The organism is Mesocryomonas fontinalis (genome assembly GCF_055730125.2).
The window spans coordinates 1-197,434 of record NZ_JBUZWG020000010.1 but is presented as its reverse complement, the minus strand read 5'-3'; the positions used below and the strand labels follow the sequence as shown (position 1 = coordinate 197,434).

Annotated in this window: 179 protein-coding genes and 12 pseudogenes; 92 read left to right on the top strand and 99 right to left on the bottom strand. The window is 63.0% G+C overall.

Translation table 11 applies throughout. The features are described 5' to 3' along the window. On the bottom strand, positions 1-745 hold a 745-nt coding region (locus ACZL02_RS21800; protein ID WP_472939591.1), incomplete at its 3' end, for a diacylglycerol/lipid kinase family protein. Then, positions 672-851: a hypothetical protein gene (locus tag ACZL02_RS21795; protein ID WP_472939625.1), complete on the bottom strand. Its 180-nt coding sequence runs from the start codon at positions 849-851 to the stop codon at positions 672-674. The genes ACZL02_RS21800 and ACZL02_RS21795, both read right to left, overlap by 74 nt. Before the next feature lie 245 nt (positions 852-1,096). Here ACZL02_RS21795 and ACZL02_RS21790 point away from each other — a divergent pair, with 245 nt between their 5' ends. Continuing rightward, positions 1,097-1,363: a hypothetical protein gene (locus ACZL02_RS21790; protein ID WP_472939590.1), complete on the top strand. Its 267-nt coding sequence runs from the start codon at positions 1,097-1,099 to the stop codon at positions 1,361-1,363. Between the two features lie 310 nt (positions 1,364-1,673). Continuing rightward, a complete protein-coding gene (locus tag ACZL02_RS21785) occupies positions 1,674-1,964 on the top strand; it encodes a PDDEXK family nuclease (protein ID WP_472939589.1) in 291 nt (96 codons plus the stop codon). A 162-nt stretch (positions 1,965-2,126) separates the two neighbouring features. On the opposite strand, the gene ACZL02_RS21780 is transcribed toward ACZL02_RS21785, so the two are convergent. From ACZL02_RS21780 to ACZL02_RS21765, 4 genes are all read right to left on the bottom strand, one after another. Next, positions 2,127-2,528 (bottom strand): response regulator, encoded by a 402-nt coding sequence (locus ACZL02_RS21780; protein WP_472939588.1) that lies wholly within the window; start codon positions 2,526-2,528, stop codon positions 2,127-2,129. A gap of 22 nt (positions 2,529-2,550) precedes the next feature. Next, positions 2,551-3,600, bottom strand: a complete 1,050-nt coding sequence (locus ACZL02_RS21775) for a sensor histidine kinase (protein ID WP_472939587.1) — start codon at positions 3,598-3,600, stop codon at positions 2,551-2,553. Then, positions 3,597-5,033: a DUF7125 family protein gene (locus ACZL02_RS21770; protein WP_472939586.1), complete on the bottom strand. Its 1,437-nt coding sequence runs from the start codon at positions 5,031-5,033 to the stop codon at positions 3,597-3,599. Before ACZL02_RS21770 ends, ACZL02_RS21775 begins: the two co-directional genes overlap by 4 nt. A gap of 314 nt (positions 5,034-5,347) precedes the next feature. Continuing rightward, positions 5,348-6,799 (bottom strand): diguanylate cyclase domain-containing protein, encoded by a 1,452-nt coding sequence (locus ACZL02_RS21765; RefSeq protein WP_472939585.1) that lies wholly within the window; start codon positions 6,797-6,799, stop codon positions 5,348-5,350. Between the two features lie 292 nt (positions 6,800-7,091). On the opposite strand from ACZL02_RS21765, the gene ACZL02_RS21760 reads away from it, so the two are divergent. Next, positions 7,092-7,289, top strand: coding sequence for a hypothetical protein (locus ACZL02_RS21760; protein ID WP_472939584.1), 198 nt, complete (start codon positions 7,092-7,094; stop codon positions 7,287-7,289). A 175-nt stretch (positions 7,290-7,464) separates the two neighbouring features. Here ACZL02_RS21760 and ACZL02_RS21755 read toward each other — a convergent pair whose 3' ends face one another. The 3 genes from ACZL02_RS21755 to ACZL02_RS21745 form a co-directional block, all read right to left on the bottom strand. Continuing rightward, positions 7,465-8,550, bottom strand: a complete 1,086-nt coding sequence (locus tag ACZL02_RS21755; protein ID WP_472939583.1) for a DUF3616 domain-containing protein — start codon at positions 8,548-8,550, stop codon at positions 7,465-7,467. A 192-nt stretch (positions 8,551-8,742) separates the two neighbouring features. Further along, positions 8,743-9,540, bottom strand: coding sequence for an alpha/beta fold hydrolase (locus ACZL02_RS21750; RefSeq protein ID WP_472939582.1), 798 nt, complete (start codon positions 9,538-9,540; stop codon positions 8,743-8,745). A 33-nt stretch (positions 9,541-9,573) separates the two neighbouring features. Beyond that, positions 9,574-10,413, bottom strand: a complete 840-nt coding sequence (locus ACZL02_RS21745) for an oxidoreductase (protein ID WP_472939623.1) — start codon at positions 10,411-10,413, stop codon at positions 9,574-9,576. Positions 10,414-10,459: 46 nt separating this feature from the next. Between ACZL02_RS21745 and ACZL02_RS21740 the strand changes: the two genes are divergently transcribed. Continuing rightward, the gene (locus ACZL02_RS21740) at positions 10,460-11,086 is read left to right on the top strand and encodes a TetR/AcrR family transcriptional regulator (RefSeq protein ID WP_472939581.1); all 627 of its coding nucleotides are present in this window, start codon (positions 10,460-10,462) and stop codon (positions 11,084-11,086) included. Positions 11,087-11,134: 48 nt separating this feature from the next. On the opposite strand, the gene ACZL02_RS21735 is transcribed toward ACZL02_RS21740, so the two are convergent. Further along, complete coding sequence (locus ACZL02_RS21735; protein WP_472939580.1) at positions 11,135-12,106, bottom strand: saccharopine dehydrogenase family protein; 972 nt, start codon at positions 12,104-12,106, stop codon at positions 11,135-11,137. Between the two features lie 144 nt (positions 12,107-12,250). Here ACZL02_RS21735 and ACZL02_RS21730 point away from each other — a divergent pair, with 144 nt between their 5' ends. Continuing rightward, positions 12,251-13,138 (top strand): AraC family transcriptional regulator, encoded by an 888-nt coding sequence (locus ACZL02_RS21730; protein ID WP_472939579.1) that lies wholly within the window; start codon positions 12,251-12,253, stop codon positions 13,136-13,138. Between the two features lie 56 nt (positions 13,139-13,194). Here ACZL02_RS21730 and ACZL02_RS21725 read toward each other — a convergent pair whose 3' ends face one another. After that, on the bottom strand, positions 13,195-14,127 hold the full coding sequence (locus tag ACZL02_RS21725) for an AraC family transcriptional regulator (RefSeq protein WP_472939578.1): 933 nt from the start codon (positions 14,125-14,127) through the stop codon (positions 13,195-13,197). Between the two features lie 165 nt (positions 14,128-14,292). Between ACZL02_RS21725 and ACZL02_RS21720 the strand changes: the two genes are divergently transcribed. From ACZL02_RS21720 to ACZL02_RS21710, 3 genes are all read left to right on the top strand, one after another. Further along, positions 14,293-15,045: an SDR family NAD(P)-dependent oxidoreductase gene (locus ACZL02_RS21720; protein ID WP_472939622.1), complete on the top strand. Its 753-nt coding sequence runs from the start codon at positions 14,293-14,295 to the stop codon at positions 15,043-15,045. A gap of 113 nt (positions 15,046-15,158) precedes the next feature. Next, positions 15,159-15,911: an SDR family NAD(P)-dependent oxidoreductase gene (locus ACZL02_RS21715; protein WP_472939577.1), complete on the top strand. Its 753-nt coding sequence runs from the start codon at positions 15,159-15,161 to the stop codon at positions 15,909-15,911. A gap of 103 nt (positions 15,912-16,014) precedes the next feature. Next, the gene (locus tag ACZL02_RS21710) at positions 16,015-17,421 is read left to right on the top strand and encodes an MFS transporter (RefSeq protein WP_472939576.1); all 1,407 of its coding nucleotides are present in this window, start codon (positions 16,015-16,017) and stop codon (positions 17,419-17,421) included. A 42-nt stretch (positions 17,422-17,463) separates the two neighbouring features. Here ACZL02_RS21710 and ACZL02_RS21705 read toward each other — a convergent pair whose 3' ends face one another. From ACZL02_RS21705 to ACZL02_RS21695, 3 genes are read right to left on the bottom strand one after another with little or no spacing between them, the layout of a single operon-like run. Then, on the bottom strand, positions 17,464-17,805 hold the full coding sequence (locus tag ACZL02_RS21705; RefSeq protein WP_472939575.1) for a nuclear transport factor 2 family protein: 342 nt from the start codon (positions 17,803-17,805) through the stop codon (positions 17,464-17,466). After that, entirely contained in the window at positions 17,802-18,212 is a 411-nt protein-coding gene (locus ACZL02_RS21700) for a VOC family protein (protein ID WP_472939574.1), read from the bottom strand. The genes ACZL02_RS21705 and ACZL02_RS21700 overlap by 4 nt, the downstream gene beginning before the upstream one ends. Before the next feature lie 32 nt (positions 18,213-18,244). After that, complete coding sequence (locus tag ACZL02_RS21695) at positions 18,245-18,985, bottom strand: SDR family NAD(P)-dependent oxidoreductase (RefSeq protein WP_472939573.1); 741 nt, start codon at positions 18,983-18,985, stop codon at positions 18,245-18,247. Between the two features lie 135 nt (positions 18,986-19,120). Here ACZL02_RS21695 and ACZL02_RS21690 point away from each other — a divergent pair, with 135 nt between their 5' ends. Further along, on the top strand, positions 19,121-20,011 hold the full coding sequence (locus tag ACZL02_RS21690; protein WP_472939572.1) for an AraC family transcriptional regulator: 891 nt from the start codon (positions 19,121-19,123) through the stop codon (positions 20,009-20,011). Positions 20,012-20,063: 52 nt separating this feature from the next. Here ACZL02_RS21690 and ACZL02_RS21685 read toward each other — a convergent pair whose 3' ends face one another. Continuing rightward, complete coding sequence (locus ACZL02_RS21685) at positions 20,064-20,972, bottom strand: glycoside hydrolase family protein (RefSeq protein ID WP_472939571.1); 909 nt, start codon at positions 20,970-20,972, stop codon at positions 20,064-20,066. Positions 20,973-21,274: 302 nt separating this feature from the next. Here ACZL02_RS21685 and ACZL02_RS21680 point away from each other — a divergent pair, with 302 nt between their 5' ends. After that, entirely contained in the window at positions 21,275-23,857 is a 2,583-nt protein-coding gene (locus tag ACZL02_RS21680) for an HWE histidine kinase domain-containing protein (protein WP_472939570.1), read from the top strand. Positions 23,858-24,221: 364 nt separating this feature from the next. Beyond that, positions 24,222-26,054 (top strand): sensor domain-containing phosphodiesterase, encoded by a 1,833-nt coding sequence (locus ACZL02_RS21675; protein WP_472939569.1) that lies wholly within the window; start codon positions 24,222-24,224, stop codon positions 26,052-26,054. Here ACZL02_RS21675 and ACZL02_RS21670 read toward each other — a convergent pair. After that, positions 26,038-26,817 (bottom strand): SDR family NAD(P)-dependent oxidoreductase, encoded by a 780-nt coding sequence (locus ACZL02_RS21670; RefSeq protein ID WP_472939568.1) that lies wholly within the window; start codon positions 26,815-26,817, stop codon positions 26,038-26,040. The two genes, ACZL02_RS21675 and ACZL02_RS21670, sit on opposite strands and share 17 nt — an antisense overlap. A 190-nt stretch (positions 26,818-27,007) precedes the next feature. After that, on the bottom strand, positions 27,008-28,213 hold the full coding sequence (locus ACZL02_RS21665) for an MFS transporter (protein WP_472939567.1): 1,206 nt from the start codon (positions 28,211-28,213) through the stop codon (positions 27,008-27,010). A 107-nt stretch (positions 28,214-28,320) separates the two neighbouring features. Here ACZL02_RS21665 and ACZL02_RS21660 point away from each other — a divergent pair, with 107 nt between their 5' ends. Further along, entirely contained in the window at positions 28,321-28,950 is a 630-nt protein-coding gene (locus tag ACZL02_RS21660; protein ID WP_472939566.1) for a TetR/AcrR family transcriptional regulator, read from the top strand. Between the two features lie 256 nt (positions 28,951-29,206). Beyond that, positions 29,207-30,973: a cation:proton antiporter domain-containing protein gene (locus ACZL02_RS21655; RefSeq protein ID WP_472939565.1), complete on the top strand. Its 1,767-nt coding sequence runs from the start codon at positions 29,207-29,209 to the stop codon at positions 30,971-30,973. Positions 30,974-31,139: 166 nt separating this feature from the next. Here ACZL02_RS21655 and ACZL02_RS21650 read toward each other — a convergent pair whose 3' ends face one another. Further along, positions 31,140-32,066, bottom strand: coding sequence for a LysR family transcriptional regulator (locus ACZL02_RS21650; protein ID WP_472939564.1), 927 nt, complete (start codon positions 32,064-32,066; stop codon positions 31,140-31,142). A 93-nt stretch (positions 32,067-32,159) separates the two neighbouring features. Between ACZL02_RS21650 and ACZL02_RS21645 the strand changes: the two genes are divergently transcribed. Together ACZL02_RS21645 and ACZL02_RS21640 are read left to right on the top strand one after the other, a co-directional pair. Continuing rightward, positions 32,160-32,852, top strand: coding sequence for a L,D-transpeptidase (locus tag ACZL02_RS21645; protein WP_472939563.1), 693 nt, complete (start codon positions 32,160-32,162; stop codon positions 32,850-32,852). A gap of 291 nt (positions 32,853-33,143) precedes the next feature. Further along, a complete protein-coding gene (locus tag ACZL02_RS21640) occupies positions 33,144-34,142 on the top strand; it encodes a zinc-dependent alcohol dehydrogenase family protein (RefSeq protein WP_472939562.1) in 999 nt (332 codons plus the stop codon). 302 nt (positions 34,143-34,444) lie between these two features. On the opposite strand, the pseudogene ACZL02_RS21635 reads toward ACZL02_RS21640, so the two are convergent. From ACZL02_RS21635 to ACZL02_RS21620, 4 genes and pseudogenes are all read right to left on the bottom strand, one after another. Beyond that, positions 34,445-35,184, bottom strand: a pseudogene (locus ACZL02_RS21635) (SDR family NAD(P)-dependent oxidoreductase). 161 nt (positions 35,185-35,345) lie between these two features. After that, positions 35,346-36,599: a DUF5996 family protein gene (locus ACZL02_RS21630; protein ID WP_472939561.1), complete on the bottom strand. Its 1,254-nt coding sequence runs from the start codon at positions 36,597-36,599 to the stop codon at positions 35,346-35,348. 96 nt (positions 36,600-36,695) lie between these two features. After that, positions 36,696-37,630, bottom strand: a pseudogene (locus ACZL02_RS21625) (pirin family protein). Between the two features lie 238 nt (positions 37,631-37,868). Next, positions 37,869-38,679: pseudogene (locus ACZL02_RS21620) on the bottom strand (LysR family transcriptional regulator). A 155-nt stretch (positions 38,680-38,834) separates the two neighbouring features. On the opposite strand from ACZL02_RS21620, the pseudogene ACZL02_RS21615 reads away from it, so the two are divergent. Further along, positions 38,835-39,487 (top strand): annotated as a pseudogene (locus ACZL02_RS21615) (hydrolase). Positions 39,488-39,574: 87 nt separating this feature from the next. Here ACZL02_RS21615 and ACZL02_RS21610 read toward each other — a convergent pair. The 7 genes from ACZL02_RS21610 to ACZL02_RS21580 form a co-directional block, all read right to left on the bottom strand. Then, the gene (locus ACZL02_RS21610) at positions 39,575-39,895 is read right to left on the bottom strand and encodes a hypothetical protein (protein WP_472939560.1); all 321 of its coding nucleotides are present in this window, start codon (positions 39,893-39,895) and stop codon (positions 39,575-39,577) included. 94 nt (positions 39,896-39,989) lie between these two features. Beyond that, entirely contained in the window at positions 39,990-42,047 is a 2,058-nt protein-coding gene (locus tag ACZL02_RS21605) for a prolyl oligopeptidase family serine peptidase (RefSeq protein ID WP_472939559.1), read from the bottom strand. A gap of 271 nt (positions 42,048-42,318) precedes the next feature. Beyond that, positions 42,319-42,939: a TetR/AcrR family transcriptional regulator gene (locus ACZL02_RS21600; RefSeq protein WP_472939558.1), complete on the bottom strand. Its 621-nt coding sequence runs from the start codon at positions 42,937-42,939 to the stop codon at positions 42,319-42,321. A gap of 70 nt (positions 42,940-43,009) precedes the next feature. Continuing rightward, a complete protein-coding gene (locus ACZL02_RS21595; RefSeq protein ID WP_472939557.1) occupies positions 43,010-43,336 on the bottom strand; it encodes a hypothetical protein in 327 nt (108 codons plus the stop codon). A 277-nt stretch (positions 43,337-43,613) separates the two neighbouring features. Continuing rightward, positions 43,614-44,864, bottom strand: a complete 1,251-nt coding sequence (locus tag ACZL02_RS21590; RefSeq protein WP_472939556.1) for an MFS transporter — start codon at positions 44,862-44,864, stop codon at positions 43,614-43,616. Positions 44,865-44,895: 31 nt separating this feature from the next. After that, entirely contained in the window at positions 44,896-45,201 is a 306-nt protein-coding gene (locus ACZL02_RS21585; RefSeq protein WP_472939555.1) for an LLM class oxidoreductase, read from the bottom strand. Next, positions 45,189-45,965 carry an LLM class flavin-dependent oxidoreductase gene (locus tag ACZL02_RS21580; protein ID WP_472939554.1) on the bottom strand — a complete coding sequence of 259 codons (777 nt, stop codon included), beginning with the start codon at positions 45,963-45,965 and terminating at the stop codon, positions 45,189-45,191. The genes ACZL02_RS21585 and ACZL02_RS21580 overlap by 13 nt, the downstream gene beginning before the upstream one ends. Before the next feature lie 104 nt (positions 45,966-46,069). Between ACZL02_RS21580 and ACZL02_RS21575 the strand changes: the two genes are divergently transcribed. The 17 genes and pseudogenes from ACZL02_RS21575 to ACZL02_RS21495 all read left to right on the top strand — a co-directional run bounded on the left by ACZL02_RS21575 (position 46,070) and on the right by ACZL02_RS21495 (position 65,297). Then, positions 46,070-46,975, top strand: a complete 906-nt coding sequence (locus tag ACZL02_RS21575; RefSeq protein ID WP_472939553.1) for a LysR substrate-binding domain-containing protein — start codon at positions 46,070-46,072, stop codon at positions 46,973-46,975. A 501-nt stretch (positions 46,976-47,476) separates the two neighbouring features. After that, positions 47,477-48,529 carry a PQQ-binding-like beta-propeller repeat protein gene (locus ACZL02_RS21570; RefSeq protein ID WP_472939552.1) on the top strand — a complete coding sequence of 351 codons (1,053 nt, stop codon included), beginning with the start codon at positions 47,477-47,479 and terminating at the stop codon, positions 48,527-48,529. Continuing rightward, positions 48,432-49,844 (top strand): annotated as a pseudogene (locus ACZL02_RS21565) (outer membrane protein assembly factor BamB family protein). The gene ACZL02_RS21570 and the pseudogene ACZL02_RS21565 overlap by 98 nt, the downstream one beginning before the upstream one ends. A 19-nt stretch (positions 49,845-49,863) precedes the next feature. Beyond that, on the top strand, positions 49,864-50,922 hold the full coding sequence (locus ACZL02_RS21560) for an NmrA/HSCARG family protein (protein WP_472939551.1): 1,059 nt from the start codon (positions 49,864-49,866) through the stop codon (positions 50,920-50,922). A 105-nt stretch (positions 50,923-51,027) separates the two neighbouring features. After that, complete coding sequence (locus ACZL02_RS21555; protein ID WP_472939550.1) at positions 51,028-51,276, top strand: helix-turn-helix domain-containing protein; 249 nt, start codon at positions 51,028-51,030, stop codon at positions 51,274-51,276. 653 nt (positions 51,277-51,929) lie between these two features. Beyond that, positions 51,930-52,205, top strand: a pseudogene (locus ACZL02_RS21550) (DUF2141 domain-containing protein); the annotation flags it as partial. A 271-nt stretch (positions 52,206-52,476) separates the two neighbouring features. Beyond that, positions 52,477-53,655, top strand: a complete 1,179-nt coding sequence (locus ACZL02_RS21545) for an efflux RND transporter periplasmic adaptor subunit (RefSeq protein WP_472939549.1) — start codon at positions 52,477-52,479, stop codon at positions 53,653-53,655. Continuing rightward, on the top strand, positions 53,652-56,738 hold the full coding sequence (locus ACZL02_RS21540; RefSeq protein ID WP_472939548.1) for an efflux RND transporter permease subunit: 3,087 nt from the start codon (positions 53,652-53,654) through the stop codon (positions 56,736-56,738). The genes ACZL02_RS21545 and ACZL02_RS21540 overlap by 4 nt, the downstream gene beginning before the upstream one ends. A 49-nt stretch (positions 56,739-56,787) precedes the next feature. Beyond that, positions 56,788-57,516 carry a response regulator transcription factor gene (locus tag ACZL02_RS21535; RefSeq protein ID WP_472939621.1) on the top strand — a complete coding sequence of 243 codons (729 nt, stop codon included), beginning with the start codon at positions 56,788-56,790 and terminating at the stop codon, positions 57,514-57,516. 44 nt (positions 57,517-57,560) lie between these two features. After that, positions 57,561-58,889, top strand: coding sequence for an ATP-binding protein (locus ACZL02_RS21530; protein WP_472939547.1), 1,329 nt, complete (start codon positions 57,561-57,563; stop codon positions 58,887-58,889). 87 nt (positions 58,890-58,976) lie between these two features. Continuing rightward, entirely contained in the window at positions 58,977-59,609 is a 633-nt protein-coding gene (locus ACZL02_RS21525; RefSeq protein WP_472939546.1) for a methyltransferase family protein, read from the top strand. Positions 59,610-59,785: 176 nt separating this feature from the next. Next, positions 59,786-60,571 (top strand): alpha/beta fold hydrolase, encoded by a 786-nt coding sequence (locus ACZL02_RS21520; protein WP_472939545.1) that lies wholly within the window; start codon positions 59,786-59,788, stop codon positions 60,569-60,571. Positions 60,572-60,796: 225 nt separating this feature from the next. Beyond that, positions 60,797-61,630 carry a MipA/OmpV family protein gene (locus ACZL02_RS21515; protein WP_472939544.1) on the top strand — a complete coding sequence of 278 codons (834 nt, stop codon included), beginning with the start codon at positions 60,797-60,799 and terminating at the stop codon, positions 61,628-61,630. Positions 61,631-62,265: 635 nt separating this feature from the next. Then, positions 62,266-62,502, top strand: a complete 237-nt coding sequence (locus tag ACZL02_RS21510; RefSeq protein ID WP_472939543.1) for a phosphopantetheine-binding protein — start codon at positions 62,266-62,268, stop codon at positions 62,500-62,502. 311 nt (positions 62,503-62,813) lie between these two features. Next, positions 62,814-63,770 carry an alpha/beta fold hydrolase gene (locus ACZL02_RS21505; protein ID WP_472939542.1) on the top strand — a complete coding sequence of 319 codons (957 nt, stop codon included), beginning with the start codon at positions 62,814-62,816 and terminating at the stop codon, positions 63,768-63,770. A 291-nt stretch (positions 63,771-64,061) separates the two neighbouring features. Further along, on the top strand, positions 64,062-64,496 hold the full coding sequence (locus ACZL02_RS21500) for a MarR family winged helix-turn-helix transcriptional regulator (protein ID WP_472939541.1): 435 nt from the start codon (positions 64,062-64,064) through the stop codon (positions 64,494-64,496). A 54-nt stretch (positions 64,497-64,550) separates the two neighbouring features. Continuing rightward, positions 64,551-65,297 carry an SDR family NAD(P)-dependent oxidoreductase gene (locus ACZL02_RS21495; RefSeq protein WP_472939540.1) on the top strand — a complete coding sequence of 249 codons (747 nt, stop codon included), beginning with the start codon at positions 64,551-64,553 and terminating at the stop codon, positions 65,295-65,297. 231 nt (positions 65,298-65,528) lie between these two features. On the opposite strand, the gene ACZL02_RS21490 is transcribed toward ACZL02_RS21495, so the two are convergent. Continuing rightward, complete coding sequence (locus ACZL02_RS21490; protein ID WP_472939539.1) at positions 65,529-66,476, bottom strand: NmrA/HSCARG family protein; 948 nt, start codon at positions 66,474-66,476, stop codon at positions 65,529-65,531. A gap of 100 nt (positions 66,477-66,576) precedes the next feature. Between ACZL02_RS21490 and ACZL02_RS21485 the strand changes: the two genes are divergently transcribed. Next, positions 66,577-66,939 (top strand): winged helix-turn-helix transcriptional regulator, encoded by a 363-nt coding sequence (locus ACZL02_RS21485; protein WP_472939538.1) that lies wholly within the window; start codon positions 66,577-66,579, stop codon positions 66,937-66,939. A gap of 246 nt (positions 66,940-67,185) precedes the next feature. Here the strand turns inward: ACZL02_RS21485 and ACZL02_RS21480 are convergent, their stop codons facing one another. After that, positions 67,186-67,566, bottom strand: a complete 381-nt coding sequence (locus ACZL02_RS21480; protein WP_472939537.1) for a winged helix-turn-helix transcriptional regulator — start codon at positions 67,564-67,566, stop codon at positions 67,186-67,188. Positions 67,567-67,653: 87 nt separating this feature from the next. On the opposite strand from ACZL02_RS21480, the gene ACZL02_RS21475 reads away from it, so the two are divergent. Next, positions 67,654-68,403, top strand: coding sequence for an SDR family NAD(P)-dependent oxidoreductase (locus ACZL02_RS21475; protein WP_472939536.1), 750 nt, complete (start codon positions 67,654-67,656; stop codon positions 68,401-68,403). A gap of 233 nt (positions 68,404-68,636) precedes the next feature. Here the strand turns inward: ACZL02_RS21475 and ACZL02_RS21470 are convergent, their stop codons facing one another. The 9 genes from ACZL02_RS21470 to ACZL02_RS21430 all read right to left on the bottom strand — a co-directional run bounded on the left by ACZL02_RS21470 (position 68,637) and on the right by ACZL02_RS21430 (position 78,304). Further along, positions 68,637-69,020, bottom strand: coding sequence for a hypothetical protein (locus tag ACZL02_RS21470; RefSeq protein ID WP_472939535.1), 384 nt, complete (start codon positions 69,018-69,020; stop codon positions 68,637-68,639). A gap of 260 nt (positions 69,021-69,280) precedes the next feature. Next, entirely contained in the window at positions 69,281-70,270 is a 990-nt protein-coding gene (locus ACZL02_RS21465; RefSeq protein WP_472939534.1) for an alpha/beta hydrolase, read from the bottom strand. A 221-nt stretch (positions 70,271-70,491) separates the two neighbouring features. Then, positions 70,492-70,794, bottom strand: coding sequence for a hypothetical protein (locus tag ACZL02_RS21460; protein WP_472939533.1), 303 nt, complete (start codon positions 70,792-70,794; stop codon positions 70,492-70,494). 354 nt (positions 70,795-71,148) lie between these two features. Next, a complete protein-coding gene (ampC, locus tag ACZL02_RS21455; protein ID WP_472939532.1) occupies positions 71,149-72,312 on the bottom strand; it encodes a class C beta-lactamase in 1,164 nt (387 codons plus the stop codon). A gap of 107 nt (positions 72,313-72,419) precedes the next feature. Next, a complete protein-coding gene (locus ACZL02_RS21450; protein ID WP_472939531.1) occupies positions 72,420-74,477 on the bottom strand; it encodes a prolyl oligopeptidase family serine peptidase in 2,058 nt (685 codons plus the stop codon). A 178-nt stretch (positions 74,478-74,655) separates the two neighbouring features. Next, positions 74,656-75,276, bottom strand: coding sequence for a TetR/AcrR family transcriptional regulator (locus tag ACZL02_RS21445; protein WP_472939530.1), 621 nt, complete (start codon positions 75,274-75,276; stop codon positions 74,656-74,658). Positions 75,277-75,346: 70 nt separating this feature from the next. Next, positions 75,347-75,673, bottom strand: coding sequence for a hypothetical protein (locus ACZL02_RS21440; RefSeq protein ID WP_472939529.1), 327 nt, complete (start codon positions 75,671-75,673; stop codon positions 75,347-75,349). A gap of 284 nt (positions 75,674-75,957) precedes the next feature. Then, a complete protein-coding gene (locus ACZL02_RS21435; RefSeq protein WP_472939528.1) occupies positions 75,958-77,208 on the bottom strand; it encodes an MFS transporter in 1,251 nt (416 codons plus the stop codon). Between the two features lie 31 nt (positions 77,209-77,239). Next, positions 77,240-78,304: an LLM class oxidoreductase gene (locus ACZL02_RS21430; RefSeq protein WP_472939527.1), complete on the bottom strand. Its 1,065-nt coding sequence runs from the start codon at positions 78,302-78,304 to the stop codon at positions 77,240-77,242. 105 nt (positions 78,305-78,409) lie between these two features. Here ACZL02_RS21430 and ACZL02_RS21425 point away from each other — a divergent pair, with 105 nt between their 5' ends. Beyond that, positions 78,410-79,339, top strand: a complete 930-nt coding sequence (locus ACZL02_RS21425; protein WP_472939526.1) for a LysR family transcriptional regulator — start codon at positions 78,410-78,412, stop codon at positions 79,337-79,339. A 151-nt stretch (positions 79,340-79,490) separates the two neighbouring features. Here ACZL02_RS21425 and ACZL02_RS21420 read toward each other — a convergent pair whose 3' ends face one another. The 3 genes from ACZL02_RS21420 to ACZL02_RS21410 all read right to left on the bottom strand — a co-directional run bounded on the left by ACZL02_RS21420 (position 79,491) and on the right by ACZL02_RS21410 (position 83,418). Then, on the bottom strand, positions 79,491-80,408 hold the full coding sequence (locus tag ACZL02_RS21420; RefSeq protein ID WP_472939525.1) for a cation diffusion facilitator family transporter: 918 nt from the start codon (positions 80,406-80,408) through the stop codon (positions 79,491-79,493). 828 nt (positions 80,409-81,236) lie between these two features. Further along, a complete protein-coding gene (locus ACZL02_RS21415) occupies positions 81,237-82,922 on the bottom strand; it encodes an FAD-dependent monooxygenase (RefSeq protein WP_472939524.1) in 1,686 nt (561 codons plus the stop codon). A gap of 55 nt (positions 82,923-82,977) precedes the next feature. Then, positions 82,978-83,418, bottom strand: a complete 441-nt coding sequence (locus tag ACZL02_RS21410; protein WP_472939523.1) for a MarR family winged helix-turn-helix transcriptional regulator — start codon at positions 83,416-83,418, stop codon at positions 82,978-82,980. A gap of 286 nt (positions 83,419-83,704) precedes the next feature. On the opposite strand from ACZL02_RS21410, the gene ACZL02_RS21405 reads away from it, so the two are divergent. Continuing rightward, positions 83,705-83,971, top strand: a complete 267-nt coding sequence (locus ACZL02_RS21405; RefSeq protein WP_472939522.1) for a hypothetical protein — start codon at positions 83,705-83,707, stop codon at positions 83,969-83,971. A 289-nt stretch (positions 83,972-84,260) separates the two neighbouring features. Then, entirely contained in the window at positions 84,261-84,890 is a 630-nt protein-coding gene (locus ACZL02_RS21400) for a hypothetical protein (RefSeq protein WP_472939521.1), read from the top strand. Positions 84,891-84,958: 68 nt separating this feature from the next. Here the strand turns inward: ACZL02_RS21400 and ACZL02_RS21395 are convergent, their stop codons facing one another. Both ACZL02_RS21395 and ACZL02_RS21390 read right to left on the bottom strand, forming a co-directional pair. After that, positions 84,959-85,570: a methyltransferase family protein gene (locus tag ACZL02_RS21395; protein WP_472939520.1), complete on the bottom strand. Its 612-nt coding sequence runs from the start codon at positions 85,568-85,570 to the stop codon at positions 84,959-84,961. 282 nt (positions 85,571-85,852) lie between these two features. Continuing rightward, positions 85,853-86,938, bottom strand: a complete 1,086-nt coding sequence (locus tag ACZL02_RS21390) for a DUF3616 domain-containing protein (protein ID WP_472939519.1) — start codon at positions 86,936-86,938, stop codon at positions 85,853-85,855. A 309-nt stretch (positions 86,939-87,247) separates the two neighbouring features. On the opposite strand from ACZL02_RS21390, the gene ACZL02_RS21385 reads away from it, so the two are divergent. The 5 genes from ACZL02_RS21385 (at position 87,248) to ACZL02_RS21365 (ending at position 90,292) form a co-directional block, all read left to right on the top strand. Next, on the top strand, positions 87,248-88,363 hold the full coding sequence (locus tag ACZL02_RS21385; protein WP_472939518.1) for an endonuclease/exonuclease/phosphatase family protein: 1,116 nt from the start codon (positions 87,248-87,250) through the stop codon (positions 88,361-88,363). Between the two features lie 83 nt (positions 88,364-88,446). Next, on the top strand, positions 88,447-88,728 hold the full coding sequence (locus ACZL02_RS21380; protein ID WP_472939517.1) for a toxic anion resistance protein: 282 nt from the start codon (positions 88,447-88,449) through the stop codon (positions 88,726-88,728). Between the two features lie 352 nt (positions 88,729-89,080). Further along, on the top strand, positions 89,081-89,308 hold the full coding sequence (locus ACZL02_RS21375) for a hypothetical protein (RefSeq protein ID WP_472939516.1): 228 nt from the start codon (positions 89,081-89,083) through the stop codon (positions 89,306-89,308). Further along, positions 89,290-89,544, top strand: a complete 255-nt coding sequence (locus ACZL02_RS21370) for a hypothetical protein (RefSeq protein WP_472939515.1) — start codon at positions 89,290-89,292, stop codon at positions 89,542-89,544. Before ACZL02_RS21375 ends, ACZL02_RS21370 begins: the two co-directional genes overlap by 19 nt. Positions 89,545-89,992: 448 nt before the next feature. Next, positions 89,993-90,292 (top strand): hypothetical protein, encoded by a 300-nt coding sequence (locus ACZL02_RS21365; protein WP_472939514.1) that lies wholly within the window; start codon positions 89,993-89,995, stop codon positions 90,290-90,292. On the opposite strand, the gene ACZL02_RS21360 is transcribed toward ACZL02_RS21365, so the two are convergent. Then, positions 90,289-90,585 (bottom strand): hypothetical protein, encoded by a 297-nt coding sequence (locus ACZL02_RS21360; protein ID WP_472939513.1) that lies wholly within the window; start codon positions 90,583-90,585, stop codon positions 90,289-90,291. The two genes, ACZL02_RS21365 and ACZL02_RS21360, sit on opposite strands and share 4 nt — an antisense overlap. Positions 90,586-91,068: 483 nt before the next feature. On the opposite strand from ACZL02_RS21360, the pseudogene ACZL02_RS21355 reads away from it, so the two are divergent. After that, positions 91,069-91,346: pseudogene (locus ACZL02_RS21355) on the top strand (integration host factor subunit beta); the annotation flags it as partial. Positions 91,347-91,378: 32 nt separating this feature from the next. Here the strand turns inward: ACZL02_RS21355 and ACZL02_RS21350 are convergent. After that, entirely contained in the window at positions 91,379-92,425 is a 1,047-nt protein-coding gene (locus ACZL02_RS21350; protein WP_472939512.1) for a YihY/virulence factor BrkB family protein, read from the bottom strand. 195 nt (positions 92,426-92,620) lie between these two features. Between ACZL02_RS21350 and ACZL02_RS21345 the strand changes: the two genes are divergently transcribed. Then, positions 92,621-93,487 (top strand): transglutaminase-like domain-containing protein, encoded by an 867-nt coding sequence (locus ACZL02_RS21345; RefSeq protein ID WP_472939511.1) that lies wholly within the window; start codon positions 92,621-92,623, stop codon positions 93,485-93,487. 334 nt (positions 93,488-93,821) lie between these two features. On the opposite strand, the gene ACZL02_RS21340 is transcribed toward ACZL02_RS21345, so the two are convergent. The 6 genes from ACZL02_RS21340 to ACZL02_RS21315 form a co-directional block, all read right to left on the bottom strand. Beyond that, positions 93,822-94,733 carry a hypothetical protein gene (locus tag ACZL02_RS21340; RefSeq protein ID WP_472939510.1) on the bottom strand — a complete coding sequence of 304 codons (912 nt, stop codon included), beginning with the start codon at positions 94,731-94,733 and terminating at the stop codon, positions 93,822-93,824. After that, entirely contained in the window at positions 94,730-95,125 is a 396-nt protein-coding gene (locus ACZL02_RS21335) for a phage holin family protein (RefSeq protein WP_472939509.1), read from the bottom strand. The genes ACZL02_RS21340 and ACZL02_RS21335 overlap by 4 nt, the downstream gene beginning before the upstream one ends. A gap of 11 nt (positions 95,126-95,136) precedes the next feature. Then, complete coding sequence (locus tag ACZL02_RS21330) at positions 95,137-95,703, bottom strand: hypothetical protein (protein ID WP_472939508.1); 567 nt, start codon at positions 95,701-95,703, stop codon at positions 95,137-95,139. Positions 95,704-95,754: 51 nt separating this feature from the next. Further along, positions 95,755-96,855 (bottom strand): hypothetical protein, encoded by a 1,101-nt coding sequence (locus tag ACZL02_RS21325; protein ID WP_472939507.1) that lies wholly within the window; start codon positions 96,853-96,855, stop codon positions 95,755-95,757. Positions 96,856-97,332: 477 nt separating this feature from the next. Further along, positions 97,333-97,725, bottom strand: coding sequence for a hypothetical protein (locus tag ACZL02_RS21320; protein WP_472939506.1), 393 nt, complete (start codon positions 97,723-97,725; stop codon positions 97,333-97,335). Positions 97,726-98,323: 598 nt separating this feature from the next. Beyond that, on the bottom strand, positions 98,324-98,824 hold the full coding sequence (locus ACZL02_RS21315; protein ID WP_472939505.1) for an Lrp/AsnC family transcriptional regulator: 501 nt from the start codon (positions 98,822-98,824) through the stop codon (positions 98,324-98,326). Positions 98,825-98,922: 98 nt separating this feature from the next. Here ACZL02_RS21315 and ACZL02_RS21310 point away from each other — a divergent pair, with 98 nt between their 5' ends. Further along, positions 98,923-99,330 carry a DUF2000 family protein gene (locus ACZL02_RS21310; protein WP_472939504.1) on the top strand — a complete coding sequence of 136 codons (408 nt, stop codon included), beginning with the start codon at positions 98,923-98,925 and terminating at the stop codon, positions 99,328-99,330. Further along, positions 99,327-99,944, top strand: a complete 618-nt coding sequence (locus tag ACZL02_RS21305; protein ID WP_472939503.1) for a LysE family translocator — start codon at positions 99,327-99,329, stop codon at positions 99,942-99,944. Before ACZL02_RS21310 ends, ACZL02_RS21305 begins: the two co-directional genes overlap by 4 nt. Before the next feature lie 23 nt (positions 99,945-99,967). Here the strand turns inward: ACZL02_RS21305 and ACZL02_RS21300 are convergent, their stop codons facing one another. Beyond that, on the bottom strand, positions 99,968-100,861 hold the full coding sequence (locus ACZL02_RS21300; protein ID WP_472939502.1) for a LysR family transcriptional regulator: 894 nt from the start codon (positions 100,859-100,861) through the stop codon (positions 99,968-99,970). Positions 100,862-100,963: 102 nt separating this feature from the next. Here ACZL02_RS21300 and ACZL02_RS21295 point away from each other — a divergent pair, with 102 nt between their 5' ends. The 3 genes and pseudogenes from ACZL02_RS21295 to ACZL02_RS21285 all read left to right on the top strand — a co-directional run. Continuing rightward, the gene (locus ACZL02_RS21295) at positions 100,964-101,833 is read left to right on the top strand and encodes an SDR family oxidoreductase (RefSeq protein WP_472939501.1); all 870 of its coding nucleotides are present in this window, start codon (positions 100,964-100,966) and stop codon (positions 101,831-101,833) included. Positions 101,834-101,871: 38 nt separating this feature from the next. Further along, a pseudogene (locus ACZL02_RS21290) lies at positions 101,872-102,343 on the top strand (AtaL-like protein). Between the two features lie 66 nt (positions 102,344-102,409). After that, positions 102,410-102,834, top strand: a pseudogene (locus tag ACZL02_RS21285) (NAD(P)H-binding protein); the annotation flags it as partial. Between the two features lie 165 nt (positions 102,835-102,999). On the opposite strand, the gene ACZL02_RS21280 reads toward ACZL02_RS21285, so the two are convergent. Further along, positions 103,000-104,100, bottom strand: a complete 1,101-nt coding sequence (locus ACZL02_RS21280) for an FAD binding domain-containing protein (protein WP_472939500.1) — start codon at positions 104,098-104,100, stop codon at positions 103,000-103,002. A gap of 2 nt (positions 104,101-104,102) precedes the next feature. After that, positions 104,103-105,293, bottom strand: coding sequence for an MFS transporter (locus tag ACZL02_RS21275; RefSeq protein WP_472939499.1), 1,191 nt, complete (start codon positions 105,291-105,293; stop codon positions 104,103-104,105). 247 nt (positions 105,294-105,540) lie between these two features. Here ACZL02_RS21275 and ACZL02_RS21270 point away from each other — a divergent pair, with 247 nt between their 5' ends. Next, complete coding sequence (locus tag ACZL02_RS21270; RefSeq protein ID WP_472939498.1) at positions 105,541-106,068, top strand: Dps family protein; 528 nt, start codon at positions 105,541-105,543, stop codon at positions 106,066-106,068. A 271-nt stretch (positions 106,069-106,339) separates the two neighbouring features. Here the strand turns inward: ACZL02_RS21270 and ACZL02_RS21265 are convergent, their stop codons facing one another. The 4 genes from ACZL02_RS21265 to ACZL02_RS21250 form a co-directional block, all read right to left on the bottom strand. Then, a complete protein-coding gene (locus ACZL02_RS21265; protein ID WP_472939497.1) occupies positions 106,340-106,705 on the bottom strand; it encodes a response regulator transcription factor in 366 nt (121 codons plus the stop codon). 82 nt (positions 106,706-106,787) lie between these two features. Beyond that, complete coding sequence (locus ACZL02_RS21260) at positions 106,788-107,435, bottom strand: response regulator transcription factor (protein ID WP_472939496.1); 648 nt, start codon at positions 107,433-107,435, stop codon at positions 106,788-106,790. After that, complete coding sequence (locus ACZL02_RS21255) at positions 107,432-108,955, bottom strand: sensor histidine kinase (RefSeq protein ID WP_472939495.1); 1,524 nt, start codon at positions 108,953-108,955, stop codon at positions 107,432-107,434. The genes ACZL02_RS21260 and ACZL02_RS21255 overlap by 4 nt, the downstream gene beginning before the upstream one ends. 107 nt (positions 108,956-109,062) lie before the next feature. Further along, on the bottom strand, positions 109,063-109,725 hold the full coding sequence (locus ACZL02_RS21250) for a sensor histidine kinase (RefSeq protein ID WP_472939494.1): 663 nt from the start codon (positions 109,723-109,725) through the stop codon (positions 109,063-109,065). Positions 109,726-109,917: 192 nt separating this feature from the next. On the opposite strand from ACZL02_RS21250, the gene ACZL02_RS21245 reads away from it, so the two are divergent. The 4 genes from ACZL02_RS21245 to ACZL02_RS21230 all read left to right on the top strand — a co-directional run bounded on the left by ACZL02_RS21245 (position 109,918) and on the right by ACZL02_RS21230 (position 113,493). Next, a complete protein-coding gene (locus ACZL02_RS21245; protein ID WP_472939493.1) occupies positions 109,918-110,739 on the top strand; it encodes an alpha/beta fold hydrolase in 822 nt (273 codons plus the stop codon). Between the two features lie 59 nt (positions 110,740-110,798). After that, the gene (locus ACZL02_RS21240) at positions 110,799-112,442 is read left to right on the top strand and encodes an FAD-dependent oxidoreductase (RefSeq protein ID WP_472939492.1); all 1,644 of its coding nucleotides are present in this window, start codon (positions 110,799-110,801) and stop codon (positions 112,440-112,442) included. Next, positions 112,439-112,741, top strand: coding sequence for a UBP-type zinc finger domain-containing protein (locus tag ACZL02_RS21235; RefSeq protein WP_472939491.1), 303 nt, complete (start codon positions 112,439-112,441; stop codon positions 112,739-112,741). The genes ACZL02_RS21240 and ACZL02_RS21235 overlap by 4 nt, the downstream gene beginning before the upstream one ends. A gap of 326 nt (positions 112,742-113,067) precedes the next feature. Continuing rightward, positions 113,068-113,493, top strand: coding sequence for a response regulator (locus ACZL02_RS21230; protein WP_472939490.1), 426 nt, complete (start codon positions 113,068-113,070; stop codon positions 113,491-113,493). Positions 113,494-113,579: 86 nt separating this feature from the next. Here ACZL02_RS21230 and ACZL02_RS21225 read toward each other — a convergent pair whose 3' ends face one another. Beyond that, positions 113,580-114,263: an HI_0983 family protein gene (locus tag ACZL02_RS21225; RefSeq protein ID WP_472939489.1), complete on the bottom strand. Its 684-nt coding sequence runs from the start codon at positions 114,261-114,263 to the stop codon at positions 113,580-113,582. Positions 114,264-114,965: 702 nt separating this feature from the next. On the opposite strand from ACZL02_RS21225, the gene ACZL02_RS21220 reads away from it, so the two are divergent. From ACZL02_RS21220 to paoC (ACZL02_RS21180), 9 genes and pseudogenes are all read left to right on the top strand, one after another. Continuing rightward, the gene (locus ACZL02_RS21220) at positions 114,966-116,534 is read left to right on the top strand and encodes an ABC-F family ATP-binding cassette domain-containing protein (protein WP_472939488.1); all 1,569 of its coding nucleotides are present in this window, start codon (positions 114,966-114,968) and stop codon (positions 116,532-116,534) included. A 491-nt stretch (positions 116,535-117,025) separates the two neighbouring features. Then, positions 117,026-117,826, top strand: coding sequence for a hypothetical protein (locus tag ACZL02_RS21215; protein ID WP_472939487.1), 801 nt, complete (start codon positions 117,026-117,028; stop codon positions 117,824-117,826). A gap of 426 nt (positions 117,827-118,252) precedes the next feature. Then, the gene (locus ACZL02_RS21210) at positions 118,253-118,726 is read left to right on the top strand and encodes a cytochrome P460 family protein (protein WP_472939486.1); all 474 of its coding nucleotides are present in this window, start codon (positions 118,253-118,255) and stop codon (positions 118,724-118,726) included. 74 nt (positions 118,727-118,800) lie between these two features. Then, positions 118,801-119,460, top strand: coding sequence for a DUF4405 domain-containing protein (locus ACZL02_RS21205; protein WP_472939485.1), 660 nt, complete (start codon positions 118,801-118,803; stop codon positions 119,458-119,460). A 235-nt stretch (positions 119,461-119,695) separates the two neighbouring features. Then, on the top strand, positions 119,696-120,895 hold the full coding sequence (locus tag ACZL02_RS21200) for an MFS transporter (RefSeq protein WP_472939484.1): 1,200 nt from the start codon (positions 119,696-119,698) through the stop codon (positions 120,893-120,895). Between the two features lie 261 nt (positions 120,896-121,156). After that, positions 121,157-121,795, top strand: coding sequence for an aldehyde dehydrogenase iron-sulfur subunit PaoA (gene paoA, locus ACZL02_RS21195; protein ID WP_472939483.1), 639 nt, complete (start codon positions 121,157-121,159; stop codon positions 121,793-121,795). Further along, positions 121,792-122,742, top strand: a complete 951-nt coding sequence (locus ACZL02_RS21190) for an FAD binding domain-containing protein (RefSeq protein WP_472939482.1) — start codon at positions 121,792-121,794, stop codon at positions 122,740-122,742. Before paoA ends, ACZL02_RS21190 begins: the two co-directional genes overlap by 4 nt. Before the next feature lie 4 nt (positions 122,743-122,746). Next, positions 122,747-124,972, top strand: coding sequence for an aldehyde oxidoreductase molybdenum-binding subunit PaoC (gene paoC / locus ACZL02_RS21185; RefSeq protein ID WP_472939481.1), 2,226 nt, complete (start codon positions 122,747-122,749; stop codon positions 124,970-124,972). A gap of 419 nt (positions 124,973-125,391) precedes the next feature. Continuing rightward, positions 125,392-127,598: pseudogene (gene paoC, locus ACZL02_RS21180) on the top strand (aldehyde oxidoreductase molybdenum-binding subunit PaoC). A gap of 221 nt (positions 127,599-127,819) precedes the next feature. On the opposite strand, the gene ACZL02_RS21175 reads toward paoC (ACZL02_RS21180), so the two are convergent. The 4 genes from ACZL02_RS21175 to ACZL02_RS21160 all read right to left on the bottom strand — a co-directional run bounded on the left by ACZL02_RS21175 (position 127,820) and on the right by ACZL02_RS21160 (position 131,667). Next, positions 127,820-129,130 (bottom strand): adenylate/guanylate cyclase domain-containing protein, encoded by a 1,311-nt coding sequence (locus ACZL02_RS21175; protein ID WP_472939480.1) that lies wholly within the window; start codon positions 129,128-129,130, stop codon positions 127,820-127,822. Positions 129,131-129,314: 184 nt separating this feature from the next. Then, positions 129,315-129,716, bottom strand: coding sequence for a cyclophilin-like fold protein (locus tag ACZL02_RS21170; RefSeq protein ID WP_472939479.1), 402 nt, complete (start codon positions 129,714-129,716; stop codon positions 129,315-129,317). Positions 129,717-129,764: 48 nt separating this feature from the next. Continuing rightward, on the bottom strand, positions 129,765-130,520 hold the full coding sequence (locus ACZL02_RS21165) for a glucose 1-dehydrogenase (RefSeq protein WP_472939478.1): 756 nt from the start codon (positions 130,518-130,520) through the stop codon (positions 129,765-129,767). A 94-nt stretch (positions 130,521-130,614) separates the two neighbouring features. After that, the gene (locus ACZL02_RS21160) at positions 130,615-131,667 is read right to left on the bottom strand and encodes an alpha/beta hydrolase (RefSeq protein WP_472939477.1); all 1,053 of its coding nucleotides are present in this window, start codon (positions 131,665-131,667) and stop codon (positions 130,615-130,617) included. Between the two features lie 132 nt (positions 131,668-131,799). On the opposite strand from ACZL02_RS21160, the gene ACZL02_RS21155 reads away from it, so the two are divergent. Next, positions 131,800-132,690: a LysR family transcriptional regulator gene (locus ACZL02_RS21155; RefSeq protein ID WP_472939476.1), complete on the top strand. Its 891-nt coding sequence runs from the start codon at positions 131,800-131,802 to the stop codon at positions 132,688-132,690. Positions 132,691-132,787: 97 nt separating this feature from the next. Here ACZL02_RS21155 and ACZL02_RS21150 read toward each other — a convergent pair whose 3' ends face one another. From ACZL02_RS21150 to ACZL02_RS21140, 3 genes are all read right to left on the bottom strand, one after another. After that, entirely contained in the window at positions 132,788-134,377 is a 1,590-nt protein-coding gene (locus tag ACZL02_RS21150; RefSeq protein ID WP_472939475.1) for a carboxylesterase/lipase family protein, read from the bottom strand. A 149-nt stretch (positions 134,378-134,526) separates the two neighbouring features. After that, positions 134,527-134,991, bottom strand: a complete 465-nt coding sequence (locus ACZL02_RS21145) for a (R)-mandelonitrile lyase (RefSeq protein ID WP_472939474.1) — start codon at positions 134,989-134,991, stop codon at positions 134,527-134,529. Positions 134,992-135,054: 63 nt separating this feature from the next. Next, entirely contained in the window at positions 135,055-135,849 is a 795-nt protein-coding gene (locus ACZL02_RS21140; RefSeq protein ID WP_472939620.1) for a carboxymuconolactone decarboxylase family protein, read from the bottom strand. A gap of 151 nt (positions 135,850-136,000) precedes the next feature. Here ACZL02_RS21140 and ACZL02_RS21135 point away from each other — a divergent pair, with 151 nt between their 5' ends. After that, positions 136,001-136,897, top strand: a complete 897-nt coding sequence (locus tag ACZL02_RS21135) for a LysR family transcriptional regulator (protein WP_472939473.1) — start codon at positions 136,001-136,003, stop codon at positions 136,895-136,897. A gap of 322 nt (positions 136,898-137,219) precedes the next feature. Next, positions 137,220-137,588, top strand: a complete 369-nt coding sequence (locus ACZL02_RS21130; RefSeq protein WP_472939472.1) for a nuclear transport factor 2 family protein — start codon at positions 137,220-137,222, stop codon at positions 137,586-137,588. Positions 137,589-137,665: 77 nt separating this feature from the next. On the opposite strand, the gene ACZL02_RS21125 is transcribed toward ACZL02_RS21130, so the two are convergent. From ACZL02_RS21125 to ACZL02_RS21100, 6 genes are all read right to left on the bottom strand, one after another. Further along, positions 137,666-138,751: a DUF3616 domain-containing protein gene (locus ACZL02_RS21125; protein WP_472939471.1), complete on the bottom strand. Its 1,086-nt coding sequence runs from the start codon at positions 138,749-138,751 to the stop codon at positions 137,666-137,668. A gap of 61 nt (positions 138,752-138,812) precedes the next feature. Then, positions 138,813-139,043: a helix-turn-helix domain-containing protein gene (locus ACZL02_RS21120; RefSeq protein WP_472939619.1), complete on the bottom strand. Its 231-nt coding sequence runs from the start codon at positions 139,041-139,043 to the stop codon at positions 138,813-138,815. 318 nt (positions 139,044-139,361) lie between these two features. Further along, entirely contained in the window at positions 139,362-139,619 is a 258-nt protein-coding gene (locus ACZL02_RS21115) for a hypothetical protein (RefSeq protein WP_496258573.1), read from the bottom strand. A 337-nt stretch (positions 139,620-139,956) separates the two neighbouring features. Beyond that, a complete protein-coding gene (locus tag ACZL02_RS21110; RefSeq protein ID WP_472939618.1) occupies positions 139,957-140,151 on the bottom strand; it encodes a helix-turn-helix domain-containing protein in 195 nt (64 codons plus the stop codon). Positions 140,152-140,513: 362 nt separating this feature from the next. Beyond that, positions 140,514-140,732: a hypothetical protein gene (locus ACZL02_RS21105; protein WP_472939470.1), complete on the bottom strand. Its 219-nt coding sequence runs from the start codon at positions 140,730-140,732 to the stop codon at positions 140,514-140,516. Between the two features lie 526 nt (positions 140,733-141,258). Further along, positions 141,259-142,020: an ImuA family protein gene (locus ACZL02_RS21100; protein WP_472939617.1), complete on the bottom strand. Its 762-nt coding sequence runs from the start codon at positions 142,018-142,020 to the stop codon at positions 141,259-141,261. Positions 142,021-142,324: 304 nt separating this feature from the next. Between ACZL02_RS21100 and dinB the strand changes: the two genes are divergently transcribed. Together dinB and ACZL02_RS21090 are read left to right on the top strand one after the other, a co-directional pair. Then, positions 142,325-143,374: a DNA polymerase IV gene (dinB, locus tag ACZL02_RS21095; protein ID WP_472939616.1), complete on the top strand. Its 1,050-nt coding sequence runs from the start codon at positions 142,325-142,327 to the stop codon at positions 143,372-143,374. 100 nt (positions 143,375-143,474) lie between these two features. Continuing rightward, positions 143,475-145,544 carry an ATP-dependent helicase gene (locus ACZL02_RS21090; RefSeq protein WP_472939469.1) on the top strand — a complete coding sequence of 690 codons (2,070 nt, stop codon included), beginning with the start codon at positions 143,475-143,477 and terminating at the stop codon, positions 145,542-145,544. A gap of 219 nt (positions 145,545-145,763) precedes the next feature. Here the strand turns inward: ACZL02_RS21090 and ACZL02_RS21085 are convergent, their stop codons facing one another. The 7 genes from ACZL02_RS21085 to ACZL02_RS21055 form a co-directional block, all read right to left on the bottom strand. Then, the gene (locus ACZL02_RS21085) at positions 145,764-147,002 is read right to left on the bottom strand and encodes a hypothetical protein (RefSeq protein WP_472939468.1); all 1,239 of its coding nucleotides are present in this window, start codon (positions 147,000-147,002) and stop codon (positions 145,764-145,766) included. A 109-nt stretch (positions 147,003-147,111) separates the two neighbouring features. Continuing rightward, a complete protein-coding gene (locus ACZL02_RS21080; protein ID WP_472939467.1) occupies positions 147,112-152,718 on the bottom strand; it encodes a DUF3320 domain-containing protein in 5,607 nt (1,868 codons plus the stop codon). A gap of 577 nt (positions 152,719-153,295) precedes the next feature. Next, positions 153,296-154,138, bottom strand: coding sequence for a phytanoyl-CoA dioxygenase family protein (locus ACZL02_RS21075; protein ID WP_472939466.1), 843 nt, complete (start codon positions 154,136-154,138; stop codon positions 153,296-153,298). A gap of 12 nt (positions 154,139-154,150) precedes the next feature. Then, the gene (locus tag ACZL02_RS21070; RefSeq protein WP_472939465.1) at positions 154,151-155,143 is read right to left on the bottom strand and encodes an ABC transporter permease; all 993 of its coding nucleotides are present in this window, start codon (positions 155,141-155,143) and stop codon (positions 154,151-154,153) included. Next, positions 155,143-156,105, bottom strand: a complete 963-nt coding sequence (locus tag ACZL02_RS21065) for an ABC transporter permease (RefSeq protein ID WP_472939615.1) — start codon at positions 156,103-156,105, stop codon at positions 155,143-155,145. Before ACZL02_RS21065 ends, ACZL02_RS21070 begins: the two co-directional genes overlap by 1 nt. A gap of 58 nt (positions 156,106-156,163) precedes the next feature. Further along, positions 156,164-157,681, bottom strand: a complete 1,518-nt coding sequence (locus ACZL02_RS21060; protein ID WP_472939464.1) for a sugar ABC transporter ATP-binding protein — start codon at positions 157,679-157,681, stop codon at positions 156,164-156,166. Between the two features lie 69 nt (positions 157,682-157,750). After that, a complete protein-coding gene (locus tag ACZL02_RS21055) occupies positions 157,751-158,746 on the bottom strand; it encodes an ABC transporter substrate-binding protein (RefSeq protein ID WP_472939463.1) in 996 nt (331 codons plus the stop codon). Positions 158,747-158,996: 250 nt separating this feature from the next. On the opposite strand from ACZL02_RS21055, the gene ACZL02_RS21050 reads away from it, so the two are divergent. Together ACZL02_RS21050 and ACZL02_RS21045 are read left to right on the top strand one after the other, a co-directional pair. Beyond that, positions 158,997-160,013: a LacI family DNA-binding transcriptional regulator gene (locus ACZL02_RS21050; protein WP_472939462.1), complete on the top strand. Its 1,017-nt coding sequence runs from the start codon at positions 158,997-158,999 to the stop codon at positions 160,011-160,013. 318 nt (positions 160,014-160,331) lie between these two features. After that, positions 160,332-160,637 (top strand): annotated as a pseudogene (locus ACZL02_RS21045) (IS21 family transposase); the annotation flags it as partial. Here ACZL02_RS21045 and ACZL02_RS21040 read toward each other — a convergent pair. The 5 genes from ACZL02_RS21040 to ACZL02_RS21020 all read right to left on the bottom strand — a co-directional run bounded on the left by ACZL02_RS21040 (position 160,582) and on the right by ACZL02_RS21020 (position 163,899). Then, the gene (locus ACZL02_RS21040) at positions 160,582-160,788 is read right to left on the bottom strand and encodes a hypothetical protein (protein ID WP_472939624.1); all 207 of its coding nucleotides are present in this window, start codon (positions 160,786-160,788) and stop codon (positions 160,582-160,584) included. The pseudogene ACZL02_RS21045 and the gene ACZL02_RS21040 overlap by 56 nt on opposite strands. Before the next feature lie 182 nt (positions 160,789-160,970). Next, complete coding sequence (locus ACZL02_RS21035) at positions 160,971-162,152, bottom strand: glutathionylspermidine synthase family protein (protein ID WP_472939461.1); 1,182 nt, start codon at positions 162,150-162,152, stop codon at positions 160,971-160,973. A 2-nt stretch (positions 162,153-162,154) separates the two neighbouring features. Continuing rightward, positions 162,155-162,727 carry a DUF1190 domain-containing protein gene (locus tag ACZL02_RS21030; protein WP_472939460.1) on the bottom strand — a complete coding sequence of 191 codons (573 nt, stop codon included), beginning with the start codon at positions 162,725-162,727 and terminating at the stop codon, positions 162,155-162,157. A gap of 10 nt (positions 162,728-162,737) precedes the next feature. After that, on the bottom strand, positions 162,738-163,139 hold the full coding sequence (locus ACZL02_RS21025) for a DUF350 domain-containing protein (protein ID WP_472939459.1): 402 nt from the start codon (positions 163,137-163,139) through the stop codon (positions 162,738-162,740). 82 nt (positions 163,140-163,221) lie between these two features. Further along, positions 163,222-163,899 carry a DUF2491 family protein gene (locus tag ACZL02_RS21020; RefSeq protein WP_472939458.1) on the bottom strand — a complete coding sequence of 226 codons (678 nt, stop codon included), beginning with the start codon at positions 163,897-163,899 and terminating at the stop codon, positions 163,222-163,224. A gap of 96 nt (positions 163,900-163,995) precedes the next feature. Here ACZL02_RS21020 and ACZL02_RS21015 point away from each other — a divergent pair, with 96 nt between their 5' ends. From ACZL02_RS21015 to ACZL02_RS20980, 8 genes are all read left to right on the top strand, one after another. Further along, positions 163,996-164,427, top strand: a complete 432-nt coding sequence (locus ACZL02_RS21015) for a YjfI family protein (protein ID WP_472939457.1) — start codon at positions 163,996-163,998, stop codon at positions 164,425-164,427. Beyond that, positions 164,424-165,173 carry a PspA/IM30 family protein gene (locus tag ACZL02_RS21010; protein ID WP_472939456.1) on the top strand — a complete coding sequence of 250 codons (750 nt, stop codon included), beginning with the start codon at positions 164,424-164,426 and terminating at the stop codon, positions 165,171-165,173. Before ACZL02_RS21015 ends, ACZL02_RS21010 begins: the two co-directional genes overlap by 4 nt. Positions 165,174-166,138: 965 nt before the next feature. Next, complete coding sequence (locus ACZL02_RS21005) at positions 166,139-166,918, top strand: hypothetical protein (RefSeq protein WP_472939455.1); 780 nt, start codon at positions 166,139-166,141, stop codon at positions 166,916-166,918. Then, complete coding sequence (locus ACZL02_RS21000; RefSeq protein WP_472939454.1) at positions 166,915-172,188, top strand: phosphorylase family protein; 5,274 nt, start codon at positions 166,915-166,917, stop codon at positions 172,186-172,188. Before ACZL02_RS21005 ends, ACZL02_RS21000 begins: the two co-directional genes overlap by 4 nt. 562 nt (positions 172,189-172,750) lie before the next feature. Beyond that, positions 172,751-173,356, top strand: a complete 606-nt coding sequence (gene gstA / locus ACZL02_RS20995; protein WP_472939453.1) for a glutathione transferase GstA — start codon at positions 172,751-172,753, stop codon at positions 173,354-173,356. Between the two features lie 274 nt (positions 173,357-173,630). Beyond that, positions 173,631-174,230, top strand: coding sequence for a hypothetical protein (locus ACZL02_RS20990; RefSeq protein WP_472939452.1), 600 nt, complete (start codon positions 173,631-173,633; stop codon positions 174,228-174,230). Positions 174,231-174,296: 66 nt separating this feature from the next. Next, complete coding sequence (locus tag ACZL02_RS20985; RefSeq protein ID WP_472939451.1) at positions 174,297-174,632, top strand: hypothetical protein; 336 nt, start codon at positions 174,297-174,299, stop codon at positions 174,630-174,632. Further along, positions 174,632-176,578 (top strand): AAA family ATPase, encoded by a 1,947-nt coding sequence (locus ACZL02_RS20980; protein ID WP_472939450.1) that lies wholly within the window; start codon positions 174,632-174,634, stop codon positions 176,576-176,578. The genes ACZL02_RS20985 and ACZL02_RS20980 overlap by 1 nt, the downstream gene beginning before the upstream one ends. Positions 176,579-176,859: 281 nt before the next feature. Here ACZL02_RS20980 and ACZL02_RS20975 read toward each other — a convergent pair whose 3' ends face one another. The 4 genes from ACZL02_RS20975 to ACZL02_RS20960 all read right to left on the bottom strand — a co-directional run bounded on the left by ACZL02_RS20975 (position 176,860) and on the right by ACZL02_RS20960 (position 180,113). Further along, on the bottom strand, positions 176,860-177,588 hold the full coding sequence (locus ACZL02_RS20975) for a phosphodiester glycosidase family protein (RefSeq protein ID WP_472939614.1): 729 nt from the start codon (positions 177,586-177,588) through the stop codon (positions 176,860-176,862). Between the two features lie 311 nt (positions 177,589-177,899). Beyond that, positions 177,900-178,925, bottom strand: a complete 1,026-nt coding sequence (locus ACZL02_RS20970; RefSeq protein ID WP_472939449.1) for a hypothetical protein — start codon at positions 178,923-178,925, stop codon at positions 177,900-177,902. A gap of 121 nt (positions 178,926-179,046) precedes the next feature. After that, the gene (locus ACZL02_RS20965; RefSeq protein ID WP_472939448.1) at positions 179,047-179,511 is read right to left on the bottom strand and encodes a hypothetical protein; all 465 of its coding nucleotides are present in this window, start codon (positions 179,509-179,511) and stop codon (positions 179,047-179,049) included. Next, positions 179,508-180,113: a hypothetical protein gene (locus ACZL02_RS20960; protein WP_496258572.1), complete on the bottom strand. Its 606-nt coding sequence runs from the start codon at positions 180,111-180,113 to the stop codon at positions 179,508-179,510. Before ACZL02_RS20960 ends, ACZL02_RS20965 begins: the two co-directional genes overlap by 4 nt. Before the next feature lie 152 nt (positions 180,114-180,265). Between ACZL02_RS20960 and ACZL02_RS20955 the strand changes: the two genes are divergently transcribed. From ACZL02_RS20955 to ACZL02_RS20945, 3 genes are all read left to right on the top strand, one after another. Continuing rightward, positions 180,266-182,239 carry a DUF4139 domain-containing protein gene (locus tag ACZL02_RS20955; protein ID WP_472939446.1) on the top strand — a complete coding sequence of 658 codons (1,974 nt, stop codon included), beginning with the start codon at positions 180,266-180,268 and terminating at the stop codon, positions 182,237-182,239. A gap of 176 nt (positions 182,240-182,415) precedes the next feature. Beyond that, positions 182,416-184,017 carry a hypothetical protein gene (locus ACZL02_RS20950; RefSeq protein ID WP_472939445.1) on the top strand — a complete coding sequence of 534 codons (1,602 nt, stop codon included), beginning with the start codon at positions 182,416-182,418 and terminating at the stop codon, positions 184,015-184,017. 792 nt (positions 184,018-184,809) lie between these two features. Continuing rightward, a complete protein-coding gene (locus ACZL02_RS20945) occupies positions 184,810-185,139 on the top strand; it encodes a DUF5983 family protein (protein WP_472939444.1) in 330 nt (109 codons plus the stop codon). 39 nt (positions 185,140-185,178) lie between these two features. On the opposite strand, the pseudogene ACZL02_RS20940 reads toward ACZL02_RS20945, so the two are convergent. After that, positions 185,179-185,367 (bottom strand): annotated as a pseudogene (locus ACZL02_RS20940) (cold-shock protein); the annotation flags it as partial. Between the two features lie 27 nt (positions 185,368-185,394). Continuing rightward, positions 185,395-185,682, bottom strand: a complete 288-nt coding sequence (locus ACZL02_RS20935) for a cold-shock protein (protein WP_472939443.1) — start codon at positions 185,680-185,682, stop codon at positions 185,395-185,397. A 472-nt stretch (positions 185,683-186,154) separates the two neighbouring features. Between ACZL02_RS20935 and ACZL02_RS20930 the strand changes: the two genes are divergently transcribed. The 4 genes from ACZL02_RS20930 to ACZL02_RS20915 all read left to right on the top strand — a co-directional run bounded on the left by ACZL02_RS20930 (position 186,155) and on the right by ACZL02_RS20915 (position 190,896). After that, positions 186,155-188,701, top strand: coding sequence for an excinuclease ABC subunit UvrA (locus tag ACZL02_RS20930; RefSeq protein ID WP_472939442.1), 2,547 nt, complete (start codon positions 186,155-186,157; stop codon positions 188,699-188,701). Between the two features lie 494 nt (positions 188,702-189,195). Further along, on the top strand, positions 189,196-189,699 hold the full coding sequence (locus tag ACZL02_RS20925; RefSeq protein ID WP_472939441.1) for a hypothetical protein: 504 nt from the start codon (positions 189,196-189,198) through the stop codon (positions 189,697-189,699). Beyond that, positions 189,696-190,124, top strand: a complete 429-nt coding sequence (locus ACZL02_RS20920; protein ID WP_472939440.1) for a hypothetical protein — start codon at positions 189,696-189,698, stop codon at positions 190,122-190,124. The genes ACZL02_RS20925 and ACZL02_RS20920 overlap by 4 nt, the downstream gene beginning before the upstream one ends. 4 nt (positions 190,125-190,128) lie before the next feature. Next, positions 190,129-190,896: a Tsi3 family protein gene (locus ACZL02_RS20915; RefSeq protein ID WP_472939439.1), complete on the top strand. Its 768-nt coding sequence runs from the start codon at positions 190,129-190,131 to the stop codon at positions 190,894-190,896. Between the two features lie 116 nt (positions 190,897-191,012). Here ACZL02_RS20915 and ACZL02_RS20910 read toward each other — a convergent pair whose 3' ends face one another. Both ACZL02_RS20910 and ACZL02_RS20905 read right to left on the bottom strand, forming a co-directional pair. After that, the gene (locus ACZL02_RS20910) at positions 191,013-191,879 is read right to left on the bottom strand and encodes a hypothetical protein (protein WP_472939438.1); all 867 of its coding nucleotides are present in this window, start codon (positions 191,877-191,879) and stop codon (positions 191,013-191,015) included. Next, complete coding sequence (locus tag ACZL02_RS20905; protein ID WP_472939437.1) at positions 191,876-192,178, bottom strand: hypothetical protein; 303 nt, start codon at positions 192,176-192,178, stop codon at positions 191,876-191,878. The genes ACZL02_RS20910 and ACZL02_RS20905 overlap by 4 nt, the downstream gene beginning before the upstream one ends. A 271-nt stretch (positions 192,179-192,449) precedes the next feature. Between ACZL02_RS20905 and ACZL02_RS20900 the strand changes: the two genes are divergently transcribed. After that, positions 192,450-192,596 (top strand): hypothetical protein, encoded by a 147-nt coding sequence (locus ACZL02_RS20900; protein ID WP_472939436.1) that lies wholly within the window; start codon positions 192,450-192,452, stop codon positions 192,594-192,596. Beyond that, entirely contained in the window at positions 192,593-192,877 is a 285-nt protein-coding gene (locus ACZL02_RS20895; RefSeq protein WP_472939435.1) for a hypothetical protein, read from the top strand. The genes ACZL02_RS20900 and ACZL02_RS20895 overlap by 4 nt, the downstream gene beginning before the upstream one ends. 221 nt (positions 192,878-193,098) lie before the next feature. Here ACZL02_RS20895 and ACZL02_RS20890 read toward each other — a convergent pair whose 3' ends face one another. The 3 genes from ACZL02_RS20890 to ACZL02_RS20880 form a co-directional block, all read right to left on the bottom strand. Beyond that, positions 193,099-193,722, bottom strand: coding sequence for a DUF4142 domain-containing protein (locus ACZL02_RS20890; RefSeq protein ID WP_472939434.1), 624 nt, complete (start codon positions 193,720-193,722; stop codon positions 193,099-193,101). Positions 193,723-194,248: 526 nt separating this feature from the next. Beyond that, positions 194,249-194,500, bottom strand: a complete 252-nt coding sequence (locus ACZL02_RS20885) for a hypothetical protein (protein WP_472939433.1) — start codon at positions 194,498-194,500, stop codon at positions 194,249-194,251. A gap of 53 nt (positions 194,501-194,553) precedes the next feature. After that, positions 194,554-194,730, bottom strand: coding sequence for a DUF2934 domain-containing protein (locus ACZL02_RS20880; protein WP_472939432.1), 177 nt, complete (start codon positions 194,728-194,730; stop codon positions 194,554-194,556). An 87-nt stretch (positions 194,731-194,817) separates the two neighbouring features. Between ACZL02_RS20880 and ACZL02_RS20875 the strand changes: the two genes are divergently transcribed. After that, entirely contained in the window at positions 194,818-195,012 is a 195-nt protein-coding gene (locus ACZL02_RS20875; protein ID WP_472939431.1) for a hypothetical protein, read from the top strand. A 125-nt stretch (positions 195,013-195,137) separates the two neighbouring features. Here the strand turns inward: ACZL02_RS20875 and ACZL02_RS20870 are convergent, their stop codons facing one another. Further along, positions 195,138-195,377 carry a hypothetical protein gene (locus ACZL02_RS20870; protein ID WP_472939430.1) on the bottom strand — a complete coding sequence of 80 codons (240 nt, stop codon included), beginning with the start codon at positions 195,375-195,377 and terminating at the stop codon, positions 195,138-195,140. Between the two features lie 247 nt (positions 195,378-195,624). Here ACZL02_RS20870 and ACZL02_RS20865 point away from each other — a divergent pair, with 247 nt between their 5' ends. Genes ACZL02_RS20865 through ACZL02_RS20855 form a run of 3 tightly spaced genes read left to right on the top strand, consistent with a single transcriptional unit; the run spans position 195,625 to position 196,547 of the window. Next, positions 195,625-196,089: a metallophosphoesterase family protein gene (locus ACZL02_RS20865; RefSeq protein ID WP_472939429.1), complete on the top strand. Its 465-nt coding sequence runs from the start codon at positions 195,625-195,627 to the stop codon at positions 196,087-196,089. A gap of 18 nt (positions 196,090-196,107) precedes the next feature. Further along, positions 196,108-196,341, top strand: coding sequence for a hypothetical protein (locus ACZL02_RS20860; RefSeq protein WP_472939428.1), 234 nt, complete (start codon positions 196,108-196,110; stop codon positions 196,339-196,341). 35 nt (positions 196,342-196,376) lie between these two features. Beyond that, entirely contained in the window at positions 196,377-196,547 is a 171-nt protein-coding gene (locus ACZL02_RS20855) for a hypothetical protein (RefSeq protein ID WP_472939427.1), read from the top strand. A 353-nt stretch (positions 196,548-196,900) separates the two neighbouring features. Here the strand turns inward: ACZL02_RS20855 and ACZL02_RS20850 are convergent. Then, positions 196,901-197,434 (bottom strand): helix-turn-helix domain-containing protein (locus ACZL02_RS20850; RefSeq protein WP_496258571.1); only part of this gene is annotated, 534 nt, incomplete at its 5' end.

Genomic DNA, 197,434 nt, shown 5'->3' with positions numbered 1-197,434 from the left:
GCAAGAGCAAGGGATGGTGCGCGACGATGCTCCCTACGCTTGCCTCGCCGCCTTCAATACGCGTGGCCAATGCGTCGAGCTGCCGTGGCCTGATCAAGCGTGCGCCCAGTCGAGCTCGGCCTTCCACGCGCGCGACGTGTTGCAAGTCATTCGGTCGCATGACCCGTCGGCCGACATCGCGCAAAAAGCCGGCGAACGCCGAGACGTCGGTCCGTTTCCAGTTTCGCTCGCGGCTGACCGCGACGGCGGGAGGGAAGCCGACGACGACCTTACGCGGGAACACGCGGCCGTTCACCTCCGCGACGTCGATCGTCACGGGCTCCACCCCGGATAGGGCGGCGAGCGCGTCCTCGATATGGAGTGGGATGTTCAGGTCGCGCGCAAGGAGATTGGCGGTCCCGAGGGGCAGGAGGGCGAGTATCTTGTCCGCGCCGACGAGTGCCGAGGCGACTGCCGTGACGGTCCCGTCACCCCCCGGCGGCAAGGACGAGGTCCGCGTTGCCGTTTGCCGCCGTACGAACGCACCCGCCCAGCGGTCTCGACAGGTCGACATCCACTTCGACGGAACCAGCCCCGCCGAGCGCAGGCGGCTGAGCAGGGACTGGAGCGGCTGTCGAGCCTGCCGGCCAAGCCCGCCCCGGCATTGAAGACGACGTGAACGGACTGGCCTCTCACTGCTGCGGCAGCGGCGGGCGGTCGTCTCTGAGGTCCAGTAAATTCCCGTCGTTCGCGGGATCTGCGGCATCCAAGGACAGCATCAAAACCGCCTCGTCGGCCGGCGGTCCCACGAGGAGCCCGTCCGGATCGAACCCGCAGTCGGGATCCGCAATGCCCAACTCGCTCAGGGTCATGGCATCGTCTGGCGGCCGCTTGGGAGGCATGGAAGGCTCCATCGGTTGGTCCGGGGGGGTCGGCATGACGGGGTCGCGACCGTTCTCTTTCGTGAGGCGCGACGGACAGTTTGGTGCGCACCCTTGGGGTACGGGTTCGTGCGGTCTGAGACTTCAGGCCGCGATGCGGCGCCCTTGTGGAATCCCGTCGTCGCGCTGTCCCAATGGCCTTGAGGGTCCCCGGGCCACTCGCGGAGTGCCTGCGCATGTTCGCCGACCGTCATTCTTACGACCGCCTCGAGATCGCGTCGATCCAGCGCCCCGTGTTTCTCCCAGACGCCTTGCAAGTCCATACCCCGCGCGAGGTCGGCGATTACGTCGTCCAACATGACGACGGTGCCGCGAAAGGTCCAACGTCCGCTTCGCACCAGCCTGTTCGACGTGACGAGGTCCCCGAAGACCGGATGGGATTTGTGCATGGCATCGACCGCCGTAGTTCGGAACCGAGTCAGGACGATAGCGTGGATCAATGACGTGGCGATGTCAGGGCGGATCTAACAAGGCGACCCAGTGCTCGAGCCTTCAAGGATTGATGACGCGTCCTTGTCTTTTTTCGGCGACCCGAAGCTGCCCGTCGGCATCGTCCGTCTTCCCATCGAGAACGGGGGCTTCGCCCTCCTCGCCGAAGAACCCGTCCTCGTCGGAGCGGCGGTCCTCCGCAGGTTCTCAGGCAGCCGAGACCTTCACGATGACGTTCCTGCGCCTGCTCCAAGAGCACAGACGTTGACTGTGACAGCCGCCTCGGAGAAGGGCTCATGACGTTTTGATGACAAAGGAACCGCCATGTCGAAACTCGACGATCTCGCCGCGAGCATTCAGGAACTCGCGACCCCCGGGACAAAGGCCAAAGACATCATCTCGGCCGTGCGGGAGCGCCATCCCGGCGCATCCAAGAAGGATGTTGTACAGGCCGCGTCCTTCGCGCTGACGGGCGGCATGGACGCAGACCCCGAAAAGGCGTCGCGCATTCACAAAATGGCGCTCGCCGAACGCGGGGCCGACGACGCACCGCCTGCCTCAGACAAACCCAGGAGGACGAAGCGTAAGAGCAAGCGCGGAACGGACGCCCGTTAGACATAATCGGATTGTCGGCACTGCGACGCGGCGGGCCTTGAGATCACTGGCGCTGCCCGCTCCATTCTGTCCGGTTCCTGCTGGCCGTCATGCGCCGGAAAGACTGGAACACCTCCCGCGTCTCGCTCGACGACTTGGCGGCTGCGCTGAAACGGCGCGTAATCACCTGCCGCTAGACGGGTCCACGCAAGGTCGGAACAGCTCAAGCGCTTCCCCCAACTTTTGCATGTCGATCGGCTTCACAAGGGTAGCGAGGGATAGGTGCCCGTAGGCTGCCGCCACCGCTGACTGGCCAGTCACGAAGATCGACGGGATCCCGCGCTCGTGCAGCCACTCGGCCACCAACGGACCCGTCCGCCCGTCAACGAGGTCGATGTCCACAAGCGCGCCGTCGAACTCCAGTTCGCCGCTTTCCGCACGAAGCACCGCGAAGCTGTCGAACGATCCGACGAACAGGTGTCCCAAGTCCTCTACCATCTGCTCGACATGAAAGACGATCAGCGGGTTGTCCTCGACGTGGAGGATACGAAGCGGTTTGGGTTTAGTTGCCGGGTCTTTGTTCATGCGGCACCAACGCGCGCCGCCGTCACGGGTTGCCCGTCACTCGCGACAGGGATCCGAACGCCTCGCATCGCAGGCCTTCGTTTTCGAAACGGATGGATGGACTCCGCCCGAAGACGCCCTTCAGCGCGGACATCAGGTAGCGCGTCCCGTAGCCCGTCCGGGTCGGTTCGACCACGGGCGGCCCTCCGCTTTCAATCCAAGCCATCGAGAACTCCGCCGGCTCGCCTTCTGTCGTGGACCACTCGAACGATACTCTTCCGTCGGGCTGGGATAGGGACCCGTACTTGATTGCGTTCGTTGCCAGCTCGTGCAGGCACAGCGCCAGCGTCGTTCCGGCTTGACGCGTGAGCATGACCCTTGGCCCGCGGACCGATATTCGCTCGAAACCCGCTTGGCGGTACGGCTCGAAGGTCAAATCGGCGATCTCCGACAGTGCGACGACCTCGCCCTCGGCTCGGAAGACGGCTGAATGAACCTTGTCCAGCGCACCCAGTCGGCCGCGGAAGTCCTTTGCAAACCCGTCGAGCGAGGCAGCGCCGCGCTGCGTCATCTCGAAGATCGACGAAACGCTGGCGAGGATGTTCTTGACCCGGTGGTTCAGCTCGCGCCGCAGCTCGATTTCGCGGGAGATATGGTCGCGGACGTCGCGTTGGCGAACCCGCGTCAGAAGGGCTGTCTGCACGCCGCTGATTAGCTCGACGGCCGTGATGGGACGCTTGTAAAACAACTGGCGTGCTCTCGGCCAAGCGGCGCTGAGCTCGGCCTTGATACGGGCATCGGGCGACCCGCGGTCGAGAAGGACGATGATCGGCATTTCCGACCAGGCTTGTTGTTCGTGCAGGTGTGCGGCGACCGCGTTCATTATATCTCGCGTCAGCGCCTCGTGCGTCAGCAAGAGGACGCCCGGCGCCGCCGAGAGGCGATCCACTAATTCCGCGATCCCCGAGGCAACATCGACGCGCATGTCGTGCTCGTCTAGCATCTTGGCCAGATAGGCCGCGTCGCTGCGGTAGGGCGCCAGGACCAGCACGAGGTTCAGCGCCGAGACGTCGTCGGGCTGGGGATGGTTCACGCTTCCGGAAGCGGATTGTAGGGCACGACCGTGATGCCCGAGCTTTTGATGAAGAGCTCGTGGACGTCGAGGTCGTGCGGGCCGTGGCGCTTCTTGACGACGGTGATGTTGCGCCGGAGCCGCCCGTCGTGCTCGGCGATGCGCAGCAGGAGGACGGTGTCCCCGAGGAAGCTGACGTCAACGTCGATTCCGACATTCTGTCCAAGCAAGCCATGTTGCGCGACAATCAGCATCGTGAGCACCCCGGCCCGCGCGAGATACTTCAGCAAGGACTGGATGTCCCGGACAGCCTTGTCGCGATGCGGCAGGGAGTTGAGGTAGCCGGTAAAGCTGTCGATGACGACTACGCGTGACTTCTCCGTCGACACGATGCCTTGGACGACCTGCGCGAACTCGCCCGGTGAGATCTCGTTGGGATTGAAGTCGCGGATGGTGAGCTTGCCGCTCTCGTAGAAAGGACGGAGCGCCATCCCAAGGCCTTCCGACCTTCGGAAGAACGTCTCCAGCCGCTCCTCGAAGAGGAACAAGGCGACGCTCTCCCCTCGCTCGAGCGCCGCGGTCGCGTAGAGCGAGGCCATCGTCGACTTGCCTGTGCCGGACTGGCCTATGACGAGCGTGATTGTTCCCGACTCCTGCCCGCCGCCGAACATGTCGTCCAACATCGCGACGCCGGATTTGATCAGCTCTGGCTGGGTCTGCTCGACCACGGCGCCGGGGACGATGCGCGGGAAGACGACGACGCCCTGTCCCTCGCGAATGGCCATGTCGTGGTAGCCGTCCGCTATGGGAACGCCGCGCATCTTGCTGACCTCGATGCGTCGGCGCACCGAGCCGTAGTCCTCAAGCGACTTGTGGAAGCGGATGACACCGTGGGCGATGCCCTCAACCTCCTCGCCGTTCATCGAATCGCCGTTCTGGGTGTCGAGCAGGAGGGCGACGACGTTGCGCTTGGCGAGGAACGCCTTGAAGCCGATCAGCTCGCGGCGGAACCTCGGCGTGTCGCCCGTGATGAGCCGGATCTCGAGGAGAGAGTCGTAGACGAGGCGGCTTGGCTTGTGTTCCTCGATGGCCCGCTCGATCGCCTGCCGCGTTTCGTCCAGCCGGAGCTCCGCGGTCTGGAAGATTGTCTGGTCGGAAGCACCGTTGACGCTGTCCGATGCAGAAAGCTCCTCGACCCTAATGCCGTCCATGGTCCACCCGTGCGAGACGGCGATGCTCTCGAGCTCCGACTTCGTCTGTGACAGGCTGACGTAAATGCATTTCTCTCCCGCCGCGATTCCCGCGAGCAGGAACTGGAGGGCGGCGGTGGTCTTTCCCGCCCCGGGTGCACCCTGGAGCATGTAGAGGTTTGACGGAGGCAGCCCGCCGCGCAGGATCTCGTCGAGGCCGGGAATGCCCGAAGAGATCGGCGAAGGGATTGAAATTGGGGTCATGTCGTCTCCGGGTGAAGCCGCCGGAGAATGCCGTGACCAGCCATGATTATCCATGCGGTCGCGGTCTCTGAAACGCAAGCCGGTCCGACCGAAGCCAACGTTCGGACGTGTGCGAACCCGATGACGCCCAGGCTTCCAAGGCCGGACGTTGACCTTCACCGTCAGGCGGGACAGGTCGTGATACAGGGGAACTCATGACGACGGGTCTTGGAAAGGCGCTGACACCAACCCACCCGACCTCGCCTTCGGCGGACGGGCTCGGCATGGGTGCATGGCCACCGTTGGTACGCGAAGGACGGTTCGCGCCCGTCGACTTACGACGCTGCTGCCATGGGAGCTGGAGGTACGTAGATCGACGCTGTCCCCTTCCTCGCTCGCTTCGCGGCGTACAGGGCCGCATCCGCACACTTCATCAGATGCTCACGCCCGCCCGGCACGTCGCTCGACCAGGCACACCCGACCGTCCCGCTGACGGGAAGGATTCGTCCAGGTTCCCCAATCCAGATTCGCAGGTCGACCAGCAGGGTATCTACCGAGTTCTGGAAGGCGTCTTCATCTTTCTTCCCAGGCAAGATCACCGCAAACTCGTCGCCGCCAAGGCGCGCCGCAAAGCAATCGGCGAAGGTGAGAGATCGAAGGCGCTTGCCGATGCGACGCAGCGCTTCGTCGCCCATGGCGTGCCCCAAGGTGTCGTTCACCGCCTTGAAGCCGTCGAGGTCGATCACCAGGACGGCGAGATCGGTCTGCGACGACAACGCCTCGTCCAAGCGAGTGTCGAGCACGCGGTTGAACTCCGCCCGGTTGGCAAGGCCCGTCAGGTCGTCGGTCCGGCTGATGCGGATAAGTTCCTGCTCCATCCGATGGCGATCGGTGATGTCCTGCATGACGCCGATGACCGCGACGGCCGTCTCGCCGACCTTCTCGACGTCGCCCATGCAACGGACACGCTTCAGGCTGCCCTTCGCGGTCACGAAGTCCGCCTCGGCCTCGAAGGAATCGCCGCTCGCGATGCTGGCGGCCAACGCTTCCGCAATCCGGAGACGGTCGGCCTCGGGATAGAAGTCCATGGCGGCATCGAGCGACGGCTTGCATCCGGCAGGCAGGTCGTGGATGGCGTACACTCCGTCCGACCACTCGATGCCGTCATCGGGCAGCGTCAGCCGCCAGGACCCCATGTCGGCGATGCGCTCGGCCTGTTTGAACAGGCGCCGCTCGCGGGCGAGACCCTTGTTGGCCTTTTCCTTAGCCTCGGCAACCTCGACGGCACGCCGCGCCGCCATCCTTGCCTCGAGCAAGGCTTCGGCGATGCAGGCAAGCTCCTCGAGCGCCGCGAGCTCCCCGTCGCGAATCTCGCGCGGTTCGTCGTCGATGACGCACAGCGTCCCGACCGGAACTTGGACACCGTCCGTCGACCGTGCCGAGACGGGTACCCCTGCATAGAAACGGATCTTTGGGTCACCGCAGACAAGCGGGCTGGAGGCGAAGCGTGGGTCGAGGGTCGCGTCGGGCAGGACAAGAGAGCATTCGTTCTCGACGACCCAGTTGCAAAGGGCAGGCTTGCGCGCGGTCTCTGCTTCCGGCATGCCGACGCGTGCCTTGAACCATTGGCGATCGCGGTCGATCAGGGTGAAGGAAGAGGCCTTGGTGCCGAACAGCCGACATGCGAGAGACGCCAAGGCATCGAACTCGCGTTCCATTGGCGTATCCAAGATCGCGAGGTCGAGGAGAACTCCGATACGTTCAGCGTCTCTTTGATGGTCGACCATGTCGCGTTTCCCGGAACCGCACCTCCGACGCGAATTGCGGCTCGTCGGCGAACTCAGCCTCTCATGCCTGCCGAGAACATTCCGGTAAGAAATACGGTTAAGCGCTTCCTGAGCACGCACCCAGCTTGCGTGGCCTCGTCGCTACCGTTGGATCGCAGAGGCGTCGCAAATGAACCTACGGACGTTGTCCCGTTTCGTGACGGCACGAAATAAGCCATCTCGACTCTGCGAAAGCCTGTAGTCCATGCTAGGCCCGGCCGACACGGCATTAAGTAAGGACGCCGTTTGGTAGATGCAGCGCCTTGCCGATCGCGGCCATCTCGTCCCCAGAGGCAGCCAAGCCACCTTCGATTCCCACGAGACGGCTGACGGAGATCCCACTTCGGGCGGCGACGTACTGGATCGGGAGGCCTGCGTGATGCCGGAAGGCTTTCGCGGTCGTAAATCCAGCCGCCATCATGTCGACGACGCCTTCCGGGATGTGAGGTGAATGCATGCGGGACTTTCAACTGTTTCCTGGGTCTTCCGACCACTAGCCGGGTTCAGTATCCGGCGGATGACGCGCCTGATGGTCGGATGTCCGAGTTCGAGCCACGTGCCAGTCACTTCGGTTGGATCTCCTCGCCGTTTTCTCGATCCTCACATTTCGATAGCGGCAGTGACCGTCATTCCGGCAACTCAAACAGGTCGGCGAGGAATGTCGCCGGACCATCCGCGAACCGTGCAGGCGCCGGGCTGTCGCACAGGACGAGGATCTGCTCCTTTCCTTCCTTCGTGCCCCAAAGAGCCAAGCCCTCCGGATGGTCGACACCCCTGCCGTATGGCAGGTCGATCAGGCGCTCTGGATGATGGACTGCGACCGTGTCCTCCTCGGTCGCAATCTCGTTCACCCAGTTCCGCCAGACATACAGGGTGCAAGGGCCCGAAAGGCTCGACGTCGGTCCCGCAAGGATCAGAAGGTCGTCCCCGCGTCGCTTCAGGTCACGGATGCCCAGTCCCTCTAGGTCGAGAAGCCGTTTCACCGGAGGCGCCGGCAGCTTCAGCGTACCGTCCGGTCCCGCATCGATCACGACCTCCAGCAGGACCGCGTAGTCGCGGATGACGGGTCCGCGCATCCCTAGTGCGAGACGGCTGCCCGACACCGCGATGCCCTCGATGTCGACGCCGCCCTCTTTCGCCGGAATGCGCGTGAACGGTTCGAGAAGGGGATCGAGGCGCAACATCTCGGCCAGCTTGTTGCCGTGCTTCGTCTGTCGGAGCATCCCGGCATGACGGTTCCCGTCCGAGCGCACCGGATAAAATGTCCCCGGTGCGTCAGTTCGCTCGATGAGAGGTATCCGGGCCAGCAAGCAGCGCGGCCGCGTGTCCTTCAGGTCCGCCAATTTTGCGAGTTCGATCGGAACGTCCGGGGTCTTGTCGGGCTTGCGGCGTGCCCGGGCGTGGCTACCGACGATCCATAGCCACCCGGCTTCGGCCGACAGTCCCTCGATGTCGACTTCCTCCCCGGGCTTTCTGAGGTCGAGCAGATCGGCCAGTTGGTACCGTTCGTGGGCGGAGAAACCGCCCGCTGAATCCGACGTCAATGTCTCGAGGACGGCCAGCTCGTCACCCGCGACGAAGAGAGTATTGCCGACGCGGGTCCCGGCCGAGAGGTTGTGCTTGGGATCCTCTCCGTCGCCGTCGCCGAGGCTGAGCAGGATTTGTCCGACGGGCACTGCCGCGGCGGGGTGATCGTGTTTGGACTCATGCATGCGAATTACTCCGGCATTCGGTAGCAAAGGCCACCAGCAGCTTTCGACCCTCTACGGTCGTTCTCGGCTTCGAACGGTCAACCCGAAAGCGGCCGTTCGATCTGCTGCCTTTCGACCGTCTGCGCCTGCTGAGGCAGGATACCACCGCGACCAATGGAGCGCTGTGGCAGTGCTTTTAGGCCCACAAGCGGGTCATCGCTTGCCGACCATGCCAAGGAAGTTTTTGAGAACGACGTTGAAAGCCATGGGTGCCTCAAACGGCGGAAAGTGACCTAGGCCTTCCATCTCATGTAACTCGGCACCGGGGATGAGGGCGGCTATCCGCTGCCCTGCTGCCATTGGAGCGTTGATATCCTTGCCTCCCACCACCACGAGGGTCGGGCAGAAGATCGAAGGAAGTTGAGCCTCCAGATCGAGATCTGCGATCAAATCCCAGATCGACGCGTGAAAGTCCGGGGATTGGAGCGACAGGCTTCTCGTGGCCCGGTCAAGCATATCCGGACGCCGAGCACGGAAGTCTGGGGTGAACCACCGCTCGTTCGAAAGCTCTGCGATCTTCGCCATCCCATCGGCACGGGCAACCCGGGCACGCTCCCGTAGGGCGTGTCGGACGGCGTCAGGGAAGGTGCAAAGGGTGGCGACCAAGGATAGGGAGCATACGAGGTCCGGACGTCGCAGAGCCAAAGTCTGCGCGATCATGCCACCAAACGAAATACCCACGAGGTGAACGGGCCCGGCAGCCAGATGAGCAATTAGTGCCTCCACCGCAGCGGCCATCGCGTCGAAGCTAGGCTTGACGGCAAGACCCCCCGACAATCCGTGCCCCGGGAGATCGAGAGCAACGACATCGTAGTCGCGCCCGAACTCCTCCATTTGCGCACTCCACCACGTCAGGTCCAATCCGACCCCGTGGAGAAACACGAGAGGCGTTCTTCCTACGGGCCCTGCGCGCACGAAATTGATCTCGCAGACACCGTCGACAGTTATCATGGGCATGGCCGCTTATCCAATGTGGGCTCTGGTCTATGCCGGGAAACTGGTGGAACGCGATAGGGTATCCCAAGCGGCGAGTTCCAATTTCATGTCATCCAGCTTGGCGTCCACCAAGCCGAGGGCATCCCCACCGAGGAACAGCCGCACCGGCGGGTGTTCCTCCTCTACCAACTCCAGCAAAGCCTTCGCCGCCCGCACTGGATCGCCGGGCTGGTTGCCACTCTTGGCTTGCCGGGCCGCGCGTATGGGATCCATCACCGCGTCGTAGTCCGGAATGCTACGGGGCGTCCGATCCATCGAGCGCCCCGCCCAATCGGTGCGGAACTGGCCAGGTGCAAGGGCGGTGACACGGATGCCGAAGCCTGCCACCTCCTTGCCGAGCGCCTCGGAAATGCCTTCCAAGGCGAACTTGCTGCCGCAGTAGAAAGTGATGCCCGGCATGGTGATGAAGCCGCCCATCGAGGTTACGTTGAAGATATGCCCCCGACGACGTTCGCGCATGCCCGGCAGAACTGCCTTAATCATCGCCACCGGTCCGAACACGTTGGCGGCAAATTGGCGCTGGAGATCGTCGACAGACGACTCTTCAAGCACTCCCTCGTGACCGTACCCGGCATTGTTCACGAGGACGTCGATCGGGCCGACCTGCCGCTCGGCACCCGCGACCGCTTCCGGAACCTCGTTGTAGTCGGTCACGTCGAGGACCAAGGGATGGGCGCGGTCGGGCGCAAGCGATGCGAAAGCATCGGCGTCGGCGCCACGCCGCACGGTGCCGATCACGATGTGACCAGCCTGAAGCGCGCCTTGAGCGAAAGCACGGCCAAGGCCAGAGCTGACACCGGTGATAAGAAAAGTCTTTGGAGCTGACATGAGCGTTTCCAATAGCGTTTCCGATTATATCAAGATATAAAATTGCATGGCCAATGACAAGACCCACCCATCTCAGAAACCGTCTAACCGGGAGCGTGTGCTGGACGCAGCGGAACGCCTCCTTGCGCGGGGCAATGCTGCCTTTTCCATGCGCGACCTTGCCACCGAGGCCGGGCTGAGCTTCGCAACGCCGTTCAATCAGTTCGGAAACAAGGGCGCGATCATGCTGGCGCTGTCAAAACGCAGGATCGATCTTATGCAGGAGAGGTTGGCTGGGGCTCCGCGTCTTGAAGCCGCCACTGCCCGTGTCCTCGCCGCAGTGGATGTCGCCGTCTCGGTGATGCTGGAAGCACCGGGGGTGAACCGGATCGTGATGGGGACGATTGGCGCGCCCAGCGAGGAGCCAGGCAACATCTCGTCCCGATCGAGAGCGTTATGGGCCGAAGCTCTGGGAGATTGCCACGGTCTGGCAGGTGCGACGCGGGACCTGGCCCTTAGTACTCTTCCCGACCAGCTAGCAGTCGCCTTCAGAGGTGCCCTCTCGTTTTGGACAGCGGGGGAGTACGACGACGAAACCCTTCGGCGCCGGTCGCGCGCGGCCGCTGCCGTAAATCTTCTTGGCTTCGCCGACACCGACGAACGAACGGCAGTGCTGGCAGTCCTGGCGGAATGACCCGCCCGTTCAGCGTCGGAAGTCCTCCGACGACGAAGCCGCCGCCCCCTACAGGTCGGTGATCCGCGAGTCCGCGATCGTCTCTACGAAGCTATTCCCAAACAGCCCCGCCGGCGTCTGGAAGCCTGGGCGAAACTCCCCGCCAAGCACGCGCCGCGCAGCTTCTGCGGCCGCCATCGGCGTAAACGAATATCCGTTGATAGTATCAAGCACGGACCTCACGACCGTCCCATCCTCGTCCATCACCTCGACCGAAGCCCGGTAGCGATTGGCATCCCGCTCTTCTGTAGTCGGTCCATCTGGCATGGCCTTCAGGTCGCCCGTTGGGAACCCAGCCCCGTTCAGGTGCACAAAGGTCTCGATGTCAGGAACCTTCGTGTCCTTCCAGATCGTGATCAGGTCGGGCAGAGTCAGCGGGAAGCTCGAGGCGGAGCCGTTGCCGAAGTCGAAGTCCCGGGTGCCGTCCGGGCTCGCGGTGACGAGTTCGCCGTTCAACCGCTTCAGGGTCTCGGCCGTCAGGTTCTCCATCGCGCTCGTCACCGATCCTCGCGACATCGGGCCCGAGACCAAAAGGGCGATGCTGATCTTGCGCGGCCGTGCAACCCGGGCGACCGCATGCCCCGCGAGAGACCCGAGCATGGCGACGCTGCCGCCGCTGCCAGGCAAAAGCATCACGCCTGCCGCCTTGGCGTCGGCGTCGAAAGCTTCGGCGAGGCGATAGCTGTCCAGCTCGGCGGCGACGTCGAGATAGTGCACCCCGGCGCGGATAGCGGCCCGCATCAGCGGTTCGGCGGTTCGCATGAAAGGCCCAGCGCAGTTGAGGAGGACGGCAATGTCGGAGAGCGCCATATCAACCGCCGCGGGGTCATCGACTGAAAACACCCGATACGCGCCGCCGAGGGCGACGAGGGGCGCCTCGCTGCGGCCCGCGATGACAACGTCCAGTCCAGCGGCTCTCGCATGTTCAGTTGCCATGCGTCCCGTGTACCCGGACGCGCCATAGATCATCACTTTGGTCATCGAACTCTCCAGTGCGCCGGCCTCTCCTGAAGCCCGAGCCCTTTCTACGAGTTGGCGCACGTGGCTTCTGCGCCTGATCCTCCTTCGATCCTGCCTATTCCTTTCAGGGTTGCCGTATGGCGCCAGGGGGACCACACCATCGGCATGGAAAACCAACTCGCCGAACTGCGCGCCCTGGCATTGCTCGTCGACAAAGGTCAGACCGGAACGGGCATCCCCCGGGTAGGAGTGGTTCAAGGACAGATCCCCGAGCACGAACTGACGGCCGTATTCGACCCGATGGTCAACGTGGTCCTTCGCGGCAGCAAGTCGCTGACCATTGGCAACAGCACTCTGCTCTACGATCCTGCGACCTACTTCGTCCTGTCCCTGGATCTGCCAGCGGTCGGCGCACTTCATCCGGCTCCTTCAGGGGAGCCGTATCTCGCGGTCAGTCTGACGATCGATCCCGACATTCTGGGACCGATGCTTTCCCACGAAGCGGCGCCAATACCGGATGCCATCCCAGGCGCCTTTGCGGTTGCTACGGTAACGCCTGACTTCCTCGATGCTTGGATGCGCATGCTGCGGCTGATCGATCACCCGAAAGAGATCGCGATTCTTGCGCCCGTCTACGAACGCGAGATCCTCTATCGGGTTCTGCAAGGCCCGCACGGCTCCAAGCTCCGGGAGATGGCAGCGCCCGACACTGCGCTGTCGCGCATCCGGCTTGCGATCCAGTGGATCCGAACGAACTTCGCCGACCCGCTTCGGGTGGAGATGCTGGCGGAGATCGCCGCCATGAGCCCATCGGCTTTCCATAGCCACTTCAAGCGTACGACCTCGATGAGCCCGCTTCAGTTCCAGAAGCAGGTTCGCCTGCTCCAGGCGCGGACGCTTCTGATCGCGGGGGGAAAGAGCACGTCGGCCGTGGCCTTGGAGGTCGGGTACGAAAGCGGATCGCAGTTCAGCCGGGAGTATTCGCGCTTCTTCGGCAGTCCGCCCGCGACGGACGCGGCTGTCGTCCTGCGCGACCTTGGATGTGCCGCATAGCCGAGGGGTGCCCCGTCACCCCCGGCTCACGGCTGGAATATACTCCAGGCTCTTGCTCACGATGCAATTTCGGGCTGCCGGGTTTTGGCTTCCGTGCGGCTGAACGGGACACTGTCCTCGACCGCGGCCGACACCCGGTAACGTGCCGCGTCGCGCGCTGGCGGCAGGCCGAACATCCGCGCATATTCCCGACCGAACTGGGACGCACTCTTGTATCCGACGGCAAACGCCGCAGCCCCTACATCCTTGGACTCGAACATCAGCAGCCGCCGTGCCTTCAGGAGCCGGGTGTTCTTCTGATACTGGATGGGCGCCATCGAGGTCACGGCCTTGAAGTGGCGGTAGAAGACGGCGACGCTCATGCCCGCCATGGCGGCCAGTGCCTCGTTCCGAATGGGTTCGGCGTAGTTGTCCCTGATCCAGGCAATGGCGGGGCGGACCTGTGCGAGCCGGCTTTCGGCGCAGATGATCTCACGCAGCTTGTTGCCCTGCGGGCCGATCAGTACGCGGAATAGGATCTCGCGCTCGATCAAAGGCGCAAGCATTTGCACCTCTTCCGGGCGATCGATCAGCCGCATCATCCGCAACCATGCGTCGATGATCTCCGGCGTAGCGGTGGTGACGGCAAAGCCAGTCGGATCCGGCGTCAACCCGTTCTCATGGAGCTCGGCCATCATCGCGGCGATCATCGCCGGGTCAAGCTTCAGGCTTACCGCCAGATAGGGCTGGTCGGGAGCAAGTGACTCCGCCTCGCCCGTCGCCGGGACGTCGACTGGCACGACGAGGTAACTCGCCTGATCCAGCCGAAGCGTCCGATCGCCGATCGACAGGTTCTTCGCACCTTGCAGAACCAGGTGGAGCATCGGCTCCAGGACCTGATCGGAGCAGGCTTCCGACCGGACCATCGAAACCCGCGGAAGTCCGGTCCCGGCCCACCTGTTTCCCGCGCGCATTACGATGCCACGCAGCTCATCCATCGCTTTGATCATGACACACCAGATGGCACGGGCTGTCAGGAGGAACAAGGCAGGTCGATAGGATCAGGCAGAAATGCGGGAGGATGCGGCATGGGGCTGGAAGCTGGCATCGCCATATCGTGGAGGCAGGGAGCGACACTCGCTCTTCCCCGAATACACACCCTGAAGGACAGTCTCATGAGAATGAATGGCAAGATCGCAGTCGTCACAGGCGCGTCGAGCGGCATCGGTGCAGGGATCGCCCGGGCCTTCGGCGCCGAGGGCGCAACCGTCATCGTGAACTACGCCACCAGCAAGCCGCGGGCCGACGCCGTCGTAGAGCAGATCTTTGCAAAGGGAGGCAAGGCCGTCGCGATCCAGGCGGACATGAGCAAATCGGCGGACGTCGTACGCATGTTCGAAACGGTCAGAAACGACTTCGGCAAGCTGGATGTGCTCATCAACAACGCTGGTGTCTCGGCCTTCGAGATGGTCGCGGACCTCACCGAGGAGGCCTTCCACAAGCAGTTCAACGTCAATGTGCTTGGCTACTTCCTGGCGATCCGGGAAGCGGTAAAGCTCTTCGGCGAGGAAGGCGGCAGCATCGTCAACATCAGCTCGATCCTCAGCACCGACCCGGCCGTCTCGACGAGCGTCTATTCGGCAACGAAGGGTGCGGTCGACACCATGACGTTCGCGCTGGCCCGCGAACTCGGCCCCCGCAAAATCCGGGTGAACTCAATCCTGCCGGGACACACCAACACCCCCCTCACCGACGGCAATTTCGCCGGCGATTTTGGCAAGACGCTGATCGCCGGCACGCCGCTCGGCCGCTTCGGCGAGCCCGAGGACATCGCGCCGACGGCCGTCTTCCTAGCCTCCGAAGATTCGCACTGGGTGACCGGCGAGTCGATCCGCGCGGCAGGCGGCGTGCGCGGCGCCGGCTACTAACCGGCCCCCTCGCAGACCGGAAAGCACAGCGTCCGGCCCTCGGGCCGGGCGCCCAGTTTCGCCGTCGAAAGCGCACGCGCTGACGCACATCCCCCATCCAAAGGACCAGGCACGTGAAACTTTCCGGAAAGATCGCTGTCGTCACAGGCGCTTCTAGCGGCATCGGTGCCTGCATCGCCAAGGGACTCGCGGCCTCGGGAGCGACCGTCGTCGTGAACTATGCAACGAGCCAATCCCGGGCCGACGCAGTCGTTGCCTCGATCGAGGCAGCAGGTGGTAGAGCGATCGCGGTACAGGCCGACATGAGCAAGTCAGCCGACGTGGCTCGCCTATTCGATTTGGTCAAGACGGACTATGGCTCGCTCGACGTGCTCGTGAACAACGCTGGCGTTGCCGTCTTCGAAATGGTCGAGGATCTCACCGAAGAAGCATTCCACACGCAGTTCGACCTCAACGTTCTCGGCTACCTCCTGGCGATCCGGGAAGCGGTCAAGCTCTTCGGCGAGCGGGGCGGCAGCATCATCAACATCAGCTCGATCCTTAGTACCGACCCCGCTGGGGGAACCAGCGTCTATGCGGCGACAAAGGGTGCTGTCGACACGCTTACCTTCGCCCTGGCACGCGAGCTCGGGCCCCGTGGCATCCGCGTGAACTCGATCCTGCCCGGTGCAACGAACACCCCGGCCACCGAAGGCAAGTTCGTCGGCGATCTGGGGGAGCGGACGATCGCTGGAACGCCGCTCGGCCGCTTTGGCGAGCCCGAGGACATCGCGCCGGTAGCCGTCTTCCTCGCATCTGACGACGCGCACTGGGTGACCGGTGAGTCGATCCGGGCCGCCGGCGGCGTGCGCGGCGTCGGGTACTGAACGACCGACCCGTCCCGGAAGTACGGCCTCTGATTAGAAGTCAAAGGCCGATCGGCCCGATCGTGTCGACGGGTCCAGCCATCAGCCTCAGGAGTAAGCCGTCATGGCAACCTCGAACCGTGCGAGCCTTGCTCTCACGCCGCGACGCCGTGCGTGGGCACTGTGGATCGTTCTCGCCGCCCAGCTCATGCTTGCGATGGATTTTCTGATCGTGGTCGTGGCCCTGCCCCGGATTCAGGAAGACCTCGGCTTCACCGCCGCGGCGCTGACCTGGGTGCCGAACGCTTTCGGTCTGGCTTTCGGTGGCCTGCTTCTTCTCGGCGGCCGGCTGGGTGACATCATGGGACAGGTTCGCGCCTTCAGGATCGGGCTGGTCGTGTTCGTCTTCGCCAGTCTTCTCGGTGGACTCGCGCAACTGCCGTCGGTGCTGATTGCCGCACGGGTGATGCAGGGCATCGGTGCGGCACTGGCGGCCCCGAGCGTCCTCGCTCTGGTCATGGTGATGGCGCGCAACGAAGCGGAGCGGGAACGCGGACTGTCGCTGTTCACCGCCGTGTCCTCGGTCGGCGCCTCGGCGGGATTGATCCTCGGCGGGGTCCTGACCGACTTCCTGTCGTGGCGCTGGGCGCTGCTCATCAACGTGCCGGTCGGCATCCTCGTGGTGACCGCGATCGGTCGGCTCGTGGAAGAAACCCATCCCAAGCCTGCAAAGCTTGACGTCATCGGGGCGCTCACCGCGACGATCGGCTCGGTCGCCCTGGTCTATGGCTTCATCAGTGCTGCCGACAACGGCTGGGCGACAGCCACGACGCTCGCGTCCTTCGGGGTCGCGGCGATCCTGTTCGCCGTCTTCTTCAAAGTCGAGAAAGGCCACGCGGCGCCGCTCCTCGACATCGGCCTGCTGGCGAACCCGTCTCGCCTCGGCGGGCTTTCGGTGATGGCGCTGATCGTCGGAACGCATTTTGCTGTCCTGTTCCTGCTCGTGCAGTATCTCCAGCGCGTGCTCGGATGGACGCCGCTTGGCGCAGGTCTCGGCTACATGCCCCTCACCATCACGGTCTTTGCCATCACCCACTTCGCGCCGCGGATGATCGCGAGGTTTGGCATCCGCGCGCTGCTCGTCGCGGGCAGCCTCATCGTCGCCATCAGCATGGTCGGGTTCGCCCTCCTGTCTGACGAGAGCCGCTACTTTCCCGGCGTGCTGGTGCCGTTGCTGATCCATGCCGTGGGCATTGCGCTGATCTTTGCGCCGGGCACAGTCGCGATCATGCACGGCGTGCCGGAGGAGCATGCTGGCACCGTCTCGGGCCTCCTTCAGATGGACCAGCAGATCGGCGGGGCGCTCGGGATCGCGGCCATCACCTCGGTCTATGCCTTCGCCGCCATCCCCGGGCAGTTCGCCTCGGGCCTGCCCGCCGCCTTCGCAGGCGGCGCGATCATCGCCCTCCTTGCGGCCATCATCGCCTGGCGGCGTGTGGGGGCTTCGTTTCATCTGGCCCCTGCCGAGTGAGAGTGACGGTGTCAGCGTCTGCGGCGGAACAGCAGACGGCCGTCACTCGAGATCCGCGTCGATGCGAGAGATCAAGCCGTCGGGTTCGACCGAGATATCCAGCCGCCCGATCTCGTGACCGAAGTCTCCGGTGAAGTCGACCCGCACGCGCGCTTGCCTATCGCCGATCTCGACCGACAGGAGACACGTAACGGTGTGGTACCCGACGAAGAATTGCGTGAGATAGTCGCGGACGCCGGGGTGCCCGTCGAACCGATAGCCCGTCGAGGGATCGTCGATCGCCGCGTCCGGCGTGAAGAGCGAGACGGCCGCCTCGACGTCGAAGGCGTTGGTCGCCGCCACCAGAGCATTCGCCGCCCGGCGCATCGTCACATCCTGGTTCATGGGTGCACCTCTGGCTGCTGCCAGCTCTTGTGGACGAACTCGAGGCTGTAGCCGTTGGGGTCGAGCACGTTGGCGGCGTAGTAGCGCGGGTCGTAGTAGAGCCGGGCCGACGGAGCGCCGTTGTCGATCGCCCCGGCGGCCATCGCCGCTGCATATGCGGCATCGACCGCGGCGTTGGATGTTGTGACGAAGCCGACATGCGCGGCACGGCCCTCCACGATGCCCTGCCGCAGCCAGAAGAAGATCCGGCCGTCGCAGCCGAACCCCTTGAGGTCCGGATGCCCCGGGGGACCGTCGGCGCCGTCGTAGTCGACGCGGTCGCTGATCCCGAGCGGCGCAAGCGCGGCGGTATAGAAGGCGATAGAGCGGTCGAGGTCGCTGACCGAGATGAAGACGTGGTCGAGCATGTGGCTCTCCTGATTTGACGGAATAGCGTTGATCAGATGACGTAGCCGCCGGAGACCTCGATGGTCTGGGCGTTCACCCACGCATTGTCGTCGGAGAGGAGGCTGGCGATCATCCGGCCGATATCACCGGGCTCGCCGACCCGGCCGAGAGCGGTCTGGCCGGCCAGTAGCGCCTCGAACTCGTCATTCAGCCCGCCGCCGAGATCGGTGCGGATCGGGCCGGGCGAGATGGCATTGGCGCGGATGCCGCGGTCGCCGAACTCTTTGGCCATGTAGCGCGTCAGTACCTCGAGCCCACCCTTGAAGGCGGCATAGGGCGCGACGCCGGCTGTGGCTACGCGGCTGGTAGCGCTGGTCAAATTGACGATCTGCCCGCCACGCGCCATCAGCGGCAGCACCGTTTGGGTCAGAAAGAACGGGCCCTTCAAGTGGACGGCGAACAGGCCGTCGAACTCGGCCTCGGTCACCGTCTCGATCGGGTTGTAGAGTCCGTATCCGGCGTTGTTGACGAGGTGGTCGAAGTCCGTGCGGCCCCAGATGGCCAGCGCTGCCACAACGCTGTTCCGGAAGGCTGAGAACGAGCGGGTGTCGGCAACGTCGAGCTTCAGCGCCACGGCCTTGCCGCCCTCGGCTTCGATGGTCCGCACGACCTCTTCGGCGCCATCGGGATGGCTGTTGTAGGTGAGGATCACGCCGCTGCCGCGCTTGGCACAGTGAAGCGCGGTGCTCCGGCCAAGGCCGCGGCTGGCGCCGGTGATGATGGCGATCTTCATGGATGTTCTCCGCTGGTGTCCGTGGCTCCTTTCTATCGCGGGGACTACTCCGGGATCGCGCCCGATCCTGCCCGCTTCTTGCCTATTCCTGCTTCATGGGTTGTACGTCGGAGCGCGGACTGCAAGGGTCGATCCATGGAAAACCAACTGCATGAACTGCGTGTCCTGGCCGCGCACGCCGGAAACAGGCGGACTGAAACTGGCATCCCGCGCGTCGCGATGGTGCAGGGCAAGGTGCCCGAGCACGAGCTCGCGGCCGTCTACGACCCGATGGTCAACCTCATCCTCCAGGGCCGGAAGTCGATGACCATCGGCGACAGGACGCTGGACTACGATCCGGCGAGCTACTTCGTCATGTCGATCGACCTGCCGGCGGTCGGCTCGGTCCACCCCTCGGAGGAGGGCGAGCCCTATCTTGCGGTCAGCCTGACGATCGACCCGCACATCGTCGCGTCCGTGGTCGCCAGCGCGCCGCCGGCTGCATCCACGGCCGTGCAGGGCGGCGGCTTCTCGGTCGCGTCCGTCACCCCGGACCTGCTCGATGCTTGGCTTCGGATGCTGCGGATGATGAGCCGGCCCGCCGACATCCCCGTTCTCGCTCCGGCCTACGAGCGGGAGATACTCTACCGGGTGCTGCAAGGCCCACATGGCAGCATGCTGCGCGACATCGCCATGCCGGACACCGCCCTGTCGCGGATGCGCCAAGCCATCCAGTGGATCCGCGGCAACTTCCAGAGCCCAATGCGCGTCGAAGCGTTGGCGGAGATGGTGGCAATGAGCGCGTCGGCCTTCCATCGCCACTTCAAGTCGGCCACCGCCATGAGCCCGCTCCAGTTCCAGAAGCAGATTCGCCTGTTACAAGCGCGCACCCTACTGATCGCCGGGGCGGAGAGCGCTGCCGCAGTGGCGTTCGAGGTCGGCTATGAGAGCGCATCGCAGTTCAGCCGGGAATACGCTCGCTTCTTCGGGCTGCCGCCGGCACGCGACATGCGACGGGTCCAGATTGACCTCGGGTATCTTGCCTGACCGTGTGAGTACAGGCGTTTTAAGACCGGACGGGGATACGAACGCCCACGGCCTACGCAAACTCGAAGGCAAGCTGCCCAGCCCGGTGCCTGACAGGTCGCAGCGCCTCCGAAAGGTTCGGATCGACCGAGAGGTCGGCACGGATGAGGCCATGAGACCACCTGTTCCGCGACCGCGGGGTGTGCCAAGGCGGACTGTCGATCAGCGGATACCAGCAGACACCCACCACCTCGGCTCCCTTCGCCTTTGCGACATTCACCTCGTCTAGCACATGACGTAGCCACATCCCCTTGTTCCAGCCGGGATAGCGTCGTTCCTGCTCGTGGTGTCCGTCGTGCCAGCTCGTTTCCGCAACCATGATCGGCAAGTCGTAGCGCTTGGCGGCTTTGCTAAGCACCTTCGACAGCCGAGTTCGCGCCGTATGCGGGAAGTAGTTCACGCCGATGACGTCGACGAGGCCGCTGGCCACGAGTGCGTCGGTGCATTCGAACTGCCTGTCGCCGACGCCGTTGATCGGGTCCGTCGTCAGGACTCGGACGTCCGGGTGATGGTCCTTGGCAACCCGTGTCATCGTGATCGCCATGTCGACCGCCTCATGACGCGGCATGCCGGCCAGTACCGGATACATAGCGGGCTCGTTTACCGGGCAGATCCAGAAGGGGGCCGAAGCGTTGGCCGCTCTGGCGGCCATGCGTGCATGGACGACAGGGTCCTCGGGACGGTCGAAGTGGCTGAGGTCCCAGACGACGTCCATTCCGGCATCTTCGGCAACGCGCAGCCGTGCTTCCACTCCGTGTCGCCATGGCAGCCCATCTCGGGCACGGAGCAGTCCATGGGACTGCGCGACCGCGTAATGCGCGGCCATACGGTCCCTGGGGAGATGGAGCGTCGATTTCAGCAGGTCGTGGTTGGACCATCCGAGATGGCCGCATTCGAACCCGGCCCATAGGGGTATCGTCATGCTGTTCCAACGATTCAGGTAGAGGCCGACACAAAAGCCGCGTCAGGCTGCCGGATGCATCATTGCAGGCGGTTGACCGGGCTGTCGTGCTGTACGGCAGGAGGTGTATCTTTCACCCACAATGCCGCGTAGTGATGGCAGGCGCAGAATTTGGCTTACGCCAGCATCCTCGCGACCGTCGATCCGCCTCTCCGCATATTCTCACTCTGATGTGGCCGTCACTCCGTGACCACGGCCCGCTTGATGATGCATTGCCCACATAAAGACGATTTCTTCATCCGGCTGCCGATAGGGGCGACGCCATGGAACGCGCAATCACGGTGAACATCGTCGACTTGGCGGATACGTCGGCCTGTGATCTCGAGCCCATCCACATTCCCGGTTCTATTCAGCCATTCGGGTTCCTCATCGCGTTCGCAAGCGACTGGACGGCCGTCAACGTATCCGAGAATGCAGGCAACTGGCTTGGCTTTCCCGCCCCAAATGCGCTCGGTCTTCTCATGGTCGAGCTGTTCCGCGCCGATGCGGTCCACGATATCCGGGGCCGCCTGCAAGTCGTCCGCGACACCTCCCTCGTCGAGCGTATCTTCGGCCTGAGCCTCCTTGCCAACGCTGCGCCGTTCGACGTCGCCATTCACATGTCTGGTGGTCTGGTTATCGTCGAGGCCGAGCCTGCGGCGTTGGACGGCAAGAACTCCAGCCACCAGGTTCAGTCGCTGATTGAGCGACTCCAGCAGACGACGGACCTGCGTTCGTTCCTTCGGGAGGCGACCCGGCACGTCCGCGTGCTGACCGGGTTCGACCGGGTCATGCTGTACCGCTTCGACCACGACGGGTCCGGAGAGGTTGTCGCGGAGTCTGCCAAGTCCGGCATGGTCCCGTATCTCGGACTGCACTACCCAGCCAGCGACATTCCCCAGCAGGCGCGGCGGCTCTACGAGCGCAATTGGCTCAGGGTGATCTCGGACGTCGACGCAGTGCCCGCACGGCTCATGGCAAGGCCCGGCGTGGACGCGGCGCACCTCGACCTGTCAATGAGCGTGCTGCGGGCCGTCTCGCCCGTCCACCTCGAGTACCTGCGCAACATGGAGGTCGCCGCATCTCTGTCGGTCTCGGTGATGCGCGGCGGCAAGCTGTGGGGCCTTCTCGCCTGTCACCATTCGGAGCCGCGCCAGCTCGCGTTCGAGAGCCGCAGCGCTGTCGAGCTTTACGGCCAGATGTTCTCGTGGATCCTCGAGAGCCGAGAACGGGAAGCCGACTTCCTATACGAGGCGGATGCGCGGGTGGCGCATGCCCATCTCGTCGGAGCACTGGCGATCAAGTGCGCCACCACTGCCGACCTCGCCGATGTTCTTCCCGACCTCTCGGGCATCGTAAAGTCGGACGGAGCTGCCGTGGTCATCGCCGGCAAGGTCACTTCAGCCGGCACGGCGCCCACGGACGACCAGGTCGGCGCCCTTGCCCATTGGCTGGAAAGCCGCGGCGACGAGCGAATGTTCGCGACAGGTGGTCTCGGCAGCATCTTCGAGGCCGCCCGCGAATACGCGGGGACTGCCTCGGGAATGCTGGCCATCCCGATCTCGCGGGTGCCGGGCGACTATCTCTTCTACTTCCGCAGGGAGGCGTCGCGCCCGGTCACCTGGGCCGGGCAGCCGCTCAAGCTGTCCGTTCAGGCGGCAGACGGTGAGCGCCTGAGGCCGCGCAAGAGCTTCGAGGCGTGGCAGGAGATCGTCAGGGGGCAGTCAGTGCCTTGGAGCGACGCCGACATCCGGATCGCGGAAGGGCTGCGCACCACCATCCTCGATGTCATCCTGAAGATGACCGAGGCCGCGGACCGGGACCGCCGGGCGACGCAAGCACATCAGGAGCTCCTGATCGCGGAATTGAACCACCGGGTCCGCAACATCCTGAACCTGATCCGTGCGCTGGTGACGCAGAGCCGTGCCGGGTCAGAAACCCTTGAGGACTTCGCCTCCGTGATCGGCGGGCGAATCCAGGCGTTGGCGCGAGCGCACGACCAGATCACGGCGAGGAGTTGGGGACCGAGTTCGCTACACGAGCTTATCCGGCTGGAGGCGGCCGCCTACCTTGGCGCTAAGGCGGGACGTGTCGAGATCGTCGGAGACGACGTGCTGCTCGAACCGCCGGCATTCTCGACGCTCGCCTTGGTCTTCCACGAGATGATGACGAACTCGGCCAAGTATGGCGCCTTCGCGGACAGCCACGGCACGATTACCATCACGCTCGACCGCTACCCCCAAGGAAGCCTCGTCATTGACTGGCAGGAAAGAGGTGGCCCTCCCGTCCAAGCCCCGACACGTCGCGGGTTCGGGACGACCATCATCGAACGGTCGATCCCGTACGAGCTGAAGGGCGAAGCGGAGATCCAGTACCTCCTGATGGGGGTCAAGGCGACTTTCGTCATCCCGGGGCACTTGTTCTCCGTGTCGACCGCGAAGCCCCTGAGAGTTCCGGCACCGGTGACGGCCGTTCGAGAGGAAGACCGTCCGCTCATCGGCAAGGTGCTGCTTGTCGAGGACAACCTTATCATCGCCCTCGAGAGCGAGGACATGCTGATGCGGCTCGGCGCGACAGCCGTCGAGACGGCTTCGTCGGTTCGGGACGCCCTGCGCCTGATCCAGCTCAAAGCACCGGACTTTGCGGTGCTCGACATGAATCTCGGTAGCGAGACATCGCTTCCAGTTGCCGCCTGTCTGCTGAAGCTCGGGGTGCCGTTCGTCTTCGCCACGGGCTATGGCGAGGACCTGGGTATTCCTGCTGACATGGTCAACGTCCCGGTCCTGAAGAAGCCCTTCGACTTGCCCACGTTGCGTGCGATCGTCTCGCCCCTGGTCAACAAGCAACCCTTCCCAAACGCTGCATAGGGTACCGCGCTTGGGGCGTCCGGCTTGCGTGATCTGGGCGCTCGAATCAAGAAGGCTTTGGTCACGAGCACACGGACAAGGGTTTCCGCGGTAAGTATTCGGCCCCATTGGGCTCCATCGAAATTCCCCCCAGCATTCCTCGCTCGGCAATTATTAAACAGACATTGTTATTCCAATGGGTTGGGCCTAAGGTTCGCTTTAATAAGCGCGTGATCAAAACTTGCGAGATATAACTCGCATATCGCTGTTTATGCAGCCACTTTGATACGTTGTTTCCGTTTAATCCATGTGGCCACGGCGAGCCGCAACCCTCATACAAAACTGGCGCCGTCGCATGAGTGATACGTCTCTCGAAGAACGCCGCTTGAGCGTCTTGAAGGCGCTCGACATCATTTCCGGGACCGATCCGGGGATGGATCAGATCTGTGCCCTGGCAAGCGACATGTTCGGAATGCCGATGGCGGTCGTAACGCTTCTGGACGAGGAGCATCAATGGCTGAAGGCGCGGATCGGTATCGAGGCCCCTTCCCTGCCTCGCGGGACTGCGTTCTGCAACTACACCGTCCTACGGGACGAGGTGCTCGTCGTCCCCGATGCCCGGGACGATGAACGCTTCTCCTCTAACCCCTACGTGACGGGAGAGCCGCATGTTCGGTTCTATGCCGGTGCCCCCTTGGAATGGGAGCCCGGCGTCCGGCTCGGCGCTCTATGCGTCCTAGATTCGGACCCGCGGTCGTTCTCGGACGCGGATCGACGTCGTCTGGCTCAACTCGCTCATCTTGTCGTCGCCCAGATCCGTCTCCACGCCGCCAACATGGATCTTCACCGGAATGCCGAGCTTCTAGCGGTGCGACAATCGACGCTGGAGTGGACGTCGACGCACGACGCGTTGACCGGGCTTCCTAACCGCACCCTCTTCAAGGATGTGTTGGAAGCTGCGATCGACAGCATTGTGCCGGGTCAAAACCTTGCGCTGCTGATCCTCGACCTCGACCAGTTCAAGCGTATCAACGACACGATGGGCCACGAGACAGGGGATGCGCTGCTCGTTGCCGTCGGGGACAGGCTCGCGACGATAGTCCAGGCTCCGAACGTTGTCGCGCGCCTTGGCGGCGACGAATTCGGCATCATCATGACCAAGGGCGCGACGGATGAAGAACTTCGGTCGTTGACCGACCAAATCAGTGTCGCTCTTCGTCAACCTATGGAGCACGAGCGGTTCAGCTTTTACTGCTCGGCTAGCGTGGGGCAGGCATTGTTTCCCCTGCACGCTTCCACGGCAACCGAGATCATGCGGTGCGCAGATCTCGCGCTGTATGCTGCCAAGGACGAGGGGCGGAACCAATCTGTCATGTTCCGCGCGGAACTTGCTGAGCGCCTCGAAGCACGGATCACGGTCCTCGACCGCGCCCGCAACGCGCTCGAGCGTGACGCCATCGTTCCGTACTACCAACCGAAGGTGGCCCTCGGTAGCGGGAAGATCGTCGGGTTCGAGGCGCTCCTTCGCTGGAGCGATCCGATCCTCGGCATCCAGTCGCCGCTGACGATCTGGGAAGCTTTTCAGGACCCTATCCTTTCTGTCGAGATTGGCCATCGGATGCGTGCCCTAGTCATGGCGGACATGGCAACGTGGCGACAGCAGGGAGTTCCCTTCGGTGCTGTTGCGATCAACGTTTCCGCGGCTGAGTTTACCCGGGGCGACCTTGCCACCACGATCCTGGACAGCATGGCGGCATTCCGCCTGCCGACGGAAACCCTCGAGCTCGAAGTGACGGAGACCGTTTTCCTCGGTGACGCTTCCGGAGACATCGGTGACGCGCTGAAGGTGCTGAGTGATGATGGCGTCGCGATCGCCCTCGATGACTTCGGCACGGGCCACGCGTCCCTGACCCATCTTCGGCAACTCCCAGTGCAATGGCTGAAGATTGACAAGACGTTCGTCGGCGACATGCGGGAGAACCGGGAGTCCGCGGCCATCGTCAACATGTGCATCGAGCTCGCTCAGAGTTTTGGCATCGGCGTCGTCGCCGAGGGTGTCGAGACGGCGGCGCAGGCGGAGATGCTCAGGAATTGGAACTGTGACGTCGCACAGGGCTATCTTTTCGGGAAGCCTGTCGAGGCCGACCTCGTGCCTTTCCTGTTGGCCGGGTGGTCAAGTGATGATGCGAGTTTGTACGCAGCTAGGCAGCGACGGTGAGGACGAGCAAGCGTCCGCGGGCGACAACCGACAGCGATGCCAAAGCTGAAAGGATAGACGTTCTATCGTCTCCAATCGCGGCAGGTCGGTTGGGCCTGCGGGGGGCATCATGCTGCAACGCCTGACCTTCGCGAGCATCGCATCCACTGGATGCGGGCATGCCGACTACCGATCGATCGTCGAGTGGTCTCAAGCCGCCAACCGCGATCTCAACATCGGCGGCGTGATCGCATTCGACGGCTTTCAGTTCGTGCAAATTCTCGAAGGCGACGAGTCCGTCGTTGTTCCCTTGTTCGACAGGATTCTTGCTGACGGCCGAAACCATGAAGTCGTCTGCTTTCAGCAACAGAAAGTCGATCGACGGCACTTCAAGGACTGGGGAATGCGAAAGGATCATTCGGACGGCGGCAAGGGTATTGCGATCGTAGCCGCTCGCCCATGTCTCCGGGCGTGTCGTCGTCCAATCCTCGGCAGGTCCTGAGCCACCAGCGTTGTTGACGAGGATTTCCACCGGGCCCGCAAGCGCTTGCGCCCGGTCGACAAGGCGGCGGACCTCATCATCGCTAGTGAGGTCCCCCGTCACGACCTCGGCTCGTCCGCCCTCGGCGACGATGTCGTGCGCAACCTCCTCCGCTTTTGCAAGGTCCCTGCCGTGGACGATTATGATTGCCCCCTCTCTCGCAAGCCCTCTCGCGATCCCGGCACCGATGCCCTTGCTGCTGCCGGTGACCATCGCCACCCTTCCACTGATCTGCAGATCCATCGTCCCGTTCCTTTCGGTCGCGTGGTGTTATGAGGACCGACCAATGCGTAAGTCCATTACGCACCTGAAAGTGCCTGTGACATTGAACGAGCCGTCGCACGGCAGGGAAAGCCACTTTCTGGAGCGACTAGCATGCTTCGGACCGGACGGTTCTGCCGGCCGAAATGATCGCTCTTCAGTGCCAATGCATTCAGGCCAAGGCGCGAGGCCCCGGCTTGAAGCCGTGATCTCGGGCTACGGTCGCCAGCACAAGCGCTGCGGCGACGAGAAGCAGCATGGTCCAAGGAAACGTGCCGGCGCCCCCATGCTCGAGCAGCAGGCCGCCCACGGTGCCGCCCGCGGCGATGGCCGTGTTCCAGACCGTGGTGATCATCGCATTCGCCAGATCGACGCCGTCCCCCGCCGCATCGGCGGATGCGGTCTGGAGCAGCGTCGCGGCCCCGCCGAAGGACAATCCCCAAACGATGATGCCCGCGATGGCGACTGGCGCGATGTCGCCCGCGACACCCAGCATCAGGGCAACGGCGCCGAAGGCAACAAGGCTGGTCAGGACGAGCGGACGGAGTATGCGGTCGACCAGAAGCCCCGTCACCCAGATGCCGACAAGGGCCGCGAGCCCGAAGCCCAGGAGCAACAGGTCGACCCGGTCGTCCAGCCCGCTACGGGCGGCGAACGGGGCGATGTAGGTGTAGAGGATGTTGTGCGCGGTCATCCAGGCAAAGATGGTCAGGAGGATGGGCCGGACTCCCGGCGTCCGGAACACGTGCCCGATCGAGAGCCGCTTGCCGCTGGGCTGGCCGGCAAAGTCGGGGACCTTCCACATCACCCAAGCGACGAGGACGATCGTCGTGGCGGACATGACGAGGAACGAGGACCGCCATCCCACCGCGGCGCCGAGGAAGGACCCGGCAGGAACGCCCAGCGACAGGGCGATGGGCGTGCCGACCATGGCGATGGCCAGTGCCTTGCCCTTAAGGCGATCGGTCACCATCCGGCGTGCATAGCCGGCGAGGATCGCCCAGGCGAGGCCCGCCGCGACGCCGGCGAGGAATCGCGCCACCAGCGTCAGCGTATAGTCATTCGAGAAGGCGGTGACGGTATTGAAGGCGAGAAAGCCGACGATCCCGGCGAGAAGCGTCGGCTTGCGTCGCAGTCCCTGCGTCAGAAAGGTCAGCGGAATCGCTGCGAGCAGGGAGCCCGCGGCGTAGAGGGTCACGAGTTGCCCGGCCAAGGCCTGCGACACGTCGAGGCCCTCGGCGATCTGTGGCAGCAGCCCGGCGGGCAATGTTTCGGTCAGGATCGCCGTGAAGCCTGTCATGGCGAGCGCAAGCAGCGCCGCGAGGGGCAGCCTGTCGAGCTCGTCTGATGCGGTCGCGTCGGAGATGTTCGGGGACATGCCGTATCCTTTTGTGGATCAATTGATCCACAACTGCCCAGCTAGCGGCGCCTTGTCAACAACTAGTGGACTGATTAGTTCAGATGTCATCGGCAGGAGGAGAACGCATGGCCAGGACGGGTCGCCCCAGAGGTTTCGATCGCGACGACGCCCTCACGGGCGCGATGCACCTGTTCTGGCAACATGGCTACGATGCGACGTCCCTCGACCAGCTCAAACGGGGCATGGGCGGGATCTCGTCGGCAAGCTTCTATGCGGCATTCGGCTCGAAGGAAGCACTCTACCGAGAGGTGATTGCCCTCTACCTCGAAACGCACGGGCTAGTCACCGCTTCTCTCAAGGATGAGACCTTGCCGCCCCGGGAAGCGATCGAGCAGGCCCTGCGGCTTTCGGCGCGCATGCAGACGGACACGTCCCATCCAACCGGCTGCCTGGTCGTCTTGTCCTCAAGCGTGTCTTCGAAGGAGAACGAGCCCCTCGGAACACTGGCCGCGGCCGAAAGGCAGGTGAACCGCGAAGCCATCCTGCGCTGCGTCAGGACGGCCATCGCGTCCGGAGAACTGCGCAAGGATACGAATCCTCTCAGCCTCGCAACGATGATCGACGGCATGCTCCTTGGATTTTCGATCCAGGCCCGTGACGGCGTCCAAGCCCAAGCCCTCGACGCGGCGGTGAATAGCGCAATGGTCGTCTGGGACGCCTTTAAGACTTCTCCCCGCGATTGTCCTCTTCCCTAAGCTGAGTTCCGGAACCTGCCTGTCGGCATTCCACGCGAGTCGGAAATGATTTCCGGCTTTATTTGACGCCATAATCGAACGTTCCGTTCTGCGGCGAACATCTAGAAATCCACACATCAGTAGTCGAACATAAGAAAAAGATTGAGAGTAGAGCGAAACTTGCCGAAGCCGCGTGATGTCCGATCATGGTACCGCTAGCAACAGTGATATCTGAGCAGTCGTCGCCCCACTTGATTTTTTGGAAAAGACAAGCCCCATGCCGCATGACACTGCGCTTATAGCTACCGTTGCGGTCGGCTTCATGTTGGCTTTTGCTTTTGGCTACTTGGCCGAACGGTTTCGTTTCCCGCCGCTGGTCGGCTATCTCGTCGCCGGCATCGCCGTTGGACCGTTCACGCCGGGCTTCGTCGCCGATGGCCAGATTGCCGGTCAGTTGGCAGAGATGGGCGTCATCCTCCTGATGTTCGGCGTCGGCCTGCACTTTTCCGCTGCCGACCTGATGGCAGTGCGCAGGGTGGCCATTCCCGGCGCAGTCGGCCAGCTTGTCCTCGCGACGCTACTCGGCATCGGCCTGTCGCATCTGCTCGGCTGGTCGCTCGGCGCCGGCATCGTCTTCGGCCTCAGTCTCGCGGTCGCCAGCACCGTTGTGCTCTTGAAAGCGCTCGAGGAGCGCAACCTCCTCGACACCCCTGCCGGTCGCGTCGCCGTCGGCTGGTTGATCGTCGAGGATCTGGCCATGGTGCTGGTCCTCGTGCTGCTTCCAGCGTTCGCCGTCTTGTTGGGTGGTCACCCGCTCGGCGCCGGCGAAGGCCACGGCGCCATGCCGTCGGAGGAAGGTTCGCTTCTGCTGACGCTGGCCATCACGCTTGGAAAGGTTGCAGCCTTCGGCGCCCTCGCCTTGCTCCTCGGACCGAAGGTCGTGCCCTGGGTACTCGCGAGCGTCGCCCGAACCGGCTCGCGGGAACTCTTCACCCTCTCCGTGCTCGCCATCGCCATCGGCATCGCGTTCGGTTCGGCCGAGATCTTCGGCGTCTCCTTTGCGCTCGGCGCCTTTTTCGCCGGAGTCGTGTTGAGCGAAAGCGACTTCAGCCATCGTGCCGCAGCGGATTCCCTGCCGCTGCAGGACGCCTTCTCGGTGCTCTTCTTCGTCTCCGTCGGCATGCTGTTCGATCCGTCGATCCTTATTCGGCAGCCGCTGGCGGTGGTCGCGGTCATCGCGTTGATCATCTTCGGCAAAGGACTGATCGCTCTCGCACTGGTGCTGCTGCTTCGTTTTCCCGTCAATCTCGGCCTCGTCGTCTCGGCGGGCCTGGCGCAGGTGGGCGAATTCTCCTTCATCCTCATCGGTCTCGGTTTCGCCCTCGGGCTGCTTCCGGCAGAAGGACGCGATCTCGTTCTGGCGGGAGCACTGTTCTCGATCGCGCTGAACCCGGTCATCTTCTCCCTCGCCGGCCTGATCCAGACACGCATCCGCGTGAACGGATCGGCAAGACTGCAGGCCTTCGGCAGGCCACGACTTGCAGAACTGGAACAGGAGTTGACCGCCATCCGCCAACGCGGCGAGGCGAGGCATGATGCCAAGGCGGTGGAGCTGAACGCGTTGCTCGATCTCTTTCCGGTCCTGGCCTCCGTCAGCGGCCATGAGCTGGATGAATTGCTTCTCATGTTTCAACCAAAGCTCGCGGCGCCGGGTACCAAGGTGATCCGCAAAGGCGACCGGCCAGACGGCATGTATTTTATCTCGAGCGGCGTGGTGGAGATCGACGCGCCCGAGCAACGCATCCGGTTGCTGGCCGGGGCATTTTTCGGCGAGATGGCACTGCTCGCCGGCACACGCCGCACGGCAGACGTTTCGGCGATCGACTACTGCCGGTTCCTCGTTCTGGAGCGCCGGGACTTCGACCGGTTCATGGCGCGGCATCCGCTGGTCCGCACAGCGATCAGCGAGATGGCCGAGGAACGCCGCCGCCGCAACCTTCTGGCGATTGAAAGCGCCCCCTCCCCGCTGGTCGATCAGACGTAGCTTTATTGGGGGAAGTTCCGTGGGTGAACATCTCGCCGCTCGCACCCTGCTGCGTGCGGCGCCACGCTTGCTCGACTTTCGGCTCCATCCGTCATGACACGTTTCGGCACCCCACGACGCCGGCAGGATGTAAGAAGCGGCGCCTTGCTCGCACCGTCATAAGAAATTAGATATTCTCGAGGGCTCGAGATGGTTCAACGCCTTCGATTTTCACGAGGCGGTCGACCGCAAATGCCGCAAAGGCGCGGACGGCCGGGCGCATGAACTTGATCGAGGGATAGGCCAGGAACATTTCGGTCGGGCGCACCTCGTACTCCGACAGAATACGCAAGAGGCGGCCCTCCGCGAGATCCTCGGCGATGAGCAGGTGCTGGACGGGACCTGCCGCATGGCCATCGAGCAGCGTTCGCGCGATCACATGCGCATCAATGGTGCGCAGGATCGACCAAACGTCCACCTCGGTCTGGGTCCCGTCCCGAAGCAGGGCCAAGCGGTTCTGCGGGGTAACGGAGCGGGGTGTCGTGATCAGCGGCACCGCCGACAACCGATCGAGGGTATCGATCGGGCCATGCTGCGCGAGATAGGCAGGGCTTGCGACAAGGATACGGCGAACAAGGCCCAGCCGGCGGATGACCACGTCCTGCGCCACTGGACGACCATAAACCAGCGCCAGGTCGAAGTTCTCGAGCACGAGGTCGACCGTCCGGCTTTCGAGCACGAGGTCGATCGCGACACTTTGGTGCTCCCGCTGAAACGCCATGACGATCGAGTGGAAGTGTTTTGCCCCTATGCAGGACGGCGCGTGGACGCGGATGGTCCCCTCGATGCGGCCGGAATCGGCCTGCAAGCCTTCCACCGCCGCGTCGATCGCAGCGAGCGCCGACCGGCTCGCATCGTACAGCGCCTGCCCCTCCGCCGTCGGACGGACGCTCCGGGATGACCGTTCGAGGAGGCGTGCCTGGACGCGGTGTTCGAGGTTGGCGATGTGCTTGGACACGGCGGGCTGGGAAAGCGACAGGTCGCGGGCCGCAGCCGTGAGCGAGCCGCGCTCCACTGTCCGGGCGAAGGCACGAAGGGCGGCGGTCAGGTCCATCTTGTCATTCCAAACGGCTATCGGTGACATCGGGGTATAGCCGTTGTTTATGCTCGCTCGACCTGTTGTTCTCAAGCCGTTATCGAGAGGTGTTTGGGAATGGATCGTCGGTTCTTCATGCTCGGGGCGCCGCTGGCGCTCGCGGCTTGCGCGACGACGGCGGAACAGTCACCCGTCGTGATGCCCTATATACCGCCGGAACGGGCGATCGATCCCGCCTATTCCATCATGTATGCGGCGCTTCCCGGTGAGCCCTTCCCCGTACCGGCGATCGACCTGAAGCGGATCGTCGATCCGAAGTTCCTGCGCCGGGAGGTGGATTACGTGACCAGCGAGCCGCCGGGAACGGTGGTGGTGGACCCGAACGAGCGGTTCGCCTGGTACGTGCTCGGCAACGGCCGGGCGGTGCGCTACGGCGTCGGGGTTGGAAAGGTCGAGGCCTTCAACTTCCAGGGAGAGGCGACGATCGCCTGGAAGGCAAGGTGGCCGAAATGGACGCCGACGCCGGACATGATTGCCCGTTCGCCGGACCGCTATGACCCACTCCGGAACGGCCTGCCCGGCGGCCCCGGCAACCCGCTCGGTCCCCGAGCCCTCTACCTGCACCGCAATGGTCGAGACACGCTTTACCGCCTGCATGGCACGGTGGAGCCGTGGACGATCGGTACGAGGGTCTCGTCAGGCTGCATTCGACTTTTGAACCAGGACATCATAGACCTTTACGACAGGGTCCGAGACGGAAGCAAAGCTGTTGTCTTGCCGATCCGCAGCGAAGTAGTGGCCTGACGCCTGGCAAGACGCGCGTTCTTGGGACAGGTATTCGGTGAGCCGATCAGTTCGCTCCTTAAGGTCCAGACCAGCTTTACGATGAGCACGTCAAACCGAATTCGGCGACGACCTGACTACCGCCCGACACCTGGCTTCAATGAGTCTGCGCGGCGCCATCGACGTTGGCGCGGCGACCTTCTTCTGCCTCGCGAAGACATGGCACCGACAGTTCCCGTCACTTGCCGCCGAAGACGCCGGGCATCTTGAAGGCTGCCTGCAAGTCGAAATTGCCACAAAGGACCATTACAAATGACGCACACCATGAAAGCGATCGTCCTGGACCATTTCGGCAGCGCCGACGCGTTCGAACTGCGCGACGTTCCCGTGCCGCCGGCCGGGCCGCGGCAGCTACGGGTGCGTATCCACGCCACCGCCGTCAATCCCCTCGACTACCAGATCCGCCGCGGCGACTACCCCGACTCCGTGCCGCTCCCGGCAATCATCGGCCATGACATCTCGGGGGTCGTCGAGGAGATCGGCACCCATGTCAGCGAGTTCGGCGTGGGGGAAGAGGTCTACTACACGCCAAAGATTTTCGGTGGTCCCGGGTCCTATGCCGAGCAGCACGTCGCCGATGTCGATCTCGTCGGCCGCAAGCCCGGGAACATCAGTCACCTGGAGGCCGCAAGCCTCACCCTCGTTGGCGGAACCGTCTGGGAATCTTTCGTCACGCGCGCCCAGCTCGCGGTCGGCGAGACCATCCTCATTCATGGGGGTGCCGGGGGCGTCGGCACCATTGCGATCCAGGTGGCGAGGGCGATGGGGGCACGGGTGATCACGACCGCGCGGAAAGACGACCATGATTTTGTCCGCGGTCTCGGAGCGGACGAGGTGATCGACTTCACGGCGGAGGACTATGTCGACGCGGTCGCGCAGTTAACGGATGGGCAAGGGGTGAATGTCGTCTTCGACACCCTCGGCAGGGACGCCCTCACGAGAAGTCCAATGGCGCTGGCAGACTTTGGACGCGTCGTGAGCCTCGTCGACACGGCGCAGCCGCAGAACCTGATGGAGGCCTGGGGCAAGAACGCCACCTACCATTTCGTCTTCACCCGGCAGAACAGAGGCAAGCTGGACGGGCTGACGACCCTTGTCGAGCGCGGCCTCGTGAAGCCGGTGATCGGTGCGGTCCTGCCGCTTGCCCGGATGGGTGAGGCTCACGAATTGCTTGAGGGGCCGCAGCGGATTCACGGAAAGGTTTCGATCGACGTGGCCGGTGAGACCGTCGTCCTTCCGCTAAAGCGGTAAGTTCGTTGCGCCGGGCGACCGTCAAGCCATCCGACGATCACCCAATGCGTGCCTGTTGATCGGAATTCGTCACGGCGTTTTCAGCACGGCTCGCTCGATAAAGCTTGTTGGCAATCCCCGGCTGTCGCGGACTAGTTGCCCCTCTCGGTCGAGCCGTCTGCTGCCGGAAGAGCGAACTGCAAAGGCGGCCTGACGGCCATCATCCCGTCGTGCGGGCTCGCGCCAAAATGAGGCGACGCCGCATGCCTCCCCCGACTCACTTCTGGCGTGCGAACCTCACGATCTCCGCAGGTCACCCGAGATCACGCGATCGCTCCCCCGTCGGCCGTGAGGATCGCGCCCGTGATGATGCTGGCGGCAGGGCTTGCGAGAAAGACCACGGCGTTCGCGATCTCGCGCGGCTTGGCGAACCGACCGAGAGACGTTAGGCTTCGCTGGAAGTCGGCAGCCGCGCCGTCGGCCGGGTTTGCATCCGTATCGACGGATCCCGGTTGGACGAGATTGACGGTGATGCCGAGCGGACCAAGCTCGCGCGAGAGACCACAGGTGAACGACGTCAGGGCCGCCTTGGACATCGCGTAAGCCGTTATGCCCGGGAAGGGAACGCGCTCCCCGAGACCCGACCCAATGCTGACGATCCGTCCCCCGTTTGCCAGATGCGGGATGACCGCCTTCGCAAACAGCACAGGCGCGCGCACGTTGATGTCCATCAGGATCTGGAATGCATGGAGATCAATGTCGGCGATCGTTCCGTTGTGGCCGATCGCCGCGCTGTTGACGAGGATGTCCAGCCCGCCGAGGGCTGAAACGGCTTCGCCGACAGAACGGTTGATGGCGTCCGGGTCCGCACTGTCGGCCTGGATGGCGATCGCACGCCGTCCGGTCGTCTCGATGGATCGAGCGACTGCACCGGCCTGCCCGGCGGAGCGCTGATACGTGAACGCCACGTCGGCGCCGTTCTCCGCCAACGCCAGTGCGATCGCGGCCCGATGCCGCGAGACCCTCCCGTCACTAGGGCGCGCTTCCCGTTCAGATCGATCATGTCATCACCGCTTTATGCGAGGTCTTGTTGCGATATCCCCGTGGCTGCGAAGGCTTGCATACTCCTGTTCCGGCGGAACGACCGCGGATGGGTCCTGTGGATATTCCGGAATGCCAACGGGTTGCGTGTTGGTCGAACGGGGTCTTCGTGCCGCCCTCCCCCTAGAACCGGCGGAGCACGTCCTGCCACTCCGGGTGACGCTCGAACTGCGCCTTTGCGAAAGGACAGAGCGCCATGATGGCGACCGCGTCGCGCCGAGCGTCCTCGACCGCCTGGCGCAACAGCCGCTCGCCGACCTTGCGACCCCGGAGCAAAGAGGGAACGTCGGTATGGTCGATGATCATCAGGCTTTTGCCGGCGCGGCTGTAGGTCATCTCGGCCTCGGTGCCGTCGACGACCATCCGATAGCGCCCCTTCGACTCACCGTCCTCCCGCTCGACCATCGCGTCCAAGGGTCCTGAAACAGTCTTCGGCAATTCGGGATCGGATGGCCGAACCTTCCGAGGCTGCCCCGGCAGGCACTCCAGCAGTTCGCGGTCCCAGGCCCCAAGTTCGGCAGCCGCCTCGTAGGTCGAAACGAGAAACGCCATCAGATGGGCGTCCGGATCCGCAGCCGTTCGCACGGCGTCATAGGGCAGGACGAACTCCGACAGATCGTCATGCCAGAAGGCGTCCTCGGGCCGGACGGGCGCGGCCCGGAAGCCGTCTGGTGCGGGGTAGGCATAGGCATAGAAGGCGGGATAATCGATGCCGCCGCCGCCGGGCCAGAACCCTGCCGACGAGACTTCGCGGTCGTAGGCCTCCTGCGCCACGGCGTCCGGCAGTGCCGGCACGCCGCCGGGGTGCAGCGGCGCGCGCCGGCCGGAAAAGCGGGTGACCGCAAGGTCCAGCGCACCCCAAAACAGGTGAACCGGGCTCGCCTTGCCGAGAAAGGAGGTCCGGAACGCCTTGAACACCTTATTGACCGCCAGCGCGGCCTGATGGAAGCGCTCGACGGCATCGCGGTCATAGGGTCGTTCGCGGTCGTCCTCCGCGAACGGCACCGGGTTCGGCACTTCGTTTGGAACAGCGTTGAAGACCGGCGTGCCGCCGAGTTCGGATACCAGCTTGCCGAACTCAGCGTAGAAAGCTGCGACGGTGGTGGCCCCCAGCGGGAACGACGCCGTCCGCCCGTCCCCGCTGGTGCCGACGACGCGGTGGTCGTGGAGGTCGAACAGGATCTCGATTCCCGGACCGTCGGGAATGACCGACGAGGTCAGGCCACGCGGAGAGATATAGAAGGTCGCGTTCCAGGAATGGTTGAGCCACGGCGCATGGGCCAGACGGTACTTTCCCGCGATCTGCAAATAGAGATGGAGGGCAGAGCAGGTCTCGCGCCAGCCGAGGTAGTCGAGTTCCGGCCATCTGCTTCTCATACGCTTATTTCCCTTCGGTCTTCGATAAAGTCGCATTGGCGGGTGCAGATCGCGAACGCCGACACGGCGTCCGGTCAATGCACTTGCCGGCAACGGTCAGCTTGGGAGCGGAATGTGCTCGTCCCGGTCGCCGGCCGGCAGATCAAAGCGGCCCTTGCCCAGTTCTCGGCACGCCATTCAGCCTTGGCTTCCTCAAGGCGCTCCCGGGATGAGGCGACGAAGTTCTACCAGATGTAGCGTGGCCCCGGGAGCGTCGCGCCGCCTAGGATCATCAGTCGAGCCCCCCTCTCGCCGGCGGCGACGGTGATCCTGTCGCCGGGCCGGAAGACCATCATCTGCGCCGCCTCGTATTCCCGACCGGCGACCGCGATCGATCCTTCGAGGATGTAGATGCCCCGGTCCTCGTGATTGTCGGGCATCGGCAGCCCGCAGCCCGCATCGAGCTTCACGTCGGCATAGAAGGTTTCGGAGAGCATCGTCGCGGGGGCGACCTTTCCGTAGGCGCTTCCGAGGATCAGCCGGACGGAGACGCCGCTGTCCTCGATCAGGGGCAGCGCCGCCTTGCCGTGATGCTCGAAGCTGGGCGCCACGTCCTCATGGCTCTCGGGCAGAGCGAGCCAGGTCTGAATGCCGAAGAGGCTGTTCGGACCGCTCCGAGCCGCGGCCGACGTCCGCTCCGAATGGGTGACACCGCGCCCGGCGACCATCCAGTTCAACTCGCCGGGACGGATCATCTGGTCCGCCCCCGTGCTGTCCCGGTGGTGGAAGTCGCCGCGATAGAGATAGGTGACGGTGCCAAGACCGATATGCAGATGCGGCCTGACATCGATGCCTTGGCCCGTCAGCAACTCTGCCAGGCCGGCCTGGTCGAAGAAGATGAAGGGCCCGACCATTTGCCGCTGCGGCGCCGGCAGGGCACGCCGGACCTCGAAGCCACCAAGGTCCCGGGAGCGGGGAATGATCAGGGTCTCGATCGCGTCGGCGTCCACATCGTCGGGAGCGCCTGGTTCGAGGGCGGGGTTCCAGCTCATGCGCGTGGTCCTTCTCGGAACAGCCGGCAGCCATTGCCCTCGCAAAGGAAAGCGCACAGTCCGCAGCCAAGCCGTCTGCGACCCGGACAGATCCGGACATCGAGCGGCGATGCAGGAAGCTAACCTCGAATACGGCGCCCGCACTAGGCGGGACAAACGCGCCACCGTGTCGCTCCAAGGGGAACGCCGTGCCGAGCGGCCGCCCAGATTCGGGCCGTTCCGGCGCTGCTGGACCGGCCTACCTGAAGCGTGGATCCTGTTCGAAAAGATCGGTCATCAGGTCCGTCATCACCTCGACCTTGCGCTCTGGACGCCGACCCGGCGAACGCACGACGTAGGCGGCGGCGGCGGGCGGCGGATGCTTGGTCATGATCGGGATGAGCGCCCCGGCGGCGAGGTAGTCGTAGATCATGCAATTGGGCAGCCAGGCGATACCAAGGCCCGCCGCCGCCGCGGCAGCGAGCGCAGTCGCGCTCTCGGCCTTGAAGCGGCCTTTCGGGTTGACCGTGACGATCCGTTCGCCGTCGACGAACTGCCAGATTTCGGTTCCCTGCATGAGCGCCTGATGGGATGCGATCTCGTCGGGCTTCCCCGGGGAACCGTGCTGCCGGACGTAGTCCGGACTGGCGACGAGCGCCCCGTAGATCGGCCCGACCCGGCGGGCGAGCAATTCGGAGTCGGGAAGGAAGCCGACGCGGACCGCGCAATCGAAACCATCCGCGACGAGATCGACGAAGCGGTCGCTGTAGACGGAATGGACGTGGAGTTCCGGGTGGCGCCGCGCCATGTCCGCCAGCACAGGCGCGAAGTGGGTTGGGCCGAAGGTCAGGGGCATCGCGACCCGCAGGCGGCCGCGAAGGTCGCCCGCCGGCCTCGGTCAGGGCTGCGCCGCGTGTGGTCCGCGCCACCAGCAGCGCGCCAAGCTCTCCCTCCAGCCGCAGAAGTCGACGGCTGCCGATCGACTTCGACACGCCCAGCCTGCGCGCCGCAGACGATATCCCGCCCGCCTCAGCGACTTCGAGAAAGGTCAGGATGTCCTCGATGTCCATTCGGCGTTCCCCGTTTCGCGACACAGCTACGCGCCGGAACGCGCTATCCTAGCTTATTTCCGAATGGCAAGTTGGTATTGTTCCGGAAGACGTTGAGAGTTCGACGTTCGTTCGGTCCGAGGTCAAATGAAGACCTTATGACAAGGAATGTATCGATGACCATTTGCAACGGCCTTTCTTCGCTCCTCCGCCCCGAGAATTCTGTCCTCGTACTGATCGACCACCAGCCCTACCAGCTCGCGAACTTGAACAGTCACGAGCCGCAGATGGTCGTCAACAACACGGTGGGGCTCGCAAAGGCCGCTAAAGCCTTTGGCGTCCCCACAATACTGACCTCCGTCGTCGCGGGTCGGGGTGGGCTTCTCTTTCCCCAGATCACCGATGTTTTCCGGGCCAGGAAGTCATCGACCGGACCTTCATCAATACTTGGGAAGACCCCAAGGCCGTCGACGCAGTCAAGGCGACCGGCCGCAAGCAGATGGTAATCGCCGGGCTTTGGACGGAAGTCTGCGTCGCGATGCCGACAATCCAGGCGCTCGGCGAGGGCTGGGACGTGACGGTGGTCACCGACGCCAGCGGCGGCGTATCGGTCGAGGCCCACCAGGTCGCCATCCAGCGCATGATCGCAGCGGGAGCCAACATGATGACCTGGCTGGCGCTGGCCGCCGAATGGCAGCGGGACTGGGCACGGCTGGACACAGCCGCCAAGCTGACTGACATCATGATGCAGCATGCGGGCGGCAGCGGCATCGCCTACTTCTGGGAGCAGCAGCTCCTGAACACCCCGGCGCCAAAAGCGTCGAACTGAACCCATCCTGAGCCGGCCGCTAGCAAGATGCCAACATCAACCCACGAGGTCCGCCAGCCGGCGGACCTCGCATGGCATCACGGCCGCTCAGCGGTAGCGGAATTCCCAGTTGCCGCGCTCGTGACGGCGGTCACGGTGGTGCCATGGCGGCCGTCGGTCATGCCGCCGATCACGGCGCTCATAGCGGTCGCGCCGGTCGTAGCGACCATAGCGGCGGTCGGCCCGGTAATGGCGGCGGCCTTCGTGGTGACGGCGATAGTCGCGGTCGCGCCGGTGGTCGCGAACCAGCAGGATGCGGGAGCCCTGCTCGACCACGACGCTGCGGTCGCGGGCCGATGCGGCGGGGGCCAGCGTGCCGATCGCCGTGACGGCGATCGCGGTGGCGATGATAAGGGATTTGAGCTTCATGCGTCTGCTCCTCTGGGTGTGACGAAACGGGTTCGTTTTCGAAGGCTTGGCGTCGTCTGCGCCGGGATGGTCGAGCCTCTATCGCTCAGCGGGATTATCGGGGAAGACTGACGTCCAATCCTGTCCATTGAGCGGCGAAGGCCCAGAGGTCGGCGATCTCCTCGATCACCTTCCGCGTCGGCTTGCCGGCTCCGTGGCCCGCGCGTCTGTCGACCCGGAGCAGCCGCGGGCGCGGTCCGAGGTCGGCTGCCTGGAGGGCCGCGACGTATTTGAAGCTGTGCGCCGGGACGACGCGGTCGTCCGTGTCGGCGGTCGTGGCAAGGATGGCGGGATAGGTCATGCCCGACCGGATCTTGTGATAAGGCGAGTAGGACAGAAGGTTGCGGAAATCCACTTCAACCGCCGGACTGCCGTATTCCTGCGTCCAGAGCTCGCCGCCGGTGAAGCGGTCGAAGCGCAGCATGTCGAGGACGCCGACATTGGGAAGCGCCGCCGCGAAGAGATCGGGCCGCTGGTTGACCACGGCACCGACGAGAAGCCCGCCATTGGATCCGCCCTGGATGGCGAGCCCCTTCGCCGAGGTGATGGCCTCCGCCTTGAGGAACTCGGCGGCGGCGATGAAGTCGTCGAAGACGTTCTGCTTGTGCTGGCGCCGTCCAGCATCGTGCCAGGCCTTTCCATACTCGCTCCCGCCCCGGATGTTGGCGACGGCGTAGACACCGCCCTGCTCGACCCAGGCCATCACCTCGGGCGCGTAATACGGGACCATCGGGATGCCGAAGCCGCCATAGGCGGAGAGCACCGTTGGCGCAGGCCCGTCGACATCTCGGCGGCGCACCACGAAGATCGGCACCCGCGTCCCGTCCTTGGAGGCGTAGAAGTGCTGCTCGACGATGATCCGCTCAAGGTCCAGCGCGACCGTCGGCTCGGCCCAGACGGTTCTTGTCCTAGTGGCCGCGTCGAAGCGGTGGATGGTGGTCGGCGCATCATGGCTGGTGAAGACGAAGAACGCCTCGTCGTCGCCGGGACGGCCCCGGAAGGCGCCCGCCGTGCCGATCCGGGGAAGATCGAGCGTGCCGTCCGGCGTTCCGTCGAGCTTGCGGAGAAGAACCTCCGTCCTGGCGTCGACGAGGTACGAGGTGAGCAGGATATCGCCGATCAAAGCTGCCTCGAAAAGCGTCGCATCGTCGCGTTCCGCCACGATGTCGACGATCATCGGCGTCGCCTCGGCGAGATCGAGCGTGACGACCTTGCCGCGGGGAGCGCCCTCCTGCGTCGACAGGAAGAGCTTCGTGCCGATACTGCCTGCCAGGACCCAACTTTGGTTTAACGCGCCGACGACGGTCCGGGCCGGCCATTCGGGATCCAGGAGGTCGACCACGACGAGCGCGTTGCCGCCCGTCAGCGCCGTCGAATAGACCATTGCATAGCGCCCGTCCGGCGTCACGGTGATGGTGTGGATCAGCGGCAGCTCGGATGTCGGCGCATGCACCAGACGGTCCTCGGACTGCGGCGTCCCGAGCCGGTGGAAATAGACGGCATGCCCGGCCACCTTTGCCTCGAAGCCTGCCTCGGTCTCGGGCCGCGGATTGCGGGAGTAGAAGAAGCCTGATCCGTTCTTCGCCCAGGCGATGCGCGTGAAGCGTGCCCACTGAATTTCGTCCTCGAGGATCTCGCCGCTTTCGATGTCCATCACGCGGATCGTGCGCCAGTCCGATCCGCCGTCCTGGATCGCGTAGGCCAGATGGGTTCCGTCTTCCGACGGCGCCCATTCCGCCAGTGCGGTGGCGCCGTCTTCCGACCAGTCGTTCGGATCCAGGACGACGCGGTCGGCACCCTGCACGCCCTCGCGGACGAAGAGGACGGACTGGTTGTCGAGCCCGGCATTGCGGGTGAAGAAGTAGCGCTCGCCCCGCTTCTCCGGCACCGTCAGCCGCTCGTGGTCGAAGAGGGCGGTCAGGCGCTGTCGGAAGACGTCGCGCCCTGGGAGGTTTGCGAGATAGGGAGCGGAAATGCCGTTCTGGGCATCGACCCAGAGGGCGACGTCCTCACTCTTGCGGGCATCGGTCTCGAGCCAGCGATAGGGATCGGCGATCGCCGTGCCAAATTGCTCGTCGACGACCTCGCCGCGTTTGGTCTCGGGGTAGATCATGGGGGTCTCCTCGTTTGCGATGGCCGTGCTGCCCGTAAGCGTCAGGGTCCAGGCGAAACAGAATGCGGAAGCGAACCCGGCATGCCGGGTTGCGGACGTGTCCATCGAAGCTCTCCGTTGTTGCGCACGGACCGCGGCGCCATCACCACCGCGGCGTACCGGCACGCGCCGGCACGAGAGCGCCGTGCGTCCAAGACGACGCGCGAAGGACGCTCTATCCTATTGAATCGACGGTATTTGATCGGGTGCATCCACCCGATCGCAAGATGCTCTAGCGTCCGACGGGATCGCAGATCGCCAAAGTGCTCGCCGCCCGGATCGCAGCGGCCAGTTGGTCGGTGGCCTCGGCCTGCTCGTAGTGCTGGCCGTCATTGACGGCAGCCGAACTGATCTCTTCGTCGACGACCCGTATGGCGGCCATGATCACGGCCGTGCAGAGCTTGACGTCGAAATCCCGGGGCGAACGCTTCGCGCGGTCGGCGATGACCGGGACGAGTTCCGCCTCGGCCTGGTGGCAGGCCATCAACCAGGAGGCACGCAGAGCCGGCTCCTTCGGCAGCATGGCGATGATGCGCACGACCGCGATCCCGTCGCGAATGAACTGCTTGTCGGCAACGAAGGCGGCGATCGTGGCGTGGAGATAGTCCTCGATCGACAAGCTCCGGGGCCATTTCGCGAGATGGCTGACGAACCGGAGTTCCGTGGCGAGGAACAGGGGTTCTATGCAGGCTTCCTTGGAGCGGAAGTAGCGCCACACGGTCCGCTTCGAGAGCCCGGAGGCGGCCGCGATGTCATCGCCGGTGGTCCCGTCGACGCCGTGCTGGCAGAAGAGATCCGCCGCGTGACGGGAGACCGCGAGCCGGGCCTCTTCTGCTTTGGAGCGTTCGGTCATGGGGCCCGTGGGTTCATCGCGATGCCAGCGTGTTCTGACCGGAAAAGGTCAGACTCTCAAGCCGGGAAAGCTAGTCGCGCTTGTCGTCGTGGCGGTGGCGACGGCGGTCCTCGCGCATCTCCTGCGCATTGCGGGCGATCTCGGAATGGATGCGGGCCTGCTGCGCAAAACGCAGGCCTTCGTCGTCCCGGCGCTCCTGCTGCCGGAGCATGCACTCGGTGTGCGCCGAGGAGCCGTATCGGGCGCCCATGTTGGAGCAGGAACCCTGATCCTCATCGAGGTTCGCCCTGCGTTCCTGCTCGGGCGACATGCACCCGGTCAGGGGAATGGCCAGCATCCCGATGCCGCCGATCGAGAAGGCGGACCGGCTGGTCCGGCTGATGGTGAAGAAGGTCATGCGTTCACTTTCGTTCGCGGGGAGCCGATGGCCGCCCCTTCGTGTTCAGCTCGGTCGGTGGGCAAGTTGAGAAACCGGAAGCAAATCTTGGACGCCGACGTATATGTCACTTAGTGACATTATATATGTTACTAAGTGACAAGCCGCGCAACCTGTTTTTTGAAGAGGCTTGGTCCGGCCGCGCCGATGCGCCTGCTGGATCGCCGGTAGAATGATGGGAGTAAGCCTTCGGGCCCCGCGCTATCGGTCGCGAAGCCCTGCTGCCGGCGACCGCGCGTCAGGTGCTGCCGGTCGGAGCGAGGACACCGGCCGAAACTACGGGTTCCCTGCCCTTGCGGCCCATCCACCCCGCCAGAAGTGCCAGAACCAGCGCGCCGACGGACAGGATGGCACCAGCCCAGTTCGGCGCGGCATAGCCGAAGCCTGCCGCGATGACCGCGCCGCCGGCCCAAGCTCCTATCGCGTTGCCAAGGTTGAAGAGCCCGATGTTGACGGCCGAGGCGAGGTTGGGTGCGCCTGCCGCCCGGGCGTTGTCCGTCACCAGCTTCTGGATCGGGGCGACGCTGGCGAAGCCGAACATCGACATCAGGAAGATGCAGATCGCCGACGCTATCTGGCTGCCCGCCAGGAAGTAGAAGGCAACAAGGACGGCGGCCTGTGCGGCAAGGGTCACGTAGAGCAGCGGCATCAGCGCCCGGTCCGCCAGCCGTCCACCGAGGATGTTGCCGAAGAAGAGGCCCAGTCCAAACAGGGAGAGGAGCCACGTGACAGAGCCTTCAGTGTAGCCGGCGACCCCGGTCATCATCGGAGCGATGTAGGTGATGGAGGTGAAGAAGGCTGCCGGTCCGAGGATGGTGATCCCCATCGCGAGAAGAACCCGTACGTCGGTGAATGCTGCCAGTTCTTTGCGTAGATCCTGAGGCTCGGCGCGCGCGGGTCGGGGGACGAGCATGAGCAGGCCGACGATCGCGACGATGCCAATGGCCGCGATGGCGGCAAAGGTAGCCCGCCACGATACGGTCTGCGCCAGCCAGGTTCCCGCGGGCGCGCCAATCAGGGTCGCGAGCGTCAGGCCGGTGAACATGAAGGCGATGGCACTCGTCCGGCGTTGGGGTGCGACGAGGTCGGCGGCCATGATGGTGCCGATGCCAAAGAATGCGCCGTGCGTCAGGGACGTGATCACCCTACCAACAATAGCGACCCAGTAGGTCGGCGCGATGGCGGTGACGAAGCTGCCGACAATGAAGACGACCATGAGCCAGGCAAGCATGGTCTTTCTGTTGAGCCTTGCCCCGAGGATGATGGTGACGGGCGCACCGAAGAAGACGCCAAGCGCATAGCTTGTCGCTATGTTCCCGGCCATGGGGATGGAAATGCCGAACTCGGCCGCGATGCCGGGCAGAAGCCCCGCGATGACGAACTCGGTGGTTCCGATACCGAACGCTGCTATCGCAAGCGCCCAAAGTGCTGCGGGCATGGGATGTCCTGACATGGGTTGGATTTGGTGGCCGATCGGCGCGTTGATCACGCGGGACCGTCGTTGCCGGGCGCACTGCCGACTATTTTGCAAACTCGGGGAGGACGTGTTCGGCCAGTTCCGCGAGTGCCAACGCGAAGGGTCGTTGCAACGGCTTCATGTAGAGCGCGACATGGTTCACGCCTTCGTCCCGCTGTCGCTTCCAATGCTCGATCAGCGCCTTGCGCCCGCCCCGCATGGACGCGTTGCGTAGCTCCAACGGCGCATCCGGATCGACGAGAAGATCGAACCGCGTGCCGTATCCATATGGGCGAAAACGTCCCTCGCTGCCGCGACGCCATTCGGCGATGACGATGGGCAACCCGTTTGGGTCGCTCAGATGCCACATCCATGCGTCGGTGTTCTGCTCAGCCAGTCGAAATCCTGACCGGCCCGTCCGATGGCGATAATCGGAAGGCTCGCCGCCACCGGCTTGGGCAGCATGTCCAGAGACCCGTCCAAGGTGCCGTAGAAGAGCGACTGGTGATGTGGGAAGGACTGCTCCGTCGCTGCACGGATCACTTTCAACGCATCTCTGTAGCGTTCCACCCGATTGTCGATGCCGCTGCCGAATGCGGCGAATTCGGAAGGGCGATCGCCTGTTGCCAGACCGAGGAGGAAGCGCCCTTCGCTCAGTCGATCAATACTCGTTGCTTGCTTGGCGACGATCAGGGGGTCTCTAAGCGGCGAGACTATGCCTGCGGTGCCGATCGCGATCCGCTTTGTCTGTGCCGCCAGCCATCCTGCATAGACCATCGGATCAACCACCTGACCCGTATCGCCGAAGCTCGGTTCGTAGAAGGGCACGTCCCGAAGCCAGATGGCGGCAAGATCCGACCCGTCGGCGAGACGCACGGCCTCGGCATGGCCCTTGAGCGTAGGCCAGGGCGCATGAGGATAGGGCTCCAAAGGCGCGACGAGCCCGAACGTCAGATGACCCTCCTGGAACACGCGAGCGTAACCGGGATGGTCCTGAACCGACCCGAGATACGGTGGGCTGGCGATGGGCTGGAAGGCGGCACTACCATCGTCGACCGAGCCCTCGCGACCTCCACCACCGAACGGCGACGGGCGGATTGAGAACGGATCAGAACGTGAAGGCAGACTGGTCATATGGGCGCTCCTTGAGACGGGGACTTCCAAGAGAGCCAACTGGGGAGGGTTCCTCTAAAGATTTATAGGCTGCAAAGCCGATCAACACGTCCTATAAGTCCACAATGCCTGAGCCAGTCGATAGCCTTGCGGCAATCCGCGCCTTTGTCGCCGTCGCGGACCTGCGCAGTTTCAAGAGCGTCGGCAAGGGCCTCGGAGTGTCGTCGTCGGCAATCGGCAAGTCGATCGCGAGACTGGAGGCCCAGCTTTCGGTTACCCTCTTTCACCGCACGACGCGCAGCATCTCCCTGACCGAAGCAGGCAGCCTATTCCTGGTTCATGCCCGCCGCATGCTCGTTAAGCTCAACACTGCGGAGGGCGAACTTGCCGAGATCTCTGGAAGCCCGCGCGGGAGGCTGCGCGTCGGCCTGCCACTTTCCGGAAAGCTGCTGACGAAAGCACTTTCGGCGTTTACCGCCGAACACCCGCTTGTCGAGCTCGAGCTCGATTACAGCGACCGACTTGTCGACGTAATCGATGAAGGCTTCGACGTCGTCATCCGAAGCGGCGAGACGGGGGATTCCCGGCTCCTGCACAAGATCCTCGGCAAGTTCTCGTGGCGGCTCGTGGCCTCACCAAGCTATGTCGAAAAGCATGGCCAGCCGGCAGTACGCGATGATCTGTCGAGGCATATCTGCTTGCGACAGAAACTCTCGTCAGGTCGGATCCAACCATGGCTATTTCGTTCCGGACCCGGACTGGAGGTCCCCGTCAGTCTTACGTCGAGCGTGATCGATCCACTGCTGGAACTGACGCTTGAGGGAACTGGGATTGCAGCCTTCCCCGAACACACGGTGAGAGACGCCCTTACTAATGGATCGCTTCTCCTTATTTTGGAGGAGGAGTTGGAGCAGACAGGGGTCCTGACGATGCTGTGGCCCGCCAGTCGTTTCAAAGTCCCGAAGGTCCGCGCGTTCGTTGACTGCATCGCGCACCATGTCCATCCGCGGGCGCGCTGTTCAGCCGCATAACCGGCCCGGCGCAGGGTCGTCCACGACTGCTTGGGGTCATCCTTTTCGGCTCCGCTCCAGTCTTGCATCAAGACGGCCGCACAAGTTTCGTTCCCGCCCGATGAACTTAAACGACACCGCTCATCGGCTGAGATGGACCCTGCCCTTTGAACTTTAAAATCCTGGAAGATCTAAGAGGCCATATCGCGCGATATAATCATGCCATTACGGAGGTTTTGGCTGTGGTGAACTGCCCGGTGGCCTGGTTATTTTGGCCGTAATTGCTCCCACATCTTAAGAGCGGTCAAGCTTCCAAGCAGTTTGGCCGAGTTCTAGCAATCAGTTCCAACTGATCGCGTGGCTTTGAGCGGAAAAACGAGACGCGCAAAGCGGCCGAAGATCTCACTGCCAACATCGGACTTGCCGGCGGCCCGAACCACTGCTCGCCTCCCGCCGGGAACTGCCGATCAGCTTGACGAAGCCCTCCCCGGGATTTCGAGGCTGCCAACCAGGAAATAGAACATGGCCGATCTCAGCCGCCCCTCATGGCGTGTCCGAATTCCATTTCTCATCCTTGGGGTGTTGGTGGCTGCCGTCGGTCTGGCGCTTGCGGCCAGGGGAATAAAGCTGGTTTCGCTGGGTGGCTCCGCCTACTACGCGATCGCCGGGATCGGGATCGTCGGGACAGGCATCCTCCTTGGTCGACGCGATGCCCGGGCACTCTGGATCTACGGCCTGGTGTTCATCGGGACCATCTGTTGGTCGCTGGTCGAGGTCGGGCTGGCATTCTGGCCGCTCGTCCCCCGACTGCTGGCCCCGACGGTGCTCGCCATCGCTTTGCTGGTCTTCTCGCCCTGGCTTCGTTCCGGCCGGGAAGCCCCTTCAAGACGGACCGCGTGGCCCCTCGCCGGAGCTCTTGCGATCGGTAGCCTCGGCGCGATCGTCGCCATGTTCTCTCCCCATGGCGTAACGCGGACCGAGAACGTCTCCGTTCCCGAACTCGCCGCGGCGGATGGTGACTGGACGGCCTACGGGCGGACGCCCAGCGGCACCCGGTTCGCACCCTCGACGCAGATCGACCGCGACAATGTCGACAAGCTGGAGGTCGCCTGGACCTTTCGCACCGGTGACATCGCCGACGGCGAAAAGCAGGACCAGAACACCCCGCTTCAGGTCGGCGACACCCTCTACACCTGCTCGCCGACGAACGTCATCAACGCCCTGGACGTCGATACCGGGAAGCCGCGATGGACCTTCGATGCCAAGGGCCGCTCTCCCTTCTGGAACCGTTGCCGAGGACTCGGCTATTTCGACACGGCAGCCGGCGAGGATACGTCTCAGCAGCCTCTCACCGTTGGCGAATGCGCCCGCCGCATCATCGGATCGACCATCGATGGCCGGTTGCTCGCCCTCGATGCGACCAGCGGTCGACCGTGCGCGGAGTTCGGCGACAAAGGCGTTCAATCTCCTTTCCGTCATGGGAGAGGTCAAGCCGGGCTTCTACATGCCCACCTCGGCGCCGACCGTGGTTCGGGGACTCGTTATCGTCGGTGGCTGGGTCCAGGACAATTATGAGACCGGCGAGCCATCGGGCGTCGTCCGGGCATTCAGTGCGCGGACAGGCGAACTGGTCTGGGCATGGGACATCGGTAATCCCGCGACTACGAAGCTTCCAGCCGACGGCAAGGACTACACGCGGGGCACGCCGAATGTCTGGTCCACGCCGGCCTTCGATGACGAACTCGGGCTGATATAACTGCCGACGGGAAATGCGACGCCGGATTATTGGGGCGGCCAGCGTCGCCCGTCCGACGACGAGTTCTCCTCGTCGATCGTGGCGCTCGACATCGCCACCGGGCGCCCCCGTTGGCATTTCCAGACGACCCGCCACGACCTCTGGGACTACGACGTTCCCGCCCAGCCCGCCCTCTACGACATGCCGGACGGCAAAGGCGGAAAGATTCCGACGCTCGTCCAGGCAACCAAGCGGGGGCAGATCTTCGTTCTCGACCGTCGCACTGGCAAGCCGGTGAAGCGCGTGGTCGACCAAGCCGTTCCGCAAGGGGCGGCACCGGGCGACCGGCTTGCCCCCACCCAGCCCTTCTCCGTCGACATGCCGACGATCGGCGCGAAGGATCTCACGGAAGCCGACATGTGGGGCGCCACGCCCATCGATCAGCTTGTCTGCCGCATTGCCTTCAAGTCGCTGCGTTACGACGGTGCCATGACGCCGCCGCGCCCGGACTCCGAGAGCCTCCAGTGGCCGGGAAACTACGGTGGCATGAATTGGGGTAGCGCCGCGATCAACGAAGACACAGGGCTCCTCGTGGTCAACGACATCCGCATCGCTTTGCGGGTGCGCCTGGTGGAACGCGACCCCGCCCTCGACGAGAAGGGATTGGTTGTGGCTCACGGCGACTACGGCCCGCAGAAAGGGACGCCGTTCGCCGTCATATCGGCGTCCTTCATGTCACCGCTCGACATCCCGTGTCAGGCGCCGCCCTACGGCTCGATCAGCGGCATTGATCTTCCGACGGGCAAGCTCGTCTGGCAGGTACCCGCTTGCACCATCCGCGAGACCGGACCGCTGGGGCTGCGGTCGGGCCTCTCGATTCCGATCGGCATGCCGACGCTCGGCGGGCCGCTCGCAACGCGGTCGGGCCTAGTCTTCTTCGCCGGTACCCAAGACTTCTATCTGCGCGCCTTCGATCGGGCCGATGGCCGCGAACTGTGGAAGGGCAGCCTGCCGGTCGGCGGGCAGGCGACGCCGATGACCTACGTCTCGCCGCGCACCGGCCGCCAGTACGTCGTCATTTCCGCAGGCGGGTCGCGGCAGTCACCCGGTCGGGGCGACTATGTCATCGCCTACGCACTTCCGGACAAACCGTAGCCCGAGCAACGGCGGCCCAATGGACATCAATCAGGTCGACCCTACGCTCAGATCCAAGGACTCGAATGTGTGGTCGACCATGGTCGCAGGGATGTCGGCCGTTCCGCGCAGACCGAACATACAGAAGGAGGTGCACGTGTGCATCGATATTGAACGCAACAACGACAAGCAGAAGACCGTGCTCGTGTTCGGCGCGACTGGGAAGCAAGGCGGCGCGGTAGTAGTAGCGTTGAGACGGCAAGGCTGGGCTGTTCGAGCCCTCGTTCGCGACCCGGAAAGCCCTGCTGCCAGGGATTTGGTCGCAGGCGGCTCACAGCTCATGCGAGCAGACTTTTCCGACATCGGTTCAATGCGGACTGCAATGTTGGGGGTTCACGGCGTCTTCAGCGTCCAGCCCAACTCGGGCAGTGCGGCCTCTGGCGTGACCGACGCGGACGAGGTGCATTTTGGAAAGACCGTCACCGACCTCGCCGTCGAAAGTGGCGTTCGGCATCTGGTCTACGCCTCGGCGGGCATCATCAGCCAAGGTCCGACTGGCATGAAGAATCTCGACTGCAAGATCGAGATTGAGGACCATATTCGCAGCTCGAACATCACCAGCACCATCGTCCGGCCTGCAACGTTCATGGACCTTCTAACACTTCCAGGGATGGGCCTCGATCGAGTCACCTTCTCGTTCTTCCTGCGTCCCGACCAAGCCGCTCAGTTCATTGCGATCGAGGACATAGGGAAAATCGTCTCCAGCCTCTTCGGCGACACGGACCGTTATGCCGACCAAACCATCGAGATTGCGGGCGACGAAACCACCGGTCTTGATTTGCAGGAGGCCTTGAGCGAGGCGGCCGGGCGGCGGATCGTCTATCACCGCTTCACGGACTCCCTCCTTCGCGAGAACCTCTTTCTCGGCCGCAACGCAATGGTGTTTGACGAGGGCCGCGCTGCCGGCAACGCGGACGTCGGCGCCCTGGGTCGCGAATTCGGTAAACTGTTCAATCTCAACGAATGGCTAGCCGGGCCTGGCCGGGCTCTCCTTGATGCCGCCCTACGGATAGGCAATCAGCCGATCGCCCTTCGGTAACAGTCCGGATAACGGCAACGGCTTGCAAGAGCAGCTTCGTCCCGGACGGTCACACTCAGGCTGCTTCGACGCGCTATCCCATCAGCGAACAAGGAAAACAGGACCATGACAACAGCGTTCATGCATGCTCACCCGATCCCGACAGCGATCGTCTTGATGATCTGCTCGGGCTTTACGATCATGAAGGCCTATCGCCAACATGCAGGTTTGCCGATCCAGTATGTCGCCTCTAAGACGGGACTGCCTGTCTCCAGGGTTTCTCAGATCGAGTCGGGAGCGGTAGCTAGCACCGAAGAGATTCGGGCCATCCACAAGGCCGTCGGGATTCCGTCTGAACTTGCCGGAGCGGTCTGACCAGGAGCTTAACTAAACGTAGGATATCGACCGTTCCAGGCTCCCCAAACGTTGAGAGTTATGGTCCGCTGCGGGTTCCTTAGACACAGAGATGAGGTCTCTCGGAATTGGCGAGTGTGAACGCAACGACGAAAGTTCAGCGGCGAGTTCAAGCTTGAGGCGGTGAAGCTGCTGGAAGAGCAAGGGGTGCAGCGTGGGGCCATCCCCCATGAAGTTGCCAACAGCAAATGCGCTCCCTGGCCCGACCTAAGCGGTCGCCCACTTCATATACATCTCGGCTGCCGCCAGCAGGCTCAACGCTGTCGCCATTGGCCTCTCCTGAGGCGGCTGGTCGCCTGCACAATCAGCAGCGCTATGCACAGCCAACTCGTTATCAGCGCGTTAATGATGACGGGGAAGTTAGAGCCGTCATATCTCAACATAAAACATAAAGCGCATCCCCTCGGCCACGGAGTAATCCGCTGGAATATCCACCCTTCAGGTTGTTCTTATTCGTCAGGAGATATCCGTTGAAATCATATGCGTTACTCATCTTGGCCAGTCTAGCCAACCCAACAGCGGATACCTCGGCGATTTCTGTCAAATTAGAGGGCGTCCGCAGCCTCAAGGGAAACATCAAGATTTGCCTCTGGTAACATCCCCGGGGCTTTCCAGACTGTAGCAATTCAGTTTCCGCTAGACGGATAACCGTACCCGCGAATCCTGGAAGTGCTCCGATCGTCTTCAGCGGGCTCGCGCACGGTCGGTATGCGGTCACGGCGTTTCACGATGAAAACGGAAATGGCGTCTTCGACTCGAAGCTTTTCGGCCTCCTCGCAGAAGGTCGCGGGGCATCGGCTGTGACAATGCATGCCAAGCCGTCGTTATATCTGCGGGCAGCATTCACTATCCGCTCCGACGCGCATCAGAATATCCGTATCATTTACTAGCCCAACTATGACGTCATACACATCGAGGCTTCTGTCGATTTGGCCTTATAGGAGGTCGATGTCCGTCCGGCGCCTGAATTGCCTTAACATAACTTAATGCATCATCATCCCGGTCGCTGATCTGTCGATTACCTTGGGGCGTCAATCAGGATCCTGGTTCGGTCGCGAAGGCGATGGAACTCCAGGAAGGTCGGAGTTCATGATGCCCAAAACCCGTTGTCTCCCTGGATCGCCGCGAACCCGTCCCAGACTGCTCCAGTCGGCTCGGCAGTTGGCAATCTTCCTTGCGTGCTTCGCATCAGGCGGCAACGGAGCGAAGGCCGAGGATCGCCCCGCCGCCGTCTCCGTCGTCGTGGCCCGTGCCGGGGACCTGACCGAGCATGTCCGGATCGTCGGCACGCTGGTCGCGCGAGAGGAGAGCGTGGTGAAGGTCGAGCTGGACGATGTCCGCATCGTTTCGGTCGAGGCCGAAATCGGCGACATCGTTCGGCGCGGCGACGTGCTCGCCCGGCTGGATGCGACGCTGATCACCATCGAGCAGAGTGCGAATGCCGCCCGGCTGGCCCGTGCCGACGCCGCCATCGCCCAGGCCCGGAGCCAAATCGACGACGCGGATCTGGCCCACGTCCAGGCCCAGTCCGACATGAAGCGCAGCCAACAGCTCAGAGCCAAGGGCTTTGCCGCCGAAGAGACGCTCGAGGGGCGCCAGACCACTATGAAACGGACCGCCTCGGCGCTGGGGCTGGCGCGGCAGTCGTGGGCAGTGGCAGCGGCGGACCGCCAGATCATCGTATCTGGGGGCGAGGAGATCGCGGCGCGGCTCGCCCGTACCGAGATCCTAGCGCCGACCGGCGGACTTGTGCTGCGGCGCACCGCCAAGGTCGGCGCTCTGACCGCCGCCGGCGGCGAGCCGCTGTTTGCGATCGCCGAGAACGGTGAGATCGAACTGGATGCCGAGGTTCCCGAGGCTGACTTCCGGCGGATGGCGATCGGCCAGGTCGCCAGCCTGTCCTTGCCGGGAGAAGTCGCCAGGATCGCCGGTCGTATCCGCCTGCTGGCCCCTGAGACCTCGGTGGGAAGCCGCCTCGGCCGCGCGCGCATCAGTCTCTTGCCGACCGGACCGCTGGTGATCGGTGCTTTCGCCCGGGGTGATCTCGCGGTCGAACGACGCGAGGGGGTGTTCCTGCCAGCCACCGCCGTGCAGCACTCGGATGGACAGGACATGGTCCAGGTCGTTGAGAACGGCGTCGTCACCCTTCGGCCGGTCGGCACGGGTTTGCGGACTGCCGGGCTGGTGGAAATCTTTTCCGGCGTTATTGCGGGGGAGCGCGTCGTCCTGCGCGCTGGAAACTTCCTTTCGGCGGGTGACCGGGTAAGCCCGCTGGACGTCGACTATGCCGTGGCGCCTGCATCGGATCGTCCGATCCTGACCTCGGATGCGGCGCGATGAACGTCTCGGCCTGGGCGATCCGCCATCCGCTTCCGCCCATTCTGTTGTTCGTGGTCCTGACGGCGCTGGGGCTCCATAGCTTCCACGCTCTTCCGATCACGTACTTTCCGACCATCGACGTACCGGAAGTCTCGTTGACGATCACCGATCCCGGCGTGGCGCCGACCGAGATGGAGATTAGCGTCACAAGGCTTGTCGAGGATGCGATTTCGGCGCTTCCCGGAATCGATGAACTGAGTTCGGCCATCGGTGACGGCAGCTCGGCCACAACGGTGGAGTTCGACCTTGGCGTCCCGATCGACCGCGCGGTGGCGGATGTGCGCGATGCCGTGTCCAAGATCCGCTCGGACCTGCCCGCGACGATCGACGAGCCGATCATCGAGCGCGTCGACGTCGAGAGCCAAGCGGTGGTGTCCTATGCCGCCGTCGACAAGGCGATGACGGCCGAGGAGCTCTCCTGGTTTGTCGATGACGTCGTCGTCCGGCGTCTGCGCGGACTGCCGGGCGTTGGCCGGATTGATCGCGTCGGCGGCGTCGCCCGCGAGATCCAGGTGGAACTCGACCCCGATCGGCTGATGGCGCTCGGGATCACCGCCAGTCAGGTCAACGCGCAGCTTGCGGCGACACATCTCGATCTCTCCGGCGGCCGAAGCGAGATCGACGGCCGCGAGCGGGCGGTGACGATGGTGGCGACGACGCACAGCGTCGACGACCTCGCCGTGCTTCCGATCGCCCTGTCCAATGGATCGACGGTGAGGCTCAGCGACCTCGGCAGCGTCACTGACGGCTTTGCTGAGCCTCGGAGTTTTGCGACCCTCGACGGCGGTGAGGTCGTCAGCTTCTCCGCCTATCGCGCCCGCGGCGCCAGCGACGTCAGCGTGGCTGAGGACGTCGCTGCGGCGCTGGAGCAACTGACTGTCGAACATCCCAATGCGCGCTTTACCAGGATCGACGACAGCATCACCCAGACGCTGGGCAACTACAATTCTGCGATGACCACCCTGGTGGAGGGCGCCATCCTCGCCGTCATCGTCGTCTTCCTGTTCCTGCGGGACTGGCGGGCGACATTGATCGCGGCCGTCACGCTGCCGCTGGCGGCGATCCCGACCTTCTGGGCGATCGACCTGCTTGGCTTTTCACTGAATATCCTCAGCCTGCTTGCCATCACGCTCGTGACCGGCGTCCTCGTCGACGACGCCATCGTTGAGATCGAGAACATCGTTCGCCACGGTCAGAGGGGCAAGAAGCCCTTCCAAGCGGCGATCGACGCCTCTGACGAGATCGGGCTCGCGGTCGTCGCCATCTCCGCGACGATCATCGCCGTGTTCGCACCCGTCGGGTTCATGGCAGGCGTAGCCGGCCAGTATTTCCGCCAGTTTGGGCTGACGGTCGCGATCTCCGTCTTCTTCTCGCTGCTCGTCGCCCGACTGATTACTCCAGTCCTTGCCGCCTATTTCATGAAAGCGCATCCGCTGAAGCCCACGATGCCGGGACGGGCAATGCGGGGCTATCTCGCGATGCTGCGCCTGTCGATGGCTTGGCGATGGACGACCATGGGGATCGCCATCGGTCTGTTCGCCGTCTCGATCTGGTCGGCGGGCTTTCTATCCACCGAGTTCATCCCCCCGGAGGACAACGGCCGGATGGCGCTCTCGGTCGAGCTGCCTCCAGGATCAACGCTTGCCGATACTAGGGCGACGGCAGGACTCGTGGCTGCCGGGCTCGGTGCGATCGAGGAAGCCCGTATCGTCTTCATTCAGGGAGGCGCGAATGCCTCGGGCCTTCGTGAGGTGCGTAGGGCGGCGGTGCGGGTCGACTTCGGCCCTCTCCGCGATCGCAATCGTTCGATCTCCGAACTGGAGGCAGTTGTCGCAAATATCCTGCGCACCGTGCCGGACATCCGCTTCGAGATCCTCAACGACCGCGGTGGCCGGGATGTAACGTTCTCGGTCCTCGGAAAAGACGGTGAGGTCGCGGGAGCCGCGGCGGTCGCCATCCTCAAGGAATTGTCGGCAAGCCAGATCGCCGTCGGAGCGACCTCAAGCGCAACGGCGGAACGTCCGGAGCTCCAGGTCCGCCCGCGGGTCGAGCGTGCCGCTGACGCAGGCGTATCCACCGCCGCCATGGCCGACACCATTCGGGTATCCACCATCGGCGCGGCGGACGACGACATGCCCGAGTTCATCGAGGGAGGAAGACGCATACCAATCCGGCTGCAACTGTCACCATGGGCTCGCAACGATGTCGAAATCCTCCGTTCGCTTCGCATCCCGAGCCTGAGTGGGGTCGCCGTTCCCCTGACGGAAGTTGCCGACATCACCCTCGGATCGAGCGTAGCGAACATCGATCGTTTCGACCGGGAGCGACGTATCGAGATCGGCTTCGATACGCCCGAAGGAATGACGGCGGGAGAAGGTCTTGCAGGGGTCCAACAGCTCGCAGCCGTACGTGCGTTGCCTGAGGGCGTGAGAATCCAGGCAACGGGCGACTCCGACACGCAGGGCGATGTATTTGCCAGCTTCATCACGGCGATGATCGCCGGCCTCGGCCTGGTTCTGATCGTGCTGATCCTGTTGTTCGGCAGTGTGCTGACGCCGATGACCATTCTTGCCACCCTGCCCTTGTCCGTCGGTGGCGTCGTCACGGCCCTTTTGTTGACGGGAACGGCAGTGTCGCTACCCGCCGTGATCGGCATCCTGATGCTGATGGGCATCGTCACCAAGAATGCGATCATGCTGGTCGATTTCGCCATGGAACGGGAAAAGGCGGGGATCGAACGTCGCGCGGCTATGGTCGAGGCCGCTGCGGAACGTGTGCGCCCTATCCTGATGACCACACTCGCAATGGTCGCGGGCATGATCCCCGCGGCGTTGGGTACGGGCGACGGCGGCAGCTTCCGCGCGCCAATGGCCATCGCCGTGATCGGCGGTCTCGTGGTCTCGACGATTCTGTCGCTCGTCGTGGTGCCGACGCTCCATTGCCTCGTCGAAGATTTCGGGACGAGCGTCGGCAGGGTTTGGAGAAGGCTGGTCCCCGCAGCGGATACATCGTCGGGCGAAAGCCTCAATGAAGCAGGACGATGAACAGGCCAACTTGCTTGCCCGTCCGCCCGAAACAGCCCACTGGAAACCAATGAGCCAGAGCAATCCCGCCAAGCGTCCTTCCATCCTCATCGTCGAGGACGATTTCGAGATCGCCCGGATGCTGGCGGTGACACTGACCGAGGCCGGCATGTCTGCCGAGATCGCCGGCGACGGCATCGACATGGATGCCTGCCTGCGACGAACGTCGTTCGACCTTATCGTGCTAGATGTCATGCTGCCGGGGGAAGATGGGTTCAGCCTCTGCCGACGGCTTCGTACCAGCATGACGGTGCCGATCATTATGCTGACCGCCCAGGGAGAGGAGGTCGATCGGATCGTCGGCCTGGAGATCGGTGCCGACGACTACGTTACCAAGCCCTTCAGTGCGCGCGAGGTCACCGCTCGTATCCGGGGCCTCCTGCGCCGGGCAGCCTACGCTCCGACGGAGCGCGACAGCCTAAGGCCGCTGCGCTTCGACGGCTGGACGCTTGACCCCCAGCGCCGACAGGTGCGCGACGCAATCGGCACCAGGGTCGCCATGACGACCGCCGAGTTCGACCTTCTCCTCATCTTCTGCCGGAACCCGGGCAAGATACTCACCCGGGAAGAATTGTTGTCACACACGCACGCCGGCCTCGCCGGCCCGGTCGCCCGCAGCATCGACGTGCACGTGCGTCGCCTCCGGCAGAAGATCGAGACGGATCCCGGCGAGCCAATCTTGCTGAAGACCGTGCGCCTTGGCGGCTACATGTTCACCGCTACGGTTGTATCGACGTGAAGTGGCTGCCGAGTCGGCTAACGCCTCGCACGATCCCCGGTCAGATGTGGATCGTCATACTGATCGCCGTCGTGGCCGTAGTGCTGGCGGGGGAAGCCATCGAACGGGAAGTTGCAGACGGCGGACTATTCCAGATTGGCGACACGGACAGGATTGTGGAAAGCGCAACGACAGTGGCGGCTCTTTTGACGGGAGCGACCCCGGATGAGAAGGAAACGATCATAGGCCGAGTGAAAAAGGTTGAGCTCGATGTCGAAATAATGAGTAATCAAGTCGCAGCCCAGAGGATCGCCGGGTCTGCTCCGATCAGCTATTTCGAGCGTATTGCACGCTATCTCTTTCCAGCGGACTACAAGCTTCCTTTGGGAGGGCGTAGGATTGCGATCGATGGGCGGTCGGGCATTATTCTGCCGATTGACTCAGAAACGGTCCTCGTTTCCAAAGCGCTGCCAGAGACACTTCAGTCCACGGATTTTGTGAACCGGGCGACCTATTACAGTTTGGCCGTTCTGACACTGATCGTCTCCTTTTCTATCTATGCCCGCCACGCCGTGACTGCTCCACTCGCGAGAATATCGCGGGAACTGGACCGATCCGACGGTGCCAGCGAAGACGTTCGCTTCGCAGAGGAGGGGACGGCCGAGGTGATCAGCCTGGCGCGCGCCCTGAACGGCATGCGGACGCGCATTCGCGAGATGGTCGACACGCGCACCCGCATGCTGCGCAGCGTCAGCCACGACTTGCGCACGCCTCTGACGCGGCTGCGGCTGCGCACCGAACGCCTCGACGACGACGATTTGCGACACGCCATGATGTCCGACATCGACCACATCAACGCGCTGGTCGAGGAGACGCTGGACTACCTCCGTACCGATGCCTCGGAAGAGGAGTTCGAGCGCGCTGACATTGCCAGCCTGATGCAGACGATAGAGGCGGACTTCGTAGACGTCGGCTTTGCGGTAACCTATACCGGGCCCGTTCGCCTCGCCGGACGGTGCAAGCCGAACGCGCTGGTACGCGCTATCACCAACCTCTGCGACAACGCCCTCAAGTTCGGCACTCATGCCGCGATCACCCTGTCGATGGACGGCACAAGGGTCCGCATCGATGTGGCAGACGATGGTCCTGGCATCCCGGCCGACAAACGCAAGCTCGTGCTCGAACCCTTCTACAAGCTTGATGCCTCGCGGGGAATCGCCAAGGTGCCTGGGTTCGGCCTGGGCCTGTCGATCGTCTCCGACATCGTCATGGCACATGGCGGTCGGCTCGAGCTTCTTGACAACCAGCCCCGTGGACTAGTCGCCAGTTTGTTCATTCCAACTGTCGATCCGAGCCTTGCTCCACAGCCTCGGCTCCTTAACATATCAAAATAAATCAGCATCCAAGGCAGTCGTCGGCAGGGATATCGATCTCGCACGCGAACGACAGCATACGTCGTTCCTCCAACCGACGGGACGATCATGACCGAGTTCGCAACGACACATCGCAACCTCGACGCGCTCCAGTTGCGGCGAAAGACGACAATCCGGATCGCCGCCTTGGCGTTGATACCCATGATGGCCTTCACCACGGGCTGGGCGCCTCCGGGAAGCTGGTATCGTGAGAGTTTGGAGGCCGTAGGTCTCGTTCTCATCGGAGTGGGAATCGTCGGGCGGGGCTGGAGCACGCTTTACATCGGCGGCCGTAAGACCCGTGAGCTGGTCACCGCTGGGCCCTATTCGATCACCCGGAATCCACTGTACCTCTTCGCCTTCATTGCCGTAGCAGGGCTCGGCGCTCAGACAGGCAGCCTGGTCCTGGCCGCCCTATTCGCGTTCGGCGCCTACATCATCTTCCTTCCCGTTGTCCGACATGAGGAGGGTGCGCTGCGTGATGTCTTCGGGTCGCAGTTCGATGCCTACCGGGCGCGCGTCCCGCGCTTCATTCCAAAATTCTCGCAGTGGCGCGACGTGCCGATCTTGCAGATCAATCCTCGGCGCTATCGGCAGACCATCCTGGACGGCCTGGTGCTTCTCAGCCTGGTGCCGGTGATGTACGGCGCTGGCTGGCTTCGGGGTCTCGCCCCCGGCATGCCATTGCTGCATTTACCGTGACACTTGGCTGGCACTCGAAGCCCAGCGGTGCGACAGCGTCCGCTTCAAAGATTGTCGGCGGTCTCCTTCTCGCGCTGCTAATCACGGTGGCTGGCCTGTGGCAATCCGACGTCCCACTGCATGTGCTGGCAGAGCGTTGGGGTGGAAAACCCTCCCGGTTCGTTGATGTGAACGCCATGCGGATCCACTATCGTGACGAAGGACCTGAGGACACCTCCTTACCTGTGGTCCTCCTGCATGGAGCAGGATCCAGCCTCTTTACCTGGCAGACCTGGGTGGATTTGCTGAAGGGCTCGCAGCGCCTAGTTCGCCTTGATCTGCCGGGTTCCGGACTGAGCGAGCTTGATCCCACCGGCGACTACGGACCGATACGACAGGCCGACGTCGTGCTCCGGTTTCTCGACGAGTTGGACATCGAGGAGGCGGTGATAGTGGGGGCTGGCTCAGGGGGCCGGGTGGCGATCGAGATCGCGGCCAGCACTCCTCAACGCGTGGATCGCTTGGTACTGATCGCGTCGACAGGATACCCGCAAGTTTCGATCGTACCCGCATGGGCTCGGGTCGTGGGGTTCAAGCTTGGCCAAGCGGTACTGCGCGTACTACCTCGTGCCGTCCTCCAGCGAATGCTGCATGTACCCTACGCAGAGCCGCCCCCAGCTACCACTGAATCCCTCGATCGCGACATTGCGATGATGTTTAGGGAAGGTGGCACAGAAGCTTTGGCCTTCGCTGCACGGGAGGAAACAGAGGGACGGAATGCTGCCCTCATGCGAAGTGTGCAAGTTGAAACCATGATCCTCTGGGGCTCTGCGGACGAGATAAATCCTCCTGCGGACGCACAGCGGTTCCTGGCGGACATCCCAAACAGCCGACTTCGCATCTTCCGTGGCGTCGGCCATTTGCCGCACGAAGAGAGGCCCGAGATGTCAACGACCCGCTTCCTCGGATTCTTGAGCGAGTAGCGATTTAGGCTCACGCTGTCACATATAAAAATATCACTACACAAAGCGCAGCAGTGAATCTGACTACTGTCTGAGGGTGGCTTTCGCCCCCGCCACGCCCGGCTAAGGCCGCTGACGGGGAACGACTAACGCCCCAAGCCTGATCTCCAAATCGCGCTATCTGCTAGCCGCCCTGATTGCTAGCCGAAGCGCTCGATTGTCACGCCTCTCTTTTCGGAGCCTATCATGCCAATCCGCCTCTATCTTCTGGCCAGCACTTTCCTCGTTGCGGCCGCCATCCCGGCAGTTTCAGCCGACGTCAGTGATTACGAAACAGTCGCACCCGAAGCGGCAGAAGTCCCAAGCGTGGCCTCTGGTGTAGACCTGATCTTCGAGATCGGTGCGGGCGGCAGTGTAGGTCCGGCGTACGAGGGCTCCGACGAGTACGAGGTTTCCCCATCCCCGATCGTCGGCTTCGGCTACCTTAGGATCCCTGGCCTGTTCGAACTTGGCAGCACCGGACCGGATGAGGGCGGGTTTGGTATCGGGCCGTCCTTCAACGTAGTCGGCGAGCGCGAGTCGAAGGATTACGATGCGATCAAGGGCTTGGACGACGTCGATGCGACCTATGAAGTTGGCTTGAAGGTCGGCTATGAATGGAACTTCGCCGAAGTGTATGGCGAAGCACGTTATGCCTTTGGTGGCGCGGAAGGGGTCGTCGGTGAAGTGGGTGCCAACGCCATCTATCGCCCAACCCCGGAAATCGAGCTGAAGGCTGGTCCGTTCGCCACTTTTGCCTCCGAGGACTACACCGAAACCTACTTCGGCGTCACAGCCGCTGAATCGGCCAACACGGATTTCCGTCTCGACGAGTATGACCCGAAGGGCGGCTTAAAGAGTGTCGGCGTCTCCGGAGCGGCCCGCTATGAATTCCGACCAAACTGGTTTCTCAATGCCGACGCGACTTACAGCCAGTTGGTCGGCGACGCCGGCGACTCGCCGATCGTGAAGGCGGGTGACGAGAACCAGTTCACATTCGGGCTCGGGCTGTCGAAGCGATTCATTCTGGACCTTTACTAGGCTAGGAAAGCAGAATGGCTATTGGCCCAACAGGAAGCAGCCTCAGATCGTTGCCTCCCGACAATAAGCACGGCCTGCCCATCGGGAGGCAGGCCACCCTCAGCAGGTTGATGCCACGCCTTATCTCGCCGGCGCAATGTCGCGCTGCCCGAGGAATGTTGAACTGGTCCATCGGCCGCCTCTCACGCGAATCCGAGGTGCCCGTGGCTGAAATTATTACGCTCGAACTTGGCCGTCGCCACGTAGGAGCGACGACACTTGGATGCCTGATCCGGACGTTCGCTAGAGGAGAAATTCAATTCCTGCCGAACAACGGCTTGAGACTTCTCGAAACACCGTCCGGTGACCGGAGCCCTGCTTCAGGTGCAGACTGGTGAAGGCTAGTTTTGCCGCGGTCGGCAACGAAGAGCCCGCGTCGATCATGGTGCATGAAGCCCGATCGAAGTAGCCAACTCGCTCTCTGTCGTCGGACATCCGGCTGAAGCGTCATGTTGGCTTCCTGAAAGCCTCGTCGATTGCCTACATGTTGTGGGAGTCGATGAGGCCCATCAGCAATTCCCGAACACAAGCTGCTGCAGCAACTGGAATGACTCAGTGGCAGGCAAGCAATGATTCGTAAACATTGGAGACGCAAGATGAATTCGACGTCCGAACGGACTAAGCGAGTCTTCACCGAGGTCTTGGAACTGGATCCGGGAAAACTGCATGAGAACGCAGAATTGACAGCAGACCTCGGCATCGACTCTCTGCACCAGGTAGAGGTTATCATGGCTATAGAGGAAGAGTTCGACATAATCATAGAAAACAATGTGGCCGACCGCATCATCTCGATCGGCGACGTGGTGAAATTGGTCGACCAACTTTCAAAGTAGCTTCGCGTACAGTGTTAAAGATCGGGCCGATCTGGTACATGGTGCGCTCGGCCCCGCCCCCAAAGTTTAACTAACCCCGCGGCCGACGGTTCATCGACCTTTTGGCAAGCATCGCAAATGCCGCCTTCCATCCAGCGCAGCGATGAAGGTGCGACGTCAACAGACCGAAACGGCATCAGGTGGCAAAATCCACCAACGGACGCAGCGCACAACCCCACAAAGACGCTTCGTCCCCGCTCGCATTTGCTCGGAAGCAGACAGGGCACTAACCAGCCGTCAAAGGACGATCCAAACGAGAAGATGAAAACGTCATGCTTTTATCTGCAAACATTGCGGTGCTCGCGGCAGCCTCTCTGCTGTTTGAGGAGATCGGGGCACCCGGGCCCGCCGGAGACCTGAAGGGCATATGGGCAAAAGCCCAAGACCCGTGGGCCCCTGTCGTCATCATCATCCCGGGCTCCGGACCAACTGATCGGGACGGAAACAGCCCTCTTGGGATCAATGCCGGATCGTACCGCCTTCTTGCCGAAGGACTCGGGGCGAAAGGAGTATCGTCGGTTCGGATCGACAAGCGCGGAATGTTCGCAAGTGCGGGTGCCATTCCCGACGCCAACGCCGTTACGATCAACGACTACGTGGATGATGTCCGCTCCTGGGTGAATGTCGTCCGGCGCACGACCGGAACGGACTGCATCTGGCTTCTCGGGCACAGCGAAGGCGGTCTTGTCGCCTTGGCAACGGCTCAAGAGAAGAAAGGTATCTGCGGACTGATCCTTGTGTCGACGGCAGGCAGGCCACTCGGCGACGTGCTGAAGGAACAGCTCCACTCTAATCCTGCCAATGCGCCTTTTCTTTCTCAAGCCGACGCGGTCATCGATGCTTTGGCGTCAGGTAAGCACGTCGAAGGCGAAGACTTGTCGCCGCAGCTGCTTCAGTTGTTTGCGCCTGACGTACAGAGCTTCCTCATCAGCGCGTTTACTCTCGATCCAGCGGAACTGGCTCGGCGCGTCGCCAAGCCGATACTGATCATTCAAGGTGATAGCGATCTTCAGGTTGGCATAGGGGACGCCGAGGCTCTGAAGGCGGCAGCGCCAGCGGCCGAGCTCGTGGTGCTTCCTGAGACCAACCACGTACTCAAAACCGTTGTCACTAACGACGCCGCTGCCAACGTCGCCAGCTACTCCGATCCAAGTCTGCCCCTTGCACCCGGTATCGTCGACGCGATTGCAGAATTTCTGGCCTCGCACACAGACGTAGATCGCCCGTGAGGCTCTGAGCCTAGCTCTCCCGTGTTGAAAGGAAGCAGCATCAAAAGGGAATGAGGCCGACACCAGATGACCTCGGCATCTGATGTCGAGGCATTCCATCAGATCCACTGGCGACGATCCGTCCACGTTGCTCAGAAGAGAGCCCTAGCTTCCGGGACGCTGCCATACAACTGACGATGATCGAATTGGGCGTCCTTACGTGCCCGAGATGACGGATGCCGCGTATCGGTCGTGCGCCGACAGCGAACGCTCGGTTATGGCCTATGTTCGGGGAAGGTGCTTCAAGAAGGCATGACAGAGCCCACAGCCGAACAAGTCGAACATCTGACCCTTGCCTTCGAACGGTTCACCCGTCGCTTCAAAGTAGCCGAAGCCGCGACTGCGATAGCGAACTCGCTCACTGCCCTCGACGTACAGACACTCCTGTTCGTCAATGAGCATCCGGGTTGCACTCTGGGTGATGCAGCTCGGAGCCTTCAGGTAGCGCTTACGACGATGTCTTCGTCGGTCGACCGTCTCGTGCGGCGCGAGATGACGACGCGTGAGAGATCGGAGGCGAACCGGCGGACCGTGGCGCTGTCTATCACTGCCAAGGGAGCGCAGGCCGTCGCAGGCTATATCGACGGATACCAGTCCTCGTGTCGGGCCATGCTTGTATCGCTCGACCTTGGCGAACGGGCCGAATTTGTACGGCTGACGCGAAAGATCGCAGACTACGACGTTTGAACATTACGAAATCCGTAGTATGGGCATGGTGGTTATTCAGCGAAGGAAACGCTTATGCCCTCGACAATCCGCACTGCGCTTATCACCGGCGGCAACAAAGGCATTGGCCTCGCCATCGCGCGTCAACTCGCGGCGGGGGGAAATTCCGTCTGGCTGGGCTGCCGAAACGCCGAGCGTGGCGAAGCCGCGGCGCAAGAGTTGCGACACTCCGGGCTTGATGCACGCTCCGTGTTGCTTGACGTAAGGGACGATGCCAGCGTGGCGTCGGCCGTCGTCACCTTGGAGCAAGCGGCGGGTCGTTTGGATGTCCTCGTCAACAATGCCGGCCTTATGTTCGCTGCGCCTCCCTCGCTGGAGGAGGAACGGCTCGACGAGATCCGTCAGATGTTCGAAACGAACGTGTTCGGTGCGCTGAGGGTGACGCAGGGGTTCCTGCCGTTACTGCGCCGTTCAGACGCGGCGCGTATCGTCATGATGAGCAGCGGCTTGAGCTCGATGAGCGACGCGCTAGACATGCGGAGCGAAACCTGGACGGTCGGCTTCGGCGGATACTGCGCATCGAAGGCAGCGCTGAACATGCTTACGGTCAAACTAGCCAAGGAACTCGAGCGCGATGGCATCAAGGTGAATGCGGTGGATCCGGGGCTCACCTCAACCGACATGACGGGAAACAACTTCGGCCATTCACCGGATGACGGAGCGCGTCCCGCGGTTGCCCTGGCGACGACACATGCCTTCGGCCCGACGGCCGGCTTCTACGCTTGTTCGACTGCGGGGGATCTCGTTCCTCGCATCTGGTAAGATACCAATGTCAACGGCAGCTTTCGCGAGCAACGGCTTCGAAAGCTGCCGTCTGGTTTTAACGAGGACCAGATATTCACTCCCCGCAGCACTCAAACGGCGGGCTCGATTGGTGGCCTTTGCTACCGATGGCCGCACTGTTCATCGTGAAGACGATGTGGGAATGCACTTGCGCCATCATGACAGCCAACCTCAGTATCAGTGATGCGGGCCGTCCAAGCACCGTGGGTGCTATCGAAGCGCGACCGGCTGAGCATGTGCCTTTAATGATGCTTGGAATAGCGGCTTGCCTGTACCCGCTAGCCATTCCTCAAGGCTTAGCAGATCTCCAAACTCGCGCCTAACAGCAGCGATGTCCGCGTTTCCGGAAGCACGCCCTTCATCAAACAATTCCGCATTTCGGCCGAGAAACTCGTTACTTTCGAGTAGAGCGTCGGGAAAGCGGCGGTAGAGGATGGGCCGACCGGCCGCTTCACTCAGAATTCTCTGCAAATCAAAGCCCGTCACTTCATCGCCAGCGATCTCGATGGTCCGATCTTGAAAGCGATCGCAATCTTCGAGGATAGTGGCAGCAATCTTACCGATGTCCTCGACGGCAATCACCTGGATGGCTTGATCCGGATGCATAAAAAAGGAGAACATGCCCTGGTCGAGGCCCATTCCCGGTAGCGCGAACAAGTCCGTAAATGTAGCAGGTCGAATAATGGTACTCGCTATGCCCAAGCTACGAATATGTTCCTCGATATCGATTTTACAGTCGAGATTGTCCAGCCCAGTTCGGCCCCTGCTGATAATCCCGGCAGATGTGTATACCAAATGCTTTACACCAGCTTCAAACGCGGCATTGGCAACACTTGTGCCGATGCGCACCTCATCCGCGTTTGTAACACCGGAACCAGCGCTTCCTGAGTTAGGCTGCATGCTGAAGACGCCATGAGCTCCCTCCATTGCCGCGCGGACCCGGGCAAAATCCAACAGGTCTCCCCGGAACACCTCTATGCCGCTTCGTGCTAGGGCCCGGGCTGCTTCACCTTCAGGGTTACGGACCAGGGCGCGGACTGACCAACCTCGCGACTTTAAGGCATTGGCAACAGCGCCGCCTTGCCTGCCGGTTGCACCCAGCACGAGCACGGTCCCCCGGTTTCCGTCATTAGGGGTCTGGCGAGTTTTTATGGGCATGTGGCGCCTCCTTGTTAGTCGAGGCACCATAGGTATACATATTAAACCTGAATGCTATTACGCACCTGGAGGCTACCAGGTAACCCGGAGGATCCCGCCCATGTCCGTAGGACACGAGAATCTTGAGCAAATCCGTTTGGTCCTCGAAGAATTGACCAGCAAATGGACTCTCTTGGTGCTCGATGTCCTTTGCCAAGGACCCGCGCGGTTCAACGTGCTCAAGCGGGCGAATGATGGAATTACCCAGAAAGCTCTCACCCAATGCCTGCGCCGACTCGAGGCAAGCGGACTGATCACCCGGACGGTTGTCAGCACAGCACCGGTGGCAGTTGTGTACGAAGTATCACCGCTTGGCGCATCCTTAGAGCCACATATGCGAGGTTTCCTCCGGTGGTCGGCGGAACATCGCGAAGAGGTTATTGCAGCAAAGACCGCCTTCGCTGCGCGAACTGAAGGCGGTTGATTCATTAGCTGTTACAATTATCGGAGGCGCTAACTTTGGTCGAACTGGCGTCGCCGCAGTTTCAGGCACCAGAATGCGGACGTTTTGCGCAAGACACCCCGGGATGACGTTGGCCGATTTTTCTGGAAGCTTGATTGCTCGGCCGTGATTGGTGGATGTCATTTGCAGCTCCTAGGTAGCGAATGCCATGGAGCGGACTGACTGCTTTATGAGACGCCGGACACTTCGCCCCCGCCTCGGACTCTGTCATTCAATGTCAGACACTCGATTTGCGCTTGTCTGAACGGTTACCGCCGAATCCAATGTCGCCTCGACGTGGACACGGTGTGCCGTTCCCCACGCGCACAGCGGCATGAGCGCCTTTACCAGCGTCTGGCCGAAAGGCGTCACGGTGTAGTCGACCTTCGGTGGCACTTCCCGGTAGTCGTGCCTGACCAGCACGCCTGAAGCGACCAGCTCGCGCAACTGTTGAATCAGCACCTTCTCGCTGATGCCCGTTACCATTCGCCGAAGGTCTCCGAACCGCTTCGGCCCGTGCCCGAGGTAGAATAGAATCAGCGGCTTCCACTTGCCGCCCATCACCGCTAGCGCGACGTCGAGGCCGCAATCGGGATCACCTGCGCTCATATCAATTTACCCACTTACCTTTTAGTATGTACTGGCTCCGTTGTCAGCACCTGTCTATATCCCTTTTATCGAACAAAGGAGAAGACAATGGGCAGGCTCGACGACAAAATCGCGGTCATCACGGGCGCCAGCAGCGGCATCGGGCTGGCGAGTGCCAAGCGCTTCGCGCAAGAGGGAGCGCGCGTGTTCATGACCGGACGGCGGCAGCGCGAACTGGACTCCGCGGTTGCCGAGGTCGGCAACGGCGCCCGGGGCGTGCTGGGCGACATCGCGAACCTCGCCGATCTCGATCGTCTCTACGACGTGGTGCGGAAGGAGGCCGGTCGAATCGACGTGCTGTTTGCCAATGCCGGCGGCGGCAGGTTTGCCTCCCTTCCGGAAATCACGGAAGAGGACTACGAGAGCACCTTCTCCACGAACGTCAAGGGAACGCTGTTCACGGTGCAGAAGGCGCTGCCGCTTCTCGTCGACGGAGCCTCAGTGATCCTGACCGGGTCCACGGCGGCCAACACGGGCTCGCCGGCCTTCAGTGTCTACGGTGCCAGCAAGGCGGCGATCCGCAGCTTCGCCCGCCACTGGATCCTCGACCTTGCGTCACGCCGGATCCGTGTAAACGTGCTTGTCCCGGGTCCGACCTCCACGCCAGGCTTGCACGGTCTCTCCTCGACCGACGAAGCGAAGCGGGCCTTCGTTACGGCAATGGAGGAGCAAGTCCCGCTTGGCCGGATGGGGATGCCCGACGAAACGGCTGCCGCCGCACTCTTCCTCGCCTCAGATGACAGCAGCTTCGTAAACGGCAGCGAACTTTTCGCCGACGGCGGACAGGCGCAGATCTAAATATTCATTAGAGCGATAATGGGCTCGACGGCCTCAAAACAGTATCTGTCGAGCCCGACTACCTGAAAAACAAACCAGCCAATTTCCTATCCCGGTCGTAAATAAATATCCAGGGTCGTTGGTCGTGAGCAGAACCGCAGCTATTGGCAAAACTCAAAAGGGAAGCGGACAGACCGCTTACGACCCTTCCACGCCGTACCTCACGTTTTCGGAGGCTGCTGAAAGTGGTCGCCTTATCGAGCAGAGTTGACGGCTACTGACGGATCGATTGTGAAAGCAAACTGTCGGATCAGCGTTCGCGACCGCCAGACCAGCGATTGGGGCATAATCGTCGATGCATCCCGTCCGGTCGAGATGCGAAGATCATTGACTTCGGAACTGTAGTGGATCGCTTGCGACCCGGTCGCAAACCCACAAGGAAGGTCGGCACAGTCGACAAATGCCCGACCGTTGCGCACATCGTTTGGATCGGCACGCAGCCGGATCGTGATCTTCGGCGTGAAAGCCAACAGGATTTCGCAATCCCGATCACGACTGCACAGCACTTCGCCTGCGACGGGATCCAGTTTGCCCACCAATGCGCCGAACCGCACAGTGTAGTGTAAGGGGCGAGCCATCGTAGAAGGAAGATCCTGCGCATGTCCCTGATGGCGCCCCGATAAGGCCGATCGGGATCATGAACGGGTTGAGGAGTCGTTTCAGCACGGAGCCCACCTCGTCGGAGTAAGTCGTTCGACACTGTTGGATAAGCACCTCCGCTTTTACCTGTTTCCATGGGGAAGCGGACAGGCACCTTTCCACCCGACTTAGCCATTTGTAGCAATCAGGGCTCAATTCCATTTGGTGCCATTTGCTACTTAATGCCCAGACGCAGTCGCTAATGCCACAGCGTTCGCACGAACCGCGCGACTTCCTCTGCCAGTTCAAGATCTTCTGGTGATCCGCCACCGAAGCCACCATGCGGCATAGCTTCAAACACGTGCAACTCTGCCGCCACGCCAACGCGCCGCAACGCCCGGTGCAGCCGAACTGCGTTGGATAGAAACAGGTCCCGAGTACCCGACTGAACAAATGTCGCAGGAAGCCCACTGAGATCGCCAAATAGTGGGGAGAGGTATGGGTCCGAAAGATCGGCTCCATCTGCGTAAAGACGGTTTGCGGCAGCAAGCGAGCTCGGCAGAACAACGTCGACCAAACGGTTGACCTCAAAGCTGTCGCCAGACTCGGTTAGATCGACCTCCGGAGAGAGCAATATTAGACCTGCGGGAAGTGGAAGTCCCGCAGCCTTGGCGCGGAGCATCAATGCAACGGCGAGATTTCCGCCGGCTGAGCGCGCCGATACAATGATTTTGGCCGGGTCGTAGCGATCCAACACGTAACGATATGCTGTCAGGCAGTCGTTCAGCGCGCAGGGATAAGGGTGTTGCGGTGGCATTCGATAGTCGACGCTGTAGCAAGGAATACCATGCCTGTCGGCCTGCATCCGCGCTCCCTCGCGGCAGACATCGCCCCCGCCAAAGACCAAGGCACCGCCATGAAGGTCGATCATCGCGTAGCCCGGTTGAGCAGACGCTTCTGGGATAGCCACGTGAACGACGGCATCGGCAATCGTGATCGTCTCGGCATTGGAGCGCAACGTTTTCGCGAGTGCCAGTGCGGCCTGCTCGTACTGGGCGTTGACCACAGCCTTGATCGCGTTCCACGCCACGTGGTCATCCGGCGAGGGCATTTGGTAAAGTGCGTTGAGCGGCACTCCGTCCTCGCGCACATGCCGTTCAAGTGCAGCCCGGGCTTCCGGGCTGATGGAGCTCGGAAATGGAATGCTGCGTCCCGGCACGGCAACGCCGCGAGAGTTTCGTTCGGTCACGGCATGACTCCGTTGATCCCTGACGATGGTAAACCGCATTGAGGCGTGTCCGCGTACCGGAAAGCTGGTGCACGCGGGTTGATGAGACGTGGACCGACCGATAGCACCCATAGCGGCGGACGAGACTGACTTCCCGCTCCGATGCAGGCCTCGTGAATTGACGGCCACTCGGAATTTGCGCAGAGGCTGCCTCCACCGGATGGGCCTGACAACTCGCAAGCCTACCACCAACGACGATGATGACAATTCTGCATACAGACGTAGGAGCCGCCTCGCAGCGGCCCCTCAACGCGGTCAGTCTTGTCAGCGGTAGCGGAACTCCCAATTCCCGCGCTCGTGACGTCGGTCACGGTGATGCCACGGTGGACGGCGGTCATGCCGGCGATCACGACGCTCATACCGACCGCGCCGATCGTAGCGGCGATCGTACCGATCGTAGCGGCGATCTGCCCGGTAATGTCGACGGCCCTCGCGGTGACGCCGATAGTCTCGATCGCGCCTGTGGTCTCGAACCAACTGGACACGTGCGCCCTCCTCCACGGCGACGCTGCGGTCACGTGCTTGCGCCACCGGGGCCAGCGCGCCAAGGGACGTAATGGCGATGACGACCGCTGTGATAATGGTCTTGAATTTCATACATTCGCTCCTCGGAGATTTCGCCGACCAAGGTCGGAATCTCGCGTATCCAATAAGTCTGCCCTGGATAGAAGGGGTAAAAGCCCCTTTGCATCCGGCAAATCTAACGTTTTTTGTCGCTCTAAATCTCCATCAGCATCCTCCTTCAAGTTCAGGATTTCCGTGTCGCAATCCATCCGGCGATGTTGTCCATGGTGAACTCGCTTTTCGTGCTCGGATGGGCGGCAGTTCCAAAACCAAAGCTATTTGATTGCCGTCAGAATGGCATGGGCAGCCTTGACGCGCTCCGGGACAGGAAAGTTTCGATTTGCGAGGACGGCGATGCCGATCCTCTGCTGGGGAAGGAAGGCAACGTATGCGCCGAATCCGTTCGTCGAGCCTGTCTTGTTGACCAAGCGACCTCGTTGGGGGACCCGAGGCGGCTCGAGTTTTTCGACAGCTTGTGGCTCGAGCGCTACCGCGGGCGCGTTACCCTCCAGTAGGGTGTCCAGCGATGCTGACCCGTCGTATATCTCCCAGCCGAGACCCTGCATTGTCCCCCCGAAGCGGAAATAGCCCGTCTGCGTCGCTGCGAATGCCTCCCGCAGCGGCTGATCGAGAGAAGGGGTGTCCATGGCAAGCTGTGTGAAGCGGATCAGGTCACTGGCAGTCGTCTTGAGGCCATAGGTTTCGGCATCCAGAGCACCAGGAGATACCCGGACCTGTCTGTCGTCCTTCGAAGTGCCATAGGCATAGCGCGCCATCTCGCCTTCCGGGACCTTTAGATAAGTGCTCGATAGGTTGAGCTTCGGCAGAAATGTCTCGGTCATCAACCTGTCGAACGAGGACCCTTCTCCACGCGCCGCAAGATAACCAAACAGGCCGATGCTAGTGTTCGAGTAAAGTCGCCGGTCGCCCGGCGGATAGCTCGCCTTCCAGTTCTTGTAGAAGGCGATGATGTCCTTCTCGTCCTTAACCTCGTCCGGAAACTGGAGCGGTAGGCCGCCTGCCGTGTATGTCGCAAGTTCGAGCATGCTGATGCGATCGAAGTCGGTTCCCGCAAGCTCGGGCAGATGCCGGGTAGCTGCTTCGGATAGTGAGACCTTGCCCCTGGCCGCCACCCACGCAGCCAGCGTCCCTGTGAATACCTTGCTGACGGAACCGATTTCAAAAAGCGTCCGGTCGTCAACGAGCCGTCCATCAAGTTTAGAGGCGATGCCGTAGTTGAAGACGTGGTTCTCCCCCTCGATGGTGAGGGCAACAGCCATTCCCGGTACCTTGCTCACCTCCATCAGCGGCAGGACGATCTTATTAACAATATCGCGCAGGTGCGTGGAATCACCGGGCTCCGCAGTTGCGCTACCGGAGATGAGCAAAGCCGTAGCTGCTGTTACCCAACCGATTGCTCGGGTCCTTGCATTCAACATAAATTTCCTTCCGTACGACTACCGTCGCCCTCTCTGACTTCAGCATTTGGAGGTGTTTTAGAAGCTTTCGACGCCTAGACGATCCACTACGTCGTCGTTCAGCGAGATCAATTCGGGAGACGGACTTCCAATCCGGTCCAACGCGCAGCGAAGGCCCAAATGTCGGCCATCTCTTCGATCACTTTCTGCGTCGGCTTGCCGGCTCCATGACCCGCCCGCGTCTCGACGCGCAAGAGCCGCGGTCGCGGTCCGAGGTCGGCAGCCTGAAGGGCAGCAACGTACTTGAAGCTGTGGGCCGGGACGGCGCGGTCGTCCGTGTCGGCCGTCGTCGCGAGGATGGCGGGGTAGGTCATGCCCGACCGAATCTTGTGGTAGGGCGAGTAGGACAAAAGGTTGCGGAAATCCGCCTCGACGTCCGGGTCGCCGTATTCCGGTATCCAATGCTGGCCGCTGGTGAAACGGTCGAAGCGCAGCATGTCGAGGACGCCGACATTAGGAAGCGCCGCCGCGAAGAGATCCGGCCGCTGATTGACCACCGCTCCGACCAGCAGGCCGCCATTGGAGCCGCCTTGGATGGCGAGCCCCTTCGGCGAGGTGATGCCCTCAGCCTTCAGGAACTCGGCGGCGGCGATGAAGTCGTCGAAGACGTTCTGCTTGTGCTGGAGGCGGCCGGCATCGTGCCAGGCCTTTCCATATTCGCCGCCGCCACGGATGTTGGCGACGGCATAGACGCCGCCCTGCTCAACCCAGGCCGTCACCTCTGGAGAGTAGTACGGGACCATCGGGATGCCAAAGCCGCCGTAGGCCGAAAGCACCGTCGGCGCAGGCTTGGTGACGTCGCGGCGCCGCACCACAAAGATCGGTATGCGCGTTCCGTCCTTGGAGGTATAAAAGCGCTGCTCCACGACGATTTGTTCAAGATCCAGCGCGACCGTCGGCTCGGCCCAGACGGTCCTCGTATTGGTGGCAGCGTTGAAGCGATAGATGGTGGTCGGCGCATCGTGGCTGGTGAAGACGAAAAACGCCTCGTCATCCCCGGGGCGGCCACGAAAATTACCAGCAGTGCCGATGCCTGGAAGATCGAGGGTGCCGTCCGGCGTTCCGTCCAATTTGCGGAGGAGAACCTCCGTCTTGGCGTCGACGAGATAGGAGGTCAGCAGCCGATCGCCGATCAGGACTGCTTCGAAGAGCGTCGCGTCTTCCCGCTCAGGCACGATATCGACGACCGTCGGCTTTGCATCTGCAAGATCAAGGGTCACGACCTTGCCAAGCGAGGCGCCCTCTTGTGTGGACAGGAAAAGCTTCGTGCCGACATTGCCCGCCAGCGTCCAGCTTTGGTCGAAGGCGCCCACGACGGTCCGGGCCGGCCAGTCCGGATCCAGGAGATCGACGACGGCGAGCGCATTGCCGCCCATCAACGCCGTCGAATAGACCACGGCATAACGCCCGTCCGGCGTCACGTCGACAGAGTGGATCAGCGGCATCTCGGATGCCGGCGCGTGGACCAGTCGGTCCTCGGACTGCGGTGTCCCGAGCCGATGGAAGTAGACCGCATGCTCGGCGACCTTCGCTTCGAAACCCGCGTCCTTCTCAGGCTTGGGATTGCGGGAGTAGAAGAAGCCCGATCCGTTCTTCGCCCAAGCGATGCGCGTGAAACGTACCCACTGGATCTCGTCCTCGAGGATCTCGCCGCTCTCGATGTCCATCACGCGGACCGTGCGCCAATCCGAACCGCCTTCCTGGATCGCGTAGGCAAGGTGGGTTCCGTCTCCCGAGGGCGCCCATTCCGCCAGCGCGGTGGCGCCGTCGTCAGACCAGTCGTTGGGGTCCATGACCACGCGGTCCCCACCATCCACGCCCTCGCGGACGAACAGGGCCGACTGGTTGTCGAGGCCGGAATTTCGAGTGAAGAAGTATCGGTCGCCGCGTTTCTCCGGTACCGTCAGGCGCTCATGATCGAAGAGAGCCGTCAGTCGCTGCCGGAAGATGTTCCGGCCCGGTAGGCCAGCGAGATAGGGCCCGGAGATGCCGTTCTGGGATTTGACCCAAAGGGCGACATCCGGGTCGCGCCGGGCATCGTTCTCAAGCCAGCGATAGGGATCGGCGATCGCCGTGCCGAACTGTTGGTCGACGACATCGACGCGTCTGGTTTCCGTATAGATCATGGGTGTTTCCTCGTTTGCCATTGCCGAGCAGCTCGAAAGCATCAGGGTCAATGCGAAACAGAAATGGGAAGCGAACCTTGCATGCCGGGTAGAGCTAGTTTCCATCGAAGGTCTCCGTTGGTGCGCACAGGTACGCGTTGCCTACCCGGGCGACACCGCGTCTGGGCGCCGGCCGGCACTACCGTCCGACGGGATCGCAGATCGGCAGGATGCTCGCCGCCCGGATCGCGGCGGCAAGTTGGTCGGTGGCCTTGTCCTGTTCGTAGTGCTGACCGTCGTTGACGGCAGCCGAACAGATCTCCTCGTCGACGACCCGAATGGCGGCCATGATCATTGCCGTGCAGAGTTTGACGTCGAAATCCCGGGCCGAACGCTTCGCGCGGTCTGCGATGATCGGGACCAGTTCCGCCTCAGCCTGGTGGCATGCCATCAACCAGGAGGACCGCAGGGCCGGCTCTCTCGACAGCATGGCGATGATGCGCACGACGGCGATCCCGTCGCGAACGAACTGCTCGTCCGCGACAAACGAAGCAATCGTGGCATGGAGATAGGTCTCGATCGACATGCTCCGCGGCCATTCTCCGAGATGGCCGACGAACCGCAACTCGGTCGCGAGGAACAGCGGCTCGATGCAGGCTTCCTTGGAGCGGAAGTAGCGCCAGACGGTCCGTTTCGACAGCCCAGAGGCCGCCGCGATGTCATCGCCGGTGGTCCCGTCGACGCCATGCTTGATGAACAGATCCGCCGCGTGACGTGAGACGGCGAGCCGCGCCTCTTCTGCTTTCGAGCGTTCGATCATGGGCCCTGTGGATCCGTCGCAATGACAACGTGTTCTGACCGGAAATCATCAGACTCTCAAGCATGGGCAGCTAGTCGCGCTTTTCGTCGCGGCGGTGGCGACGCCGCTCCTCCCGCATCTCCTGCGCATTGCGTGCAATCTCGGAATGGATGCGGGCCTGCTCGGCAAAACGCAGACCTTCGCTGTCCCGACGTTCCTGTTGTTGAAGCATGCACTGCGTATGCGCCGAGGAACCGTAGCGGGCGCCCATGTCGGAGCAGGACCCCTGATCCTCGTTCAGGTTCACCATGCGCTCCTGCTCGGGCGACATGCATCCGGTCAAGGCGATGGCGAGCATGCCGAGACCGCCGATGGAGAAGGCGGGACGGCTGGTGCGGCTAGGGTTGGTTAAATGCATGCGATCACTTTCGTTAGATGGAGCAGCAAGGTCGATCTCGTGGCTTCCGCGCCTTTGGGCACAACGACCTCGAAACCAAGACTCAATCTCAAGCGAGCAGACTGTCACTTGATGACATTGATTATGTCACTTGATGACATCTAACACAATGGTCTTTGTGCTGGATCGTGTCCGGTTTGCGAAGACGGTGGCTGATCGAAAGAGAAGATGAAGATGGACTGTGCTCTACCGGCTCCGCGACATTAGCCGCGAAGCCAGTCCCGCCCGTGCTCTGGCGGCACCTGTCAGATACCCGACCTAAGAGGCTGAGCGTCGGCTGTAAGAACGGGCTCTTTCCCAGTTCGACCCATCCACCCTGACAGGAGTGCCAGAACCAGAGCGCCAATGGAGAGGATGGCGCCGGCCCAGTTCGGCGCGGCAAAGCCGAAGCCTGCCGCGATGACCGCGCCGCCGGCCCAGGCTCCTATCGCGTTGCCAAGGTTGAAGAGCCCGATGTTGACGGCCGAGGCGAGGTTCGGTGCGCCTGCCGCCCGGGCGTTGTCCGTCACCAGCTTCTGGATCGGGGCGACGCTGGCGAAGCCGAACATCGACATCAGGAAGATGCAGATCGCCGACGCTATCTGGCTGCCCGCCAGGAAATAGAAGGCGATGAGGACGGCAGCCTGCGCGGCGAGGGTCACGTAGAGCAGCGGCATCAGTGCCCGGTCCGCCAGCCGTCCACCGAGGATGTTGCCGAAGAAGAGGCCCAGTCCGAACAGGGAGAGGAGCCACGTGACAGAGCCTTCGGTGTAGCCGGCGACCCCGGTCATCATCGGGGCGATGTAGGTGATGGAGGTGAAGAAGGCTGCCGGTCCGAGGATGGTGATCCCCATCGCGAGAAGAACCCGCACGTCGGTGAATGCTGCAAGTTCTTTGCGTAGATCCTGAGGCTCGGCGCGTGCGGGTCGGGGGACGAGCATGAGCAGGCCGACGATCGCGACGATGCCGATGGCCGCGATGGCGGCAAAGGTAGCCCGCCACGACACGGTCTGCGCCAGCCAGGTTCCCGCGGGCGCGCCAATCAGGGTGGCGAGCGTCAGGCCGGTGAACATGAAGGCGATGGCACTCGTCCGGCGTTGGGGTGCAACGAGGTCGGCGGCCATGATGGTGCCGATGCCAAAGAACGCGCCGTGCGTCAGGGACGTGATCACCCTACCAACAATAGCGACCCAGTAGGTCGGCGCGATCGCGGTGACGAAGCTGCCGACGATGAAGACGACCATGAGCCAGGCAAGCATGGTCTTTCTGTTGAGCCTTGCCCCGAGGATGATGGTGACGGGCGCGCCGAAGAAGACGCCAAGCGCATAGCTTGTCGCCATGTTCCCCGCCATGGGGATGGAAATGCCGAACTCCGCCGCGATGCCGGGCAGAAGCCCCGCGATGACGAACTCGGTGGTTCCGATACCGAACGCTGCTATCGCAAGCGCCCAAAGTGCTGCGGGCATGGGATGTCCTGACATGAGTTGGATTTGGTGGCCGATCGGCGCGTTGATCACGCGCGACCGTCGTTGCCGGGCGCACTGCCGACTATTTCGCAAACTCGGGGAGGACGTGTTCGGCCAGTTCCGCGAGTGCCTCCGCGAAGGGTCGTTGCAACGGCTTCATGTGGAGCGCGACATGGTTCACGCCCTCGTCTCGCTGCCGCTTCCAATGCTCGATCAGCACCTTGCGCCCGCCCCGCATGCTTGCGTTCCTGAGCTCCAGCGGAGCGTCGGGATCGGCAAGGAGATCGAAGCGCGTGCCGTATCCATAGGGACGGAAACGTCCCTCGCTGCCGCGACGCCACTCGGCCATGACCGTGGGCAACCCGTTCGGGTCGCTCAGATGCCACATCCATGCATCTGTATTCCGCCCTAGCCAGTCGAAATCCTGTCCAGCCCGTCCGATGGCGACGATCGGTAGGCTTGCAGCCACCGGCTTCGGAAGCATGTCAAGCGACCCGTCCAACGTGCCGTAGAAGAGCGACTGGTAGTAGGGGAAGGACTGCTCCGTCGCGGCACGGATGACTTCCAGCGCATCTCTGTAGCGTTCCACCCGATTGCCGATGTCGCTGCCGAACGCGGCGAATTCGGAAGGGCGATCGCCTGTTGCCAGGCCGAGGATGAAGCGTCCCCCGCTCAGTCGATCGATACTCGTTGCCTGCTTGGCGACGATCAACGGGTCCCGCAGCGGCGAAACGATGCCCGCGGTGCCGATCCCGATCCGGCGGGTCTGCGCGGCCAGCCATCCGGCATAGACCATCGGATCCACCACCTGGCCCGTGTCGCCGAAGCTTGGTTCGTAGAAAGGCACGTCCCGAAGCCAGATGGCGGCGAGATTCGATTCATCGGCAAGACGCACAGCCTCGGTGTGCCGCTCAAGCGTCGGCCAAGGCGCATAAGGGTAGGCCTCCAAAGGCGCCACCAGTCCGAAGGTCAAACGACCCTCCTTGAACACTCGGGCGTAGCCCGGATGATCCTGGATGGAGCGAAGATACGGTTGGCTGGTGATAGGGTGGTATGAAGCACCGTGGCCGTCAGCCGAGCCGTCCCGACATTCGATCGGCAACGGCCGGATCGAGAACGGGTCGGAACATGAGGGCAAACTGCTCATTCGAGCTCTCCTTGGATATGAGGACTTCCAAGAGAGTTATCTGGGTGACATTCCACCCATCATTTATAGGCTGCAAAGCCGATCAATACGTCCTATAAGTCTACAATGCCTGAGTCAGTCGAGAGCCTTGCGGCGATCCGCGCCTTCGTCGCCGTCGCGGACCTGCGCAGCTTCAGGGCGGTGGGCCAAGGGCTTGGAATGTCCTCGTCGGCAATCGGCAAGTCGATCGCGAAGCTCGAGGCGCAGCTTTCGGTCACCCTCTTTCATCGTACGACCCGCAGCATCTCCCTGACCGAGGCGGGTAGCCTCTTCCTGGTTCATGCCCGTCGCATGATCGATGAACTTCAGACGGCGGAGAGTGAACTCGCCGAGATATCAGGAAGCCCACGGGGGCGTCTGCGCGTGGGCCTGCCGCTGTCCGGAACATTGCTGACGAAAGCACTGAAGGCTTTCACCGCCCAATATCCTCTTGTCGAGCTTGAGCTCGATTACAGCGATCGTCTGGTCGACGTAATCGAAGAAGGCTTCGACGTCGTCATCCGTAGTGGGGACACGGGCGACTCGCGGCTGCTTCACAAGACGCTCGGCCAGTTCTCGTGGCAGCTCGTCGCCTCCCCAAGCTATGTCGAGGAGTATGGGCGCCCGTTATCACGGGATGATCTTTCGAACCATATTTGCCTGCGACAGAAACTCTCATCCGGGCGGGTTCAACCATGGCTTTTTCGTTCCGGACCGGGGCTTGAGGTACCCGTCAGCCTCACGGCAAGCGTGATTGACCCTTTGTTGGAACTGACGCTCGCTGGAGCTGGGATCGCGGCTTTCCCGGAGCACGCAGTCAGAGCCGCCCTTATCGACGGTTCACTGCTGCCGATACTGGATGCCGAGATGGCACATACGGGCGTTCTGACGATGCTCTGGCCAGCCAGTCGGTTCCGCGTACCCAAGGTGCGAGCGTTTGTCGATTGCATTGCCCATCATGTCCAGCTCCGGACGACAGCCGATGCTTCATCGAGGGTGTCTGGGGAAAACGTATAACTACGCTGCGAATGCATTTTACAGACAATGATTTCGGTGAGGTCGCCTATCTGATTGTCGATACGGAATTCTTGCCTCCGGCATTAGGATTGCATATGGATCGGCCGTTCCACGGGTCCCGCTAAGGCTCCGCGCCAGGACTTTGCAGCGATCATTCCGCCCACTCGGGATCGGTCGTGAAAGCGATCGTCAGCCAACGGTTCGGTCCCTCTCCCCCGAGAAGATCACCTATCTCGTTTCGAAGGCGGTCCCACTCGTCCAACGGACGGGCAGGAAGTCCTTTTGGAACGATGAAATGGATCTCGATCTGACGCCCCCTTCCAACGCGAGCAACGTATGCCCGGTATGAAATGAAGCCGTGGCGCAAGACGACACCTGCCGCGACGTCGTCGACCTGTTGCCGCATCTCGATCGGCGCTATCAACAGGATGTCCGCGAGCGCCTGACGCACTGTTCCGAGCGGGATCGGGATGATGAAGAGGCAAGCCACCGCCAAGATGCCCGGGTCGACGTAGGGGGTCATCCAGGCAAGTCGGGTTCCCTGAATCATGTACCCAAACAGGAATGCCGTCAGCAGCGACCCGGTCAGCGCGCCCGAAATCATCCACGCCTTGGCGTCCAACCTAAGAAAGGTCGATTGAATAACTCTATTGGCTCGTTTCACATAGACCGCCATAGCCAGCGAGGCTGCCACCGTGAGAGCCGAATACGCTATGCCGAGCCCGAACGGCAGTTCCCTTCCGCCTTGCATGATGCTCGAAGTCGCGTTGATCAGACCGTAGATGGCAGATCCAGTCAGGAGAGCACCATTCAACCCGAGTATCATCGGTTCAAGGTGCCAGAATCCAACGCTGAACCGCTGGGTGAAACGCCCCTTTGCCTTTTGGGATGAACCGATCAAATTCGAGATGAACAGGGCAAGCGTCGTCATGCTGGCGTCAGTCAGAGAATAGATCCCATCGAAGACGATAGCGGACGATCCGGATAGGACCCCGAAGACGACGCCCATCACGGCAACGAAACCCGTCACGCCGATCGAGACTTTCAGGATGGTCTGCTCGGACATCATTCTAACATCCCTGAACACGAATTCATTCTCGTCGCCCTGTCACCGACGTGCCGTCCATCTGGCGTTTGGTCAGGCTTAACAATGCCAAGCGGCAATGCGCTGATTGTGCCGGCTTGCCGCCGAGGGTCCGCGTTTCGGGTTGTTACTGGCAGACTTTCGAAACGAGGTCCTTGAGGTAGATGACGTCGTCCGGCTCCGCCAGCGCCTTTTTAAGGTGCTACGGCTTTGTCGCCGCACTGCCGATCGTTCTCTGTTCTCGCGCCTCCGCCGCCGCTCTCGTGCATGTGACGGGCCTTGGTATCGGGGGTGGCTTGGGGACCATCCCGGCGTACAGGTGCCCATGGGTTGGGCAGGGAGATCCGGACGAGCCTCTTGGCCTGGAAGATCGCGACGCAGCCGAGCGGCGCCATACGGATGAACGCTGCCGGGCCGACCGGGGGGAATAACCGCCGCTGCCCTTCTTGTCGTGAACCCGCAGACTTTGGGCATGGCGCTTGCCGTCATCGGCGTGCTCGGCGGCGAGAGTCCCGACACGGGGCGCTATGCCGTCCTGTCTGCGGTCTTCCTGCTGGTGTCGTCGGCATCTGGGCCGCCCTCGGATCAAGAGTCGGCAGTTCTCTTCTCCCGCCGGGAACGGTCGCGAGAGCGCTCAACTTTTCCCTCAGAGCCGCCCTCCTGGCCTCCGCATCGGTCGCCTTTTGGAAGGGCAGCTAGGGGGACCAGCTATGTCCCATCCTCCTCACGTTTGCGAAACGTTGCCGTGGCGACCGCCCTGCACAAGACCTGACGGTTGCCGTCAACCGCCGGCTCTGCAGACTGCCGTACCGACTATGTCGGAGCCCGGCCAAAAACCTTCTCGCAATATGCCGGCAGGAGATTGGCTCGGTCGGCGGGACCGCGGAACGCGATGTGCCCGTCGGGTCGGACAAGAACCAGCGAAGGAGACGATCCGATGCCGTAGGCGGCATGTGCCTCGCCGTCGAGGTCCGACAAGGGGACCGCATCGCCACCTTCGGCCACCGCCGCGCCAAGGACGAGCCTCGGACGAACCCAATCCCAGGGCTGAACTGCGCTGGCGGCCTGACGGAGATCGGAGAGCGCGTCGCGCTGCCGTCCGTCGAAGAGGAGGAGCGTCCATCCGAAGGTGCGGCCGTCCGGGTTGTAGATATGCTGGAACAGCGTCGTTGAAGCGCCGTCTGCCGCGATCACCGGGGCGTCGGGCGCGCGTTCGCCTGGATTGGGCGCATCGCGATGCAGGAGGCCGTGAGCCAAGCCGAAGGCGTCCTCGTTGAGTGGGCTCGTGGGATAGGCAACGGAGAGCTGCTGGAGGTCGTCCGTGCCCTGAAGCAGTGAGCCGATGTCGGGCCGGACGACGGCGGCGAGGTTCACTGCCGCATCCTTGAGTCGCCCTCGGTAGACGCTGTTCTGGAACCCCTGCGCCTGTTGCTTGTCGAGGCGACGGTGCTCGCCGCCGCGCTCGGTGTCGTAAGACTCGAGGAGTATGCGCTCGGCCCTGCCGCGGAGGACCGTGGCAAGCCGCCAGGCAAGGCCGACCGCGTCGTGGAATCCCGAGTTCATGCCCTGACCGCCGACCGGCAGGGTCAGGTGTCCGGCGTCGCCGACGAGGAACACACGGTCCCTGCGGTAGTGCGGTGATACGCCGTGCTGGAAGCGGCTGTGCGTCAGCCAGATCGGGTCGGTTAGCGTCAGGGTCTCGTCCTCGGTCACCTCGCGGGCGATCGCCTGCATTTCCTCCAGCGTCGGGTCGCGGTCGGGAAGCCCCGTGTCGTCCGACAGGAAGAACAGGCGGTGGTAGCCGCCCCAGACGGGCAGGACGCCGCAGAAGCCGCGGGGATAGTAGAAGAACCAGAGATGGTCGTGATCGGTGGAGCGGCGCCATGACAGCTTGGCGTCGAGCTGGCGATTCATGCAGTTCGGCAGCTTCTCCGGCTCAAAGTCGAGGCCAAGCTCGCGCCGCACGAAGCCGTCGCTTCCGTCTGCCCCGACGAGGTAACGGCACCGCAGGCTCTCGGGCTCGCCCGTGGCGTTTCCGTCCCCGTCGACGGCCGCCACCTCGACAGTGACGCCACCTTCGTCTTGCCGGAAGCCGACGACCTTGCGTCCGCGCTCCAGTCTGCTGCCCTTGGCCTCGATCTGTCTGCCCAAAGCTGTCTCGATCACGTCCTGCCCGCTGTAGAGCACCGGACCGAATGGGCTGGCGACGTCTGCGATGGCGATTGGATCGACGGGACGGCCGTTCAGGAGCGTGTTCACTTTGGTGATCGCGTAGGCCTTCTCCGCGATGGCGTCGCGAATGCCGATACTGGCGAGCAGCTCCTGCGGCCGGGCCCAGAGGTTGTTGGCGCGCGAATGGGGCTTTGACACGGTGCGGCTCTCGAAGATCCGGAACGGCACGCCGTGGTGGGCGAGCGCGCAGGCCGTGGTGAGGCCGATCGGGCCACCGCCCATGATGATGACGTCGATGTCGAAGCGGTCGGTCTGGATCGAGGGCATGGGGAATCCTTCGCTGAGAGGGTCTGGCAGGGTGTTTGGATGAGTCTCAGGGGGCCTACGGGAGCATGTCGCTCATCTCGCGCAGAACCGAGATGGCAACGGCGAGCCGCTCGGTACCGATCCGCTCCAGGATAGCCCGGTCGAGGGGGGCGACCGCGGCCTCGGCTGACGATAGGGCTTTCCGTCCCGCCTCGGTGAGCACAACGAGCTTGGCCCGCTGGTGATGTGGGTTGGGCCCGAAGGCGACAAAACCACGCTTTTCAAGGAGGTCGACGACCCGTTGCACGGCCTGACGGGTCAGGCCCATGTTGCGTGCGATGTGGGCGACCGGAAGCGGCATCGGCGCATAGCCCAGAGCCCCCAGCACCTGCCACCAAGCGGTGCTGAGCCCGATCTGACCGACGAGGTCATTGCCCGTCTCGACCAAACGGCCGTTCGCCTCGAAGACCGCGATCGACAGGGTGCGGACAAGGTAGGTCGCTTCATCCTCGCTCAATGTCAGCCCCTCGTCATATCGACAGCATGCTGTCAAATGAGTTCTGAGGCGAAATGTTCCCCTGTGCCGCCGTCGATCGTTCGCAGACTCGGATCGCCGAGACGTCGTGGGATCGAGGGCACGGTACGGCTGCCCCTCGTTCCGCTCGACCGAAATGCGAGGATCCAGGTCGAGACCGCGTATTCGTCATGACGACCGCGGAACTCGAGGAAAGGGTCCCGACGGCACACTCGGCATTATGCGGATCGAACCGACGGGACCGCATCGTCATGGGAGCTGGGCGGGGATGATGGATCGTCTGCCTTCGGCAAGCGCCATGCCGCTAGCCAAACAGGCCGAGCCCGTCATCAAGGACGAGTTCTTCGAGTGGATGGTCGGCATTACGGAACGAGGCGAGTACCTCAAGCTCTTGTTAAGGGGCTCGCCTCCCGGCTACGAGCGCGAAGCGATGCTCGCGTCGACCCTGCGGCTTCTCAAGCATTGCTGGGAGGAGATGGCGGAAATGGAAACGAAACTGGGAGAGCGGGAACGTTACCTAAGCGAAGGCCGATGAGCCTCTCCCGGCGGGCCGCCGGAGAGCGGCTTACGAGAGGAACGGGCGTCCGGATCATAGCGGCCGAAGCCGAGGGCACCGCTGCCAAGACCGCTCGGCTCCATGCGCCAGATTGGAACGGGATGCAGCCTCAGCGATGAAAGAGGCAAGCGTCCGCATCGAGAAGCGATTGAAGCGGTTGCCATCTGAAAACATGAGCCGTCAGCAAACCCTGATCTAGGCAAGCCAGCCCAGCTACTGACCGCATCGTCTCGGCCACGACGGCCGTCCAGCCTGAAAGGCCAAGGAATTGAACATCCCTGAGATTGTCTGGACAGCTCTCGCGACGACCTGCGGCACGGCATGTGTCCTGGCTATCCGACATCTCATCTGGCGCCGTCAAAGGGCACGAATAGACGGAAACGAGCGATCCAGACTTGCCCGGCACCTTGCAATCCGTGTCACCTGCATTCTGGACAGGTTCATCTTCGAGTGCAGCGAAGTCGTCGCCGATGGCGGCGAATACGAAGACGGCGAGCTGCACGCGAGCGTGGCGCACCCAACACTCCGCATGCCGGATGACGTCGACTGGCGGTCGATACCGCCTGAGCTGATGTACCGACTGTTGTCGCTTCCCAACGCCGTCGACAGCGCTGGCAAGTCGATTGACTACAAGACCCATGTTGCTTTAGCCCCAGGATATGAGGAGCACTTCGACGAGGTAAGGTACCAGTTCTCCAAACTTGGTCTGTTGGCTTTAGACCTCGCTCGGTTGCTCCGGGAGGAGTACGGCGTTCCCGCGATCGAGGCGGTCAACGGTTGGGATCCCCGTCAGACGTTCCTCATTCATACCGTCGAGCGGGATGGAGCGTCGGGCCAACGGTCAGCGGTTGTCGGGAACATAATCACGCGAACCTCAATGGCGAAGGCTCGGTACTGAGTCCGCAAGGGCGAAGGTCGACGCGGCGGGATCTTCCTATCGCTGCGGGTTAGCTCACCTTCGGCACTTCAGTACAGGTAGAGGAAAACGGGCAGGACGTTGACGCTTTGCAACTGCTCGACCAGCTCGAAGGCAGGTTTGGCGACGAAGAACACCAAGCCGTCCCTGAACGTCTGGTAGAGGCGTCCGGTGTGGGCGCTGAGGATGGGCTGGTCGCGATAGAGGCCGAGCTGCGGCCAGAACCGTGGCACACGCCGCATGTAGTCGACGTAAGAGGTCCCGAACGCATCCGTCAGGTGACGTTCCTCCCGACGGATGACGAGCTGGAAGGCGGCAACGCACCCGACGAAGAAGAAGACCGCAAGGACGATGCTTCCCGTCTGCGCACCGACCCCGCCTGCGGCGATCGATGAGAAGACGTACAGGGGGTTGCGGGTGATGGAGTACGGACCGACCTCCACGATCTCCGCCGCCTTGCGGCCGCCGATGTACAGCGTGCACCACATGCGTCCGATAATGCCGATGACGATGAAGCCGAGGCCGATCGCTTCGACCAGGTCGTGGATGGCGTGGGTCTCGGAGTCCCAGACCGAATGGACGAAGAGAAGGACGAGGAAAGCCGCCGCTATAAGCGCGGCGATCGCGAAGCGTCGCAGCCGTTGGTACCGACTCAGGGTCATGTGAGGCTCGCTGTGGGAGTTCGGAACGGGCCGGCCGAGAGGAGGCGACGTTCGCGGGATAGCAGTCCTTTGCGGCGACTTCACCGCCCAACGGCACTAACGTCCTGGAGGCGATTGTCGCAGAGCTCGATATCCGCTCGCTGTCCCAGCACAAGGCGCGGGTTCTCCCACCCCAGGATTCGATCCTTGGCCTCGTCAACATCAAGCAGAAGACCTTCATCGAAGTGTTCTCGATGTCTCCCGTGGATCCTCGCTGCTGCGCGGCACGACATCGGGCGCCACTCAGTCTGGCAACTCGAAAAGGTCGGCAAGGAACGTTGCTGGACCATCGGCGAAGCGCACGGGCGCCGGACTGTCACACAAGACGAGAATCCGTTCCTTCCCGCCGTCCCTGCCCCACAGAGCCAAGCCCTCTGGATGGTCGACACCTCTTCCGTGCGGCAGCTCGAGAAGGCGTTCAGGACGATGGACCGCTACCGTGTCCTGTCCGGACGCAGGCTCGTTCACCCAGTTCCGCCAGACATACAGCGCGCAAGGACCCGACAGGCTGGACGTCGGTCCTGCGAGAATCAGCAGATCGTCACCCCGGCGCTTGAGGTCCCGGATGCCGAGGCCCTCTAGGTCAAGGAGCCGCTTCATCGGCGGCGACGGCAGTTTCAGCGTACCGTCAGTCTCCGCGGCAATTCCGGCTTCCAACAAAACCGCGTAGTCGCGGATGACGGGTCCGCGCATTCCGAGCGCGAGACGGTTCCCCGAAACCGCGATGCCCTCGATGTCTACGCCGCCCTCCTTCGCCGCGATACGCGTGAACGGTTCGAGAAGAACGTCGAGGCGCAGCATCTCGGCCAGCTTGTTGCCGTGCTTCGTCTGCCGCAGCATCCCGGCATGGCGGTCTCCGTCCAAGCGTGTTGGATAGAAAGTTCCCGGTGCTTCGGTTCGCTCGACCAGCGGGATCCGCGCGAGCACGCAGCGCGGTCGTGTGTCCTTCAGGTCTGCCAACTTGGCGAGTTCGATCGGCACGTCGGGTGTCTTATCCGGCTTGTTGCGGGCCCGCGCGTGGCTGCCGACGATCCAAAGCCATCCGGCCTCTGCAGACAGTCCCTCGATGTCGACTTCCTCCCCAGGCTTGCGGAGGTCGAGCAGGTCCGCGAGCTCGTATCGTTCGTGGGCGGAAGAACCGCCTGCGGCGTCCAGCGTAAGGGCCTCGAGGACCGCCATCTCGTCTCCCGCAACCAAGAGAGTATTGCCGATGCGGGTTCCAGCCGACAGGTTGTGCTTCGGGTCCTCCCCGTCGCCGTCTCCAAGGCTGAGAAGCACCTGGCCGACAGGCACTGCCGTGGTGGGGTGATCGCGTCTAGGATCATGCATTCGGATAGCTCTTTCAACGATCTGGCTGGGGCACTGACGAAGTGGCCATCGGGTGCCCCCAGCGTTCTGGCGGCGCGACGGGGAAGCACGAACAAATGGTGATGGACCTTAAGTCCGTCGTTGATGTGGCGAGCCCCGTTACCGTGAGGCGTACCTAGGCTATGCCCGCTCGCCTATCCGGAACCGCCACGCCTATCGCGCACCCTTCTCATCCGACTCGATGGCGGTTGTAACGCCCGTCATATGCGGCTTGTGACAATCCTTTATGATCTGCTTGGTCAGTTCGGCTGTCTGAATGGGGAAACCGGGATGCGCATTGCCGTCTATAATGTGGAGAACCTCTTCGACCGCGCGAAAGCCATGAACCTGGACACCTGGGAAGAGGGCAAACCAGTCCTTGAAGCCTTCGCAGAGCTCAACCAGCTTTTGGGATCGGTCAGCTACACCGATGCCAATAAAGCGCGAATGGCTAAGCTCATGATCGAGCTTGGGCTGGAACGGTCGGACACTGGTCCCTTCGTGATCCTTCGCCGCAATCGGGGCGGGCTGGTGAAGCGGCCCCGCGCCGGCGGCATCGAAATCGTGGCTGACGGCCGCGTCGACTGGGTCGGCACGCTCGAGCTGCGCGACGAGCCGGTCAACGAACTGGCTATGCGGCACACCGCACGTGTCATGGTGGACGTCGAGGCGGACGTGCTCGGAATCGTCGAAGCAGAGTCTCGCCCCGTCCTGTCAGCCTTTAACCAGGAGATCCTCCCCGCGATCGGAGGGAGCGCCTTTCGGCATGTCATGGTGATCGACGGTAACGACGAACGCGGCATCGACGTCGGCCTAGTCACCCGTGAAGGATTCCCGATTGGCATGATGCGCAGCCATGTAGACGACAGGCAGCCGGACGGGTCGCCCGTGTTCTCCCGCGACTGTCCCGAGTTCAATGTTGCAACGCCCGGCGGCAATCGGCTCGTTGTCCTGGTCAACCATCTCAAGAGCAAGGGCTACGGCTCGCCAGCAGTGTCCAACAAGCGCCGTCGCGCGCAAGCCAAGCGCATCGCAGAAATCTATGAGGGACTGAAGGCAGACGGAGAGAAGTACGTCGTAATCATCGGCGACCTTAACGATACCCCGGATAGCGCACCGCTGGACCCGCTGCTATCGGAGACAGACCTGAGAGATGCCTTTGAGCATCCGGCGTTCGACGACGGCGGCCATCCCGGCACCTATGATTCCTGCCTGGCAGGCAACAAGATCGACTACATCCTCCTTTCACCCGAGCTGTTCGAGCGTATCACCGCGGGTGGCGTGTTCAGGGAAGGCATGTGGCCGGGAGTTCGCCCGCGGAAGTGGGAGGCCTATCCGGAGATCACTCGGAAACAGGAATCCGCGTCAGACCATGCCGCTGTTTGGGTGGACCTCAATCTCGAATAATAGCCAACCCGTGATGACCTTCCAACTCCTTCGATGCGCCCCCGTTAGAAGGTCGTTCCGCGGTTGCGGTCGAGGTTCAGCGCGTGCGCTCACAGATCGTGCTGTCCGACCGCGCTACGCTGTCCGCTTACGGTGAGAGGGCCCAGCGTGAGGTCACGGGCTTTGCGCAGAGGATTCTTGCTCAAACGCGGTCCGGGGACGCGGGAGCCGGCGGCGACCTCATCACCGAGGTAATTCTGAAGGTGAAGGGCGTCGACCCGGCTTCGCTGCGCGAGCGGTTTCCTGTCGCGCATGTTCGGTTCGGCCCGCGCCGAACTGGATATGTTCCGTCAGCGCTACGAGACCGTCGTCGCGCAGCTACTTGAGATCTTACCTCTCCGGAGGCGCTGGAACTCGCCTGGAAGCTCAACGGTTTTCGTGGCCCGTTCGGCACCTTCGGCGGCGACGAGGCCGACGCTGAGGTGGCGCGCTATGTCCAGCCGTCAGTTCCCTCCGTCGTCCCGATGCCGGACTCCACGGTCATGGACTCCATCTCCGCGATCCTTGCAGTCTGACTGCCCGGGAATACGAGGTTCGATGCGCTTCGCTCCCGCCTCCGAAAAGACGCTGGCGAACGTCCGGAAGCGGTATCTCCGTGCCATGCGACCCAAACGCAGGCTTAAGCCCGATGCTCGATCGCTTGTCGCCTACCGCGATGAAAAGGCCTAAGATGCAAACATGGAAAACATCAACGATGGCTTCGATACCGACCGCACTCTCACCGAATGGCGCGACGGCCGCATCACGCTCGATGTCGCAATGGCGAGGATCGGCGCGACGACATCGGAAGAGCTACTCTTTGTCGCGAAAAACGATCACGTCGCTCCAATGAACCTTGCCGCCGTCGCGAAGCTCGCAGGCGCAACCGGATCGAACGGGAGCAGTGCGTGGACTCCGGAAAATTAACGACTTCGCCCGCCTTACTTGCAGCCGAGGCACGTTTCCAGAAGCAAAGCGAACGACACGAAAAGGGCTCCGGTCTCGACATCATCGCAGCCGAACGCGCAGTAATGACAGCCAAGTCAGCACGGTTGAAGGCCGCGAGGCAGGTTCAGGAAGCGGCCCAAGCCGTGGTTGATGCCGAAGCTCTCAGAAATGCGCCCCCGAAACGGCTCTCGAAGAAACGGGCGCCGAAAACCTAAGCGGCGATCTGCTTGCGACGTTGCCCACGAATCCGGGTATGCAACAGGCAACACGAATCAACGAGATCGATCATGACAGACAAGGATTCGCCGGCCATCAGGGCGGCCAACATGCACTTCCGTCCAAACGCCGAGCAAGAGGAGTCGCGAGGGACAGGTTCTGGAGCACAGTCGCAGGTCGAAGCGACCGCGGCGAAGACGGCGCGGCTCCGGGCAGCCCGACTCGAACGTGACGCCGCCATCGTGGCAAAGATACCCTTCCTCAAACGGTAGTCAAAGCACCAAACGTCTGATTTCTGAGGAGAACCACCGGGGAAGCGTTCGGAAAACGCCGGAGATTCGTTACGGCACGCAGCATGCGCACCCTAAGCTCTGGTAGTCGTTCTCTTGACATGTATAGCCAGCTTGAGTTTCTGTGACATTCAGATGAATGTACGGGAACGCTCAAATGCCGTCGGACATCGAACTGATCGCAGGGACTGTGATTGATCTGGCAACTCCAAACATCAGACCGAAGCAGCTCTTCGCGGCCGTGCGGGAAAAGCACCCGGACGCGTCGAAGTCCGATGTAGTCCGAGCTGCCTTTTATGCCGTGATTTCGCATTCCGACTCCGATCCAGCGAAGGTTGCCAAGCTCCAGGCGATGGCGATTTCCGAGCGCGGCGGCGGGGACGACGAGGCGAAGCCGAAGTCGAAGAAGCGGAAGCGATCAAGGATTAAGCAGGTGGAGAACGGAAAGGCTGCCTAGGCTGCTCTGGCACGATCGATGACGCTGATCCGGTTTTCAGGAAGGCGGCGATACTCGACCGGAACACGCTCATGAAGAGCGATGCTGATCATCCACCGCATGTCGTCCGTCAGCGCTAGATCTTCGTAAACCGCTACCGCATCGACGACGGACAGCAAGCAACGCGCCTTGACGCCGTAGTCCTCGTCGCGGCGAAGGACCGCAGGTCGCTCACCTCGTTTCTTTGCGTCGAGGACAGCTGAATCGTAGTAGCCACGTCTGTCAATGGGAGCTGCGATCAGTACCAGGCGCATCGCATCGGCTCCATTCTCACGGACCCTTATACTGTTCGACGACAACCGAATAATGACGGGTCCACCTACGACAGCCACAGACGGGTCGACTGCTCGAGAGCTGCTGAAATCAGGCGCACCTCATCGGTCGTCGGCGTCGATCCGTTTTTGATCGTAAGAAGCCGCATGCGGTTCATGCCGGACAGCTCCGCCAACCTCTCGACTGTCATCCGAGCATGAATGCGCAGCGCTTTGGTCGTCGGACTGCCGTCAGCAATCAGGTCCGCGATGCCGAGGCTCTCCTTGTCGTATTCCGTTATTCCTACCTCCCGTTCGGGAGCGGTCGTAAAGCACGTCGATCCTTCAGGAGTATGACGGTCATCTATCGAGAGGAGATGCTGGGTTGGTGTACCACGTTGATGAGCGCGTTAATCGTAGACGATGACTTGCGCTACGACGAAAACCGCCTTGCCTGGCCGTTTGTCCGGATCGCAGTGTGAGCCAATGATCAAATCCGAACTCGTCCAAATCATCGCGAGCCGCAATCCGCATCTCTTTCAGCGGGACATCGAGAAGCTGGTCGATACGATCCTCGATGAGATTGTGGAGGCATTGGAAGACGGAGGGCGGGTCGAGATCCGTGTGTTTGGCAGCTTCTCGGTCAGGAAACGAGCGCCGCGTGCAGGCGGAACCCGCAGTCCGGAGAGGCCCTTGATGTCGGAGAAAAATGGGTACCGATGTTCAGAGCAGGTAAGGTATTACGCGATCGGTTGAATGGCGGTGGCCAAGCGCTGGGCCGCCCCTCGATGGCCGATCAAACTTGCGCTTCGCCAACAGTATCGGCCATCTCAGCCCCTCGCTGCCCCAATGGCCGCTCGGGCGTATGCGTGGTGTCACGGGCGGTCTGGTGCTCGAGTTCGGCGTTGAGCTCGGCGCCGAAGAGGACGACGATGCATGAGAGCCACGTCCAGGTCATGAAGCCGATTGCCGCTCCCAGCGAGCCGTAGGTTTCATCGTAGCTCCCGAAGTTGGTGGCGTAAAACGAGAAGGCGATGGAGAAGGCCACCCACATCACGGCCGCTACCACAGCCCCCGGGGTAACCCATCGCCATTTTGCGCGGCTGCGGCTCGGTCCATAGCGGAACATGATGGAGATGCCGAGCGTCACGATCACGAGCAGTAGCGGCCAGCGCAGGACCAACAGCGCCGTCTCGAGCCCGCCGAGACCGATGTACTCGAAGAGGATCGGCATCAGGACGACGGCGCCGAGCGTGAAGGCGATGAAGATTAGGAGGCAGAGGGTGAACGCGAGGGAGATAAGCGTCAGCTTGACGAAGCTACGCTTTTCTTTCTCGGCGTAGACGATGTTCAGCGCGTCGAAGAAGCTCTTCATGCCCGCGTTAGCGCTCCATAGCGCAACGCCCACACCGAACACCAAACCAAAACCGAGAGTGACGTCGCCCTTTTTAACGGTGCGCTCGAGTTGCTCGCCGATGATCTGCACCGCTCCAGACGGCAGGATTCCGTACATCGACTGGAGATGGTCGTTCACCGTGCCGAGATCGCTGAAGAGCCCGTAGATGGAGATGAAGGCCGTCACCGCCGGGAACAGCGCCAGCAGCAGGTAGAACGTCAGGCCCGCCGCGACCAACATGAGGCGGTCGCTCGAGAACTCCTCGTAGACCCTCCACAAGATGTCCTTCCATCCTGTCGCGGGTATCTCGCTAGGCTTGTCAGCTTCGCGGCCGCGACCTGGCTCCGTCGCGGCCTCGGCGTGGGCCTGTTTCTGTTCACGCGCGACGAGCTTCTCAGCATGCGTGGGTGGAGTATCCTTGTCTGGAGCGAAACCTGTTTCCGACATGTCGACCCCCCTTTTGAACGCAGGGAGAACATGTGAAGGACGGTTACGATCCCCGGTACAGAAGCGTATCCTCTGGCCAGACCGAAGCGTCCGCTTTCGGACGGTCGAGCGCATACCCACAAAGGGACGACGCATCGTCAGCGAGGGTTCGGCGGTGCCCTTCCCCCATCCTGTCATTACCACGCGAGCACTCTCATGACCGTCAGATACCGTCTCGGCTGCGAGCTTTCCTACGAGGTGCTGGCACCGACCGTGTTCATCTTCAATCTCGAGGTGGCCAAGCTCGAGCGCCATCTCGACCTGGTCGAGAGGCTCACGCTTTCCCCTGATATCAAGCGGCGTGCGTACACCTCGCCCGACATCCACAATCGGTACTTCTCCGTGTCGGCGGAGCCGGGTCCCCTGCACGTCAAGTACGAGGCCGAGGTGACGCTGTCGGACTTCCGCGCCGACCCGAACACAATCGGCGAGATGCCCATCGGCGATCTGCCGCTCGCCATCATGCCGTTCCTCCTACCCTCGCGGTTCGTCCCTTCGGACCGTCTCGGCGCGTTCGCTGAGAAAGAGTTTGGATCGATGGCGAAGGGCCACAACCGCGTGACTGCAATCTGCAACTGGATCTACGACAACCTCGACTATCAGCCAGGTTCCTCCGACTCGCAGACGACGGCATCCGAAAGCCTTCTGCTGCGCGCGGGCGTGTGCCGAGACTTTGCCCATCTGGGGATTACCTTCTGCCGCGCGCTGGGCATCCCTGCCCGCTTCGTCAGTTGCTACGCCTATGGCCTCGAGCCACGCGACTTCCACGCGGTCTTCGAAGCCTATCTTGACGGGCGTTGGTGGCTGTTCGACGCGACGAGGCAGGCGAACCTCGACGGACTCGTGCGTATCGGCGTCGGCCGAGATGCGGCGGAGATCGCCTTCGCGTCACAGTTCGGCTCCATCAACCCCGGCCCCATCAAGATCGTGATCGAGCACGCGGATGGGTCACCCGAGGTACCCGGCCGCACCACCGATGCGATCTCGACCGAGGAGCCCGCACCGCATGCTGGCGCCAACTGAAGCTTCGGAAAGGGCCTTACGAAGCGCGCACCTCCGCGAGCCCTTGCAGCTCAGGCGAAGGGATGCAGTCACTTGCATCGGTCTTGCCATGGCTTGTGCAAGCATCCGCATGACGGGCGTGACTGTGACCCCGTGCATGAGGATCGACATCCGAATGATCAATCCGACCACTGTCAGGATGAGGATGTAGGGGTCGGGACTGAGGTCGAGGGAAAGGTTCATGCCGTTCTTGCCGTTGATGATCTGCCACGCACGAAAACGGGAGGGACATGCCCTCCCGTCTCCAATGGATGTTCACGGCACGGACCGCTCGTTGGCGATCCCGACTTGCAAACTAAAGCTTGCCGGGCGATGCCTCGGAAACGCTTTCTTTCGCGGCACTGGCCACGTTGCCAACCCGGTCCTTTAGGTCAGCAGCAACCTCTCCGAGCTTTGCCTTCGTCAGGCCCTGCGCCTCGGCTTCGCGTCCAACCTCGTCCAGCGCTGTCGCCGCCAGATCTTTGGCTTCGCCGATCTTCTCACCAACTAGCGAGCGCGCCTGCGCCTTAAGCTCGTCACTGGTCTCACCAAAATATTCCCGCTCGATGTCCGAGACAGGAAGCAGCGCTGCGACGCCCGCGCCCAACGCAAGTCCGAGCACGCCGAGCGCCAAAGGTTGGTCCTCAAAGAACTCACCGACTGTCTGCTGCACGTGTCCGGCCTGGCTCCTTGCGATCCGCGAGCCAGCCCTACCCGCGTCGTAGGCGTGCGACCCTATGTAGGAAGCCGCGTCGCCGGCATAGGAGGCGACCGCGTCGTACCCTTGGGATGCCGCGCCAGCGATTGACGATGCCCCGCTGGCAATACTGGATCCTGCCTGCTGGGCACCATAGCCGACGGCATCCACGGCATCGTTGGCGGCACTACCCACACCGCTCGCCATGGTGCCAAACCGGTCGGACGTTCGACCAACGTGACGTGGCGCCTCAAAGCGCATCTCGTAATCGTCGCGCTCCGACCGATGACGGTTGCGATGACCGTGGTCGCGATCGTCGTCCCGCTTCGAGCCGAACAGCGACGTCTTGCTTCCACCGAAGAACAGCCAGGCGACACCCATGCCGATCAGCGCAGCCGACGCCGGGTTTTCGCGGACAGCGTCCGTAAGGCTGGTTCCGAAGTCCTTCTTCGTCACGGTGTTCCGGGCGTTGGGAATGGTGGGATCTTCCGCGTATGTGGAAGGGACGGGACGTTCGTATGTATGGCTCATGGCTGGGTTCCTTTCGCCGCTTGTGCGTCCATCTGGACCTGATGCACCGTGCGCTCGGGCACCATTGTCTCGGACTTCAGTTTTTTGACGCCTGCCAATACGAGGATCGCAGCGACCGCGCCCCCGACGACGGTGGCTAGCAGGAACGCCAGCCCTGCACCCATGCCCGCCTCAACGAGAAAGGTTGCGACGGTGGTTAAGAGCATCACCAAGGTAGCCATCGCGAAGGCTACTCCGCCGACCATCAGTCCGATGGCCACGCCGGCATTCGTTGCCTTCTTGGCCATCTCCGCCTTTGCGAGCTGGATCTCGCTCCGGAAGAGGGCCGAGAGCTGCTCGAGGCCGTTGGAGATCAGCTCCGAGAAGCTTCTGTCGTCGGGGGACGTAGCCATCCGATGCCCCTTCAGCTCAGTGTGCCGCGGACGGGCAGCGGCCGGGGTGCGCCGACATGGTCCGCATCGCTCTTCCAGTCACCGACGTTCGCCTCGCGTGTGCGCTTCTGGGCTGAGGTCGACAGGAACCGAGCAACGACGAAGCCAGCCAACGCGGTGGCGCCGAGGAACACAGCCGGCTGACGGCGAGCGTAGTCGTGAACGACACCGACGAGATCGGCAAGGTCGCGATCTTTTACGGCATCGGCCAAGTGCTCGATCTCGCCCGCTGCCTTCCGGGCAAAGTTGGCGACCATCGGCATTTCTTCGTCGAGGCTGTCGGCAGCGCGGTTGATCGACCCGGCATAGCCCTTGAAGCGGTCAGCCCCTGCGGCCTTTTGCTCTTCGGCGAGACCGCGCACATGATCTGCCGCGTCGAGAACACCCTGTTTGGCACGGTCACCGAGATCGTTCACGGCGGCCTTCGCCTCGTTTGCAAGCGAGCTTGCCTCGGCACCGACATTGTCGGCGGCGGCCTTTGCCTGATCGGTGATGTCTGGCTTCGCGGTCTGGTTCTGATTGAAGGTGGTGTTGCTCATGTCGGTCTCCATGCATTTGACTATGGGTTGGTCAGTGGCCTAACGGCCCGTTCAGTGATCCATTGGCCGAGTCGTGATGGGCTTCTCCGGCTCGTCGGTCGGCACGACGGCATTCACGCCAGCATCGACGACGGCTGCCGCGCGCTCGCTAAGATCACGGATTGCATTCTTGCCGGACTCGACGTCGAGGCCTTCGTCGGAGGCGGCGTCCACGGTCGAGGCAGCCACTCGCTCGCCGACGTCCATTGCGGCGTGCAGACCTCCGCGGGCAGTCGCCTCGGCCTTCTGCCTCACTCGCGAGCTCGCGTCGCCGAACAAGCGGGATTCAGTGCGGCTATGCGGGATGAGCGCGGCAAGTGCAGCACCTGCTAGGGCCGTCAGCGCGCCGACCAATAAGGGGTTGCGCTGGACTGTATCGACCAGCGTGTCACGACCCTGTCGGCCAAGCACAACCGCTTGTTCGGTCACTTGGCCAACCGCGTGTGTGGCATCGTGATAGGTCGTCCGGGCTTGATGGGTCACGGCATCGGCTGCGTCCGTCAGGCTCTGGGTCGCATCGGTCAGGGTGTCGGTCACCTTGTTCGTGGCTGCCGATGCGGCGCCGGTTACGCGGTTGGACATATCTTGTGCGGTTGAGGTAACGGAGGCCGCGGCGGCCGATGCCGTGTCCGATGCCTTGCTTGCAAGTTCGGAGGCCTTGTCGTTACCTGCCGAGACCGTACCTTTGACCTTGTCTCCCGAGATCAGTCCCGAGAAGATGTTGTTGCGGCCGGACAAAGCCACGCCCGCGCCCATCAGCAGTACCGGAGCCGGGATGCTCCGAAGAATGCCGATGATCGGGTAAGCCAGACCAGCTCCAATCGCCGCGGTCTGCAACGGATTTTCCCGTGCAGACCGCTCAAGCTTGGCAAGCATATCCTGGCCCGACTGGACAATGCTGTCCTTGACATCCGCTTTGATGGTGTCGGGCGAGAGGCGGTTCCGCAGTTCTCCAACGGTGTCGGCAAGCCCGGAGCGCAAATTTCCGTTCCGTGCCTCAATCGCATCTAGGCTCAGGTCGCCGATCTCGGTTCTGTCGGTTGAACTCATCATCTTCTCCTCAGCAGCCCGTGTTTTTTCAGAGGCCACGTTCACGCTTCCGAGAACCATCATGGGAGTCCCTTAGTTCCTCCCGACACCATGTGGGGCTACACCTCTAAGTCAGCTCTCGTTGTTTGATCTTTGAGGGCTATCGGCATTCATCTCGTTCTCATCGACGCGCTGGAACCCAACCGTTGGTGCGCAAACATCGAAAACCGTGAGGCTGGTTGGAGCCGACACCGCAGTCTTGGTCGTTGCGCTCCGCAACAACTTGTCCCGTCGCGTACGCGCCGTAAAGGATGGTGAGCGTACTGTCTCCCCATCTGGAGTAAGCCTTACAAACCTTCCTCAGGAGCGTTCATAAGTTCAGCTCGACGAAAGGAGGACCCAGATCACGCAGCCGCGCTATGCGCCCTTCAGTGAAGCTGCAACGGTGCCGTGCTGAACATCACCCACGCTTAGTCCGGTCCGTCGAGTGCGAGCACCATCGCCAACACTAGAAGCAGTCGTGAAGTCACTTCCCGGCGATGCGATACAGTGGGTGCAGCCTCATCGGCTCCCCAGTCCACGGGAGGCGCGCTCGGCAAGGAACGTGTCCGCATCGCGACCGACCTGGTCGCGAAGGTCCGCCAGTCCTGCGCGCATCCGTCCGTGTACGGCCGTATCGAGCGAGGGGTCAGGGTAGCGCTCGTCCCCGAAAAGCACCGCGTCGATCGTTCGCTGAAGCTTGGGAATATCACCGAAGGCCCAGCCATTCACTGCAGGTCCAAGCGTCACCAACAGCGATGAGAACAGGGCGGGCTCGCCAGTCGGGTCCTGGTCCGGGTCGGCAATCAGACGCGAGCGCCAACGCAGCTGACCGGCGTAGAACCAGAACGTAGCCTCGTCACCCTTGCCGGCCTGCATCAATGGTGCCGCCCGCAGCATGATCTCATAGGGCAATTCGTGCCCCGCCGTCTCGGTACCCGCTAGAAAGCTGGGCTCTTGTGCTCCGGCGCGTGTCAAAGGACTCAGAACGAGGGCTGACGCCATCAGAACGGGAAAAAGGGCGCGATAGATGTGATGCAACGGATCCCTGCGATGGGCAGCGCAATCAGTCGGAAGATATGCCAATTCGAAGCGGGGTACGGAGGGTTTCAGCCTACGACCGCGGTCCGAAAGAACAGGCGGGCAACGAGGTTCCCGAGGAACCCGAGGGCTCTAGCGTGGTCGCAGGGTGCCTTGGATTTGCTGACGCCTAGTTGCATGCCTTGTTTCTAATGAGAGATGGAGATGTCAAGCTGCTAGGGGCGCCGCCGATAGCCTTCCGGGCAGCCTGCCGGATCGCGTGAACAGCCGTGCCTGTCGGATCACTAATGGAGCTGAGGACCAGCCACTTGGCCCGGTCCTTCTGGGCCGGGCGCAGCGTCGCCGCCGTAAGTTTGAAGCCATTCTTCTGGGACACGGGACCATGGTCGGCATGCCCCCGCCTGTCGCGGCATCACGAAGATCGGAAACCGGCAAGGTGCGGCACGATCACACCGTCGTCCGCGTGGATCCATTATCCGGCCCCGACTGGGCTCGGCCCTCGCTCGAGATACGTCGACAGAGCGATGTAGCTCCTCGTGCCCTTAAAGCCCTCGATGGAGTGGATCCGCTCGAGGAGGTCTTCAAGCGCCTGCGTGTCCCGGGTCCTGACCTTCAGCAGCATGGCGCTCTCACCCGTCACCGTGTGGATCTCCTCCACTTCCGGGAGTTCCTGCAACGCCAGGAGCTGACGGGTCACCGCCCAGCTCGTCGTGTCCACATGGACGAATGTCAGTAGTGGCCGACCGAGCTTGGCTCCGTCGAGGACGGCGACGTTCGCCTTGATCACCCCGTCCTGCCTTAGGCGCTTCACGCGCTCGTGGACGGCCGGCGCCGATAGATGGAGAAGTTTCCCGAGATCGGCGTAGCTGCGGGTCGAGTCCTCGGCCAAGAGACCTAACAGCGTTCGGTCCCGGTCGTCCAAGCGGGCCGGTGACGGGAGGCGTGGCCGAACCGGGTTCGTATCTTCCTTCACCTTGCCGATATCCTTTGTTACCGAATGCCGTGCGGCATTATGAAGGCATCCTCTCACGCAATCCATCTCATTGCGCATGTGGCCGAAGGATGTAAGGCATGTTCGACACGAAGGTCGCCATCATGGTCCTGGACGATCTCGCCACATGGCAGAAGCTGAACGTCACCGCGTTCTTGGCGACCGGCATCGCCGGCGCGGCGCCCGAAGCCATGGGTGCGCCATACGAGGATGCCGCGGGAGGTCGGTTCGCGAGTCTGCTCGGGCAGCCCATGCTGATCTTCGCGGCCGGCCCAAACGATCTTCTCCGCGCCCACCGGATGTCGGGCGAGAAAGGCCTAACCGCTGCCATCTACGTCCGGGCGATGTTCGCGACGGGTCATGACGCGGCGAACCGCGAAGCGTTCAAGGCCGAACCGACGGACAGGCCGGACCTCGTCGGTATCGCGATCCGCGGCCCGAGGAAGGATGTCGACAAGGCGACCAAAGGCGCAAGGCTGCATCCATGACCGCGCTTCCGATCGCCCTCGTGCAGCTTCTGCCCTTCGTGACCTTCGCCTTCGTCGCGTCGATCACGCCCGGCCCCTCCAACCTCCTTGTCCTCGGCAACAGCGCCCGATACGGCTTTTTCGCAGCGCTCCCGATCGTTTGGGGTTCGTGCGCGGGATCAGCGGCGCTGGTCCTCGTCGTCGGCTTCGGCATTGGCGGATGGCTGGCTGAAAACCCTGGCGTCCAGGTGGCCATGGGCTGGGCCGGAGCGATTTGGATGAGCCGTCTGGCCTGGAAAATCGCCTTCCACACGACAGACACCGACAAGGCGGTCGCGGACAAGCCTACCAGCGGCCTAACGGCTGCTGCCCTTCAGATCGTCAATCCCAAGGCGTGGGGCATGGCCTTGGCCGTCGTCAGCATCTTCGCCGGTGCCGACGCCGACATCCGACGGTATGGCGTACTTTCGGGTGTCTTCCTGCTGGTCTCACTACCCTGCTTGAGCGCCTGGGCGGCGCTTGGAACGAGAGCGGGGTCGTCGGTGCAGTCCGAAACGTCAGCAAGGGCCTTCAACGCGGTCCTTGGAGCGTCGCTGCTCGCATCGGCCTGGGTCGGGGTATGGGAACATGGCTAGGCGGCTGATCCGTGACGCCGATCCTACCGCCCGACGTACCCGGCGAGCTCGTTGGGCGTCCCGTTCGGAAAGGCTTCTCGCAGGTGGTCGAGAAAGGCGGAGACGCGGGCGCTCAACAACCGACGGCTTGGGTAGAGCGTCCAGAGGGCGATCTCAGGTCCGTCGATGTCGCCCCAGTGGACTAAGGTCCCGTCCGCGAGATCGTGACTGACGAGCGAGATCGGAAGGCACGCGGCGCCTGCTCCCGCCCTCACGGCGTCGCGGACCATGACCATCGACGACAGGCTCATGACTGGGCGGACCGTGATGCTGGAGCGCCCTATTGCGGTGGTCACATTCCAAGTCTCGGTCGCGCTGGTTATCCCCCGCACGACGGCTGGAACGGGCGTCCCGTCGTCAGGCGCCTTCACCGCCGGGCCTGCGACCACCACAAGCCGATCGCGCAGGAAGACCCGACCGACAAGGCTCTCGTCCGGTTCAGGGTTCACCCGGATCACCAGATCGAAAGCCTCCTCCACCATGTCGACGGAGCGGTCATCCGACGTTACCTCGAGACGCACCTCGGGATGTTTGATCGCAAATCCGGCCGCCAATTTCCCAATTGCGGTCTGCGAGAATAGATACGGTGCACTGATCCGCAAACGGCCACGTGGTCGGTGTCCCCCTGACGCGATGGCAGATGCAGTCTCGTCGAGGTCCGTAAGGAGTGCACTCGTACGTTCGTAAAGGGCGCGTCCCTCCTCGGTGAGCTTCAAGACGCGACCCCCGCGCTCGAACAGTCTGAGGTCGAGGCTCGCCTCCAACTCCGTGACCCGGCGAGACAGGGTCGCCTTGGGGCGCCCGGTTGCCCGGGCTGCACGGCCGAACCCTTCGTGCCGGGCGACCAGGTTGAAGTCAGCCAGCGCGAGAAGATCCATCTGTTCCACCCATGGGACGGCGCGTCCAAAATCGATGTCTATTGGAATGAGCCGTGATCACCGATCTTGCAACTGTACCCAACGCAAATCGGAGATACCCCAATGACCATTCTCGTCACAGGCGCTACAGGCACCGTCGGCCGCAACGTCGTCGAGCAGCTTCTCACCCGCGGCGCTGACGTCCGTGCCCTTGTTCGCGACCCAGCCAAGGCGAACCTCCCGGCCAATGTAGAGGTCGTGCAGGGCGACCTTCTCGACGTCGACTCGATGCGCGGCGCGTTGTCGGGCATCTCCACCCTGTTCTTGCTGAACGCCGTCGTCCCGGATGAATTCACCCAGGCGCTGATCACGTTGAGTCTGGCCCGAGAGGCCGGCATCGAACGGGTCGTCTACCTCTCGGTAATCCACAGCGACGTCTACGTGAACGTGCCCCACTTCGCGGGCAAGTTCGGCGTCGAGCGCATGATCGAGCAGATGGGGATCCCGGCGACGATCCTGCGGCCCGCCTACTTCATGAATAACGACATCACGGTCAAAGACGTGGTGACTGGCTACGGCGTCTACCCGATGCCGATCGGCGACAAGGGCGTCGCCATGATCGACGCTCGGGACATCGGCGAGATCGCGGCCATCGAACTGCTCCGCCGCGAGCAGTCGGCGACCGCCCAGCCGCTTACACGAATGAACCTTGTCGGTCCCGACACGCTGACCGGGACTGACATTGCCGCGATCTGGACCAACGTGCTCGGCCGCCCGATCGGCTACGGCGGCGACGATACCGCCGGGTTCGAGAAAAACCTTCGCCAGTTCATGCCGAGCTGGATGGCCTACGACATGCGCCTGATGGCCGACCGCTTCCTCACCGACGGCATGGTGCCTGAGACGGACGACGTCGATCGCCTGACCGCACTCCTCGGGCGCCCGCTGCGGTCCTACCGCGACTTTGTCGCCGAGATCACGGCCGCGGTCTGACCCTCGAGCGATCGTTCCCCAAAACAAGGAGCATTCCCATTATCTACTCGACCGCCACAGTCCCGGTGAACCCGGACGGCGAGACCAAGCTGACCCTCGAGCAAGCCTGGGCAGGACTCGGGCTAAAGGCCCGTGACGCTCGCGAGTTTCTGCCACCTGGTTTGTACCCGCTGCGAGGTTGTCGAGGACAGCGCGACCCACCTCGTCCGCGAGGCGACCATCGCCGGGGCCGATATTCGCGAGATCATCACCCTCGAGCCACAGGCGAAGGTTACCTTCTTCCAAGTCACCGGACCCCGGGAGGGCGCCATCGTCAACGAGCTGTTCGAGGACGAGGCCGGCGCTCTCCAGCTTCGATTTTACTGCTACGTCGGTCTGCGCGGGAAGGAACCGAATGGTCCCGAGGAGCAGGCCGAGCAGGCACAGTTCAACAGCGATAGGGGCTACAGGAGTGCGCTCCTCTCGACGCTGAAAAGGACTCGCGAACTCGTGGCCGATGGCCGGCTCTGAACTCTACGGACGATCGTCAACGACGGGATTGCCCGACCGGGCGTCCCACTTCCGGAGGAACACACCATGGAACTGTCATCAACTATCGGAACGGCCGCGGCCAAGCCGAAGCTGCTTGTTCTCGGCGCGACCGGGGGGACCGGGCGGCACGTCGTCACCCAGGCGCTTGTGCGAGGATTCGACGCTGCCGTTCTCGCCCGCTCTGCTGAGAAGGCAGGTAACCTCAGCGGCGCTAAGGTAGTCGTGGGCAATGCCCTCGACGAAGCGGCTCTTCGCCAGGCACTGGATGGCTGCGACGCCGTGGTCAGCACCCTCGGCACTCCGGCCAGCCCCTTCAAGCAGGTGACGCTGCTCTCTTCCGCGACACGCGTCCTCGTTGAGGCAATGAAGGCAGAGAACGCCGTCGCCTCGTCGCCATCACCGGGATCGGGACCGGCGACAGCGCTGGGCACGGCGGCTTCCTGTTCGGTCGCCTGATCTTTCCGCTATTAGGTAGCACAAGCCACCAACGCGTGGCAGCTTTCGACCCCATCAAGACATTCAGGTCACCGTTTGGTCATCCCGGAAGCAGTCATTCGTTTGGTAAACACGAAGCCGCGGCCACGATGCTGCTTCACCTCCGTTAGTAAGATGCCCGATTTCGGCCACCGTTGGTTTCACTCGAGAGATTCGCCGAGCCTTTTCCCGAGTTGAACAACTGAACGTCCTAGCTGTAACCTGTGATCCTCGAACTGCCTTCGCCCTTCGGCCGTCCAGCCGACGTTGACGGCATTAGCAAGAGCCAGCGCATCTCCAGCGGCCTTCGCCACGCCCATCGCCGTATGCGGCCTTGCAACAAAGGCAGCGTCGCCAATCAGAACTATGCGCCCGTCGATCATACGGGGTGTCTCCATGTCGAAGATCGCCTGCACGAACGGCGCGTCCTCGGCTTCGAACACGGATGCAAAAGCTGGAGGCAGATCTCGCACGGCGGCCTTGAGCAAGGCGCGTTCGGCTTGCAGCTTCAGGCTCCCGGGCGGCAAAGAGAACGGATGCGTTCGCCCGTCCTTGTCGGCCAGCGTCAATTCTACTTCCTCATCGCGGCGGTACCAGACAGCGTTGTAGCGTCTCAGCCCCGGCTCGAGTTCGCCATTGGCGCCGGGTACGGTGTATCCGAGTGCCTGGCCTCCAGGCATGTGGTAGAATGCGAAGCGGTCGGACAGCGCCTCTGCCGCAGGCGCCGGTAGCAAACGTTCCGGCACGATGGCGCGCCAGGCGACATATCCGGCATAGATCGGCCCTCGATCGTCAGGGATGATTGAGGCGCGAACGGCCGATCCAATGCCGTCCGCGCCAACGACGAGGTCCGCCTCGACCCGTGCTCCGTCGTTCAGTTCGAGCCACGCCGATCCGGCATCCTGTCCAGCAGCCACGACGGCGCGACCGACATGGTGGTCCTGGCTTGCGATCACGTGGCGGACCGCAAGGTAGAGCCGATCCCACGAGATCTGCATCTGCGGTCTTGGATCTCGCTGGAGGACTTCTCCAGACCGACCGAGAACGATGCGCTCGCGTGCAACGACGCCAACGCGTGCCGCCTCGTGAAGCCCGAGGGTCTGGAGGAGATCGAAGACTTCCTGCTGAGGCACGAGGCCCGCGCCCCGTCCTTCCAGCCCCGAGCGCGAGCGCTCGAACACCTGGACCTCGTGACCAGTCCGGGACAGCAAGGCCGCAGCGAACAAACCAGCCATTGATCCGCCTGCGATCGCGATCCGCATCGTCATGTCCTCCGCAGGAGGCTGATGACTTGCAGGGCGGTCGCCAAGGCGGCGAAGATGGCGCCGAGGGCAGCAACCGCGCCCCATCCTCCAACGGCCCAAGCCTTGATGGCGGCAGCCGAGCCAAGGGCTCCACCGAGGAACATCGCGCACATGAAGATGGTGTTCAGGCGTCCACGGGCCTCGGGACGAAGCGCATAGACGAGGTGCTGGTTCGAGACGAGCGCTCCCTGCATGCCGAAGTCGAGGATCACCACGCCGACGACGAGGCCCGGGATTGAGGTCCAGAACCCGAAGACGATCCACGAGAGAAAGACCAGCGCGGCACCAAGTGCGATCACCTCGTGCGGTCCGCGGTGGTCGGCAATGCGTCCAGCGATCGGTGCAGCAAGGATGCCGACGGCACCGACGATCCCAAACAGGCCGGCAATATCGGCTCCAAGGCCGAAGGGTGGCTCCTGAAGACGGAGCGCGAGGATGGTCCAGAAAGCGCTGAAGGCGGCGAACAGAAGGCCCTGCGTGATGGCCGCCAACCGCAAGGCACCGAACTCGAGCCAGAGGCCGACGAGCGAACGCATAGCGGCTGGATAGCTTAGGGCCACGCCAGGGACGCTGCGGGGAAGCCGGGCCGCCATCAGCGCCCCGGCGGCCAGCGCCATGGGAACGCCGAGCCAGAACATGGCGCGCCAGCCCAGGCTGGTGGCAACGAAGCCCGCCAGGGTCCGGCTTAGGAGAATGCCGCAGAGAAGGCCCGCCATCACGATGCCGACCGTCGCGCCCCGGCGCTCCGGGGCCGCCAGATGTGCTGCGAAGGGAACGATCTGCTGTGCGGCGGTGGCGGCCGCCCCCACCAGCGCCGACGCCAGTACGATGGTGATCGCAGTCGGAGCGATCGCGGCCATGGCAAGGGCCGCTGCGAGGGCCACGAACTGCACGACGATGAGGCGCCTACGTTCGAGAATGTCGCCGAGGGGCACGAGCAGGAACAGTCCGGCGGCATAGCCGAGCTGTGTCGCCGTCGGCACCAGGGTGGTGGCCGTCCCGGGAAGGTCTCGCTCCATCACGCCGAGCATCGGCTGATTGTAATAGATGTTCGCGATGGCGATGCCCGCCGCCGCCGCCATGGCGAAGGTCAGGCCTCGTCCCATCGCAACGTCGGACGCTACATCCGTTTGCGTCGATACCGTTGTCATGTACACCTCCGAGGGTCGTTCGTTCCGTCGCAATTCGTAGCATCCGCGGGAGCACTTGCAGACTTCATGCAACCCATGCAGCCAGGTCTATGTGCTTCTGTCCGGCGACGAACTTGCGCCTCGCGAAGGATCGAGCCCACCCATACTTAGATATGCAAATCTTCGTATAGATTGGAGTTTGGGATCCTCGGCGTAACTCTTGGGACATCGAACGGCATATCGCCGTTCCATGGCAAAGGAGACCGACATGGACACGAACACCGAATTTCCCACGATGGCGCATCGCGAGCTCGGCACCCCCACGGATCTCGGGTCGATGTCGACGGGCGAGATCGGAGCGGGGCTGAAGGGACTTTTGGCGGACGTGTTCGCCCTCTACCTCAAGACCAAGAACTTCCACTGGCACATGAGCGGTCCGCACTTCCGCGACTACCACCTGATGCTGGACGAACAGGGCGACCAGATCTTCGCCATGACCGACCCGATCGCAGAACGGGCCCGCAAGATCGGCCGGACCACGATCCATTCGATCTCCGACATCGGCACCCGCCAGCGCATCCTGGACAACAATGCCGAGTACGTGGAGCCCAAGGACATGCTCGCCGAGCTCCATGGCGACAACAAGCAGCTTGTCTCGGAGCTCCGCGCGGTTCACGCACTGTGTGACGAGTACAACGACGTCGCAACGGCCAGCCTGATCGAGGTCTGGATCGACGAGACCGAACGGCGCGCTTGGTTTCTCTACGAAAGCTGCCGCTCCCCCGCCACCACGTAAACGACAGGCACGCAGCAGGCTTGCAAGGTTCCAGCACATCACCCGTTCCGGCCCTCCAGGCCCGGGGCGGGTAATGTGCGGAGAGCGCGATGCTTCGTGAAAGAGTTACAGCGCCGAAGGAAGCCGCCTCACGACGTGCCGTCGATACCGCCGGAGGCGCAGGTCTCGCGCTGGATCGCACCGACTGCCAGGACTGCGCGGACGCAAAAAGTTAGAACGTCCCTTGTGCGTCCGACAGGATCCTCTCGGGCGAACTCCGCTAACGGCTCTATCAGTGGATCGCGTCTTCGATCGCGTCCAGCAGAGCATCCGGATCGATCGGCTTTGTCAGAAACGCCCGGGCGCCGGCGCCAAGGGCTTGGTCGCGAGCGGCGGAGGTCGGGAAGGCGGTCATGACAATGAGGGGTTGCTTGCAACCACGTCGTGCCATCTCGGCCTGGAGTTCGAGCCCCGTCATGCCCGGCATGTGCAGGTCCGTAACGATGCATGCGAGTTCGTCCAGCGCATCGCATGAGAGCAGGTCCGCCGCCCCCGAGAAGCCCATCGCGATCATCCCTGCCGAACGCAGCAGGCTGTCGATGCTGCCGCGGACACCGGGGTCGTCGTCCACGACGGCTATCAAGGGGGATGGGGTCAAGATTCTTGCTCCGGTGGTCGTCGCAGCAAGCCGCTGAACACTCGATACAAATGTGCCCAACCGAGCCCGAGCACCACCATACTCAGGTGTTATAGCGATGGATTGACTCGTCCCGGACGCCCAGGACCTCGGCCATCCGCACGAGATCGGCCAGGGACTGTGCGTCCATCTTGCGCATCACGTTGCCACGATGGATCTTCACCGTAATCTCGGACAGCTCAAGCCGGGCGGCGACCTGCTTGTTCATGAGGCCCGTGACGACGAGGCCCATCACGTCACGCTCGCGTGGTGTCAGCCGATCGTAGGAAGCCCGGAACACGGCGTTGCCTGCGTCCTCGGTCCGGCGCAGGCGATCGGCCTGGACGGCAGCCGCCACCGCGTCGAGGAGCTGATCGTCGCCGAAGGGTTTTGGCAGGAAGTCGATGGCGCCCGCGCGCATGCCCCGCACCGTCATTGGAATGTCTCCGTGCCCGGTGATGAGCACGACGGGCACACGGATTCCCGACATCACCAATTGCTCTTGAAAGTCGAGACCGCTTTCCCCGGAGAGCCGCACGTCGAGTAGAAGGCAGGAGGCAAGGTCTCGCGCGGGATCGGCCATGAAGGCGGCCGTGGTCTCGAACAGGAACACGTCGAACCCGCTTGACCGCAGGAGGCTGCCGATCGATCCGCGAACCTCGGCATCGTCGTCAATCACGCAGACACGCCCAATCAATCCATCAGCCTTCATGCCGCGGCCCTTTCAGCACTCGTTTCGACAGGGAGATGAAAGCGGAACGTCGCCCCACCGCGGGCGTTGGCAGCCGCTGTCAGAGCGCCACCATGCTGCTCGACGATCGTGCGGCAGATCGACAGGCCCATGCCCATGCCGTCGCTCTTCGTGGTGAAGAAGGGACGGAACAGGGTCTCGGGATCCAGATGCGCGACGCCGACGCCGCAGTCGCTTACATCGACGATGACACGGGCTCCATCGAGCTTTGCCTCTACACAGAGTTTTCGCTGACCGGGATCGACGGCGGTCATCGCTTGCTGCGCGTTCAACAGGAGGTTCATCAGCACTTGCTGGATCTGGACCCGGTCGCCCGAGATGTCCGGCAGATCCAGGGCTACGGAGACATGCAGATCGACCGCATTTGCCTGGAGATCCCGGTCGAGAAGAGCCACCGTTTCGTCGATCAAAGGGCGGATCTCCAGCCGGCTGGGCTTCGGGTCCGCGTTGCGTGCCAGATCCCGAACGCGCGCGATCACCTCGGCGGCCCGCGTCCCGTTCGCTGCGATATGGTCGAGGCAGTCGGAAACCTCGAAGGGGTCCGGCACCTCCCGCGAAAGCCAGCGCTTGCCGGACTTGGCGTAAGTGATGATCGCTGATAGCGGCTGATTGACCTCGTGGGCGATGGAAGCGGCAAGCTGCCCGAGCGTCGTCACGCGCGCCATGTGGGTGAGCTCGGCCTGCGACTGGGCGAGCCTTGCCTGCGTCCGGTTGCGCTCGGTGAGGTCGAGCGCCATCACCAGCACGTGCTTCCAACCGTCGTGATCCGAAGGCAGGGTCACGCGCAGCACCACCTCGACGGTCTGCCCGGCCAGCGTCTTGAACTCGACCTCCTCCTCGACGGTGGCCTCGCCGTCCATTAGCCGAGAGAAGATTCGGGCGAGCCCTTCCTGGGCGCTCGTCGTGTGGTGGAGAAACAACCCATTGGCAATGAGCGCGCCTCGGTTGGCATAGCCGAAGAGCTGGGCGGCGGCCTCGTTCGCGTTCCGGATCTTTGCTTTGTCCGATACGGACCGGACCAGGTCGAGCGTCGGCTCCGTGCCACCCTTCAGGAACTCGTAGGCGGCCGACCAGTCGGACTCCCAGATGGGAAAGCCCGCGGCGTTGAAGATCAAACGATACCGCGTGTCGGATCGCTGTCGCTCGGCGGCGACATCGATTTGGCGGGCGGACAGAACGGCCGTGATCCAGATGGCGACGAGGCTGACGACCAGGCGGATCGCAGGCGAGCCCAGTGGCTCCGCCCGATGGGACAGGACGTATCCGATGACGGCCAAGGCCGTGCAGACGGCAGCCGCCGCCAGCACGAGCCTTTGCGAGTGGCCACGTGCCGCAATGAGGATGACCGTGGTGTAGAGGACGGCGACGGCGCCCTGGAATGGTGTCAGCACATCGGCCGCGAAGATCGCGACGGCTATCGTGGCGGCCGCGGCAGCCTGCATTCGAGCCGCCAGTCGCCTTGCACCCGGATCGCCCCTCATGGCCGCCTCTTTCCAGCAGGCCGTGTCGATGCGGCCGTTGGCGGGCACGCTGGATGAAGCGCCGTCCGTTCGCAAGCCGTACACAGCGTTTCGAACGGTCCATGAGTTCATGGATGGGGAACATCGAGCGGGAAGCGGGTACCGGGTTGGAGATTCTCCCACAGAACCGAAGCGCCGAGGCGCACGGCCGTCGTCTTGATCAGCTTGCTTCCGAGACCGCTTCCCTTCGTCTCCCCATCGAGGCCTCTGCCTTTGTCTTCGACAATGAGCCTGTAGCCATCCGCAGTCTCCTGAACCGACAGCGTCACGATGCCGGACACTCCAGCCGGATAGGCGTATTTGCAGGCATTCAGCACGACCTCGGTGACGATGACGCCGAGTGCACTCGCGTCACCGGACGTCACGCAGATCGGCCGTCCGCGCGTGTCCAAGTCCGCGACGAGAACGTGCTGACCCGCACTCCCAAAAGCCAGTTGTCGGGCGAGATCACTGAGATAGGCGTCGAGTTCGACGTTTCCCTCGGTCGACGCATGGAGATGACGATGAACACTCGCGATCGCGGCCACGCGATGAAGCATGCGCTCGAGCGCGGCACGGCCTTCCAGATCCTTCGCCTGGCGGGCTTCCAGGCCAATGAGGGCAGACAGGAGTTGCAAGCTATTGGCGATCCGGTGGTCGGCTTCTTCTGCGGCGCTGGGAACGGGGAGCGTTCGCAAGCCGAGGACCGCTATCCCCTCATGGACCATGCTGTTGCCGGGCATCATGCTCATTGGGTCCACCGTTGTCGTTGATTTGGTCGTGACGGACCTTCGCCGATGGGTTCCGTGCGCGGTATCATACGGAGGTTTGGGGCTATCAGCCGCCAGTCCCAAACCTCCGTATGATACCGCGTCACCCCCGACTGTCCGATGTTGAGGCCACCGGACGCATCATGGCGAGGCGTCCATCATTCGGAGGCAGACATGGCTTACTTCACCACCACGGAAGGTACGCAGATCTTCTACAAAGACTGGGGTCAGGGGCAGCCCGTCCTCTTCAGCCATGGCTGGCCGCTTAGCGGCGACGCATGGGACTCGCAGATGCAGTTCCTCGGCTCGAAAGGCTACCGCGTCATCGCCCACGACCGCCGCAGCCATGGACGGTCGGACCAGACGTGGGACGGCAACCACATGGATCGCTACGCCGCCGACCTGTCGGAGCTCATCGAGTTTCTCGATCTCAAAGATGTCGTCCTCGTGGGCCATTCAACGGGCGGGGGCGAGATTGCGCATTACGTCGGCACCTACGGCTCGGCGCGGGTCGCGAAGATGGCACTGGTCAGCGCTGTGCCGCCGCTGATGGTGAAGACGGAGGAGAACCCCAATGGCACGCCGATCGAGGTCTTCGACGGCATCCGCAAATCCGTGCTCGACAATCGCTCGCAGTTCTATCTCGATCTCGCCACGGCCTTCTTCGGCTTCAACCGCGACGGCGCCGCCGTGTCCGAGGGTACGCGCCAGGAGTTCTGGCGCGAGGGCATGCAGGGCGGCATCAAGGGCCACTACGACTGCATCCGTGAGTTCTCCGAGGTCGACTACAGCGAGGATCTCAAAAAGATCGACGTGCCCGTTCTCGTGGTGCACGGGGACGACGACCAGATCGTGCCAATCGATGCGGCGGGACGGCGCTCGGCGGAAATCCTCCCTCATGCCGTCCTGAAAGTCTACGAAGGCGCGCCGCACGGCCTGCCCATCACGATGCACGATCGGCTGAACACTGATCTCTTTGCCTTCATCGCGGGCTAACGCGACCTATGGCGGCGGAGCCATCCGCCGCCACCCTGAACCCGGGAAAGGCCAACACCGTGAGCAACACAGCCAATCGCGACCACCAGATGTTTCCCGTGCTCGATGCCTCGCAGATCGCGGCTGCGCGCCGCTTCGCCAGCGGCCCGGAAACACGGTTCGAGCCGGGTGCCGCCATCTACGAGATTGCGGAGGAGAACGCGCCGGCCTGGGTCGTCCTTGAGGGCACAATCGAAATCGTGCGCCGCGACGGGCTCAACCGCGAAGCCTCGGTGACGCGCCAGGGCATCGGCCAGTTTACAGGCGAGGTTGCCCAGCTCGCCGGGCGGCCTTCGCTCGTCGCCGCCCATGCCGGCCCCGAGGGCTGCACCGCCCTTCCCTTCGATCCCGCCCATCTCCGGGCGCTGATGGTGGGCTCCGCCGATCTCGGCGAGATCGTGATGCGCGCCCTGATCCTCAGGCGCGTTGCGCTGATCGCCGAAGGCGGCGCCGGCACCATCCTGATCGGGCGGCCCGGCAGCCGTCAGATCGTGCAACTGCAAGGTTTCCTCACCCGAAGCGGTTTCCCGAACCTCGTGCTCGACGCAGAGGTCGACGAGGAGGGCCGCGCGCTGATCGAGCGGGCGGGCATCCTGCCGGACGATCTGCCCCTCGTCGTCTGCCCGAGCGGAACGATTCTGAAGAAGCCCTCCGAGCGGGACGTCGCCACGTGCCTCGGTATGATGCCGGCGATCGATCCGGAGACCGTCTACGACGTCGCCGTCGTCGGCGCCGGGCCGGCCGGGCTGGCCACGGCTGTCTACGCGGCCTCGGAAGGATTGCGCGTCATTGTCCTCGATGCCCGCTCGACGGGGGGACAGGCGGGTGCGTCCGCGCGAATCGAGAACTATCTCGGATTTCCGACCGGCATCTCTGGCCAGGCCCTAGCGGGCCGCGCATTCAACCAGGCCCTGAAGTTCGGGGCTGAAATCGCCGTCCCGGTGGAGGTCGAGCATCTCGACTGCACCGACGGTAAGCTGTCGCTCCAACTGGCCGGGAACCAGCGCCTACGGACGCGCTCGGTCGTCATCGCGTCCGGCGCCCGTTATCGAAAGCCCGACATCCCGAACCTCGCGACTTTCGAAGGGGCGGGCATTTCCTACTGGGCCTCGCCCATCGAGGCGCGCCTTTGCGTGGGCGAGGAGGTCGCGCTCGTCGGCGGCGGCAACTCGGCGGGACAGGCGGTCGTGTTTCTCGCGCCCCAGGTGAAACGCCTGCATCTCGTCGTTCGGCGAGACCTTTCTCAAACCATGTCGCGCTACCTCATCGAACGCATCGAGGCGCTGCCCAATGTCGAGATCCATGTCGGGCTGGAGATCGCAAACCTTGAAGGCGACTCAGGGTCCGGTCTCGAAGCGGTAGCCTTCCGGGGCAGGTCCGGAGCCAAGCCGCTTCGCCTGGCTCTCCGTCATCTCTTCCTCTTCATCGGCGCCGATCCGAACGCCGACTGGGCCCGGGGCTGCGTCGAGACCGATGCCAAGGGCTTCATCGTCACTGGGCAAGGCAAGCAGTCGCTTGGAACGAGCGTGCCGGGTGTGTTCGCGATCGGCGACGTTCGCGCGGGCTCGACGAAGCGCGTGGCGGCGGCCGTCGGCGAAGGCGCCGCCGTCGTCGCGCAAATCCACGCAATGATCGCCGAGCGTTCGGCCAAGGAGGATGCATGACCGCCTGTTCTCACCTGAACACGATTCGTTACGTGACCCCGAGCGCACGCGGCTGCGAGGAGTGCTTGAAGATCGGCAGTCCTTGGGTACACCTCAGGCTCTGCCGAAGCTGCGGGCATGTCGGCTGTTGCGATGACTCCCCGCATCGTCACGCAAGGGCCCATTTCGAAGCTACCGGCCATCCCGTCATCGAGGGCTACGATCCCCCGGAAGGCTGGGGCTGGTGCTACATCGACGAGACCGTTGTCGACCTGCCCGACCAGACGCAGCAGATCGGACCGATCCCGCGTTACGTCTGAGGAAGCGCAGAGCAATAAACGTCTGCTTCCTCGCGTAGGTGCTTCTAAGCAGACAGACTGGAAACCACCCAGTCCGGTCTCAGGGACGGGAAAGCGGACGCTTGGAAGAGGTCCAGCCGCTTTCGATCCATTTAGGCCGTCGGAGACATCAGAGTGACATCTCCTAAGCAGACGCTTCCCCCTTCACATTAGTCTAGTTCCATGTGGCAGACGTCGGGTCGCTCGTGCGGAACGCCAGATAGGGGGTAAGGAAGAGGCCTGCTTATGCCTAAGTGGTTTTTCCAAGAGCAAAGGGACCCTTACAGCTTTTCGACCATTCAAAGCGGATGGATAAGCTTGACGACGATCGCCGCCCTTTCGCCCTCGTTGCTGATGATGATCTCATGATCTTAATGGATGCCATGGACATTCTCGACGATGCAGGGTTCAGGCCCTTGGAAGCGCACAGCGTCGATGAAGCCGAAGCCTTGCTTAGTGAATATGCTGACGAGGTCACCCTTCTGTTTACAGATGTCGAAATGGGTGGCGAGCGGAACGGCTTCGACCTGGCACTGCTAACTGCTGAACGTTGGCCTGATATAAGCATCGTCGTTGCCTCGGGTGGCGTTAAACCCGGGCCCGACCAAATGCCAAAAACCGCTGTTTTTCTCTCAAAACCGTTCTCGGCCGATGTGATTTACGATTGTCTTCAGGAATTACTGCCGGACGGCAAAAAGCCAGAGCCACTGAAAGCAAAGGTAAGGGCACACTGAAGCTGCGTGACACCTAGCCTGAAAATGTGCTGATCCCTGACGTTCCTCGTAGGTTCTGAGCTTTCGCTCCGCACATTCGTTTGTACTTAATCCGCCGACTTCGGCGGCACGTTCAGTGCGACGATCGCGGCAACATCGCCAGCCCGGCTGTCTCGGAGGCGAGTGAGGAACGACGTGATGTCCTCGCCATAGGCCCTCCGGCTGATGCCGACGAGCCATCCTCCCGCTGCGCCGTCCTTGTTTTTACCCCCGACGTAGCGGTAGGCGTTCCACTCCGCGATCCGGGTGCCCGCTTCCGTCTCGCCCGACATGATGAAATCGAGGATGACCGCGTCCCCCTCGTTCGCCAGCGAGATCTCGTAGTTCACGAGTGGATCGATCGCACGGCGCTCCTCCAGCATTTGAACTTGCGAACGAACAATGTCGGCCGGCGTTGTCTCGCCCTCGAGGAACTCGATGAGGACCATTGTCTCGTAGCGGTCGAGCGTCTGGCCTGCGGGCAGGTAGTCCTGCTTCACGTAACCGGGTTGCGGCTCGTCGGCCGAGGCCAGCTCATAACGAGTCCCGGCAAGGTCGATCGGACCTGACACACCGAGCTGATCTTCAGCCGCCCGTGCGGGTCCGAACGCCAGAAGTGTCCCGACGAGGATGGTGCGGAGAAGGCTGTGGCGCATGCGACTAACTTCGGAGAGGGTTCGGCTGATCACCATAACCGTCAACGAGGAGTCAAAGGCAAGCGACCCAATATGTTTCGACCCGAAGCGGACCACCGCCCGTGCTTCAACTCCGCTTGCTTACCCGCCGCCGGACGGAATGGTCGAGGAGCAACATCGCTGTACTTGCCAGAATGGGCGCTAGGGCCGATGCCGCATTCATCAATAGCAAGTAGATGTGTCCGTAAAAAAGGTTTGGTTCCTCACGATCAAGCACGATCTGCTCCGAGACTAGCAGGTCTCGGGTTTCTGGACGTTCTATCCACACGGCTGGAGCTCGTTTGAGAACGAGGACCGCGGTCGGTTCATCGGACAGGTAAATTACTCCGGTGAAAAGGCGCGCGCACCCGACCAGGAACGATAGGACGAGCAGGACATAGGCGAGTTTGCGCATCGATACCCGACAGTAGAGTGGCTTCATGGCTCGCTCACCGGGCAAATATGCTCGTGGACGAACTCCGCAACACGTTCAAGCTTTTACCAAGGCTCGGACGGAGGCAATCGGTCAGGCGATGGCATAACTGCATTCCACCCTGTGCGGAATCATTTCCATTGCGGCCGCAAGACGTCGGTCAAACGTCTGCACACGACCCTTCCAATACACCCGCTCGCCCACCAGCGATCCCAGGAAGCTGACGTTCGGTTGCAAGAGAGGCGTTCAAGTCATACGTTGGATGACGAACCGCAGAGGGAGTGCAGCCGTGAACAACAGGACGAGCAACGCGATCCGCCTTGTCTCTATCCCTTCTACGGTTGCCTATGTCCGCATTCCTCACGTTCGACTTCGTTGCCGCTCGGACGCCTGACCGCTCTCTTTTCCACGATCTGACGTTCGCGATCGGCTGGGAACGTGTCGGACTCGTCGGCCGTAATGGATCCGGTAAATCCACTCTTATTCGCATCGCCGCCGGTCTCGCAGAGCCATCCTCCGGCGCTGTTCGGCGAACGGGTACGATCGGTGTTCTCCAGCAGGATATGCCGGGAGGGTGGACGTTGGCCGAAGCCCTTGGCGTCATGGATCGTCTGGAGATGCTGGAGCGCATCCTGGCAGGGAACGGCACCACCAGCGATTTCAACGCTGCGGATTGGACCTTGGAGAGCCGCATCGGTACCGCTCTTGCGCATGCAGGGCTTCCCGAGCTGCCGCTGAACCGTTGCCTCCAAACGCTGTCGGGCGGAGAGCGGACGCGCGTTGGCATTGCTCGTCTCTTCATCGAGGCACCGGACCTCCTGCTTCTGGACGAGCCGACGAACAATCTCGACGCCGCCGGTCGCGATGCGATGCGAGCCCTGATGCGGGATTGGCACGGAGGCGTCCTGGTCGCCAGCCACGATCGGGAGCTTTTGGAAGATGTGGATCGCATTTTGGAGCTGACGGCGACCGGAGCGCGCAGTTTTGGCGGGGGCTGGCGGGCCTTCGCCGCTGCCCGCGATGAGGATCGGCGCCGCGCCAGCGCCGAACTCGAGCGCGCCGACGCGGGTGTCCGCGCGGCGCGGCAGGCCGCGCAGGCGCAGCGCGAGGCGAAGGAGCGACGCGACAGGGCGGGACGTGCGTTTGCAGCCAAGGGGTCCGAGCCGAAGATCTTGCTGGATGCGCGAGCCGAGCGAGCGGAGAACAGCGGCGGGAGGGCACGGGCGATCAACGATCGACGCATGGGCACTGCTCGGGCAGAAGCGGAACAGGCTCGTGCGCAGGTGGAAGTCCTGACGCCCCTGACCATCACGCTGCCCCCGAGCGGCCTGCCATCAGGCGCCAACGTCCTTGCCATGGCGGGCGTCATGGCCGAAGCGGGCAACCGTTGCCTCGGGCCGTGGACTTTCCGCATCGACGGGCCGGAGCGCATCGCCTTGAAGGGAGCGAACGGCGCGGGCAAGACGACCCTTCTGCGGATTGCCTCCGGTCTTCTAGCCCCCGTCGCGGGAACGGTGAACCGCGCCGAAGGACGCATCGTCATGCTGGACCAGCATGTCGGGCTGCTTGATCCCGAAGGCAGCATTCTCGACAACATCCGCCGGCTGCTTCCCGATGCCAGCGACGAGGAGGCCTACGCCATCTGTGCTCGGTTCGCCTTCCGCAATCGGGATGCAAGGCGCGTCGTCGGCACTCTGTCCGGCGGCGAGCGGCTGCGGGCAGGCCTTGCCGCGACCCTTCTAGGCGCGGCGGCACCGTGGCTCGTCATCCTGGATGAACCAACGAACCATCTCGACATCGAGTCCGTCGAACTGTTGGAAGACGCATTGCGGAGCTTCGACGGTGCGCTTCTCGTCGTGAGCCACGATCCATCCTTCGTGGAGCGCGTCGGGTTCGATCGGGTTTTCGAGATCTGATCTTTGACGAATTGAGAGGCAGCTTTCGCCCAACCCGATCCGGAAGCGGACAGGCAGGCCCCCCCAAGCGGGAAACGATTTCCGATCCCACAAAGAGCCGAAAGCTGACTATGCGCGTCTGGCCAGCCAAAGCTGATAACTGCCGTTGACCGTGGTCCAAATGGTGCAGGTTCGCGCGGCACCCTCGGTGGTTCGATTGACGTTTATAGAAAAGTTACGGCTTAGGGAGAGCGCCGCGGCATTGTGGCGATAGCGCGGCAAACCGATCGCGTACGCCAAGTCAAGAACTCGGCGAAAATGCAGCCCCGAGAGTAGGTTACCGGATATTTCAGATCGTGGGCAGAAACAGTTTGACCGATAAGGCTGGATGGCTAGCTTGGTAAGGCATTATTAGAAACGGATCTAATCACAGGCTCTCTAGCTGTTTATTGGATTGGGTAATCTTCGACCCGAGCTAGTTCCAAGGGACCGCCGTAAGGGAGAAAAATACCATGCAAGAGCAATTTGATACCGCTACGTCGAGCGTCGTCATGGGTGAGGGCCGCGTCACGGCTAACGACTTCAACATGATCAATGAGACGACGCAGGACGCCAACAACCTCGAACAATCGCTCATCTACCTTCAGCAGTCGCCTTACGCGACTGAGATCATCGACGCTGCGAGCGGCACGAGCATCACTTTCGACCGGGCCGATATCAATGCCGATCAGGCATTCATGGACGCGTCAGGTGTCGGCTGGAACCCCGAAGTCGCGCTTCAGCTTTCGACCGGCGAAGTCATGAGTCCGGCGCTTAATCTCGCGTCTGAGTTGGCGCATTTAACCCTTGAAGGTGGTCTCGACCCGAATGCAACGCCGGATGCGGTATGGGATAACTCAGCAGAGGCGGTCGCCCATCTAGCCGCGAACGATATGGCGATCGAGCTGGGCGAACCACAGCGGGCGGGATATGCAGACGGCGATCTCTTGCTTGTAACAGACCCAACCGTTTCGTACGCCGACACATCCGGGGTTCTCTCCAACGATACGTTGAATACGTCAGACCTTGGCACTTATGACGCTAGCAGCTTCGATGCGGGATCGTTCGCCGCCGACTACGGCGTTACGGATTTTGGGTTCAACAACGGCGGTTACGACAGCTTTGGCGGCGACTTCGGCTTCGACGCTGGGTCGTTCTCATCTGACTACGGAATAGGTGACTTCAGCTTCGATAGCTTCGGCGGTGGGTCCGGCGGTGGTGGTGGGGGCGGCTTCGGCAACGACGCTCTCATGGAGATGATGGTAGCGGTCTAGCAGACAGGCCGGAGGCGAAGCACGCGGCCGGCCATGACGACAAACAGCCGTTTGTCAGCCTCTCCGAGATCAATGAGCCCGAACTCTCAATGTCAAAGGCTCAGGCAGTTCGGCATCGGGAAAAAGCTCCTAAAGCAGACAGACGGCTTTCCACCTGGTCGCGCCGATCGTCGCCGACGCCCGAAAGCGGTCCAGCCGCTTTCGACCCTTCTTAGTCATCCAGAAGTCCATTCGGCTACCACGAAAGCAGACATGACCGTGGGTCGTTCTCAGCTTTCGGCACCTTCCGAGAAAGCAGTTCGGCAGTCCACTCACTCATAAGCCTTCGTTATTGGTCTATGCCGCTTTAACCGCCTAATCCTACCTAACGCGCCCGCGTACCTTGGCATCGAGACACCTCGAACAACCAATGGAACGGACGGGTGCATGAGAAGCAAGAGTCAGCGAGCGGTGTGGACGGCGGCCATCGCTCTCGTCGCGATCGCCGTGGCGTCGTTCATGCTGCCGGGCGACGCAAGCCTGCCCTCGGCGCATGCGGAAGAGAACGCGGTGACGTTTCCGCCGCTGGAGCAACTCGAGCATTACACGACGGTACGCCGGGGCGTGACGCGTGAGCACATGCTCACCAACCGCTCGGCGCTCGACGCCATCAAAGCCGGCCAGTCTGTGCCGACCGGGTCGCACGTCGTCCTCGTCGACTACCAGAGCGATGTTCTCGAGCGATACCTCGTTGCCCAAAAGACGGGCGATGGCATCGCCGACTGGCAATACCAGTGGTTCCGCCCCGATGGATCGGTCAAGGCCGACGAGAACGTCGAGCGGTGCTACTCCTGCCATCAACGCAGCCGACAGGACCGCCAGTTCATGTTCACGTACTCCGACGCCGTGGAGTTCGAGTGATAGCCCTCCGCGGCCACCGTGGAAGGGGTCCGGTCTCCGCCGTCGTCGCCCAGCGCTTGGGACTTCCTGCTGCCATGGCAGCGGGGCTCCTCCTGTCGTTGGCGTACTGGTGGCTCGGGAACATCGCCCACGAACTATTCGGCACGGCCGTCTTCGCCCTGCTTGCCTTGCATCTTGTGGTGAACCGCCGTTGGTTCGCGAACCTGGCGCACGGACGATACGACGGTCGTCGCGTCCTGAAACTGATCCTGCATCTGGTGTTGGTGATCAACATGGCGGTGCTCCTCGTGACGAGCGTGGTCATCTCCAAGTCGGTGTTCGCCGCCCTGCCGATTCAAGACAGCATCTACCTGCGGGACATCCATTGGTTCGCGGCCTACTGGGTGATGGTCGTCGTCGGCGTTCATGTCGGGCTTCACTGGACGCGGGTGATGACCCTGGTCCGCAACACGCTCGGACTTGGTCCCACGAACGTCAAGCGCACCTCGGCACTTCGCCTGGTCACTGCGGTTCTCGGTGCCTTCGGCCTCTGGAGTTGGTCCGTGTTGGACGTGTGGGGCAAGCTCACCTTCACTTACAGTCTCGACTTCTGGGACTTTACGACCGCGGTCGCCCCGTTCTTCGGGCATTGGGCAGGCGTGGTTGCCCTGCCGGCGATCGCCGCGTTTTACGTGAGCTCTTTGACCGGACGGCCGAGGCCGGCTGGCTCAGGCAATGCCGCGATGGGTGGGTAGCAATCCCCCGGCTCGCGGATCACGGTCGCCGACCACGGTGCAACAGCGGCAGCAAACGGGATACGATTGATAAGCTGCGTTTATCATAGCATGTCGATCTTCCAGGATAGTGCCACTCACCCCGGGGGCTTATCTCCGGCAATGACTTCGATGGGAAGGCCGGAGAAGTTGCCTGCCGAACGAGACGGTCGTCTGCCCGACGCGCAGGCGACCGCCGTCAAACTGAGAGACCCTCATGTCCATAGCCATCCGAACCGAGGCACCTGCTTCCGCCGGGCCCGCCGCCTGGGGCGCTGTCCTGTCGATGTCGCTCGGCGTCGTCGTCCTCATCGCATCCGAGTTCTTGCCCGTCAGCCTGCTCACCCCCATCGCGGAAACGTTGCGGATCACCGAGGGGCAGGCAGGGCAGGCGATCTCGATCTCGGGTGTCTTCGCCGTCCTGACCAGCCTGTTCGGTTCCGCCCTCGTTACACGCTACGATCGACGCGCCGTGACGCTCTTCTACACGTCGCTCCTGATCCTTTCCGGAGCGATCGTTGCGCTCGCCCCGACCTATCTGGTGATGATGGCCGGCCGCGCGCTGCTCGGGATCGCCATCGGAGGCTTCTGGTCCATGAGCACCGCGACCGTCATGCGCCTCGTGCCGAGTGACGCGGTGCCGAAGGCGCTGGCGATGCTGAATGGGGGAAACGCGCTCGCGGCAACGGTCGCCGCGCCGCTTGGAAGCTACCTCGGCAGCATCATCGGTTGGCGGGGCGCCTTCTTCGCGGTGGTGCCACTCGCAGTTCTTGCCATCGTCTGGCAGCTCCTGTCGATGCCCTCCATGCCGCCGGAGCCGGAGGCAAAGCCAGCGGGCAATGTCTTCCGCCTGCTGCGGCATCCGGCGGTCGCCTACGGCATGGCGGCCATCTTCCTGCTGTTCATGGGCCAGTTCGCCCTCTTCACCTACCTGCGCCCTTTCCTCGAAACCGTCACCCGGGTTGATATCTCGGTCCTGTCGCTCCTGCTGCTGGTCATCGGCCTGACCGGGCTCGTCGGCACGTCGGTGGTCGGGGCGCTCCTGAACTCGCGCTTGTTCTCCGTCCTCATCCTCATCCCGTTGGGGATGGCGGCGATCGCCGTCGCGCTGATCCTGCTCGGCGCCTCCACCACTGCGACGGCAATCCTTCTCGGTCTCTGGGGACTCATCAGCGTCCCGGCGCCCGTCGGCTGGGGCACTTGGCTCTCCCGGACGGTGCCGGAGGACGCAGACGCCGGGGGCGGGCTCATGGTGGCGGTCATACAACTCGCCATCACCCTCGGCGCGACGGCAGGCGGCGTGCTCTTCGATCACAGCGGCTACCGAAGCACCTTCATCCTCAGTGCCGTCCTTCTCTGCTGCTCTGCCGGAATGGCGGTCATGGCGCAGAAAGCCGGAAACGCGCAGAGCGCCTGAAGCTTGCGGACTGTCCCCAGTCTAGCGACACGAGCCGACGTGAGCTGTGACTGGCGCCTCCCAAAGCGGCTATTTCCTCCCGCCCATTCATAACCGCCGCTCATAGGAGCATTCAGCTTTTGAGCGGTAATCAAACGCGCAGTTTAGACTAGTTTCAAACTGCATCGGGCTGCCCATGCCTCGTACGCCGACATCGTCGGCCGGCCGAAACCATTCGGGACGGAGGGTGGTCCAACCGAACACTCAACCGGGGAAACCACGATGAGATCGACCGACCTTGAATTGAATCGTCGGGACTTGATGGTAGGCGCCTCCGCTGGCGCGGCGGCCTTGGTCGTCCCATCCTCGTCCTACGCGCAGGCACCTGTTGGCGGCGAGCTACCGCCCGTGACGTCTAAGGTTTCCTTCACCGTCAATGGCGAGCGGCGCGACCTCGACCTCGACCTGCGCACATCGCTCCTCGATGCACTGCGCGAGCACCTGCACCTGACCGGGACGAAGAAGGGCTGTGACCACGGTCAGTGCGGCGCCTGCACGGTGATGGTCAACGGAAGGCGCATCAATTCCTGCCTGACGCTCGCCGTCCTCCACGAGGGCGACGAGGTGACCACGATCGAGGGGCTCGGCACACCCGACAATCTCCATCCGATGCAGGACGCCTTCGTGAAGCACGACGGCTACCAGTGCGGCTATTGCACACCCGGCCAGATCGTCTCTGCGGTCGCGGTGCTGGCTGAAGTGAAGGCGGGCATTCCGAGCCATGTGACAGCCGATCTGACGGCCGCGCCCGAAGCGTCGAACGCGGAACTCCGCGAGCACATGAGCGGCAACATCTGCCGCTGCGGCGCCTATTCCAACATCGCGGAAGCGATGACCGAAGTCGCCGGGAGGCCAGCATGAAGTCCTTCACGTTCGAACGCGCCACCTCTCCCGCGGAAGCTGCCAAGGCCGCTAGTGCCACGCCGGGTGCGAAGTTCATTGCAGGCGGCACCAATCTCCTCGATCTCATGAAGCTCCAGATCGAGACCCCCGCACACCTCATCGACGTGAACGGGCTGAAGCTCGATACGATCGAGCCAACCGAGGACGGCGGCTTGCGCATCGGAGCGATGGTGCGCAACACCGATCTGGCGGGCGATGCGCGCGTGATGCGCGACTATGGCGTGCTGACGCGGGCAATCGTCGCCGGTGCCTCGGGCCAGTTGCGCAACCGCGCGACGACGGCGGGCAATCTGCTCCAGCGCACGCGCTGCCCCTACTTCTACGACACCAACATGCCCTGCAACAAACGCAACCCGGGCTCCGGCTGCTCGGCGCTCGAAGGCTACTCGCGCCAGCTTGGTGTCGTGGGAGTCAGCGAGGCCTGCATCGCGACCAACCCGTCCGACATGAACGTCGCGCTGCGCGTGCTTGATGCCACCGTCGAGACGGTGAAGCCGGACGGCGCAACCCGCACCATCCCGATGGCCGACTTCCACCGCCTGCCCGGCGATACGCCGCACATCGAGACCGCGCTGGAAGCGGGCGAGTTCATCACCGCGGTGACGGTTCCAAAACCCCTCGGCGGCAGGCACATCTATCGCAAGGTCCGCGACCGCGCGTCCTATGCTTTCGCGCTGATCTCGGTCGCCGCCGTCGTCCAGCCGGACGGCACGGGCCGCTTTGCCGTCGGCGGCGTCGCCCCGAAGCCCTGGCGCGTTGCCGAAGCCGATGCGGCCTTCGCGAATGGCGCGAAGACGGCCGCGGGACGACTTCTGGCCGATGCTAGGCCCACGGAACACAACGCGTTCAAGGTCCCGCTGGTCGAGCGCACGATCGGCGCGGTGATGGCGCAGGCGAGGAGCTGATCTCATGAAGTTCAACAAAACCGCCGGCACCAATCCAATCGACCAGTTGAAGGTCGTCGGCCAGCCGCACGAGCGCATCGACGGTCGCCACAAGGTGACGGGCACCGCGCCGTATGCCTACGAGCGCCATGATGTCGGTCCTGATACCGCCTACGGCTATGTGGTGGGGAGCGCGATCGCCAAGGGCCGGGTTTCCGCCATGCAGCTTGAAGATGCACGGCGCGCACCCGGCGTTCTCGCCATCGTCACGGCCGAGAGCGCCGGGCCGCTCGGCAAGGGCAAGTTCAACGTTGCCAAGCTTCTGGGTGGCCCAGAGATCCAGCACTACCACCAGGCTATCGCACTCGTCGTCGCGCGGACCTTTGAGGAGGCTAGGGCGGCAGCAGCCTTGGTGGGGGTCGACTACATCGGCGAGGATGGGCAGTTCGATCTCGAGGGATCGGCCAAGGACGCTTCGCTTGTCGTGCGCAGCGGTAGCGAGGGCAGCGCGACTCCGGGAGAGGACCGCCTCGGCGACTTCGACAAGGCCTTTGCCGATGCGCAGGTCAAGCTCGACGAAGAGTACACGACGCCGGGCCAAAGCCATTCGGCGATGGAGCCCCATGCCTCCATCGCGCGATGGGACGGCGACGAGCTGACCGTCTGGACGTCGAACCAGATGATCGACTGGAGCGTGACGGATCTCGCCACGACGCTGAACATGCCGAAGGAAAAGGTTCGTTTGATCTCGCCCTTCATCGGCGGCGGTTTCGGCGGCAAGCTCTTCCTGCGCACGGACGCGGTACTGGCAGCACTTGGCGCCAAGGCGGCCAAGCGCCCGGTGAAGGTGGCGCTGACGCGTCCCATGATCCCCAACAACACGACGCACCGTTCCGCCACCATCCAGCGCATCCGGATCGGCGCCGGCGAGGACGGCCGCATCCTCGCGATCGGCCATGAGAGCGCGTCCGGCAACCTGACCGGCGGCGATCCCGAGGACGCCGTGGCGCAGACCAAGCTGCTCTACGCCGGCGCCCATCGTCTGGCATCCAACCGACTTGCCAAGATGGACCTTCCTGAAGCCAACGCCATGCGCGCCCCCGGGGAAGCGCCCGGCCTCATGGCGCTCGAGATCGCCATGGACGAGATGGCCGAGAAGCTCGGGATAGATCCGGTCGAGTTCCGGGCCCTCAACGACACGCAGGTAGATCCAATGAAGCCGGAGCGGCCCTTCTCGGAGCGCCAACTCGTGCAGTGCCTGCGTCAGGGTGCCGAGCGCTTCGGCTGGAACGCCCGCAATCCCCAGCCGGGCCAGGTCCGCGACGGGCAGTGGATGGTCGGCGTCGGCGTCGCTGCGGCCTTCCGCAACAACATGACGCTGCCTTCCGGTGCTCGGGTTCGCCTGGGGCAGGACGGTATCGTCACCGTCGAGACGGACATGACCGACATCGGTACAGGCTCCTACACGATCATCGCGCAGACGGCGGCCGAGATGATGGGGCTGCCTCTTTCCCGCGTCGCGGTTAATCTAGGCGACTCCAGCTTTCCCGTATCGGCGGGGTCCGGGGGCCAGTTCGGCGCCAACTCGTCCACGGCGGGCGTCTACGCCGCTTGCGTCAAGCTGCGGGAAGCAATCGCCGCCAAACTCGGCTTCAACTCGGCGGACGATCTGGTCTTCGCGGACGGCGAAGTGCGGTCCGGCAATCGTTCGGTCAGCCTGACGGATGCGGCGGCCGATGGCGAGCTGGTCGCGGAAGACACGATGGAATGGGATACCGCCTTCACCGACGCCGAGCAGCAATCGACGTTCGGCGCCCATTTCGTGGAAGTGGGAGTCGACGTGTCGACGGCGGAGGTGCGCGTGCGCCGGATGCTGTCCGTCTGCGCGGCCGGCCGCATCCTCAACCCGATGACGGCCCGCAGCCAGGTGATCGGCGCCATGACCATGGGCGTCGGTGGCGCGCTGATGGAAGAGCTCGCCTTAGACAAGCGGCATGGCTTCTTCGTCAACCACGACCTCGCGGGTTACGAGGTTCCTGTCCACGCGGACATCCCGCACCAGGAGGTGATCTTCCTCGACGAGACCGATCCGCGATCCTCGCCGATGAAGGCAAAGGGCATCGGTGAACTCGGCCTCTGCGGCGTCGGCGCGGCGGTCGCCAACGCGGTCTATAACGCCACGGGCATCCGTGTCCGATCCTACCCGATCACGCTGGACAAGCTGATCGAAGACCTCCCGGACGTAGCCTGAGGAATGACCGGCGCGCGCGGGACCTTCCTAGCGCGCCGTGACGCCAAGAGTTGGTCGGGCCCTCCGTAGTCGGGCCTGACGCAAAGTTGGTCGAGCTGTTGCTCGATCTCAGCAATGTGGACCGCATCGGTCCAGTCAGCCATCGGCACGTCCTCGAGGACGATCCACACCGCCTCCACGCCGCCGCCTATCGTCCATAGTGAGGCCTGCGTCGTTTTGCGGGCTACTGGCTGCCGCATCTTCTCGAGGTGCTACCCGTCGAGTCCCATCAATATCGGTCATCTTGATGACAGGTGGCGGCAAACGTCGTCGAAAAGCGACTGCTTGCCCATGACAAGCGAACGGCAACAACGCGTTCAAGACTCCGCTGGTCGAGCAAATGCTCGGCGTGGTGGCGGGACAGGCTAGGAATCGATCCCATGAAGTTCGACACACCCGCGGAAACGAACCCAATCGACCAGATGAAGGTGGTTGGTCAGCCCGTCGACCGCATCGAAGGTCGATTGAAGACCACGGGGACCGCGACCTACGCCTACGAATGGAAGGACCTGCCCCAGGATGCCGCCTACGGCTTTATCCTTGGTTCGGCCATCGCCAAGGGCAGCATCGCCTCAATCGACACCACTGCGGCCATGGCGTCGCCCGGCGTGCTCGCGGTCGTGACGCATGAGAACGCCGGCCCATTGGGAAAGGGCGAGTTCTATGTCCAGCGGTTCCTCGCCGCTCCCGAGATCGATAACTACCACCAGGCCGTTGCCGTGGTGGTCGCCCGGACGTTCGAAGAGGCTCGCGCCGCCGCCCAGCTCGTTCGCGTTAAGTACACGAGGGAGCAGGGTTCGTTCGACCTCGCCGCGCAGGTGGAGACCGCGCCGGTCGCGGCGAAGGCGCAGTTCGGCGGACCGCCTGAGACCTCGGTCGGCGATTTTGACGAAGCCTTCGCCGCCGCGCCCGTCAAGGTGGACGAAACCTATGAGACGCCCGACCAAGCCCACGCCATGATGGAGCCCCACGCGACGATCGCGTGGTGGGACGGCGACCGGCTGACCTGCCGCACTTCCATCCAGCAGATGAACTGGGGGCTGCGTGATCTCGCCAAGACGCTCGGCATCCCGAAGGAGAACATCCATCTGCAATCGCCGTTCATCGGCGGCGGTTTTGGCGGAAAGGGCACCGTTCAGTCCGATCTCGTTCTGGCGGCGTTGGCGGCCAGGGCGGCGCGGCGTCCAGTCAAGGTCACGCTTCAGCGCCCCTTGATGTTCAACAACACCAAACCGCCCGGCGACGATCCAGCGCATCCGGATCGGCGCGGAACGCGACGGCACCATTACGGCCATCGGACATGAGAACTGGAGCGGCAACCAGCCGGGTGGCCGGACCGAGCCCTCGACCCTCTCGACACGTTCGATCTATGCCGGCGCGAACCGGATGACGCGAAACCGCCTCGCCGTGCTCGACCTTGCCGAAGGCAACGCCATGCGGGCGCCCGGCGAGGCGCCCGGCCTGATGGCGCTGGAGATCGCCATGGACGAGATGGCCGAGAAGCTTGGAATGGACCCTGTCCAGTTTCGCATACTCAACGACACGCAGGCCGATCCCGAAAACCCCAAGCGACCCTTCTCCGTCCGCAACTTCGTCGAATGCCTGCGAACGGGCGCTGTACGCTTCGACTGGGACAGTCGCAAGCCGATGCCTGCCAGCGTCCGCGACGGGCAATGGCTTGTCGGGATGGGCGTGGCGGGGGCAATCCGCGGCGGCCCGATCAGCAAGGCCGGAGCCAGGGTTCGGCATGATGGGGATGGCTTGGTGACGGTCGAGACCGACATGACCGACATCGGGACTGGATCCTACACGATCGTCGCGCAGACGGCTGCTGAGATGATGGGTGTGCCGCTATCGATGGTGGCTGTCAGGCTCGGCGATTCCAGCTTTCCCGAAACGCCGGGTCCGGCGGACAGCAGGGAGCAGCTTCAGTCACGGCAGGCGTCTACGCCGCCTGCGTGAGGCTGCGGGAAGCCGTGGCGCAGCGGCTCGGCTTCAACTCGGCCGATGCGGCGTTTGCCGACCGCAACGTCAGCTCGGGCAACCGCGCGGTGCCGCTTGGACAGGCCGCCGAGGCCGGCGAAATCGTTGTCGAGGGTACGATGGAGTTCGGCAACCTTCCAAGGAGTACGCGCAGCAGACCTTCGGCGCCCATTTCGCCGAGGTCGGGGTCGACGCCCACACAGGCGAGATCCGCGTCCGCCGCATGCTCGCGGTCTGCGCCGCGGGCCGGATCCTCAATCCCAAGACGGCGCGCAGCCAAGTGATCGGCGGCATGGTGATGGGCGTCGGCGCCGCTCTGATGGAAGAGATGGCGGTCGACAAGCGGATCGGCTTCTTCGTGAACCACGACCTCGCCGGCTACGAGGTCCCGGTCCATGCCGACATCCCGCATCTTGATGCCTTCTTCGTAGAGGAGGTCGATCCGACGATATCGCCGCTCAAGGCCAAGGGCGTCGGCGAACTGGGCCTGACCGGCGTCGCGCCAGCGATCGCCAACGCGATCTACAACGCTACGGGCATCCGTGTTCGGTCCTACCCGATCACCCTGGACAAGCTGATCGGGAGCCTCCCAGACGTGGCCTGAGGATGGGAGACACGCGGGAGTGACCGCGTGCGCCTTTACGCCGAATGCTGATCAGGTCACGCATGGCCAGCCTGGTGTGAAGATGGTCGAGCCGTGTCTCGCTTTCAGGTAAGCAAACCGCGTCGTTCCAACCAGCCATCGGCACGTCCTCGAGGGCAACCGATACAGTCTCCGCCACAGCCGATCAGCGAGGTGAACGTGTCCGCTAGCTTCTGCGGCAGTTATTGGAAACTGAATATCTCAGTTGCAGCGGACAGATTGCGGATCTCGACCTCTCCCAGACTTTGCAAGCGGTGGTCTTTGACAGCCCTGCTGACGGTACCTCCCGCTATGAGGCATCTCGTACCTTTCAGCTTGTTCAGCTCTTGCAGCCTCTGGGACAGGTTCACCGCATCTCCGTAGAGTGTGTAGACCTGCCGTTCATCTGCGCCGACCGTCCCGGCCGCCACGCTGCCTGTGGCGATGCCGATCCGGAGGCGGATCGCGACGCCGTCGAACCGACGCTCCTCCACCATCGCCAGTATCTCCCGCGACGCGTCGATCGCCTTGTCCGCGTGGTTCTCGGTTGGAAGCGGGGCGTTGAAGGACGCGATGACGGCGTCGCCCACATAGTTGATGACGACACCGTCGTATCGGTCGACGATGCCCGTGACCGCGGTGAACAGCTCGTTCAGGAGAGAGACGATCTGCACGGGAGGCATTGTCTCCGACAGTCGCGTGAAGCCCTCTATGTCCGCGAACAGCAGGGTCGTTTCCCTTGTCTGCGGAACGAGATGGCCTTCGTCGAGCAGTTCCCGCAGCACGGGCGCGGGAACGTAGCGTTGGAAGAGATTGCGGACATGGCGATGGCTGGCATCGGCGTTCGCATGATCCTTCACGACCCCCCTGGCGCGATGGACGGCTAGAGCAGCCGTGGCGGTCATCAAGGCGATGATGAGGGCCTCCTGCATCCTCGATGCAAGGCCGATGAAGTTTGGGCTAAGCACGATCTGGAAGTAGACGTCGCGCGTCGGTGCGATCGGCAGGTCGCTGTAGGTCAGAACCTGCTCCATCCCATGCACGATCCATCCGGTCGCGAAGAGGAGGCCGCAGACGGCCCAGGCTCCCGTCCAGAGGACAAGGGTCGGTGACAGCGTCAGGGCGGATGCGGCGACGACCAGATAATAGTGCTGGGTGGAACTGGTCAGGAACACGAGGTTCTGGGGAATGTCGTCGCCGCTGCTCAGCGGAACAAACGCCAGGAGACAGGTCACCGCGCTTGCATCGAACGCGAAGAGCGCAAACCTCGTCGCCATTTCAAAGCGTGTGCCGACTGCCAGGAGCGAGGCGAGCCCGCCGACCGCGATCATCGTCGTGGAAAATGCCACGGCGACGTTGATCGGAAAGTAGAACGCGAACAGCGAGGCCAGAGCGATCGCCATTATGGCGATCGTCCGGCCGATGACGGCAATCCTGAAGCCGTTGCGCTCAGCCTTGATTAGGGCGACCGAAACCGTATTGATCTGACGATCGTGCCTGGAGACATTGGCCAATGCGGCATCCTCGTCGTTTCGCTTCGGTCTGCTCGCAGACGAGACCTAATCCCCGCCGCAATGCCGCGATCAGGTGAACGACTTCGACTTGGCGGAGCTGGTATCCGTCAAGTCGACGCTCAGCGGCCAGAGGCTACATCATGTTCTGACGACCGTCTCCAATGGCTAAACGCCAGTTACGGTGTCAGCGCGTTAGTTTGACAGTGATCTCGCCCGGTCGATCGAAGATCGAGACGTCTCCGGTGACCTTGCCGAGGATCACGATGCCCGGCAGGGGAACGCGGCCGTCCCGGTAGTAGATCACGAAGTCGCTCGATCCCCAGAGCCCGAGCGTTCCCGAAGAGAAGTCGCGCTGGCGCGCGCCTTCCGGAAGCGGTAACGGCAGGTCGCCCGTCTTCTCCTGACGGAGATGATCGCCCATCTGGATCGTGAGCGGCAGCATTCCCGCCAGCGAGCGAGCGGCCTCGTTGTCGGCGAGTTCAGCCGTCACGTTCCCCCATTGCGAGGTGATCTGGATGGGTTGCTGGGCCATGGCGGGTTCCGTGATGAATAGGGCGAGGAGGGCGGCGGCGTAACGTCTGCGCATTATAGGGTTCCTTTCCGATATCCTCTGTGGCCTTCGGGCCGCGAACGGTCAGAGCGACCAACCACCGTCGACGGCGATCGACGCCCCGGTCACGAAGGCGCCGAGGTCCGAGGACATCCAGAGGACGGCCTCCGCGATCTCTTCAGGCTTGCCCAGCCGGCCGACGGGCTCGAGGTCTATGGCCTTCTGGATGTCGCCGTCGGTAAAGCGGTCCATCATCTCCGTGTCGATGTTGCCGGGCAAGACGCTGTTAACCCGGATGTTGAGTTTGGCGTAGTCGAGCGCGGCGGACTTGGTCATCCCGATCATCGCGTGCTTGGACGCCGAGTAGGAGGCGCCTCCCGCGACGCCGCGCACCCCGGCGCCCGACGAAGTGTTCACCACCACGCCGCCGCCTTGGCGCAGCATCTGAGCGATCTCGTGTTTCATGCACACGAAGGTACCGCGCAGGTTGATGCCGAGGACCCGGTCCCATTCCTCCAGGTCAATCTCGTGGAGCGGGGCAGCCTCGTTCTCGACGCCGGCATTGTTGAAGGCGCAGTCGAGCCGCCCGAACCGTTCGACGACGCGTGCGACCGCGGCCTCGACCTCCTCTGGCCGGGAGACGTCGCAGGCAAGGACGAGGACTTCGCCGCCAGCGCTCGCGATGGCGTCGGCGGTGCCGCGGAGGGACGCCTCGCTGCGATCGAGGATGGCAACCTTTGCCCCCTCTACGGCGAAGGCGAGAGCAGTGGCGCGACCGATGCCATTGGCCGCCCCCGTGACCAAGGCGACCTTGCCGACGAAACGGCTGGGATTGGACATGGTGTTTCCTGTGGGATCGTGGGTTGGCGTGACGCGCCATTGTGTGTCGGCGAGTCACTGGCAGACGGATACGAGACCCGTCCCTGTTCGGAGGTCAGCTAAGGTTGCCGCGGAAGAACTCGGTCAGCTTGTCGAAGGGGATGAGCCCCGTGCGGTCGTAGAGGTCGACGTGGCCGGCCCCCGGGATGATGACCAGTTCCTTCGGTTCGGCTGCGAGCTGGTAGGCGTCCTCGCTGAACTCGATCGAGTGCGCCTCGCTCCCGGCGATGAACAAGACCGGGCGTGGCGAGATCGTCTCGATCGCCGCGAAGGGATAAAAGTTCATGAAGGCCGCGTTGCTCGAAAGGGTGGGCTGGGTGGTCGGCACGCTTGGCTGGCCGGGCGGCGTGAACTCGCCACGCGAGGTGCGGTAGAAGTCATAGAACTCACGCTGGATGGGATGGGCGTCCGCTGTCAGTTCGGTGACCGTCCCGCCCGTGTAGGCGACGGGCACCCCCGTGAACTCGGCCATCCGCTGCTCCGCCGCAGCCGCGATACCTGCCTTGCGCTGCTCCAGCGTCACCCCGTTGCGCAGGCCATCGCGGTTGGCGGCGCCCATGTCGTACATGCTGACCGTCGCGATCGCCTTCATGCGCGGATCGATCTGAGCGGCGCTGAGGGCGAAGCTGCCGCTGCCGCAGATGCCGAGGACGCCGATGTTCTCGGCGTTCACGAAAGCCTGCGTCGACAGGAAGTCCACGGCCGCGCTGAAGCTGTCGGCGTAGAGCTCCGGAGCCACGGTGTTGCGGGGCATGCCATCGCTTTCTCCCCAGAACGGCAGGTCGAAGGACAGGGTGACGAAGCCCTGCTCGGCGAGCTTCTGAGCATAGAGGTTGGAGCTCTGCTCCTTCACGGCGCCCATCGGATGGCCCACGACGATCGCCGATGCCTGGGTGCTGCGGTCGAGGGCCTTTGGCACGAAGAGGTTGCCGACGACGTTCATGCCGATCTTGTTGCGGAAGGAGACCTTCTGCACGTCGACGGTGTCGCTCTTGTAGAAGTTATTCGCGCCGTTGGACATGTCCTGGGCGAAGGCGTGGCGATCGGGCAGCATCACGATGGATGCCGAGGCGAGGAGCATGGAGAGCGAGAGGATCGTGGCGTGCATGGGGCTTCCTGACGGGGTTGGCGATGTTGTTGGCCAACCTGCGGGCCGGCGTTCGATCAAGAACTAGTGCCTGTACGCGGTCCCTATTAGACGGTAGATCTCGCATGGAGCTATAAACAGGGGTTATCAGTCGTGCGGGAGAACGTCGGCGATCTCGTCGCCTTCCTGGCTGTAGCCAGGGCCGGCAGCTTCACCCGGGCCGCCAAGGAACTGGGCGTCTCGCAGCCGGCCCTCAGCCATACGATGCGGGAACTCGAAGCCAGGCTCGGCGTGCGACTGTTGAACAGGACAACGCGCAGCGTTTCGACGACCGAGGCGGGAGAACGCCTCCTCAAGACCATCTCGCCCCACTTCGACGGGATCGAAGCAGGTCTTTCCGCCCTGACGGACGTCCGAGACAAGCCCGCGGGTACGGTGCGCATTACCGTGGGCGATACGCCCGCCGAAGGGATCATTCTTCCGGCGATCGCCAAGCTCCTCCCGGACTATCCGGACCTACGCGTGGAGATCAGCGTCAACGCCGGCTTCGTCGACATCGTAGCTGAGCGCTTCGACGCCGGCGTTCGCCTCGGTGAGACGGTCGCGCAGGACATGGTGGCTGCCCGAATCGGCCCTGACACACGGATGGCGATCGTCGGGTCGCCCGGATACTTCAGGTCCCGCAAGCCGCCCGTCACCCCTCACGATCTGGCTGAGCACAACTGCATCAACCTACGTTACACGGCAAACAGCGGATGGGCGGTCTGGGAGTTCGAGAAGTTGGGACGTGCCGTGAACGTGCGCGTGGAGGGCCAGCTTCTGGTCAACTCCAACACCCTGGCTCGCTTGGGAGCGTTGGACGGAATGGGCCTGGCCTATCTTCCCGAGGAGTACGTCGAGCCTTACGTGAGCTCCGGCTCACTGGTCAGTGTCCTTCAGGATTGGTGCGATCCGTTCCCTGGGTATTTCCTCTACTATCCCAGCCGTCGCCAACCGTCGGCCGCGTTTTCGCTCGTTCTCGAAGCGCTCCGGCATAGAGTTTGAGCGGAGTACTGGTCGAATCGGAGCGTGCGACGGCACTCCGGTTGCGCGGTCGGATAGTGGACTGCCTGCACCTCTGTGTCGCATCCCGAGGCGGACATCAATAAGTGCCCGTCCGGTCCCAGAATTCGCAGTGATGTGCGTTGGCGAAGCGTCCCAATACCAGCCTCGAAGCCGGGAGCGCGAAGGTCATGACGTTCTCGCGAGCAGGATCAAACTTAGGCCACTCCGTCCCCTGCGACGGCAGTTTAGCGACGTTCGCGAAATAGCCGACCATCTTGTCGGATAGCTTCTCCTGCAACGGGTTCAACTTGACCTGGGCATATCCGCCGCCGCGAAAGCCCGTGAAGACGTAGGGCAGCTCGTAGGTATGCGCTGCAAGGAGCGGGAACGTCGTCGGCCCTACATAGGACGGTGCGGTGCGGTCGCCGAACTCGTAGGCATAGACCGGGATCTTGTCGGCCAACGCCCGGCTCATCGCCAATCCGGTACACGCGAACATGCTGTCCGTGCTCGCCGCGGCGAACGCCTCGCTCGGACTGTCGTAGTCGTGGAGGGGATACTCCTCGAGTACCCTTGGCGCGAGGGCGGCGTACTGGCGCCCGATCCAGACAGGGTAGTCTTCGTCCGTCAGTGCTTTCCCGGTCGCGAGCTCGGGAAGGGCGACGAAGAAGCGCCCCTCGTCCCGCGTCGACCCGTGCACGAGGGTCACGCGGTTGATCTCGCCGGAACGGTAGGCGTCGGCGGGATGGATCGGAAGCACCTTGCCATCGATGATGAACTCGTTGAGCAGGAAAGGCGTCTGGGCGTCGAGGACCCGCTTGGTGGACAGGCCGCGCAGGCAGTCGGCCCCTCCGGAGGCGCACCCGGTGGCCTCGGCAAAGGCGGTGCCGACGTCTCGCGCCACGTCGAGCGGCCGCGGCGCACCGAACGCGGGATGGCGGGTCATGATGCCGGCGCCGCTCATGGCGACGACGTGCTGGAAAAGGCCCGCCGACGATGGCGACGCGATGTGCGCCATAACGCTGTTGCCGCCCGAGGATTCACCCGAGATCGTCACATTCGCAGGGTCGCCACCGAACCGGGCGATGTTCTGCTGCACCCACCGAAGCGCGGCCTGCTGGTCCATCAGGCCGTAGTTGGCGAAGTCGTGTCCTTCGCCGTCGAGATCGGGGTGCGACAGGAAGCCGAAGGTGCCAAGCCGATAATTGAGCGTGACGACGACCGCCTTGCCCTCGGTGGTCAGCTTTGTCGTGTCGTAGTGGCCGCCGTCGCCCACCTGCAAGGCGCCACCATGGATCCACACGAACACCGGAAGGTCTTGACCCGACGCCGCGGCCTGCGCGCTCCGGTAAACGTTGAGGTAGAGGCAGTCCTCGCTGCCGCCGGCGCGCGCGAATATGCCGAGATCGGCGTTCTGGGCGCATGCGCTGGACGGTGCGTTGGCCTTCAATGGCACCGTCCATCCCGCGGCGGGCTCGGGCGGGCGCCAGCGGTGCGGTCCGACAGGTGGCGCGGCGTAGGGAATGCCAAGCCAGGATTCGATGCCGTCGGTTGCCGTGCCGATGACAGGTCCACCCGCAGTGGTCACCTCAAGGGGTGCTTGAGCCTGGACGGGCGAGGACACCGCCATAAGGGCGGCGACCGCAATGGATGTCAGCGCGTCGCGCAGGCGGAAATCATTTCTCATGGGATTTTCCTGAGCCGCTGAGCCCCATGCTGCCGTCCCCGATCGAAGGGGGACGGCAGCATGGGCCCGGGCCGATGGCCGAGAAAGACGAGAAGAACTACGCTGCGGCGAGGAGCCGGATCGGGCTGGCCGGCTCCGCGCATGGTGCGTCAGCGGGCGGCGTATTCTTCGTCGGTCACAAGCTCCATCCAGTCGGCGTTCTTGCCGTCTTGGATGTACGTGACGGCGACGTGGCTCATGGCGTTCGTGTCGGTTCCGCCATGCCAGTGCTTGATCCCCGCCGGGATCCACACGACGTCGCCGGGCTTGATGTCCTGGCGCGGCTGACCATCCCGCTGGACCCATCCCTTGCCCGAGGTGACGATCAGCATCTGCCCAACTGGATGGCTATGCCACGCCGTGCGGGCGCCGGGAGCGAAGTTCACCAGCCCGGACGACGCGGGCGTCTCGACGCCCGACGCCACGAGCAGGTCGACGACCACTTGGCCGGAGAAGTTCTTGGGATCGGCCATCATCGACGGGGCAGAGCCACTCGGGAAAACCCGAATCTCCTGAGCGGAGGCGGAGGTGGCGCCTGCGACGGCAAACGTGGCGGCGATGAGCGTGTTTTTCATGGTGGTACCTTCAAAAGTTAAGGGACAAAACGGCCCTGGGCCGTGGCTGATTGCAGGCTGCGCTCAGTCAGGTCGGCTTTCGAGCACGTCCTTGACGACGGGGCCGGCGGAGAAGGCGTTTGGCCAGCCCGCGTAGAAGGCGACTTGGGTAACGACCTCGCCCGCCTGGTCCTTCGTCAGGCCATTGTCCAAGGCGCGGTTCAAGTGGCCCGGGAGCTGTGCGACCTGACCATTGGCCATCAGCGACGTGATGGTGACGAGGCTGCGGTCACGCGGGGAGAGATCGGGGCGCAGCCAAACGTCTCGGAAGAGCGGGTCAGTGGTGTACTGGGCAAGGCCCGGGGACGCGGTCCCTACAAGACCTTCGACGCTGGTCACGCGTTTTGCCTCCGCCTGCATGTCGATGGGGCAAAGCTCCGGCGAGGCGGGCGGCAACTGATCGCCTCCAATGCCGCGGGCGGCGAAGACGTCCTTGGCGACGGATACTGCGGACATGGCGCTCGACCAGCCCGAGTAGAAGGCAAGATGGGTGATCGCCTCGGACAGTTCGCGAGGTGTCACGCCGCTGTCGAGGGCAACGTCCATGTAGTGGGCAAGGTCCACTGTCTGGTTACGCGCGATCAGGATGGTGACGGTAACGAGGCTTCTGTCACGGGGAGATAGCTGCGGGCGCTCCCAGAGACTGGCGGCGATGTCCTGCTGTCCATAGCGGGCCAGAGCCGGAGCGACCGCCTGAATGTCGGCAGAGGAAAGGGCCGAGGGTTCTCTAAGGGGGCTAGCGGGGGTGGCGGTTTCCTGGGCCATTGCTGAAGTTCCTATCGTGAGGGCAAATAACAACGCGGACAGCAGCTTCATCAGTTCGGTCCCCTTCTGTCGTGAATGGACGATGGTTCGCGGGCGATCACGAGGCATGGCTTCAGAGGTTGCCGCCGCGTCTCGGTCAAAACATAAGTCAGGAAGGGGCTCAGGATTAGACAGCCCAATCCGCACGAGGCTATAGATGTTATCTATGAATGGCCGCGACGACCTGAGTGACCTGAAGGCCTTCTTCGCAGTGGCGGAGGAGCGCAGCTTCACGCGCGCGGCGGCTAAGCTCGGCGTCTCGCAGCCGACGCTCAGCTACACAGTCCGCCAGCTCGAGACACGGCTCGGCGTTCGCCTCCTTGCCCGCACCACCCGCAGCGTCTCGCCGACCGAAGCGGGCGAGCGTCTGCTCCGGACCGTGGGCCCCTTGTTCGAAGGCATCGTCGCAGGGATGAATGCCCTAAGCGAGTATCGTGACAAGCCGGCGGGCACGATCCGCATCAACGCCGACGAGCACGCCGTGGACGCCATCATCTCGCCCGCCCTTGGCCGGATCCTGCCGGAGTACCCAGACATCAAGGTCGAGGTCACCGTTGACTACGGCTTGACGGACATCGTCGCGGACCGCTTCGACGCGGGCATTCGTCTCGGGGAGCAGGTGGCGAAGGACATGATCGCAGTGCCGGTCGGGCCCGAGATGCGCATGGTGGTGGTGGGCGCGCCGTCCTACTTCGCCCGGTGCCCAAAGCCGACGAAGCCGCAGCACCTCCTCAGTCACAACTGCATCAACCTGCGCCTGCCGACCTACGGCGGCTTGTACGCCTGGGAGTTCGAAAACGACGGGCGTGAACTGAAGGTGCGGGTCGACGGGCAGCTCGTCTTCAACAGCTCCGGGCCGATCATGGACGCCGCTTTGGCAGGCCTTGGCGTTGCGTACCTTCCCGAGGAGCAGGCACGTTCCTGCATCCGCGAGGGCCAACTGGTTCAAGTGCTGAGCAAGTGGTGCCCCCCATTTCAAGGCTACCACCTCTACTACCCGAGCCGCCGGCAGTCCTCGCCGGCCTTCAACGTCATCGTCGAGGCCCTGCGCTATCGTGGGTAAGAAAAACCACACATTGTCGGCCGCCCATCGGTTGGCTCGTCACGCTCGGTTATGGTCTGCTTCCCGCTTGTGGCGTCCAGAAGCTGACTGTCGCCTTTCCACCCGGATCGGAAATCTTTTCCGGCGCCGCGTGCTGATACCTTGAGGGTTTGCGCGGTAGTTGGCCTCGCCGTGGGCATGCGCCGGCTCCAGTGATACGCCACGCCCGCGATCCTCGTAGCTCGGGGTGAGGCAGGCGCGTGCCGCTCGCTGACAACCTGGCCTCGTGCACGAAGCGTTGGCATGCCGTATCGAGGTGGATCCACGGAAAGGCAGCAAACCGATGACGCCATTGGAGCAATATATCGCCGGCTGGCGAGCACACGACTTGTCCGCGATCCTCGGAACGCTCACCCAGGATTGCGTCGTCATCGAAAGTTTCGGACCGATCTACCGCGGGCACTACTGGGTTGAACGGTGGGTCTCGAGGTGGCTGGCCGAGGACGGTCGGGTCATCGATTGGACAGTCCACGATCTACGATCTTCGCCCGAGGGTGAGACTGCGGAATGGACCTTCCATTACTCGTGGCGCAGTGAGGAAAAGAGCTTTAACGGCGCGACCATCGCGAAGCTGTACGACGGCAAGCTCTCGTATCTACGGGAATATGCCACGACCGCAGCTCTCTACGACTGGCAAGGCGCGTTCGAATGACCGTTTTAGGGCAGGCACTGGTCTGGACATTTGCCGAGCAGTGCGGTGGCTTCAGCTACCTGATGCTGGGCCGGCAATCAGTCGGGCAACTCGAATAGGTCGGCGAGGAACGTCGCCGGTCCATCCGCGAAGCGGGCGGGCGCCGGACTGTCACACAAGACAAGTATCCGGTCCCTCCCGCCGTCCTTGCCCCAAAGAGCCAAGCCCTCCGGGTGATCGACTCCCCTTCCGTATGGAAGGTCGATCAGCCGTTCGGGTCGATGGACCAAGACCGTGTCCGCCCCGGACGCGGGCTCGTTGACCCAGTTCCGCCAAACATAGAGCGCGCACGGACCCGATAGGCTCGACGTCGGCCCTGCGAGGATCAGCAGGTCGTCGCCACGCCGCTTGAGGTCCCGGATGCCGAGGCCCTCCAGGTCAAGAAGCCGCTTCATCGGAGGCGACGGCAGCTTCAGAGTACCGTCCGATTCCGCTTCGATTCCCACCTCCAGCAGAACCGCGTAGTCGCGGATGACGGGTCCGCGCATCCCGAGCGCGAGACGGTTCCCCGAAACCGCGATGCCCTCGATGTCAACCCCGCCCTCCTTCGCCGGAATGCGTGTGAACGGTTCGAAAAGGGTATCGAGGCGAAGCATCTCGGCCAGCTTGTTGCCGTGCTTCGTCTGCCGAAGCATCCCAACATGACGATCTCCGTCCGAGCGCGCAAGATAAAACGTTCCCGGCGTTTCGGTACTTTCAACCAGCGGTATCCGGGCCAGCACGCAGCGGGGGCGGGTGTCCTTCAGGTCCGCCAATTTCGCGAGTTCGATCGCCACGTCGGGTGTTTTGTCCGGCTTGTTGCGGGCCCGGGCGTGGCTGCCGACGATCCATAGCCACCCGGCCTCCCCCGACAATCCCTCGATGTCGACTTCTTCCCCGGGCTTCCGGAGGTCGAGCAAGTCCACCAATTCATACCGTTCGTGGCCGGAGGAGCCTCCTGCGGCATCCAGCGTAAGACACTCGAGGACCGCCATCTCGTCGCCCGCCACGAAGAGGGTGTTGCCCACGCGGGTTCCCGCCGACAGGTTGAGCTTGGGATCCTCACTGTCACCATCTCCGAGGTTGAGTAGGACCTGGCCTACAGGCAGTGCCGCGATGGGGTGATTGTGTCCTGAATCGTGCATACTGATAACTATTTCAACGATCTGGCTTCGGCGCCGACGAGGTCGGCCATCGGGTGCCTAGCTACGAGCTTTGCCCAGGCACTGGAAGGCCAAAGCATTCGTCGATTGACATGCTTAAGATGTTGGCGATGAAATAAAGCCTACTCACACTAATCCGATTAGCGCCGCTTTTGTATTTCTGAACCTGTTGGAAGGTAACGCCAATCTGCTCAGCGAGAGCGGACTGGCTCATGCCTATGGCTAAGCGACGCAATCGAATTGCCGCACCTAAGCTCGCATCGATCTCGCACATGGTCTTGGTTTCAGCCCTCACACCAGTGGTACGGCACACCAGCCACCGAGACGCTGCGTAGTTCATTGGCGTTTTCACCGCAACGCACAATGATACCCGATGCCGCGTTTGTCACCTCGTGGTATTATACTAAGCTGGGGTGTTAGCGGGTGGATCCGTACAGATTTTAGGGATTTCGGCTACTGCAGCGATAGTGCTCGATCGTGATGCCGAAGGTTAATGCGTGCAGAATGATGGAGAAAGAGATTACGGCGCATTGGCTGCAGGAGCAGCGGGCTACCTATAGCGGAAGGCTGGCATTCGACATGCCCCCTTTGGTCAGGTGAGCGCTTCGGGGTGCTTAGATGGAATTCCTGAGTAGGAACGGGCAGGGCTTTTTGAGCATCCAGCATGTCGCGGGAGGTGGGAGAAGCGTGGTTTGGAGTTGGCTAGGTAGCTCTGATATGCGAGCACCCGGCCACCGCATTCGATGCATCTCAGAACTGCGCCTCGGAGCAGGACAGCTTCAGTAATGCTAATCGGCGTCCAGTTTCCGTCTGTTTTAATTTCGCACTGATCGATGGTCTCACTCCTCAAATGCTATGTCGGCGTGCCCGGCGAGCTTACGCCAAGGTCGATCATGACGGCGTCGAACGCGGCGATAGCGAGCACTACTGGGACACCGCAAACCTCGGGCCCGTATTCTCGCCAGTCTGGTCCTTCTCGTCATTCATCTAATGCACTTTCGCTGCTGTCGATCTTTGCCCACGGGCTACAATGGACAGAATGCCGAAGGCAGCTGGATTTGAAGAGCATCTGCTTCCCACCACTCCGCCCGCATCCAGACGTTCATCTCCTCGGCCGTCGTGAGGATGACCGGCAAAGCGCCTATTTCTTTCGGTTTTGGGCACCAAGAAAAATCTTTGGCCGATGATCAGCGATCGACGAGAAGCTCCACTGGGACGTCGAGTACGTCAGAGAGAATTGCAAGCTCGAGACCGTGAGGTGCCGTCCCTTGCTCAATTGCCGCAAGCCGCACCTCTGTAATTCCAGCATCGGCGGCAACATCTTGCTGAGACTGTCCTGCTGACTCGCGGAATGCCCTGACAGCAGTAGCGCCATCTGCCATAGCCTCTGTGACGGGAGCAGGGACTTGAAAATCGGTTTCGCGATTAGTCATTGCGATCAAGACCTCTCTGCTGAAGCTGCGGATGCATCGCGCTCCAGCCTTGCAGCCCGAAGCCGCGCAGTCTTTTCTGCCGTCGCATCCTTTTGAGATACCGCTCCGGATCCCGTGCCCCGCAATTCTTCTACCTCGGCGGACGGGCGAAAATGCTTGTTTGCAGCCCTGACGGCTACTGACTCGTTGGAAGCCAATTTAATTATCCGAGTGAGTTAACATATTGCTACCATACATCTATCAGCCAGCTGCGTCTCGTACACGAGGTGGAAGGACCGCGAGCGCCTTCCGGACTTCAGGTGCGAGACGGCTTAGCCCATACTCTCGTGGTAGTGGCGAGATTTGTTCACCAGCTTTTTTTCGTCAGCTATTGCGCGGTCAACAGCCTCAATCTTCGTCTGAACACGCACCAATTCATCGATAGTCGCGGTCCCGGTAATGCTGATAGCTAAGCTCCGACGCTCGGCTACCAGATTATTACGGACCTTTTGCGATGCTTCTTCGTATTCACGAGATTTATCGTCGGCCATGGCAAGCTTCCAATTTTATTCTCAACCCTGAGCTACACAGAGGCTGGCAGCGAGTAGCCGTGATAGCCATCCCTGACTTCGCGCAAATCTGATGCGAGGCCGCTTAGGCGCGAACCGGCGACACCAGTTGAGGGGATGTCGCCGGACCTTCGCACCTGCTTCAGCGCTGACACTGGAGTACCCTTAGGCGCTGGTGTATAACTCTCGGCGATCGAGCATGCCTGAGGCTTGTGACACCTGCATACGAACTTCGTGCTCAATCAGGTACGGGGCGGCGCCGATTTGTTGTGTTGCGAGACAGATCGATTTGGGCGACGCGGTACACCTTCCAGGATCTCGGTAAGGCGAGCGATTTCCCGCCGATGAAGGTCCGCGGAAGCATCGTGCTTGCTCTCGACAAGAAGCCCTTGTCGACGTGCGATTGGTTGCCGCCATGCCGACCGACAGGCCCGCGGCCTCGGCCAGTCGGTCAGTTGCCGTGACAACGCGTCGATTACCTTCCCGACCCACCAGCACCAGCGGCACGTCAGCCGCGAGCGCGGCGTCGGGCGATTTCCGACGGAGCCGATCGGTCGGCCATCTTGGAAGGAACAGCGAGACGACCCTTGCCATCGCAAGCCTCCACTTCGAAATCGGCACTCTCGCCCGCACGGCATCGGATGAGTTCAAGAAGCCAGCGGCTGCGCCCGATGCCGGGTACGGGGAGAGCCGCCGACGGCATGGCGGAGACCCGCCAACGCGTGACCGACGCGGTCGGCTGGCCGAAGTCCGCGGCCTCCGTCTGTCGTCGCCATCGGCGGACGGCGAGCGCCAAAGTCCCCGATCCTTCGGCAGCAAGCTGCAGACGGCGCGATGCCGTCATCGAAAGCCGCGCGACCTCAGCCACCACCGCACCCAGCCCTCCGTGCCGCAGTCCGTCCTCAAAGCAGGCGAGCAAGGTCTTTTCGTCACCGGCCTCGACATAAATGACCCGCCCCGGAGCAAGGCCCGCCTGTGCGAAAGCCGGGGCGAACAGGTCTTGGCGCGTCACGCACCAAAGAATCTTGCCCTTCGTGCGCGCAGCGATGCCCGCAGCGAACAAAGCTGCGGCAGCGCCGTCCACCGCTCCGTTGCCGCCACCTGCCACCTCATGAAGAGCACCAAGGGCAAGCCCGCCACCGGGAAGTCGCTCGTCGATCTCGGCGACGCCGAAAGGAAGCGATTTCTTCGCCCGTGCAGCACCGCCTTCGAGGCGCTGAATGCGTTCTCGGAGTTCGTTGAGGACAGGAGATGCGTTCGAATTCGACATCTGGATATGAACAGACCTATCTTCCGTAAGCAGCACGTCCTGCGTATATGTTCCTGTTCTGTTCCGTATCTGTCGGAGAGTCAACGGGACTCACACGCCCGTCCACCGAGTCTGCCCCACCTGTGGATAGAGGACTACGCATCACCGAGGTCTGGAGCTTGGTACTGCCATGGCAAGAACCGAAAAGTCTTCCGATGGTCAGAACGAAGACGACGATGAGGCGGCGCCGATCTTGCAAAGGGACCTGCCTGACACGTCCACAGTCGGGTCGCGCACCCGACAACGAAAAATCATCCACGTCGACATGGACGCCTTCTACGCCTCCGTCGAGCAGAGGGACGACCCATCGCTGCGCGGCCGACCTGTTGCCGTTGGTGGATCTGCGGAGCGCGGCGTAGTCGCGGCCGCAAGTTACGAGGCACGTGTCTTTGGCGTCCGTTCGGCCATGCCTTCAGTCACGGCGAAGCGGCGGTGTCCGGAACTGGTGTTCGTCAAGCCGCGGTTCGAGGTCTACAAGGCGATCTCCGCCGAAATCCGGGCGGTCTTCGCCGAACACACAGACATCATCGAGCCGCTTTCACTGGACGAGGCCTATCTTGACGTAACGGAGAACAAGCAGGGCATGGCATCTGCCACCGAGATTGCCGAGGCGATCCGTCGACGCATCCGCGAGGTCACGGGCCTGACCGCCTCGGCCGGAGTGTCCTACAACAAATTTTTGGCAAAGCTGGCCTCCGACCATCGCAAGCCCGACGGGCTGTTCGTGGTGACGCCGGCGATGGGCGAGTCCTTCGTCGGGGACTTGCCCGTTGGCCGCTTCCATGGCATCGGCCCAGCAACTGCGAAAAAAATGGAAGTGCTCGGTATCCAGAAGGGACGCGACCTCAAAGCGCAGCCGCTGGCCTTCCTGCAGGAGCGCTTCGGCAAGATCGGCCCCTACTACTTCGGCATCTCACGCGGAATCGACGAGCGTCCAGTGCGAGCCAATCGCATCCGCAAGTCGGTAGGCGCCGAGAACACGTTCGACCGGGATCTGTACGACAAGGATGCGATGCGGGATGCGCTTCAACCAATCATCGACAAGGTTTGGCGGCACTGCGAGGCCACGGGGACGCGCGGCCGAACCGTTATGCTGAAGGTCAAGTATGCAGACTTCCGGCAGATCACGCGGCGCCTTTCTGCGACCGCGGCTGTTGCAGACCATGCGGATCTGAAAGGCAGGGCAATCCGGCTGCTTGACGAGCTTTCTCCGGATCCGCGTGGTGTCAGGCTGCTTGGCGTGACGCTTTCGGCGCTATCGAACGGATCAACCCGTACCGCCTTCGAAGCCACCCAATTCGCACTACCGTTCTGACGGTCGCGATGGGCGATTGCACGACGGCAGTTGAAGCAAACTTCTTGCGAACAAAACAAGAAACATGGATCGTCCAGTTCGACCGAAGGACGATTCGCCGATGCCCGCTGCTGCCTATCTCGACAAGCTGAATCCTGAGCAGCGCAGTGCCGTCGAACACGGAGTGGAAAGCAGCAATTCCGAGCCAGGAGGTCCGTTGCTGGTGATCGCCGGGGCAGGATCGGGCAAGACGAACACGCTGGCGCACCGGGTTGCGCATCTCATCGTCCATGGTGCTGACCCACGGCGAATCCTTCTTATGACGTTCTCCCGTCGCGCCGCTGGCGAGATGAAACGGCGGGTCGAGCGCATCGCCGGCGAGGTTATCGGCAAGGACGCCGGCATCCTGACGGACGCGCTGACCTGGGCCGGAACCTTCCATGGCATCGGCGCCCGTTTGCTGCGCGACTATGCCGAACAGATTGGGCTCGACCCCGCCTTCACGATCCACGACCGGGAGGACTCAGCCGATCTGATGAACCTCGTCCGGCATCAGCTCGGCCTGTCAAAGACCGAGAACCGCTTCCCGACCAAGGGCACGTGCCTTGCCATCTACTCACGCTGTGTCAACGCCGAGCTCGGCATCGACGAGGTCCTGCGCGACACCTTTCCTTGGTGCGGCGAATGGGCGGCGGAGCTGCGCCAGCTCTTTGCCGAATACGTCGACGCCAAGGAACGGCAGAACGTCCTCGACTATGACGACCTGCTGCTCTTCTGGGCTCAGACTGCCCTGTCGCCGGAACTCGCCCGGGACATGGGCGACCGCTTCGACCATGTGCTGGTCGACGAGTACCAGGACACCAACCGCCTCCAGTCATCTATTCTGATGGCGCTGAAGCCGGACGGTTCCGGCCTCACCGTGGTGGGCGACGACGCCCAGTCGATCTACTCGTTCCGCGCTGCGGAGGTGCGCAACATTCTCGACTTCCCGGCGCAATTCAAGCCAGCCGCACGGATCGTCACCCTTGATCGCAACTATCGATCCACGCAGCCAATTCTCGCCGCAGCCAACGGCGTGATCGGCCTCGCGGCGGAACGCTTCACCAAGAACCTATGGACGGAACGGCCGTCGCTCGAGCGACCGGCTCTCGTCGTGCTCCGCGACGAAGCGGACCAGGCGCGCTACGTCGTGGAGAAGGTTCTGGAAGCCCGGGAGTCCGGGACGCGGTTGAAGCAGCAGGCGGTGCTGTTCCGGACGTCCAGCCATGCGGGCCCGCTGGAAATCGAACTCACCCAGCGCAACATCCCGTTCGTAAAGTTCGGTGGTCTGAAGTTCCTCGACAGCGCCCACGTGAAGGACCTGCTGTCGGTTTTGCGCTTCGCCCAGAACCCGCGCGACCGGGTGGCTGGCTTCCGGGTGCTTCAGCTGTTGCCGGGGGTCGGTCCGAGCTCGGCGCAACAGGTGCTGGACCAGATCGGGGCTGGTGCCGACCCGCTTCGGATGCTGGGGGAAATCGCTCCGCCTCCTCGCGCAGCAGCAGACTGGCCGGACTTCGTGGTGGCAATGCAGTCTCTGAGACTGGGAGCCGCAGGATGGCCGACGGAGCTGAACCTCGCTCGGACTTGGTACGAGCCGCACCTCGAGCGGTTGCATGAAGACGCGACGGTGCGAAAGGCCGACCTCCTCCAGCTTGAGCAAATCGGCAGTGGCTACCGCTCGCGTGAGCAGTTCCTAACCGAGCTGACGCTCGACCCACCCGACGCGACCAGCGACCAGGCAGGGGTGCCGCTGCTCGACGAGGACTACCTGATCCTATCGACTATCCATTCCGCCAAAGGCCAGGAGTGGAAGTCAGTCTTCGTCCTCAACGTGGTCGACGGCTGTATGCCATCCGATCTCGGAACGGGAACGACGCCGGAACTCGAGGAAGAGCGACGACTGCTCTACGTGGCGATGACCCGGGCCAAGGACGACCTGCATCTTCTGGTGCCACAACGCTTCTTCACGCACGGTCAGAGCCGAGGCGGCGACCGTCATGTATATGCCGCGCGGACACGCTTCATTCCGACGTCGCTGCTGCCCCTGCTGTCGGCTTCAACATGGCCTGTTGCTTCACCGGAGGCGGCACGTGCGTCCGTCGAGAAGCCACGCATTGACGTTCGCGCGCAGATGCGAGGCATGTGGCGCTAGTTGCCGGCGGCGACCAAAGTCGCGACGCCCGTTGGGTCCTTGAACGTTGTGAACATGCGTCTTGCTGAAAAGGAAGCTGACGAGTCCCATGTGTCGACTACCGCGGCATGCTCTGCGATGTCGAGGTGCAGGTCTTACTTCCCCGACGGTTGCACACCAAGACCGCACGACGGCACACGGTGGATGCTTACGTCACCAAAAAGGAATGCAAGACGGTCTTTACCCATCGGACTGTGCGGACCCGGCAAAATCGGCAACAGCAGAGCGCACGCGTGGACGTATGACATTGACGAACGTATTCACCCGCTCGCCCAACCACTGGAAAGCGCGCTGCCTGTTATCGATATCCGACAACGGCCCGAAGCTCGCAGACTCTCCAATTCGTGGCCGACCGTATGAGTCCTTTGTAATCGTTGCGGCTCCACCCAACTCCGGTGCAATCGCTGCGAAGTCCTCGACGAGCCTGTTCGAAGCATACTCCCCGGCACTATTGCGGGTGGCGGACAAGAAAACGCCTACCTCGTTCTTGCGCTGATCTCGATAAACCGTGAGCCAACTGCTACCATTTGGGGCGGGCATGGAGACGCTGACATAACCTTGTCGAGGGGCACGCGGTAGGGACTGTTCTGGATCATCCAGGCTCAAGCCATCCAGAAATTGCTTCCAGAATGCTTGCTGGGCGTCACCAAGAGCTTGGCGGTCTGCATCGACTTCCTCCTCTTCTGCGCCCTTGTCTTCAGCCGCGTCCTTATCGACGGCATAGCCGTCAGGCACTGCGACCACCGTCCGAGTAATGACGGCGGTGCGAGCTAGCACCCGGGGAACGACGATGCGGTCGCCGTTTGGCAATACAAAGATTGGCATTTCGACGAGACCAAGCGAGAAGTGCAGCCCAGCATGTCGCTGGATGTATTCCGCGATCGTTTCCACGCCCTCACGAATGCCGTCGCCGACGATGAGCAAAAGGAAACGACCCTTGCGGAGGTTCAAGGTCAGGGCATCGTTGAAGGCGATCTCGTCGATGGTCGGATCGACACCACGAACGATATCCAGCATCGCGTTGCCGGGCCGGCCGAGCCGGATGCTGACTGCGCGCTGTAGATCGGCTGAGGACCAGCGGCTGAGCTCCTTCGCATAGTCCAGGATCTGCCCGACGACTTCTCGTCGCCCTTCCGGATTCCGCCAAAGCTTGCACTCAACGATGACGGGCAGGCCATTTGGTGTAACCAGTAGATTGTCGATCGATCCGGCCGGCGTCGTCAGCTCGCGGCAAACGGATACCGCGCCGACGAACATCGGATCGACCTCGGCGATCGGAAGCGCTTCCGGGAAGTCGTGTACCAGTGCCTGGATATCCGCCTCGCTGACAGCATCCAAACCCGAGGTGAAGCCGAGCGACGGAAGGACCCTTGAGTCTGCTCCGGACAGAAGGATGGGCGCGGCATGTTGGCGTGACATCAAAGGGTCCGTCCGTCGAATATCCGTGGGAAGGGCAGGCCGGACCGATGGTTTGCTTTTTGACGAGCTTCCCCGGTCTGGTACGGGCACGGGAGGAGAACTCCTCCCGTCAGTTGAGAAGCGTTGTCATTGCCTCGATGGGAGACATTGAGGGAATGACATCCGCACCGATGACCAGCATCCGGTCCTGTCTTGAAAGATTACCGTCGTCGACGAGAGATGCGATTACCGTGCCGATTGCGCTCTTGAGCTGCGCGCTCGTTGCCTTGAACCCGAGCATCCGCGACAATGCTGCGACGATCTCGTCGTCTGTCGCACCAAGGTTGTCGGTCACGATCCGCAGGACCCCGACCGTGAGTTCGGAGGGCGGTAGCATCTCGATCCGCCGAAGACCGGGTGACATTGCGTTGCGACGATCTCGGACAGTCGTGGCGGCGTCTGGCAGCGAAAGGAAGCTGCCCTCACGTGCGATGCCGCGTTGGGTTACCGCACGCTCCACGCCTTGCTCGACGGCTGCCTGAATGCGAGCGCCGGCACGCTGAAGCCCAAAGGCATCGCGGACACGGGCTACGACCTCGTCGACGTGGACCGGCGACTCGATCTGCACGACCTGGGCGACGAGATCGGCCATCCGCCCAACGGGAGTCTCGTGCAGATCGTATGTGCCGGGCCGCTCGAGCGTTGCCTCGACATAGGTAGTATCGACGCCGTTCTTCTCCGGCACCGCGTCCACGAGGCCGACCTCCGTCACGTCCCCGCGGTCCACGGTGACGATCTCGACCGGGACCGCGCAATGCGCCGCAAGGCCACGTTCCATCCGCTCGTCCAGTTCCGCCTTCGCCGCCTCGATCGCTGCGACCGTGCGCTCAAGCTGCTCCTTCGGCCGCTGGAACCAATCGGTGCTCCAGATCCGATGAATGATCCAGCCATGGTCCTCCAGCACAGACTGCCGGAGGCGGTCACGGTCACGAGCCGAGCGAGAGGAATGGTACGAGGCGCCGTCGCACTCGATGCCGAGCAGGTAGCGACCGGGCCGATCCGGGTCCGAAATCGCGAGGTCAATGAAGAATCCAGCGATGCCGACCTGGGGATGCACCTGGTAGCCCTTCGCCTGCAAGGCACTCGCGACCTGCTCCTCGAATACACTGTCCATCTCACGGTCGCTCACCTGCGCGATCGAGAGGCGGCCTGTGCGGGCGTAGTGAAGGAAGAGCTTGAACGCGAAGATACCCTTGCCCTTGCCGCGCTCGAGGTCGATGTCCTCGTCGGTGATCGACGCATAGACCTCACAACGCCGCTTGGCCCGGCTGATGAGGACGTTCAGGCGCCGCTCTCCGCCGTCAGCACCGAGCGGACCGAAGCGCATCGCCATGTAGCCTTGCGGATTCTTGGCATAGCCGACCGAGATCATAATCACGTCGCGCTCGTCGCCCTGAACGTTCTCAAGGTTTTTGACGAAAAACGGCTCGCTCGGATGGGCGTGGAAGAACTCCTCGGTATCGGGGTTCAGGCGACGCAACGCTTCGAGCTCGTCTTGGATTGCTCGCCGCTGCGACGTCGAGAAGGTCGCGACACCAAGCGACTCGCCTGGATTGGTCTTGGCGTGTCGCAGGATCGCCTCGGCGACTGTGCGTGCCTCGACGGCGTTGGCCGAAGTCCCGCCTGAATCGAAGACGCCGTTCGGAACATGGTGGAACTGCAACCCCATCCCGGCCTCGGCCGTGTAGGGGCTCGGCACGATGAAGAGCCTGTTCTGGTAAAACTGCGAGTTCGAGACCGCGATCAGCGACTGATGTCGGCTCCGGTAGTGCCAACGCAACATGCGCTGGGGCAGGCCGCGTGCGGTAAAGAGGCCGAGGATGCTCTCGATGTCCGTGACCTGCGCACCGTCCTCATCCTCGTCGCCGTCCTGCCCGCCCGTCATCTTGGCGAAGAACTTCGTCGGTGGGAGCTGGCGTTCGTCACCCACCACGACGACCTGCCGCGTCCGGGCGATCGCTCCGAGTGCGTCGACGGGCTGGATCTGGGACGCCTCGTCCATGACGAGGAGGTCGAACGTCAGCTTGCCGGGAGTCAGGAACTGGGCGACGGAGAGCGGGCTCATCATCATGACGGGCTTCAACGCCTGAATGGCCGCGCCGGCCCGCTGCATGAGCTGGCGGATCGGCATGTGGCGGCTGCGCTTGGCCATCTCACCACGCAGGATGCCCACGGGTCCGGCGTTTCCCTCCCTTGGCGGGATGCGGCGGTGATGGGCACGGACCACTTCAAGGCTCGCGGCCTTGATGCGTTCGCGGTCGAGGTTGGCGAACTCGCGAACGTGCCGGCCGTGAAGGTTGCCGTCGAAGCGGCCGAGTTCAGGATTGTCGCGGATCAGCTCGGCGAGGATCGCCTCGTGGTAGGCCATCTCGAAGGACGGAAGCGCCAATGTCGTCTCGAGGCGACCGTCCTCGAGGGTATCGACGAATGCGGCCAGGCCAGACGCGCGGGCCTTGTCCGCACGATCGCGGTACGACACCCATTTCGAAAGCTGTTCGGTGTTGGCGAGCCATGCCTCCAAGCGTTCGGAACAGCGCTCGAGTGGCACGTTTGCATTGGTGTCGACACCGAAGAGACTGCTGGCGTCGGTAGAGAGCAAGGTTTCGGCCTCACCAAGGGAGAGCATGGCAGCAGATGATGCTGCCTCGGCCTCGCGAACTTGCGCGGCGACCGCGACGCGGTCGGGAAGACGAGCGGCGAGGTGGCGGAGTTCGCCAGCTCGTTCGATCCAGTCGGCAGCTATCTGAAGAGACGCCCAGTTGGAAGTCCTTCCGTTCCACGCGGCACCGAACGCCTCCGAAGCAAGTTCGGCTCGCTCATCGAGCGCGCGGGCGGCGCCCTGCCACCCCGCAACATGCGCGATGAGCTCCAGACGCTCCGGCATCGTTTCAGGTACCGTGCGCATGAGCGAGCGGCAGAGGTCGTCTGCCCACACAAGGTTCCGCACCCGGGCGTCCACGAGGCCGAGCGCTGCGCGATCCGCGGAGATTGCATTGTCGAAGGCCGGGCCGGCGGCCGAGCCGATGTCCGACCATAAGGCGTTGAGAAGAGGCTTCGCTGTTTCCACCAAACGCAAGACAAGCGCTGCGTGTTCGCCGACGACCCGGCGCTCCGCAAGGCGTCCAGCGATAAGGCGCGGCTCGGCGCCAAGACCACGGAGGGTCCGCATCCAGGCGACGAGCGCAAGAAGCGGAGCCGATTCCGACCGCTCGCCACGCCAGTCGCCGCCGAAGGCCGATCGGCCGAAGGCGTCGCCCTCTTTAACGCGCGACGCCGCTGCCTGGCCCTTCATCAACTGGTCGAGCAGTTCGATGACCTCGCTGGCAGGGGCATCCTGGTTGCGCACGATCGAACGTACCAGTGCCTTCGCCTTGCGGTAATCGCCGCTCAGCACCTTTAGGAAACCCGTGTTGGTCGCAAGCACCTGCCTCGTGGACGCCACGTCCGTCGTCCAAGCGACATCCAGAAGGCGATCACCGACGGCGGAGCGCGCGCGTTCAAGCGCCTCGACGGATTTGGCCAAGTCGCCGGCCTGCTCGACGCCTTGGTCCCACACGGTGGCAGCAAAGGCTTCGGGGCTGGCATCGGGCGCCGCGGCGACGCGCTCGCCTGTCGTCACCAGTCGTGTCACGGCAACGAGGTTCTCGACCGGGCCCTCGATCCCGAGTTCTGCCGCAAGCCGATCGGCTTCGGCACGCAGACGCGGCAGCAGGTCTCCCAGTTCTCGAGCCCGCACAAAAGCTTCGGAGGGGAAGCGCTCCGGAAGCCATGCGAGCTGCGCCTCAAGACCCTCGATGGAGGTATCGAGCGCGGCCGGATTGACGAGGTCAACGAGAGCCTTGCCTTGCTGCTCAAAACTGGTCCCGGCGACCACAAGCTGCGCCACTTCCTCCCGACGCTCGTTCCAGACGGATGAGGTAAAAGCCTCCACCGAAAGATCAGGCGCAGCAGCCAACGTCTCGGCACGTTCACGCAGCACCGCGACGTCGCCGAAGCGCGTCGGCGCTGGATCGGACTCCAAGGTAGACGAGAGCTGTTCGAGGTCTGTCCGCAAGTTCGCGACGGACATGCGGAGAGCTTCAATGCGCGGTAGCAGCCGTTCCAGGGTAGTCGGCAGGACCATGTCGAGCCCGACGCCGTGCCATGGATGGTGAACGGGCAAGCCGATCTCGTCGACGCGCTGTGTGACCTCAATCAGCAACCGTCGGCGTGCCGACACGTCGTCCGGGGACCATTCTGTCGGGGCCTCGAGCTGAAGGTCGACCGGACGCTGCCCCTCCTGTCTCAGCTTCGTCAGGGCGCCGAACACCTGGTACGGTGTGAGGCCAGACGGCTGATGGGCTACGTGCATGCGCTCGGCATGAAGGTTTAGGACGTCCCGAGCTTCCTTCAGTCGCCCGGTAAGGTTCGTCGGGAACTCCCCACGAGGCGAGCCTAGCTCCCACGTCCGGCGTAGCTCCTCCAAAAGCAGCCGCTTGTTGGCTTTGTTGCTATGGAGCTCGAGGCATGCGTCGCCAACGCCAGCATGGTCGAGGCGTCGCTTGACGACGTCTAGCGCGGCCATTTTCTCTGCGACGAACAGCACCGTCTTGCCATCCGCGATAGCTGAGGCGATCACGTTGGCGATGGTCTGCGACTTGCCCGTGCCGGGCGGCCCTTGAATGACGAGGTCGCGGCCGCGTCGCACGTCGTGGACCGCGAGCGTCTGTGATCCGTCGCAGTCGACGATGTGGAGCATGTCGGCTGGCGCGATGTGGTGATCGATCGACTCGCTCTCGGAAAGGAGCGGCTCGCTTGCCTCGAAGCCGTCGGACAGGAGGGCGCGGATGACCGACTGTTCGGTTATACGCGCTTCCGGTGGCCAGTTCTCCGGGTCAAGGTCGCGGTACATCAGGAACTTCGAGAACGAGAAGAACCCAAGCACGATGTCGTCGGCGGCGACCGACCAGTCGGCCTTTGTTGAGACGGCGGCGGCAACCTCATCGAAATAGGCGCCGGGGTCGAAGTCGTCACCGCCTTCGAACGACGGAAGGCGCAGCGCATGGACGCGGTCGAGGTAAGCCTCGAGCGAGAGGTTTGAGGTTTGGTCCTCCGGCCGGACGCGCAGGCGGAAGCGCTCTCCCGCCGTACCACGCTCGAGCCGGACGGGAACGAGCACCAGCGGCGCGTGCCGGACGTTCTCCTTGTTGTTGGGATCGATCCAACGGAGCATACCGAGGGCGAGGAAGAGAACGTTGACGCCCTGCTCCTCCTCGAGCGTCCGGGCATCGTGGTAGAGTTCGAGAAGGCGCTTCTGGAGTCCCTTTGGCGTCATCCGCGTCTGGAGCTTGGTGTCGACGTGGCGTTTGGCATTGCCGCGCTCGTCCAACTCTTCGCCTTCTTCCGGTTGGGCAAGCTCAACCAGAGCTAGATCGTCCTCTTCCTCTACAGGTTCGCCTCCGGCTCGGTCCGGCCGTCCAGCCGCGAAGGTGAAGGCTTTGGTGTCCCTGACGAGGAGGCGGTAGACCTCCGTCGACCGCTCGTCGACGATGTCGATCGTTTTGGCTGACTTGGAAAAGCGCGGAACGTTCAGGAGGCGGTTTCGGGCAGAAAGGTCGAGCAGCTCGGTGCGGGCACGCTCCAGCTTTGCCTCGATGGGCAGGTTGCTCTGATAGATGGAGGTCTCGACTGCGGACATCGGATCACCTTGCGTCTCGGGAACGACCGACTAGATCGCAATGGATCATGGAGCGCAATCGGAAGGCGAACTGCAGTCTTTAAGGAGGACACATTACTCACGGCATTGGATCTCCTCTGATCACCAAATCAGCTTCGGCAGAGTCAGCCTTGTATGCCAGGAGGTATCGAGCTGTGTGTCGCGGGCTAAATCTCCGGACAACGTCGAACAGCATCTGCTTCAACGATAAGGCCGACAAATCTGCTGGACGGGGTGCAACTGGGCACAGCTGGAGCGTAAGAACTCGCTCTGCCCGACGTAGTAGAAGGACCCTTTTGCGGATTGAGCGGAGCGGTTAGTCCGCTTATTCGGTAAGTTCGCAATTAGCTGCCGTTCTGCTCACGACTCAAGCCTGCCTTTCGGTAGATCGCTGCGAACGACGGCGTCGGGCCGAAAGCAGAATGGCAGCTATCGGGCGAACGGGCCCCGAAGCTGCCATTGCTTATTCGAAGTAACCTCGGAAGTGTCGCCCGCGTTGCGTCATTGCGGCGTTCTGAACAGAAGGCCGCAATGGATACGATCCGCCCACCTAGGTTCCTTATTCCGAACCCATCACCAAGCCTTCGATGTCGTGCTTCTGGGTGATGGGGATGAGCTCGTCGACAACGCGGCAGACGAGATGGTCGCGGACTGACTGGGGCAGTCCCGCATGGAAGGCGCGTGTCACCATCATGTCGTGCAAGGCTGCATGGCCGGCGCCGGGCGCGTCGACGCCAAGCACAAGCACCGGCCGGGAGATCGGCGAGGGATGCGCGGTACCCCGGTGCATCATCAGCGCGGAGCGGCAGGAGATGTCGCCCATTTGGGGATATTTGCGGGTGGCCCGCTCGGTGTAGCGGTCCCAGAGCGCCTTGTCTGGAAACATCTCGTGCTTCCATTCGCGGCCGTCGTCCCATTGCGTGCCGGGCGCGCATTCGAACGGACCCATGTCCTGGGTGACGTCGACGCCGGTGAGGTTGAAAGCGAGCGAGGTGATCTTCCGCTCCTTCCAGGTATCCCCCGGCGAGGGGAAGTCGCGGTGCCAGGGCTGGTTTTTCGCGCCCTGGAAGGGAGTGTCGAAGCCGATTTCGACGATTTCGTAGTTCGGCCCGCAGACCGCCTCGCACATGCCGGCGACCCAGGGATGGGTGACGAGATCGCTGAAGCCGGAAATCGCCTCCGGGTGCAGCTCGACATACCAGCGCCGAGGCCCGCGGGTCACCGCGCCGCCCGGACGCTGGATGGCTTCCCAGAAGGCGGTCATCATGTCCTCGCGCATCTGCTCGGTCCATTCGCGGGAGAACGCGCCCTTGAGACCGGTGATGCCGTCGCGGCTGAGGGTTTCGACGCTTTGCCCGACGTCGAAGCTCGGCAGTTCGTGGGTTTTCTGGAGAGCGGACATGGCGGTTCCTTTCTAAAAATCGTCGGTGGTCTTGGCGATCTTCGCCTGGAGGAGGACGAAGAGGAGGAGGAAGAGCCCGCGGATCACCGACTGCCAGTAGGCCGACAGCGAGATCCAGCCCTTGCCGTTCTCGAAGTTCAGAAGGTTGAAGAGCAGCGCGAGCAGCATGGCCCCGGCAAAGGTTGCCCCGACCGAGCCGGAGCCGCCGGTGAGCAGCGTGCCGCCGACGACCACGGAGGCAATGGCGAAGAGCTCCCAGCCGACGCCCTCGGTCGGCTGGCCGGCGCCGAACTGCGCAGCCAGGATGACGCCGGCAAGCCCCGCCAGCGCACCCGAGGCGAGGTAGACGCCGAGCTTCAGCCGGTCGACGTCGAGCCCCATCAGGCGCGAGGCATCCTCGCCGCCGCCGACCGCCAGCACCCGGCGGCCGGAGCGCGTGCGCTCGAGCACGAGCCAGCCGACGAAATAGGCCGCGACCATCACCAGCGCCGGGATTGGCAGGCCGAACATGTCGCCCTGGCCGAATTCGGTGAATGCTGTGTCATAGGAAGCCGAGACAGACTGGTTGTCGGCCAGCAGCAGCGCCGAGCCATAGGCAGCGAGCATGGTCGCCAGTGTCGCAATGAAGGGCGCGATGGCAAGGCGGGTGACGATCACGCCGTTGACGAGGCCGACCAGAAGACCTGTCGCCGTCCCCGCCGCGACACCGGCCATGAGGCCGTAGGGCGAAGCGAGGGCCGCGACGACGCTCGACAGCGCGGCCACGGCGCCGACCGAGAGATCGATGCCGCCGGTGATGATGACGAAGCACATGCCGAGCGCGATCAGCGCGAACATCGCGTTGTAACGCAGGAAGCTCAGGACGTTGAAGGGCGAGAGAAAGTTGTCGTAGCGCGCCCAGCCGAACAGGACGAGCAGCACCAGCGTCACCACGACGCCGACCTTGGCGATGTCCTGCGGCGAGCCGAAGCCAAGACGCTTGGAGGGAACGGGAGCGAGCGACATCAGCCGGCCTTTCCAAGCGAGCGCTGCTGGATCCACACTGCGGTGATGATGAGCACAGCCTTCACGACCAGCGCCGCCGCATCCGGCACGCCGTTGGCGAGCAGCGTGTAGCGCACGAGCTGGATCACCAGGGCACCCAGCAGCGTGCCGATCATCGAGGCCCGGCCGCCGCTGAGCAGCGTGCCGCCCACCGCCACCGCCGCGATGGCATCGAGCTCCATGCCGAGGCCGACGAGATTGGCGTCGCTGGCACCGTTGCGGGCGATGACGATGAGGCCGGCAACGCCGGCCAACGCCCCGCTCGCGACATAGGCAAGACAGCGCACGCGGCGGACGTTGATGCCGGAAAGGTGGGCAGCCCTCGCATTGCCGCCGACGGCCAGAAGCTGGCGCCCGTAGAGCGTGCGGGTCAGCACGAAGGCGGCGAGGCCGACGATCGCCACCATCAGGACGACCTGTACCGGCACGCCCGCGATGCGGCCGAGCCCGATCGCCTGGAAGCCTGGCTCCTTGAAGACCTGGAGATTGCCGTTGGTCACCACCTGCGCGATGCCGCGGCCGGCGATGAACAGAACCAGCGTCGCGACGATCGGCTGGATCGAGAAGCGTGTCACCAGCCAGCCGTTGAACAGGCCGAGCAGCGCCGCCGCGACCACCGGCAAGACGAAGGCGAGCGCGATGCCGACGCCGTGCGAGGGCAGCGGGAACAGCGCGCCGGTGAAGACCAGCGGGGCGAGTGCCCCCGAGATCGCCATCAAGGATCCGACGGAGAGATCGATGCCGCCGGAGGCGACGACCAGCGTCATTCCGACGGCGACGATCACGATGGCGCAGGCCTGGGTCAGATTCACGTTGACCGTCTGCCAGGACAGGAAGTTCGGGGTGAAGGCGGCGTTAAAGGCGAGCAGCGCCAGCAGCGCCACGACGACGCCATAGCGGCGGAGAAACTCGGCGCCGCCCATGCCCGGGCGGCGGACAACGGCGGATGCGGCGCGGCCAGTGATCAGGTTCTCGGCCATGTCAGGCAACCCCTTCGACAAGGCGCGGCGTTTCGGCGGCCATGGCCGAGAGGATCGCGCTTTCCGAGATGCCGGCGCCGTCGAGATTGGCGACCGTGCGCCCGTCGCCGAGCACGGTGACGCGATCGGCAAGGCTCAGCACTTCCTCGATCTCGGACGAAATCATCAGGACGCCGAGGCCCTCGGCCGCAAGCTCCCGCAAAAGCGTCAGGATCTCGGCCTTGGCGCCGACGTCGATGCCGCGCGTCGGCTCATCGACGATCAGCAGGCGCGGCTTCATCGCCAGCCAGCGGGCGAGCAGCACCTTTTGCTGGTTGCCGCCGGACAGTTCCCGGATCTTCTGATCGGGCGAAGCAAGCTTGATGCCGAGCCGCTGAATGAAGCGATCGACCACCTTGCGCTGCGCCGCCTCGTCGATAAGCCCCGCCTTGGCGAGACGCGGCATCAGCGCCAGCGTGAGGTTTTCCGCAACGCTCATGTCGGGCACGATGCCCTCGATCTTGCGGTCCTCGGTGCAAAAGCCGAAACCCTCGGCGATCGCCTCGGATGGCCGGGCGAAAACGCGTTCCCGGCCGTCGAGCACGAGCGTGCCGGCATCCGGCCGGTCGGCGCCGAAGACGATGCGGGCGGTCTCCGTGCGGCCGGAGCCGAGCAGCCCGGCAAGCGCCACCACTTCGCCGCGACCGACGGAAACGCTCGCGCCGTTGAGGCGGCGCCCGGCGATTAGGCCGCGGGCCTCGATCAGCGGCTCCGGCGCGGGCGCACTGTCGGCGGCGCCGAGGCGCTTCTCGGCCGCGGCGAGCGTCCGGCCGAGCATGGCGGTGACGAGGTCGATCTTGGCGATGTCCGCCATGCGGTGAACACCGACGGTCTGCCCGTCGCGCATCACGGTAACGCGGTTGCAGACGGCATAGAGCTCGTCCATGCGATGGCTGACGAAGAGCACGGCAACGCCGTCGGCGGCGAGCGTGCGGATGGTGGCAAAGAGCGTTTCGACCTCGCGCTCGTCGAGCGAGGACGTCGATTCATCCATGATGACGAGCCGGGCGCGCATCGACAGGGCGCGGGCGATCGCCACCATCTGCCGCGTCGCCGCATTGAAACGGCCGAGCGGTGCCAAGACGTCGATACCGAGGCCGAAGCGCGCGAGGAGCGAATCCGCCTCGCGTGCCATCGCCCGGCGGTCGATCAGGCCGAAACGGGTCTTTTCCCGCCCGAGGAAGATGTTCTCGGCGACGCTGCGCTGCGCCACGAGGTTGATCTCCTGGTAGATCGTCGCGATGCCGGCCGCCTGTGCGGCGCCGGGACTGGCGAAGTCGACCGCCCTCCCCTCGAAGGCGATCGATCCGCCGTCGCGGCGATAGGCGCCGGTGAGGATCTTGATCAGCGTCGATTTTCCCGCGCCGTTCTGTCCGATCAAGGCCATGATCTCGCCCGCCTCGATCTCCAGCGCGGCGCCGATGAGCGCCGGCACGCCGGAGAAGGATTTCTGGACGTCGCACATGGAAACAAGCGGCATGGGGCATTTCTCCGCGAAAAGGCGACCGCCCGGCCTTGCGGCCAGGCGGTCCATCCGTAACGGCTGGCCTCAGTAGGCGTTGGCGACTTCGGCCGAGGCGTTGGTCTTGTCGTAGAACGCGTCGATGTTCTTGACCCAGGCCTCGATTGTCTCGCCGTCGGCATAGCGCTTCAGCGTCTCGAAGGCCTTCGGGCCGAAACGCGGGTTGCACTCCACGACGGCCGCGATCTTGCCGTCGACGACGGCCTGCACGGCTTCCTTGCCGCCATCGATCGAGAGCACGATGATGTCCTTGCCCGGGACCTTGCCAGCCGCCTCGATTGCCGCGATGGCGCCCATGGCCATCTCGTCATTGTGCGCATAGATGACATCGGCATCGGGATGGGCCTGGAGCAGCGACTCGGCGACCTGGCGGCCCTTGTCGCGGGCGAAATCGCCGGACTGCGAGGCGACGACCTCGAACCCGGCCTTGCCAGCGATGGCCTCGTCGAACCCCTTCTTGCGATCATTGGCAGGCGAGGAGCCGGTCGTGCCCTCGAGCTCGATAATCTTGGCGCCGTCCGGCTTCTCCTTCAGCAGGAAGTCCGCGACACGCTTGCCTTCGTCGACGAAGTCCGAGCCGATAAAAGTGACGTAGTCCTTACCGGCCTTGGCCAGCGCCTGGTCGACGTTGCGGTCGAGCAGGATGACGGGAATGCCGGCCTTGGCGGCGGCGCGCACCGCCGGGATCAGCGGCTTCTCTTCACGAGGTGCGAGGAAGATCAGGTCGACGCCCTGCGCGATCATCGAGTTGACGTCGGCCACCTGCTTGGCGGCCGAGCCGGCGGCATCGGTATAGACGAGCTGGTAGCCGAGCTTCTTGGCCTCGTCCTGCATGCTCTGCGTCTGCGCGATGCGCCACGGATTGTTGCTCTCGGTCTGCGCGAAGCCGACCTTGTAGGTTTCCTTCTTTTCAAGTTTCGGCAGTTCCTGCGCGCTGGCGGACATCGGTCCCGCGGCCAGGGTCACGGCGGCGGCGAGCGCTGCGGACGCAAATAGAACGGCGCGGCGCGTTGGATTGAGCATCGGTTTTCCTCCCCAGGATATGTCGCGGGATTTTTTCCACGACCATTTGCTAATCAGATTGATAATATTATTATCTGTCAACTGTGTAGTTCAGGTGCACCGCAGCATAGAGCCTTCCGGACGCGGGTCTGGCAGAATAAGCCTTGGTCGGCGCACGGCCTCTAGCAGGGAGCATGGACAGCAAAAGATGACGGAGAAAACGCCATCCCCGCGGGCGCGTAGCAGTGCCGCGTCTCCCAGGCGACCAACGATGATCGATGTTGGCCGGCTTGCCGGCGTCTCGCAGTCCAGTGTTTCGATGGTTCTCAACAGCATGGAGGGAGCGCGGATCGCCGAAGGCACCCGCTTGCGCGTTGAGGAAGCGGCTCGAAGCCTCGGCTACGAACTCCCTGGCGCCCGGCGCACGCGTCACCGCGATCTGGAGCGGCGAACGATCGCCTATCTCGTCGACGAGATATCGACCAGTCCGCATCCCGTGGTAAATCTCGACGGCGCGCGCGATGCAGGATGGGAACAGGGGTTCCTGGTCAGCGCGCATGTGACGCGGTCGGATCCGGCACTAGAAGCAACGACGCTGGCAGCCATCCTGGACGACTCGTCCGTCCTGGGGATCATCTACTCCACGATCTTCACCCGCCGCATCACGCCCCCGGCGGCGCTTCACAGCCTACCGTCCATCCTCCTCAACTGTTACGACGAAGAACGATCGCTGCCGTCGATACTCCCCGCGGAGGTCGTCGGTGGCTTCACGGCGACGGCTTACCTTACGTCGCTGGGGCACCGCCGGATCGGCTTCATCAACGGCGAGCCCTGGATGGATGCGGCTGCCGACCGCCTGAAGGGTTATCGCCAGGGCTTGGCGACAAGCGACCTGCCGTTTGACGAGAGCCTTGTCCGTGACGGCGACTGGCTGCCTCTGACCGGCTACCAGCATGCGCTCGAACTCTTGTCCCGCCCGGATCGCCCGAGTGCAATCTTCTGCGCCAACGACAAGATGGCCGCGGGTGCCCTCGCGGCCGCGGCCGAGTTGGATCTAAGGGTGCCGGCGGATGTCTCGATCCTCGGCTACGACGATGAGGAACTCAGCCGCTACACCAACCCGCCGCTGTCCACGGTCGTGCTGCCGAACTACGAGATGGGGCGCAGAGCCGTCGAATCCCTTATTCGCCTTTCGCGCGGGACGAGAACGCATCGGCCGCACCTTCTCAAAATCGACGGCCCACTCGTTCAACGCGGATCCACGGCGGCCCACGTTGCTAACTGCTAATTAGGTCAAGCCACCACCCCAAAACACTGAAACCGACCGCCTTAGATCTTCTGTTTGAGATCCAGTTCGCTCTCTGAACGCCTTCCGTGGCGCACACTGCCCCTCAACCGCAGCGGGCCGAAAGCGGACTGTCTGCTTTCGGCCCGGCAACGCAAATAGCTGCCATTCCGCTCACACCAAGCCGGCAAATGATTTCCTGCGTCGCCTTGGGTGAGGTGGAAGATCGACTTTTAGGCAGCTCGGCTTGAGCTGCTGCCGATATCTATATCGGTAGTAGGATAACATTTTCGGATGCCATCGACGTATTTCCCGCCCTCTCCATCGTGCGCGGCGCATCTGCGTTATGTTCTAGAAGGCCGAAGAGCAACCGGAGCAAGCGGGAGTTCATCCAGGTCCTGCGGCGGACGGAAGCCATGCCGATGGAAACATGAAAGGCGCCTTGAGCAAAGCGATACGGCTGGGCGCGATCTGGTTCGACGCGATCAAGCTGATCGCCATGTCGCGGATGGAACGACACCCGCCTTGCGGCTTGATCTGGCCTGCTATCCGCAACTGACGAAGAGTGACGTCAGAACGCTTGCGGCGGCTGGCTACGCCGTTCTGGTTGTCGTGAAAGCGGCATGAGAGGCAAGGTGGAAACGAACATCGTGTCGACGGAAAAACGGGCGGCACGCACGTCCTGCTCGCACACCGCGTCGAGCAGGTGAAGCTGCTGACGGTGGTGCGTAAGTACGACAAGGTCGCCCGCGATTTTGTCCACGAGCGCGTCGACCATCATCGCTATCTGCTGCGTCGCAGCTAGCCCGAGCTGATCGACCCCGAACTTCGTTTATCTAGAGGTGGGTCAAGGCGACGCGAAAGCCGGAGCATTATGATCTGTCGATCCTTGAACGCGACCCAGCTCAATCCCGCGGGCCCGTATTCAGCGCCACAGAAGTTCGCCAGCACTTCAACGCATTACTCGAACGCAGCATAGTCTGCCTCGTCGAGGATGGCGTGTGGCACGAAGCGGGAGAGGTTGCGGGTGATGCGCGAGCGGTCCTCGCGAATGCCGAGTCCTGCCGCCTTGTCACCGACGATCCAGGGACCTAGCACGGCGTATTGCCCTACCGCTTCGAAGAGCGGCGTCAGCTCCTGCAGGATGGTCGGGCCGTCGCCGTAGTCGCCGTCGGTGCGGTCGGTTTCCGCGCCTCCTTCGGTGATGGCGATGTTCTCGCCCTCGCGCGAGTGCAGCGGCTTGCGTACGGCGGCTTGAAGGTTAGAGGCGCGGGGGTCGTCCGAGAAGAAAGCCGGCAACAGGTTGGGATGACCCCGATGCCGCTCCCAGAGGAGCGGCAGGATGCCCTTGTTCGAGAGGATCGCCTTCCAGGCTGGCTCGACGAATTCGGTTCCCGACGTCGAGAGGTGCTTGGCGAAAGGCTCGCGCAGCATGTCCTCCCAGGGGTAGAGCTTGAAGCAGCGGTCGATGACGCGATCGGCGGGGTCGGTGAAGCGGCCGACGGGGTCGATGCCGATGTCGGAGATGTCTATCAGCTCTGTCGCGTGCCCGGCCTGGATCGCGCAGTCCATGAGATAGGCGACGGTGCCGCAGTCCTCCTCGTTTTCCGTCACCACGGCGAAATGGAAGATCGGCCCTTTCGGGAATGTCGCGAAGGTCTCGATCAGGCTTTCCTGCAATAGATTGAATTGGTCGGCGCTGCTGGGCAGGCGGCCGAGCGCGATCTGGTCGGTCAGCCAGTTGTACTGGAAGTAGGCGCTTTCGAAGACGCCGGTCGGCGTGTCGGCGTTGTATTCCAGCAGTTTTGCCGGGCCTGTCCCGGTATAGGCAAGGTCAAAGCGGCCGTAGAGATGGCGCTGCCGGCTCTCGAAGGATGACCGCACGGCGTCGAATAGTTCCGGCGGGATGGCCAAGCGCTCGAGATCACGTTCACTGGCGACGACGTCGCCGACGAGGTCCATGCAGAGAGCGTGAAGCTCCTCGCTCGGCGCCTCGATCCGCGTTTCGATCTCCTCCATGGTGAAGAGATAGGCGACGTCATCAAGCCAATACGGCTCGCCATACATCTCGTGGAAGCCAAAGCCGACAGCCTCCGCCTTTTCCCGCCAGCCCTCGCGCTCGGGGATCGCTACGCGGCGCATCCTCAGCCGCCGAAGGAGAAGCCGCGGTTCGACGACAGCCCGCCGAAACCCTGCCGCGACACCGTCCGCGTGTTGACGTTGTAGGGCCTCGGCTGCGGCGGCTGGCCGATCGCCGGCGGATCGCTACGGTAAGTCTGCCCGCCGCGCCCGGTATAGATCGGCGCGGAATTGTAGCCGGTGTCGCGCCGGTAGTTCCGGTAGGCGGCGTAGTTCGTGAGGCTCGAGATCGCCGAGGAGACGAGATAGCCGGTCATGAAGGGGACGAAGAAGCCGCCGGTCCCGGTCCCCGTGCTGCCCTGCGCGGCCGCTTCCATGCAGCGGCCCTCGCCGTATTCTGCTTCGCAGACGGCCATCGCGTTGAACTTTGGCGCGTTCTGGACATGCTGCTGCAGCGCCTGTTGGTACTCGGCGTTGCAGATGTCGCTGTCGACGCCGGCCGCGACGCATTGTGCCGCAGAATTGTATACGGTTTCGGCAGGCGGTGTGTCGCCGCAGGAGGAGAGCACCAGCCCGCTCGCGGCGATCGTGCCGAGAACGAGGATGGGCGGCCGGCGCCCGGTGAAGCGTCTGGTCATGCGGGCCTCCTTAATAGGTCATGCAGGCGGCGTTCAGCATGCCGACTGCGACCGCGATACCTGCCGCCCAGGTGCCGCCCGCCATCTCGCCTGCCGTGATGCGCGCGGGGAGGCCGGACATGGTGAGCGTAGCAAGGAGGAACGCGACGCCCTGGACGAGGCCGCCAACGACGGCCCAAATCACGAAATCAATAATGCTGACGGAATTGGCCGCAGCCGATGCCAGCGGCAGCGAGAAGCCGAGTATGGCGCCGAGAAAGGCGACGACGGCCGCGGTATTCCCAGTTCGGATAAGGCGAAGCTCGTGATGAGGGGTCGCGGCGGAATAGGCGACAGCAAAAAGCGCGAGCGCGGCAAGACCCGTCGCGAAGTAGGCCAGGAAAGCCGGCAGGCCGGCGACATATCCGAACATGGGCGAACTCCGAACGAAGCCGGCAGCGCCGGCGGAACGATAAAAGGACCGGCACTACCCAACACGCGGTGCAGGCAGGCTGTCAAAGCCGGCGGACGTCGCCGGGCAGAAGGCCATAGCCAAGGATAAACTCGATCGAGGCGCCCTGCCGTGAGTCGCGGTCGGCGAGGTCGCGCTCGATATTGATGAGCAGCATCTCCTGCCGCGTGCCCAGCATGCGCGCATAAAGCATGCATGACTGGTGGATGGAACGCCGGACCCGCCCGTCGACGATATCCTCGACGAATTCGACGAGGTCGGCCCGGCCCTGTCCCTCGCCCCAGAAACGGTCGAAGAGGATGCCGTCGGCATCGTAGCGCGGCTGGCCGATTGTGCCGCGCGGTCCGCGCCATTCCGCCCATTCGGCATCGTTTGAGGGGACGACGCTGTCCCAGGGCTGATAGAGGCTGACGTCGAAGATCTCCTCGCCGGGCTGGGCTGATGCCGACATGACCTGCAGGATGGTGTCGCCGTCGTCGTAGTAGCGGGAGAGAACGGTGGTGGCATCGAGGCGCGCCTCCCCATAGGCCGCGACGATCATCATGCCGCCCGCCGGCACGGGCATCGCGGGCGACGACCCCACGGTGTCGGCCTGCAGTCCCAGCGTATCGATCTCGATCCCGCCGCCGAGGACGACGCCGAGCGGGCCGCGCTCGGGCGCCAGTGTGCCCGCCGCCTCGCCTTTCGAACCCGATCCCCAGCCGAAGAGCCGTCCGATCATGTTTCCCGCCTTGGTTCTATAGAGGTTCTTTACTAGATATCGCGCGCCGGGACCTTTTGAAGGTGGGCGCGTCGAAACACAGGGGGAATTGATCGCGTGACAGTCTGGAACCTCAATACATTGACAGAGCTCTTCGCATCCGACCCAGCAGCGCTCGGCGACGTCGACGTTAGCATCCCGCCGGAAGGAGACGTCCTCTGCGTCACGATCAAGGAAAAGGGCTTCCTCGACGTCTTTGTCACCGCCGGCGGCGATCAGGTGATGGCGAGCGTCATGCTGGCCCCGGCTTCCTCCATCCCGAACCGCGGGGCGTTCGAGCGTTTGATCCTCAAGACGCATAAGCTGGTACCGCTTTCGACCTTCGGCATCTCGATCATCAACGGCGAGGAATGGTATGAGCTGTTCGGATCGCTGTCGGCCCTGTCCACGGCCGAGGTTGTGATTGAGGAGGTTGCGGTGCTCGTCTCCAATGCGGAGGACGCGGCACATCTCATCGAGGAATGGAAGAACGGGGAGATTGCGGCATGAGCGTCTGGGGCAAGCTGTTTTCCGCCGTCCGCGGCGGCGTCAACGAGGTGGCCGAGAGCGCTGCCGATACGCAGGCGCTGCGCATCCTCGACCAGGAGATCCGCGACGCCGATACGGCGCTCCGGCGCGCGCGCTCCGATCTCGCCGGCATCATGGCGACGACAAAGGTGCTGGCCCGCCGGATCGAGGAAGCGAAGGCCAAGGAAGCCAAGGACATGGATAGCGCTCGCGCGGCGATGGCGGCCGGTCGCGAGGATCTGGCCCGGGGTCTTGCCGACCGCGTTTCCGCTGCCCGCACCGAAATCGGCCGAGACCAAGCCGAGCACGACCGTCTGCAAGCACAGCAGGGCCAAATGATCCGTGCCGTCCAGGACACCGAGACGCGCATGCAGACGATGCGGCGCGAGGTCGACGGCGTGAAGGCCAACGAGTCGCTGTTGAAGGCCCAGTCCGCCATCGCGTCCAGCCATGCCGGCGTCAACTCACGCCTCGGCAGCGCTATGGAATCACTCGAACGTGTGAAGAAGCGCCAGGAGATCACGGCTGGCCGCATCCAGGCCGGCGCCGAACTGCAGGCGCTGGAATCGGGAAGCGACCTCGACCGCGCCCTTCTCGAAGCCGGTATCGGCGGCAACCGCGGTTCCTCTGACGACGTCTTCGCCGAACTCACCCGCATCGACAGTGCTCCGGCGCTTCCCGATCCCTCCGGGCAGAACCTCCAGATCGGCCACAATCGGGATCGGTGACGACGATGAACCAGCAAGTGCATTCCAGGTGGTATTGCGTGTTCCCGGGATATGCTGAGCTATTAGAATAGACGGCGGCACGAGGCTAGGGCGAGCGAAGTAAGGCGTAAAATCTCTAACGGTATTCCTTTGTTGCCCCCTCTGCCCGACCGGGCATCTCCCCCGACAAGGACTGAGATTAGGCAGTGTCGTTCAAGCTGCTAATCTCCCCCACCAGAAGCGCTTTCTCGTTTCGTGCCTCTCAGCGCGTGGCCTGCTTTTACTCCGCCGCACTCGCCCGATTACTAAACGATTCTTAGGCAGGCTTTTTAGATTGAATGATTGGTGGCTTCTGGGAAAAATCGATACACTCGAAAAGGCAACAATGGGTGTGTAGCGGAAATCATTTCCGACGGCGCAGACGGGCCGAAAGCGGAACGGCGGCTTTCAGCGTCCACATGATCAAAGCGGACGTTCATCTTAACGGGCGGAAGGTCTCTACCTGACGCTTCACAGACGTATCGCACGTCCGATTGAGAGCGGATCGATCCTTGGAACCATGGTGCGGATGGGTCAGGAGTGCCAAGAGATAGTAAATCGCTGTAAAGAAGTCTCATCTCGGCTGACCGAGCGACGTCGTTGAGGGCGGCCAAACGTGCGAGAGCGTGAATTTGAAGCCGATCTGAGTCGGCGCTGAGCGCGAACAGGGCCTTGAAGCGCCCTGTCGTGAAATGAGGTGGTGTGTGATGCGAGCGGAGACAGGGGTGGCCTGCCCAGTGTGTCTTGGCGCGAACGGCGTGCAGTGCGTTGAATACGTAACGCCACGCGACAGCTCCGGTTTTGAGTGCCAAGCTTGCGGTCGGTTCGAGATCAGCCGATCAGCTATCGTACCCTACTTCAATGCTCGGCGTAGCGGTCTGACCGCCCTACAGCGCGCGGCTCTCTCTCATCGGCTCAGCACAGCTCAACGGGCGGGCGGCGGCCTGATGATCACGACAGACTGGATGGAACGGTTCACGCGCAATGCGCGCCTTCCCAGCCCGCCCGAGCAGGCGACCAACTTGATCCGGTTGATCGGCGACCGGCTTGCCGAGACTGGCGAAGGCTACTTCCTCGACGACGCGACCGACACGGCGCGAGTCGGCGCATTCAATACGACCATGTTCAATCAATTGCGGAAGGAGCTGGAGACGAGAAACGTCATCCAGCCGCTCGGGCGCTTGGAGGTGCCGAACCCACGAGGCATAGGCGTGCTGGTCGGTCAGGCTTACGGCCTCACGCTTGACGGCTGGGACCGTTATGAGGCTGAGCGGCACGGGCGCGTCGCCGGGCGCTACGGGTTCATTGCGATGAAATTCGGCGACGCTGTCCTCGACGCATTTGTTGAGGTGACCGTCAAGCCGGCGGTGCGGGATGGGATCAGCTATGATCTGGTGGACCTGCGGGATGTGTCCCGTGCTGGAGTGATCGACAACATCCTGCGCGAGCAGATCAGGGACGCTGCCTTCGTCCTCGTCGACCTCACCCACGACAACTCCGGGGCATACTGGGAGGCCGGCTACGCGGAGGGCTTGGGCAAGCCGGTGGTGTACCTTTGCGAGCGCGCGAAGTTCGACAAGGCAAAAACCCACTTCGACACGAACCACTGCACCACGGTGCTTTGGTCCGCGGACAAACCGGACGCCCTCCGGACTGAGCTCGTCGCGACGCTGCGTCGGTCGCTCAATCTCTTCGCTCCGGCCGCTGGTGATCGGAGCGCCTCGTGAAGGTGCGTACCGTAGCCGAGGTGATGCAGGACGCCGACGCGCGCGGGCTTCGACGTGCGCTGATCGTGACGGCGCTGCCGATCGAGATGAGGGCCGTCCGGGCGCACTTGGCGGAGCTGGGCTCCTGTCCGGCGCGGGACGGCAACGTGTACGAGTGCGGACAGTTCTCCGGTCAGGGTGACGAGTGGCTGGTAGTCGTCGCTGAGAGTGGGGCCGGAACCCACCCGGCGCAGAGCGTGGTCACCTACGCGCATCTAGAATTCGGCACCTTCGAGCTGACTCTGTTCGTCGGCGTTGGAGCGTCGAGGAAGTCAGAGGCGCCTATCGGGAGCGTCGTCGCCTCGAGTTACCTCTATTTCCCATACAGCGGCAAATACAGCCCGAGCGGCTTCAGCGCCCGGCCGCACTCACTGCCGGTCGACTCCCGCCTGATCGGATTGGCAAAAAAAATCGGGCGTGACGAGGACTGGCCGTCGCGCATCCTGCCGCCGCTCAAGGGACGGCTCCCCGACGATACACTTTATCCGAAGCCCTACCCGCCCAGTGCGCTAGTCGCGCCGATCGTCTCCGTCGAGGCCGTATCGGCAGATGAGGAGTCCGAACTCGAGCGGCAGATCAATCAGCACTACGGCGACGCACACGCCCTGGAGATGGAGGGTTACGGTGCGGTGTTCGCGGCGAATCTGGAACGAACCCCAAGCATGATCATCCGCGGCATCTCGGACATGCGCGGCGGCAAGACCCCTGAGCTCGATGTTGTCCACCAACCAGTGGCAGCGGTCCATGCTGCGGCATTCACATTCGAGCTGCTCGATCTTTGGGCCCAGGTGCATCGGCCCGAGCCGAAAGTCCGCTCGGACCATCAAGCGTCTCCGATTCATGAGGCCGCCCCGGCCGGACGCAATCCTTCGCAGACACCGCCAGCGAGCGAAACTCCCACCACGGCCGTCGGGCCACCCAAGGGCACGCTGCTTTTGAACTTCAGCGGCTCGGCCGCAGATTTTCCGCCCGAGAAGATCCAGGAGGTTCTGACCACGCTGCGGCTGATTACGGGCAATGCGTCGATCGAAGTGGTCGGTTCCGAGCCTGGCTCATTTCGGCTCTTGATCAGCGGTGCGCCTGACGACCTAACCAAGATCAACAGCCAGGAAACGAGGCAGCGACTGGCCGAAGAGCATGCCGTCGAGTTGCTAGGCGCCGTTGACGAGTCGGAGTTCCGATCGGCCGAAACTGCCCTCGAGCGGCTCCGGCGCGCATCCGATCCGATGCTGGGCTGGCCACAGCGACTCCCGGACGGGACATGGATCGACCGTCCCGAACTCGATCAGTTGCTGGGGATTGTCGAAGGGTCGGAGGCGAGCACAACCGCTCTCCTCGGCCTGCCAGGAGCCGGCAAGTCAGCGCTGCTCGCCGCCTTGGGTGGAGCGATTGCGGAGCGGAACATTCCGCTGCTCGCGATCAAGGCTGACTTCCTCGATCCGGCCGTGGCGACGGAGGAAGACCTTAGAGAGCACCTTGGGCTCGATGAGCAACCATCGATCCTTCTCGCTCGGATCGCGGCGTACCGGCCTGTCGTCCTCATCATCGACCAGCTCGATGCGCTTGCGGCTTATGTCGATCTGAAGACCGGCCGGCTCAGCGTGCTGCTGAACATTGTTCGGAAGCTCGGCGGGGTTCGAAACGTTCACATCGTTCTCTCAGCCCGTACCTTTGAGTACGAGCACGACGTCCGCCTCAAGACTGTCAGGGCCGAGAGCCTGAGGCTCGAACTGCCCGCATGGAGCACCGTCCTCCAGCTGTTGGAGGCGAACGGGATTCAATCGGCGGGCTGGCCAACAGACGCTCAGGAAGTGCTCAGAGCGCCCCAAGCGCTCTCCACATTCATGAAGCTCCGGGAGCGCGCGACGATGCCGCCGTTCCGGACTTACCAGGCGATGCTGGATCAGCTTTGGCGCGAGCGGATCCTGAACCAGCCGGATGGGGGCCGATTGGGGCGGCTAGCTTCGTCCATCGCAGACCTGATGGCCGAGAGGGAAACGCTCTGGCTCGCAACAGCAAGGTTCGATGATCAAGTGGCCGAACTAGAGGCCTTGATCAGAAACGGCGTCCTCGCACGCGGCGATGGCGAAAGCATTGGGTTCACACACCAAACGCTCTTCGAGCACGCCCTCGCACGTGGCTTCGCACAGCAAGAAGGTAGGCTGTCGTCTTTCGTCCTAGGGCGAGTGTCCTCGCTGTTTGTTCGCCCGAAGCTGTGGACGGCACTCACCTATCTGCGCGTCGTGGAACCGGCGATGTACGAGCAGGAGCTGCATACCATCTGGGCGGCCCCGAACCTTCGGCTTCATCTCCGGCATCTGCTGATCGAGTTCCTTGGCCAGCAGGCAGCACCTTCGGACGCGGAAACCCTCTTGATGGAGTGGACCCTGAAGTCGGCAGACCGCCGGGTGGCGCTGCAGGCGATGGCCGGGAGCCCGGGCTGGTTCGAGCGGTTCGCCAGCTCCTACATCGGCGAAGCCATGGCCCACCCGGAGACGTGCGGGGTTGCGGCCGGCATTGTTGCGCAGGCCTGGAAGTTCTCTCCGGCCCGCGTCGCTTTATTGATCCGGGAGCGTTGGCTGGCTAACGAAGCGGACGATGGTCTCATATGGAATGTGCTGCAAAATTGCCCGAAGTGGGACGACGACATCACGGCCATAGCGATCACCGTCCTTAACCGCACGGACGTCGCGCCGATGATGGTCGACCACATGGTGGCGACGGTCGGGGCGGAACAACCCGACGTTGGAGCAGCGCTGGTACGGGCCGCCTTAGATCGCGCCCTGTCGGTGGCGATCGATGAAGCGGCTCGTCGGGCGGCGCTCCCCGCGCCGGATGAGGAGCAAGCTCGGATCGCTTGGCTCATCAACAACTCACCTTCGGAGCCGTTGAAGCGTCTGCTGGAAGGCGGCAAAGGGTGGGACAGCCTGGAGGCGCTCGCGCAAACGAACGCCCGCGGCTTTCTCGAGACCCTGTGGCCGTGGTTCCAGAACGTGTTCGCCGCCTTGCGCGTTCATGATGACGATCCGAGCGCCTTGCCGGGGTTTCCACTCGCGTACGTCGGCGACTTCCGGTTCGACGAGGAGCACACGCTCGGTCTTCCTGAACCGGCGATCCTTGGCGCGCTCAGGGTCGCGGCGGAGACCCTGGCGGCCAATGAAGAGCCAGGATTTCTCGCTTGGCTTGCCGCGAACGAGGGCGAGAACGCGACACCTGCGCAACGACTGTTTGCGCACGCGCTGGCAAGTCGTCCCGACAAGTATGCCAGCCGCGCGCTTGAGTTCCTGTTGGCGAACACCGACCGCCTGCACATCGGCAAGAGCGAGGACATGGGCGGGACAGCCAAGCGGCTCGTCCGTGTTGTCAGCCCCCGCTGGTCCGTCGAGGAACTCAGGCGATTTGAGCAAGCGATTACTGCCTATTCGCCGCCTCCGAGGCGCCTGCTCGATGCCAAGGGCAAGCGGTACTTCCAACGCTACCTGCGGCAGATCAGGCTCGGCCTATTGAGTTCGCTACCAAGCGACCGCGTGTTGCCACAGGTTGAGCGCTTGGTACGTGAGGAACGTCGCCGGTTCCCAAACGAACGAATGGGCGCGACCTTCCACGGCCCTACCTACATCGGATCGCCGATGTCAGCCGAGGCGATGGCGCGGGCTTCTGACGACGAGATTCTGAACGCGTTCCGCAAGCTGCCGGACGCGACGGGATGGGATAACCCTCGCAATTGGCTTGCGGGCGGTAACATCCAGCTCTCCCGTGAGTTCGCCAACTTTGCCAAGGATGATCCGAGGCGCGGGGCAGAGCTGATACGGCATTTCGCGCCGAGCTTCGGGACGCGCGCGTCGGGCCATGCGCTGGACGCGATGGCCGAGAGCGCGGAACCGTCGCTGATCCTCGGCCTGATCGGATGGCTACACGAGCGCGGCTTCGACGGTGAAGAGTTCCGAGGATCGGTCGCTCGGGCCATCGAGCGTCTCGTTCGCCGCGACGTGAACGTGGATGAGGCCACTATAGCGATCTTGGAAGGCTGGCTCGCCGCACCTGGCTCACCTGATGTTAATGAGGGTGACAGGGCCGACGACGACGAAGCAGATGCGGAGGTCTCGCCACCCACGACCGCTACTGCCGAGGAGAAAGCCGACGCAGAGAAGGCGCGAGAGGAGAGTGTTTTGTGGGGGCACGGCGGCATTTCGGTCCTGCCGGGCGGAAACTTCCCCCTCCTAGAAACCCTGACACGCATCTTCCTGGGCAGGGCAGAGCACGACCGTCTTCTGTCACTGCTAGAGAACCATCTTTCGCGGCCAGAGAACCCGAAAGTCTGGCAATCCCTGTTACAGTTCCTGGTCTACCTCCGGCCAACATCTGTCGATTCTTTGGCAGGCTTCTTTGGTAAACTGTTTGATCGTTTCCCCGAGCTACGGGATACGCACGAAGCTGCCCACCTGCTGGCGCATGCCCAATGGTCGACGCCGGACTTCGTTCGAGCGGTGCTGGAAGACTGGCGGCTCTCCGAACGGCCGATTGCTCAACAGACCTACGGGGAGCTTGTCGCGCTCATCGCCATTGTCCAGCCCAACCTACAGTGGGCGACCGAGATGCTCGCCGAGATCGTCGCCAGCGACGGCGGCAAGCCCGCACAAGTCGGCGTCACCTACGCCGCCGTAAACCTCTGGCAGGAGGCAAACAGACGCGCCGCTTGTTCGGAACTCCTGCGATCGCTTCTTGCGAAGGGCGACAGTGGCGTTTGGAGGGCTGCCTTCGATCTGTTTCGTCTAGTGGATGAGGTGACACCCGAGCGCAGCTGGGTCTCGCTTCTCGAGGTCATGGCGGACCACATCGAGAAGGCCAAGGGTCTGCCTTCGACCTTTGTCGTGGATCGGCTGCAGACACTGTTACCCCACGAAGCCATGCTGGTGGCGCGGGTCGCCCGGGGACTGGTTTCGATATGGCGCGATGAGCTGGGTGACATAAGGACTGGTACCGCGGCGACTGCACCCGTCCTTGTTGATCTCGCCATCACGCTGCACCGACTCGGACCGTTGACCCGCGACGTGGGCACGGCCTTGTTCGAGGATATGCTCGAGATCAACGCATACACGGCTCGCCAGACGCTCGACCAGATCGACAACCGGTTCAGCGACGTACGGCAACCGGTGCGACTACGTCTTCCCAGGCGAGATGCTGGCCGTCGGGCTCGCCGCCGCAGCACTGAGCAGGCGAAGTCAGCCTGATTTGAATCAGACGTACTGTTGCCCATGCAGTCTCAGCGTGGAGACGTCCTCCTACGGCCTGTGCCATAGCTGGCTCAGATCACCAAACTCCGCTCTCGGGCAATCAGCTCATGCCTGCTCTTGGCGCGACCCCGACCTCGCACTTGTCACTCCCATTGTCCGCTTTTGCGGAACGGTGAAACAGGCCTGGGTGACCGACATGGGCGCGAAAAAGACGTTCCGGATTGCCGGCAGGTTGCTGGGCGCAGACATCAATTTCGAAAAGTACGCTGGGGCGCTGGCCAAAGCCCCGCAACCGCACATGGCTTCCATCGAAGCAAACTATGAGGGCAGCCATATCTTTCGTCGGCAAAACACGACCCGGACATGGCCGTCAAAAATTCATGGAATTTTGGCCGCCATAGTTGGCGGTCACTCCGGCGTCCAAAAAGTGTCTACACAGGAAGATGCACTTCTGCTCCGCTGCAAGATCCGTCAATGGACTAGCAATTGGGGTAGGTCTCCTGCAAACGCAGGCAATCTGCCTATACCATAGGCGCGGTATTTTTTGGAGACGATCATCATGAAGCTGTACTACAAGCCTGGCGCCTGCTCACTCGCACCCCACATCGTCGCCTGCGAAGCTGACCTTCCGGTTGAACTCGTCTCGGTCGACCTAGCCGAGAAGAAGCTGGAAGACGGATCCGACTACTTCGCGGTCAACCCGAACGGCTATGTCCCGGCGCTCGACATCGGCGACGGTCCCGTTCTGACCGAGGCTTCGGTCGTCGTACAGTACCTTGCCGACCAGAATCCTGAGACGGGGCTGATGCCCAAGTCGGGCGACAACGCACGCTATCGCGCAAAGCAATGGTTGGCGTTCATCTCGACCGAGCTCCACAAGCAGTTCAGCCCCCTATTCAAGCCGAACACTCCGGAAGCGACAAAGGAGATCCAGAAGGAGCTTCTCGCCAAGCGGTTCGCGTTCGTCGACAAGGCTCTGGAAGGCAAGACGTACCTGATGGGCGAGACGTTCACGGCACCCGACGCCTACGCGTTCACGGTCCTAACATGGGCAAACCGCGTCGGCCTCGACATGACCGCCTTCACGAACATCAAGCGCTTCATGGATGCGACGGCGGCGCGGCCTGCCGTACAGCGGGCCTTACGCGAGGAAGGCTTGGCCTAAAATCGCAAGCACGACACGGGTTGGAAGGCGGTCCATTGGTCCGCCTTCCAATCTTGCTCCGCAATCTATCGCTTGGCCATGTTGACTCCGAAAGACGTCCGGCAGTAGCGTCACGCCATGTGCACCGGATCGACTCTCCTGCGGACCTGCTTGCTCCCTATGGGTGTCACAGCTTCGCGCGCTGTTTTGCCCCCTCTATCCATACGCTAACCGCACACCCTCTTCGAGGCTGATCGGACGAGAGGCAAAGCCCCGTCCAATGCGGAGCACTCCCATGCGTTCAGACATTGTCACCGACATCCAGACATTCGCATCCGCGCGAACTGTCCCCTCCAACCTCCCCGCACGTGGGTGTATCGGCTACCAGCCGCTCCGTTGCCGCGGTAAGGTGCAACTCTCTTCTGCCTTCTCGATGGACGTCGCGTGTCTCCTCGACATCGATCCCGCAGTCGAGCATTGGCAATGCCAAGTGCCACTCCTCGGGATCGAAAGCGTCGCGGATTTCGTCACTCATGGTGCCGGCGGCCAGGAGTACATTGTCCTCGATTTGGGTGACCGCGCGCCCCCCGGGCGCTCATGCTTACCGCGGGGAACGCGTATCGTGACGGCAGGCGACGTTGATCCAGTAAGGCTCGAGAACGCCAAGCTCATCCTTCCGTTCGCTCATTGGCGTGTGTCGCTCGACGACCGCGTTCGGTTGCTGGCCGTCCTCGACGAAGAAGGGAGTGTCACCTTGGCCGACTGCCTCGGCATCCTGCGCAACACGTCCCGCCCCGTAGCTGCGGTCGCGTCCCTCGCGCTGGCGCATATCATCGACATGGACCTCGACGAACCCATCGGCTCCCGCACCCGGGTCATACGCCGCGAAGCCTGACGCTTCCGCCCGTATCCCTTTCTCGACGCCCGAGCCGTGCAGCGGCCGGCGATCGGAGTCCGTGCCATGGCCATCCTCGTCCCGCCCTCCGGCGAACCCTTCCAGCTTCACGACCACCTCGACCGCCTCCGCCGCCTCGTCGTCGATGTCGAGGCGCTCGCGAACGGTCGTCATCCCACCCAAGACATGCTTTCCGCGGCTCCCATCCTTGAGGAATGGTCGCTGGCATCCCGAAGCATGCCGTGCCTCAAGGGCCAGTTCCTGGGTCATCCGAAGATCCGGTCGGGCCGCGCGGGCATCACTTCCGATCTCTGGATCCATGCACCGTCGCACGGTTATGCCCGGACCCTCTCGCGCTTCTATCGCCTCGGCGATCCCGCTCCTCATGGGGAGAGGGTGTGATGGCGCGGCTGGACAGGTACCAACCGATCGACATCGGGGAAGTGGAGCCGGAGGCGAAACGCTTTGACCCGTCCGCCTTCATCGCGACCGCACTGGTGAAGCGTGCCTTCAGAGCCACGGGGCTGCAGCACTGCCTTGCCGGGGCGCCATTCATCGTTGCGCTCGTCGGCGTTCCGAAGGGAGCGGGCAGCGTTTTCGAGGATGCCGTCGAAGATATGTTCGAGAACGCGGGATCCGTTCGGGCTGTCCGCAAGCGGGTAAAGGTGCAGGACCGCACTGGAACCCGGTCCGGCAAAGCGCCTGACATGACCAGCCTCGTTCGGTGCCTGCACGCGTCGCATCACGTCTGCTGGCTCTTCGATACCGCCGACGACATCCCTCCGCAGATCGCCGCGTTGACGGATGCCATCGCAGTCCTGCCTATGCCCGACGACACGATCATGCGCGCCGTTGCGCTTCAGGCTTCCAAGCACGTGACGCCTTCCAGCGGCGACATCGAGGCCATCTCGTCGGTGCCATGGCCCCTCCTGTCGCTGCTGCTCGACGGAGACCGATCGCTCAAGGCGGCGACCGATCTCGCACGGCGGATTGGGACAGCCAGGTTGATCGAGGAAGCTGCCGAAACGGAAAAGTCTTCCGGTCGTGCGAGCGTCGGCACCAGCGACATCCCGTCCGGTCCGACTCTCGACGAGATGCACGGGCTCGGCGATGCTGGAACGTGGGGCAAGGCGCTGGCAGTCGATCTTCCGGACTACGCGGCCGGCCGCATCGGCTGGGCCGACATCGATCGCGGTGCGCTGCTGTCAGGTGCCCCGGGAACCGGAAAGACGACCTTTGCCCTCGCCTTGGCTCGCACATGCGGCGTTCCCGTGTTCATCCATTCGCTCGCGCGCTGGCAAGCGGCAGGCTACTTGAACAAGCTGCTTGAGCAGATGCGGGGCGCCTTTGATGAAGCCAAGAAAGCGGCACCAAGCATCCTCTTCGTCGACGAGCTCGACTCGTTCGGCGACCGCGCGAACGTCAGCGACCACAACGCTGCCTATTCGCGTGAGGTGATCAACGGCTTCCTGGAATGCTTGGATGGCGCTGATGCGAGGACAGGCGTCGTCGTCGTCGGGGCGACCAACCATACGGGATTGATCGACCCTGCGATCCGACGCGCAGGCCGTCTCGACCGACACCTCCACATCCCGCTTCCGGACGAGGAAGCGAGAAAGGGGATCCTGCGCCATCACCTCCGTGGCGACTTGAACGACTGCGACCTTCGCGACGTCCCGGGGTTCACCGACGGCATGACGGGCGCCGACATCGAGCAGCTGGTCCGGAACACGCGACGGACCGCTCGAGCATCCCGCCGCGTGATGGAGTTGGGAGACCTGCTCGTCAGCCTACCGCCGCCGCTGCGCATGAGCGACGAGCTATTCCGGAGGATCTGCGTCCACGAGGCAGGACATGTTGTCGTCGGGATCGCACTGGCGTCGGTCTCGGGAAGCGTTCCGACACGTGCCCACGTCGCCCGCGAGATCCGCGGCGCCGCCGTGAACAGGACGGAGTTCAGCCAGATGGAAGGCTTCGACCGGACGCGACCCTCATATCTAGCGCTTGCGACGACCATGCTGGCCGGGATGGCGGCCGAGGAGGTCTTGCTGGGGAGCCGTGGCGAAACCTGCGGCGGGGCTTCCCATTCGGACCTGGCGCAAGCAGCAGCCCTCGTTGCCAAGGTAGAGCTTGCGCTGGGCCTTGGCGACGCGCTGCTGACGATCGCATCGCCCTCCCCGGAGGCGATCGCACAGCGTCTTGAGTTCGACCCTCGCGCGCGGGCGAAGGTCGAGAAGGTTCTCCAGGAGACGCTCGGGCGCGCGTGCGCAATCGTCGTCGAAAGGTATGCTGAGGTCGAGGCCGTCGCAGCATGCCTTTCGAGGTCTGGAACGTGGGTTGTGTCCTGACATCAGGCGCTGCAAAGGCTGAAGCTGGATAGGCGGTGGTAATGGCCCTCGAGCGTATACACCGTCGCCGTCGCAGAGTTTGCTGGTCCGGAGCTGCACTGGGATAAGCGGTTGCAACTCAATGTGCTCTCAAGGTCGCGCATAGACAGTGGATGCGACCTTGAGATCGCATGGGCGTCGCTTACGATCCATGTCGGAGAAGGCAGCTCGAAGTCGGACTTCTCTTTCGCGCGACCGTTGCGCGGAAGATGACGATCAGTTTCGACACCATGATTGCGGCGTTACTGCACGAGCCCGAGGATTGGCCCGTATCCACCATGCCAGGAGACGTCTTCACGATCCAACGCAGGGGAATAGATCCCAGCGCCTCGACCGCCATCCAAAAACAGAGCGTTCGGGCATGAAAGATGGTCGCGAAACAGCCGGGCGAACGTGTCGAAATTTACGCCTGTTTCACTGATCGCAAAGCGAACTTGCCCGCTTTTGCAGACACCGACGCCGCTGCGCCGGGTTTGGTCAGTTGAGCCCGGGATGAGCGCCGGGTGCAGACGATCCCCGATGACGAGCATTGGTCCCGACTGCGTTGCAAACCGAGCGTTGGGTCGTTCGGCCAGAAACCTTTCCGTCGTCAGGATGCCCGCACTTGTCCCGGCGAGGAAGAAGATGCCGTTCGGCTTCTTGTAGAAGTTTGGCACCTTACTCGGCGGACCGTCGATCGTCGTCGTATCGGCTGGCCGCAGCATATCGCCGTTTTCGATGTGAAGGCCGACAGGAGCGAAGTCGGTTCGATACATGCCGCCATTGATCGCGAAGGCGAGGTTTGCGCCCTCCGACTCGACTGAGCGAGCCAGCCTGGCAAAACTGCGATAGGGGGCGCCCTCCTTATCCCGCCAGAACAAGCGAAGGTCGGAGACAGCCGGGTCGATCGTGCAGGCAATGTAGTTCACATCTTCAAAGTAGTCCTGCACGCAGGCCTCAGCCCCTGCTGCCTCTGCGCCGACGGCTATCATCACCAGTGCCAACCACCCGGATCTCCAGATCACTTGTGCCACCTTTGGTTATTGTGATCCTTCAACTCGCGCCGTCGGACACTGCATTCTAACAGGCTCGACCCTCTCCGGTGAGGGCAGAAAGCCCTTGGCCTGCCTTCCCGGCAGAGAGTCCGAAAAGCCGACATCCCTCGTGTTCGGCGGAGTTCATGCAGCCAGTCGGTTTACGGAGACTGCTAGAGGTACACGTAGATCAGGATGCAGGCGGTCATGAACGCCGCCCAGAGCATCCATCGAGTGTTCGTCTTCATCTATCCCCGCAGATCATTTCGTTACGCATCCGGGAAGTATGGCCCGATCTCGAGAGGGCAACCAAGGCGGCTCGCCAACTCGCGGCCAAGCCCGTTCATGCCGTCGGGATCAGATGCCTGCGCGAGAAAAAGCTTTTGCGCGTCCCGGCCCGCCGCCTGCGTGCGGCAGCGGGCAAGCAGCGACGATCCGCCCCCGCCCTTCGCAGGTGTCAGCCGCAAGACCTCGAGGCCGAGGACATTCCCACGTGGCACCACGAAGAGCTGGTTCGAGACGACGATCAGTGCTTCGTCCCCGGCCGATAGACCGAGCGAACCCTGCCACGCAGAGGCGAAGGTTTCCGGACTGCGCGCGTATTCGAGTTCCGTGTCGTAGGGCGCCGAGGTGCCTGCCATCGCCAGGCGGGCGGTGCCGACGGATCCATCGAAGGCTACCGGCCCGAATCCTTCCACCCAGTCCCGCTCGCATTCGCTCAGAGGTAGGCGAAAGCCCGTCGTGACGTTGACGTGGCAGGCGAACCGCAAGCGCGGTTCGCGATCCTGGGCGTCGTTTTGCAGACCGTGTGACTGCCATTCCGGCGGCCAGGCGATCAGTCCGACTTCAGCGATACCAGACTGCCACGTAGCGACGAGCGTGTTCCACTGCTTTCCGATCCGGGCAGCTCCCAGCCGCCTCTCCAGATGATCGGCCGTGCGGCGAAGGTTGGCATGCGCATCGTTCTCGAACCAGATAAGAGCCGAGAAGCGGGTGATCGGAAACTGCGGCGGGATGCCCGGGTCTGAACGGACTGTCCATGGCGCCATGGCGCCCGGCAAGGCGATCGCCTCGTCCAACACGATCACGTCCGATCGGTAAAATGGGTCCGGGCGCGTGCCAAGATGCAGTTCGACTTCTCCCCGGAGCTCATGCTGCGGCAACCGCATGTCGTCGATCAGTCGACGGATCGGATTCTCGCCATCCGGCAAGCTTGCCAGAGTCATCGGAAGAGGTCCCTCGGATGCAGGAAGCTCGGCCTCAACGCGGCGCCATAGACTCTTCAGGAAGCGCACGGTTTCAGGTCCTCCATCCGCTTGGCATCAGCCAGCGACGATCTCAAAATGTTCTGACGCACCCATGGTCGTCACCAAAGCCACGAGCACTGCGAGGAATGCCTTGGAGAGACAGGTCGAATTATGACAGGGTCTCGTCACTCGGGGTGAAACGGAAAAGCGCCCGAAGGCGCCAGATGCGATCTCTCCACCAGCGTTCGAAGGGACCTGTCGCCGCGTCGAGGGGAAGGTCCAGGACCATTGGCTTGACCACGTGGGAGGAACGCCATTCGAGGTCGAAGCCAGGTGCGGCGCCGCCGTAGAGTTGAAGCATGGTCAGGCTGGAAACGCCCCGGATCGCGCCCTCCATATCCCTCAGGACGATCCAGCCGGGAGCGTCGCTTCCGCCGCCCGGCATGGCGAAGAACATGGGCCGGCCGCAGACGGTGAGGCTCCAACGTCCGTCGGGACTGCGCTCCGTCAGGTAAGGGCTGTCGCAGCCCAGCCGGCCCTCGGGCAGGAGGGCAAGGAGCGCTAATGCAGCCACCGGCAACAGCGGCGGTATCCACCATCGCCACCGCCGCTGTCGATCGGTGGCGCCGCTCAAGGTGCGGACGTGACGCTCATCGCCACCTCGTCGCCGCGCAGCCAGCCCGACGTCGGCGGACCGTCCGTCCCCAAAAACGCGACGCGGACCCAGCTGTTACGCTGCTCGAGGACCGCGAAGGCATCGAGCTCGACGAGGTAGGGTCGCGTCCGTTTCGGATCGTCTTTCGGCTCCGGCCGCAGAACCGCCTTAGGCGCGGTGACCAGACCAGCGCCGATCCAGTCGGGATGCCGCTCGGCGGCATCCAGCAGATAAGGCTCGGTCGTCATGTCGCCGGACGTCATCAGGCAGCCGCCATGGTTCTCCGCCAATTTGAGCGTTGGGACGGTACCGAGTTCGAGAACGCCGGAGATGCGTTCGGGCTCGCCCGGGAAAAAGGTCTGAACCTCGGCGCGCTCGTTCGTCAGTTGGCCCTTGAGGAGGAAGAGGCAACTGAACTGGGGAGCGCCTTCGTCACCGTTGCCGACGCGCCCCTCCGAAAATACGCCATGCACTTCGGCGCCGCGAACCGCGAGGAGAAGCGGGCCGTAACGGCCGGATGAAGGCTCGGCCAACGCCGCTCCGGTAAGAAGAACGACCACCAGTGCAAGAGCCTTGCGCATCGAACGTGTTCGCCAAGCCATCGTCAGCTCCTGCTGTCTATCAGTGCCGGGACTGTTGCATATCGGAACTGGGCTACCACGAGAGAACGCGCCCGGCGAGCTCCCGTGGTAGCCTTGTGCTAGGAGTGCTCACAGCACAAAGGAGAGCCCTTGTGAAAGCCAACGTCGTCCTTGTCGCCGCGCTGTTGTCCAGCGCCTCCGTCCTGCCCTCGATCGCCGCCGAAGGCGTCCGATCCGTAACGCTCTCGAGCGGCGGGCTCGCTGAGGTGACCCGCTCGGTGTCGGTCGACGGCGACGGGACGGTCTCCGTCGAGGTGCCGTCGACGCAGGTCGACGACGTCCTGAAGAGCCTCGTGGTCGGCGACCCGTCGGGATCCGTCGCGTCCATGACGCTCGACGGAGTGCAACAGGCCGAGGAGACCTTCCGCGCGCTGCCGTTCACCTCCGAGGATCTCCGCTCGCTGCCGACGCTTCTCGGCGCCGTGCAGGGTACGAACGTCCGCGTGTCGAGCGGCGGCAAGACCGTCGAGGGCAAGGTGCTCGGCGTCTCCGAACAGAGCCTCGGCAGTGAGGGCGGCTCGGTGCGCATCCTCACCGTCATCACGGACGGCGGGTCGCTCGAGGTCCTGCCGCTCGGGACAGACGCGAGCGTTGCCATCCTCGATGCGGCCATGCTGGAGAAGGTGTCTCGCGCCGCCGAGGCTTCCGGCCGCGAGCGTGCCGCCGGGTCCAAGGTCGTCGAGATCCGCGTGTCCGGAACGGGCAAGCGCGACGTCTCGATCTCCTACGTCGTCGCCGCCCCGATTTGGAAGGCTGCCTACCGCGTGGTCAGCAAGCCTGACGGCAAGGCCCACCTTCAGGCATGGGCCGTGATCGAGAACGCGACCGGGGAGGACTGGGACAATGTTGCCGTCACGCTGTCGTCCGGCGCGCCCGTGACCCTCACGCAGAAGCTCTACCAGCGCTACTGGCGCGAGCGGCCCGAGATCCCTGTAGACAGCACGTCGAACGCGGTGCCCGAGGCCGACGGCGGCACCGAGCGCGCGAAGATGGAGCAGGGCCGCGCGGCTATGAGCGCGCCGATCGCCGCATACGCCCCTTCTCCGGCGCCGATGCCCCAGGACATGATGATGGAAGCAGCCCCGAGGATGTCTGCCGCCGCCGAAACGGGGACCGTGACCGAGGGCGACGTCACCGCCACCTACGCGCTTCCCGCTCCGGTGGACCTGCCGGCCGGCCGCACGCTGTCCGTTCCTATCGTCGATGCGACCGTCGATGCCGAGCGCGTGTCGGTCTTCCAGCCGCAGTCCGGCGGCAAGCACCCGGTGGCCGCATTGATGTTGAAGAACGACACCGGGGCGAGCCTGCCGCCCGGCATCCTCACCGTCTACGACGAGCGCGACGGCTACGTCGGCGACGCACGCCTCCTAGGGATCCCTGCCGGCAACGAGCGCATGGCAAGCTTCGCGGCGGACACCAAGGTCGAGGTAATCACCGAAGAGAAGCCCGAGGAGAACATCTCGAAGGTCGCGGTCGAGGGCGGGGTCGCAAAGATCTCGTACCTTTCCCGGTCGACGACCACCTACGAGGTCCGGGGCGCGCAGGACACAAAGCGCACCGTGGTGATCGAGCACCCGAAGCGGGACGGTTGGGATTTCCGCTCGGAGGCGCTGCGCGGCATGACGGCAACCGCACGCCGCCTAGCCGTCGAGGTCGCCGCGAAGGAAACCAAGATCGTGACAGCGGTGGACGAGATGGTCAGGCTCGAAGGCTACGCGCTCGCCGACGCGGACGAGACCATGCTCTCCCGCTGGTCATCGGCGGCCACCGATAACATGACCGCCGCCAAGCTCTCGGAGCTGGCGCTTGCCCGCACCAAGGCGACGGCTGCCGAGCGTAGGCTCGCCGACATCGACGAGGAAGTCGGCAGGATCACCGAGGAGCAGGGCCGCATTCGACAGAACCTTAGCGCAGTGCCTTCCCAGAGCGAGCTGGCAACGAACTACCTTCGGGACATGAAAAACCAGGAAGACGCGCTGGCATCTCTCCGGACCCAACGCAAAGAGGCTGACGCCCAGCTCAAGCAGTACCGTGACACCGTCGGCGCGATCATCCGCACATTCTGATGCAGCCATGGCGGGCTATAAACAACCTCAGCCCCTAAGAGCGGGCAGCGATCGTGTAGATTCCCAACTTCACGTTTCTGGTCCGACCACCCGGTAAGAGCCGTGGTCTTGCGCCTTGAACACTCAGCCCCTCGCCGATATCCCATCACCGCCAGACATCATTCCAAGGGGCTGTAATGCGACCTATTCTCGCTGTTCTGACGATCGTCTCGGCACTGTCGTCAGCTTTGACCGTGCCGGGCTTTGGCCAAGAAGCGGAGTCCCTTCCCGCTCCGGCATCGCCCGGGACCGTCGACGGTGCCACCCGCGTCAAGGACGCATTGGCGTCCTATGTCACGGCCGTACCGTTCGACAGCAAGTTGATCCGGGTTGAGCCGGATCCGAACGGCCAGAGGATCACGCTGGACCCAGCCTCCTTTTTGTCCGAGCTGGCTGGCAAGCCCATAACGTTTTCGCCGTTGGCCTTCATCGTCAGCGAACGGGGCGATGGAACATGGAACGTGTTCACCGCCGACCCCGTGGCGGTCTCTGCTGTCGTCGACGTCGGAGGCCAAGAGCAGAGCTTCGACTATCGGCAGGCGTCGCAGGTCCTGAAGGGTGTCTTCTCGCCTGAGCTTGCTGCTTTCCTCAGTGCCGAGGGAGAGATTGGCACCACGAACAGCTCTTCACGCGATGCCATGTCGAGCAGCACCTCCACAATCAATGCGACGCGGATGTCGCTGAGTGCTTCGCCTGCCAGCGGCGGCGCAGCAGATATTGCTTTCAAGCAGACCTACGATACCGTCAAGCAGACAACCTCATTCCAGTTTCCGACAGAGGGGGACGCCGCGCCCACGACAGTGGGACTCGAGTTCGGCGCCGCGACGGTCATATCGGAAGGGGCTGCCAAGACGGCGCGCACCCGAGCGTTGCTCGACCTCTACACCCTTGCGATCTCCCGCGCCGCGGATCTCCAGAGAGACGCCAAGGGCACGCTGGCCGGCCCGTTCGGTGCCGAGCTGAAGACCAGGCTGCGTGCTGTCCTGCCGCTTTGGGACAGCCTCGATGGATCTGCGTCCGCTCAAGACATCAAGATCAGCTCGCTCTACGGCGAGCTCGGAGTTCAAGAGGCAAGCCAGTCCGTGCGAATGAGCGGGATCTCCTCGAACGGTTCGTTCGACCTGGATCTGGCACTGAAGGGAATAACGGCCGCGACGCCGTTGATGCCGGCTTGGGCAAATTCGTTCGTTCCGGACCTGATCGAGATCGGCTTCACGGTGTCCGGTGCCAATCTGTCGGCACCTGCCGAAATAGCGCTTCGGGAGGCCGATTTTACGAAGGATCCGCCCTTGTCGCCCGAGGCACAGGCTGAGGTTCAGGCAGCCTTTGCGCCGGAGAATATCCGCACGCGCATCAAGCCAAGCCGTATCCACGCCGGCGCTCTCGACGTCGCGTTCAGCGGCGACGTAACCTTCTCGTCCGGACTTCCTGTAGCAACCACGGCAATCGATGTCGGTGGCCTCGATGCGACCATAGCCACCCTTCAGAGCGCGGCCGCGATCGAGCCAAGCATCAACCAGGCGATTGGAATGCTGCAGCTTGCGAAGGGCTTCTCACGTCCCAAGGGCGATGGCCGTTTGGAGTGGCTGATTGCCACGGCTGCCGACGGCTCCGTGACGGTCAACGGGACGATGCTGAAAGGTCCCGATGATGAAGGACATGGCCCCGACGATTCGTCAGATGAGGGTAAGTCTGACGACATGTTTGGAGTCGAGCCTCCGACGGGCGATCCGCTTTGATCCCACCTGCCGGACAAACGTTCGGAGCGGCGCGCGTCATTGCCGTTTGCGGTCGGTACGAATGGATCGCAGTTCGGACCCGCTTCCAATTTGGAAGATGGCCTGACCGGGGCCTCCGCTAGGGAAACATGAATTTTAGGTGTGAGCGGGGCGGGAGGAGTATCCCGACACGCCCAAAGTCATGCTGTTCCGGGGTCACCCCGCATGAGTTGCGCCACCATCTGAACATCCATAAGTACCTCCCCCCGTCTCCACATGATTCCCGGCGGCAAGGCTAGAGACGCCTGATGCACTGTCCAGCAAAGCTCGGCGAAAACGCTTATCCGCCCGGGCAGACGATCGGACCAGTCTGCTTGTATGAAGCGCGAGCTGCCTGACTCACCTGTGTGTTGATCTTTCAATCAACACTTCAGTAAAATGCAGAGACTATTGAACTTATGATCAACAGTAAGGGACCTGCGCAGTTGATGCCAACATGCAGATCGCAAGCTGTCTATCGCGATTCTGCCGCGGGTTTCCCAATACAAACTAGCGCCAAGCTTTGAATCCACACTGTCGGTCGTATTGCCGTCTCGTCCCGATGATGCGCGCCGGATGTCTGTCACTATGGTGTCAGGCAGATCCCGGGACAGCGGAGTACCTCATAGACCATCCGGGCAAAATGAAATGAGCCGCGAAGGATCGCACTGACGATTCTGCAGCTGCAGCCATCTGAAATGGCGTGACATGCAGCCCGTTCCTCGAACATGATTGTCATGAAGAGGAGCGGGCGCTGTGGCGATATACAATTTCATGGATATCTCGACCGGGCACCTGACTGATCGCGACGTCGAGCTGCTCAGTCAGGAGGAGCTGCCGTTCGCCGTTATGACTTACAAGGACGGCTGGATCGTCTCAACAACGAGCCTGATGTCTGTTCAATTTGCCGATGAGTCCATCAACGAGATGTCGGCGGCCGGTCTCTCGAAGGAATTCACTGAGGCAGCGCGCACTGCCAGCCAACGCGGTTGCTGGCTCCTGCGCTTCGACGCGGATGCAGACCTCGAAGAAGACCTCCCTATCGGAGGGTATGGTCTCGATCCAGACGAGCTGCCATCGGCCGGCATCGGACAGGCTGCCTAGAGCGTGTCGCAACATGCACCGCAGCGGCTGCGATAAATATCACTCCAAGACCGCTATCGAGCGGGCTTCGGGACCCTTCTGGCCCTGGGCATATACGACCGTGACCGTTTGACCTTCGCTCAATGAAGCGATGCCAGAACGGGTCAGGGCCGTTACGTGAACGAAGATGTCCTTACCGCCGTCGTCCGGGCCAATGAAGCCGAAACCCTTCTCCCCATTGTACCATTTCTCGGTACCCCTGGTCTCTGTCTCCGCTCAGTCAGTTCCGGGAACTCTCGCGACGGAGCGTGTAGGAGGTTTAGCGGCAAGCTCACCCGCCGGCGCAGCGCCTATCTCGACAACTTCGGCAACCTGCATTCCCTTTTGCCCCTGCTCTATTTTGACTGTCAGCCGAGTGCCTTCGGCAATGTTGGTTCTGCCGGCGGCCTCAAGGGCCCGAACGTGAAGAAAGGCCTCGGTCCCGTCCGTCATCTTCACGAATCCGAACCCTTTCTCGGCGTTGAACCACAACACCTCAGCCTCCACGGATGGCGCCGTGGTCATCACTGGTCTCTGGAAGTAGCTCGGCTCTGCGGAACGTCCGTCCGAGGATGAACCATCGTCGTCGAAATCGCGGCGACGGGAGCCGCGTCGGTCATTGTGTTTGCCCATGTGTCTCAACTAACGGATCCGATGGCTTCTCAATGTCAGAGAAGGGTAGACTCTAAACGGACGGACAAACCTTTGTTCCGTTCCGCTTGCCCTGACGCAAAGAACGCTTTCCAATTTGGTCGAAGCAGGAACACGTCAATCCACACGGGCTGACTGAGGTGTGCTATCGGAAAAGTCTTCCGGACAGGCCACACCCTCTGCTTAGGCCTCCATGCGAAGGATGACCGGCCACGTCAGCCCAATGCTGGCTTGATCCCCTGCCCTTCCTGCCCGTTCTAGGCTAGAGCCGACCGCAGGAGATAATGATGCCCGACAGAATGCCCGTGCCCGCCTTCGCGCTTCCTTCCACGCGGCGACGGGCAGCATGAGCCGGCCGTCCTCGAAGCCCGGCGGCAAGGCCCTGCCCGGCTTCGTCCGGGTACGCGGCGCACGTGAGCACAATTTGAAGAACGTCGACGTCGACATTCCGCGCGATGCGCTAGTCGTGTTCACCGGCGTCTCCGGCTCCGGAAAGTCCTCGCTCGCCTTCAGCACGCTCTATGCCGAGGCGCAGCGGCGATATCTCGAGTCCGTCTCGCCCTATGCCCGCCGACTGTTTCACCAGATGAGCGTGCCGGAGGTTGATTCTATCGAGGGCCTGCCCCCCGCCGTCGCCCTGCAGCAGCAGCGTGGCTCGCCGACGACGCGCTCCTCGGTCGGCAGCGTCACCACGCTGTCGAACCTCCTGCGCATGCTCTATTCGCGCGCCGGCGACTATCCGAAGGGCCAGCCGCATCTCGAGGCCGAGGCCTTTTCGACCAACACGCCGGAGGGCGCCTGCCCGCGCTGCCAGGGGCTCGGGCGCATCCACGAGGTGACCGAGGCCTCGATGGTGCCGGACCCGTCGCTGACCATCCGCGAACGCGCCGTCGCCGCCTGGCCGATGGCCTGGGGCGGGCAGAACCTGCGCGACATCCTGATCACCCTCGGCATCGACGTCGACACGCCTTGGCACACCCTGCCGCAGAAAACCCGCGACTGGATCCTGTTCACAGAGGAACAACCGGTGGTGCCGGTCTATCCCGGCTGGGACCGCGAGGAGGTGCAGCGGGCGATCCGACGCAAGGCCGAGCCGAGCTACATGGGCACTTTCTCCAGCGCCCGCCGCCACGTCACCCACAGCTTCGCCACCACGCAAAGCGCAATGATGAAGAAGCGCGCCGCCCGCTTCATGATCGGCAGCGACTGCCCGCTCTGCGAGGGCAAAAGGCTGCGCCGGGAATCGCTGTCGGTGCGCTTCGAGGGTCTCGACCTTGCCGAGATGACCCGGCTGCCGATGAGCCGTTTCGCCGACATCTTCGCCGCCTTTGCCGACGGCAGCGCGCCGAAGCTCGCGGCGATGCAGGGAGAGCATCCGGAGAAGGCGATCGTCACCCGGCGCATCGCCGAGGACCTTTGCCACCGGCTGGCGGTGCTGCTCGATCTCGGCCTCGGCTATCTCAGCCTCGAGCGCAGCACGCCGACGCTGTCGCCGGGCGAGCTGCAGCGGCTGCGGCTGGCGACGCAGGTCGTATCCAACCTCTTCGGCGTCGTCTACGTGATGGACGAGCCGTCGGCCGGCCTGCACCCCGCCGACACCCAGGCGCTGCTCCGAGCGCTGGACGGGCTCAAGGCTGTCGGCAATTCGCTGTTCGTGGTCGAGCACGAGCTCGACGTCGTCCGCCATGCCGACTGGATCGTCGATGTCGGCCCTGCCGCCGGCGAGCATGGCGGCAACGTGCTGTACAGCGGTCCACTCGCGGGTCTGCGCGATGTTGCGTTGTCCGAGACGCGACGACACCTGTTCCCCGACGCCGCCCCGGTGCCGCGCGAGCCTCGGGAGCCCGAGAGCTGGCTGCAGCTGAAAGGCGTCACCCGCAACAATCTCAACGATCTCGACGCCGCCTTTCCGCTAGGTGTACTGACCACCGTCACCGGCATCTTCGGCTCCGGCAAGTCGAGCCTCGTCAGCCAGGCGCTGGTCGAACTGGTATCGTACGCACTCGGCTCACCGGTAGCGGTGGAAGATGAGGGCGAAGCCGAAGCTACGTTTGACGGCGTGCCAGTGCCGACGCTCGGCCGGATCGAGGGCGGGCTCGGCGGGATAAAGCGGCTGATCGAGGTCGACCAGAAGCCAATCGGCCGGACCCCGCGCTCCAACCTTGCCACCTATACCGGGCTGTTCGACCACGTCCGGGCGCTCTTTGCGGCGACGCCCGAGGCGAAGCAGCGCCGCTACGACGCGGGTCGCTTCTCCTTCAACGTCGCCAAGGGCCGCTGCCCGCGTTGCGAGGGCGAAGGTTTTGTCATGGTCGAGCTGCTGTTCCTGCCAAGCGTCTACACGCCTTGCCCGACCTGCCACGGCACGCGCTACAACGAGAAGACGCTGGAAATCCGCTACCGCGGCAAGACCATCGCCGAAGTGCTCGGCCTCACCGTGGAGGCAGCATGTGAATTCTTTTCCGATGCACCATCCGTCAGCCGCTCGCTTGGCGTCCTGCGCGAGGTCGGACTGAACTATCTGCGCCTCGGCCAGCCCGCGACCGAACTCTCCGGCGGCGAGGCGCAACGGGTAAAGCTTGCGACCGAACTGCAACGGGCGCAGCGCGGCGGCGCGCTCTACGTGCTGGACGAACCAACTACTGGACTGCATCCCTCCGACGTCGAGCGGCTGGTTACGCAGCTGCATGTGCTGGTGGAGGCTGGCAATACGGTGATCGTCGTCGACCACGACATGAGCGTTGCCGCCACCAGTGACTGGGTGATCGACATCGGCCCGGGAGCTGGTGAAGCCGGAGGGCGTATCGTAGCCAAAGGCGTGCCGCAGGCGGTGGCCGCGACGGCCGGCAGCAGCACGGCGCCCTACCTGCAACGCGAGTTGAGAGGTAGGTGAACTTCCGCCATCACCGCATGCGGCACCAAGTTGGTATTGATCTAGTAGCTGCGATGCGCACGTAATATGTACCCAACTGGGATCGAAGCTTCCCCTGTTGATACGGGGCGATCCCATTTGACAGAGGTCAACCAATGCCAGGTCTGCCAACTAGCGCTTCGACCTGCAGCTTCTGCTGAACGAGGACGCCCCGCTTCCCGCGCGGCTCGGCTTGTGGTTCTACAGCAAGCTCAATCGCGGGCGCCGTACAGAGACGATCGATGTCTTCGACGCCTTCTTCGGGCTGATCAGGCGATATCTGCACGCGGCCTACGCGCGTTGCGAACTGGTGGCGTCGAAGAAATGAGCGATGTCGATGTGCCCCTCCTGTTCGCACCTTGGGGCAGGCCGCCCAGTCCTTTCAACGCAAGTGGGCGAGACCCTTTGTCGTGAGAAACCGGAAACGACTCCTTACATTTGCGCTGACGGTTGTGCTCGGGTGGTTGGCCTCCTCGATGCCGCCAATCGGGACGGGCGCTGCGGACGCCGCCGAGCCGCGCCTCGTCTTCGCACCTCGAAAGGTCGCATCTCCCTTCCGGACGGATCGCACCGGTGCGCATCTTGCCTTTCCTGACCTTCCCAAACGAGGCGCACTCGTCGCGACCGGAAATATCTTGTCGCCAATAGCGACTTGGATCATCGTCGATCTGGAAGTGCGCACCATCCGCCAGGCGACCACGCGGCCTTCTGCCGCGACGGGCGATAGCGCGGCAACAACCGTCATCGAACGCGACATGAGCCGAAACATGACGACGAGCGAAACGGATGCGGTCATCCTGGCCGCGAACACCATCTGGGCAACGCGGGACCCGGCATCAATCGACGCACGTGGGCCAACGGATGCGCTGTACAGCGTGGCTCTCTTCGATGGAAACGACGTGTTACATGAATTCGGGGCAGCCTGCCCGAGAGCACAGTTCGTGCATTTGCTGACGGCTCTGGCAGAGCACCTGAAATGACGGGCATGCTGGGTAATCGCGGTCTCCTGGAGGACGAGGGACGCAACGAGACGCCGAGCGGGCCCGGTGTCCGCAGACTCATGCAAGGCAAGATCGTGAACCGATTCGGGTTGGCCTCCGTAGGTCTAGTGCTCGCGAGCCTGTCGATCTGGTCCGCTCCGGTTCGAGCGGGTGACACCTCGATCGGGTCGGCGCACGAGGACGTCGACGGCACTCTGGTCTTGCGGCTTCGCGCCGAAGCCAAGGATGCCTCGGCGTTCGGTGATGGAGAATTGCGTTACGCCCCAGCAGACCCCGACTACGGCCGCGTCCATCGGCATCTCGGCGCGATCCCACCGGGCGGCGAGGTTCCCGTGCGTCCGTTTCCGAAGACATGGACCGTAGGTCCGGAGACCGTTCCGCTCCCCAATCGGCCGCCGAAATGAATCCTTGGAACTGCAGACCCTCCAAACGGGCATTCCCTTCGTGAGGACCCGCCGACAGGTCCTCGCTTTCGCCAGCCTTGCACTGCTTCTCGCCGTCGCCGCGATCGCGCGAGCCCTGCACGTGACCCCAGTCGGGACCGGCGAAACCCTTGCGTCGCCGGATGGGCGCTTCACCGCGTCCGTGATGGACTGGTCAGCGCGCGGCTTCCTCACCGATACGCCGCGTCGCTGGTTCGAGTACCGGGTCGAAGGACCGGGCGTGCATCACGAGCTCAGCGGAAACCCGATCGACGGACCCTATTTCGGATCACGCTCCTCCCACCGCGTGATCCAGTGGAGCAATGACAATGCTTTCGTCGACTTCGTGTTTCCGGATACGACCCTCAGCCTCACCATGCCGCCGCCTGCACCGTGCCGGCTCATCGCCCACATGGCCGGCTTCGACATTCGACAGACCGCGAGCGGTCTCCTCGTCCGACCCGAGGGCTGGCAGGATTTGCGACGCCCCTTCGAGATGACGGTCTCCCTTCGCCTGAGCGGCGGGGCCTTGCCAGGACTCGATCGGCAGGTTCGCGTTGGCTCTGACATCGTGCGCTACGCCGTCTCCCGCGAAAGTGGCGGGTCGGCGGGCGACGCCGTCACGATGCGCGCCGAACGTCCGTCGAGGGCAGGTATGATGGCAGTCGAATGGCATGGCCAGGCGGAAGCTGGCACCGAGCCGGATTTTGCAGAGGCGTGGGCGCTCCTCGGCGCGGTGGAATGCGGGGCGTAGCATAGGCCTTGCTGTTCCGGCTGCGGCCGTGGGCCTCGCGCTGCGACGCGGAAGTGTCGTCGCGGGGGACGGCCGTCACGGTGGAGGCGGTACGGCGAGCTACCCCGCCCCCATTCCTATCGAACTTTTCCGCGTTCCTGTTCGAGAAGTTGCCGGATGAAGCGTGCGCCATCTTCATCGTTGCGCTCGCTGAAGGCTTCGACCAACGCTCGGCGTTTGGCTTGGCCGACGTCGCTCGCGTAAAAGACCGCGAGCGTGGCCACGTCGGCTTCGGGCAGATGCGAGAGGACCATGCGTTTGACCATGCGCTTCTGCTCGCGCACAAATTCCTTGCGAAGCGGCACAGCCCCATATTCAGGATCGTCCCGCGCACGCGTGCGATCCAACACCTCACGGATCCCTGTCTCGATCATCGCAGGCGTCATGGCATGCAGCTTCTCCATGTTCCCCGTCAGTAGGGTTTCATAAATCCACTTGACCCGCAGGCCCGTCACGGCGGTTTCACGCGCAAGATCGGGAGCCGCCATGGCGTCGCCGATCGCATCGATAGATGCACGATCAGGTCGCGCCTCGTAATGCGCCACCGCGTCCGCCTCGCCGGCCTGCAACGTTTCGAGCGAGCGAGAAGCGAACTCCGCCTCTACGGCCCGCATCCGGTCGGAGATCGCGTCGAGGTCCGCCGGCACCTCGCCGGGGATTTCACGAAGCCGTTTGAGCATGGCATCGCGCGCGTCGCTCACCGAAAAGGTCTGCGCCGCCAGCGCCGTGCCGCGCTCCGCAAGAGCCGGCAGCCCGCGGCGATCCGCGACCTCGATCAACGGGCCCTGCATGCGCCCGAACTCGGCCATTCCTGTGTATGTGCGCTCGGCGTCTTCCAGGGGAAGATAGCGTTCGTCGCCCGCCGCATCGGCCATCGCCCGCCCGGGTAGGACAGCCGCGAGCACCGCGCAGAGGGCGAACGTGGCGCCTTTCCAGCGGGTCATGAGGGCTCCGTCCGGCGCGGGGTCCGCCGGCGCGTTGCGATAAAGCAGAGGACGCCTGCACCGACCCCGGCCAAAGCCCATTTGAAGTGCAGGACATCGGCGGTCTCGGAGCGGATCGGCAGCACCGTAACCGAGCCGCGATCGCTCTCAACGCCAGCCTTTCCCTCTGCCTTTGCAGCCGCGATCTCGCCCGGCGACACTACCCATTCGGCGCCGCGTGAGCGATCGAACATCATGAAGCCGCCTCCCACCAAAGCGGCGACGACGAGCGCCAGCGCGATACGAACGACAATGGTCATGACGATGAGCCTCCGAACCCGAACCGAGCGCACTGTACGTCCCGTGGGAAAGCTGCCAGAGCGCAATGCCCTTCAAGCGTCCCCGCCTTAGCGGATGGCGAACGTCGTTCCAAGCAACGATACTAGAGCGACCTTTGAGTCCTGCTTGAATTTCCGGCCGAACAACCAATCCTTGAAGGAGAGGGAACGCTCCAGTTCCGCATCAAACGGGAGGTTCGCTTCGTCGCATGGCTCTTCGTATCGGCCTCCCCTGGCCGAAGCAATCCGCGGCATGGTGCCGACGATCGTCAGCGAGGTTCACGACCGGACCGACTTCCTCCTGTCAGAAGCGATCCATTCCGGCGAAACTTTCGACTATCTGGCCGAGATCCTTGCCGAGGGGCAGGTGCAGGCCGCGGCCATGGAAGTGGGCCAGTGAACGGCGCGGACGAGAAAGACAAGATCGCCGCCGGCGGGCGCCTTGCAGCCGAGACGTTCGGCAATGAGATCCTGTCCGCGGCCCTCGCCCTCTACAAGATCGATCGGAGCCGAGAAGTCGCCCACATGATGGAGAGGCCCGCGGCCGATCCGCAGCTCTACCGAAGCCTCGCCATCCGCGGCGCTCATAGCATCATCGACAGGCTCGACAAGCGACAGAGCAAGACCCGCAAGAAAGCCCGCCGCCGGGCCGCTCGCATCCTCACCGAAAGCGAGCCATGACCCGCCTCCCCGTTCTCCCGCGTGTACTTCTCTCGCGTGGCCTCCTATGGCTCTCCCGACGCTGCGCGCAAGGTTCGGCATGGGTTCTGCCAAAGCTGTTCTCAGAGGACTATTAGGCTCTAGCCACCACGACGAGAGGTAGGCCGTTCGCCGGCACTGGGATGGCGCATTTAGAAACGGGGCTGCCCTTTCGAGCAGCCCCGTCAAATGACTTTCTCAGCTTATTTGACTGGTGCTGCAGGCGAGGTTCCTGTGCCAGTCCCCTGACCGCCAGTTGTGGCGGAGTCGTTACCCATCGTCCCGGTGCTGGTGTCCGCCTCGTTGCTCGGCATCTTGCTGTTTGTCGAACTCGAGAGAGCTTTATCGGCCGGGCCAGTGAGCATGCGAACGTGCTCGAGGTGCATCTTGATCACCGGAGCAGTAGCATCTGCATAGCTTTTGAGGTTCGCGTCAGTGCCAGCCGAGCCGTAGCCCTGGTGAAGCGAAAGCGCCTCCTCATGAGCATCAATTTGCTGCTTGAGGTACACGGGCACCTTGCTGCCGGCGCCGCTCAGTTCGGTAACCATTGCTTGGTGCTTCGCATCAAGTTCCATCGGAACGGTGAGCCCCGAGCTCTTAGCCGCCTTTGTGAGATTAGCGGCCGCCTTCGTATGATCGGCGATCATTTGCTTTGCGAAGGCCTGAATCTCTGGCGTAGCAGAGGGGTCGGACATCACAATCTCGCTGGACTGAATTTCGTACATTCCGCCGTTCGCCGCCTTGTCAACGAACTCTTGCGGGGCGGTCTGCGCCATTGCCGAGCTTGCCATCAAAGTCAGGCTAGCAGCGATCAGAAAATGTCTCATATTGGTCTCCCGTTCCAAACCGCTAGGCGGCTGTGGGAGAACAAGGATCAGCGTTCTGCTGCAGTTCCCCTTCTAATTGCAGCAACACCTTAAAATTCAGATGGAGGTTAGTATGCGGCTTCCGCGGACCCGCGACGACATAAGCCCTGACGAGCCGGTGCGCCTGTCAGAAGCATGCCGAGTCTTTTTCGGAGGTTCGCTCGGCCCAGCCGCCTTGCGGTCTGAAAACCGGAAGGGAAACCTTGCCCTCGAGCGGATCGCCGGCAAGGATTTCGTGACTGCAAATGCCATTAAGGCAATGCGGGAAAAATGCCAGTTTCTTGGAAATCCGAAGAGCGTTCCGACTGGGAGCGAGGTCGACACCAGGCTAATTCCCGCGGATCAGGTAGCCATGTCGCCTGCAGAGGCCTTGAGCCGGAAGCTAGATCGCCTAACGACCCAAATGAAGGCCACCCCTGCGAAAGCCGCCAAGGGCTGGCGAAACCGGTGAGGTTGGGCGGGAGATCGTTCCCGCCCATGTTTCGATCTAGCTAGGCATGCCCTGCGTCGAATCTGCGTCGTCGTCCAGGTCGTCAGCTTCCTCGACCGGGATAACATCGTCACCGCTGTCGAGATCGTCGTCCTCGATCGCGCCAACGCCATCCTCGTCGTCAGGCACGATCACCGGCTCGCCGTTGCCAGGGTTCTGAGACGACTGGTCTACTGGCTGCCGCGAAATGTCACCGATGCCGCCGCCGTGGCTCGCGTCGTCGAGTTTGCCTTCATTGGTTTTCGACATGACTTCCTCCATTGGTCTGGGGAAGGAAGGCAGTCCAAGCGAAGACGTTCCGGCTATCGGCCGCCGGCTGAAGGCATGCCAGCGGACGTGCGATGCACCAGATCACGCTCGCCCTCGATTTCCTGCGATGCCTGCGCCCAGAATTCATGTTCGCGACCATTGGGGCAACCGGCCTGCTCCCACAGAAGGTAGGCTCTGTCGCGAACTTTCGGCGTGTTATCAATTGTCATAGCGCCCATCCATTTTGCTGTACCGCACGGAGCTTTTCTTATGCTCCTATAGTTGCAAGCCAATTAGCGCACCAAGGACGAGCCGCAATGAGCACCGTAAGCTGGAAAGACGTCGCCTTCACCGAGACCGCAGGCCCCGCCAGCTTCGGAGATCAGACCCTCACCATCAGGGACGAACACATCGCCCGGTGGAAGGACGATCCTGATGGTCGCTATTCAGTGACGCCATCACCCGAGGGAGTTTCGCCGGTCGATCTCGGGAAGTTCTACCCGAGTCTTTGACGTCGGCTTCCTCGATGCTGCGAGGCAAATATCCTAATCCTAGATTAGGTGTTGCGGAGGCACGCGGAAGACGCCCTTGATGCAATCGACATCACGAACAGCAATCTGAATTTTGATGCTTTTGGTCAGTCCCGCTTCAACTTTCCACCATCCATCTGTTCGGTGCCGGCTTGGTTCTCGCGGTCTTCGATCTCTTCCGGTAAGCCGGGTTCGTTCTTGTCTTCGTCGACTGGGCCGAGCCCATTATCGTCGGCATAGAGCTCTTCGTCCTCGAACTCCTCAGGAACGATCTCCCCAGGCTTCAGGGCTCCGCCCGCGGGCATCTGGTCGTTCGGGTTCGTTCCAACTGGATCTGGCTTCGACACGGTGCAGTCCCTCCTGGTTGAAGGAACAAGAAGGTGCGGAAGCGTTCGTTCCGTAAGCTACTGCGGCCACAGACCTTAACGGCCATTAAGTTTTAACTGGTTGAAAACAGTTTTTGAGGCCTGTCTATGATTATTTCGACCTCCCGTCGCTCTACCGCACTCGCCACCGCTGCACCCGTGTGGCAGGCGTGCGCGACAGCTGCTGCCATGCTGATGGTAGGAGCAATGATATTCGTTTGAGGATTGCATGACGAAACTGCTGATCATCTCGCCGCAGACCGGGGCGGCGGGCATGACAGCCGACATCATCGTCATTGCAGGGGATTTTGCCGGCACCCCGGTCAAAGCCCTCCACAAGGCAAGCCTGTCCTTTCAGAAGCCGGTCGTACTGATCGCTGGGCTGATGGAGCTGGATGGGACGAACAGGTCCCGGCTTCTGGCTGAGGGGCGCCGTCAATCGAAGAAATACCTACGCCTACGGTTCCTCGAGCGTGATGCTACTACGATCGAGGGGGTACGCTTCATCGGCATGCACAAGCCCGATGTCGCGCTCATTCTCGCCGTACTGGATGAACCGCACGATGGGCCAACGGTCATCCTCACCTACGACGAGCCTCGGGAGGACATCGACGCCATTACGATGACCGGCAAGGTGTCGCGTTGGATCCACGCTGGCTCCACGACAGCAGAACCGCTGGTCGTTGAAGTCTGATCGCCCTAGGTCGTCGCCATGGATATCACCGCCCCAAAACACGCGCCTGAGCATCCCGACCGCGGCATCGACTGCGAATTCGCGATGGAGTCGACTTTTCAGGAAGCCATAGCCGGTGCCATGATCGCCGGCTGGAGTGAGGCCGAGGTTGCCGAGGCGATGCTCGAGTTAGCGCGGAACCACATTGTAGGTTTGCTGGCGGATGCCGACACTGACATGGACATCGAAGCTGCGGCACGCTCGGTGATGTGAAGCACTTGGGCAACCCACGGGAAGAGCCAACCGAAATGACAGACAAAGACGAGAAAGACCCACGCATCGTCGAGGCCACGGTCCATGGCGACAGCGGCGTCACGTCCGTTGTAGCTGAAACCAAGAGCACGGAAGCAGAGGACATTGAGGAGTCCGAAGCGGATGATGTCGCTCGGATCAAGCGCGAGGAAGTCCAGAAGGCATGAAACGCAAAAGCCCCGCTACCTGTTGAACGGTAGCGGGGCTTGCGGACGATAGTGATTAGAAGATGAGGAAGGCCAAGCCAGCCCACAGTGCCGATGAGACGCCTAGCGCGACCATTACGCCGCGGGCAGAGCCAAGTGCTTCGGAAGGCCGAACCCGGCGGCGGGCCAAGTAAATTCGATGCCGGGCGGGAGTGAATGTAGCTGTGCTCATATTCGTTCTCCTTCAAGCACTTAACGGCTGTGCTACCCGACAGTTCCGGCGAACCGCATCCGCAAATTCCTCGCGTTCAACGAATGTACGATCGACAGGTCCAACTCGCGTGCTGGTCGGCCATACCTAGAGAGATAAGCGGTCAAATGATCGCGGCCGCGCTCTCTACCAATGCGTTCGCCGAAATTGTCGGTATATTGTCTTCGTAAAAGGCCTCGGGAATTCCATAACTGCCGGCAGCCTGCTCCTCCAGTATCTCCCGGTCGGTGATGTGGATCACTCCCCGAGTTGACCGGATCGCACGTTCCCCTTCCAGTTTATGTATCGCTGAGGTGACGCCCGCCCGTCGAACGTTCAACATCATCGCGAGAAGTTCGTGGGTGATCCGGAACTCATCGCCGTCAATGCGGTCGTGGTACATCAGAAGCCACCGCGCCAAGCGCTGGTTGATTGTGTAGTTGGTAGCGGCCAGCAGGGTGTATTCAGACTGCAGCTCGCAGGTCATCACATATCGTGTCAGCAGGAGGCGGAACTCGCGACTTTCGTCCATGACGTCTACCAGACGATCGGTTCGCAACGAATGACCGTTTCCGGCTACCTGCATGACGATCCTGTTCGTCGCCTTCGCGCCCCCAAGCACGACCGGCTTCCCTGTCATGCCTTCGTTGCCGACGTG

Bases quoted from the DNA above. Each gene is read 5' to 3' on its own strand.
- ACZL02_RS21795 (WP_472939625.1), bottom strand. From the start codon at position 851: ATGACCCTGAGCGAGTTGGGCATTGCGGATCCCGACTGCGGGTTCGAT.
- ACZL02_RS21790 (WP_472939590.1), top strand. From the start codon at position 1,097: ATGTTCGCCGACCGTCATTCTTACGACCGCCTCGAGATCGCGTCGATC.
- ACZL02_RS21785 (WP_472939589.1), top strand. From the start codon at position 1,674: ATGTCGAAACTCGACGATCTCGCCGCGAGCATTCAGGAACTCGCGACC.
- ACZL02_RS21780 (WP_472939588.1), bottom strand. From the start codon at position 2,528: ATGAACAAAGACCCGGCAACTAAACCCAAACCGCTTCGTATCCTCCAC.
- ACZL02_RS21770 (WP_472939586.1), bottom strand. From the start codon at position 5,033: ATGACCCCAATTTCAATCCCTTCGCCGATCTCTTCGGGCATTCCCGGC.
- ACZL02_RS21765 (WP_472939585.1), bottom strand. From the start codon at position 6,799: ATGGTCGACCATCAAAGAGACGCTGAACGTATCGGAGTTCTCCTCGAC.
- ACZL02_RS21760 (WP_472939584.1), top strand. From the start codon at position 7,092: ATGCAGCGCCTTGCCGATCGCGGCCATCTCGTCCCCAGAGGCAGCCAA.
- ACZL02_RS21755 (WP_472939583.1), bottom strand. From the start codon at position 8,550: ATGCATGAGTCCAAACACGATCACCCCGCCGCGGCAGTGCCCGTCGGA.
- ACZL02_RS21750 (WP_472939582.1), bottom strand. From the start codon at position 9,540: ATGATAACTGTCGACGGTGTCTGCGAGATCAATTTCGTGCGCGCAGGG.
- ACZL02_RS21745 (WP_472939623.1), bottom strand. From the start codon at position 10,413: ATGTCAGCTCCAAAGACTTTTCTTATCACCGGTGTCAGCTCTGGCCTT.
- ACZL02_RS21740 (WP_472939581.1), top strand. From the start codon at position 10,460: ATGGCCAATGACAAGACCCACCCATCTCAGAAACCGTCTAACCGGGAG.
- ACZL02_RS21735 (WP_472939580.1), bottom strand. From the start codon at position 12,106: ATGACCAAAGTGATGATCTATGGCGCGTCCGGGTACACGGGACGCATG.
- ACZL02_RS21730 (WP_472939579.1), top strand. From the start codon at position 12,251: ATGGAAAACCAACTCGCCGAACTGCGCGCCCTGGCATTGCTCGTCGAC.
- ACZL02_RS21725 (WP_472939578.1), bottom strand. From the start codon at position 14,127: ATGATCAAAGCGATGGATGAGCTGCGTGGCATCGTAATGCGCGCGGGA.
- ACZL02_RS21720 (WP_472939622.1), top strand. From the start codon at position 14,293: ATGAGAATGAATGGCAAGATCGCAGTCGTCACAGGCGCGTCGAGCGGC.
- ACZL02_RS21710 (WP_472939576.1), top strand. From the start codon at position 16,015: ATGGCAACCTCGAACCGTGCGAGCCTTGCTCTCACGCCGCGACGCCGT.
- ACZL02_RS21705 (WP_472939575.1), bottom strand. From the start codon at position 17,805: ATGAACCAGGATGTGACGATGCGCCGGGCGGCGAATGCTCTGGTGGCG.
- ACZL02_RS21700 (WP_472939574.1), bottom strand. From the start codon at position 18,212: ATGCTCGACCACGTCTTCATCTCGGTCAGCGACCTCGACCGCTCTATC.
- ACZL02_RS21695 (WP_472939573.1), bottom strand. From the start codon at position 18,985: ATGAAGATCGCCATCATCACCGGCGCCAGCCGCGGCCTTGGCCGGAGC.
- ACZL02_RS21690 (WP_472939572.1), top strand. From the start codon at position 19,121: ATGGAAAACCAACTGCATGAACTGCGTGTCCTGGCCGCGCACGCCGGA.
- ACZL02_RS21685 (WP_472939571.1), bottom strand. From the start codon at position 20,972: ATGACGATACCCCTATGGGCCGGGTTCGAATGCGGCCATCTCGGATGG.
- ACZL02_RS21680 (WP_472939570.1), top strand. From the start codon at position 21,275: ATGGAACGCGCAATCACGGTGAACATCGTCGACTTGGCGGATACGTCG.
- ACZL02_RS21670 (WP_472939568.1), bottom strand. From the start codon at position 26,817: ATGGATCTGCAGATCAGTGGAAGGGTGGCGATGGTCACCGGCAGCAGC.
- ACZL02_RS21665 (WP_472939567.1), bottom strand. From the start codon at position 28,213: ATGTCCCCGAACATCTCCGACGCGACCGCATCAGACGAGCTCGACAGG.
- ACZL02_RS21660 (WP_472939566.1), top strand. From the start codon at position 28,321: ATGGCCAGGACGGGTCGCCCCAGAGGTTTCGATCGCGACGACGCCCTC.
- ACZL02_RS21655 (WP_472939565.1), top strand. From the start codon at position 29,207: ATGCCGCATGACACTGCGCTTATAGCTACCGTTGCGGTCGGCTTCATG.
- ACZL02_RS21650 (WP_472939564.1), bottom strand. From the start codon at position 32,066: ATGGACCTGACCGCCGCCCTTCGTGCCTTCGCCCGGACAGTGGAGCGC.
- ACZL02_RS21640 (WP_472939562.1), top strand. From the start codon at position 33,144: ATGACGCACACCATGAAAGCGATCGTCCTGGACCATTTCGGCAGCGCC.
- ACZL02_RS21630 (WP_472939561.1), bottom strand. From the start codon at position 36,599: ATGAGAAGCAGATGGCCGGAACTCGACTACCTCGGCTGGCGCGAGACC.
- ACZL02_RS21610 (WP_472939560.1), bottom strand. From the start codon at position 39,895: ATGAAGCTCAAATCCCTTATCATCGCCACCGCGATCGCCGTCACGGCG.
- ACZL02_RS21605 (WP_472939559.1), bottom strand. From the start codon at position 42,047: ATGATCTACCCCGAGACCAAACGCGGCGAGGTCGTCGACGAGCAATTT.
- ACZL02_RS21600 (WP_472939558.1), bottom strand. From the start codon at position 42,939: ATGACCGAACGCTCCAAAGCAGAAGAGGCCCGGCTCGCGGTCTCCCGT.
- ACZL02_RS21595 (WP_472939557.1), bottom strand. From the start codon at position 43,336: ATGACCTTCTTCACCATCAGCCGGACCAGCCGGTCCGCCTTCTCGATC.
- ACZL02_RS21585 (WP_472939555.1), bottom strand. From the start codon at position 45,201: ATGTGGCATCTGAGCGACCCAAACGGGTTGCCCATCGTCATCGCCGAA.
- ACZL02_RS21580 (WP_472939554.1), bottom strand. From the start codon at position 45,965: ATGACCAGTCTGCCTTCACGTTCTGATCCGTTCTCAATCCGCCCGTCG.
- ACZL02_RS21575 (WP_472939553.1), top strand. From the start codon at position 46,070: ATGCCTGAGCCAGTCGATAGCCTTGCGGCAATCCGCGCCTTTGTCGCC.
- ACZL02_RS21570 (WP_472939552.1), top strand. From the start codon at position 47,477: ATGGCCGATCTCAGCCGCCCCTCATGGCGTGTCCGAATTCCATTTCTC.
- ACZL02_RS21560 (WP_472939551.1), top strand. From the start codon at position 49,864: ATGGACATCAATCAGGTCGACCCTACGCTCAGATCCAAGGACTCGAAT.
- ACZL02_RS21555 (WP_472939550.1), top strand. From the start codon at position 51,028: ATGACAACAGCGTTCATGCATGCTCACCCGATCCCGACAGCGATCGTC.
- ACZL02_RS21540 (WP_472939548.1), top strand. From the start codon at position 53,652: ATGAACGTCTCGGCCTGGGCGATCCGCCATCCGCTTCCGCCCATTCTG.
- ACZL02_RS21535 (WP_472939621.1), top strand. From the start codon at position 56,788: ATGAGCCAGAGCAATCCCGCCAAGCGTCCTTCCATCCTCATCGTCGAG.
- ACZL02_RS21530 (WP_472939547.1), top strand. From the start codon at position 57,561: ATGTGGATCGTCATACTGATCGCCGTCGTGGCCGTAGTGCTGGCGGGG.
- ACZL02_RS21525 (WP_472939546.1), top strand. From the start codon at position 58,977: ATGACCGAGTTCGCAACGACACATCGCAACCTCGACGCGCTCCAGTTG.
- ACZL02_RS21520 (WP_472939545.1), top strand. From the start codon at position 59,786: ATGCGGATCCACTATCGTGACGAAGGACCTGAGGACACCTCCTTACCT.
- ACZL02_RS21515 (WP_472939544.1), top strand. From the start codon at position 60,797: ATGCCAATCCGCCTCTATCTTCTGGCCAGCACTTTCCTCGTTGCGGCC.
- ACZL02_RS21510 (WP_472939543.1), top strand. From the start codon at position 62,266: ATGAATTCGACGTCCGAACGGACTAAGCGAGTCTTCACCGAGGTCTTG.
- ACZL02_RS21505 (WP_472939542.1), top strand. From the start codon at position 62,814: ATGCTTTTATCTGCAAACATTGCGGTGCTCGCGGCAGCCTCTCTGCTG.
- ACZL02_RS21500 (WP_472939541.1), top strand. From the start codon at position 64,062: ATGACAGAGCCCACAGCCGAACAAGTCGAACATCTGACCCTTGCCTTC.
- ACZL02_RS21495 (WP_472939540.1), top strand. From the start codon at position 64,551: ATGCCCTCGACAATCCGCACTGCGCTTATCACCGGCGGCAACAAAGGC.
- ACZL02_RS21490 (WP_472939539.1), bottom strand. From the start codon at position 66,476: ATGCCCATAAAAACTCGCCAGACCCCTAATGACGGAAACCGGGGGACC.
- ACZL02_RS21485 (WP_472939538.1), top strand. From the start codon at position 66,577: ATGTCCGTAGGACACGAGAATCTTGAGCAAATCCGTTTGGTCCTCGAA.
- ACZL02_RS21480 (WP_472939537.1), bottom strand. From the start codon at position 67,566: ATGAGCGCAGGTGATCCCGATTGCGGCCTCGACGTCGCGCTAGCGGTG.
- ACZL02_RS21475 (WP_472939536.1), top strand. From the start codon at position 67,654: ATGGGCAGGCTCGACGACAAAATCGCGGTCATCACGGGCGCCAGCAGC.
- ACZL02_RS21470 (WP_472939535.1), bottom strand. From the start codon at position 69,020: ATGGCTCGCCCCTTACACTACACTGTGCGGTTCGGCGCATTGGTGGGC.
- ampC (WP_472939532.1), bottom strand. From the start codon at position 72,312: ATGTTGAATGCAAGGACCCGAGCAATCGGTTGGGTAACAGCAGCTACG.
- ACZL02_RS21450 (WP_472939531.1), bottom strand. From the start codon at position 74,477: ATGATCTATACGGAAACCAGACGCGTCGATGTCGTCGACCAACAGTTC.
- ACZL02_RS21445 (WP_472939530.1), bottom strand. From the start codon at position 75,276: ATGATCGAACGCTCGAAAGCAGAAGAGGCGCGGCTCGCCGTCTCACGT.
- ACZL02_RS21440 (WP_472939529.1), bottom strand. From the start codon at position 75,673: ATGCATTTAACCAACCCTAGCCGCACCAGCCGTCCCGCCTTCTCCATC.
- ACZL02_RS21430 (WP_472939527.1), bottom strand. From the start codon at position 78,304: ATGAGCAGTTTGCCCTCATGTTCCGACCCGTTCTCGATCCGGCCGTTG.
- ACZL02_RS21425 (WP_472939526.1), top strand. From the start codon at position 78,410: ATGCCTGAGTCAGTCGAGAGCCTTGCGGCGATCCGCGCCTTCGTCGCC.
- ACZL02_RS21420 (WP_472939525.1), bottom strand. From the start codon at position 80,408: ATGATGTCCGAGCAGACCATCCTGAAAGTCTCGATCGGCGTGACGGGT.
- ACZL02_RS21415 (WP_472939524.1), bottom strand. From the start codon at position 82,922: ATGCCCTCGATCCAGACCGACCGCTTCGACATCGACGTCATCATCATG.
- ACZL02_RS21405 (WP_472939522.1), top strand. From the start codon at position 83,705: ATGATGGATCGTCTGCCTTCGGCAAGCGCCATGCCGCTAGCCAAACAG.
- ACZL02_RS21395 (WP_472939520.1), bottom strand. From the start codon at position 85,570: ATGACCCTGAGTCGGTACCAACGGCTGCGACGCTTCGCGATCGCCGCG.
- ACZL02_RS21390 (WP_472939519.1), bottom strand. From the start codon at position 86,938: ATGCATGATCCTAGACGCGATCACCCCACCACGGCAGTGCCTGTCGGC.
- ACZL02_RS21385 (WP_472939518.1), top strand. From the start codon at position 87,248: ATGCGCATTGCCGTCTATAATGTGGAGAACCTCTTCGACCGCGCGAAA.
- ACZL02_RS21375 (WP_472939516.1), top strand. From the start codon at position 89,081: ATGGAAAACATCAACGATGGCTTCGATACCGACCGCACTCTCACCGAA.
- ACZL02_RS21365 (WP_472939514.1), top strand. From the start codon at position 89,993: ATGCCGTCGGACATCGAACTGATCGCAGGGACTGTGATTGATCTGGCA.
- ACZL02_RS21360 (WP_472939513.1), bottom strand. From the start codon at position 90,585: ATGCGCCTGGTACTGATCGCAGCTCCCATTGACAGACGTGGCTACTAC.
- ACZL02_RS21350 (WP_472939512.1), bottom strand. From the start codon at position 92,425: ATGTCGGAAACAGGTTTCGCTCCAGACAAGGATACTCCACCCACGCAT.
- ACZL02_RS21345 (WP_472939511.1), top strand. From the start codon at position 92,621: ATGACCGTCAGATACCGTCTCGGCTGCGAGCTTTCCTACGAGGTGCTG.
- ACZL02_RS21340 (WP_472939510.1), bottom strand. From the start codon at position 94,733: ATGAGCCATACATACGAACGTCCCGTCCCTTCCACATACGCGGAAGAT.
- ACZL02_RS21335 (WP_472939509.1), bottom strand. From the start codon at position 95,125: ATGGCTACGTCCCCCGACGACAGAAGCTTCTCGGAGCTGATCTCCAAC.
- ACZL02_RS21330 (WP_472939508.1), bottom strand. From the start codon at position 95,703: ATGAGCAACACCACCTTCAATCAGAACCAGACCGCGAAGCCAGACATC.
- ACZL02_RS21325 (WP_472939507.1), bottom strand. From the start codon at position 96,855: ATGATGGTTCTCGGAAGCGTGAACGTGGCCTCTGAAAAAACACGGGCT.
- ACZL02_RS21310 (WP_472939504.1), top strand. From the start codon at position 98,923: ATGTTCGACACGAAGGTCGCCATCATGGTCCTGGACGATCTCGCCACA.
- ACZL02_RS21305 (WP_472939503.1), top strand. From the start codon at position 99,327: ATGACCGCGCTTCCGATCGCCCTCGTGCAGCTTCTGCCCTTCGTGACC.
- ACZL02_RS21300 (WP_472939502.1), bottom strand. From the start codon at position 100,861: ATGGATCTTCTCGCGCTGGCTGACTTCAACCTGGTCGCCCGGCACGAA.
- ACZL02_RS21295 (WP_472939501.1), top strand. From the start codon at position 100,964: ATGACCATTCTCGTCACAGGCGCTACAGGCACCGTCGGCCGCAACGTC.
- ACZL02_RS21280 (WP_472939500.1), bottom strand. From the start codon at position 104,100: ATGCGGATCGCGATCGCAGGCGGATCAATGGCTGGTTTGTTCGCTGCG.
- ACZL02_RS21275 (WP_472939499.1), bottom strand. From the start codon at position 105,293: ATGACAACGGTATCGACGCAAACGGATGTAGCGTCCGACGTTGCGATG.
- ACZL02_RS21270 (WP_472939498.1), top strand. From the start codon at position 105,541: ATGGACACGAACACCGAATTTCCCACGATGGCGCATCGCGAGCTCGGC.
- ACZL02_RS21260 (WP_472939496.1), bottom strand. From the start codon at position 107,435: ATGAAGGCTGATGGATTGATTGGGCGTGTCTGCGTGATTGACGACGAT.
- ACZL02_RS21255 (WP_472939495.1), bottom strand. From the start codon at position 108,955: ATGAGGGGCGATCCGGGTGCAAGGCGACTGGCGGCTCGAATGCAGGCT.
- ACZL02_RS21250 (WP_472939494.1), bottom strand. From the start codon at position 109,725: ATGAGCATGATGCCCGGCAACAGCATGGTCCATGAGGGGATAGCGGTC.
- ACZL02_RS21245 (WP_472939493.1), top strand. From the start codon at position 109,918: ATGGCTTACTTCACCACCACGGAAGGTACGCAGATCTTCTACAAAGAC.
- ACZL02_RS21235 (WP_472939491.1), top strand. From the start codon at position 112,439: ATGACCGCCTGTTCTCACCTGAACACGATTCGTTACGTGACCCCGAGC.
- ACZL02_RS21230 (WP_472939490.1), top strand. From the start codon at position 113,068: ATGGATAAGCTTGACGACGATCGCCGCCCTTTCGCCCTCGTTGCTGAT.
- ACZL02_RS21220 (WP_472939488.1), top strand. From the start codon at position 114,966: ATGTCCGCATTCCTCACGTTCGACTTCGTTGCCGCTCGGACGCCTGAC.
- ACZL02_RS21215 (WP_472939487.1), top strand. From the start codon at position 117,026: ATGCAAGAGCAATTTGATACCGCTACGTCGAGCGTCGTCATGGGTGAG.
- ACZL02_RS21210 (WP_472939486.1), top strand. From the start codon at position 118,253: ATGAGAAGCAAGAGTCAGCGAGCGGTGTGGACGGCGGCCATCGCTCTC.
- ACZL02_RS21205 (WP_472939485.1), top strand. From the start codon at position 118,801: ATGGCAGCGGGGCTCCTCCTGTCGTTGGCGTACTGGTGGCTCGGGAAC.
- ACZL02_RS21200 (WP_472939484.1), top strand. From the start codon at position 119,696: ATGTCCATAGCCATCCGAACCGAGGCACCTGCTTCCGCCGGGCCCGCC.
- paoA (WP_472939483.1), top strand. From the start codon at position 121,157: ATGAGATCGACCGACCTTGAATTGAATCGTCGGGACTTGATGGTAGGC.
- ACZL02_RS21190 (WP_472939482.1), top strand. From the start codon at position 121,792: ATGAAGTCCTTCACGTTCGAACGCGCCACCTCTCCCGCGGAAGCTGCC.
- paoC (WP_472939481.1), top strand. From the start codon at position 122,747: ATGAAGTTCAACAAAACCGCCGGCACCAATCCAATCGACCAGTTGAAG.
- ACZL02_RS21170 (WP_472939479.1), bottom strand. From the start codon at position 129,716: ATGCGCAGACGTTACGCCGCCGCCCTCCTCGCCCTATTCATCACGGAA.
- ACZL02_RS21165 (WP_472939478.1), bottom strand. From the start codon at position 130,520: ATGTCCAATCCCAGCCGTTTCGTCGGCAAGGTCGCCTTGGTCACGGGG.
- ACZL02_RS21160 (WP_472939477.1), bottom strand. From the start codon at position 131,667: ATGCACGCCACGATCCTCTCGCTCTCCATGCTCCTCGCCTCGGCATCC.
- ACZL02_RS21150 (WP_472939475.1), bottom strand. From the start codon at position 134,377: ATGAGAAATGATTTCCGCCTGCGCGACGCGCTGACATCCATTGCGGTC.
- ACZL02_RS21145 (WP_472939474.1), bottom strand. From the start codon at position 134,991: ATGAAAAACACGCTCATCGCCGCCACGTTTGCCGTCGCAGGCGCCACC.
- ACZL02_RS21135 (WP_472939473.1), top strand. From the start codon at position 136,001: ATGAATGGCCGCGACGACCTGAGTGACCTGAAGGCCTTCTTCGCAGTG.
- ACZL02_RS21130 (WP_472939472.1), top strand. From the start codon at position 137,220: ATGACGCCATTGGAGCAATATATCGCCGGCTGGCGAGCACACGACTTG.
- ACZL02_RS21125 (WP_472939471.1), bottom strand. From the start codon at position 138,751: ATGCACGATTCAGGACACAATCACCCCATCGCGGCACTGCCTGTAGGC.
- ACZL02_RS21120 (WP_472939619.1), bottom strand. From the start codon at position 139,043: ATGTGCGAGATCGATGCGAGCTTAGGTGCGGCAATTCGATTGCGTCGC.
- ACZL02_RS21110 (WP_472939618.1), bottom strand. From the start codon at position 140,151: ATGGCAGATGGCGCTACTGCTGTCAGGGCATTCCGCGAGTCAGCAGGA.
- ACZL02_RS21105 (WP_472939470.1), bottom strand. From the start codon at position 140,732: ATGGCCGACGATAAATCTCGTGAATACGAAGAAGCATCGCAAAAGGTC.
- ACZL02_RS21100 (WP_472939617.1), bottom strand. From the start codon at position 142,020: ATGTCGAATTCGAACGCATCTCCTGTCCTCAACGAACTCCGAGAACGC.
- dinB (WP_472939616.1), top strand. From the start codon at position 142,325: ATGGACGCCTTCTACGCCTCCGTCGAGCAGAGGGACGACCCATCGCTG.
- ACZL02_RS21090 (WP_472939469.1), top strand. From the start codon at position 143,475: ATGCCCGCTGCTGCCTATCTCGACAAGCTGAATCCTGAGCAGCGCAGT.
- ACZL02_RS21085 (WP_472939468.1), bottom strand. From the start codon at position 147,002: ATGTCACGCCAACATGCCGCGCCCATCCTTCTGTCCGGAGCAGACTCA.
- ACZL02_RS21080 (WP_472939467.1), bottom strand. From the start codon at position 152,718: ATGTCCGCAGTCGAGACCTCCATCTATCAGAGCAACCTGCCCATCGAG.
- ACZL02_RS21075 (WP_472939466.1), bottom strand. From the start codon at position 154,138: ATGTCCGCTCTCCAGAAAACCCACGAACTGCCGAGCTTCGACGTCGGG.
- ACZL02_RS21070 (WP_472939465.1), bottom strand. From the start codon at position 155,143: ATGTCGCTCGCTCCCGTTCCCTCCAAGCGTCTTGGCTTCGGCTCGCCG.
- ACZL02_RS21065 (WP_472939615.1), bottom strand. From the start codon at position 156,105: ATGGGCGGCGCCGAGTTTCTCCGCCGCTATGGCGTCGTCGTGGCGCTG.
- ACZL02_RS21060 (WP_472939464.1), bottom strand. From the start codon at position 157,681: ATGCCGCTTGTTTCCATGTGCGACGTCCAGAAATCCTTCTCCGGCGTG.
- ACZL02_RS21055 (WP_472939463.1), bottom strand. From the start codon at position 158,746: ATGCTCAATCCAACGCGCCGCGCCGTTCTATTTGCGTCCGCAGCGCTC.
- ACZL02_RS21050 (WP_472939462.1), top strand. From the start codon at position 158,997: ATGATCGATGTTGGCCGGCTTGCCGGCGTCTCGCAGTCCAGTGTTTCG.
- ACZL02_RS21040 (WP_472939624.1), bottom strand. From the start codon at position 160,788: ATGGTCGACGCGCTCGTGGACAAAATCGCGGGCGACCTTGTCGTACTT.
- ACZL02_RS21035 (WP_472939461.1), bottom strand. From the start codon at position 162,152: ATGCGCCGCGTAGCGATCCCCGAGCGCGAGGGCTGGCGGGAAAAGGCG.
- ACZL02_RS21030 (WP_472939460.1), bottom strand. From the start codon at position 162,727: ATGACCAGACGCTTCACCGGGCGCCGGCCGCCCATCCTCGTTCTCGGC.
- ACZL02_RS21025 (WP_472939459.1), bottom strand. From the start codon at position 163,139: ATGTTCGGATATGTCGCCGGCCTGCCGGCTTTCCTGGCCTACTTCGCG.
- ACZL02_RS21020 (WP_472939458.1), bottom strand. From the start codon at position 163,899: ATGATCGGACGGCTCTTCGGCTGGGGATCGGGTTCGAAAGGCGAGGCG.
- ACZL02_RS21010 (WP_472939456.1), top strand. From the start codon at position 164,424: ATGAGCGTCTGGGGCAAGCTGTTTTCCGCCGTCCGCGGCGGCGTCAAC.
- ACZL02_RS21005 (WP_472939455.1), top strand. From the start codon at position 166,139: ATGATCACGACAGACTGGATGGAACGGTTCACGCGCAATGCGCGCCTT.
- gstA (WP_472939453.1), top strand. From the start codon at position 172,751: ATGAAGCTGTACTACAAGCCTGGCGCCTGCTCACTCGCACCCCACATC.
- ACZL02_RS20990 (WP_472939452.1), top strand. From the start codon at position 173,631: ATGCGTTCAGACATTGTCACCGACATCCAGACATTCGCATCCGCGCGA.
- ACZL02_RS20985 (WP_472939451.1), top strand. From the start codon at position 174,297: ATGGCCATCCTCGTCCCGCCCTCCGGCGAACCCTTCCAGCTTCACGAC.
- ACZL02_RS20980 (WP_472939450.1), top strand. From the start codon at position 174,632: ATGGCGCGGCTGGACAGGTACCAACCGATCGACATCGGGGAAGTGGAG.
- ACZL02_RS20975 (WP_472939614.1), bottom strand. From the start codon at position 177,588: ATGATAGCCGTCGGCGCAGAGGCAGCAGGGGCTGAGGCCTGCGTGCAG.
- ACZL02_RS20960 (WP_496258572.1), bottom strand. From the start codon at position 180,113: ATGCGCAAGGCTCTTGCACTGGTGGTCGTTCTTCTTACCGGAGCGGCG.
- ACZL02_RS20950 (WP_472939445.1), top strand. From the start codon at position 182,416: ATGCGACCTATTCTCGCTGTTCTGACGATCGTCTCGGCACTGTCGTCA.
- ACZL02_RS20945 (WP_472939444.1), top strand. From the start codon at position 184,810: ATGGATATCTCGACCGGGCACCTGACTGATCGCGACGTCGAGCTGCTC.
- ACZL02_RS20935 (WP_472939443.1), bottom strand. From the start codon at position 185,682: ATGACCACGGCGCCATCCGTGGAGGCTGAGGTGTTGTGGTTCAACGCC.
- ACZL02_RS20930 (WP_472939442.1), top strand. From the start codon at position 186,155: ATGAGCCGGCCGTCCTCGAAGCCCGGCGGCAAGGCCCTGCCCGGCTTC.
- ACZL02_RS20925 (WP_472939441.1), top strand. From the start codon at position 189,196: ATGCCGCCAATCGGGACGGGCGCTGCGGACGCCGCCGAGCCGCGCCTC.
- ACZL02_RS20920 (WP_472939440.1), top strand. From the start codon at position 189,696: ATGACGGGCATGCTGGGTAATCGCGGTCTCCTGGAGGACGAGGGACGC.
- ACZL02_RS20910 (WP_472939438.1), bottom strand. From the start codon at position 191,879: ATGACCCGCTGGAAAGGCGCCACGTTCGCCCTCTGCGCGGTGCTCGCG.
- ACZL02_RS20905 (WP_472939437.1), bottom strand. From the start codon at position 192,178: ATGACCATTGTCGTTCGTATCGCGCTGGCGCTCGTCGTCGCCGCTTTG.
- ACZL02_RS20900 (WP_472939436.1), top strand. From the start codon at position 192,450: ATGGTGCCGACGATCGTCAGCGAGGTTCACGACCGGACCGACTTCCTC.
- ACZL02_RS20890 (WP_472939434.1), bottom strand. From the start codon at position 193,722: ATGAGACATTTTCTGATCGCTGCTAGCCTGACTTTGATGGCAAGCTCG.
- ACZL02_RS20885 (WP_472939433.1), bottom strand. From the start codon at position 194,500: ATGTCGAAAACCAATGAAGGCAAACTCGACGACGCGAGCCACGGCGGC.
- ACZL02_RS20880 (WP_472939432.1), bottom strand. From the start codon at position 194,730: ATGACAATTGATAACACGCCGAAAGTTCGCGACAGAGCCTACCTTCTG.
- ACZL02_RS20875 (WP_472939431.1), top strand. From the start codon at position 194,818: ATGAGCACCGTAAGCTGGAAAGACGTCGCCTTCACCGAGACCGCAGGC.
- ACZL02_RS20865 (WP_472939429.1), top strand. From the start codon at position 195,625: ATGACGAAACTGCTGATCATCTCGCCGCAGACCGGGGCGGCGGGCATG.
- ACZL02_RS20860 (WP_472939428.1), top strand. From the start codon at position 196,108: ATGGATATCACCGCCCCAAAACACGCGCCTGAGCATCCCGACCGCGGC.
- ACZL02_RS20855 (WP_472939427.1), top strand. From the start codon at position 196,377: ATGACAGACAAAGACGAGAAAGACCCACGCATCGTCGAGGCCACGGTC.